The organism is Pectobacterium nicotianae (assembly GCF_023272715.1).
GTDB lineage: Bacteria > Pseudomonadota > Gammaproteobacteria > Enterobacterales > Enterobacteriaceae > Pectobacterium > Pectobacterium brasiliense.
The window spans coordinates 4,555,089-4,785,774 of sequence record NZ_CP096821.1 but is presented as its reverse complement, the minus strand read 5'-3'; the positions used below and the strand labels follow the sequence as shown (position 1 = coordinate 4,785,774).

General features: G+C 51.2%; 200 protein-coding genes, 8 tRNA genes, 6 rRNA genes, 1 pseudogene and 1 riboswitch (2 of these 216 only partly in view). Of the genes and pseudogenes, 120 read left to right on the top strand and 95 right to left on the bottom strand.

Translation table 11 applies throughout. The annotated features are described in order from the left end of the window. The 7 genes from MYB54_RS21320 to ghrB all read right to left on the bottom strand — a co-directional run. Positions 1–128, bottom strand: partial view of an alkylhydroperoxidase domain protein gene (locus MYB54_RS21320; RefSeq protein ID WP_248721330.1) — the beginning only. The gene continues 1,000 nt to the left of window position 1, outside the view; the window shows 128 of its 1,128 coding nt (coding positions 1–128); its start codon is at positions 126–128; its stop codon lies off the left edge, out of view. Next, on the bottom strand, positions 125–1,159 hold the full coding sequence (locus MYB54_RS21315) for a putative FMN-dependent luciferase-like monooxygenase (protein WP_180789189.1): 1,035 nt from the start codon (positions 1,157–1,159) through the stop codon (positions 125–127). Before MYB54_RS21315 ends, MYB54_RS21320 begins: the two co-directional genes overlap by 4 nt. A 15-nt stretch (positions 1,160–1,174) precedes the next feature. Continuing rightward, positions 1,175–2,848 (bottom strand): dipeptide ABC transporter ATP-binding protein, encoded by a 1,674-nt coding sequence (locus MYB54_RS21310; RefSeq protein WP_248721329.1) that lies wholly within the window; start codon positions 2,846–2,848, stop codon positions 1,175–1,177. Further along, a complete protein-coding gene (locus tag MYB54_RS21305; protein ID WP_014913680.1) occupies positions 2,845–3,705 on the bottom strand; it encodes an ABC transporter permease in 861 nt (286 codons plus the stop codon). The genes MYB54_RS21310 and MYB54_RS21305 overlap by 4 nt, the downstream gene beginning before the upstream one ends. Beyond that, entirely contained in the window at positions 3,702–4,646 is a 945-nt protein-coding gene (locus MYB54_RS21300; protein ID WP_014913681.1) for an ABC transporter permease, read from the bottom strand. Before MYB54_RS21300 ends, MYB54_RS21305 begins: the two co-directional genes overlap by 4 nt. Before the next feature lie 27 nt (positions 4,647–4,673). Then, on the bottom strand, positions 4,674–6,311 hold the full coding sequence (locus tag MYB54_RS21295; RefSeq protein WP_248721328.1) for a TIGR04028 family ABC transporter substrate-binding protein: 1,638 nt from the start codon (positions 6,309–6,311) through the stop codon (positions 4,674–4,676). Between the two features lie 303 nt (positions 6,312–6,614). Continuing rightward, positions 6,615–7,577 carry a glyoxylate/hydroxypyruvate reductase GhrB gene (ghrB, locus tag MYB54_RS21290; RefSeq protein WP_039279989.1) on the bottom strand — a complete coding sequence of 321 codons (963 nt, stop codon included), beginning with the start codon at positions 7,575–7,577 and terminating at the stop codon, positions 6,615–6,617. 341 nt (positions 7,578–7,918) lie between these two features. Between ghrB and MYB54_RS21285 the strand changes: the two genes are divergently transcribed. Beyond that, positions 7,919–9,895, top strand: a complete 1,977-nt coding sequence (locus MYB54_RS21285; RefSeq protein ID WP_248721327.1) for a methyl-accepting chemotaxis protein — start codon at positions 7,919–7,921, stop codon at positions 9,893–9,895. A gap of 20 nt (positions 9,896–9,915) precedes the next feature. Here MYB54_RS21285 and MYB54_RS21280 read toward each other — a convergent pair whose 3' ends face one another. Together MYB54_RS21280 and MYB54_RS21275 are read right to left on the bottom strand one after the other, a co-directional pair. Then, positions 9,916–10,389, bottom strand: a complete 474-nt coding sequence (locus MYB54_RS21280; RefSeq protein WP_039284958.1) for an N-acetyltransferase — start codon at positions 10,387–10,389, stop codon at positions 9,916–9,918. After that, a complete protein-coding gene (locus tag MYB54_RS21275) occupies positions 10,386–10,949 on the bottom strand; it encodes a DNA-3-methyladenine glycosylase I (protein WP_014913686.1) in 564 nt (187 codons plus the stop codon). Before MYB54_RS21275 ends, MYB54_RS21280 begins: the two co-directional genes overlap by 4 nt. Positions 10,950–11,208: 259 nt before the next feature. Between MYB54_RS21275 and MYB54_RS21270 the strand changes: the two genes are divergently transcribed. The 8 genes from MYB54_RS21270 to MYB54_RS21235 all read left to right on the top strand — a co-directional run bounded on the left by MYB54_RS21270 (position 11,209) and on the right by MYB54_RS21235 (position 20,917). Further along, entirely contained in the window at positions 11,209–12,015 is an 807-nt protein-coding gene (locus tag MYB54_RS21270; RefSeq protein ID WP_039284960.1) for a sulfite exporter TauE/SafE family protein, read from the top strand. Positions 12,016–12,142: 127 nt separating this feature from the next. Beyond that, positions 12,143–13,057: a glycine--tRNA ligase subunit alpha gene (gene glyQ / locus MYB54_RS21265; RefSeq protein WP_010286428.1), complete on the top strand. Its 915-nt coding sequence runs from the start codon at positions 12,143–12,145 to the stop codon at positions 13,055–13,057. 9 nt (positions 13,058–13,066) lie between these two features. After that, positions 13,067–15,136: a glycine--tRNA ligase subunit beta gene (glyS, locus tag MYB54_RS21260; protein ID WP_248721326.1), complete on the top strand. Its 2,070-nt coding sequence runs from the start codon at positions 13,067–13,069 to the stop codon at positions 15,134–15,136. Positions 15,137–15,486: 350 nt separating this feature from the next. Next, entirely contained in the window at positions 15,487–16,191 is a 705-nt protein-coding gene (locus tag MYB54_RS21255) for a DUF3053 domain-containing protein (protein WP_080164207.1), read from the top strand. Between the two features lie 435 nt (positions 16,192–16,626). Beyond that, positions 16,627–18,534 (top strand): PTS mannitol transporter subunit IICBA, encoded by a 1,908-nt coding sequence (locus MYB54_RS21250; RefSeq protein WP_039516192.1) that lies wholly within the window; start codon positions 16,627–16,629, stop codon positions 18,532–18,534. 61 nt (positions 18,535–18,595) lie between these two features. After that, a complete protein-coding gene (locus MYB54_RS21245) occupies positions 18,596–19,744 on the top strand; it encodes a mannitol-1-phosphate 5-dehydrogenase (protein ID WP_039501779.1) in 1,149 nt (382 codons plus the stop codon). A 153-nt stretch (positions 19,745–19,897) separates the two neighbouring features. Then, positions 19,898–20,428 carry an MltR family transcriptional regulator gene (locus MYB54_RS21240; RefSeq protein WP_039316676.1) on the top strand — a complete coding sequence of 177 codons (531 nt, stop codon included), beginning with the start codon at positions 19,898–19,900 and terminating at the stop codon, positions 20,426–20,428. A 126-nt stretch (positions 20,429–20,554) separates the two neighbouring features. Next, a complete protein-coding gene (locus MYB54_RS21235; RefSeq protein WP_039279892.1) occupies positions 20,555–20,917 on the top strand; it encodes a YibL family ribosome-associated protein in 363 nt (120 codons plus the stop codon). Positions 20,918–21,012: 95 nt separating this feature from the next. Here the strand turns inward: MYB54_RS21235 and MYB54_RS21230 are convergent, their stop codons facing one another. From MYB54_RS21230 to fdhD, 3 genes are all read right to left on the bottom strand, one after another. Beyond that, the gene (locus MYB54_RS21230; protein ID WP_248721325.1) at positions 21,013–22,905 is read right to left on the bottom strand and encodes a methyl-accepting chemotaxis protein; all 1,893 of its coding nucleotides are present in this window, start codon (positions 22,903–22,905) and stop codon (positions 21,013–21,015) included. A gap of 299 nt (positions 22,906–23,204) precedes the next feature. After that, positions 23,205–23,831, bottom strand: a complete 627-nt coding sequence (sodA, locus tag MYB54_RS21225; RefSeq protein WP_010284182.1) for a superoxide dismutase [Mn] — start codon at positions 23,829–23,831, stop codon at positions 23,205–23,207. A 235-nt stretch (positions 23,832–24,066) separates the two neighbouring features. Next, positions 24,067–24,900, bottom strand: coding sequence for a formate dehydrogenase accessory sulfurtransferase FdhD (fdhD, locus tag MYB54_RS21220; protein WP_039284971.1), 834 nt, complete (start codon positions 24,898–24,900; stop codon positions 24,067–24,069). Between the two features lie 218 nt (positions 24,901–25,118). Here fdhD and exaC point away from each other — a divergent pair, with 218 nt between their 5' ends. Further along, entirely contained in the window at positions 25,119–26,654 is a 1,536-nt protein-coding gene (gene exaC, locus MYB54_RS21215; RefSeq protein ID WP_039501784.1) for an acetaldehyde dehydrogenase ExaC, read from the top strand. A gap of 213 nt (positions 26,655–26,867) precedes the next feature. Continuing rightward, a complete protein-coding gene (locus tag MYB54_RS21210) occupies positions 26,868–27,860 on the top strand; it encodes an acyltransferase (RefSeq protein WP_205547230.1) in 993 nt (330 codons plus the stop codon). 31 nt (positions 27,861–27,891) lie between these two features. Here MYB54_RS21210 and xylB read toward each other — a convergent pair whose 3' ends face one another. Both xylB and xylA read right to left on the bottom strand, forming a co-directional pair. Continuing rightward, positions 27,892–29,349 (bottom strand): xylulokinase, encoded by a 1,458-nt coding sequence (gene xylB, locus MYB54_RS21205; RefSeq protein WP_248721324.1) that lies wholly within the window; start codon positions 29,347–29,349, stop codon positions 27,892–27,894. Positions 29,350–29,421: 72 nt separating this feature from the next. Further along, complete coding sequence (gene xylA, locus MYB54_RS21200) at positions 29,422–30,741, bottom strand: xylose isomerase (protein WP_039284980.1); 1,320 nt, start codon at positions 30,739–30,741, stop codon at positions 29,422–29,424. Positions 30,742–31,092: 351 nt separating this feature from the next. On the opposite strand from xylA, the gene xylF reads away from it, so the two are divergent. From xylF to xylR, 4 genes are all read left to right on the top strand, one after another. After that, positions 31,093–32,088: a D-xylose ABC transporter substrate-binding protein gene (gene xylF, locus MYB54_RS21195; RefSeq protein WP_039483224.1), complete on the top strand. Its 996-nt coding sequence runs from the start codon at positions 31,093–31,095 to the stop codon at positions 32,086–32,088. 120 nt (positions 32,089–32,208) lie between these two features. Next, positions 32,209–33,750 carry a xylose ABC transporter ATP-binding protein gene (locus MYB54_RS21190; protein ID WP_039284984.1) on the top strand — a complete coding sequence of 514 codons (1,542 nt, stop codon included), beginning with the start codon at positions 32,209–32,211 and terminating at the stop codon, positions 33,748–33,750. 28 nt (positions 33,751–33,778) lie between these two features. Then, entirely contained in the window at positions 33,779–34,909 is a 1,131-nt protein-coding gene (xylH, locus tag MYB54_RS21185) for a xylose ABC transporter permease XylH (protein WP_219606105.1), read from the top strand. 136 nt (positions 34,910–35,045) lie between these two features. Further along, positions 35,046–36,224 (top strand): D-xylose utilization transcriptional activator XylR, encoded by a 1,179-nt coding sequence (gene xylR, locus MYB54_RS21180; protein ID WP_010284195.1) that lies wholly within the window; start codon positions 35,046–35,048, stop codon positions 36,222–36,224. Positions 36,225–36,307: 83 nt separating this feature from the next. Here the strand turns inward: xylR and MYB54_RS21175 are convergent, their stop codons facing one another. After that, the gene (locus MYB54_RS21175) at positions 36,308–36,883 is read right to left on the bottom strand and encodes a DJ-1/PfpI family protein (RefSeq protein ID WP_205543683.1); all 576 of its coding nucleotides are present in this window, start codon (positions 36,881–36,883) and stop codon (positions 36,308–36,310) included. Positions 36,884–37,295: 412 nt separating this feature from the next. Here MYB54_RS21175 and argG point away from each other — a divergent pair, with 412 nt between their 5' ends. Together argG and carI are read left to right on the top strand one after the other, a co-directional pair. Continuing rightward, positions 37,296–38,642, top strand: a complete 1,347-nt coding sequence (gene argG, locus MYB54_RS21170) for an argininosuccinate synthase (protein WP_014913703.1) — start codon at positions 37,296–37,298, stop codon at positions 38,640–38,642. Positions 38,643–38,911: 269 nt separating this feature from the next. Next, complete coding sequence (carI, locus tag MYB54_RS21165) at positions 38,912–39,562, top strand: acyl-homoserine-lactone synthase CarI (RefSeq protein WP_014913704.1); 651 nt, start codon at positions 38,912–38,914, stop codon at positions 39,560–39,562. Here carI and MYB54_RS21160 read toward each other — a convergent pair. The 3 genes from MYB54_RS21160 to ftrA form a co-directional block, all read right to left on the bottom strand. After that, entirely contained in the window at positions 39,546–40,274 is a 729-nt protein-coding gene (locus tag MYB54_RS21160) for a helix-turn-helix transcriptional regulator (RefSeq protein ID WP_014913705.1), read from the bottom strand. The two genes, carI and MYB54_RS21160, sit on opposite strands and share 17 nt — an antisense overlap. Before the next feature lie 347 nt (positions 40,275–40,621). Then, positions 40,622–41,824, bottom strand: coding sequence for a pectinesterase PemB (pemB, locus tag MYB54_RS21155; protein WP_248721323.1), 1,203 nt, complete (start codon positions 41,822–41,824; stop codon positions 40,622–40,624). Between the two features lie 4 nt (positions 41,825–41,828). Further along, the gene (gene ftrA, locus MYB54_RS21150) at positions 41,829–42,824 is read right to left on the bottom strand and encodes a transcriptional regulator FtrA (RefSeq protein WP_205595214.1); all 996 of its coding nucleotides are present in this window, start codon (positions 42,822–42,824) and stop codon (positions 41,829–41,831) included. A gap of 119 nt (positions 42,825–42,943) precedes the next feature. On the opposite strand from ftrA, the gene MYB54_RS21145 reads away from it, so the two are divergent. The 3 genes from MYB54_RS21145 (at position 42,944) to MYB54_RS21135 (ending at position 45,027) form a co-directional block, all read left to right on the top strand. Then, positions 42,944–43,333, top strand: coding sequence for a rhodanese-like domain-containing protein (locus tag MYB54_RS21145; RefSeq protein ID WP_248721322.1), 390 nt, complete (start codon positions 42,944–42,946; stop codon positions 43,331–43,333). A 363-nt stretch (positions 43,334–43,696) separates the two neighbouring features. Then, positions 43,697–44,626, top strand: coding sequence for a zinc dependent phospholipase C family protein (locus tag MYB54_RS21140; RefSeq protein ID WP_205605583.1), 930 nt, complete (start codon positions 43,697–43,699; stop codon positions 44,624–44,626). Beyond that, positions 44,623–45,027 carry a hypothetical protein gene (locus MYB54_RS21135; RefSeq protein WP_119871580.1) on the top strand — a complete coding sequence of 135 codons (405 nt, stop codon included), beginning with the start codon at positions 44,623–44,625 and terminating at the stop codon, positions 45,025–45,027. The genes MYB54_RS21140 and MYB54_RS21135 overlap by 4 nt, the downstream gene beginning before the upstream one ends. A 121-nt stretch (positions 45,028–45,148) precedes the next feature. Here the strand turns inward: MYB54_RS21135 and MYB54_RS21130 are convergent, their stop codons facing one another. Next, a complete protein-coding gene (locus MYB54_RS21130) occupies positions 45,149–45,496 on the bottom strand; it encodes a GlpM family protein (protein WP_119871581.1) in 348 nt (115 codons plus the stop codon). A 201-nt stretch (positions 45,497–45,697) separates the two neighbouring features. Here MYB54_RS21130 and MYB54_RS21125 point away from each other — a divergent pair, with 201 nt between their 5' ends. From MYB54_RS21125 to MYB54_RS21070, 12 genes are all read left to right on the top strand, one after another. After that, a complete protein-coding gene (locus tag MYB54_RS21125) occupies positions 45,698–46,711 on the top strand; it encodes a ketoacyl-ACP synthase III (RefSeq protein WP_040035595.1) in 1,014 nt (337 codons plus the stop codon). Then, entirely contained in the window at positions 46,708–47,736 is a 1,029-nt protein-coding gene (locus MYB54_RS21120) for an NAD-dependent epimerase/dehydratase family protein (RefSeq protein WP_248721321.1), read from the top strand. Before MYB54_RS21125 ends, MYB54_RS21120 begins: the two co-directional genes overlap by 4 nt. Continuing rightward, positions 47,729–48,535: an MBL fold metallo-hydrolase gene (locus tag MYB54_RS21115; protein WP_039285020.1), complete on the top strand. Its 807-nt coding sequence runs from the start codon at positions 47,729–47,731 to the stop codon at positions 48,533–48,535. Before MYB54_RS21120 ends, MYB54_RS21115 begins: the two co-directional genes overlap by 8 nt. After that, positions 48,532–49,818, top strand: coding sequence for a F390 synthetase-related protein (locus MYB54_RS21110; protein ID WP_104213007.1), 1,287 nt, complete (start codon positions 48,532–48,534; stop codon positions 49,816–49,818). The genes MYB54_RS21115 and MYB54_RS21110 overlap by 4 nt, the downstream gene beginning before the upstream one ends. Further along, complete coding sequence (locus tag MYB54_RS21105; protein ID WP_205593270.1) at positions 49,815–50,471, top strand: phosphatase PAP2 family protein; 657 nt, start codon at positions 49,815–49,817, stop codon at positions 50,469–50,471. The genes MYB54_RS21110 and MYB54_RS21105 overlap by 4 nt, the downstream gene beginning before the upstream one ends. Before the next feature lie 4 nt (positions 50,472–50,475). After that, positions 50,476–51,600 (top strand): sterol desaturase family protein, encoded by a 1,125-nt coding sequence (locus MYB54_RS21100; RefSeq protein ID WP_248721320.1) that lies wholly within the window; start codon positions 50,476–50,478, stop codon positions 51,598–51,600. Further along, entirely contained in the window at positions 51,593–52,732 is a 1,140-nt protein-coding gene (locus tag MYB54_RS21095) for a fatty acid desaturase family protein (RefSeq protein WP_248721319.1), read from the top strand. The genes MYB54_RS21100 and MYB54_RS21095 overlap by 8 nt, the downstream gene beginning before the upstream one ends. Continuing rightward, positions 52,732–53,829: a fatty acid desaturase family protein gene (locus MYB54_RS21090; RefSeq protein ID WP_040035616.1), complete on the top strand. Its 1,098-nt coding sequence runs from the start codon at positions 52,732–52,734 to the stop codon at positions 53,827–53,829. Before MYB54_RS21095 ends, MYB54_RS21090 begins: the two co-directional genes overlap by 1 nt. Positions 53,830–53,885: 56 nt before the next feature. Next, positions 53,886–54,815 carry a lysozyme inhibitor LprI family protein gene (locus MYB54_RS21085; protein WP_248721318.1) on the top strand — a complete coding sequence of 310 codons (930 nt, stop codon included), beginning with the start codon at positions 53,886–53,888 and terminating at the stop codon, positions 54,813–54,815. A 284-nt stretch (positions 54,816–55,099) separates the two neighbouring features. Further along, positions 55,100–56,539, top strand: coding sequence for an aldehyde dehydrogenase (aldA, locus tag MYB54_RS21080; protein WP_080164195.1), 1,440 nt, complete (start codon positions 55,100–55,102; stop codon positions 56,537–56,539). A gap of 89 nt (positions 56,540–56,628) precedes the next feature. Beyond that, positions 56,629–57,789: an FMN-dependent L-lactate dehydrogenase LldD gene (gene lldD / locus MYB54_RS21075; RefSeq protein WP_039285051.1), complete on the top strand. Its 1,161-nt coding sequence runs from the start codon at positions 56,629–56,631 to the stop codon at positions 57,787–57,789. 145 nt (positions 57,790–57,934) lie between these two features. Then, positions 57,935–59,104: an AI-2E family transporter gene (locus MYB54_RS21070; RefSeq protein ID WP_248721317.1), complete on the top strand. Its 1,170-nt coding sequence runs from the start codon at positions 57,935–57,937 to the stop codon at positions 59,102–59,104. A gap of 66 nt (positions 59,105–59,170) precedes the next feature. Here MYB54_RS21070 and MYB54_RS21065 read toward each other — a convergent pair whose 3' ends face one another. Beyond that, on the bottom strand, positions 59,171–59,554 hold the full coding sequence (locus tag MYB54_RS21065; protein WP_014913724.1) for a DUF596 domain-containing protein: 384 nt from the start codon (positions 59,552–59,554) through the stop codon (positions 59,171–59,173). Between the two features lie 10 nt (positions 59,555–59,564). Next, positions 59,565–59,951, bottom strand: coding sequence for a hypothetical protein (locus MYB54_RS21060; protein ID WP_187290682.1), 387 nt, complete (start codon positions 59,949–59,951; stop codon positions 59,565–59,567). Positions 59,952–60,064: 113 nt separating this feature from the next. Between MYB54_RS21060 and MYB54_RS21055 the strand changes: the two genes are divergently transcribed. After that, positions 60,065–60,610, top strand: coding sequence for a hypothetical protein (locus MYB54_RS21055; protein ID WP_014913726.1), 546 nt, complete (start codon positions 60,065–60,067; stop codon positions 60,608–60,610). 42 nt (positions 60,611–60,652) lie between these two features. Here the strand turns inward: MYB54_RS21055 and MYB54_RS21050 are convergent, their stop codons facing one another. Further along, entirely contained in the window at positions 60,653–61,210 is a 558-nt protein-coding gene (locus tag MYB54_RS21050) for a hypothetical protein (RefSeq protein ID WP_014913727.1), read from the bottom strand. Between the two features lie 91 nt (positions 61,211–61,301). Continuing rightward, positions 61,302–61,529: a hypothetical protein gene (locus MYB54_RS21045; RefSeq protein WP_014913728.1), complete on the bottom strand. Its 228-nt coding sequence runs from the start codon at positions 61,527–61,529 to the stop codon at positions 61,302–61,304. A gap of 296 nt (positions 61,530–61,825) precedes the next feature. Between MYB54_RS21045 and MYB54_RS21040 the strand changes: the two genes are divergently transcribed. Together MYB54_RS21040 and MYB54_RS21035 are read left to right on the top strand one after the other, a co-directional pair. Then, a complete protein-coding gene (locus tag MYB54_RS21040) occupies positions 61,826–62,134 on the top strand; it encodes a hypothetical protein (protein ID WP_043901785.1) in 309 nt (102 codons plus the stop codon). After that, positions 62,131–63,381 (top strand): type II toxin-antitoxin system HipA family toxin, encoded by a 1,251-nt coding sequence (locus tag MYB54_RS21035; RefSeq protein WP_014913730.1) that lies wholly within the window; start codon positions 62,131–62,133, stop codon positions 63,379–63,381. Before MYB54_RS21040 ends, MYB54_RS21035 begins: the two co-directional genes overlap by 4 nt. A gap of 143 nt (positions 63,382–63,524) precedes the next feature. On the opposite strand, the gene MYB54_RS21030 is transcribed toward MYB54_RS21035, so the two are convergent. Then, positions 63,525–63,827, bottom strand: a complete 303-nt coding sequence (locus MYB54_RS21030) for a hypothetical protein (RefSeq protein ID WP_014913731.1) — start codon at positions 63,825–63,827, stop codon at positions 63,525–63,527. Positions 63,828–64,536: 709 nt separating this feature from the next. Between MYB54_RS21030 and MYB54_RS21020 the strand changes: the two genes are divergently transcribed. Further along, positions 64,537–65,016: an Hcp family type VI secretion system effector gene (locus tag MYB54_RS21020; RefSeq protein ID WP_039550285.1), complete on the top strand. Its 480-nt coding sequence runs from the start codon at positions 64,537–64,539 to the stop codon at positions 65,014–65,016. 396 nt (positions 65,017–65,412) lie between these two features. On the opposite strand, the gene MYB54_RS21015 is transcribed toward MYB54_RS21020, so the two are convergent. Beyond that, complete coding sequence (locus MYB54_RS21015) at positions 65,413–66,102, bottom strand: hypothetical protein (protein WP_014913735.1); 690 nt, start codon at positions 66,100–66,102, stop codon at positions 65,413–65,415. Positions 66,103–66,653: 551 nt separating this feature from the next. Between MYB54_RS21015 and MYB54_RS21010 the strand changes: the two genes are divergently transcribed. Next, a complete protein-coding gene (locus tag MYB54_RS21010; protein ID WP_248721316.1) occupies positions 66,654–67,766 on the top strand; it encodes a hypothetical protein in 1,113 nt (370 codons plus the stop codon). Positions 67,767–67,779: 13 nt separating this feature from the next. Next, complete coding sequence (locus MYB54_RS21005; protein WP_248721315.1) at positions 67,780–68,235, top strand: hypothetical protein; 456 nt, start codon at positions 67,780–67,782, stop codon at positions 68,233–68,235. 82 nt (positions 68,236–68,317) lie between these two features. On the opposite strand, the gene MYB54_RS21000 is transcribed toward MYB54_RS21005, so the two are convergent. Next, on the bottom strand, positions 68,318–69,370 hold the full coding sequence (locus tag MYB54_RS21000) for an Abi family protein (protein WP_248721314.1): 1,053 nt from the start codon (positions 69,368–69,370) through the stop codon (positions 68,318–68,320). Between the two features lie 269 nt (positions 69,371–69,639). On the opposite strand from MYB54_RS21000, the pseudogene MYB54_RS20995 reads away from it, so the two are divergent. Beyond that, positions 69,640–70,545: pseudogene (locus MYB54_RS20995) on the top strand (tyrosine-type recombinase/integrase); the annotation flags it as partial. Between the two features lie 621 nt (positions 70,546–71,166). Next, complete coding sequence (locus MYB54_RS20990; RefSeq protein WP_248721313.1) at positions 71,167–71,577, top strand: hypothetical protein; 411 nt, start codon at positions 71,167–71,169, stop codon at positions 71,575–71,577. A gap of 60 nt (positions 71,578–71,637) precedes the next feature. Here MYB54_RS20990 and MYB54_RS20985 read toward each other — a convergent pair whose 3' ends face one another. The 4 genes from MYB54_RS20985 to MYB54_RS20970 form a co-directional block, all read right to left on the bottom strand. Next, complete coding sequence (locus MYB54_RS20985) at positions 71,638–72,015, bottom strand: SEN1984 family lipoprotein (RefSeq protein WP_248721312.1); 378 nt, start codon at positions 72,013–72,015, stop codon at positions 71,638–71,640. Positions 72,016–72,021: 6 nt separating this feature from the next. Then, the gene (locus MYB54_RS20980; protein ID WP_248721311.1) at positions 72,022–72,849 is read right to left on the bottom strand and encodes a DUF4755 domain-containing protein; all 828 of its coding nucleotides are present in this window, start codon (positions 72,847–72,849) and stop codon (positions 72,022–72,024) included. 318 nt (positions 72,850–73,167) lie between these two features. Continuing rightward, positions 73,168–74,445, bottom strand: coding sequence for a relaxase/mobilization nuclease domain-containing protein (locus tag MYB54_RS20975; RefSeq protein ID WP_248721310.1), 1,278 nt, complete (start codon positions 74,443–74,445; stop codon positions 73,168–73,170). After that, positions 74,414–74,791 carry a hypothetical protein gene (locus MYB54_RS20970; RefSeq protein WP_248721309.1) on the bottom strand — a complete coding sequence of 126 codons (378 nt, stop codon included), beginning with the start codon at positions 74,789–74,791 and terminating at the stop codon, positions 74,414–74,416. Before MYB54_RS20970 ends, MYB54_RS20975 begins: the two co-directional genes overlap by 32 nt. A gap of 1,565 nt (positions 74,792–76,356) precedes the next feature. On the opposite strand from MYB54_RS20970, the gene MYB54_RS20965 reads away from it, so the two are divergent. Further along, positions 76,357–79,020, top strand: coding sequence for an HsdM family class I SAM-dependent methyltransferase (locus MYB54_RS20965; RefSeq protein ID WP_248721308.1), 2,664 nt, complete (start codon positions 76,357–76,359; stop codon positions 79,018–79,020). A gap of 88 nt (positions 79,021–79,108) precedes the next feature. Here the strand turns inward: MYB54_RS20965 and MYB54_RS20960 are convergent, their stop codons facing one another. Then, on the bottom strand, positions 79,109–79,267 hold the full coding sequence (locus tag MYB54_RS20960; RefSeq protein ID WP_248721307.1) for a hypothetical protein: 159 nt from the start codon (positions 79,265–79,267) through the stop codon (positions 79,109–79,111). A 240-nt stretch (positions 79,268–79,507) separates the two neighbouring features. On the opposite strand from MYB54_RS20960, the gene MYB54_RS20955 reads away from it, so the two are divergent. Then, positions 79,508–79,702: a type II toxin-antitoxin system HicB family antitoxin gene (locus tag MYB54_RS20955; RefSeq protein ID WP_248721306.1), complete on the top strand. Its 195-nt coding sequence runs from the start codon at positions 79,508–79,510 to the stop codon at positions 79,700–79,702. Positions 79,703–79,781: 79 nt separating this feature from the next. Here the strand turns inward: MYB54_RS20955 and MYB54_RS20950 are convergent, their stop codons facing one another. The 11 genes from MYB54_RS20950 to ycjG all read right to left on the bottom strand — a co-directional run bounded on the left by MYB54_RS20950 (position 79,782) and on the right by ycjG (position 92,600). Further along, on the bottom strand, positions 79,782–80,993 hold the full coding sequence (locus MYB54_RS20950; protein ID WP_248721305.1) for a tyrosine-type recombinase/integrase: 1,212 nt from the start codon (positions 80,991–80,993) through the stop codon (positions 79,782–79,784). Positions 80,994–81,228: 235 nt separating this feature from the next. After that, positions 81,229–82,092 carry a YicC/YloC family endoribonuclease gene (locus MYB54_RS20945; protein ID WP_010284271.1) on the bottom strand — a complete coding sequence of 288 codons (864 nt, stop codon included), beginning with the start codon at positions 82,090–82,092 and terminating at the stop codon, positions 81,229–81,231. A 99-nt stretch (positions 82,093–82,191) separates the two neighbouring features. Continuing rightward, entirely contained in the window at positions 82,192–83,100 is a 909-nt protein-coding gene (locus MYB54_RS20940; RefSeq protein ID WP_248721304.1) for a LysR family transcriptional regulator, read from the bottom strand. Positions 83,101–83,312: 212 nt separating this feature from the next. Next, positions 83,313–84,260 carry an isoaspartyl peptidase/L-asparaginase family protein gene (locus MYB54_RS20935; protein WP_010284276.1) on the bottom strand — a complete coding sequence of 316 codons (948 nt, stop codon included), beginning with the start codon at positions 84,258–84,260 and terminating at the stop codon, positions 83,313–83,315. Between the two features lie 59 nt (positions 84,261–84,319). After that, a complete protein-coding gene (locus tag MYB54_RS20930) occupies positions 84,320–85,141 on the bottom strand; it encodes a M55 family metallopeptidase (protein ID WP_014913737.1) in 822 nt (273 codons plus the stop codon). Between the two features lie 26 nt (positions 85,142–85,167). After that, complete coding sequence (locus tag MYB54_RS20925) at positions 85,168–86,226, bottom strand: DmpA family aminopeptidase (protein WP_014913738.1); 1,059 nt, start codon at positions 86,224–86,226, stop codon at positions 85,168–85,170. A 16-nt stretch (positions 86,227–86,242) separates the two neighbouring features. Beyond that, positions 86,243–87,142, bottom strand: coding sequence for an ABC transporter permease subunit (locus MYB54_RS20920; protein ID WP_014913739.1), 900 nt, complete (start codon positions 87,140–87,142; stop codon positions 86,243–86,245). A gap of 8 nt (positions 87,143–87,150) precedes the next feature. Continuing rightward, the gene (locus MYB54_RS20915; RefSeq protein WP_014913740.1) at positions 87,151–88,071 is read right to left on the bottom strand and encodes an ABC transporter permease; all 921 of its coding nucleotides are present in this window, start codon (positions 88,069–88,071) and stop codon (positions 87,151–87,153) included. An 18-nt stretch (positions 88,072–88,089) separates the two neighbouring features. Further along, complete coding sequence (locus MYB54_RS20910) at positions 88,090–89,631, bottom strand: glutathione ABC transporter substrate-binding protein (protein ID WP_010285698.1); 1,542 nt, start codon at positions 89,629–89,631, stop codon at positions 88,090–88,092. 88 nt (positions 89,632–89,719) lie between these two features. Further along, positions 89,720–91,591, bottom strand: coding sequence for an ABC transporter ATP-binding protein (locus tag MYB54_RS20905; protein ID WP_014913741.1), 1,872 nt, complete (start codon positions 91,589–91,591; stop codon positions 89,720–89,722). A 43-nt stretch (positions 91,592–91,634) separates the two neighbouring features. Next, positions 91,635–92,600, bottom strand: coding sequence for an L-Ala-D/L-Glu epimerase (gene ycjG / locus MYB54_RS20900; protein WP_187290691.1), 966 nt, complete (start codon positions 92,598–92,600; stop codon positions 91,635–91,637). A gap of 204 nt (positions 92,601–92,804) precedes the next feature. On the opposite strand from ycjG, the gene rph reads away from it, so the two are divergent. Together rph and pyrE are read left to right on the top strand one after the other, a co-directional pair. Beyond that, positions 92,805–93,521: a ribonuclease PH gene (gene rph, locus MYB54_RS20895; RefSeq protein ID WP_014913743.1), complete on the top strand. Its 717-nt coding sequence runs from the start codon at positions 92,805–92,807 to the stop codon at positions 93,519–93,521. A 57-nt stretch (positions 93,522–93,578) separates the two neighbouring features. Then, a complete protein-coding gene (gene pyrE, locus MYB54_RS20890) occupies positions 93,579–94,220 on the top strand; it encodes an orotate phosphoribosyltransferase (protein ID WP_039550313.1) in 642 nt (213 codons plus the stop codon). Between the two features lie 53 nt (positions 94,221–94,273). On the opposite strand, the gene slmA is transcribed toward pyrE, so the two are convergent. The 3 genes from slmA to coaBC form a co-directional block, all read right to left on the bottom strand. Continuing rightward, positions 94,274–94,870, bottom strand: coding sequence for a nucleoid occlusion factor SlmA (gene slmA / locus MYB54_RS20885; RefSeq protein WP_005967978.1), 597 nt, complete (start codon positions 94,868–94,870; stop codon positions 94,274–94,276). Between the two features lie 128 nt (positions 94,871–94,998). Next, complete coding sequence (dut, locus tag MYB54_RS20880; protein WP_010285710.1) at positions 94,999–95,457, bottom strand: dUTP diphosphatase; 459 nt, start codon at positions 95,455–95,457, stop codon at positions 94,999–95,001. Beyond that, a complete protein-coding gene (coaBC, locus tag MYB54_RS20875) occupies positions 95,435–96,712 on the bottom strand; it encodes a bifunctional phosphopantothenoylcysteine decarboxylase/phosphopantothenate--cysteine ligase CoaBC (RefSeq protein ID WP_014913745.1) in 1,278 nt (425 codons plus the stop codon). The genes dut and coaBC overlap by 23 nt, the downstream gene beginning before the upstream one ends. A 153-nt stretch (positions 96,713–96,865) precedes the next feature. Between coaBC and radC the strand changes: the two genes are divergently transcribed. From radC to MYB54_RS20850, 5 genes are all read left to right on the top strand, one after another. Continuing rightward, on the top strand, positions 96,866–97,531 hold the full coding sequence (gene radC, locus MYB54_RS20870) for a RadC family protein (protein WP_014913746.1): 666 nt from the start codon (positions 96,866–96,868) through the stop codon (positions 97,529–97,531). A 237-nt stretch (positions 97,532–97,768) separates the two neighbouring features. Beyond that, complete coding sequence (gene rpmB, locus MYB54_RS20865; protein WP_005967968.1) at positions 97,769–98,005, top strand: 50S ribosomal protein L28; 237 nt, start codon at positions 97,769–97,771, stop codon at positions 98,003–98,005. 11 nt (positions 98,006–98,016) lie between these two features. Further along, on the top strand, positions 98,017–98,184 hold the full coding sequence (rpmG, locus tag MYB54_RS20860) for a 50S ribosomal protein L33 (RefSeq protein ID WP_002208990.1): 168 nt from the start codon (positions 98,017–98,019) through the stop codon (positions 98,182–98,184). A gap of 205 nt (positions 98,185–98,389) precedes the next feature. After that, positions 98,390–99,199, top strand: a complete 810-nt coding sequence (gene mutM / locus MYB54_RS20855) for a bifunctional DNA-formamidopyrimidine glycosylase/DNA-(apurinic or apyrimidinic site) lyase (RefSeq protein ID WP_205564507.1) — start codon at positions 98,390–98,392, stop codon at positions 99,197–99,199. Between the two features lie 56 nt (positions 99,200–99,255). After that, entirely contained in the window at positions 99,256–100,245 is a 990-nt protein-coding gene (locus tag MYB54_RS20850; protein ID WP_205593257.1) for a glycosyltransferase, read from the top strand. Between the two features lie 5 nt (positions 100,246–100,250). Here MYB54_RS20850 and coaD read toward each other — a convergent pair whose 3' ends face one another. The 8 genes from coaD to rfaD all read right to left on the bottom strand — a co-directional run bounded on the left by coaD (position 100,251) and on the right by rfaD (position 108,451). After that, the gene (gene coaD, locus MYB54_RS20845; RefSeq protein WP_205569306.1) at positions 100,251–100,739 is read right to left on the bottom strand and encodes a pantetheine-phosphate adenylyltransferase; all 489 of its coding nucleotides are present in this window, start codon (positions 100,737–100,739) and stop codon (positions 100,251–100,253) included. A gap of 38 nt (positions 100,740–100,777) precedes the next feature. After that, complete coding sequence (gene waaA, locus MYB54_RS20840) at positions 100,778–102,055, bottom strand: lipid IV(A) 3-deoxy-D-manno-octulosonic acid transferase (protein ID WP_014913749.1); 1,278 nt, start codon at positions 102,053–102,055, stop codon at positions 100,778–100,780. An 84-nt stretch (positions 102,056–102,139) separates the two neighbouring features. Continuing rightward, positions 102,140–102,913: a glycosyltransferase family 2 protein gene (locus tag MYB54_RS20835; RefSeq protein WP_248721991.1), complete on the bottom strand. Its 774-nt coding sequence runs from the start codon at positions 102,911–102,913 to the stop codon at positions 102,140–102,142. A 143-nt stretch (positions 102,914–103,056) separates the two neighbouring features. Further along, positions 103,057–104,304, bottom strand: coding sequence for an O-antigen ligase family protein (locus MYB54_RS20830; protein ID WP_205543666.1), 1,248 nt, complete (start codon positions 104,302–104,304; stop codon positions 103,057–103,059). A gap of 61 nt (positions 104,305–104,365) precedes the next feature. Then, the gene (gene rfaQ / locus MYB54_RS20825; protein ID WP_248721303.1) at positions 104,366–105,451 is read right to left on the bottom strand and encodes a putative lipopolysaccharide heptosyltransferase III; all 1,086 of its coding nucleotides are present in this window, start codon (positions 105,449–105,451) and stop codon (positions 104,366–104,368) included. A 17-nt stretch (positions 105,452–105,468) separates the two neighbouring features. After that, positions 105,469–106,431 (bottom strand): lipopolysaccharide heptosyltransferase RfaC, encoded by a 963-nt coding sequence (rfaC, locus tag MYB54_RS20820; RefSeq protein ID WP_248721302.1) that lies wholly within the window; start codon positions 106,429–106,431, stop codon positions 105,469–105,471. After that, a complete protein-coding gene (gene rfaF, locus MYB54_RS20815; protein ID WP_248721301.1) occupies positions 106,428–107,495 on the bottom strand; it encodes an ADP-heptose--LPS heptosyltransferase RfaF in 1,068 nt (355 codons plus the stop codon). Before rfaF ends, rfaC begins: the two co-directional genes overlap by 4 nt. Before the next feature lie 23 nt (positions 107,496–107,518). Continuing rightward, entirely contained in the window at positions 107,519–108,451 is a 933-nt protein-coding gene (gene rfaD / locus MYB54_RS20810; RefSeq protein ID WP_205593253.1) for an ADP-glyceromanno-heptose 6-epimerase, read from the bottom strand. 242 nt (positions 108,452–108,693) lie between these two features. Between rfaD and MYB54_RS20805 the strand changes: the two genes are divergently transcribed. Beyond that, positions 108,694–109,890, top strand: a complete 1,197-nt coding sequence (locus MYB54_RS20805; protein WP_205595195.1) for a glycine C-acetyltransferase — start codon at positions 108,694–108,696, stop codon at positions 109,888–109,890. A gap of 10 nt (positions 109,891–109,900) precedes the next feature. After that, positions 109,901–110,932, top strand: a complete 1,032-nt coding sequence (gene tdh / locus MYB54_RS20800; RefSeq protein WP_039516275.1) for an L-threonine 3-dehydrogenase — start codon at positions 109,901–109,903, stop codon at positions 110,930–110,932. Between the two features lie 51 nt (positions 110,933–110,983). On the opposite strand, the gene MYB54_RS20795 is transcribed toward tdh, so the two are convergent. Next, on the bottom strand, positions 110,984–111,931 hold the full coding sequence (locus MYB54_RS20795) for a divergent polysaccharide deacetylase family protein (RefSeq protein ID WP_248721300.1): 948 nt from the start codon (positions 111,929–111,931) through the stop codon (positions 110,984–110,986). A gap of 2 nt (positions 111,932–111,933) precedes the next feature. Next, entirely contained in the window at positions 111,934–113,235 is a 1,302-nt protein-coding gene (gene envC, locus MYB54_RS20790) for a murein hydrolase activator EnvC (protein ID WP_039285189.1), read from the bottom strand. A 245-nt stretch (positions 113,236–113,480) separates the two neighbouring features. On the opposite strand from envC, the gene MYB54_RS20785 reads away from it, so the two are divergent. From MYB54_RS20785 to MYB54_RS20760, 6 genes are all read left to right on the top strand, one after another. Then, on the top strand, positions 113,481–113,912 hold the full coding sequence (locus MYB54_RS20785; RefSeq protein WP_010283734.1) for a rhodanese-like domain-containing protein: 432 nt from the start codon (positions 113,481–113,483) through the stop codon (positions 113,910–113,912). Between the two features lie 219 nt (positions 113,913–114,131). After that, positions 114,132–114,602, top strand: a complete 471-nt coding sequence (secB, locus tag MYB54_RS20780) for a protein-export chaperone SecB (protein WP_014913761.1) — start codon at positions 114,132–114,134, stop codon at positions 114,600–114,602. Further along, the gene (gpsA, locus tag MYB54_RS20775) at positions 114,602–115,621 is read left to right on the top strand and encodes an NAD(P)H-dependent glycerol-3-phosphate dehydrogenase (protein ID WP_010283738.1); all 1,020 of its coding nucleotides are present in this window, start codon (positions 114,602–114,604) and stop codon (positions 115,619–115,621) included. Before secB ends, gpsA begins: the two co-directional genes overlap by 1 nt. Before the next feature lie 142 nt (positions 115,622–115,763). Then, on the top strand, positions 115,764–116,585 hold the full coding sequence (gene cysE, locus MYB54_RS20770) for a serine O-acetyltransferase (protein WP_039285192.1): 822 nt from the start codon (positions 115,764–115,766) through the stop codon (positions 116,583–116,585). Positions 116,586–116,892: 307 nt separating this feature from the next. Continuing rightward, the gene (pagP, locus tag MYB54_RS20765) at positions 116,893–117,546 is read left to right on the top strand and encodes a lipid IV(A) palmitoyltransferase PagP (protein ID WP_205593250.1); all 654 of its coding nucleotides are present in this window, start codon (positions 116,893–116,895) and stop codon (positions 117,544–117,546) included. Positions 117,547–117,794: 248 nt separating this feature from the next. Next, the gene (locus MYB54_RS20760; RefSeq protein ID WP_039285197.1) at positions 117,795–118,694 is read left to right on the top strand and encodes a carboxylate/amino acid/amine transporter; all 900 of its coding nucleotides are present in this window, start codon (positions 117,795–117,797) and stop codon (positions 118,692–118,694) included. On the opposite strand, the gene metR is transcribed toward MYB54_RS20760, so the two are convergent. Beyond that, positions 118,600–119,535, bottom strand: coding sequence for an HTH-type transcriptional regulator MetR (gene metR, locus MYB54_RS20755; RefSeq protein ID WP_014913764.1), 936 nt, complete (start codon positions 119,533–119,535; stop codon positions 118,600–118,602). The two genes, MYB54_RS20760 and metR, sit on opposite strands and share 95 nt — an antisense overlap. A 103-nt stretch (positions 119,536–119,638) precedes the next feature. Between metR and metE the strand changes: the two genes are divergently transcribed. From metE to MYB54_RS20740, 3 genes are all read left to right on the top strand, one after another. After that, positions 119,639–121,903 (top strand): 5-methyltetrahydropteroyltriglutamate--homocysteine S-methyltransferase, encoded by a 2,265-nt coding sequence (gene metE, locus MYB54_RS20750; RefSeq protein WP_248721299.1) that lies wholly within the window; start codon positions 119,639–119,641, stop codon positions 121,901–121,903. Between the two features lie 536 nt (positions 121,904–122,439). Further along, on the top strand, positions 122,440–124,068 hold the full coding sequence (locus MYB54_RS20745; RefSeq protein ID WP_248721298.1) for a methyl-accepting chemotaxis protein: 1,629 nt from the start codon (positions 122,440–122,442) through the stop codon (positions 124,066–124,068). A gap of 683 nt (positions 124,069–124,751) precedes the next feature. Next, positions 124,752–126,413: a methyl-accepting chemotaxis protein gene (locus tag MYB54_RS20740; protein WP_248721297.1), complete on the top strand. Its 1,662-nt coding sequence runs from the start codon at positions 124,752–124,754 to the stop codon at positions 126,411–126,413. A gap of 102 nt (positions 126,414–126,515) precedes the next feature. On the opposite strand, the gene MYB54_RS20735 is transcribed toward MYB54_RS20740, so the two are convergent. Continuing rightward, positions 126,516–127,343: a dienelactone hydrolase family protein gene (locus MYB54_RS20735; RefSeq protein ID WP_248721296.1), complete on the bottom strand. Its 828-nt coding sequence runs from the start codon at positions 127,341–127,343 to the stop codon at positions 126,516–126,518. Positions 127,344–127,675: 332 nt separating this feature from the next. Here MYB54_RS20735 and udp point away from each other — a divergent pair, with 332 nt between their 5' ends. Further along, positions 127,676–128,446 (top strand): uridine phosphorylase, encoded by a 771-nt coding sequence (gene udp / locus MYB54_RS20730; RefSeq protein ID WP_248721295.1) that lies wholly within the window; start codon positions 127,676–127,678, stop codon positions 128,444–128,446. A 149-nt stretch (positions 128,447–128,595) separates the two neighbouring features. Beyond that, positions 128,596–129,378, top strand: coding sequence for a tyrosine-protein phosphatase (locus MYB54_RS20725; RefSeq protein ID WP_039550363.1), 783 nt, complete (start codon positions 128,596–128,598; stop codon positions 129,376–129,378). Between the two features lie 68 nt (positions 129,379–129,446). Here MYB54_RS20725 and ppc read toward each other — a convergent pair whose 3' ends face one another. Continuing rightward, positions 129,447–132,086 carry a phosphoenolpyruvate carboxylase gene (gene ppc / locus MYB54_RS20720; RefSeq protein ID WP_014913770.1) on the bottom strand — a complete coding sequence of 880 codons (2,640 nt, stop codon included), beginning with the start codon at positions 132,084–132,086 and terminating at the stop codon, positions 129,447–129,449. A 242-nt stretch (positions 132,087–132,328) separates the two neighbouring features. Continuing rightward, entirely contained in the window at positions 132,329–133,702 is a 1,374-nt protein-coding gene (locus MYB54_RS20715) for a PTS transporter subunit EIIC (RefSeq protein ID WP_248721294.1), read from the bottom strand. Between the two features lie 322 nt (positions 133,703–134,024). On the opposite strand from MYB54_RS20715, the gene MYB54_RS20710 reads away from it, so the two are divergent. Beyond that, on the top strand, positions 134,025–135,224 hold the full coding sequence (locus tag MYB54_RS20710; RefSeq protein WP_248721293.1) for a starvation-sensing protein RspA: 1,200 nt from the start codon (positions 134,025–134,027) through the stop codon (positions 135,222–135,224). A gap of 3 nt (positions 135,225–135,227) precedes the next feature. Here the strand turns inward: MYB54_RS20710 and MYB54_RS20705 are convergent, their stop codons facing one another. Together MYB54_RS20705 and argE are read right to left on the bottom strand one after the other, a co-directional pair. Further along, the gene (locus MYB54_RS20705; protein ID WP_010283786.1) at positions 135,228–135,941 is read right to left on the bottom strand and encodes a GntR family transcriptional regulator; all 714 of its coding nucleotides are present in this window, start codon (positions 135,939–135,941) and stop codon (positions 135,228–135,230) included. Positions 135,942–135,995: 54 nt separating this feature from the next. Next, complete coding sequence (gene argE / locus MYB54_RS20700) at positions 135,996–137,147, bottom strand: acetylornithine deacetylase (protein ID WP_131526237.1); 1,152 nt, start codon at positions 137,145–137,147, stop codon at positions 135,996–135,998. A 202-nt stretch (positions 137,148–137,349) separates the two neighbouring features. On the opposite strand from argE, the gene argC reads away from it, so the two are divergent. From argC to hemB, 12 genes are all read left to right on the top strand, one after another. Further along, entirely contained in the window at positions 137,350–138,354 is a 1,005-nt protein-coding gene (argC, locus tag MYB54_RS20695) for an N-acetyl-gamma-glutamyl-phosphate reductase (RefSeq protein ID WP_248721292.1), read from the top strand. A gap of 37 nt (positions 138,355–138,391) precedes the next feature. Then, the gene (gene argB, locus MYB54_RS20690; protein WP_039278775.1) at positions 138,392–139,165 is read left to right on the top strand and encodes an acetylglutamate kinase; all 774 of its coding nucleotides are present in this window, start codon (positions 138,392–138,394) and stop codon (positions 139,163–139,165) included. A gap of 61 nt (positions 139,166–139,226) precedes the next feature. Then, on the top strand, positions 139,227–140,600 hold the full coding sequence (argH, locus tag MYB54_RS20685) for an argininosuccinate lyase (RefSeq protein ID WP_248721291.1): 1,374 nt from the start codon (positions 139,227–139,229) through the stop codon (positions 140,598–140,600). 219 nt (positions 140,601–140,819) lie between these two features. Further along, positions 140,820–142,382, top strand: a complete 1,563-nt coding sequence (gene rmuC, locus MYB54_RS20680) for a DNA recombination protein RmuC (RefSeq protein ID WP_039556073.1) — start codon at positions 140,820–140,822, stop codon at positions 142,380–142,382. A 131-nt stretch (positions 142,383–142,513) separates the two neighbouring features. After that, positions 142,514–143,269, top strand: a complete 756-nt coding sequence (gene ubiE / locus MYB54_RS20675; protein WP_014913778.1) for a bifunctional demethylmenaquinone methyltransferase/2-methoxy-6-polyprenyl-1,4-benzoquinol methylase UbiE — start codon at positions 142,514–142,516, stop codon at positions 143,267–143,269. Positions 143,270–143,281: 12 nt separating this feature from the next. Continuing rightward, complete coding sequence (gene ubiJ, locus MYB54_RS20670) at positions 143,282–143,905, top strand: ubiquinone biosynthesis protein UbiJ (RefSeq protein WP_014913779.1); 624 nt, start codon at positions 143,282–143,284, stop codon at positions 143,903–143,905. Then, on the top strand, positions 143,902–145,542 hold the full coding sequence (ubiB, locus tag MYB54_RS20665) for a ubiquinone biosynthesis regulatory protein kinase UbiB (RefSeq protein WP_014913780.1): 1,641 nt from the start codon (positions 143,902–143,904) through the stop codon (positions 145,540–145,542). Before ubiJ ends, ubiB begins: the two co-directional genes overlap by 4 nt. Before the next feature lie 82 nt (positions 145,543–145,624). Beyond that, positions 145,625–145,885, top strand: a complete 261-nt coding sequence (gene tatA / locus MYB54_RS20660; RefSeq protein WP_014913781.1) for a Sec-independent protein translocase subunit TatA — start codon at positions 145,625–145,627, stop codon at positions 145,883–145,885. Positions 145,886–145,888: 3 nt separating this feature from the next. Beyond that, positions 145,889–146,482: a Sec-independent protein translocase protein TatB gene (tatB, locus tag MYB54_RS20655; protein WP_014913782.1), complete on the top strand. Its 594-nt coding sequence runs from the start codon at positions 145,889–145,891 to the stop codon at positions 146,480–146,482. A 3-nt stretch (positions 146,483–146,485) separates the two neighbouring features. Next, the gene (gene tatC / locus MYB54_RS20650; protein WP_010283812.1) at positions 146,486–147,238 is read left to right on the top strand and encodes a Sec-independent protein translocase subunit TatC; all 753 of its coding nucleotides are present in this window, start codon (positions 146,486–146,488) and stop codon (positions 147,236–147,238) included. Positions 147,239–147,343: 105 nt separating this feature from the next. After that, a complete protein-coding gene (tatD, locus tag MYB54_RS20645; protein WP_039510406.1) occupies positions 147,344–148,126 on the top strand; it encodes a 3'-5' ssDNA/RNA exonuclease TatD in 783 nt (260 codons plus the stop codon). Between the two features lie 17 nt (positions 148,127–148,143). Further along, positions 148,144–149,166: a porphobilinogen synthase gene (gene hemB, locus MYB54_RS20640; protein ID WP_010283816.1), complete on the top strand. Its 1,023-nt coding sequence runs from the start codon at positions 148,144–148,146 to the stop codon at positions 149,164–149,166. A gap of 129 nt (positions 149,167–149,295) precedes the next feature. Here hemB and rfaH read toward each other — a convergent pair whose 3' ends face one another. Beyond that, a complete protein-coding gene (gene rfaH, locus MYB54_RS20635; RefSeq protein WP_010283819.1) occupies positions 149,296–149,784 on the bottom strand; it encodes a transcription/translation regulatory transformer protein RfaH in 489 nt (162 codons plus the stop codon). A 200-nt stretch (positions 149,785–149,984) separates the two neighbouring features. Between rfaH and ubiD the strand changes: the two genes are divergently transcribed. Next, positions 149,985–151,481 (top strand): 4-hydroxy-3-polyprenylbenzoate decarboxylase, encoded by a 1,497-nt coding sequence (ubiD, locus tag MYB54_RS20630; RefSeq protein WP_039285216.1) that lies wholly within the window; start codon positions 149,985–149,987, stop codon positions 151,479–151,481. A 52-nt stretch (positions 151,482–151,533) separates the two neighbouring features. Beyond that, entirely contained in the window at positions 151,534–152,235 is a 702-nt protein-coding gene (gene fre / locus MYB54_RS20625) for an NAD(P)H-flavin reductase (RefSeq protein ID WP_010283824.1), read from the top strand. A gap of 97 nt (positions 152,236–152,332) precedes the next feature. Here fre and fadA read toward each other — a convergent pair whose 3' ends face one another. Together fadA and fadB are read right to left on the bottom strand one after the other, a co-directional pair. Then, entirely contained in the window at positions 152,333–153,496 is a 1,164-nt protein-coding gene (gene fadA / locus MYB54_RS20620; protein WP_039498465.1) for an acetyl-CoA C-acyltransferase FadA, read from the bottom strand. Positions 153,497–153,507: 11 nt separating this feature from the next. Continuing rightward, positions 153,508–155,697, bottom strand: coding sequence for a fatty acid oxidation complex subunit alpha FadB (gene fadB / locus MYB54_RS20615; RefSeq protein WP_206555960.1), 2,190 nt, complete (start codon positions 155,695–155,697; stop codon positions 153,508–153,510). Positions 155,698–155,882: 185 nt separating this feature from the next. Between fadB and pepQ the strand changes: the two genes are divergently transcribed. The 11 genes from pepQ to birA all read left to right on the top strand — a co-directional run bounded on the left by pepQ (position 155,883) and on the right by birA (position 167,594). Next, entirely contained in the window at positions 155,883–157,214 is a 1,332-nt protein-coding gene (gene pepQ, locus MYB54_RS20610; protein ID WP_180774482.1) for a Xaa-Pro dipeptidase, read from the top strand. Next, positions 157,214–157,825, top strand: coding sequence for an IMPACT family protein (locus tag MYB54_RS20605; protein WP_248721290.1), 612 nt, complete (start codon positions 157,214–157,216; stop codon positions 157,823–157,825). Before pepQ ends, MYB54_RS20605 begins: the two co-directional genes overlap by 1 nt. A 42-nt stretch (positions 157,826–157,867) precedes the next feature. Further along, entirely contained in the window at positions 157,868–159,319 is a 1,452-nt protein-coding gene (trkH, locus tag MYB54_RS20600) for a Trk system potassium transporter TrkH (protein WP_010298674.1), read from the top strand. Between the two features lie 21 nt (positions 159,320–159,340). Beyond that, positions 159,341–159,880, top strand: coding sequence for a menaquinone-dependent protoporphyrinogen IX dehydrogenase (gene hemG, locus MYB54_RS20595; protein WP_039285229.1), 540 nt, complete (start codon positions 159,341–159,343; stop codon positions 159,878–159,880). Between the two features lie 393 nt (positions 159,881–160,273). Beyond that, a 16S ribosomal RNA gene (locus MYB54_RS20590) occupies positions 160,274–161,815 on the top strand. A gap of 73 nt (positions 161,816–161,888) precedes the next feature. Continuing rightward, positions 161,889–161,965, top strand: a tRNA-Ile gene (locus MYB54_RS20585). A 42-nt stretch (positions 161,966–162,007) separates the two neighbouring features. Continuing rightward, positions 162,008–162,083 (top strand) — tRNA-Ala (locus MYB54_RS20580). A gap of 215 nt (positions 162,084–162,298) precedes the next feature. Further along, a 23S ribosomal RNA gene (locus MYB54_RS20575) occupies positions 162,299–165,205 on the top strand. A gap of 125 nt (positions 165,206–165,330) precedes the next feature. Next, positions 165,331–165,446, top strand: a 5S ribosomal RNA gene (rrf, locus tag MYB54_RS20570). Together the 16S, 23S and 5S rRNA genes with 2 tRNA genes alongside form the textbook arrangement of a ribosomal RNA operon. Before the next feature lie 154 nt (positions 165,447–165,600). Continuing rightward, positions 165,601–166,638 carry a UDP-N-acetylmuramate dehydrogenase gene (murB, locus tag MYB54_RS20565; protein WP_248721990.1) on the top strand — a complete coding sequence of 346 codons (1,038 nt, stop codon included), beginning with the start codon at positions 165,601–165,603 and terminating at the stop codon, positions 166,636–166,638. Beyond that, positions 166,635–167,594, top strand: coding sequence for a bifunctional biotin--[acetyl-CoA-carboxylase] ligase/biotin operon repressor BirA (birA, locus tag MYB54_RS20560; RefSeq protein ID WP_039463120.1), 960 nt, complete (start codon positions 166,635–166,637; stop codon positions 167,592–167,594). The genes murB and birA overlap by 4 nt, the downstream gene beginning before the upstream one ends. 38 nt (positions 167,595–167,632) lie before the next feature. Here the strand turns inward: birA and coaA are convergent, their stop codons facing one another. Beyond that, positions 167,633–168,583, bottom strand: coding sequence for a type I pantothenate kinase (gene coaA / locus MYB54_RS20555; RefSeq protein WP_039281895.1), 951 nt, complete (start codon positions 168,581–168,583; stop codon positions 167,633–167,635). 211 nt (positions 168,584–168,794) lie between these two features. Further along, positions 168,795–169,343 carry a GNAT family N-acetyltransferase gene (locus MYB54_RS20550; protein WP_014913794.1) on the bottom strand — a complete coding sequence of 183 codons (549 nt, stop codon included), beginning with the start codon at positions 169,341–169,343 and terminating at the stop codon, positions 168,795–168,797. A 331-nt stretch (positions 169,344–169,674) separates the two neighbouring features. Here MYB54_RS20550 and MYB54_RS20545 point away from each other — a divergent pair. The 14 genes from MYB54_RS20545 to shiA all read left to right on the top strand — a co-directional run bounded on the left by MYB54_RS20545 (position 169,675) and on the right by shiA (position 185,405). Beyond that, positions 169,675–169,750: transfer RNA gene (locus MYB54_RS20545), tRNA-Thr, on the top strand. A 15-nt stretch (positions 169,751–169,765) separates the two neighbouring features. Continuing rightward, positions 169,766–169,850: transfer RNA gene (locus tag MYB54_RS20540), tRNA-Tyr, on the top strand. Between the two features lie 130 nt (positions 169,851–169,980). Beyond that, positions 169,981–170,055: transfer RNA gene (locus MYB54_RS20535), tRNA-Gly, on the top strand. 6 nt (positions 170,056–170,061) lie between these two features. Beyond that, a tRNA-Thr gene (locus MYB54_RS20530) sits at positions 170,062–170,137 on the top strand. A gap of 107 nt (positions 170,138–170,244) precedes the next feature. Then, positions 170,245–171,429, top strand: a complete 1,185-nt coding sequence (gene tuf / locus MYB54_RS20525; RefSeq protein WP_014913795.1) for an elongation factor Tu — start codon at positions 170,245–170,247, stop codon at positions 171,427–171,429. Between the two features lie 237 nt (positions 171,430–171,666). Continuing rightward, positions 171,667–172,050: a preprotein translocase subunit SecE gene (gene secE / locus MYB54_RS20520; RefSeq protein ID WP_010285488.1), complete on the top strand. Its 384-nt coding sequence runs from the start codon at positions 171,667–171,669 to the stop codon at positions 172,048–172,050. Position 172,051: 1 nt separating this feature from the next. Beyond that, complete coding sequence (nusG, locus tag MYB54_RS20515; protein ID WP_005970339.1) at positions 172,052–172,597, top strand: transcription termination/antitermination protein NusG; 546 nt, start codon at positions 172,052–172,054, stop codon at positions 172,595–172,597. A gap of 162 nt (positions 172,598–172,759) precedes the next feature. Beyond that, complete coding sequence (rplK, locus tag MYB54_RS20510; protein ID WP_005970337.1) at positions 172,760–173,188, top strand: 50S ribosomal protein L11; 429 nt, start codon at positions 172,760–172,762, stop codon at positions 173,186–173,188. A gap of 3 nt (positions 173,189–173,191) precedes the next feature. Continuing rightward, positions 173,192–173,896, top strand: coding sequence for a 50S ribosomal protein L1 (gene rplA, locus MYB54_RS20505; RefSeq protein ID WP_010285494.1), 705 nt, complete (start codon positions 173,192–173,194; stop codon positions 173,894–173,896). 318 nt (positions 173,897–174,214) lie between these two features. Further along, positions 174,215–174,712 carry a 50S ribosomal protein L10 gene (gene rplJ / locus MYB54_RS20500; RefSeq protein WP_010285495.1) on the top strand — a complete coding sequence of 166 codons (498 nt, stop codon included), beginning with the start codon at positions 174,215–174,217 and terminating at the stop codon, positions 174,710–174,712. Between the two features lie 66 nt (positions 174,713–174,778). Beyond that, positions 174,779–175,144, top strand: a complete 366-nt coding sequence (gene rplL, locus MYB54_RS20495; protein WP_010285496.1) for a 50S ribosomal protein L7/L12 — start codon at positions 174,779–174,781, stop codon at positions 175,142–175,144. Positions 175,145–175,471: 327 nt separating this feature from the next. Beyond that, positions 175,472–179,500, top strand: a complete 4,029-nt coding sequence (rpoB, locus tag MYB54_RS20490; protein WP_039281880.1) for a DNA-directed RNA polymerase subunit beta — start codon at positions 175,472–175,474, stop codon at positions 179,498–179,500. 106 nt (positions 179,501–179,606) lie between these two features. After that, positions 179,607–183,830: a DNA-directed RNA polymerase subunit beta' gene (rpoC, locus tag MYB54_RS20485; RefSeq protein WP_012772937.1), complete on the top strand. Its 4,224-nt coding sequence runs from the start codon at positions 179,607–179,609 to the stop codon at positions 183,828–183,830. Positions 183,831–184,007: 177 nt separating this feature from the next. Then, the gene (gene shiA, locus MYB54_RS20480; protein ID WP_039320743.1) at positions 184,008–185,405 is read left to right on the top strand and encodes a shikimate transporter; all 1,398 of its coding nucleotides are present in this window, start codon (positions 184,008–184,010) and stop codon (positions 185,403–185,405) included. 95 nt (positions 185,406–185,500) lie between these two features. On the opposite strand, the gene MYB54_RS20475 is transcribed toward shiA, so the two are convergent. Continuing rightward, on the bottom strand, positions 185,501–185,635 hold the full coding sequence (locus tag MYB54_RS20475; protein ID WP_226302569.1) for a DUF1127 domain-containing protein: 135 nt from the start codon (positions 185,633–185,635) through the stop codon (positions 185,501–185,503). A gap of 230 nt (positions 185,636–185,865) precedes the next feature. On the opposite strand from MYB54_RS20475, the gene MYB54_RS20470 reads away from it, so the two are divergent. Next, positions 185,866–187,302 (top strand): aminotransferase-like domain-containing protein, encoded by a 1,437-nt coding sequence (locus tag MYB54_RS20470; protein WP_039277352.1) that lies wholly within the window; start codon positions 185,866–185,868, stop codon positions 187,300–187,302. 279 nt (positions 187,303–187,581) lie between these two features. Here the strand turns inward: MYB54_RS20470 and thiH are convergent, their stop codons facing one another. The 7 genes from thiH to MYB54_RS20435 all read right to left on the bottom strand — a co-directional run bounded on the left by thiH (position 187,582) and on the right by MYB54_RS20435 (position 193,911). Further along, on the bottom strand, positions 187,582–188,703 hold the full coding sequence (gene thiH, locus MYB54_RS20465) for a 2-iminoacetate synthase ThiH (RefSeq protein ID WP_039512013.1): 1,122 nt from the start codon (positions 188,701–188,703) through the stop codon (positions 187,582–187,584). Next, positions 188,703–189,485, bottom strand: a complete 783-nt coding sequence (locus MYB54_RS20460; RefSeq protein WP_014913802.1) for a thiazole synthase — start codon at positions 189,483–189,485, stop codon at positions 188,703–188,705. Before MYB54_RS20460 ends, thiH begins: the two co-directional genes overlap by 1 nt. Before the next feature lies 1 nt (position 189,486). Next, a complete protein-coding gene (gene thiS / locus MYB54_RS20455) occupies positions 189,487–189,687 on the bottom strand; it encodes a sulfur carrier protein ThiS (RefSeq protein ID WP_248721289.1) in 201 nt (66 codons plus the stop codon). Further along, the gene (locus MYB54_RS20450) at positions 189,684–190,463 is read right to left on the bottom strand and encodes a HesA/MoeB/ThiF family protein (protein ID WP_248721288.1); all 780 of its coding nucleotides are present in this window, start codon (positions 190,461–190,463) and stop codon (positions 189,684–189,686) included. The genes thiS and MYB54_RS20450 overlap by 4 nt, the downstream gene beginning before the upstream one ends. 1 nt (position 190,464) lies before the next feature. After that, a complete protein-coding gene (gene thiE / locus MYB54_RS20445) occupies positions 190,465–191,106 on the bottom strand; it encodes a thiamine phosphate synthase (RefSeq protein ID WP_248721287.1) in 642 nt (213 codons plus the stop codon). Next, complete coding sequence (gene thiC, locus MYB54_RS20440) at positions 191,103–193,058, bottom strand: phosphomethylpyrimidine synthase ThiC (RefSeq protein ID WP_039556414.1); 1,956 nt, start codon at positions 193,056–193,058, stop codon at positions 191,103–191,105. Before thiC ends, thiE begins: the two co-directional genes overlap by 4 nt. A 114-nt stretch (positions 193,059–193,172) precedes the next feature. After that, positions 193,173–193,327: riboswitch (TPP riboswitch) on the bottom strand. Positions 193,328–193,449: 122 nt separating this feature from the next. Continuing rightward, complete coding sequence (locus tag MYB54_RS20435; RefSeq protein ID WP_010285518.1) at positions 193,450–193,911, bottom strand: Rsd/AlgQ family anti-sigma factor; 462 nt, start codon at positions 193,909–193,911, stop codon at positions 193,450–193,452. A 108-nt stretch (positions 193,912–194,019) separates the two neighbouring features. On the opposite strand from MYB54_RS20435, the gene nudC reads away from it, so the two are divergent. The 6 genes from nudC (at position 194,020) to MYB54_RS20405 (ending at position 198,555) form a co-directional block, all read left to right on the top strand. Beyond that, positions 194,020–194,802 carry an NAD(+) diphosphatase gene (gene nudC / locus MYB54_RS20430; protein WP_039552776.1) on the top strand — a complete coding sequence of 261 codons (783 nt, stop codon included), beginning with the start codon at positions 194,020–194,022 and terminating at the stop codon, positions 194,800–194,802. 147 nt (positions 194,803–194,949) lie between these two features. Next, positions 194,950–196,014 carry a uroporphyrinogen decarboxylase gene (gene hemE, locus MYB54_RS20425; protein ID WP_039518382.1) on the top strand — a complete coding sequence of 355 codons (1,065 nt, stop codon included), beginning with the start codon at positions 194,950–194,952 and terminating at the stop codon, positions 196,012–196,014. Between the two features lie 15 nt (positions 196,015–196,029). After that, positions 196,030–196,719: a deoxyribonuclease V gene (gene nfi / locus MYB54_RS20420; protein WP_039552779.1), complete on the top strand. Its 690-nt coding sequence runs from the start codon at positions 196,030–196,032 to the stop codon at positions 196,717–196,719. A 77-nt stretch (positions 196,720–196,796) separates the two neighbouring features. Further along, on the top strand, positions 196,797–197,387 hold the full coding sequence (locus MYB54_RS20415; RefSeq protein ID WP_010285522.1) for a YjaG family protein: 591 nt from the start codon (positions 196,797–196,799) through the stop codon (positions 197,385–197,387). A gap of 204 nt (positions 197,388–197,591) precedes the next feature. Then, on the top strand, positions 197,592–197,864 hold the full coding sequence (gene hupA, locus MYB54_RS20410; RefSeq protein WP_005970302.1) for a nucleoid-associated protein HU-alpha: 273 nt from the start codon (positions 197,592–197,594) through the stop codon (positions 197,862–197,864). A gap of 4 nt (positions 197,865–197,868) precedes the next feature. Then, positions 197,869–198,555: a DUF1481 domain-containing protein gene (locus MYB54_RS20405; protein WP_071822559.1), complete on the top strand. Its 687-nt coding sequence runs from the start codon at positions 197,869–197,871 to the stop codon at positions 198,553–198,555. Positions 198,556–198,616: 61 nt separating this feature from the next. On the opposite strand, the gene purD is transcribed toward MYB54_RS20405, so the two are convergent. After that, a complete protein-coding gene (purD, locus tag MYB54_RS20400; RefSeq protein WP_014913811.1) occupies positions 198,617–199,903 on the bottom strand; it encodes a phosphoribosylamine--glycine ligase in 1,287 nt (428 codons plus the stop codon). A gap of 17 nt (positions 199,904–199,920) precedes the next feature. After that, positions 199,921–201,510, bottom strand: a complete 1,590-nt coding sequence (gene purH / locus MYB54_RS20395) for a bifunctional phosphoribosylaminoimidazolecarboxamide formyltransferase/IMP cyclohydrolase (protein ID WP_010285525.1) — start codon at positions 201,508–201,510, stop codon at positions 199,921–199,923. A 605-nt stretch (positions 201,511–202,115) separates the two neighbouring features. Between purH and MYB54_RS20390 the strand changes: the two genes are divergently transcribed. From MYB54_RS20390 to rrf (MYB54_RS20370), 5 genes are all read left to right on the top strand, one after another. Beyond that, a 16S ribosomal RNA gene (locus MYB54_RS20390) occupies positions 202,116–203,657 on the top strand. Positions 203,658–203,730: 73 nt separating this feature from the next. After that, positions 203,731–203,807: transfer RNA gene (locus MYB54_RS20385), tRNA-Ile, on the top strand. A 42-nt stretch (positions 203,808–203,849) separates the two neighbouring features. Next, positions 203,850–203,925, top strand: a tRNA-Ala gene (locus MYB54_RS20380). Positions 203,926–204,140: 215 nt separating this feature from the next. Next, positions 204,141–207,047: ribosomal RNA gene (locus tag MYB54_RS20375) — 23S ribosomal RNA — on the top strand. Between the two features lie 140 nt (positions 207,048–207,187). Continuing rightward, positions 207,188–207,303 (top strand): 5S ribosomal RNA (gene rrf, locus MYB54_RS20370). 447 nt (positions 207,304–207,750) lie between these two features. On the opposite strand, the gene MYB54_RS20365 is transcribed toward rrf (MYB54_RS20370), so the two are convergent. The 6 genes from MYB54_RS20365 to MYB54_RS20340 form a co-directional block, all read right to left on the bottom strand. Continuing rightward, entirely contained in the window at positions 207,751–208,512 is a 762-nt protein-coding gene (locus MYB54_RS20365; RefSeq protein ID WP_248721286.1) for an amino acid ABC transporter ATP-binding protein, read from the bottom strand. Between the two features lie 8 nt (positions 208,513–208,520). Continuing rightward, positions 208,521–209,615 (bottom strand): amino acid ABC transporter permease, encoded by a 1,095-nt coding sequence (locus MYB54_RS20360; protein WP_014913814.1) that lies wholly within the window; start codon positions 209,613–209,615, stop codon positions 208,521–208,523. A 9-nt stretch (positions 209,616–209,624) separates the two neighbouring features. Next, the gene (locus MYB54_RS20355) at positions 209,625–210,803 is read right to left on the bottom strand and encodes an amino acid ABC transporter permease (protein WP_248721285.1); all 1,179 of its coding nucleotides are present in this window, start codon (positions 210,801–210,803) and stop codon (positions 209,625–209,627) included. A 66-nt stretch (positions 210,804–210,869) separates the two neighbouring features. Further along, complete coding sequence (locus MYB54_RS20350; RefSeq protein ID WP_039278959.1) at positions 210,870–211,895, bottom strand: amino acid ABC transporter substrate-binding protein; 1,026 nt, start codon at positions 211,893–211,895, stop codon at positions 210,870–210,872. A gap of 361 nt (positions 211,896–212,256) precedes the next feature. Further along, positions 212,257–212,922, bottom strand: coding sequence for an amino acid ABC transporter permease (locus tag MYB54_RS20345; RefSeq protein ID WP_014913817.1), 666 nt, complete (start codon positions 212,920–212,922; stop codon positions 212,257–212,259). Positions 212,923–213,011: 89 nt separating this feature from the next. Beyond that, on the bottom strand, positions 213,012–213,779 hold the full coding sequence (locus MYB54_RS20340; RefSeq protein WP_039278965.1) for an amino acid ABC transporter substrate-binding protein: 768 nt from the start codon (positions 213,777–213,779) through the stop codon (positions 213,012–213,014). 320 nt (positions 213,780–214,099) lie between these two features. Here MYB54_RS20340 and MYB54_RS20335 point away from each other — a divergent pair, with 320 nt between their 5' ends. The 3 genes from MYB54_RS20335 to MYB54_RS20325 all read left to right on the top strand — a co-directional run bounded on the left by MYB54_RS20335 (position 214,100) and on the right by MYB54_RS20325 (position 217,500). Continuing rightward, positions 214,100–215,245, top strand: coding sequence for an endonuclease/exonuclease/phosphatase family protein (locus MYB54_RS20335; protein WP_205543378.1), 1,146 nt, complete (start codon positions 214,100–214,102; stop codon positions 215,243–215,245). 68 nt (positions 215,246–215,313) lie between these two features. Further along, positions 215,314–215,715: an ASCH domain-containing protein gene (locus tag MYB54_RS20330; protein WP_248721284.1), complete on the top strand. Its 402-nt coding sequence runs from the start codon at positions 215,314–215,316 to the stop codon at positions 215,713–215,715. Between the two features lie 132 nt (positions 215,716–215,847). Beyond that, positions 215,848–217,500 (top strand): DUF262 domain-containing protein, encoded by a 1,653-nt coding sequence (locus MYB54_RS20325; protein WP_180773984.1) that lies wholly within the window; start codon positions 215,848–215,850, stop codon positions 217,498–217,500. A 502-nt stretch (positions 217,501–218,002) separates the two neighbouring features. On the opposite strand, the gene MYB54_RS20320 is transcribed toward MYB54_RS20325, so the two are convergent. Both MYB54_RS20320 and MYB54_RS20315 read right to left on the bottom strand, forming a co-directional pair. Continuing rightward, the gene (locus MYB54_RS20320; RefSeq protein ID WP_180773983.1) at positions 218,003–218,743 is read right to left on the bottom strand and encodes a toll/interleukin-1 receptor domain-containing protein; all 741 of its coding nucleotides are present in this window, start codon (positions 218,741–218,743) and stop codon (positions 218,003–218,005) included. A 249-nt stretch (positions 218,744–218,992) separates the two neighbouring features. Next, positions 218,993–219,172 carry a YlcI/YnfO family protein gene (locus MYB54_RS20315; RefSeq protein ID WP_039556291.1) on the bottom strand — a complete coding sequence of 60 codons (180 nt, stop codon included), beginning with the start codon at positions 219,170–219,172 and terminating at the stop codon, positions 218,993–218,995. Between the two features lie 188 nt (positions 219,173–219,360). Between MYB54_RS20315 and MYB54_RS20310 the strand changes: the two genes are divergently transcribed. Both MYB54_RS20310 and MYB54_RS20305 read left to right on the top strand, forming a co-directional pair. Further along, complete coding sequence (locus MYB54_RS20310) at positions 219,361–219,549, top strand: host cell division inhibitor Icd-like protein (RefSeq protein ID WP_180773982.1); 189 nt, start codon at positions 219,361–219,363, stop codon at positions 219,547–219,549. Further along, positions 219,542–219,685: a hypothetical protein gene (locus tag MYB54_RS20305; RefSeq protein WP_248721283.1), complete on the top strand. Its 144-nt coding sequence runs from the start codon at positions 219,542–219,544 to the stop codon at positions 219,683–219,685. Before MYB54_RS20310 ends, MYB54_RS20305 begins: the two co-directional genes overlap by 8 nt. Before the next feature lie 168 nt (positions 219,686–219,853). On the opposite strand, the gene fis is transcribed toward MYB54_RS20305, so the two are convergent. The 6 genes from fis to MYB54_RS20275 form a co-directional block, all read right to left on the bottom strand. After that, positions 219,854–220,150: a DNA-binding transcriptional regulator Fis gene (fis, locus tag MYB54_RS20300; protein ID WP_005975342.1), complete on the bottom strand. Its 297-nt coding sequence runs from the start codon at positions 220,148–220,150 to the stop codon at positions 219,854–219,856. A 23-nt stretch (positions 220,151–220,173) separates the two neighbouring features. After that, positions 220,174–221,139 carry a tRNA dihydrouridine synthase DusB gene (gene dusB / locus MYB54_RS20295; RefSeq protein ID WP_010300275.1) on the bottom strand — a complete coding sequence of 322 codons (966 nt, stop codon included), beginning with the start codon at positions 221,137–221,139 and terminating at the stop codon, positions 220,174–220,176. 357 nt (positions 221,140–221,496) lie between these two features. After that, positions 221,497–222,231, bottom strand: a complete 735-nt coding sequence (locus MYB54_RS20290; RefSeq protein WP_248721282.1) for a carbonic anhydrase — start codon at positions 222,229–222,231, stop codon at positions 221,497–221,499. A 176-nt stretch (positions 222,232–222,407) separates the two neighbouring features. Then, positions 222,408–223,295 carry a 50S ribosomal protein L11 methyltransferase gene (gene prmA, locus MYB54_RS20285; protein ID WP_052902067.1) on the bottom strand — a complete coding sequence of 296 codons (888 nt, stop codon included), beginning with the start codon at positions 223,293–223,295 and terminating at the stop codon, positions 222,408–222,410. A gap of 17 nt (positions 223,296–223,312) precedes the next feature. Further along, a complete protein-coding gene (panF, locus tag MYB54_RS20280) occupies positions 223,313–224,764 on the bottom strand; it encodes a sodium/pantothenate symporter (RefSeq protein ID WP_248721281.1) in 1,452 nt (483 codons plus the stop codon). After that, on the bottom strand, positions 224,754–224,996 hold the full coding sequence (locus MYB54_RS20275) for a YhdT family protein (RefSeq protein WP_248721280.1): 243 nt from the start codon (positions 224,994–224,996) through the stop codon (positions 224,754–224,756). Before MYB54_RS20275 ends, panF begins: the two co-directional genes overlap by 11 nt. A 330-nt stretch (positions 224,997–225,326) precedes the next feature. On the opposite strand from MYB54_RS20275, the gene leuA reads away from it, so the two are divergent. Then, positions 225,327–226,997 (top strand): 2-isopropylmalate synthase, encoded by a 1,671-nt coding sequence (gene leuA / locus MYB54_RS20270; RefSeq protein WP_248721279.1) that lies wholly within the window; start codon positions 225,327–225,329, stop codon positions 226,995–226,997. Here the strand turns inward: leuA and MYB54_RS20265 are convergent. The 5 genes from MYB54_RS20265 to msrQ form a co-directional block, all read right to left on the bottom strand. Further along, a complete protein-coding gene (locus tag MYB54_RS20265; RefSeq protein ID WP_043901789.1) occupies positions 226,987–227,748 on the bottom strand; it encodes an AraC family transcriptional regulator in 762 nt (253 codons plus the stop codon). The two genes, leuA and MYB54_RS20265, sit on opposite strands and share 11 nt — an antisense overlap. Before the next feature lie 147 nt (positions 227,749–227,895). Beyond that, complete coding sequence (gene accC, locus MYB54_RS20260; protein ID WP_039557841.1) at positions 227,896–229,239, bottom strand: acetyl-CoA carboxylase biotin carboxylase subunit; 1,344 nt, start codon at positions 229,237–229,239, stop codon at positions 227,896–227,898. Positions 229,240–229,250: 11 nt separating this feature from the next. Then, positions 229,251–229,718: an acetyl-CoA carboxylase biotin carboxyl carrier protein gene (gene accB / locus MYB54_RS20255; protein ID WP_010681551.1), complete on the bottom strand. Its 468-nt coding sequence runs from the start codon at positions 229,716–229,718 to the stop codon at positions 229,251–229,253. 24 nt (positions 229,719–229,742) lie between these two features. After that, complete coding sequence (gene aroQ / locus MYB54_RS20250; protein ID WP_010681552.1) at positions 229,743–230,195, bottom strand: type II 3-dehydroquinate dehydratase; 453 nt, start codon at positions 230,193–230,195, stop codon at positions 229,743–229,745. A gap of 241 nt (positions 230,196–230,436) precedes the next feature. After that, positions 230,437–230,686, bottom strand: the final stretch of a protein-coding gene (msrQ, locus tag MYB54_RS20245) for a protein-methionine-sulfoxide reductase heme-binding subunit MsrQ (protein ID WP_014913834.1). The gene runs 350 nt beyond the window's last position; only the last 250 of its 600 coding nucleotides appear in the window; its start codon lies off the right edge, out of view; its stop codon occupies positions 230,437–230,439.

Sequence of the window (230,686 nt, the reverse complement as noted above, 5' to 3'; positions counted from 1 at the left end):
TAGCTGCCCTGAGTGTGACGGGTTGCCGCATCACGGGTTTTTCTGGCGGCGGCGAGGGTGGAATCCGGGCTGATTTCAGCCAGCGCATCCAGTACGTCCTGAGTGTGTAACGTGTTAGCGTGCGTCATGCAATCTCCTGCCCGAGCGGGCTTTTCTGTTTGACGGCGGGTCTCCAGCCCAATGCCGGGGCCACCTGAGTGGCAATCAGCTCAAGCGAGCGCAGAATCAGCGCATGCGGCGGATCGATGGAATGCACCTGGAATGTCACATCGGTCGCACGCTCCAGCGAACTGTCTGCCCGCAGTGACGCGATGACATCCTGCGCGGTGCCGACATGGCTATCGAAGGAGGCGATCAGCGCTTCAATCGAGTCGTGAGGAATCGGGCGGAACGTGCCCGAACGGGCGGCGGAACGATTAAGCCCTTTTTCTGCCAGACTCAGCGCTAATTGACGATCGTCAGCCACGAAAACGCTGCGTGAGCTGAGGATGCGCGGTGCGACGCCCGCAGGCAGCGCGGCCAGATAGGCGTCGATCATCGGGTTTTGCAGATCGGCGAGCGTGGCGTCAGGGAAATGTTCCGGGCGTGGCTGGGTACGAGAGAGCATCAGGCCATCGCCTGCTTTACCTGCTCGCTCCGCGCCTTCAATAGAAAACGTGGCCTGCCAGACGCGCTTATCCAAATGCGGCGCGGCAGGGTAGAGCTGATTACCGTCTTCGCTTAAGGCTTCTCCCCTCCACGCGGCGCGCAGTTTTTCCAGATAGCGCCCGAGGATCTGCCCGCGCTGTGCGCTGTCGTGACCGAATGCGGCAAATGAGGACGGCGTGCCGCCGGAACCTACACCGACTTCCAGCCTGCCGTTGCTGAGTAAATCGAGCACGGCGGTGTCTTCCGCTACGCGTAGCGGCTCTTCCATCGGCAGCGTAATCACACCGGTGCCGAGCTGGATGCGCTGAGTGCGGGCGGCGACCAGCGCCAGAAACACCAGCGGTGAAGGCAGCCCGCCTTCATCAGCGTGAAAGTGGTGCTGTGCGACCCAGGCGCTATCGAATCCCAATTGTTCGGCTTTGACGATCTGTTCCGTCGCCAGCCGATAGCGCTGCTGGGCGGATACGTCATCCAGCAATCGCGTGAAAAATCCCAGCCGTTTCGTTGTCATTCTACTGTCCTTGGTTTAGTGCGAATGGTGAATTTGAGCGTGGTGCGAGCGGGCAAAAGCCGGGTGTTGCTGCCCGGGGATGGCCTCGATGAGTTCACGGGTGTAGCGATGTTCGGGTTGGGCGAAGATCTGCTCCACCGGGCCAGATTCAAGCTGTTTGCCGTGGTACAGCACGGACACGGTGTCGGCGATCTGGCGTACCACCGCTAAATCGTGCGAAATGAACAGGTACGTCAGCCCGAGTGATTCCTGTAGCTCGGCCAGCAAACGCAGAATCTGCGCCTGCACGGTGACATCCAGTGCGGAAACGGCCTCGTCCAGCACCAGCACCTGCGGTTCCAGCACCCGGGCGATGGCGACACGCTGGCGTTGGCCGCCGGACAGCTCGCGCGGTTTGCGTGACAGCAGCGCGACCGGCAGGGCAACGCGCTCGAACATCTCATGAATTTTTCGCTCCCGCTGCGCGGCGGTATGGCGATTAAAATTGCGCAGCGGTTCTTCGACGATGTCGTATAGACGCTGCGATGGATCGAGCGAGCTAAAAGGGTTTTGATAGACCAACTGGATTTTCTGCCGGAACTGCCGCAGCGCTTGACCTTTCAGATGCGTGATGTCGGTACCGTCGATCAGAATGCGCCCCGCGCTGGGGTGATGGAACCCGAGCAGGCTGCGCGCCGTGGTGGTTTTGCCGGAACCGGACTCGCCAACAATGGCGTGCGTTGTGCCGCGAGCTACGCTGAAAGAAACGTCATCCACGGCCCGAAAATGTTCCCCTTTGCGGCCCGACAGGGGAAAGGTCTGCACCAGATTTTCAACCGAGACAATAATGTCAGAATCAGATGCATTGTCGCGCTGTGGACGCGGAGTGGGATTAAGTGACGGCACGTTTGCCAGTAGCGTGCGGGCATAGTGGCTTGCGGGCGCGCTGAGCACCTCAAGTGTCGGGCCCTGTTCCTGGATGTAGCCGTTCTGGAAGACCAGTAGCCGATCGGCGCGCTCGGCCGCCACCCCCAGATCGTGCGTGACGAACAGCACCGCCGTCCCATTCTCGCGCCGTAGCTCATCGAGCAGATCGAGAATACGTTTCTGCACCGTGACGTCCAGCGCGCTGGTGGGCTCATCGGCAATAATCAGCGCGGGTTTTAGCGCAATGGCAATGGCGATCAGGACGCGCTGTTTCATACCGCCGGACAGCTCGTGCGGATACTGCTTTGCCCGCAGCTCCGGCTGGTTTAGCCCCACGCGCTCCAGCAGCGCCAGCGTTTTCTGGCGGATAGTCTGGCGATCTTCCCGCTGATGAATGCGCAGAATCTCGTCCACCTGCTCGCCGATGGTCTGCACCGGGTTCAGGGAACTGGTGGGATCCTGTGGGATCAGACTGATCTGTGCACCGCGCACGCTATCCAACCGCTTCTGCGACCAGCCGCTGATATCCACGCCGTTTAGCCGAATAGCGCCGCGCGTGAGCCTACCGTTCTCGGCGAGTAAACCGATGACGGCCTGCGCAGTGGTCGTCTTCCCTGAACCGGATTCCCCCACCAGCGCCACCACTTCACCGGGCTGAATATGGAAAGAGACGCCTTCCACCACGGTCTGCTCACGGTCGTCACTGCGATAGGCAATCGTGACATTCTCCAGAGCCAGTACGGGCACCGCCGCGCTGGTTTGTAAGCTGGCTGACAGGCTCATCGTTCCGTCCTCCTGATCGACTGGCTGATACGGTTAGCGGACAGCACAACGAGTACGACAATCAGGCCGGGGAAGGTGGTTAGCCACCAGGCGGTTGCGATGTAGTTGCGGCCTTCGGCGATCAGCAGACCCCATTCCGGCGTGGGTGGCGGTGCGCCGTAGCCGAGGAAGCTCAGCGTGGAGATAGCCAGAATCGCGCTACCGAATTGCAGGGCGGCAAAGGCGAAAACGGTAGTCAGTGAGTTCGGCAGGATGTGTCGCCACAGCACGCTGAAAAAGGTGCCGCCGCTGCCATAGGCGGCTTCGACGTAGTCGCTGTGGCGCACGCGCAGCACTTCTGAACGCACCAGTCGGGTGAAACTGGCGACGGAGGTGACGCCCACGGCAATCGCGGCGTTGACCGTGCCGAAACCCAACAGGATGATGACGCTCAGCGCCAGCAGCAGGCCGGGGATAGCCAGTAATACATCAATGCTGCGCATCACGACGCTATCCAGCCAGCCGCCAACCGCGCCCGCCAGCAGGCCGAACAGGCTGCCGAGCACGAGACCCAGCCCGACGGCGATAACCGCGCCCGAAAGCGAGTGCACCGCGCCATAAACGATGCGCGCATAGAGATCGCGCCCCAACTGGTCGGTACCGAGCCAGTAGTCGGCGTCAGGTGCCAGCCGCTGTGCGCCCGCGATACCTTCCGTCGGGCTATAGCCGGTAAACCAGCCGGGGAACAGTGCCCAAAGTGCGACGGTCAGCATGACCAGCCAGGCCAGCACCAGCCCCGGCTGAAAGGCGTAGCGGCGCAGCAGAGGCCGCTTGCGCAGAAGAGGAAACGTAATTTTTTCCAACTGTACGGTAGTCATAGCGTGGCTCCTGGCGTGCTTTTCAGGCGCGGATCGAGAAGGGGATAGAGCAGGTCGACGGCCAGATTGACGACAACAAAGGCGGCGGCGGAAATCAGCACGATGGCCTGTAATACGCTGCTGTCCTGATAGTTCACGGCTTCCTGCGTCAACTGGCCGAGCCCGTTACGGCCAAATACGGTTTCGGTAATCAGCGCCCCCGCAATCAGTTCGCCCAACAGCAGGCCAGCGATGGTCAGTGTGGGCAGCATCGCGTTGCGGGCGATGTGTCGCCAGAGTACGCCGCTGCGGCTGGCGCCTTTGGCGCGGGCGACGGCAACAAACGGCTGGGTTTGCACCTGATCGATGCTGCGCATCAGCACCTGAGCAAGCGGGGCGGAAATCGGCAGCGCCAGCGTGAGAACGGGCAAAATCAGCCCTTCCCATTCGCCGGGGTTAATCACTGGAATCAGCCCCAAGCGGAAAGAGAAAATCTGAATCAGTACGATGCCGAGCCAGAAGGTCGGCACGGAAATAAACAGCGACGGCAGCGATTGCAATGCGGTTCGCAGCCATTGGAACGGCGTTAACGTCGATAAGAACGCGAGGGCAAACGCCAGCAGCCCAGCGGCGATGAAACCCAGCACCGCGAGCAGCAGCGTAGGCGGCAGATTTGCGGCAATCAGCTCGGTGACTGGTACGCCTGCTTGAAGAGAGAGGCCGAGATCGCCACGCAGGATCTGGGCTATCGCATGAAAATATTGTGTGAGTACCGGTGTATCGGCACCGTAGGACAAACGTAACTGCGCGATCTGCTCGGCACTCAGGCCAAGCTCCGGGTTTTGGAACTTGATCAGTACCGCATCACCCGGCATCGCCTGAAGCAGGATAAAAGACAGAGTAAATGCCGCCCACAGGACGAGCAGTGCCTGACCGATGCGCAATGCCAGATATCGGTTCATGATGACCTCCTCCTTCTTTCTTCTGTGTTACTTATCCAGCCAGGTGTTGTAGAAGCTGGGGCGACCGACGGCTTCAAACGCGATGCCTTTTGTTGTGGGTGCACCCGCAAACACCTGCGGTTCTTCAAAAATAGGAATGACGTAGGCTTGATCGATCAGGTAACTCTGCACCTCTCCTACCAGCGCCAGCCGCTTGCTGCGGTCAGTTTCAGCGGCGATGCCATCCAGCAGCGTATTCAGATGCGGATCAACAAAGTCCTTCACCTTGTCGCTGGAACCGCCTTTTTGCAGCAGGACGTTACGTACCGTCGGGTAATACTGGCTTTTCAGCACATCCGGGTCGGCACGGCCTACCATCGCGGGAGCCACGCCGGTTTTCAGCGGATCCAGGCTATCGACGGTTTTGCTGCCCGCATCGCCTGCCAGCACGTTCAGCTTCACGCCGACTTTTGCCCACTGTTGAGAAACCAGCTGCAAGGTTTCTTTGTTCTGTGGTTGCGGCAGGGATTCATAGGCGGTCAGCTCCAGCGTTTTGCCATCCTTTTGCCGTAATCCCTGCGAGCCGGTTTTCCAGCCCGAGTCATCTAGCAGTTTGTTGGCCTGTGCGGGATCGAACGTGAGCTTGCTGGAGAGATCGACATAGCCAGCGGCGGTTTTAGCCAGCGGTGACGTGGCCTGTGGGTAGTTGTCTGAGAACAGCGTATCGATGATCTCTTTGGTGTTGGTGGCGTGCAGCAGTGCTTTACGCACGCGGATATCAGCGACCAGCGGATTATCCGGGCGGAAAACCACGCTGTTATTGACGCCGCGCGTCGGCGGGGCATAAAGATTGAAGCCCTGACTCTGTACCCGCTTCTCATCGTAGGCCTGAATCTGACGAATGAAGTCAGCCTGACCAGAGACCAACGCGCCAATACGCACGCTGTCTTCCGGGGTGACCAGATAGGTAATACCGTCCAGATAGGCGCGCCCCTGATGCTTCGATTTAACCGGTGCCCAGTTGTAATCCTTACGGGCGGTCAGCTTCAGTTCGCGTCCCAGTTTCTCGCTGCTCACCACGAACGGGCCGGAGCCAATAATGTTTTTAGCATTGCCTAACTGGTTGAAATTGCGCTCCAGCGTACTGAGAGACACCAGACCGGAACCGATGGTTGCAGTCCCTTGCAGAAAGCCCGGTGACGGCTTCTTAAAGTAAAACTTCACCGTGAGCGGATCGATGACTTCACTGCGCAGGTAGTTATTGATGACCTCGGAAACCGGTTGGTTGAGCGCCGTATTTCCTAACCCATAGGTATCGAAGTTTTTCGCTACCGCGTTGGCATCCAGCGACGTGCCGTCAGAGAAGCTAACACCGGGACGAATCTTGAACGTGTATTCGGTGTTATCCGCGTTGACGGTCCAGGATTCCGCAATCCATGGCTCGACCTCCAGCGTTTCGGGGTTCTGATACGTCAGTTTATCGGTAATCTGGTTGAGAATGCCGCCGTTCGGGTAAAACCCACCTGCGGGCGTATAGAGGTTGGTGTGCGCCTGCTGTTCCAGATAAATCAGCGTGCCGCCGATTTTCGGTGCGTCGTTCGCTGCCTGTGCACTTAACGCACCGCCCAGAAGGAGCAATGAGGCAAAAATAGTGAGTTTCTGATGAGGATGCAAAAAAGTCGCCACGATGGTTTTCCCTACAGGTGATGGTTTTTATTAAATTTGTTTTTTATCAGGTAAATACGCGTATCGATTACGTCCTGAAACGGGGAATACAGCAGAAGACGTTAACCGCTCGTTACAGCCGATACTTCCATAGGAGGTAAGAAACCGCAAAGAACAATACCGGTATTGGTTATCCAGTTTTTAGTTAGGAAAAAGCATGGTTTTTGCGAGAAATCGCCGCGTTTCGCGTGTGATGATGGGGTTGGTTCGTGGGGAAAAGCAGCGCTGCGAAAGCGTCGTCGCAGCGCTAAGGTCGACTTAGGGTTATTTCAAAACCTGCGGATTCACGCAGTTTTCTTTTACCTGACCGCTCAGGGCGGCAATCAGGTTGTCAACGGCGCAGGCGGCCATGCCGTAACGGGTTTCGTGCGTGGCAGAACCGATGTGCGGCAGCGCCACCACGTTAGGTAAATCCAGCAGTGGAGAATCGACGGGCAGCGGTTCTTTGACAAACACATCCAGACCTGCGCCCTGAATCGTTCCTTTCACCAGGGCTTCCGTCAGCGCGTCTTCATCCACAACGGCACCACGACCGATATTAATCAAAATGGCGCTGGGTTTCATTTTCGCCAGCTGTTCGCGGCCAATGAGATGGTGAGTTTCCGCAGTGAGCGGCAGCGTAATACAGAGGAAATCAGACTCGGCCAATAGCGTATCAAGATCGCAGTGGCGGGCATTAAAACGCTGCTCCGCTTCGGCATGATGACGGCGTGCGTTGTACAGAACCGGCATGCTGAAGCCAAAGTGGGCGCGTTGCGCGACGGCCAGACCAATGCGGCCCATCCCCAGAATACCGATGGTTTTATGGTGAACGTCGGTGCCAAACCAGTCGCTGCCGACTCCCTCTTTCCATTCGCCCGCCTTGACCCGCTCGGCCACTTCCACGACCCGGCGCGCGCTGGCGAGCATCAGTGCCAGAACCGTATCCGCCACCGTTTCCGTCAGCACGGTCGGGGTGTGCATGAGAATCACCCCTTTTTCATTCAGCGCGTCGACGTTAAAGGTGTCATAACCGACTGAAATGGTGGAAGCCGCGCGTAAACGCGGTGCGTGTTGCAGGAAATCTTTATCGACTTTACCGCCGGAACCAATGATGCCCTCGGCCGTTGCCAGTGCGGGGTGGTCGAGGGAGGGAAAGGCGTCAAGTTCAGTGACGGTGAAGTGTTGATCTAAACGAGCGCGCAGGTCGTCAGCAATTTTTTTATACAGGATAACGCTAGGTTTCATCACAAACTCCAGCAGATTAAGGAAGTTAACGTAGAAATAGCTCATCGAATAATCGCGTAGCTGGCGAGAGACTGCAAGCGATACCGCCCCTGCATCTGCCCAAGGTTAACCGTGATTAATGGGGGATTTGCACGATTGGGATGATGAAGGATCGCATACAGACGCGCCACCGCCGCATGTGGAATGCCTCATGAACGGCGCGAGGTCTCTTTATTGCCATTTGATTAATATATTTCCTTTGTGATTGCTATCACTCATTTTCGGGTAAAGCATTACCGTGAAAAACCGATAACCCTATCTACGGGGATGTTTTAGGCAGGGTTTTTTAATGGGGGACGGAAATGCATTTTTTTACCAGGATTATGAGTAACCTCAAGGTTTCTCATAAGCTGTATGGCGGTTTCGGGATTGTCCTGTTGTTGGTCATGATCGCGTCTGGCGTTGGCGCTGTACGATTTTTTATCATCCACGATCTGTATGTTAAAACGACAATTTTGAATGAAATGAATCACTACCTCGATCAGTCAAAAATGGCGAGAGTAAAATATTCATTCACTTTTGCGGATGACAATATCAAGAATCTCAATACCTACATTAGTCAGGCAAGCCAGCAAAAAGAAAAAGCGAAAGCACTCACGTGGGAAACAGAGTATCTGTCTGATTTTAATAAACTTGATCAAGATTTCGCAGATTATGATACCGATCTGAATACCATGAAAGTCGCTGCTAATGCGGTCGTCGAGACGGCAAAGAAAATCAGTCAGATGAATGCCTCCGATGCGTTAACGGCATTTATGACCAACCTTCCCGTCGGCGCGGATGAAAATGCGTTGTCTATGCAGAAGGAAGCCCTCTCACTGCTGTTCCTGAAACTGGTCAACAGCACCTACACCTTACAAAGAGAGAATAGTGAAGCGGCGTTTAACGCACAGAAGCAGGTCTATGCCGAATCTAAGGCATCCTACGATGCGCTGGCCTCGTCGCTCAGCGGCGATCGCCGTCGCGTAGTAGATTCATTTTGGCAAGCATTTGAAAATTATCATCAAACGGCAGAGCAGTACTACGCGCGACTGGGGCAGTTAAAAACCACAGATGTTAAATTCCGGGCAACCGGAGACAGAATGACGAGCGATATCGGCAGTATTCTGCAAAAGCTCGGCGCGAAGAATGATGACATTATCAATAGCTCCGTGCTGCAAACGCTGATTTTAGGGGCGATTGCCATCGTATTCGGTTTATTGATCGCCTGGTCTGTTACTCGACAAATTACCCGACCTATTATCACCAACCTGAAGCTGGCGGAACGGATTGCGGGTGGCGATCTTTCAGCGAATGTCACGGTGGAACGGCATGATGAGTTAGGACAATTAACGACAGCCATGATGGTGATGACGGAGAAATTACGTCATTTAATGACCGATATTCGTCAGAGTGTGTACAGCGTTGAGAGCGCTTCTTCTGACATTGCATCGGGCAATAATGATTTGTCATCGCGTACCGAGCAGCAATCGGCGGCGATTGTAGAAACCGCAGCCAGCATGGAAGAGTTAACGGCTACCGTGAAGAACAATGCCGATAATGCCCGGCATGCCAGCCAGATTGCCGGAGAAGCCTCAACCAACGCCAACCGCGGCGGGGATATTATTAACCGCGTGATTAATACCATGAGCGATATTTCAGGAAGTTCGAAGAAGATCGCTGATATTACGACGGTGATTAATAGCATCGCTTTCCAGACCAATATTCTGGCGTTGAACGCCGCGGTGGAAGCGGCCCGAGCCGGTGAACAAGGACGGGGATTTGCAGTGGTTGCCAGTGAAGTTCGTAGCCTTGCTCAGCGCAGTTCACAGGCGGCAAAAGAGATCGAAGGTCTGATTTCAGAATCGGTTGCTCGCGTGGATACCGGAACTGAGCTGGTTTCTCAGGCAGGAACGACGATGGATGACATTGTGGCTTCCGTGAGCCGCGTGAATGACATCATGGGGGAAATTTCCTCCGCATCGGATGAGCAGAGCCGTGGTATTGCACAAATCGGCAGCGCGGTGGCCGAAATGGATACCACTATCCAGCAGAATGCTTCTATGGTGAGCGAATCCTCAGCCGCGGCGAATTCGTTGCAGGAACAGGCCTCGAAGCTGGCAAAACTGATGTCGGTTTTCCGCATATCTGATTCGGATGTTGCCGGTCTGCCAAGACTGCAAGGGGCGAATACTGGCAACGGGAATACTGGCAACGGGAATTCGGGCACCAAGGCAGCGCCTCGCCTGCCGACGCTCGCGTCGCGGGACAACGGGAATGATAACTGGACAACGTTCTGATATCCCGTTGAGTCGATGACTCAGAAATGATCAATTGAACCGGAGGGAGTGGCATTGGCTGCTCCCTCGTTCGCCCACTGCATGATGAGTGCGGTGGCCTGTGTGTCCTGATTGACGTTTTCCTCCACGATGACAAATCCCTGCTTATGGTAGAACCGGCAGGCGCGCGTATTCTGCTGATACACTTCCAGGCTGAGTAAGGGATACTGTGCCTGAACATGCTGGATCAGCGCTGTACCAATCTGCTTGCCATAATAGGCTTGTTCCACAAACAGCGCGCCGATGAACCGTGCCTCCAGCACGCTGATAAAGCCGATGAGGCTCCCTTGTTCCTCATAAACCCAGGTTTGCGACTGGGGAATATAGATCTCACGTACCGCGCTGGCACTTTCTCGCCAGTAACCTTCACGAATAAACGGATGCGCCAGAGTGGTGCTCTTCAGCCAAAGCTGCATCAGCGGTTCGAGATCGGGGTCGCGGTAAGGCCGAATCATGAGGTGCTTTCCTGATGACAAAAGCAGTCGGTGACATGGTCGTTGACCAATCCACCCGCCTGCATGAAGGCGTAACAGATGGTTGAGCCGATAAATTTGAAGCCACGTTTCTTCAGGGCCTTGGACATGGCATCCGAAACGTCCGTTTTGGCTGGCACCTCGGCGAGCGACGCGGGGTGATTGAGACGCGGTTGGTGTTCGACGAAAGACCAAATGAAGTGCGAGAAACTCTCTCCCTGACTTTCCATCGCCACCCACGCTTTTGCATTGGTGATAATCGCCTCGATTTTTCCGCGATGGCGAATAATGCTGCTGTCCTGCACCAGTCGCTCGACGTCATCCTGCGTCATCTGTGCCACTTGCTCAGGATCGAACTGGTGGAAGCAACGGCGATAGTGCTCGCGTTTTTTCAGGACGGTAATCCAGGAAAGACCTGCCTGCTGGCCTTCCAGACACAGTAACTCAAACAGCTTCTGGCTGTCGGTGCAGGGTTTCCCCCACTCGTTATCGTGGTAATCCTGATATAAGGTGTCTTGTGTAACCCAGCCGCAGCGTTGCATACCTTTCTCCTGATTAGGGTGAGCCGTTCATTGTAAGGCGTCTGTCGCAAGTAGGATTCGATCATGGCACTTATGTTGCTGTATATGCAACCAGTGTTTTGCGGGCGTGCTCGCAGATATGAAAGGTCGTTTGCGGATGGGGCAGAAAGTCGTCGCGGAATCATGAATAATGTTTCGCCAACAGCTTAGGGCTATTTATTCGCTCAAGGCTGTTCAATCGATCATAAGAAAAGCATAGACAGAGACAGGGGTACAGGGAATGGCAGTAGAGTGGGTAGCAGCCTATCTGGCATTAGGCGCGGTAGTTGGTTTTATGGCGGGATTATTGGGTATTGGCGGTGGCGGTATTATGGTGCCAGTGCTAACGGCGCTGTTTGCTGCACAGGGTGTGGAGAATACGCATCTGGTGCATCTGGCGTTAGGCACGTCAATGGCGGCCATCGTCGTCACAGCAATTTCTAGCCTGCGTACCCATCATCAACATCAGGCGGTGCTTTGGCCTGTGGTGATGCGGATTACGCCTGCCATCCTGATTGGGACATTCGCGGCCACCTGGCTGGCGACGCTGTTACCGACGCGGGCGCTGGCGATCTTTTTCTCCTGCTTTATGGCCTACGTTTCGCTGCAAATGGTGCTGAATATCAAGCCAAAACCGCAGCGCCAGTTGCCCGGTACGGCAGGCGTGTCGCTGGCCGGGCTGGTAATTGGCAGCATTTCGGCGCTGGTGGCTATCGGCGGCGGGTCGCTCACCGTGCCGTTCCTGACGTGGTGCAACGTCCGTATTCAGCAGGCGATTGGCACATCGGCGGCTGTGGGGTTACCCATTGCCCTGTCCGGCGCGCTGGGCTACATGATTAACGGCTGGTCGACGACGGGGTTACCTGATTACAGCGTCGGCTATGTGTCTCTGCCTGCCGTTCTCCTGATTTCTGCCGTCAGCTTCTTCACCGCGCCCGTTGGGGCTCGTCTGGCGCACCGTCTGCCCGTGGCGACGCTGAAAAAGGCCTTTGCCGCGCTGTTGCTGCTGTTGAGCCTGAAGATGTTGCAGACCGTTTTTTCAGGCTGATCCTGAAATTTGAAAGATGATGACGGGGGATTTGCACTTGTTGCCGCATTCTGGCTGTATATCTTGCGGTCAGAGGGTATACTGGCGCATTCCTTATAAATCCACTTGTATCGCGCGCGAATCCAACATGCAAAAGTTTGATACCAAGACCTTCCAGGGCCTGATCCTGACGTTACAGGATTATTGGGCTCGCCAGGGCTGCACCATTGTTCAACCATTGGACATGGAAGTCGGCGCAGGCACTTCACACCCTATGACCTGCCTGCGGGCACTGGGACCGGAGCCGATGGCTGCCGCCTATGTGCAGCCTTCTCGTCGTCCGACCGATGGGCGCTACGGTGAAAACCCGAACCGCTTACAGCACTATTACCAGTTTCAGGTCGTTATTAAGCCATCACCGGACAATATTCAGGAGCTGTACCTCGGTTCTCTGAAAGAGCTGGGTATGGATCCGACCATTCACGATATCCGCTTCGTGGAAGACAACTGGGAAAACCCAACGCTGGGCGCATGGGGCCTGGGCTGGGAAGTCTGGTTGAACGGTATGGAAGTCACGCAGTTTACCTACTTCCAGCAGGTTGGCGGTTTGGAATGTAAACCGGTGACGGGCGAGATCACCTACGGTCTGGAACGTCTAGCGATGTACATTCAGGGCGTTGATAGCGTTTACGATCTGGTCTGGAGCGATGGCCCGTTAGGGAAAACCACCTACGGCGACGTGTTCCATCAAAACGAAGTCGAGCAATCGACCTACAACTTTGAACACGCTGATGTCGATTTCCTGTTCAGCTGCTTCGAGCAATATGAGAAAGAAGCGCAGCACCTGCTGGCGCTGGAAAAACCGCTGCCTTTACCGGCTTACGAACGCATTCTGAAAGCGGCGCACAGCTTTAACCTGCTGGATGCGCGTAAAGCGATCTCGGTTACCGAACGCCAGCGCTACATTCTGCGTATTCGTACCCTGACCAAAGCGGTTGCGGAAGCCTACTATGCCTCGCGTGAGGCGTTGGGTTTCCCGATGTGTAATAAGAAAGAGAGCTAAGAGGCAGCAATGACTGACAAGACTTTTCTGGTGGAAATTGGCACGGAAGAGCTGCCGCCGAAGGCTCTCCGTAATCTGGCAGAATCTTTTGCCGCGAATTTCACGGCGGAGCTGGATGCCGCCAATCTGGCACACGGTGACGTAAGCTGGTTTGCCGCGCCGCGTCGTCTGGCGCTGAAAGTGGCACGCTTAAGCGCTTCTCAGCCCGATCGCGAAGTAGAAAAACGTGGTCCGGCTATCTCACAAGCGTTTGATGCTGAAGGCAAACCGACCAAAGCGGCAGAAGGCTGGGCGCGTGGCTGTGGTATTACCGTTGAGCAAGCTGAACGTTTGACGACCGACAAAGGCGAGTGGCTGCTGTATCGCGCCCACGCGAAAGGCGAACAGGCGCAGACACTGCTGGCTGGCATGGTAAGCACTGCATTGTCGAAGCTGCCGATTCCAAAATTGATGCGCTGGAGCGACAAGGAAACGCAGTTTGTGCGTCCGGTGCACACGGTAACCATGCTGCTGGGTGAAGAACTGATCCCCGGTCAGGTATTGGGTATCGATTCCGCTCGTACTCTTCGCGGCCACCGCTTTATGGGTGAAGCTGAATTTACGATCGATAACGCCGAACAGTATCCGCAGATTCTGCTGGAGCGCGGTAAAGTCGTCGCCGACTACGATGCGCGTAAAGCGAAAATCAAAGCCGATGCAGAAGAAGCCGCACGCAAGATTGGCGGTAATGCCGATCTGAGCGACAGCCTGCTGGAAGAAGTCACCTCGTTGGTGGAATGGCCAGTGGTGCTGACCGCGAAATTTGAAGAAAAATTCCTCGCTGTGCCGTCCGAAGCGCTGGTTTACACCATGAAAGGTGACCAGAAGTATTTCCCGGTTTACGACAACAGCGGCAATCTGCTGCCAAACTTCATCTTTGTTGCCAATATCGAGTCCAAAGATCCACAACAGATTATTTCCGGTAACGAAAAAGTGGTGCGCCCGCGTCTGGCTGACGCCGAATTCTTCTTCAATACCGACCGTAAGAAGCGTTTGGAAGATCACCTGCCGCGTCTGGAAACCGTCTTGTTCCAGCAGCAGTTAGGTTCATTGCGCGACAAAACTGACCGTATTCAGGCGCTGGCTGGCTGGGTTGCTGGTCAGATTGGCGCTGATGTGAATCACGCGACGCGTGCGGGTCTGCTGTCCAAGTGTGACCTGATGACCAACATGGTGTTCGAATTCACCGACACGCAGGGCGTGATGGGGATGCACTATGCGCGTCATGATGGCGAAGCGGAAGATGTTGCCGTGGCGTTGAATGAGCAGTATCAGCCGCGCTTTGCGGGTGACGAACTGCCGTCTTCTGCGGTGGCCTGTGCGCTGGCGATTGCCGACAAAATGGATTCGCTGGCAGGGATTTTTGGCATCGGCCAACACCCTAAAGGCGACAAAGACCCGTTTGCGCTGCGTCGTGCCGCCCTCGGTGTGCTGCGCATCATCGTCGAAAAACGTCTGCAGCTGGACTTGCAGACGCTGACCGAAGAAGCGGTGCGTTTGTATGGCGATAAGCTGTCTAATGCCAAGGTTGTGGATGACGTGATTGAGTTTATGCTCGGTCGTTTCCGTGCCTGGTATCAGGAAGAAGGCCACAGCGTGGATACCATCCAGGCGGTATTGGCGCGTCGTCCGACCCGTCCGGCTGATTTCGATGCCCGCGTGAAAGCCGTCAGCCACTTCCGTTCGCTGGATGCCGCCGCGGCGCTGGCTGCGGCTAACAAGCGCGTTTCCAACATTCTGGCGAAGTCTACCGATACGCTGAACGAGAGCGTCAACGCTGCCGTATTGAAAGACGCGGCGGAAATTACGCTGGCAACGCACCTTGTCGTGCTGCGCGACAAACTGACGCCGCTGTTCGCTGAAGGTCGCTATCAGGAAGCGCTGGTTGAGCTGGCCTCACTGCGTGAGCCTGTCGATGCGTTCTTCGATCAGGTAATGGTCATGGCGGAAGATGAGCAGGTTCGAGTGAACCGTCTGACGCTGCTGAGCCAACTGCGTGAGCTGTTCTTGCAGGTTGCGGATATTTCCGTCCTGCAATAACGACAATAGCGTTACGTCATCCCAACCCCCGAGCCGCTTCGCCCGTTCGGGGGTTATTTTTTTCCGCGCCGCAAAGCGTCCCGCCTCACCCCACGGTATCGATTCGTATCGATCCGTATCGACTGACGGCTCCGTTGGTAAAATCCTATCGTCGCTCCGTGTATCTCGATGCTTAAACAATCGGTATTCGTTGTCAGACCTGGCCTTTTTCTGCACAGCCAGCCCGATTCGACTATGCTTATGTCGTAGAAAATCTTGTCATGGAAAATCCGTCGTCAGCGTGTTTTTGTTTGAATAAAGCACGGCTGGCGGGGCAGTAAGCGTAACAGGAGTAGGGAATGAGAAGGCTGATGACGTACCGTTCACGCTGGCTGCTGCCAGTTCTGGTTATTCTGGCGGCATTGCAGCTGGCTGCCTGTGGTGACAGCGAAGCCGATCAGCGGAAGGCATTCGTTGCGTTCCTGCAAAGCGTGCAGTCGCAGCAGGATGGGAAATTGCCGACGTTGACGGAAGAGCAGAAGAAGAATTTTGGCAATTTCACTAACGATTACGCGATCTTAACCACCTTTTCTCAGCAGTTTAATCAGGCGGTGTCTGGCAGTTTAACACCGATGCTGGGGCAAATTTCCCGTATTCGTGTTCCTAAAGACTATCTGACGCAGCGTGATGATCTTCGCCAATCCATCGGGGCAATGAACCTGTTGAGCCAGCATGTGCAGGCGGCGAAAGTGCAGGCGGACAACGCCCATCGGCTGCTAAAACAGCCCGAAGAAGTGCAAATACCCTATGAGCGGTTGTATGCACGCACGGTAATACAGCCTACCAATGCGCTGCTACCCGCCATTCCGAATGCGATTGCCTTCGCACAGAGCCTGATCCAGATCGGCGATTTCCTTCAGGCTCAGGGCGATCAGGCGGTGTTTAATGGCGCGTCTGTGCAATTCCGTACGCCGCAACAGGTGGCGCAATATAACAGCATGGTGGCAGCGTTACCTCTACAGCAGCAGAATTTAATGAATGCGCTCAGAGGAATAACTGGCGTGAACTATCCCTAACCGCGTCGTGCTCCGACGCTTTAGCGATGCGATATGGCAGAGAGGTATTCTGGATAAGATGCGTGTGGCTGGTGAGAGGGTAAAAATAAATTGTGATTAACATCACATAAATAAAACAAATACAGGCATTGAAAGTGTGATTCAAATCACATATAAGGTGCGGTGTTTGTCTAAAAATCTGTTTAGTTTTTCATTTTTAACGGTTTTTTGTGAAGTAAATCACCTATTTGTATCGTTGATGTAGGGTGGTTGTGTGATTTTTGTCACGTTACCGCCATGGAGTTGCGGTATGAAAACAGCGTGTTAGAGTCCGCGCTGCATACAGTAATAATGACGGAAGTCTTCTTGTGGTAATCGGTGTTTTATTGCCACGCCGTCTCACGATAATTACCACGCGCTCTTATTGTCAGCGCGTTTCAATAGGGGTGTGTTTTTATGCTTTCACCAGATATTAAGATCAAGGTGCAAAACTTTGGTCGCTTCCTCAGTAATATGGTGATGCCCAACATTGGCGCATTTATCGCCTGGGGTATTATTACCGCGCTGTTTATCCCTACTGGCTGGTTCCCCAATGCAACATTGGCGAAGCTCGTCGGTCCGATGATTACCTATTTGCTGCCATTGCTGATTGGTTATACCGGCGGACGTCTGGTATTCGGTGAGCGTGGCGGTGTGGTGGGTGCGATTACGACGATGGGTGTGATCGTCGGGACCGATATCCCGATGTTCCTCGGCGCTATGATTGTGGGCCCATTGGGCGGCTGGGCGATCAAACGTTTTGACCGCATGGTCGACGGTAAAATCAAGAGCGGCTTTGAAATGCTGGTCAACAACTTCTCTGCCGGTATCATCGGTATGTTGTTGGCAATCCTGTCGTTTTTGGCGATTGGTCCGCTAGTTGAAGTCTTCTCTCAGGTGCTGGCTTCCGGCGTTAACCTGATGGTACAGAACAACCTGCTGCCGTTTACGTCTATCTTTGTTGAACCGGCGAAAATTCTGTTCCTGAACAACGCCATTAACCACGGTATCTTCTCGCCGCTGGGCATTCAGCAGGCGACGGAAACTGGCAAATCTATTTTCTTCCTGATCGAAGCGAACCCAGGCCCGGGTATGGGCGTGCTGATGGCGTACATGTTCTTCGGTCGTGGTAACGCGAAAGAATCAGCACCGGGTGCGGCGATTATCCACTTCCTGGGCGGGATTCACGAAATCTACTTCCCTTATGTGCTGATGAATCCGCGTCTGATTATCGCGGTGATTCTGGGCGGGATGACCGGCGTGTTTACGCTGAGCGTGCTGGGCGGCGGTTTGGTTTCTCCTGCGTCTCCGGGCTCCATTCTGGCGGTGCTGGCGATGACGCCAAAAGGCGCTTACTTCGCTAACCTTGCGGCCATTGCAGCGGCTTTCGCGGTGTCCTTTATCGTGTCGGCGATTCTGCTGAAAAGCACCAAGCAAAAAGAAGAAGACCTGAGCGACGCAACGCGCCGCATGCAGGAAATGAAAGCGTCTTCTAAAGGTACGGCGACTAACGCGGGTATCAGCGGTGATATGAGCACCGTGCGTAAAATCATCGTAGCGTGTGACGCCGGTATGGGTTCCAGCGCGATGGGTGCTGGTGTGCTGCGCAAGAAAGTTCAGGATGCCGGGCTAACCAACATTTCGGTGACGAACAGCGCGATCAATAGTCTGCCGGACGATGTCGATCTGGTGATTACGCACCGTGACCTGACCGAACGTGCGATGCGTCATGCGCCGCAGGCACAGCACATTTCGCTGACCAACTTCCTTGATAGCGGTCTGTATAGCGATCTGGTAGCACGTCTTACCGCAGCACAGGGTGCCGTGAAGTCTGAAGCCGTCGCGACGCCAGCACCTGCGGTAGCCGACGCACAGACTAACCTGTTCCAACTGGGTGCAGGCAATGTGTTCCTGAATCAGCATGCGACAGACAAAGAGCAGGCAATCCGTTTCGCCGGTGAGCAACTGGTGAAAGGCGGCTATGTCGAGCCTGCGTATGTTGAAGCGATGCTGGAACGTGAAAAGCTGACCTCCACCTATCTGGGCGAATCGATTGCCGTGCCGCACGGTACGATTGAAGCGAAAGATCGCGTGCTGAAAACGGGCGTTGTCTTCTGCCAATATCCTGAAGGCGTTCGCTTTGGCGATGAAGAAGATGAGGTTGCGCGTCTGGTTATCGGTATTGCCGCGCGCAACAACGAACATATTCAGGTCATCACCAGTCTGACCAACGCGCTGGATGATGATGCCGTCATTGAACGTCTGGCACAGACCCAGGATGTTCAGGAAGTACTCGACTTACTCTCCGGTAAAAAGAGTGCCTAATTGATGTGGCTAGGGCCGCCTGCGGGCGGCCTCTTTTTATGTTTTTTTAAGGTTATGTCTCATGAAAGCATTACACTTTGGCGCGGGTAATATTGGCCGTGGGTTTATTGGGAAATTGTTGGCCGATGCCAACGTCGAACTGACATTCGCTGACGTCAATCAGCCGCTGTTGGATGCCCTGAACAGCCGTACAAGCTATACGGTGCGGATTGTCGGCGATAACACGCAGGTTGATACCGTGAGCAACGTTAGCGCCGTTCACAGCGGCAGCCAGGATGCCGTCGCGCTGATTGCCGTTGCCGATCTGGTGACAACTGCTGTGGGGCCGCAGATTCTGGAAAAAATCGCCGGAACTATCGCTCAGGGGCTGGTTAAGCGTCATAACGACGGCAATACCCGGCCGTTGAACATTATTGCCTGTGAAAATATGGTGCGTGGCACTAGCCAGTTAAAACAGCATGTGTTGAAACTGCTGCCGGAAGGCCATCAGGAATGGGTTGTTGAGCATGTGGGATTCGTGGATTCCGCCGTGGATCGCATTGTTCCTCCTTCCGAAGCCGGTAGCGACGATGTGCTGGCGGTGACGGTAGAAACCTTCAGCGAATGGATTGTCGATAAAACCCAGTTCTGCGGTGAGCCGCCAGCGATTCCCGGCATGGAACTGACCGACAACCTGATGGCATTTGTCGAGCGTAAGCTCTTTACGCTGAATACTGGCCACGCGATTACGGCCTACCTCGGCCAGCAGGCGCGCCATCAAACGATCCGCGATGCGATTCTCGACCCGAAAGTCAGAGCCGTGGTCAAAGGCGCAATGGAAGAGAGCGGCGCGGTACTCATCAAACGCTACGGTTTTGATGCGGAGAAACACGCGGCCTATATCAACAAGATTCTCAGCCGTTTTGAAAACCCGCATCTGCACGATGACGTAGAGCGCGTTGGCCGTCAGCCGCTGCGCAAGCTGAGTGCAGGCGACCGTTTGATCAAGCCGCTGCTCGGCACGCTGGAATACCATTTACCGCATGACAACCTGATTACCGGCATTGCTGCCGCGATGCATTATCGCAGTGAACAGGATCCGCAGGCGCTGGAACTGGCCGAGTTAATCCGTACTCAGGGGCCGCAGGCGGCGCTGGTGCAGATTTCTGGTCTGGATGCTGACAGCGAGGTTGTCGCGCAAGCAGTGAATGTGTATAACGCCATGCAGTAATCGGCGTGTCTCGTCATCAGGCAGGTGTGGTCTTTTCGACACGGTGTAAGGTATACGGGCGACGTCGGGGATAGGATGTCGCCACACCTGCCGGTAAGCATGCTGCCGAGATGGGGGATGCTGTGGGCGGGGTAAAAGGGTCGAGAAGTGACGATGGAAGAAACACAGGCGTTTGAAAACCGGGTTCTGGAAGCGCTGAACTCAGGGAAGACCGTGCGCGATTTTATGCTCTGCGCTGTTGAGCTGCTGGCTGAAGCGGTTAGTATCCTGATGTTGCAGGTGTTCCGTAAAGATGACTATGCGGTGAAATATGCCGTTGAACCCCTGATGACGGGAACGGGCCCGCTGGGCGACCTTTCCGTGCGCCTGAAACTGATTTATGGCCTGGGAATGATCAGCCGTAAAGAGTACGAAGATGCTGAACTGTTAATGGCGCTGGGCGAAGAGCTGGCACACGACGATCGGCATTACCGTTTTACCGATGATGAGATTCTGGGGCCTATCGGCGAGCTGCACTGCGTTGCGGCATTGCCTACAGAACCCGCCTTGCCGCCGGGGGCAGACGCCGCCGATCCGCTTCTGGTTAGTATGCAACAGCAGCGTTATCAGCAGATGGTGCGCTCCACGCTGGTGCTATCCCTGACCACATTGATTGCGCAAATCAGTCTGAAAAAGGCGTTTTAATCCCACTCCGCTATATTACGTCACTGCGTCATGTCATGCGGTTCCCGCCTTCACGCAACTCGAATTATTTAGCGTATAGTGTATGCTGTGCCCCGCATTATTCTCCCGTTATATAGGTTATCTTTTATGAAAGAGCAGGAAAAAGCAGAGATCAAGCGCCTTAGCGACCAACTGGATAAGCTGACGCGTAAGCAGACCACGCTGCTGGAACAAGGTGATGCTGAAGCAATCGCCCTCAATCTGGAGGCCTGCGAGAAGCTAACGGCTGAAATCGAGCGCCTGCGTAACGTGAGAGAACAGAAGCTCAGCAAAGAAGCACAGAAACTGGCGAACCTGCCTTTCAAACGTGCGATTACTAAAAAAGAGCAAGCTGATATGGGGACGTTGAAGAAAAGCGTTCGTGGTTTGGTGGTGGTGCACCCGATGACGGCCCTGGGGCGCGAGATGGGTTTAAAAGAGATGACAGGCTTCGCGCCGAAACCGTTCTGAGGTTTCTTCTCTGCGCAGACCGATGCCGGTGATGGATTCGTTGATGAAGCCCCTGTTTAACAGGGGCTTTGTCGTTTTTGGTACGGTTGTTGATATTAGCGCGGCGCGTGCAGACGATGCGTTTGGTCGGCAAACGCGATACCCGCAGGGGTGTCATCATGCTGCGTGTTTGCCAGACGGAAGACGGAAACTGCCTGCTTCAGCAGTCTTGCCTGCTCTTCCAGCGAGTCGGCAGCGGCAGAGGATTGTTCAACCAGTGCGGCGTTCTGCTGCGTGGTGCTGTCCATCTCAACAATCGCCTGGCTAACCTGGCTGATTCCGCGGCTTTGCTCATCCGATGCGGTAGCAATTTCACCCATGATGTCATGCACCTGCGTGATAGAGGTGACGATATCATTCATCGTTTTACCGGCATTGCCAACCAACGTCGCTCCGCGTGATACCTGAGTAACCGATTCAGAGATCAGGCCTTCGATTTCTTTCGCGGCCTGAGAACTGCGCTGGGCAAGACTACGGACTTCGCTGGCAACCACAGCAAAGCCACGGCCTTGTTCACCGGCGCGGGCGGCTTCCACCGCGGCGTTCAAGGCCAGAATGTTGGTCTGGAAGGCGATGCTGTTGATGACGGACGTAATTTCCGCGATACGCTTAGAACTGCTCTCAATCGCCGTCATGGTTTGCACCACGTTATTCACCTGCTCACCGCCTTGTTTTGCGGTTTGAGATGCGCTGATTGCCAGCTTGTTCGCGTGGTGGGCGTTATCCGCGTTTTGCTTAACTGTCGCAGTGAGTTGCTCCATGCTGGCGGCGGTTTGCTCAACGGCAGCAGCCTGCTGCTCGGTACGTGATGACAGGTCTGTGTTACCCGCGACGATCTCGCTGGATGCGTTAGAAATCTGGCTGACGCCGACGCGAATGTCATCGATCATATTGTGCAGGTTGTCATTCATTTTCGACATCGCACTCATCAACTGACCCAGCTCATCTTTACGCGTCGTGTTGATGGACATGGTGAGATCGCCTGTCGCGATTTTCTCAGCCATATTCAATGTGTTGCCAAGCGGTGTGGTGATTTGGCGTGAAATGAACCAGGAAATCAGCAGACCAAGCAGTAGCGTAATCAGCGCGGCGATACTCATTTGCAGCGTGGCATTGCGAATGTCTTCCTGCGATGCCGCCAACTGATCGCTGAGCAGGGATTTAACTACGTCGTTTAACTGTCCGGCGACAACCTGCATTTGCCCCGCCTGCGCCATTTCCTCCTCATAGGCCGGCATATAGGCCAGGACCTGCTCTTCATAATTGTTCATTATTGCCAGAACGGGAGACAGTGTTTCACGCTGTTCGGCAGACAGGCTCTGATACAGGAAGGTCAATGATGTTTGTGCTGCGTTGATGGCATCCGTCAGCTTTTCTTCGGATTCTTTATTGGTAGACAGTAATAACCCACGAACGTGGTAGCGGACGGCAATCAGTTTTTGGTTCAGGTCAGAAAGTAATAATTGAAGAGTAGTGCTGTTGTTGTCCGCCTTTAATTGATCGTTGAGCTGTTCTAGCGGTTTTTCTGTTGTTGAGATATTCCAGCTTTTTCTGACGGCATCCTTTTTTCCCACTGCATTAATATAATTACTTTGTTTTTCCTGATAGCTGGTAATTAATGTGGGAATACTGGCTATTTTCTTGGAATCACTTTCTGGCCAGTGAAATTCTTTTGCTTTTTCAGCGAGTTTACTCACATTGGCAATGTGCTCAACGTTCTTTTTTATATCATCAGGATTATAAGTGGTGCCGTATAATGCGCGGTAATATTTAGCCTGGTTAATTTCATCATTAATATCGTTGCTTAAATTAACTTTATTAATACTGTCTTTCAGCGAGCCAATATGCATAATGCCCGCACCGGCAATCACCATGGTCATCAGCAGAATCAGGAAAAAGCCTAAGCCTAATTTTTTACCGACTTTTAGATTGTCAAAATTCATAGCCATCACATCCCACCACTATATCGTATTGAGTCGAATTCACTATCCTGATGCACACTTGCTTAGCGGTGTTAGCATCTCGGATTACCGCTTACCAAGCTTATCCCTGCAAAACAACCTGATAAAAACCCGCAGTAGATATCGGCACTTTACTCTGAAACTTTATGTGGCAGTGAGCGAGGATAGCCGGCGGACATGCGGCTCGACGTCCAGGGAGGGATAATAAAAAACTGGAATAACAGACTGTTATTCCAGTTTATATTCAAACGCAGAAGAGGCCTGATGGTATCAGGCACTCAGCGGTTTTATTTTTTCGCGCTAGCGAAACGGGCAGCGGCTTCGTCCCAGTTCAACACGTTCCAGAATGCTTTAGCGTAAGCTGGACGAAGGTTCTGATATTTCAGGTAGTAAGCGTGTTCCCATACGTCCAGACCGACGATTGGGTAGCCAGATGCACCAGAAACGGCTTCACCCATCAGCGGGCTGTCTTGGTTTGCAGTAGACACAACGGCCAGTTTACCGTCGTCTTTCAGTACCAGCCACGCCCAGCCAGAACCAAAGCGGGTTGCTGCTGCTTGCTCAAATTTCTCTTTAAACGCGTCAACGCTACCGAAATCACGCTCGATGGCGGCTTTCAGATCGCCAGTCAGCGTCGTGCCGACTTTCAGGCCTTTCCAGAACAGGCTGTGGTTAACGTGGCCACCCGCGTTGTTACGCAGTGCAGTTCTTTTTTCCGCAGGAACTTTATCCAGTTGAGCGATCAGCTCTTCAGCAGACAATTTAGCCAGTTCAGGCAGAGATTCCAGCGCGGCGTTAGCATTATTGACGTAAGCCTGATGGTGTTTGGAATGGTGAATTTCCATCGTTTCTTTGTCGAAATGCGGTTCCAGTGCGTCATAAGCATAAGGCAGCGATGGCAGTGAATAACTCATGTTTAGCATCTCCATGGTAAAAAAAATGTTACGGCACTGTGTTGTTAGTACCGCGTAAGCAATACCTTCATTATAGTTAATTAAATGATATTGAAAATGATTATTCTCGAATGGGTGGCATGAATCAGATTGCTTTACTTCATGATAACAAACGCTTATGTCGTTATTGCACTATGTAAAAACAAATTAATCTATGCCCATCGCCTGCAAAACGCCGCTGCTCTGGCGGTGTCTCTTACGCGCTCAGACGCTGCGGATGTGTGTAGATAGTCGCATGTCCCGGCCGACAAAAACCGACCAGCGTCAGGTTGCAGCGCTGTGCGACCTCCACAGCCAGCGAGGTCGCCGCAGAGACAGCAAACAGGATTTCCACGCCGCACATGGCGGATTTTTGGACCATTTCATAGCTGGCCCGGCTGGAAACCAGTGCAGCGCCTTGCTGCCACCCCTGTTTCGCTCGGGTACCCAGCAGTTTATCCAGCGCGACATGGCGGCCGACGTCTTCGCTTCCCCCGGACAGCGTGCCGTCTGGCGCGACCCAGCTTGCGGCGTGAGTACAGCCTGTCACTTGGCCGATCTTCTGCACATCGCGTAGCCGCACTAGCGCGTTTTCAAGTTTGCTAAGGGAAAATGTCTGTGTGAAGGGGAGAGGGGCGAGCGGTTTGCCGATTTCCGCGAGCTGCTCTACGCCACATACGCCGCAGCCTGTGCGGCCATCCATCGCCCGGCGGCGTTCTTTTAGCCCTGCGAAGCGTCGGCTCGAAAGCTCAATCTGTACTTCGATGCCATTACAGGCGGCTTGTACATCAATGCCGTAGATATCAGCCGGTGATTGAATAATGCCTTCAGATAAGGAAAACCCGAGAGCAAACTGTTCCAGTTCCTTCGGTGAGGCCATCATGACGACATGCGATATGCCGTTATAAACCAACGCAACAGGCACCTCTTCCGCCAGCCAGTCAGACTGTGGCTGCTGCAGCGAATCGGGATGATAGACTGAATGTTGCGTTGCGCCTTCAAGGGCGGCATCCGCTGGTAAATGAACCCCTTCCACCTGAAATACCTGCATGTTAGTAACCCTGGAAATTAAAAGTATTATTTCACCGCGCCTGAAGGGATGCGACTTTTTCTCGCAAGAAACTGTGCGTCAACTCGAAGAGTTGCCTTCTTCTCTGGCCGAATCCTGTCGCTAACCCCATACCCCGTATAGGCTTAATTTAACTGCTTACTGTTTGCCTCTTTTTCACTGCGGCATGGCCGCTCACCCGGAAATGAAAGGAGACTGAAATGGCGCACGATAATCTCGAAGGCCGATCCGCATCTGGCGAATATGGTTCTCTCAATCTGAAAAAACGCTATGACAATTTTATCGGCGGAGCCTGGGTTCCACCTGATGCTGGTCAGTATTTTGTCAATTTGACGCCAGTAACTGGCCAACCGCTGTGTGAAGTGGCCAGTTCGTCAACGCGAGATATTGACCACGCGCTGGATGCTGCTCACAAGGCAAAAGCGGAATGGGGTGGCCTGTCGGTGCAGGAACGCGCGTTGGTGCTTAACCGAATCGCCGACCGGATGGAGCAAAATCTTGAGCTGCTGGCGCAGGTGGAAACCTGGGATAACGGTAAACCGATACGCGAAACCAGCGGGGCGGATGTGCCGCTGGCGATTGACCACTTCCGCTATTTCGCGGCCTGTATCCGCGCGCAAGAGGGAGGGATTAGCGAAATTGACGGCGATACCGTGGCCTATCATTTTCATGAGCCGCTCGGCGTTGTCGGGCAAATTATTCCCTGGAATTTCCCGCTGCTAATGGCCTGTTGGAAGATGGCCCCCGCGCTGGCTGCCGGCAACTGTATTGTGCTGAAACCCGCCAAACTGACGCCGATGTCGGTGCTGATTTTGATGGAACTGATTCAGGATCTGCTGCCGCCAGGCGTCATCAATGTCGTTAATGGGTCGGGCAGCGAAATTGGTGAATATCTGGCGACGTCGAAACGCGTTGCGAAAGTGGCATTCACCGGATCGACTGAGGTAGGCCAGCAGATCATGAGCTATGCGGCGCAGAACGTGACGCCGGTAACGCTGGAGCTGGGCGGTAAATCGCCGAACATCTTCTTTGCCGATGTGATGGACAAGGAAGACAGCTTCTTTGACAAAGTGCTCGAAGGCTTCACGCTGTTTGCCTTCAATCAGGGCGAGGTCTGTACCTGTCCGAGCCGTGCGCTGGTGCAGGAATCTATCTACGATCGCTTTATGGAACGGGCAATCAAGCGCGTTGAGGCTATCCGCATCGGTAACCCGCTGGATAGCAAAACCATGATGGGCGCGCAGGTATCCGCAGGTCAGCTCGACACCATCCTTAACTATATTGATATCGGTAAGAAAGAGGGCGCACGCGTGCTCACGGGCGGTCAGCGCAAGGCAATGCCGAGCGGGCTGGCGGAAGGATACTATCTGGAGCCGACGATCTTGTTCGGTAAAAATAGTATGCGCGTCTTCCAGGAGGAAATTTTTGGACCGGTGCTGGCGGTCACGACCTTCAAAACGATGGATGACGCACTGGAGATCGCCAACGATACGGAATACGGTCTGGGGGCTGGCGTGTGGAGCCGTAACGGCAATATTGCTTACCGGATGGGGCGCGGTATTCAGGCCGGGCGCGTCTGGACCAACTGTTATCACGCCTATCCGGCGCATGCGGCATTTGGGGGTTATAAGCAGTCTGGTATCGGGCGTGAAAACCATAAAATGATGCTGGAACACTATCAGCAAACCAAGTGTCTGTTGGTGAGCTACTCTGATAAGCCGATGGGGCTGTTCTGATTCACGAACGCCGTGCTGTTCTTGCCTTTTCTGGTGAGTACGCATGGCGTTAACCCATATGGTTTGCCTGCATTAATCCGTCCTTATCACTCAGATTTACCCGATTGTTGATAGCTGATCATTGATAGTTGCTGGTTGTTAATAATCGATTGTGCCAGCGCCTAACAACGGCTACGCTGTTTTGAATAGCGCTTTGCTTTCAAGAGGTTGTGCATGACGGATAAGATCGGCTGGATTGATAACCTGCGGGCGTTGGCCTGCATGATGGTCGTTCTGATTCATAGCACAACGTACTATATTACGGCGGGTGGCACGCCGGGCGACGGGCACTGGGATGTGGCGAATATCCTGAATTCTGCCTCGCGCGTCTGCGTTCCGCTGTTTTTCATGATCTCGGGCTATTTATTCTTTGGTGAACGTCGTGCGGGGAAGAAACATTTTCTGCGTATCGGCTTATGTCTGCTTTTCTACAGTACGGTCGCACTGATCTATATTGCGACGCTCACGCCAATTAATGGTCTGAATTCATTGCATCATGCGCTGCAAAAACCGATCTTTTATCACTTATGGTTTTTCTACGCGATTATCGTGATTTATCTACTCTCTCCACTTATTACTATCAAGCCGGTATCGGGTAAATATTTAGCCGTCTTGATTATCTTGCTGGCCGTTGTCGCTAACCCCAATACGGGGCGGGTGGAATTTGAAGGGTTTAAATTACTGCCGGTGAATCTCTATATTTACGGCGATACGTTTTACTATGTGCTGTACGCCGCGCTGGGGCGTGCGCTGGGTATGCTGGAAGTACCAAAGAAAGTCGTGCTAGCCGCTATCCCCTTCTTCATTGCGTGTGTCGCGTTGATTGCGATGGGAACGAAGCACCACACATTACTGAACGATACGTTCACCCAGACATTTTACATTTACTGTGGCCCGCTGGTGTTTCTGGCTGCGGTCAGCCTTCTGGTGGTGTTTAAGCACTACGGTAGCCAGCGGATTTTACCGGGCTTCGCCACCATTTCGCGCCACTCGCTGGCGATTTACGGTTTCCACGCGTTGATCATTCACTATCTGCGTACGCATGATGTGATGCTGCCAGCTCATCCGGTTCTCGATATCTTCTCTGTTTTCGCCATCGCGCTGGGGGCTAGCCTGCTGCTTTCGATGGCGCTACAGAAAATCGATGTGCGTCGCTGGGTGAGTTGACGATTCGTCCGGCGTACCGGACGAACTGGTGCTACATCAGCGGACTCAGCTGCTGGTAGAGTGCCGTAAATGTACGCCTCCGCTCGGCATAGTTTGCGTGACGCTGGGGATCGGGTTGATGAGTCTGTTCCAGCGGTAGCGGCGGCAGGAGTTCTGCCAGTGGCGTATGCGGATGCATGGCGATTTGCGCCAGACGTGCGGCACCCAGCGCAGGGCCGACATCCCCTCCCGTGCGGTATTCCAGCGTTTGACCGCTGATATCCGCCAGCATTTGCCGCCAGTAGGCGCTGCGTGCGCCGCCGCCAATCAGCGTAATACTATCGGGCTTGAGCCCCGTCATATGCAGTGCATCCATGCCGTCGGCAAGCGCAAAGCCCACCCCTTCCAATACTGCTTTTGCCAGTTCCGAGCGTCCGTGCTGGTGGGTGAGTCCCCAGAATGCGCCTTTGGCATCGGGATTGTTGTGCGGCGTGCGTTCGCCGGAAAGATAAGGCAAGAACCACACTGGCGTTATCGTGTCATCGGCTGGTGTCGAGGCGATTTCCTGCAGCAGCGCGGGAACGCTCTCCGCGTGCGTCAGACGGGCGACCCAGTCGAGGCAGGATGCGGCGCTTAACATCACGGACATCAGATGCCAGGTATTCGGCAGCGCGTGGCAGAAACTGTGGACGGCATGCTGCGGATTGCTGAGAAAGCCATCGCTGACGGCGAAGTAAACGCCGGATGTGCCGAGAGACAGCATCGCCTGACCCGTTTGATACAGCCCGACGCCAATCGCGCCTGCTGCGTTATCTCCACCGCCAGCAATGACGGGGACGGGATCCATGCCCCAGCGGCTGGCGATGTCAGCTCGCAGATAGCCGGTAATCTGGCTGCCTTCATACAGCGTGGGCATATGCTTGCGGCTCAACGAACAGACTTCCAGTAGGGTATCGCTCCAGTCTCGTTTGGCAACGTCTAGCCAAAGCGTTCCAGCCGCATCGGACATATCGCTGGCAAATTCCCCTGTCAGACGCCAGCGGAGATAGTCTTTCGGTAGCAGAACTTTATCGATTTGGCGGAAGATCTCGCTTTCGTTTTCTTGCACCCATTTCAGTTTGGGCGCGGTAAAGCCCGGCATCATCAGGTTGCCGGTAATCTGACGCGATGTTGGTACCTGTTGTTCCAGCGTTCGGCATTGGGCTGCACTGCGTCCGTCATTCCAGAGAATCGCAGGGCGCAGCACATTCTGGCGTGCATCCAGCAAGGTCGCCCCGTGCATTTGCCCGGTCAGCCCCAGCGCTTTCACGGCACGAAGGCTATGTGCTGCCGCCAACCCGTGTAATGCCTGATCGGTTGCCTGCCACCAGTCTTCAGGCGCTTGCTCCGACCAGAGCGGATGCGGACGGGAAATGCTCAGCGCGGCGCTATGGCTGGCAACCACCTTGCCTGCTTCATCCAGCAAGATGGCTTTCACACCGGAAGTACCCAGATCAATACCGATATACATAGTGGCTCCTGATAAGCCTCTGCGACAGGGGTTAGTCTGTCGCAGGAGGTGTGGTGTAGTGAGCGTCCCGTTTTAGCCAAATAGGTGGCGGTTAACCAGATTTTCCAGCAATTCCTGCTGGCCACTCTGGTGCTGCGGTGCCAGTTGATGGCTTTCCGCATACCGAGCAAGCGATTCCAGCGAGGCCTTACCTTGCAGGATTTGCTGACCCAGTTCCCCGTTCCAGCCTGCATAGCGTTTAGCGACTAGCTGATTGAGCTTATCATCTTCAATCATTCTGGCGGCAGCCTTGAGCGCGAGTGCCATCGTATCCATCGCGCCGATATGCGCATGGAAAAGGTCATAGCGATCGGTACTCTGGCGGCGAACTTTGGCATCAAAGTTCAGGCCACCCGTTGTGAAGCCACCCGCTTTGAGAATTTCGTACATGATCAGCGCGTTCTCTTCCACGCTGTTAGGGAACTGATCGGTGTCCCAGCCGAGCTGCGGATCGCCGCGGTTTGCATCGACAGATCCGAAAATGCCCAGCGCGACAGCGGTGGCGATTTCATGATGGAAGGAATGGCCTGCCAGCGTCGCGTGGTTGGCTTCCACGTTGACTTTAATCTCTTTTTCCAGCCCAAACTGCTTCAGGAAGCCATAAACGGTGGCGACATCATAATCGTATTGATGTTTGGTCGGTTCCTGCGGCTTCGGTTCGATGAGCAGCGTGCCCTGAAAGCCGATTTTGTGTTTATGCTCGACGACCATCTGCATGAAGCGGCCGATCTGTTCACGTTCCTGACGCAGGTCGGTATTGAGCAGGGTTTCATATCCCTCACGTCCGCCCCACAGTACATAGTTTTCACCACCCAGTTTTTGGGTCGCGTTCATGGCGGTGAACACCTGTGTGGCGGCCCAGGCAAAGACGTCTGGGTCAGGATTGGTGGCCGCGCCTGCGCCGTAGCGGGGATGGGTGAAGCAGTTGGCGGTGCCCCACAGCAGCTTCACACCGCTATCCTGTTGTTTTTCCGCCAGGACATCAGTAATGACCGCAAAGTTATGCAGATACTCTTTCAGTGAGTTCCCTTCCGGCGCCACATCGACGTCATGAAAGCAGTAGTAAGGCACGCTGAGCTTTTGAAAAAATTCGAATGCGATATCCGCCTTGCGCTTCGCCAGCTCCAGCGCATCGCCTGACTGCTGCCACGGCCGGGCAAAAGAGCCGACGCCGAACATATCCGCGCCATTCCAGCAGAATGTGTGCCAATACGCGACGGCAAAACGCAAGTGGTCCGCCATACGTTTACCGAGTATTTCCTGATCGGGGTTGTAGTGACGAAAGGCGAAGGAATTGTTGCTTTGGCTACCTTCATAACGGACTTTTTCGATCTGTTCAAAATAGGCTTGCATTGTTAACTCCTTAGAAACCACCCAGACGGAAGAGACGGGAATGGGATTAATTTTCGGAGTGGATGAAGGTTTCCTCAATTACGTTATTTCACACTGAAATTCAGAGAATTATTAAATGTGCGCTGTGTCGCAAAAATAAGGGCTTTTACTCTGAATACGCTTCGCAATAGGTAACAAAATGAAAATGTGACTCGACAATAAAATATGACCCGTATCAAAAAACGGAAATTAAACCAAAAAACATAATTGGAGGATAAAAATCTGTAATTGATGGAGGGATGTTTAGCGACAATACTTTGCTGGCGATTGGAGTCTTAGGCCCTGCATCTTAAATAAAAAAGGTACTCTATGATGAAAGTTAACCATTTTTTACTCTCAGCTTGTGCCGTATTCATTCTTGCTTGTCAGCCCGGATTCGCGAAGGACGTTAAAATAGGTATGGCGATTGATGACTTGCGTCTCGAACGCTGGCAGAAAGATCGCGATCTTTTTGTTGAGCAAGCCAAAAAGCAGGGTGCTGATGTTTTTGTTCAATCAGCAAACGGCAATGAAGCGACGCAAATTTCTCAAATAGAAAACATGATCAATCGCGGTGTCGATGTATTAGTGATTATTCCTTATAACGGTCAGGTACTTGGTAATGTTATTGCGGAAGCAAAGCGTGAGGGAATAAAAGTGCTTGCTTACGACCGCATGATTAATAATGCGGACGTGGATTTTTATATTTCATTTGATAATGAGAAGGTTGGAGAACTACAGGCGAAATATCTCGTCGATAAGGTGCCTGGCGGGAACTATTTCTTAATGGGAGGCTCTCCGGTCGATAATAATGCCAAGCTGTTTCGTCAGGGGCAAATGAAAGTGCTCACGCCGTTGATCGAGAGTGGGAAAATAAAAGTGGTCGGCGATCAGTGGGTTGATGCCTGGCTACCAGAGAATGCGCTGAAAATTATGGAAAATGCGCTAACGGCGAACAGCAATAAGATTGATGCGGTTGTGGCATCGAACGATGCTACGGCGGGCGGGGCGATTCAGGCGCTTGCCGCACAGGGATTGGCAGGGAAAGTGGCGATTTCCGGTCAGGATGCCGATCTGGCAGCAATCAAACGCATTGTGGCAGGCACGCAAACCATGACGGTCTATAAACCGATCAGCAAGCTGGCGAAAGACGCCGCAGATATCGCCGTGGCGCTCGGTTCCGATAAAGCCCCGGAATCCAACGCTAAATTAAACAATGGGTTGAAAGACATTCCTTCCTTCTTACTGACTCCGATTCCCGTCGATAAATCCAATATCGATTCCACCGTCATTGCCGATGGCTTCCACAAAAAAGCGGATGTGTATTAACGCACTCCACCGCCAATAGATTTCAGGATGTAGGAAAGAAGTTTACGGGCCACGACATAACGTTGTGGCTCGCCACTGTCGCAGGCGAGGCCTGAGACACCTGAATCACGGAGGCCAATGATGCCGCATCTGTTGGAAATGAAAAACATCACCAAGGCGTTTGGCGCGGTGAAAGCCGTAGACAACGTTAGCCTGATGCTGGACGCGGGTCAGGTCTTGTCGCTGTGTGGCGAGAATGGCTCAGGGAAATCCACCTTAATGAAGGTGCTGTGTGGCATTTATCCGTATGGCAGCTATGACGGGCAGATCGTGTTCTCTGGTGATGAGCTACGTGCCAACCATATTCGTGATACGGAGCAAAAGGGCATCGCGATCATTCATCAGGAACTGGCGCTAGTGAAAGAGATGACGGTGCTGGAGAACCTCTTTTTGGGCAATGAGTGGACGCGTTTTGGCGTGATGGATTACGACAATATGTACCTCCGCTGCCAGCGCATGCTGGAGCAGGTCAAGCTGGCTGTCGACCCGAATACCAAAGTGGGTGAGCTTGGATTAGGTCAGCAGCAGCTGGTGGAAATCGCCAAAGCGCTGAACAAGCAGGTGCGTCTGCTGGTGCTGGATGAGCCAACGGCCTCATTGACCGAGCGGGAAACCGCAATCCTGCTGGAGATCATTCAGGATCTGCGCGATCACGGTATTGCCTGCATCTATATCTCGCACAAGCTTAACGAAGTTAAAGCCATTTCCGATGTGATTTGTGTGATTCGCGACGGGAAGCCGATTGGTACGCGTCCGGCTGCCGAGCTGAGCGAAGACCAGATCATTGCCATGATGGTGGGGCGTGAACTGACGGAGCTTTATCCCAATGAACCGCATGTCATTGGTGAAGAAGTGCTGCGCGTAGAACACCTGACCGCCTGGCACCCTGTGAATCGCCATATTCGTCGGGTGGATGATGTCTCGTTTGCTCTACACCGAGGCGAAATTCTCGGCATTGCCGGGCTGGTTGGATCAGGGCGTACGGAGACGGTGCAGTGCCTGTTTGGTGCCTATCACGGCCATTGGCAGGGCGACATCTTTATTGACGGTAAGCCAGTGACCATCAGCAATTGCCAACAGGCGATGGCGCAAGGCATTGCGATGGTGCCGGAGGACCGTAAGAAAGACGGCATCGTTCCGGTGATGAGCGTGGCGCAGAACATGACGCTGGCGGCACTCGACCAATTCACAGGGTCGTTTTCCATGCTGGATGATGCCCGTGAGCAGGACATCATCCGGCAGTCGCTCGCGAATCTGAAAGTGAAAACCTCCAGCCCAGAGCTGGCGATTGCCCGGTTAAGCGGCGGCAACCAGCAAAAAGCGGTGCTGGCGAAATGTCTGCTGTTGAATCCCCGCATTCTGATTCTCGATGAACCCACGCGCGGCATCGACATCGGTGCTAAATACGAAATTTATAAGCTCATTAATGCGCTGGTAAAACAGCACATTGCCGTCATTGTCATTTCTTCTGAATTGCCCGAAGTGCTGGGGTTGAGCGATCGGGTATTGGTGATGCATCAGGGGCGGATCAAAGCGGATTTGGTCAATCGTGATTTAACCCAGGAACAGGTTATGGAAGCTGCATTGAGGAGTGAACATCGTGCTGAAAACATCGCAGTCTGAACAACAACATGTCGCGGGCTCTGCCTCGATGCTGCAACGGTTGAAAAGCATCAATCTTCAGGTCTACGTGATGATTGCCGCCATCATCGCCATCATGCTCTTTTTCACCTACATGACCGACGGGGCGTATCTCAGCGCGCGTAACCTCTCCAACCTGCTGAGGCAAACGGCGATCACCGGCATTCTGGCGGTCGGTATGGTGTTTGTCATTATCTCCGCCGAAATCGATCTGTCGGTCGGTTCGATGATGGGGCTATTGGGCGGTGCGGCGGCGATTTTTGATGTCTGGTTTGGCTGGCCCTTGCCGTTGACCATCGTTGTGACGCTCGCGCTGGGATTATTGCTGGGTGCGTGGAATGGCTGGTGGGTCGCCTACCGGAAAGTCCCTTCTTTTATCGTGACGCTGGCGGGGATGTTGGCTTTTCGCGGCATTCTGATCGGCATCACCAACGGGACCACGGTTTCCCCGACCAGCGAGGCGATGTCGCAGATTGGGCAAAGCTATCTGCCTTCCGGCATGGGTTTTATGTTCGGTGCCATCGGACTAATGGTGTTTATTGCCTGGCAGTGGCGTCGGCGTAGCAGCCGCGCCCGATTAGGGTTACCGGTAAATCCGCCCGCAGGCGATATTGGCCGCCAGACATTTACGGCACTGGTGGTGCTGGGCGCGATTTATCTGCTGAATGACTATCGCGGTGTGCCAACGCCGGTTCTGGTGCTGACGCTGTTGATGCTGGGCGGCATTTTTCTGGCGACGCGAACCGCATTTGGCCGCCGCATCTATGCTGTGGGCGGGAATATCGATGCTGCCCGCCTATCGGGCGTGAATGTCGAGCGCACCAAAATGGCGGTGTTCGCGATTAACGGCCTGATGGTCGCGGTTGCCGGGCTGATTCTCAGTTCACGACTGGGGGCGGGGTCGCCATCCGCCGGGAACATTGCCGAGCTGGATGCGATTGCTGCCTGCGTGATTGGCGGCACCAGTCTGGCTGGCGGCATTGGTAGCGTCGCGGGTGCGGTGATGGGGGCATTTATCATGGCGTCGCTGGATAACGGGATGAGCATGCTCGATGTGCCGACGTTCTGGCAATACGTCGTAAAAGGCGGAATCCTGCTGTTGGCGGTGTGGATGGATACCGCAACAAAGCGGCGCGTATGATGCGACGTCGAGTCTGCGAAGGAAATACGTGGCGGCTCGCAATAATCAGCAAATTATTTTGGCCTCTTGGGGCACTGTGCTATTCAAGGAAGAAGACTTTATTCAAGGAACTTGCGATTAATGAGCGCCAACGGCCATGTTTGAAAAACGCTATCGCATCACGCTGCTGTTCAACGCCAATAAAGTGTATGACCGTCAGGTGGTTGAAGGCGTTGGCGAGTATTTACAGGCTTCCCAGTGTGACTGGGACATCTTCATTGAAGAGGATTTCCGTTGCCGCATTGATAACATCAAAGAGTGGCTGGGCGACGGCGTGATTGCCGATTTTGACGATGGCGAGATCAAGCGGCTGCTACAGGATGTGAATGTTCCGCTGGTGGGGGTGGGCGGTTCCTACCATCAGCCCGAGGATTATCCGCCTGTGCATTATATCGCGACAGATAATTATGCACTGGTGGAAAGCGCGTTTATGCACCTCAAAGAGAAAGGGCTGAACCGTTTTGCTTTTTATGGCCTGCCGGCATCGGGCGGGAAGGGCTGGGCGCAGGAACGGGAGCATGCTTTCCGGCAGTTGGTTGCGGCAGAAAAGTATCAGGGCGTGGTGTATCAGGGAATGGAAACCTCGCCGGATAACTGGCAATACGCGCAAAATCGGCTGGCTGATTGGGTGCAGGGGTTACCGCCGCAGACGGGGATTATTGCGGTGACAGATTCCCGTGCGCGCCATCTGTTGCAGGTCTGCGAACACCTGAATATTGCCGTACCGGAAAAGCTGTGTGTCATTGGGATCGATAACGAAGATCTGATTCGTTACCTTTCACGCGTTGCGCTCTCGTCAGTGGCGCAGGGTACGCGCCAAATGGGGTATCGCGCAGCGAAACTGCTGCACCAGTTGCTGTTGAATCAGGCCGATGTGCCGCTACAACGTATTTTAGTGCCGCCGGTTCGGGTGGTTGGACGTCGTTCAACGGATTATCGCTCTGTGCACGATCCTGCCGTTATTCAGGCGATGCACTTTATCCGCTATCACGCTTGCAAAGGGATTAAGGTTGAGCAGGTATTGGATGCAGTAGGGATTTCCCGCTCGAATCTGGAAAAACGCTTCAAAGACGAAGTCGGCCAGACCATTCACGGCATGATTCATGAGGAGAAGCTGGATCGGGCGCGTAACTTGCTGATATCGACCTCGCTCTCGATTGGTGAGATCTCGTTGATGTGTGGCTATCCTTCGCTGCCCTATTTCTATGCCGTCTTTAAGAAAGGGTATGACATCACGCCGAAAGAGTACCGCGAGCGTTATGGGGAAGGTTATTAAGGCTATCCATAAAAGAAGGTCATGCTGGAAGGTCACGCAGGAAGGCGCGAGGGTGCGCGCCTTATCATTAGGTTGGTGAACGGTTACGCTGGCACGCGCCAGTAATCGTAATCGATGTGCTCAACCTGGAAGTTGGCGTTTTCTTTGTCACCGGTCAGACGGCTGGCGAGGGTAAAGGCAAAGTCGAATGTGACTCCCAGCCCTTTGCCGCTGATCAGATTACCGTCTTCCACGACTTTCTCGTCAACATAAACGCCATCGGTCACGTCTTGCCATAAATTCCCGGAGCAAACGTAGCGGCGGCCTTTCAGCAGTTTGTTACCACCCAGCACGCGGGCGGCGGCGGAGCACAGTGGGCAAATCAGTTTTCCCGCGTCGTCGTGGCGACGGATAAACTCGACGACCATCGGGTTTGCGGCCAGATTTACCGTTCCCTGTGGGCCGCCAGGAATGACTACGGCATCAAACAGCGTGTTCTGATTTCTTTCCAGCAGCGCATCGGCAAACATGCGAATATTGTGATAACTGTGCAGCTCCAGTCTGTCATAGCATGACAGCATGGTGACTTCTATCTTCATACGGTGCAGTACATCAATCACCATAATCGCTTCTGCTTCTTCAAACCCAGGAGCCAGCAGAACGGCGACTTTCTTAGACATAGCATCTCCAGCAATATGCAAGGGAAGGTGTTAACCGCAAGAGAATAGCAAAGAAATATCGCCAAAATGAAACGATGTTTTATTAATGTCGAGTGGGTCTCGTAAACGATTTTTCCTGCTTAGCCTGAAGAGAAGATAGCGCTATACTTGCTAACTTGGTCGTGAATTGGCCACGAATTTTTTTGCATGAAAGTATGACTCTTCTCTTCCTGTCCCGCCAAAAAGATGTTTAAATTATCACTCACTTATTTTGCATAAATATGCATTTGTGAGTGTGTCGATGTTGGTCATCGACCGGCCCGTTTGATGCAGGATGTGCACAGGGCCCGAGCGCTCATGAGTGTATGGCGTAACATAATGGTGTGGGCGACTCAGCTTATCTCCAGAGATCTTTCGAGCAGGGATTATATATATGACAACGATTCTCAAGCATCTTCCGGTTGGTCAGCGTATTGGTATTGCGTTCTCGGGTGGTCTGGATACCAGCGCTGCACTGCTTTGGATGCGTCAAAAAGGCGCGGTTCCTTATGCGTATACCGCGAACCTGGGGCAGCCAGACGAGGATGACTACGAGGAAATCCCACGTCGGGCTATGGAATACGGCGCAGAAAATGCTCGCCTGATCGATTGCCGTAAGCAACTGGTTGCTGAAGGTATCGCTGCGATTCAGTGTGGTGCATTCCACAACACGACGGCGGGCGTGACCTATTTCAACACTACACCGCTGGGCCGTGCGGTTACCGGTACGATGCTGGTTGCTGCAATGAAAGAAGACGGTGTAAACATCTGGGGCGACGGCAGCACCTATAAAGGCAACGATATTGAGCGTTTCTATCGTTACGGCCTGCTGACCAATGCTGAACTGAAGATTTACAAGCCGTGGCTGGATACCGATTTCATTGATGAGCTGGGCGGCCGTCAGGAGATGTCCGAGTTTATGTCACAGGCAGGGTTCGGCTATAAAATGTCGGCCGAGAAAGCTTATTCCACCGATTCCAACATTCTGGGTGCGACGCATGAAGCGAAGGATCTGGAATTCCTGAATTCCAGCGTCAAAATCGTTAACCCGATTATGGGCGTGAAGTTCTGGGACGAGAACGTCAAAGTGCCGGCAGAAGAAGTGACCATCCGTTTTGAACGTGGTCACCCGGTTGCGTTGAACGGCAAGACCTTTGCCGATGACGTTGAACTGATGCTGGAAGCGAACCGCATCGGCGGTCGTCACGGCCTGGGCATGAGCGATCAGATCGAAAACCGTATCATTGAAGCGAAAAGCCGCGGCATCTATGAAGCGCCGGGAATGGCACTGCTGCACATTGCCTATGAGCGTCTGGTCACCGGTATCCACAACGAAGACACCATCGAGCAATACCACGCCAATGGCCGTCAGCTGGGTCGTTTCCTGTATCAGGGACGCTGGTTCGATTCTCAGGCATTGATGCTGCGTGATGCTTCTCAGCGTTGGATCGCTAGCGCCATCACCGGCGAAGTGACGCTGGAGCTGCGTCGTGGTAATGATTACTCCATCATGAACACCGTGTCTGACAATCTGACCTATAAGCCAGAGCGTCTGACCATGGAGAAAGGCGACTCGGTCTTCTCGCCAGATGACCGTATCGGCCAGCTGACCATGCGCAATCTGGATATCACCGACACGCGTGAAAAACTGTTTAATTATGCTGAAACGGGCTTGCTCTCTTCCTCCGCCAGCACGGGTCTGCCGCAGGTAGGCCAACTGCAGGATAAAACAGAGAAATAACGCCCAGACTGAATAATATAAAAATCCGGAATCGTCTCGCGCTTCCGGATTTTTTTTATCCGTTTATCATATGTTTATATTGGTTCTTCTCGCGTTGTTTTTTTGTGTATGAACTCTTGCTGACAATGCAGGTTGCATCTGTACAACCGCCGTGGAAAGGGACAGAATACCTATAAATAATCAGCCAAGATAATAATCTGAAGGCGAAGGATCTGTGGGATGGCGTATCGTTTTTTGAGGTTATGTATTAACTTTTCAATGGAGGAAAAATGTTAGAGATATTTGATGTAAATCACACCTTGTTGTCAGAAACGAAATCAGAAGAGCTATTTACCCTCAGAAAAGAGACGTTTAAAGATCGACTGAATTGGGCCGTGCAATGTACTGATGGAATGGAATTTGATCAGTACGATAATAATAACACGACTTATCTTTTTGGCATCAAAGATAACACCGTTATCTGTAGTTTGAGATTTATTGAAACAAAATACCCTAACATGATTACCGGGACATTTTTTCCTTACTTCAAGGAGATCAATATCCCTGAAGGGAATTACCTGGAATCTAGTCGATTCTTTGTCGATAAATCGCGAGCGAAAGATATTCTCGGCAATGAATACCCAATTAGTTCGATGCTGTTTCTTTCGATGATTAATTACTCAAAGGACAAAGGCTATGATGGAATATATACGATAGTGAGTCACCCTATGCTGACGATATTAAAACGATCTGGCTGGGGAATTCGCGTGGTCGAACAAGGTTTGTCAGAAAAGGAAGAAAGAGTCTATTTAGTTTTTCTTCCGGTTGATGATGAGAATCAGGAAGCGTTGGCTCGTCGTATTAACCGCAGCGGGACATTTATGAGCAATGAGTTGAAGCAGTGGCCTCTACGGGTACCAGCCGCTATTGCACAGGCTTGATGAGCTGTAACTCAACGCCGAGCCGGATGGCATGCTTGGCATTCAGGACGCCAAGTTTTTTCACAACGTTGCCGATATGAAATTTTACCGTGCTGGTTTTGATACCGAGAATAATAGCGACTTCCAGATAGGTTTTACCCATACTGGCCCAGTAAAGGATTTCATTTTCTCGTTGAGAGAATATTTCTTTATTATTTAATTGTTTTTTATTTTCAATCATCTCTCTGCAAAGGGAGATGATTTTTTCATATGCATCAATTAATAGCATCTGAAAGGTGTCTTTTTTCTCTTCAATGAATGTATCAACATCATCTGGATATGAGCTGTCCACGATAATCGATAGCATAGCCAGATTGTCGCCATGATCGTGAAGGACAAAAGTATATCCGTTGATAATATTATATTTCTTAGAGAGATCGAATATCTTGGCAAGCTGTAGTCGTGTGTTAATAACCAGACTTTTCTCCCAAGAGAAAGGCGATATTTTATTAAATGAAGCAAGAACAACGGGATCAATGTGCTGGTATTTATTTTCTTTGTAGAGATTAACCCATTCATCGGGATAGCTGGAGATAATGATCATTTCAGAGGGGTTTTTCTTATTCAGAACCATAAATGAGAATTTGACGCCATCGTAGTGATCCAGGTTTTCATTAAAATGACCTTTGATTACCCTGCTTATTATTTCGCTACTGGAGAATAATGGCGACATCTCATGACCTCAGTCTGAAGAATCAACATCCTTGTAACGGAAAAGTATATACCTACACCTGTACCTAAGTCTAATTGTTATGGGGGAGTGAAAAAACATACAATCGAACGACAATGCTAAGGGCGTGAAGCAAAAGAAATAAATAACGCTCTGGATAAGCGTGATGACTGGCTAACATCAGGGAATGCGAATTAAGCGAGATTTATCAGTAATATAATAAAATTCTTTTACTGTTCTATGGCCTGTATTGTTTACAGGCCGCCAGCAGTTCAGGTTAATTAATTCCACCAGTGCGACTCTTTCTCGAATAACACTCGCCTTTATATTGTTATCCCTTTCATTGTATCTCACGCCTCGTCGATATTGTGGTATTCCCACAGCCGATTGAAATGCACATCGTCGAGATTGCGGACTGAATCTGTGTTACCCGCAAAGGGCCGTGCGGTGGTTGCCGCAGCTCCCCACGGCCGTTCTCTGTCATAGCTGGCGTCAATCGTGCTGTTGCGAATCACTAACTGGCCGTTTGCCGTCTGACCCGGCTGATATCCCGTCTGCCTTGCTCCCTGATCCCAGGCACGCCCCAGTTTGGCCTTTTTTCCTCCGCTGAAGCCTTCGTCTCCCGTGAAACGACACGCCACTGCCAGAAAGCCGTATTGCACCCACGGCATGCTGTCTGGTGCGAAGACGTGAATATCTTTCGCTCCACGGCTGGAAACCGTATGAAAGTGGACGCGCTCGAATACCGCGATCGCGCGCCCAAACACGTAATCGACATCACCCTCAATGTAGCTGTCTGTAATGTAGACCCGGCTGTAGCGGTCCGTGACGTACTCATTCTGGAGGTTGCTGGTATTGACGAAAAACGTATCCTGACGACCGATGAGGCGGACCTTTTCAAGCTGAACCTTGTCGCCGTCGGTGCGTAGCGCCACGGCCTGATGTGCGCAGCCATCTACGGAGTCCAGCAAGGTATTCACCACCGTCAGGTTCTTCATCTGGAAATTGTCGCTTTGCGACCAGACCACGGCGGCACAGATAGTATCAATTGTCGCATTCTGCTTTGACGCACAGAGATCGTACATATACCAGGCAGGATCGCCGGGCTGATATTCACCGTGCGAATTTACCGTTTCCCGGTAGGTTGCCGGTGAAAACATTGAATCCAGCGCGAGTTGAATCACTACGTCATCCGGTTTCTCTCCCGCCCCACATAGCGTGAGCGGTGGCGCATCGGCAGGAATGTAGACCGTGCCGGTATAGGTGCCCGGCAGCAGTTTAATCTCAATCCGGGCCCGACCTTGTTGCGCTCGTAGCGCGGCGTTCACCGCCTGTTGAACATGGGCGTGTGTTGCGCCATCCACCCCCACGTGCGGCCCAACAACCCAGGGCGTCGTCGAGTCGGCCTCAATCGGTGCGGGCTGCCAAACGTCAGCTTCTGTCTGATCATTGTGTCCACGCAGCGTGAAATAGTGCGGGAGCGTGAAGCGTTCGGCTTCCTGCGCGGAGAGAATGGGGCGATGAACTGTGCCGGGGTACGTCGTTTTTGTCATGATCTTATCCTCTCTTAGCGGCAAGATTCTCTGGGATATCATCGGTTCTCTGCCCGAAGCGCAACCGATAGGTTGAGGGCGTGAGCTGTAGCTGCTGGCGAAAATGATGGCGTAACGAGGCTGCGGTACCAAACCCCACCGTTTCGGCGATTTTCTCGATCGATAAGCGCGTGTTTTCCAGTAAATCGCGTGCGGTATTCAGCCGTTCGGCCAGTAACCAGCGCGCTGGCGTCGTACCCGTAGCGGCAGAAAAACGGCGAAGGAACGTGCGTGGACTCATACAGGAAATTGCCGCCAGTTTCGTAACGGAATACTCTTCCGCGAGGTTGGCTCGGACATGATCGATAAGCGGTCCGAGGCGTGAGCGTTCGTAGTCTACCGGTACCGCTTTTTCAATATACTGTGCTTGCCCACCATCCCGATGCGGTGCGACTACCAATCGGCGAGCCACTTGATTGGCCGCTTTGCTGCCGTAATCCCGACGGATGAGATGCAGCCCAAGATCGATACCCGCAGCACTCCCGGCTGACGTAAGCATTGTTCCCTCATCAATATAAAGAACGTCTGGCTCGATGTTGATATCAGGATATTGCATTTTTAACGTGTCGCTGTAGCGCCAATGCGTCGTGGCGCGTCGCCCGGAAAGCAGGCCTGTCGCCGCGAGGACAAAAACGCCAGAACAGATAGAGAGCAGCCTGGCTCCCTGCTGATGTGCTTGACGTAATGCATCGACCAGATGGGCGGGGACGGGCACATCACTGCCTTTCCAGCCGGGAATGATAATCGTCCCTGCCTGTGTCAACAGTTCAAGACCACCATCGGCAACCACGTGGATGCCACCCGTTGCCCGCATCGCGCCACTGTCTAAGCCTGCGACAGCAAACTGATACCAGTCTTCCCCCATTTCAGGGCGTGGAAGGCCGAAGACTTCAACAGCAATACCAAACTCGAAGGTACACAAGCCATCATAAGCGAGTACGACAACAAGCGGATTGAACATCGATTTCCTCACCCCAATAACTTGTCATGATATTGACGATATATGGCAATAATGCCATCTGCCAGCCTTTATGTATCCGTTTTATAGTCGAGTCTCATTCCAATCAGTGAGAAAAATCGATGAGTTACGTGACTGACTATCCCTTTGCTGCTTCTGATATCGCCCAATCCCATTTTTCACGGCGTCTGTCTGTGGAAACAGACTGTGCGGATGTGGCGGGCTCGCTCTCTGACACTCAGCAGGACTTCGTGTTATTGCATGTGGTGGGGTCGACGAAGCACTTTAGCGCGCGCCATATACCGGGGGCGGTTCATCTGCCGCACCGTGAAATCACACCTGAGCGTATGGCCGAGTGGCCTGATGACACGCGGTTTGTCGTCTATTGCGCGGGACCACACTGCAATGGCGCAGATCAGGCAGCATTAAAGCTGGCACAACTCGGTCGCCCGGTAAAAATTATGATAGGGGGAATAACGGGATGGGAAGATGAGGGCTTTGCCTTCGCCTGATATCCCCTGCTTATGGCAGAGGGGCCATCCCTTCTGCCAGCACCTAATTCCCCTGATACCACGTCCAGAGAAGTCACCAGATATGTTTGATGCTGTAGCGTTGATGCTGGTGTCATTTTTATATCTGGCATCGTTCACAGATTTCGCCAAACGGAATAGAAGCACTTATTTCTACTGGTAATATGGTTACGCGATCTACGTCTTGAAATAATATTATCTATCAAATGGTTATAATGCTTTTTATTGAACCTGCATGAATCACTTGTCAGGTCGTCTGTGTTCAACAATACAGTGCTTATTTCTCTCACGTTTTGGTGAGTGACTTATTAATAATCGTGTTATACCACGCTAAAGGTGAACTTCATGGCTGGAGCATATGCACATCTCGCCGTTGTTAATATTGCGAGTGAAATAGGGCGGTTGGAAGAAGCGAAAGTACCTCAGAGCGGTATCCTCGCAGTAAAAAAATATCTTCGTTTCTGTGAATTAGGTTCCGTTAGTCCCGATTACCCTTATTTGGCTATTACCGATTCTGGTGCCGCAAAATGGGCCGATAATATGCACTATGAAAAGACGGGAGATGTGGTTCAGTCTCTTGCCAAAGGTGTTATGGGGCTACAGGGGGCGGAGAAACAAAAGGTGCTAGCGTGGCTGTTGGGCTATGTCGCCCATGTGGTGACTGACATGACGATTCATCCCATTGTGGAAAAGATTGTTGGTCCTTATGCCCAGAATAAACGTGCACATCGTGTCTGTGAGATGAATCAGGATGCTTATATTTTTCCCCGACTGAATTTGGGTGAAGTGGGGCTTTCTGAACATCTTAATTCTGGGATTCGAGGATGTTCGCAGGATGGGCATCTCGACGCAACGATAAAGGGACTATGGGAATCCGCTTTGCAGCAAACTTACGCTCAGGAGTTTTCTAAAAATAAGCCTGATATTGATAAATGGAACGATCAGTTCTTGTTTGTGGTCGACAATATCGCTGAAGAAGGCAATAAATTGATGCCATTGGCGCGTCATGTTGCGGTAGGTCTTGGTTTAACCTATCCCGCTGTCACGAAATTGGATCAACAGTTCCTGGTAAATATTGCCACACCAGAGGGCGCGAAAAACTATGATGATGTTTTTGATCTCGCGGTAACTCATGTCGTCGAGGCATGGCGTTTAGTTGCTGAATCAGTTGAAAAGTCTGATGTAGACGCATTGTCATTCTTTGGCCATTGGAACCTTGATACGGGGCGAGATGTGAACACGGGTAAATTGGTTTATTGGAAGGAGGTTGCATGAAATATATCGCATTGATGAGCGCCTTATTTCTAGCTGGATGCTGCTCTTTTAGCTCGGCGAATCAACAAGAAACGATGTATCCGCTGTCATCTGCCCTAACAAAATTAAGCGCATCCGTTGAAGCAGAAACACGCTATGGCAATCCTGATGCCGCGACGGACAACACGCTTCTGGTTGCTGCAACGGCTCATGATCCTGCGCTTCTGGCTCCTTTTAAGGACTATAAAATGAAGGCAAAGTCTGTAGAAGGGCACTCATTGATATTGGTGTGTAGCGCAGATGGCCGTCAGGCATTGTTAGAAGATGCAGGATGTACCGCAAAAATGGATAAGCACCACTGGCAGGAAAAAGCCAATCCGGGCTGTAACTACACTATCGATATGGCGCAGGTATGCCGCTAATTTTGAGCGCTATGAGCCTGAGACGATAACAATGCCAGCACATTGAACCCGGATGTCCGGGTTCTTTCTTTACTGCGAGTGTGATTCAGAGCACATCAGAAATTTTTGTCCGTTCGCTATTTTACGCTGAATTCCCCTGATACCACGTCCAGATTTTGACCAGCAGTGCCGCTGATACAATCCAACACACGACTGCCGCGAGCAGCGCCTGTGGCAATTTCATCCACGCGGTAAAGTAATAAAGTGAGATGAGATAAACCAGATAAGGAATAACGGACCAGATGCCAAACAGGATGGTGGCGCGCAGCGCTTCCAGTCCACGTTCGGTGCCAACGATATAATGGGCAATCAGCGCGAACGTGGGAAATAGCGGCACCAGCCCTGCAATATAATAGTTTCGACTTTTCGCCAGTACGCTGATGAGCAATACGATCAGCGCGCCAATAACCGATTTGATAAACAATGACATAAGTATAACTTCTGGCTGAATTAAGCATCGTGAATGTACAGAGAATAGCGAAAAAGTATCGGGATGGAATAGTGCGACCGCACAGCTTAAGATTTCAATTCGCGGTGATTTCGTTATTCTTAGCAACAGAATGAATAAATACTGTACGTGATAGCCTGCTCGGTACAGCTAAAACGATAATGAATCTGGAAAGGATTGAAGTTGAAGACGCAAAGTCATGCAGTCACTCAGGGATTGGTTCCACTCAAGATTATTTCTACCGGCAGCGCGCTTCCTGCGCAGCGGGTGACCTCGGCTGAATTAGATGCGCGGCTCAATAAGCCCGCCGGTTATGTCGAAAGCCGTTCAGGCATTATTTATCGCCACCATGCGGACAATCATGCCAGCCAGGCGGAACTTGGTGTGGCGGCGTTAAATGACGCGCTGACGCGGGGTGTTATTCCGCCAGCATCCATCGATCTGCTGCTGTTTGCTTCCGCGATTCCGATTCAGGCGCTGCCTTATAGCGCCAGTCACTTATTAAAAGCGTCGTCCCTGCCAAAAGGGACGGCCAGTTTCGATATTAACAGCAGCTGTGTCAGCTTTATTTCCGCGCTTCAGGTGGCGGCCGGGCTGTTAAATACCGGCGCTTATCGACGCATTGCCATCGTCTCTACCGAACTGGCTTCGCGCGGTATTGATTGGGATGACGAAGAGTCGTCGCTGATTTTTGGTGATGGTGCCGCGTGTGCCATTGTCGAACGCGGCGATGGGCGCAGCGGTATTGCGGCGTGTCTGCTGGAAACCTATCCGAAGGGCAACGAACTGTGCCAGATCCGCGCTGGCGGCACCTTACGTAACCCGCGTGCGGGGATGGAGCTGCATGATTTTCTGTTCCATATGCAGGGAAAACGGTTATTCAGGCAGGCTTCTGCCCTGATCGAGGGCTATCTGCAACGGCTGCTGGAGGCCAGCGGTTATTCGCTGGATCAGATGGCGGCGGTAGTTCCGCATCAGGCCAGCCACCTGTCGCTGGAACATATGCGTAAGCGACTGGCGATCCCGACCGAAAGGTTGATTGATATTTACCGCTATCACGGTAATCAGGTAGCGGCCTCTATTCCGACGGCGCTGCATCATGCCATCGTGACGCAGCGTCTGCCTGAGGGTGAACCCGCGATGCTGGTCGGTACGGCCGCCGGGTTGACGCTGGGCGGCATGGTATTGATCCCATGAGAGTCTTCGTCACGGGCGCGACCAGCGGACTGGGGCGTAATGCGGTGGAATGGCTGCTTCAGGCCGGGCATCAGGTGCTGGCGTGTGGGCGCGATCGCTCGGTGGGGCAGCAGCTTGAAGCACTCGGCACGCAGTTTATCGGTATCGATTTGGTGGACACCTCAGTAGACCAGTTTCGAACGCTGATGGCGGGCTGCGACGTGGTCTGGCACTGTGCTGCGAAATCCTCGCCGTGGGGACAATATGATGATTTTTATCAGAATAATACCGAGGTGACAGCACGGCTGGCCGACGCTGCCGGTCAGTTGGGTATCCCGCGCTTTGTACATATCTCCACGCCCGCGATTTACTTCGACTATCAGCACCACCTGAATATCGATGAAAGTTACCGCGCGGCGCGTTTTGCCAATCACTATGCGCAGACCAAATTTTTGGCGGAAGAGCGCCTTCAGGCGCTGACATCGCGCTACCCGCAAACCACCTACGTGATTCTGCGTCCGCGTGGCCTGTTTGGCCCGCATGACCGCGTGATTCTGCCGCGAGTACTGGAACAGATCGCGGTGGGCGGTGGTGTGCTGCGGCTCCCGCGCGGCGGTGAGGCGCTGCTGGATCTGACGTTTGTCGGCAACGTAGTGGAAGCGATGGCGCTTGCCAGCCAGCGCACGGGGTTAGTGTCTGGCTCGGCGTATAACATCACCAATCATGAACCAGCCCGCCTTGCAGATATGCTTGAGCAACTGCTGACCGGGCAACTGGGGATGAACTATCGCGTCAGGGCGGTGCCGTATCCGCTGCTGCATGCGGTGGCGGGTGGTATGGAGCTGCTCTCGTGGTTTAGCCGGAAAGAACCGCTGCTGACGCGCTACAGTGCGGGCGCGGTGAATTTCGATATGACGCTCAGCGCGGAGAAAGCTAAGCAGGAGCTGGGGTATCGGCCGCGTTTCTCCCTTCAGCAGGGCATCGAGCTAACGGGTAACTGGTTCAATACGCACCTTGCACCGCGGGGTACTGACCGACATGGCTAATATCTCAACGTTTGAAGTCGGGTACTGTCTGCATCCCGGCTGCATGGCGCTGCGTGGTGCGGGATGGAAAGTGTGCCGTTTTCCGGCACGCGTCTGGATGCTGGAAAGTCAGGGCAAGCGCTGGCTCTGGGACACCGGCTATGCCCAGCATTTTACCGATGCCACGCGATCTGGCCTGTTTCAGCTATACCGCAGAATGACGCCGGTGCATTTCGAGACGAAAGACGCGCTGATTCACCAGCTACACGGGCAGGGGATTCAACCGGCGGACATCGACGGCCTGATTATTTCCCATTTTCACGGCGACCATATCGCGGGGCTGCGGGATTTTCCTGACGTGCCGTTTATCTGTTCGGCGCTGGGATGGCAGCAGACGCGGAATCTGCGCGGTTTCGCGGCACTGAAACGGGCGTTTGTACCCGCGCTGATCCCTGAACATTTTGAGCAGGCGCTTCAGTTTGTCGAAAACTTCCCGCTTACCGATCTGCCTGCGGAGCTGGCAGCGTTTACGCAAGGCTATGCGCTGCCGGGTAGCGATAAAGAGATCGTGCTGGTGCCGCTGCCCGGCCATGCCGCCGGACACCTCGGCGCGTTTGTGCTGACTGAAAACGGCTGGGTGTTGCTGGCAAGCGATGCTGCCTGGTCGCCGCATAGTTATCGCGAAGGTCGTGGGCCGTCGCGGCTGGCGAATCTGGTGATGGACGATCCAAAAGCCTATTACCACACGCTGGATCAACTGCACCAGTTGCACCTGAACGGGCAGGTTGAGATTCGGCTGTGTCACGAGGGCGACCTATGATTCCGCTGATGACGATCTGGCACTATTTCCGTGCCAGACGCTTCACTTTTGCCACCCGTCAGGCGCTTGAGCGCCATCAGCAGCGCCAGCTTTCTCGCTTTGCTCGACGGGTGCTGGCTCGCAGCCCCTATTTTCGGCCTTACTGCCAGCTACCCATGACATCCTGGCCGATGATGGATAAAGCCGTGATGATGGCCGAATTCGATCGGATGAACACCGCCGGGCTTAAGCGGGATGAACTGCTCGCCTGCGCGCGCCGCAGTGAGGAAGATCGTGACTTCACGCCGAATGTGAGTGGATTCAGCGTCGGGCTGTCGTCCGGCACCTCTGGGCAGCGTGGGTTATTTGTCGTTAGCCCATGTGAACAGCAGGTGTGGGCGGGAGGCATGCTGGCGAAAATGCTGCCGGACGGGCTACGAGCCGGTGAGCGGGTGGCGCTGTTCCTGCGGGCGGATAACAACCTGTATCACAGCGTGGATAACCGCTGGCTCAGCCTGTCGTTTTACGATCTCTTTGCGCCGTTTTCCGAGCATGTTTCGCGACTGGAAGCGTGGTCGCCGTCGATTATCGTCGCTCCCGCGCAGGTGTTGCGCGAACTGGCGCTGGCGGTACAGCGCGGTGAGTTGCGGCTGACGGTCAAAAAGGTGATTTCCGTGGCCGAGGTGCTGGAACCGCAGGACAAGCAATTGCTCCAGCAGGTTTTCGGGCAGGTTGGGGAAGTGTATCAGGCGACGGAAGGCTTTCTGGCATCGACCTGCGAGCACGGTACGCTGCATCTCAACGAAGAATTTATTCACATCGAGCCACAGTGGCTGGATGACGAGCGCTTTACGCCCATCATTACCGATTTCACCCGCAGCACGCAGCCGATTGTGCGTTATCGGCTGGACGATGTGTTGGTAAAGCAAAAGACGCCCTGTGCGTGTGGTCGGGTGACGATGGCGATTGCCCGCATTGAAGGGCGCAGCGATGACAGCCTGCGATTGCCGAACAGCAGCGGCGAGTCTCAGACCGTGTTTGCGGATCTCTGTAACAGGATTATCGCCAACGCGCTGCCGCTGCATGCCGACTATCGGCTGGTGCAGCAGGGGGAAACGACGCTGCATTTATCCGCCGCATGCAACCTCTTAGAGCTGGAAGCCTGTCGGGATAGTCTGTCGCAGCAGTTTGCGTTGCAAGGCATTGACGTATCGCGGCTACGGTGGCAGTTAAGCGCCGGTGAGATTGCGCCGGAGTTTACGCAAAAGCGCAGACGGATTACCCGCGTGAAGGAGAGTGCATGAGGCTATTTCCGCAAGAAACGATGCTGTTGCGGCTGAAAGCGCTGCTCTTTGGCTGGGGAACGGTCGGGGTGGTGTATCAACTGAGCGCGCAGTTTCAGGGGCAGGGAACGGTGCTGCCGACGTCGTTCGTTGATGAATGGATCCCTTTTAGCGCCTCGGCGATCTGGCTGTATCTCTCCTTTTTTATCATCGTGCCGCTGTCTTACTTATCCTGCCCGATTACGCGTCTGGCGGGGCTACGCCGCGCAACGCAACTGACCGCGCTGATCGCGGGCGCGGTGTATCTGATTTTTCCGACCACGATGGTGTACCCGCAGGTTGTCGGGGACGATCTCTCCACGCGTGTGCTACAGCTTTTGCTGCGTATCGACTCGCCGCAAAACTGTCTGCCGTCGCTGCATATTGCGCTAACGGTGCTGGCGGTATGGGCGATGAGCGATAGCCAGCAGAAGGTGAAAACGGGCTTGTACCTGCTGTGGGGTGCGGCGATTGCCCTTTCTATCCTGCAATTGCGCCGCCATCTGTTTATCGATCTGGTGACGGGGGCGATACTGGCGGGGATCGCAGGATGGGTCTTTCTGCGTAGTCGAGAGGCGGTGAAGGCCATTTCCCCAGCGGCTCCGCTGCCTAACGATAAGCGCCAGCAGGAATGACATTATGATCGATTTAGCATTACCCATTGTTTTCATGCTGGTTGTGGTGATTGGCGAAGCGCTGGCTCTACAGTGGATGCAGCGCGAGAAAGTGAACTGGCATGACGTGGTGTTCAACCTGAATTCAGGGCATATCATGCTGTGGCTTTTTCGCAGCGTGGAAATTTTTTGCTATGGCTATGTCGCGGCGCATTTCAGTTTTGGCTGGGTGGAAACCTGGCCGCCGGTGCTGATGTGGCTGTTCGCGCTACTCGCCTGGGATTTCGGTTTCTATTGGCTACACCGCCTGCACCATACCTTCGGCGTGCTGTGGGCGGTGCATGTGGTTCACCATCAGGGCGAACATTTTAATCTGTCGTTGGGCGTGCGTAACTCCTGGTATTCCTCGCTGACCTCGATTCCGTTCTTCCTGATTCTGGCGCTGCTCGGCGTTCCGCTGTACGTGTTCGTCACCGTTTCCATCCTGCATTACAGCGTTCAGCTCTTTAACCATAATGCGATGACGCCCAAACTGGGCTGGCTGGAAAAGGTGCTGGTGACGCCCGCACACCATCGCGTCCACCACGTAAACGACCGTGCGTACGCCGATAAGAACTTCGGCGGCACCTTCATTTTTTGGGACAAGCTGTTTGGCAGTTTTTGTCCGCAGCTTCCCGACACGCCTTTCCGCTACGGTGCAGGCAGAGAAACGCCATCGAATAATCCGTTTTGGGCCAGTAACCTGCCTTTTCTGTCGTACCTGAAACTGTCGGTGCGTCGTACGCGTCAGGCGACATTTCACTGTACGCCGATGGCGTTGATTGCCGGGGCGATGCTGCTGTTTGCGCTGGTGGTGGGATACGTCTACCTGTATGGCTACGGCTATGATGCCGCCGATCTGTCGCAGGCTGCGCTCTTCCTGCTGCTGGTGGTGGGCGCTGTTGCGCTGGGTGGGATTTCTGAAGGGCGGCGCTGGGGTATTTATGTTTGGCTAGCGGTGGTGCTGCTATTCCCTGCCGTGTTTCTTGTCTATCTGGGCTGGGAAGCACTTTACTGGAAGATTGCGATGCTGATGCTGGCGCTGCACGGGCTGGCGATGGCAGTTGGCTGGGGCCGACGCCCTCTGACCGAGGAGCCTGAAAATGTCTAGTGTGCTTCCCGCCAAACCGTATCCTGCCAAGGGCGAACAGGCTTTCCATCGGGCATTACAGCGGGAAACGTCGGCCTATCTCCGCGCTAATCACGATCATCGCTTTGCCGACAGCGGGCAGTTTGTGAAGGCCGGGATTCTCTTTTTATGCTGCCTTGCCTGTTATGCCCTGTGTTTGATGCAGCAGACGGCATGGGCGTTCTTCCTGAGCTATTTCTCTTTCATCATGCTGTCGATGTTATTGAATATCATCGTGAATCATGACGCCTCCCATAATACGTTTTTCCGCAATCGAACCCTGAATCGCGTGGTCGGGCGCATCGTGACGCTGCCGTTAGGCATCGATCCCGATTACTGGCGCTTGCGTCATGTGGACTTCCACCACATCTATCCGAATGTGGAACATTACGATCTGGATACGGAAGAGAATGGGGTTTTCCGCCAAACGCCTTTTCAGCGCCACCGTCCCTACATGCGTTATCAGCATCTTTACTGGCCGCTGGTGGCCGCGTTCTCGCTCCCTTATATCGCCTGGATTTTTGACTGGGCCGATCGCTTGGGTAAAACCCCCGTCAATGCCCGTTCAGTACAGTTAGGCTACCGCGGATGGATGATTTTTATCGGCAGTAAAGTCGGTCATGTCCTGCTGCTACTGGTGATTCCCATCGTGGTAGGAACGGCACATGGCATTAGCCCAGACATCGTACTGTTAAGCTATTTGTTGGGGCAGATGTTGGCCTCGTTGCTGGTGGTCTTTTTGCTGCTGGGTACGCACTGGGCGGAGGCTGAATTCTATGCCGTTACCGATACGGAAACGATGCCTCAGGGCTGGTATCAGCACAACTTTGCAACCGCCTGTGACTGGCTGCCGACGCCGCGCTGGCTTGAGCGCTGGACGGGAGGGCTGCACTTACATCTGACGCATCATCTTTTTCCGGGGTGGCATCATCGTCATTATCCTGCGTTAGCCGCTATCTTACGGCGCGTGGCCGCCGAGCATGGCATGAACTATCGCTGTATTACCTATCGTGAGCTACTGGCCAGTCAGCGCCGGTTTTTAAAATTGATGGGCGAAGGTAACGATCGGCGCACTGTGCAACGTGCCGTGGAACAGGGAAGGGAGGAAGCATGATGCCCGCACCGCTAAAGCCGCTCCGCTATGAACAAAGCCGCGATCTGGCGTTGCATCGGGCGTTGATGAAGGCCGCGAATGACTATCTGGCAGAAACGGGCGACCACCGTTTCGCCAATGCCGGATTTATCGGCAAGATGCTGTTTCTGGTAGCGCTGTGTCTGACGTTTTATGGTTTCAGCCTCTGGCAGACGACGCTGTGGGCTTTTGCGGGCTGCTACTTTGGCTTTATTTTTACCGCCATGTTTCTGGCGGTGAACGTGGTGCATGACGCTTCGCATAACGTCTTTTTCCGGCTGCCGTGGGCGAATCGCCTGCTCAATATCGTCGTCAGCATTCCGCTCGGCATGGATTCCGACTGCTGGCGGGTGCGGCATGTGATTTTTCATCATGCGCACGTCAACGTGCAGCACTACGATTTGGATATCGAAGAGAACGGCGTTTTGCGGCAATCGCCCTATCATCGGTTTCGCTTTTTTATGCGCGCCCAGCGTTACTACTGGCCGATGGTGGCGTCGCTGACCTTCCCCTGCATCATCTGGTTTTTTGACTGGCTCGATCGGGCGGGGAAAACGCAGGTGACGCGCAATATGGCATTTCAGGGCGTGAAGGGCTGGGGCGTGTTCCTGTTATCAAAAGCGTTGCATGCTCTGCTGGCGCTGGCGATCCCCTATTGGCTGTTGTCGCCGACCATCATTAGCGTTGGATCGCTGCTGCTGGTTTATTTGCTGAGCCAGATGCTGTCGTCGCTGATTTTTGTTGTCCTGATTCTGGGGTCGCATTGGGCAAAAGGGACGTTCTATCAGGCACCGGAAGACGGCTTATTCCGGCATGGGCGCTATCAGCACACCTTTTCTACCACGGTGGATTGGTCTACCCGTCCCGCCTGGCTTGGTTATTGGCTAGGGCAGCTCAATATGCACCTGACCCACCATATTTTCCCTAACTGGAATCATCGGCACTATCCCGCATTGTCGAAAATTATTGCGGACGTCGCCCCGCATTACGGTATTGATTATCAATGTATTACGTTGAAAGCGATTTTGGTTGAGCAGCAGCGCTTTCTTAAAAAGATGGGAAATGGCAGCGAAAAATAACCATTACCCATTTTATCAGCTAGTTAGGTTTTTTATTTTTCAAGGAGCGATACGTTATGCGTTATTTATCTCTGGCCGTTTCATCCCTGCTGTGTCTTTTCGCCTCGTCCGTCTGGGCGATGGATTGCAGCAAGGCCAGTACAGACAGCGAGAAAATGATTTGCGCCAGCAGCCGCCTACAGCAGCTTGATGCGGTATTGAACAAGGCCTATCAGGGTTACGTGAAACAAACGGACAAAGCGCAGGCGCGTCAGGAGCAGCGCGCCTGGTTGGCCGAACGTGACCGCTGTAAGGATGACGTTTGTCTGGGGAATGAGATGGTTTCCCGTATTCAGGCGCTGTCCGGTAGTGAAAATATCTCCCTGATTACACAGGCATCAGACCAGTGGGACTTTGTGCTCAGTGTGGCGACGTGCGATATCGACTCTTCTTACTCAACTTGTGAAGGCTCCGGCACGCTGGATATCTTTAAGAAAGGACGCGGCGACCTGTTCCAGCGTATCACGATGGAAAATATGTTCATCGAGCTGAACAAGAAGGGCGAAGCGACGGCGAATCTGGTCGAGGTTTATGGTGAGAACAACAGTGGGCTGGTGATTGATGACGCTAACTTCGATCACCACGCGGATATTATGCTGCGCAATGGTAATAACGGCGCTTACGGCGGGCCGTCTTACGATGTGTTCCTGTTCGATGTGGAAAAGCAGCAGTTTACCCAGAACGCGCCGCTGACCGAGTTAGCCAGTTCCAACCTCGGCCTGTTCGAGATTGATGAGAAGAGTAAGACCATCACGACGTTTACCAAAAGCGGCTGCTGCTGGCACCAATGGTCTACCTATCAGATAGCGAATAATAAGCCTGTCCTGATTGTCGAAACCACAGAAGCCTACTCCGAAGAGAAGCAGGCGATGGTCGCCACCACCCGTGAGCTGGTGGGCGGCAAGTGGCAGGTGAAGGAAGAGATTGCGAAAATCGACGAGCCGTAAAATTCCCCTGCTCAAAAGACAGACGCTGTCGGCTGGCGTCTGTCACCGCCTCACTTGCATCACACTCTCGTTATTCCCCCAACGTTCTCCGATACTTTGCAAAAGTGTTACGTCAGGCGTGCTCAGTATGACTTTTTTGCCATGTGCCAGACTGAGATGGCAGCCATGAAAAGGTAAATGCCGCGCAGAACGCGCAGCATGGCAAAACTTCACAAAAAAAACGTGTTTCGTTAACAACTCGTTTATGCGTTGTATTCCCTTACCCTACTTTGGAGACGCCTGACATGAGCATCACCCAGAAACGTATGTACATCAACGGTGAGTTTGTTGAAAACAGAAGCGGGAAGTGGATTGATGTGGTGAATCCGGCCACAGAGCAGGTTATTTCACAGATTCCGGAAGGCTCCGCTGACGATGCGAAGAGAGCGATTGATGCGGCAGAAGCCGCACAGCCGGGCTGGGAAGCGCTGCCTGCGGTTGAACGTGGCGTTTGGTTACACAAAATTGCCGACGGTATCCGCGAGCGCGAAGCCGAACTGACCGACACCATCATTGCGGAAGGTGGGAAAACGCACGGTCTGGCGCAGACGGAAGTGCTGTTCACCGCCGACTATCTGGATTACATGGCGGAGTGGGCGCGCCGTTACGAAGGTGAGATCATTCAGAGCGACCGTCCGAACGAAAATATCTTCGTCTTCCGCAAAGCGATAGGCGTCACGACCGGTATTCTGCCGTGGAACTTCCCCTTCTTCCTGATTGCGCGTAAAGCGGCGCCGGCGCTGATCACCGGTAATACCATCGTCATCAAACCGAGCGAAATCACACCCAATAATGCGGTGATTTTCGCCGAAATCATTCACAAAATCGGTTTGCCGAAAGGCGTCATCAATTTTGTTACCGGCTACGGCCCGACGGTAGGGCAAGAGCTGGCTGCTAACCCGAAAGTCGGCATGGTCAGCCTGACCGGCAGCGTGGCGGCGGGTATTGCGACCATGACGGCGGCGGCGCAGAACGTGACGAAGGTATCGCTGGAACTGGGCGGCAAAGCCCCAGCTATCGTAATGGACGATGCCGATCTCGATCTGGCGGTGAAAGCGATTGTCAGTTCCCGCGTCATCAACAGCGGGCAGGTGTGTAACTGCGCCGAGCGCGTTTATGTGCAGAAAGGCATTTACGACGACTTTATCGCGCGTATTAAAGCCGCGATGGAGCAGGTGACCTTTGGTAACACGGCGGAGAAAAAAGCGCTGGATATGGGGCCACTGATCAGCGCGGCGGCGTTACAGCGTGTGGAAGACAAAGTGGCGAAAGCGGTATCGCAGGGCGCGAAAGTGCTGCTCGGCGGCCAGCGTGAAAGCGGTACGGGCTATTTCTATCCGCCTACGCTGCTGGTGGACGTCAAACAGGATATGCCGATCATGCATGAAGAGGTGTTTGGCCCAGTGCTGCCTGTCGCGACCTTCGACACATTGGAAGAGGCGATTGCGATGGCGAACGACAGTGAATATGGCCTGACGTCGTCGATCTATACTCAAAATATCAACACCGCGATGAAGGCGCTGAAAGGGCTGAAGTTCGGTGAAACCTACATCAACCGTGAGAACTTTGAGGCGATGCAGGGCTTCCATGCGGGCTGGCGTAAATCCGGTGTGGGTGGGGCGGACGGCAAGCACGGCTTGCAGGAATATCTGCAAACGCATGTCGCGTACCTTCAATTTCACTAAAAGTGGCTTCACTAGAAAGGTCATTTCATTCGCGGTCATTCTATTGACCGCAAGAATGACACCAACAAGAAGAAGGATGGGAAAGGACGATGATCATCTCTGCTTCAACAGACTACCGAGCGGCGGCGCAGCGTAAGCTGCCGCCGTTTCTTTTCCACTACGCCGATGGCGGTGCGTATGGCGAGCACACGCTCAGGCGTAATACCGCCGATCTGGCGGATATCGCGCTGCGTCAGCGTATCCTGAAAAATGTCTCTGACCTGAGTCTGGAAACGCAGCTGTTCGGCGAAAAGCTGGCGATGCCAGTGGTACTGGCGCCCGTTGGCCTGACCGGGATGTACGCCCGACGCGGCGAGGTTCAGGCTGCCCGTGCGGCGGCACAGAAGGGTATTCCCTTTACGCTGTCTACCGTCTCCGTCTGCCCGATTGAGGAGGTCGCACCGACTATCGATCGGCCGCTGTGGTTCCAGCTCTACGTGTTAAAAGACCGTGGCTTTATGCGCAACGTGCTGGAACGCGCGCAGGCGGCAGGGATCAAGACGCTGGTGTTTACCGTGGACATGCCGACGCCGGGCGCGCGCTATCGCGATGCCCATTCCGGCATGAGCGGCCCGAATGCGGCTATACGCCGTGTGTTGCAGGCGATGGTGCATCCACAGTGGGCATGGGACGTTGGCCTGAACGGTAAACCACACGACTTGGGGAATGTCTCCGCCTATCGCGGCACGCCGACGACGCTGGAGAACTATATCGGCTGGCTGGCCGAGAATTTCGATTCCTCTATTTCGTGGCAGGATTTGGCGTGGATCCGCGAGATGTGGAAAGGGCCGATGATCATCAAAGGCATCCTCGACCCGGAAGATGCCAAAGAAGCCGTGAAATTCGGTGCAGACGGCATCGTGGTCTCCAATCACGGCGGTCGACAACTGGACGGAGTGCTATCGACGGCACATGCGCTGCCTGCCATCGCTGATGCGGTGAAAGGTGATATCACCATTCTGGCAGATTCCGGTATTCGTACCGGGCTGGACGTGGTGCGGATGATTGCGCTGGGCGCGGACGGCGTGATGCTTGGGCGCGCGTTTGTCTACGCGCTAGCGGCAGCGGGCGAAGCGGGTGTGGTTAACCTGCTGAACCTGATCGAAAAAGAGATGCGTGTGGCGATGACGCTCACGGGTGCCAAATCCATTGCCGACATCACCACGGACTCACTGGTGCAGGCGACCCAGCGGCGGTTGGATGGCCTGTAAGCACGGATGATGCGGCGAGAGGCATTTACCGTCTCTTCGCCGCGCTTTCTGATGGTATTTCACCGGACGACGGCTTTTTCCTATATTGCAAACGCCCCACTTCGTTCTATATTTCGAGGGCAGATTGAACGAAGGGGAAATCGTTGTGAATATTAAAGGGCTTACGAAGGGATTCTTCATCCTTATCTTATTTATCGTCACGCTGGCGTTTTTTGACATCCTGGCACCGTATTATTCCGCCATTTTATGGGCGGCGGTGCTGGCCATTATCTTCCATCCGCTGAAAAGCAAAATTCGGCAAAAATTAAACGATCGCAACGGCGTTGCTTCATTGCTGACCGTCCTGATCATCTTCCTGCTCGTCTTCATTCCGTTGGGGATCATTGTTTCCTCGCTGGTGGTTGAAATTAACGGGGTTTACACCCGATTACAGGACAGCAATACGCAATTCCCAGTGGTGCTGGCGGAGCTGATTCAGCATCTGCCGAAGTGGGCGCGACATTTCCTCGCGGAACACAATCTGGATAACGCCGCCAAAATACAGCAAGAGCTTTCTCAGGTTGTGCTGAAAGGTGGGCAATATCTGGCGGGAAGCGTGCTGCTGATCGGCAAAGGGACATTCACCTTCTTCATCGGTTTTGGGGTGATGCTCTATCTGCTTTTCTTCCTCCTGAAGGACGGCGCCTATCTGGTGAACCTGATTCTGGAATCGCTACCGCTTTCCACCCATGTTAAGCATCACCTGCTGGTGAAGTTTGCCGCGGTATCGCGGGCGACCGTGAAAGGCACCGTAGTGGTGGCGATTGTGCAGGGTACGCTGGGCGGTATTGCGTTCTCCATTGCAGGAATAGAAGGCAGCCTGCTGTGGGGCTCGCTGATGGCGTTCCTGTCGCTTATTCCCGCTGTGGGTTCAGCGATTATCTGGGTACCGGCGGCCATCTTCCTGTTCGCGACGGACATGCTCTGGCAGGCCGTTTTCATTGTCGCGTTCTTCGTGCTGGTGATTGGGCTGGTGGATAACATCCTGCGCCCGCTGCTGGTGGGGAAAGACACTAAAATGCCGGATTACCTGATTCTGATCGCCACGCTGGGCGGCATGGAAATCTATGGTATTAATGGTTTTGTGATTGGCCCGCTGATTGCTGCGCTGTTCATCGCCTGTTGGAACATCCTCTCTGGTCGCGATAATCAGGAGAATATTGAAGGCATCGACGAAGATTTTATCGAGGAAGGTCGCCAGCATCCGAGTGTGGCGAAGCCGGAACAGGATGAGGCGCTAGAGGGTCAGGAGGCTGAACGTAAGACCACGGAGTAAGTTCGCTGCGAGTAATGATATCTGATCATGAGTGAGAGGAATTGGTACTGGTTTGGCTGATTCCTCTTACGTCCAACTCTCTTGCCCCTCGGGCGTAATCCACACGACGCCTGCGGGCGCTTTGGCGAAGAACCACAGGCCAAATTCGTCGACATCATCCAATTCATCATCGGACATTTCAGATGGAAAGGCATGGCGGAGTTGGTCGACCTGATGCTTTGGGTCGCCTTGCAGACAGTCTCCCTGACTGGCAAGCCTGATTCTGCCTTCCGCGATGAGCCGTTCCAGCAACGTAAAAAACAGCGCCTGACGCTGGGCGTAGGTTCTGGGAGTGACCCGACACTCCACCGCGATATGTTGCCATATCGCGCCCATCGACAGCCCGTATGCGCTAGTCGCAACAGCATCGTAAATGTCGTTGTCGTCCATATTCGCTTCTCTCTTCAGCATGCTCGCTGGCTCAGCGCGTTGGGTCGTAAGCCTTTGCCTCGGCGTCCCACGGTATGCTGTGATCGTCGACCACGACGTGCCATTCACAGTGTGTCAGGGCGGTGCGGATTTCGGATAAACACTGGCACCAGTGTTGTACGCCAATCCAAGTGGCTTCTTCATTGCTATCGGGGAGTTTGGTCGAGCCTGAGAACACGATGCCTTTTCTGAAAACGTTACCGATTTTCGCGTTGAGGGTGAAATTAAATGATTCCCAGTTTATGCCGTCGCCGGTCGTCAGATATTTCTCAATGTGTTCATTAACGGAATGGCGTTGGACAATCTCCTTCACGGCAGATATCTCTTTTGGGCTCAGGGATTTTTTACGTCGTGCGGTGTAATAGAGAGAAATTGCCACGTTGCCTCGTTTATCATTAGTGTTTAAGGTGAGGTAATACAGGATAAATTTTCGAATAAAAAACGACGTAAAATAATCAGGATGTTCTGATTTTATAAAGGTAAGGGATGGTTATGTTTGGGAAAATGCTTCTGATAGGAATAAGTGCGGTATTCGTCAGTGGATGTTCGGTTGCGACTTATAGCCATAAACTGGAGGATTATCAGGGCGCTGACCGCGTCGGTATGACGTTCGATAACCGCAATCTCGACTATGTTCGCGTTTATCCGACGACCGACAGATGTATTAATATTGATGCACCAGAAAATGGCTATACCAATAATGCGTTTGGGTTCCAAACTAAGCTCAATAATAAAGAACTCGGCTTCCCTGAAATCCCAGAAACGCCAACGATGATTCGTGAGTTTTGGGTCAGCGCGCAACACAATATTGCGGTAAGAATGATTGCTGCTAATGGTGGATTTAGTACCGTCACGTTTAAACCTGTGGTCGGGAATTACTATTACGTCACTGGCGCATTTGCCGGACCTTATTCGCCACGCCGCCTCGAAGTCTATGAAGTATTCAAGACTGAAAAAGGCTACTACGACCGCCGACCGGTCAAAGATTTGATGCTGAAAAACTGCGGCCAATTCTCTTCCAGAATGCAGAAATTTTAATGCTTGGCCAGACAGTGACGCTGTCTGGCCGTCTCACCGAACTTACGTTAACTGTTTCCCAGAAAACGTGCCGGCATACCAGGCATCCATCACCGACAGCAGGTTTTTCACTTCTTCGACGGTCAGGCCGTAAGAATCCGCGTTTTCATGAGGTTTAACGACGAGCAGCGGAACATCCGCACGCGTGTGCAGGTAATCGAACTGATATTCTACCTCGGTGTTGTAAAACAGGCTTCCGCCAACGTTTCCGGCCTTACGTAATTGCTTGATCTGTTTATCTTTCGCGTTCGGATCTTCTGCCCAAATCAGGAAATCACGCAGCGGCTGTGTCTGACGGGCAAAATCATCACGCGTGAAGCCGAAATAGGCATAGCGCTTTCCTACTACTAACGCAATTTTGCTCTTATCGTCAGTAATTCTGACGTTAAAAGATCGCTTATCCACGGTGCAGTCACGAAACTGCGGTTTGTAATCACAGGCAGAAAGGTTCTCGGCTTCATAGACTTCATAAAGGCGCATTGTGGCGTATTTATCGAAGGTGGTGAGCGCCTGACAGCCGGTCAGGGCAAGAAGGATGAAGGGGAGGACGAGATAACGCATGTCGGTTGTTTTTCCCTGTTTTGTTACTGGTGAAGATGTTCCTGAGATGGTGTTCAGTGGCGGTTTTTGGCATCGACATTGTTGATAACCATCATAATTTTCCATTGAACATGTCGATAGTTTCGTCTTTATTCAAATCATTAAAATGAGCTGGGGCTGAAACCTGTCCCTTCATGAAACCAATGCGTGGTACTTGCTCGATAACGGGAGGAGAAACGATAGTGCTGTGGACGATCAGATGGTCCTCACTCGCCTCAGTTAACCGATTGATCATTTTAGATAAATATGGTTTCCCCTCATGATGGTTCACCTTTTCCATTAATCCTCCGAAGCATTGAGCCGAACTTTCAAAAAAGCCGATTTTATGAATGAGCCTACTGATGGTGGAAAAATTGGTCAATCATCTGACGGATGAGAATGTAGGCTGGTTTTGGCGTCGCATCCATTCGGTTGAGAAAGATGGGACAGTATTCCCATAATACTGGTAAAAGTGGGAATATAGTCCCATGTTGTTTAATTTTTGCTCTTTTCTACATTGATTACCTGACAATGTGGGACTATATTCCCATTAATAAATCAATACTGGGAATATAGTCCTATTTTTATGTGAGGTAGATGATGGCCAAGCGAGACATGTATAGGGTGCTGTTTCCAAGGCAACGTAAGATATTGACCACGTTTGGTGAGGATTTACTGCTTGCCGTCAAACGTCGTGGATTCACTAAAAAAATGGTCTGCGACCGTACGGGATTTGATACCAAAACCGTTAATAAAGTGTTCTCTGGCGATCCGGGAGTGGCGATTGGGACTTATCTAAAGGTCATGGCCGTACTGGGTATGGAAGAGAACTTTGCCAAACTTGCAGCGCGCGATGAAGTGGGCATTAAGTTACAGAACATCAAACTGTTGGAGGGCACGAAATGAGCCGGTCCATCGTTGAGGTGTATGCGTCCTGGATGCCGATTGATACTCCTTTGTTGGTGGGGCATTTGACGTTTGCAGAAACCAGTCGTGGCGGTGTGTTCAGCTTCGCTTATGACAAACACTTTTTGACATCCGGCTATCGTTTGCAGATCGATCCCTTATTGGCGTTGCACGGTGGGGAGCTCTATAACGATTTGGCGGATAAAAATTTCCGTGCCTTTCTGGATTCCTCTCCCGATCGCTGGGGACGCATTTTGATGCAGCGACGTGCTGCAATTGAATATCGAAAAGGCCTGCGAGCGACCACGAAACTGACGGAGTTGGATTATCTTCTGGGTGTTCACGATTCCTATCGAATGGGCGGTATTCGCTTTAAGCTGGCTGAATCGCAAGATTTTTTAGACAATAACACCGAATTTTCCGCGCCACCGATGGCGTCGCTGCGTGAGTTGGAACATGCAGCCATGCATATTGAGCGGGATGACAACATCGACAGCGATGATTATTACCGCTGGCTCAAGATGCTGATTTCTCCGGGATCATCACTGGGTGGTGCCAGACCCAAAGCGTGTGTGACCGATGCAGACGGTCATCTGTGGATTGCCAAATTCCCCAATCAGAACGATACATTTGATGTAGGTGCCTGGGAAATGGTGTGTTACCAGCTTGCGCTGGCTGCGGGTGTCGATATGTTTCCGAGTGAAATACGCAAATTTTCTTCTGAATATCACACTTTCCTGACTAAACGTTTTGACCGCGTGGGTGATAAACGGATTCATTTCTCATCGGCCATGACGCAACTACAATATTATGACGGCGAGCAATCCGACGGTGCCAGCTATCTGGAAATCGCAGAATTTTTAAGTAATAGCGGTGCGCAAACCAAAGTCGACCTTGCCCAGCTATGGCGAAGAATCGTGTTTAATATTGCGGTATCCAACACGGATGATCACCTCAGAAATCATGGTTTTTTGCTCACTGATAAAGGCTGGAAGTTATCTCCGGCATACGATTTGAACCCGATAGTGGGTAAACATGGCTTACATCTCAACATCACCGATACCGCTAACGAACTAGACTATGCACTGGCCTTCGAGGTGATCGATTTCTTCCGCTTAAGCCGCGAGGACGCAACCCGTATCTATGATGAGGTACTTGGCGCAGTGAAAGGCTGGCAAACTGTCGCAAACCAGCTAGGTATCAACCGCAGCGAGCAACTTGCCAAAAAAGAGGCGTTTAATGTGTAGCGCGGGTCGGTTTATTGGCATGTTTCTATAAGGACAACATGACGGGCAGCGTCTCTATATTGCGGGGTAATAAGGACAAAACGCCAGCCAATAAGGACGGTTCATCAGAAATTTGTCCTTACTGGGCTCGGATAGGGACAGTTTTAGGTGGGGTTTACAGTGTGAGTTGATGTGGCTTGTTCACTGATTACCAGCAATGCCGGAATCAAATGCGCGCAGGTGTTGAAATAGGCGCTGAGGTGTTGAAGATTTTCTGTGGTGGTTTCTTCGGTCAGCGATTCGCTAACATATTGTAAACCGTGGCATAGCCCTTCTACCGACTCTGCGGCGATTGCGCTGAGATCGTCACGTTGAGCACGACTAAGGTGCTTAACGGGTAACGAAGCGATTAGGCCTCGGAAAATGGTAATGGAACTCTCGGCTGCGGCAGTATTTATCGTGATCATTGGCGATCCTCCTTGAAAGTCAGTACCGCCAATTGTCGATGCTTTTTACGGGTTCAGATACTACGAGTTTCGTAGCCATTCACTTGGTAGTCATAGAAATTAAAAATGCACTGAAAACAGGGCGTTGTGGAAGTCAGCGGAATAGGGTGGAATGAATATTAATATTGAACTAGACAGGTTCGTTGATAAATTTTATGAATATGGTTTCTCAGAAAAAGAAATCACTGAGCAGTTTTATATTTTTTGTGCGGATTTTATATTAAATACCAGAAAGACATAGAAAACCTGACATTTTCAAATCGTTAGGTAGTGCTGAGTTTTCTGCTTCTTTCCTACTTTTTCCATATTGAAAAAATCAGTGGTGATTTTGATAGATAAATATCGGCTGAATAAATTTTTTCTTTCCATTATCAGTTTCATTATCAATCATGGTGGAAAAACAGAGCGAGCTTATACCCATGAAAAAAGAAGTATGACGCTAACAAGCTGATGAGAGCTTCAGAAAACGTCAGGAAGAACGGTTGCCGATGATAATAGCCTTTGTTGTAAAGGGTACCCTTTAAGCGACATGCTTAATTATTTTTTCTATTCAAAAACTACACGAAATAACGGTTTTTTATTTTAAATGCTTACCTGAGAGCGTATTATATCCATGCAGTAGATACTACGGATCTGTGTCGTAGAATGGGATTTTTTGTATGGAGGCATAATGTCCAATCTTATTTATCTTAGCGTTACCGGGGAAAAGCAGGGACTGATATCAGCAGGATGTTCATCGCTGGATTCTATTGGGAACAAGTATCAATCCGCACATGAGAATGAAATTTTTGTTTATGAGTTGGTGAATAACATTAGTCGGGAAGAAAATATTTCTCTTCTTCCTGTAGAAATCAGAAAACCAATTGATAAAGCTACACCACTTTTCGCTCAGGCAATCAATGATAAGGAAAAACTGGAGTGCGTTTTTTCTTTCTATAGAACGGCTCAATCTGGTGGAAATGAACTTTATTTTAAGATGAAACTTCGGGATGCACTTATCAGCAATATCCGTTTTTTCTATCCTAACTCACTGACACATAATGAAGTTCAGCCACAGGAAAGCGTATCATTCAAATTTGCTTCTATTGAATGGGAGCATGTTATTGCGAGAACAAGTGCATACATGCTTTGGCAGAATGTAGCCTATTGATAATATTAAAGTTAAAGGCCGATCTACTTTCGGCCTGATTTTTTTTGAGCCATATTTGATGTTGATAAATACGATTATAGCAATTGAAAGCAACATCAGTTTCATCCAGTGTTCTGGAATAAACGAGACATAAAAAAGCCATAATGCTATGGTTATAAGAACTAAAACCTCAGTGATTATGAAATTTTTTATTATGTTTTTCATAATTGCTTTACTTTTTTCTCGATCTTTTTGAAAAGAACTTTACATCAATATAAATAATGATGCCGATGGAAATTAATATCAACTTAACGCTATGTTCAGGAATAAAAAAGAGGTAAAAGAACCACAGGCCAGCAATCAAAACCAGCATTATGCAGGTGGAAAAAAAGTCTTTTATTATATATTTAATGAAGTTCATTGTTTTATAATTCCATTAATAAAATTGATAACCTCTGTCTCATTATTCTGTGAAATTAGTATGTAAGCTGGTAAGACTGGTTCGATCAGGAAATACAACATTTCAACTTTCATTGAATAAAAAGACCAGTAAAGTGGTGGATTGATATCACGTAAATGGCGGGCGGACATGGAAGCTTTCTGCACTTTGCCATAGAATGCTGTTAAAGTTATTCCATGAAGAGAATATTTGTTGATGTTTTTTCTAACAATGGCTCCAAAACTAAATGAAGACGCAATTGATTTTGCTAATAGATAGGAAATTGACTCTTTTATTGCTCGATTTGTTATCACCTCTGATGTTGTTCCCAATACAGATTTAGCAATCATTAACTGTTTATGTTCATCAAAGTTCTTCATTAAGATATCAACATATATCTTTATCATGTCAAGGATAACATCCTCTCTTTTATATATTTCTACTATTGCAAAGAACATGCGACGGTCTTCAAATTTAAGTTCTTCACATACATCATTATATTTTTCAAAGAGACATGATGCATACCAGCTTGTCCTCTCCATACCATTATATAGATCGGTTGTTAAGCTTATTGTGTTGCTCTTTAATTTCTTTGTTATGTCATCTAAATGGGTTGCGAGAACCTTGTCAGACTCCATTTTGTATTTTAAATATTCTGATGCTTGCATTCTATTATTCCTTTTACAAAATCTTTCTCCTTTTATGCACGAAGCTTACCCGAATAATTGGCAATATTTCAATGTTTTTGCTTGTCTGATAATTTTCATTCTACTAATTATAGGGTGAAATTATTGTTTTTTGAGAGAACACGATAATATATTCTGATATAAACAAAATTTAGTTGTTATAAATTATGATGAAAAAGCCCGCGATATCGCAGGCTTATTGGTTTTTTGATAGCAGGTGATTCTTTGTGAATCGTTACTCGATATTCTGAATCTGAATGTTGATTATTAACAATAAGTTATTTTTATCAGATGGTTAAAAAGAAAATAAAAGAAATTTTACTCTATACCCCCCAATCTACCCACCCTATGGATAGAGAGTTGGCTTACAAAAAGTTGGTATCAAAAGTCAAAGAAATAGCTTTCATTTTAGATAAGTGATGTTGAAACAAAAAAAGAGATGTAAGCAAGGTTTTGACATGATAAGTTAATCTCTTATATATTATCTAATCTCATTATTTATGTGTTAATTTTTTAAATTCGAGAGCTATTCTATGACTATTATTGCTGGCATGAGTTTTAATGATTACCCTGTAATTATAAGCGATCTATTAATTACAGGTGATAATCATGATCAATTTCCCAATAGTTTAATACCTACCCTGTCTGACTGTGAGCCACACTTAATTGATTCAAAATTTTCCATTTGCGGAATGATGAAGAAAATAGAAATAATAAATGAAAATTTTGTAATATCATGGGCAGGTGATGTGTTTGAGGCAATTAATATTATAAAAGCACTTAAGGATAAATTTGAAAAATTAATTCCTGCTGATGAAAATATTCTTTTGGAAATAGGTTCTAGCAAGAATGTTTCTTTTATTTGGTGTGTGATCAGAGACGAATGGCCAATGTTAAATTCATATAACTCTGAGGTTAAAGAAAAAAGCATAAAATCATTTGATAAATTAATTTATTCAGGGACCGGTAGTGAAGCGATTGAGGAAGCCATAGATATTTTTGAGAATAAGCTTCCTGTGGAGAATGTTGAAGATATAGTTGTTGATTCGGTGTGTAGTTGTCTTTTTATGTTCAGTCATTTAATGAATCACGAGTTAATTTATAAAAAACACGCCAATACTCTAAAAGATCGTTTCGGCGGCGGTTATGATGTTGTTTGTTTTTATGACGGTAAATTTCGAAGAATTAATGACATAACTTATCTATATCTTGATGCATCAATTACAAAAAAAGGAATGATAAAAATAGAGGGTTCAGGAACACTTATAAAGCAATTAACTGATGATGATGTAATGTATATCAGGAAAATTAATTTTGAATTTATACATAATATAGACAACGAAGTTCTTGCCACAAAAATAATAGAGGATGATAGTTATGACTTAACTGGTAAAATATCTACTAGAAAGAACGAAAATAAACTAATACAAGACAATGATTTAGCTTCGTCTTTCATGTGTGTTAATGTTAGAGTTAAAGGTTCTGATAAAGGTAGCATGGCTTATATTCATAAGTATGCTAATAGTGTCTCAGCCGCAGAAAAATCAATCAGATTTGCTTGCCAGCACAAATTTTTGGCTATCAAATTTAACCAAAATTACTGGAAAGAATTTGAGAGAAATATTCTAGAATTTTACAAAAGTTAATAATGGATTGAATATGAAAAAGAAAGATTTAATTAATTTTATAGACATTAGTGAGTTGAGAAAAATATCAAGTGTAATCGCATCGTATGATGTGATTGATAACATAAAAAATCCAGACGACATGGCATCTTATCTATATGAAGGTGGTAATAATTTACTGTTCGCATCTAATAAAGAAAATAATGGAACAAACAGAAGACTGCCAAAAGCTATATGGATCAAGGTTAGGAATGAGTTAAACTTGTTGTTGTGTACTGATGATGAAAAATATAGTGATTTATGGGAAAAAATAAATCGAATTGAGAAGATTTCTACGCAGTACGTTATTACGACAATTTCTTTGTTTCTTTGTGATAAATTTAACTTTGATAAGTTAATCGCAGGTGCGATTGGCCAATTTGTTGCTATAGTATTTTTCTTTGCTTTAAAGGTTGGTAAAGAATCATATTGTAGTACTTATATTAAATAGCAGGCTGATTATTGAATGTAATTCAATCTCAAATTTTAGAGCAGGCTATCTATTAAATGATAGTCTGCGCCATTACAAAAAGTTAATATCTTCTATGAGATTTACTTATCACACCACATTTTACACCATCACTATAAAGCACTAATAAATGAGAAACTTTAAAACCTTTGAATAGATTGTAAGCTTTGTGAAAACTTTCATTAGAACCTACAATACTAAAATTATTTCTGATTTTTTGTTTTTCTATTATTTCTTTGTAGGTATGTTCATTTAAATCTTCCATGATACAACCGGAAGAATCTACTAAGTTGAGTAAGAAATCTGCTATGTTTCTCTTATCAAGAATTGATATGACATCGTTTGTCTCTGAGTCTAAACATATGATGAAATTAAATCTTTTTGATAAGTCTAATTTCATATTGTCTTGAACTTCAATGAAGTTTTTATCAATCCTATCTATAAAATGAGGTTTAACTTCATTGGACGGGTCAGGTGATGTACGTATTGCGTCATTTAAAGTTGAATAATGCTTTACCCAATCACTGGTTTCACTACAAAGCCATGAAATCATCTCAATAATATCATTATGCATATTAGTGATATTGAGGTGGTGAATGGGTTCATGATGAGCAATTCGATTTCTAAAATGATTTATATTTTTTGCGCGTGTTCTCAATGTACTCAGGTTTATAGTTGAATGAGGTAATAGTGCAAGTAAATTAACCTGCCAGAAACAGTTATGATATTCACTTCTAAAAAGATTAGACCAAAAATCAAAATTTAAAGTTGATACAATACTATCGGTAGTATCATATTTTGCCCTATTTAAAGCAGTTTGAAGAGAGTTTAGACTATTTGGGTTTAGGTGAGTTTGAAAAACGTGTTCCTTAGGCCACTGGTTGCCAAATTGTTTTATAAATATTTCGTTAATTTTATTACGAAGGGTAATCTCAAGTATATGTAAAGGATACAGAAAAGATTTTGACAGACGGGCATTGTAAAGGTATAGATTGAAGGCATATTCACGGTTGAATCCAGCATTTACAAGATATGGACTAAAACGTGCCGAGGATAGGCGTACTTCAATCAAATTGCCATTGTTTACATATGAATATGGTGCTTGACTATCTGCCATTTTTCGGTATAATTCCTTTTGTAAAGCAGTTGGTGTGATGCTTCTTATGGATCGATTATAAATCCATTACGCGTCCCCAGCAAGAGTACAGAACCCCGTGACAGGCCAGGCGGCCCCTCACGGGGTTTCGCTTTTTGGACTTCTGACTTTTTCTCATCTCTCATTATCCATCAATAAAAATCAACTATCTTCTTGATAAATAAATATTTTTAAAAATAGATTGAGTGTCAGAACTTACTAGACATGGATAAACTATCCTTTGCATACTCTGGTATCAAAAACGAGTAGATCGCTGGTCTGTGTCATATGGTGCAGAAATGATGAAAACCTTTGAGGCAGATGTTTTCCCGTTCATTGGACACAGACTCATTGCTGATATTCAGGCAATGGAATTAATGTCAGTGCTCGAAAAACTGGATGAGCGTGGTGCTACAGAGAAGCTTCGCAAAGTGCGGCAGCGCTGTGGGGAAGTCTGGAAATATGCCATCGTGACGGGAAGAACGAAGGATAGCCCTGCCCTGAATCTCGACAGTGCTTTTGCTCCACATAAAAAAGAGCACTATGCATTTCTGACTGTTGATGAATTACCGGAGTTTTTCCGCACTCTCAATACGTATAGTGGCAGTATCCTCGTAAAACAGGCTATGCGTTTGCAGGCATACACCGGATTGCGTCCGGGTGAATTAAGGGAAGGGCGTTGGTCAGAAATTGATTTTGATAAGCGCTTATGGGAAATCTCCACCGAGCGAATGAAAAAACGGAGACCTCACTGCGTTCCACTATCTGATCAGGTTTTATCTATTTTTGAACAGTTAAAACAAATCACAGGGAATTACCCATTTATTTTCCCCGACAGAGTCCAGAACAGTAAACCAATGAGTGATATGGCGATGAATGTTCTGATTAGAAGACTCGGCTATGGTGGTCGGGTAACCTGACACGGATTTCGTCATACCATGAGCACTATCTTGTATGAGCAAGGCTATCCCTCTGAATGGATTGAAACCCAGCTTGCTCATGTTGATAAGAACGCCATTCGTGGCACCTATAATCACGCTCAATATCTCGATGGCAGACGTGAAATGTTGCAATGGTATGCCGATTATATGGATAGCCTTGAGAAAGGCGGCACTGTCGTCTATGGGGTTTTTAACCAGCGTGCTCAGAAAAAATAACAGAACACAATAATGATTATATTTTAACCAAATGTATGTTTATTAGATTATTTAATCTCACAGGGAAATTCGGTGTCATTTTTTATTTACAGTAAAATGAGAAATTAAATTATAAATCTATAATAAAAATAAATAGCTTAATGAGATATCAATAATGAAGTTTTTATTAAAATGTAAAGTTTAGTTCTTATAATGGCTTTATATTTTACAAAATATTTGACAAATAATAGGTAAGGTCTTTTATTTAAAGGGTTTTCTAGGTCTCAGGTGTGCATAATAAAAATTATGCACACCTGAGACCTAAATGTAAAATTTTAGCTTGTAATAACCCAGAATCAGAGGGATAGATTTATATTTTAATAATAATTTTTTTGTAAAATTTACCCTCGGTTTTTTGATATATATGACACCTATACTTTTTTGTAAAGTATTTACTATTTCAGTATGAAAAAGCACAAATAAAATTAATTTAAATGAACGTAACCGTTAATATATTTGTATGTAAATATTATATTCCGGCGTAAATATATTTTTACGATTGACTTGATTTTTAATTTATTACTGATATTGATATGTTGTCAGGATGACATAAAAATTTTATTTAAATGCAAGGATGCATATATGAAAAAAACAAATATGAATATAATGGAAAGATACCTCCTTCTACTTGATAGATTTGTGGATAAGCTTACGCAATCAGGCTTTGAAGAAAAAGAAATTATAGATCAATCATACCTATTTTGTGCTGGTTTCTATATTAAATATCAACAGGACATAGAAAATTTGACGTTTTCAAATCGTGAAGTCGTGTTGAGTTTTCTGCTTCTTTCTTACTACTGTCATATCGAAAAAATCAGTGATGATTTGATAGATAAAGCCCGTCTGAACAAGGTATTTCTCTCCATCATCAGCTTTATCACCAACAACGGTGGAAGAACTGAGCGAATCTACGTTCATGAGAAGAAGAAGTATGACGCCAACAAGCTGATAAGGGCTTCAACAAGCGTCAGGAAGAGTGGTTGTCGATTGTGATAAAAAGCCCGTAGTTTTGCGCTACGGGCTGATGCTTTCCCTGATGTGGCAGTGTTTTATTTAAAACACACCATTCTTAATTTCACTTGCACCGGCACTGAATTCATAAGAACTGACTTTTTCACCTTTAAACGTGATGATGAGAGATTTGGTTTGTGTGTCATTACCGCCAGTGAATAACCCGCCAATGACGGGGATGAACGAGGTTGCTTTCATCTGACTGTTATACATCGTGTAAATCCATCGATCTTCACCGTCGATCACCATGTGATGATTAGGCTCACCAAATGAAGCCAATACATCCTTTTTTGTGGTTTTTTCTTTGATCAGCTTTGTTTTCACACTTTCCTGATTTTCACTTTTTAATGACTGGTTGCCGCTGGATGAACATCCGACAAGGGTTAGTGTTACGAATGCTGCGATGATGATTTTTTTCATGTGTTTTTAACCCTTGTTTCCATTTACGATTTGGTCAAAGACTTCCATCCACTGATTCATTTGTTTTTTCAGGCTGTTAAGCCCCTGTTGAGATTTAAAAGAGCCTTCTTTGGGGAAAAATCTGATGTGCCATTCTGGATTTTGAATATCTCTCACACTGATAAAAAAGCCAGTCTCATTTTGGTTTCTTGCCATTCTCATACTATTAATATTGTTAGCGGTAACACTTAACCCCGCATCTTCAATTTCAACACCGTGGCTGATGTTATATTGCCACTCTTTAATATCATCAAAGGAGTAAGTTTTTTCGTTATATCCATCTTTGAGAAAGATGAGTCTTTTATTACTGTCGATTTTCATCGATGAATTAATAAGCGTATGACTGTAACAGCCATCGTTATCATCGTTAAAGTTATCGACAGTGGCTTGATTACTTAATTTCAACAGATAAGAGCTTAGTGCGGTAAAAAATGAAATAACACTAATGGGCATCCAAAGCAGTCCCGCTTCCCAAAATGTGCGCATTCCACCAAAGTAAATAGCGATTAACGGGAGGGTGATTGCAATCCAGAAGCGTTTCATTTTGAAAAAATTAATAAATTTCATGAAACCACTGATTTTTTTATGTGGAGTGATTTTCTTTCTTTGAGGCTGAAGCTCGGCTAACGCTTTCTTGTCACGTCTGTTTGTGAAATACGCCCAAATGAGCAGACCGGCACTGACAGGAAGCCAAATAATCCCTGTAAGAACGAATCCACTTTTTCCCATCAATAATGCGATAAGTGCTGGGAGTGATACGGCAATCCAAAAACGTTTCATAGCAAAAATGCTCATGCAAATTCCTTAATAGCTGAAAGTGAAGGTCATATTCGATGTATGAAGAAATCAGAAACTATGCATGAGACGAGTTGTGTCATTTCATAACCTTTCGTTAGTTGAATAAGTAAATAGAACAGTTAAATCAGTGTTTTATGAGATATAGCAAAGCTACATTTTGAACAGTTGTGATTAAACAAAGCAAATCGCTTGTAACGATCGATGGTTTACTTGTGATAGTTAAAAGCTATCATAAATTAAATATAGATCGTTTATATCGATCGTTAATCTTATCTTTTTTGTATGAAGAAGGGCTTAATCTAAGCCTTGTCAGCCCTACATTGAGGGCGATGAATTGCTGTGCGTTGGAGGTATTTCAGAGGTGTTTTTTGGTGCTAATGCAGTAATTTCTATTATTTTCCCGCCAGTGATTGTGGTGTGTCTTTCTCGACGTTTGAGTGTCGGGATTCTCAATTTTTTCAAGATGCTAATAATGGTGTTGAGGTAGGGGATGGTTTCTAACCATCTGAAACTCGTAAGCATATGAGATACCGGTTTTCTGCGGGGAGCGGGAGCTTCTTTTACCGCTTCGGTTACATACGCTTCTTTGTTACTTACAACAGCTTCGTTGCGAAGCACTGTGGGAGAAGTGATAGCGTATTCGTCCTGACCAGCACGGTTATCCTGGATAAGCGCTTCTGTGGGGCTGTTCATGCCTGCTGTCGTGATTTCAGGAGCGGTAGTTATGGCCATATCAATCGCTTCACTGACAGAGGCTTTCAGTGAGAACAGAAAAGTATTGTCGCGTTCCGGTATGTAGTCGAGTTTGCTCTGTAGAGCAGACCAGGAATAGCTTTTGCCAAGCTGAGATGCCTTAAAAGCAATCCCATTGTATTCAAATGAGAAGCCGTTTATTTTTCCTGTCGAGGCAATATTGGGAAGCGCTTTGATATTGTGGGCTGCAAGCTGCTGCACAAGTGCAGTGGTTGATAGTTTGCTGATTAATAATGTATCAAGGGTTTTCTGAATGATGGTTTTCGGACATAGCTCACCAGTCTTTTTCTCCATCATCGCTTCGTTACGTGATTTCTTGCGTTTGGGCTTAGGGTAGGGCGAAGCTGGGGATGGTGATACTACCAATTCCGGCCCCTTGGTTCTGGTCAGTGAATAGTCGCGTTCAAGCTGCTGAATGATACGTGTGCTGATGAGATTTTCGTTCTTACCAAGGTAGAGTTTTCCTGCATAGAGAGAAACTCTGCTGGCTATGATATGAATGTGCTGGCCGTCAGCATCGTCATGTAGGATATAGCATTTCAGATGCGTTTCAGCGAAGCCCATACGCTTCATATAATCGTCAGCAATAGCTACCCATTGAGCATTTGTAAGAGCTTCATTTTTCGGTAAGCGAAGCGAATTGTGCCATACCGGTTTAACCACATCCGGGCGAAGCGTTTTTGTGGTATTAAACTCAGCGATCAGATCTCTGGCTGCATCCCCCATCATGTTCCCACCAATCACTACTGGATCTTTTTTATGGTGAGAGCTTGGTCTTAATGCGTAGAGAACGACACCAGCGAAGTTTTTACCCCGGCTGATCTTCTGCATTCCCTTCATGGGAAGCACTCCACATATTAGTGGTAATCAGATTTGTGCGAAGCTCTGAGATCTGACGTTTCACAGCGAAGAGTTCTGTCTGTGTTAGAGAGCTTCCAACACTTTTATCATCGAGATGGACAACCAGCTTATTCAGCTTCTGCGAAATCTCACCAAGGGTTTTCCAGGCTTCGAGATTAACAGGGGGAATAACGGAGGGAAGGTTATGCTGAAATGCCATACGCAGCCATTCACTTTTGCGATACCTGCCGCGCCTTTCGTTTAGAAGCACCAACTCTTCATCATTAAGCCTAACACTGACACAGTGATAACGAAGGATATTATTAAAAGTATTACCAGTGTTCATATGAACTCCTTTTCATATAAAAATAAAAAGCATATTCCGTATGCTTAGACTTACTTATATGACATAAGCCAATAATGTCAATGCATGGTGTTGATTTTGCTTTTAATTTTTTTCAACCAAAGGGCGAAAAAACAAGGGAGAACTCGAAGAAGCAGCGTAGCGCTTCGTAGAGTTAGCCCTTGCTTTTTACTAATTTAGATAATCAATTGCCAAATTTTTTTCGAGGGGATTGTGTTTTTTTAATATTTAAAGAAGCCTCAAATTATTTCTTTTCATTGAACTCACTGGGGAGGTATGTGTTTTATTATAAATTCAGCTAGGTATTTGTTTATTTCTTCAATGTATTCACAATCATCATTGTGTTGGCTGGTTAATTGGTAATTACCAGTTCCTGGTTTTTTACTATTAGCATTTTTAATTTCTAAGTTGCATTTTGTTATCACATTCAATTTTTTCTTCTTCGATTGTTTTTTCTTTAATACTTAAATAGATTTGATTGATTAGAGGAAATATTCTCTACTTTATTTATTAAAAGATAAATTGGGAAGTGTCTTTCGGGGGAAAGTTTTAACTTGTATAACAGGAAGTCTAAAAATTAATCCGCGACATTAAAAAATAATGAAGAACACAAGTCATGATTATTTTATATCTATTTGAAGACATAGTTAACCTCTCAAATAATCCATCTGTGAAAAAGTTCTTTCTTCTAACATACATTAGTTGATGTTTCAATGAAATTTTTTATTGGTTTTATTTTGAAGTGCTTATGAACGAATTAATATTCAAAGAAATTAAAGGGTTTATAGATGGATGTAATTATAAGTAGGCTAAATAGCTTCGCACATTGATGCTTCACTTCCTATTGTGCAAAACCAACGCTGACGGGAAGTATCACCTACCCAAGTGTAGCGCTATTACGCGAAGCTATTTAGTTATTTTATCGCTAAAAATAACAGTTTTTAAAAATGGGTTAAATATCTTATGCTTCGCTTGGAGAAGAAAAATAATTATAAAGAATCTGATGAAGAATGTTTATTGATAAATAAATCTATAACATTAAAAATAAATACGCTTATGACTGTTTGTATTTTGAAATTAACAATTGGTTATTATTTTCCTGTTTTAAATGATAAAAAAGAGAACTGTGACAATAATTTATCTAACCCTATTTGTATAATTTATTTTGAACAAAAATATATAAAAAAGTTAATGAAATTAATCCTATAGTTGATGAGAAAAAATAAATTCTTATTCTGTTAATTTTTTAAGTGCTTATGAAGAGAAAGTAGTATTGAAATTACTTCATTTTTTTATGGTAAAATTTATAATAACAGATTTCAAGGGATTATATCTAATTTATTGTAAATAGCTTGTAATGAAGATGTGTTTTAAAAAATATTGGTTATATCGAGTATTTAATTATAGGGGAAAATAAATCAGGAGAATTTTTCGCTATATAAAATGGTCTTGATTTGTTAAGTGTCTTTGCCATCTTAGTTAATGGAATTTTATTTTTTCTTATGCTATAATAATATTTGTTTAAATTAAATTTCAATGAGTTAAATATGAGTGAAGAGTTAATTCAGCTTTCTCCTAAATCATTAGGCCGTTATAAATACTTCCGGTTAGGAAGCACAACTTTATCTCAGTTGAAGAAAAATAAAATTATAAAAAATAAGGTAAGTGCCGAAATTTCAATAAAAAAACCTGATGGACTTGTGGTTCTTACTGGAGGAGATGTTAAAGCTGTCATAGAGTATAAACAACCATCAGAACTAAAAACTAGCACATTAATTAATAAGGCTATCGCTCAGGAAATAGTGGTTGCTCGTGAGCTTTGTAAACTTTTGATTGTAACTTGTGGTACGAAAACTATTTGGATTAATGCATTAAATGGTGAGAGAGTATTGGATGAGTCTGGAGTCGAAGTAAAAAAATTATTTGATGTTAAATATATTGAAGAAGATTCACTTAGCACTGAAGAACAATTAAGTTTGGAAAAACTTATAGATAAAATTGACTATAGTTTAACAGAAAATAATAACACAATAATGCTTCCAGAGGTGTTGGACCCTTCACAGTTAGCTAAAACAATTTGGCAGAAAATTTGGATAAACACAGGAAAAGAACCTGAAAGATGTTTATACAATGTTGTTGAGTTGTTTGTTTTTAAATTTTTAAGTGATGTTGGTGTCTTAAAAAATCACCTTAATTTTACTACTGTATATCAAATTATGCAAAGCGAGTCTGCAACGGAAGCTTTGAAGCATTATTCAAATACGTGTCGTAAAGAAATTAGAGATTTATTCCCTAAAGGTGAGGATGGGACAACAGTTATAAATGGCACTATATTTGTTAATGAAAAAGGTGAGCCAAATATTGCCCAGGCAAGTCTATTTGGTGAGGTGTTAGCTGACCTTCAAAATTATGATAATGAGTATGGTTCTTTCAAATATATAAAAAAAGAATTTAAAACAAGACTATATGAATCTTTCCTTCGTCAGAATGCTGGTGTGAGATCTTTGGGACAATATTTCACACCGCGTAATGTAGTGAAATCAGTTATAAAAATGTCCGATGCTTCAATGCTTCGTAAAGGCGCAAGAGTTTGTGATCCATTTTGCGGAGTTGGTGGTTTTCTATTAGAGGCTATAGCTGAGAATAGAAACATTCTCAATGAATTCATACCTTCAAATGGGGAAGTTGAACCTAAAATACAAATAGTAGGTTATGATAAAGGAAGTGACGAGAAAGAGGATGAGAGAACAATTATATTGGCTAAAGCTAATATGCTTATTTATTTCTCGGATTTATTAGTGAAATACCATACAAAAGACTATCTTAAAGCCTTTGCCAAAGGGGCTTTTAATAGAGTTTTTCATTTGCTAAGAACTAATTTAGGTACATTTAAACAAGTTAAAGATGAGCCATATGATCTTATTCTTACAAATCCTCCATATGTGACGAGTGGTTCCAGTAGTTTAAGAAGATCTCTTGAGGAAGAAGGTTTAAGTAATTATTACTCTTCCGGTGGCAGGGGGACTGAATCGTTGGCGATGGAGTGGATCGTTAAAAATCTTAAAATAAATGGTCAGGCCATTGTTATAGTCCCTGATGGTTTACTAATTCAGGAAGCGATGTTGTCTTTCATTAAAGATAACTGCTTTATTGAGGCTATTATTTCTCTACCTTTCAGAACTTTTTATTCAACACCTAAAAAAACTTATATTTTAGCCTTGCGAAAGAAAGAGTTTTTAAGCGAAATTCAAGTAAATCCTATTTTTACATTTATAGTAAGTGACATAGGTGAAACCAGAGATGCTAAACGGTGGGCTACTGATAAGAACGATTTGGATGAAATGTCTAATATGTTTAATCAATTTAAAGCAACTCCTTCTTACTTCATCAGTCAAAACGAAAAGTGTAAAATTATTGATTTTAAAGAGCTTAACTTGAGAAGTAATTGGCTTATTGAAAGACTGTGGACACCTGAAGAAAGAATTTCGATTGGTTTAGATAATGAAATTAGTGAGTTAACCCAAGATGACTTTTTAGATAGAGCAAACGCATTATCCTCGTTATTAGATCAATTTATTTCAAATTTTAGTAATGATGAAAAGAGTCAAAGCATTAGAGATACCCGTATCATAAATTTGGGGGATAATGATATTTTTCAGTTTATCACTCTAAAAACTGGCTGGACTAAAGAAGTTTACCAAAAAATGGATGTTTCCTCTGAGAATAGTATACCTGTATATACTGCATCAGAATCCATAGTAGCTCATGTTTGCGAAGTTAATGATAAAATTATCAGAGTTTCGCCAAACGATAAAGTTTTCTCTTTTGCTTCCAATGGTGATGGTAGTGCAGGTAGGAATTTTATAATTCATGATAAAGATTTTTATGTAAGTAATGACAGAACAGTAATAAAAATTTTGAATGAAAAAATATCTTTAAATTATGTTCTTTTTTGTTTAAGAAACATGAAGAATGACTATGGTTTCAATTTTTCTTTTAAAGCGAATGTATCTAATGTAAAAAATGTGTCATTAGAAATACCTATTGATGCTGATGCTGATGCTGATGCTGATGCTGATTTTGATTATAAGAGCCAAGAGTTAATTTCTCAGAGATTTAGTTTTTTTCAAAATTTCAAAAAGGAAGTTGAGTCAAAATTTTCAGAATTAGATAATGCAATTCTTCCAGTTGAAGAATTTATGAAAAGATAATTATCTTAAAGCCCTTAATATACAGGGCTTTAAAATTAATGAAAATTTTGATAACACCGATATTTTATCTGTGTTATTGCATTGTCTGTTACGCATGAAAATTCTGATACAACCAGTCGAGTTTTTCCCATAAGATGAACGTCAGGATTTCTTTGGCTTGAGGGTTCTTGGTTTCGATCACGGCGTAGATCAACGCTCGGCACTGATCGATGATTTCTTCTTGCTCTAGAGGAGTGTTATCGAACATAACGCACCTCCGTTGTCTGTTGCTGGAACTGATTAAAATAACGATTAACTTGTTTAAGATGCTTATCAATAAGGGAATTGCTAGACTTGCGGATAGCCATGTCGTTAGTCCTATAACGTTGTGGTCAGCCCCTGTCTGGTATTCCACTACCTTTCAGGGGCGAAACTGGTGATGAGTGTAATGTGTTTTTGTGATAGTGTACGTACCTATAAAACTCAGCATAGTTAAAAAGGTACGTACATGTCAACGATAAAACGTGATACTAAAAAATCTTCATCGTTTGGAAAATCACCCACGTTTCAGATTCGGATCTCGCCTGAGTTACGTGAGCAGTTAGATGCAGTCGTAGCAAAAGAGGGAGTCAGCTTAGGTAATTGGTTCAAAGAGCTTGCCCGTAAAGAGCTTCGCAAGAAGGGGATTGAGCCGAAGGGGTGAGAAAACAATCAGTTCCCGACCTCATGATTGTTTTCCCTAAATTTTGACAGGGAAGAGCATTATTCAATTTATAAAATAATTAAATCATTTCTTTAAGCAATTCAGCAACTTTCAAATGAGCTTCTTTTCTTTCTTCAAAATAATCATATCGGTCATAGATGCTTTCAACCCCTTTGAGCTTGTGATTGAGGCATCTTTCGGCGACATGAGAAGGAACAGAAAGAGAAGCAAGCAGACTACGGCAAGTTCTTCTCAAATCGTGGACAGTAAAATACTCAATACCACCCATCTGATTCGGTGGCTGAATTTTCCTGCCGGGTTCGATACCAAAGAGTTTTCCAATAGCCCTGTTCAATGTATCGCTTCCCATATGGGGTGTTTTACTCGCCCGCCGATTAGGGAAAACGTATGCCGAACCGTAAGCTCTTACCTTTAACTCATTTAGTAGCTCAATCGCTAAGGGAGGCAAAGGAATAACAATCCCCACACCGGATTTACTCCTTTCCTTTGGTAATTCCCATTTCGCCTTATCTAAATCAAACTCAGACCAGGTCGCTTCGGTGAGCTCTCCTTTTCGGACACCAAGTAATAAAAGCAATACACAGGCAATATAATTATCACGGCTAAAACTATCACGATGATGTCTGAAAATTTGGAAAATGGTTTTCAGTTCATCCCGACTTAACATCCTTTCTCTGCTTTTCTCTACGCCACCCGCATCATTGACCTTAAATGCCGTTGCCGGATTATTAAGAATTAATCCAAGTTTGATGCCGTGATTGAAGAGTTGCTTCATATACAGCAGAGCATCGTTAGCAATGGTCGGTCTACCGCTGGTCGTAATATTTTGCAGAATAACACGGACATCCAACGGGGTGACTTTGCCCATAGCCAGTTGACCAATATGAGGGGCGATATCTTTTGTAAAAACCCGTTGTGGTATTTGGGGATGTTTCAGTCGTTTAACCAGATCTTGGCTCCAGTCATTAAACAGGTCATTAACTGAGTAAATTTTTTGTGGACGGCTGAGTTTACGCTCAACAATGGGGTCATCACCCGCGATGACTTTCCGGCGTGTATCTTCGGCCTGACGACGAGCTTCAGATAATGACAGGATAGAGACCTTCCCTAACGTGATCTCCCGTCTCTTGGTTTGCTGAGTATATCTCAGCATCCAGTAGGGCTCTCCTTTGGGCGGAACTTTCAGATATAAGCCATGACCATCACCATATTTCCCGGTTTGTCCTGCTTTCAGGACTGCCTGAACGGTCTTAACGGTTAGTGAACCCATCTCATTTTTCCTGCAAAAGTGCGACAACCCTTATGGCGTAAGGAACGACATCTTTGGGTGGGGGGTATATGGTTATAGACCGGGGATTTTTTCTTGTAAAGGAAAAGTTCTCCCCAATATACCCCCCACTTGGCAGTGGTTCTTGATGGTTTTTGAGTGAACTTGGTAGACGATGGTTTTAGTAAAATGCCCTTAAAAACAGGGCGTTGTAGAATTTTATAGACTTGGCTGGAAATTATTCGATGTTTTGAATCTGTTCCCGCATTTGCTCGATCAGTACTTTCAACTCAATGGCTGACGCGGTGACGTCGGCGTTGATGGATTTTGAGGCCAGCGTGTTCGATTCGCGGTTGAATTCCTGCATCATGAAGTCGAGGCGGCGGCCGACGGCTTCTTCTTTTTTCAGGATTTTGTAGGTTTCTTTGACGTGAGCGTCGAGGCGGTCGAGTTCTTCGGCGACATCGACGCGCTGCGCCATCAGCACCAGTTCCTGTTCCAGACGGTTATTTTCCAGCTGTACCTGCGCATCTTCCAGCTTGCTTTGCAGGCGTTCACGCTGCCAGAGCAGGATGTTCGGCATCTGGGCACGGACTTTGACGACTTCGGCGCTGACGCCAGCCAGACGCTGTTCGATCAGACCTTTCAGCGCATTACCTTCGCTTTCACGGGCGGCGATGAAGTCATCCAACGCGCCTTCCAGCGCGGTCAGCAGTTCGGCGCTGATGGCGTCCAGATCCTGCTCTTCCGCCGACATCACGCCGGGCCAGCGCAGGATATCAACCGGATTGATTTCCCCTTCGTCGCTCTGCATTTTGACCCAGTTGGCGGCATTAACCAGCTGTTTCGCCAGTTTTTCGTTCAGGATCAGCGCACTTTGCGCGCTCGGGTCGAGCTCAAAGCGCAGGTTGCATTCGATTTTGCCACGGGTCAAACGGGCGCGGATGCGCTCACGCGCGACAGGTTCGAGACTGCGGAATTGTTCCGGTAAACGAAGATAGGTTTCCAGATAGCGCTGGTTAACGGAACGCAGTTCCCAGGCTGCGCTTCCCCAGTTGCCCTTGATCTCTCGGCGGGCGTAAGCGGTCATGCTGCGAATCATTGGTGCATACCTGTAAAGCAAATGATGAGAAGGATTATAGCGTTGAGTCCCGCGCAGGGGATAGAAAAAAACCGCCTGCCCGGTGTCGCCCGTCGGGAATCAGGCGGCGTAAAGCAGCGTTTCGTTCTGTCTGGCGATGTCGCGACAGCGATTTTTCATCATCTGCTTCAGCTGTAGCGTCGCCTGTGATTGCGGGTTATCGCGGCGGCTGATCAGCGTGACTTCAAAAGGCAGCGGCTGGTCGATAGGGACGATTTTGAGCTGGTCAGCATAGCGACAGGCGGTAAAGAGATCGACGATGCCCGTACCGCCGCCCGCCAGCACCATGTCGGCAATCACCGAGTAGGTTTTGATGTAGAGCGAAGCCGCTGGCTGTAGCGCTTTGTCGCGCAGTGCACGGTGTAACACCTGACCGAGCGGATCCTTATGCTGCATCATCAGCAGATTGTTGTTGCATAGCCATTCCAGCGAGACAGGGCCGTTTATCGCGCTGTCTTTCGGCAATAGGGCAACCATCGTGGACTGGAACAGCGGTTCTGCCAGCAGCTCGGACGGCACCTGCTGACCAAAGATCAGCGCGAAATCGAGCTGGTTTTGCAGGATGTTCTGGCACAGCGTGCTGAAGTGCTCGGTGACGAGTTCAACGTTAACCGAGGCGGCCTGCTTATGAAATTCCACCAGCGTTGGGGCCACGATCATTTGCCCGAACGCATGTGCCGCGCCCAGCCGTACGGAGTGTGCCTTGCTGGTTTTGATTTGTTCGGTGAGTGAACTGATGCTTTGCAGATGGCTGAAAAGTTCCTGCACTTTCGGTATCAGGCGCAGCCCTTCTTCGGTGGCGATCATTCCCTGTGTGCGACGTTCAAACAGGGAAAAACCGAGCTGCTGCTCTGCGTGATTCAATACCCGACTGACGTTCGGCTGCGAGACGTTGAGCAAGCGGGCAGCGCCGCTGATGGTGCCTGCCTGAACAATGGCCTGGAAGATTTCAATATGGCGTAGTCGCATGAGTGCAGGCTCCGGCTGACGCTTTCTGGTGAGCGTCGTATGAGTAATAATCAAAATGCCTGCAATTATTACGCCAGTTTCTAATTTCGTTCCTGCGCGGCCAGCGGCGTTTCTTAATAATAGCTATGCACAATTATGGTGCGCAATGCTCCATAATTGTGCGTTATGGTCGAAAATGGTGCAATTCGACCTGGATAGGTAGGGCGACAGATTTAGCGATAAATATCGGCGACGGGGGCTTCTCCCACATAGCCATAGCCGCGGTACATCCCTTCGCTGTTAAACGGCAGGGCGATGTTGCCCGCTTTATCGACGGCAATCAGCCCGCCGCTGCCGTCCATTTGCAGCAGTTTCTCCATGACTACGCGATCGCTGGCCTGCTGTAGCGTCAGTCCGGCATATTCCATCAGCGCCGAGACATCATAGGCGGCGACGGCACGCATGAAGACTTCACCGGTGCCAGTGCAGGAAACCGCCACCGTCTGGTTATTGGCGTAGCAGCCTGCGCCGATGATTGGGCTATCGCCCACGCGCCCGGCCTGTTTGTTGGTCATGCCGCCCGTTGAGGTTGCCGCCGCGAGGTTACCCGCGCTGTCCAGTGCTACCGCGCCGACGGTACCGAATTTACGGTCGGGATCGATAGGGTCGTTCTGGCCGTCATGGTCGAGGATGACACGGCCTGAACCTGCCTGCGCGTTATGCAGCTGCTGGCGGCGTTCGTCGGTGGAGAAAAACGTCGGGTCAACCATCTCCAGACCGTGCTGCTGTGCAAATGCCTCTGCGCCGTCGGCGGTAAACATCACATGCTGACTGGCTTCGAGTACGGTACGCGCGGCCAGAATCGGGTTACGGATATGGCTGACGCAGCTCACCGCACCGGCATCCAGCGAGCGTCCGTCCATAATGCTGGCGTCCAGTTCGTGGGTTTCCGCGTGGGTGAAAACCGAACCATGTCCGGCATTGAATAACGGACACTCTTCCAACAGGCGAACGGCTTCGGTCACGGCATCCAGTGCGCTGCCGTTTTCAGCCAGAATGCGTTGTCCGCTGGCGACAATCTCGGACAGCGCTGCCAGATAGCGTTGCTCTTTTTCAGCGCTCATAGCCGAGCGGGTCAGCGCACCTGCGCCACCGTGGATCACAATCACGGGCTTTGTCATGCGATAAATTCTCTTTTCAGTCGGTTTACGCCCCGGAATAAGGGGCGGATAAACTGGAATCAGTTTTGCGTCGTCGCCAGATAGGAAAAGGCACCCAGCAGGCTGGTGATTTCCCGCATGCTCTGCGCCGTATAACCTACGGTTATGGCATCCAAACGTTCCACATTCGGCAGCAGACAGAATAGATCGGCCAGTACCGGTTTTGCCACCATCAGTTCGAGGCGGTAGGGTGCCTGAATCCGCGAGTTCAGCGTCCGGTGCGCTTTTTCCACCGCCGCTTTTGCCGCGTCACGAATCACCTGACGCGCCTGTTCGGTGCTGAGGGATTCGGCTGCGTGCTGCGAAATCGCGCGTTTGACGCAGGCATAGTCGGTGGCGGGATAGTAGCGAGCGATCCAGCTCTGGAGCGTGTCGTCACCGCTGACCAGCCAGAGCGGCGTCTTCTGTTCCACGCCGGCGGCAGCGTAGATGTCGCTCTCGCCCATGATTTCACCGTTGATGCGCACGCGGTAGAACGCACGGCCGTTGATGGTATGCGACAGCACGCCAAACTCGCCTGCGGCGCTGTGGTAGCCGATGAACATCAGGCCATCGAACTGCTGTTGCTCCAGACCTTCTACCATCGAATAGCCGCGCGGTTTGCCCTGTACCAGTCGGGCGCGAGCGTCGATGTTCTCCGCGCGCAGATTGACCATTGCCGCATGGCTGTCGGCGACCACCACCTCTGTTGCGCCACCCGCGAACGCACCGTCAATCGCGGCGTTCACTTCCTGCTCCATCAGGCCACGTGCCAGTTGATATTCCGCGGTGCCAGGGCTGCACTGTTCTGGGCGCATCACGCCAGCGATCCCTTCGATATCAGCAGAGATAAACACTTTCATCATCAGTTTCCTACGGGAGAATTTGCTTATGGATAAAGAGTCGCAGCCAGCCTGTCCAACGCCTGTGGCAGCGTCGGACGATGATGGCCGCGAAAACCAGTCACGGCGTCTGCCTGAAGCATGGCGTCGAGTACAGCGTGTTCGGTGGCGTCGGCGGCGGCGCTTAACAGCGATTCAAGCTGCGCATCCTCCGGCGGTTGCGGCTGTGGGCAGGTGGAGAATGCGACGGCGATATCGCCGGAACCGTGTCCCCAATAGCTGCCGAGCCGGCCTAATCCTGCACCGGCACGCTTGGCGATACGCTTGAGCTGGCGGGCATCAAGCGGGGCATCCGTCGCCATGATAATGATGATCGATCCGGCATCCTGCTGCGGCGCGAGCTCGGGCAGGATAGGCGCGATAGCGTCGCCCATCTGCACGCCGTCCAGCGTCAGTGAGGAAAGCGTGCCGAAGTTTGCCAGCACCAACACGCCGAGTGTGGCGTTCAATTCGGGAATCAGGCGCGATGCGGTGCCGATGCCGCCTTTCAGACTAAAGCAGCTCATCCCGCGTCCAGCGCCAACGCTGCCGCGTGCGAAGCGATCTTCGGCATTGTCCAGCGCTTGTTGCGCCATGTGTTCCGTTACGGCCAGTGCCTGAATGTCGTTCAGCCAGCCGTCGTTGCACTCCAGCGCCAGCGGGTTCACCGTCGGCAGCGTGCGACCCAGTTCAGGATTGCGGGCAATGGCATCGCGTACCAGCGTAGTAAACAGCGTGCCGGTTGCCAGCGTGTTGCTGAGCAGGATGGGCGTTTGCAGCACCCCTAGCTCCTCGATCTGTACCAGCCCGACGGGTTTAGCGAAGCCGTTCAGCACCGCCGCGCCGCAGGGGAGAGGCTGGGTGAACAGGTTTTCGCCGGGCGGTATAATCGCCGTGACGCCGGTTTGCACTTCGCCTGCCGCCAATGTGCAGTGGCCGACGCGTACGCCTGCCACATCGCTAATGCTGTTATGCGTTCCGCTAGCCGAGCGCGGCGTACCCAACTGCCGCGTCGTTTTCCAGCGTTGTAGCAACAGCGCCTGCTGCTGCTGTTGATAGTCGTTCATCTGGTGATCGCCTTCCTCAGCTTTTCAGTTTGGGATCGAGCGTATCACGCAGCGCATCCCCAAGCAGGTTAAACGCCAGCACGGTGAAGAAGATCGCCAGACCCGGGAACACGCTGACGTGCCAGGCGCCTGCCATCATCAGGCTGCGGCTCATCGCCAGAATATTGCCCCATTCCGGTACGTCCGGCTCCGGGCCAAGGCCGATGAAGCTCAGGCCTGCCGCGGTCAGGATGCTGGTACCGATACGCATGGTGAAATAGACAATCACGTTAGGCAGCGTGCCGGGCAGGATGTGGCGCATCAGCACGATGCGATCCGGCGCACCGGCGCAGCGTACCGCTTCCACATAGGCTGCCTGCTTCAGCGACAGCGTAGAGGCACGCACGATGCGGGCGAAGACCGGTACGCTGAAGACGGCGACGGCGATAATCACGTTATTCAGGCCGGGGCCGAGGATCGCGACGACCGCAATTGCCAGCAGCATGCCGGGAAAGGCGAACAGCACGTCGGAACCGCGCATGATCAGCGTATCGACCCAGCGGCCGTAGTAGCCTGCCAGCAGGCCGAGCACGATGCCGACCAGCATACCCAGCGTGACGGAGAAAATACCGATATACAGCGAGATGCGAGCACCGTAGATGATACGGCTCATTACATCGCGCCCGAGATCGTCGGTGCCCATCCAGTGTGCTGCTGAAGGTGGAGAAGCCAGCGCCATCCAGTCGGGCTCCATTGGGTTCCACGGTGCCAGCCAGGGGGCGAAAATGGCGACCACAACCAGCAGCAGGACGAAGCCGCTGGAAATTAGCGCCATCGGGTTACGGATAAAGACCTGAACGAAATCGCGCCACGGCGAACGTATCGTCTCTTCATCAAGCGTGGCAACGGCCACGACGGGTTCGGGAGGAAGGTTCATCGTGTCTCCTAACGTAGGCGAATCGCCGGATTGACCACCGCGTACAGCAGGTCGACCAACAGGTTAATGACAATAAATTCAAACACGAACAGCATTACCAGCGCCTGAATGACCGGCTGATCCTGCGTCTTGATTGATTCAATCAGCAGCCAGCCCAGACCCGGCCAGCTAAACACGCTTTCAACCACAATGGAGCCACCGAGCAGGAAGCCAAATTGCAGCCCCAGCATGGTGATGACTGGAATCAGCGCGTTACGCATCACGTGCTTCCAGGTGACCAGCCGATTGCGCAGCCCCTTGGAGCGAGCGGTGCGGACGTAGTCTTCCTGTGCGACCTCCAGAAACGCGGAGCGGGTAAAGCGTGCCATGACGGCCGCTACCGATGCCCCGAGCGTTAGCGCGGGCAGAATGATGTCGCTGGGCTGATTGAAGCCGCTGACGGAAAAGACGCCGAACGGCATGGCGACAAACTGAATCAGCAACAGGCCGAGCCAGAACGGCGGCATGGAAATCCCGCCGACTGCGAAGCTCATCAGCGTCCAGTCCTGCCATTTGCCCCGCTTGAGCGCGGACACCACGCCGATCAGCAGACCGAGCAGCACCGACCAGACAAAGCCCGCCAGCGCTAGCCACATGGTGGGCATAAAGCTCTTGCTGATGACGTCGATAACCGGCTGCTGGGTGCGGTACGTCACACCCAGATCGCCACTGAACAGGCCGCCGAGCCAGTGGACATACTGCTGCGGCAGCGGGTCGTTCAATCCTAACTGCTGACGGGCGGCTTCCACCGCCTCAATGGTCGCGTCAGCACCGGCGTAAATACGTGCCGGGTCACCCGGCAGCAGTTTTATAAAACCGAACACTAACAGGGAGACCACCAGCAGAACCGGGATCATTTCCAGCAAACGTCGGACGATATAAGCAAACATGGCGTTCTCCCTGACCGATTACTTAAATTCAGCCTGATCGAAGATCAGTGAGCCATCAGCCAGCATGTAGACGCCGTCGAGGTTCTTGGTTTTGCCGACAACGTTGTCCGGCGAGCCCAAGAAGACCACTGGTGCATCCTGCCAAATCTGACGCTGTGCATCCGCGTAAGCGGCGGCACGTTTGTCGGCATCGGCCGTCGCCAACCCAGCGGTAATCGCTTTATCCGTTACCGAATTGCTGTAGTAGGAGACGTTATACGCAACCGGAACCCAGGACTCTGTCGCGAACAACGGACGCAGTGCCCAGTCAGCATCACCGGTAGACGGAGACCAGCCGTTGTAGAACAGGTCAAATTCGGCGTCTTTCGGATCTTTAACACCGAACAGCTTGGCGTTACGCATCCCGGAATCCATCGGGGTAACGGTAACCTTGATACCGACTTGCTCTAACTGCTGCTTGAAGAACTGCGCGCTACGGATGTAGTCGGTGCGGTTCGTCGTCCACAGTTTCAGGCTCAGGCCGTTGGCGTAGCCCGCTTCTTTCAGCAGCGCCTTGGCTTTTTCTGGGTTATAGGTGTAGTTCGGCGAGCTCTGGCGGGCGAAGAACTGCACGTCCGGTGCCATCGCAGAAGAGGCAGGAACGCCCATGCCGGCAAAGCCGACTTTCAGCCAGATATCGCGGTTGATCGCGTAGTTAAGTGCCTGACGCACGCGGATATCGTTCAGTGGCGGACGCAGGTTGTTCATCGCCAGCCAGAATTGATAAATACTCGGGTCGCGCTGAATCGCCAGCTTGCTGTCGTTTTGTACGGTGCCGATCAGATCGGAAGGCAGCGGATAAACGGCATCCACCTGACCGGATTTCAGTGACGCCACGCGGGTGGAATCTTCCGGCGTTGGGTAGAAGGTCACGCTGTCGACTTTCGGCCAGCCTTTCTGCCAGTAGTTGTCGAATTTCACCAGCTTCACGTCTTTACCCTGCTGCCATTCGGTGAACTTGAACGGGCCAGTACCGACCGGGTTCACGCGCAGCTGTGCTTCGTCTGGGTATTTTTTCAGTGCTTCCGGGCTGTGCATGACGGCAGACGGGTGCGCCAGCGTGTTCACAAAAGCACCGAAGGATTTGTTCAGCTCGATTTTGACCTGCGTCGGCGACAGTACGGTGACGCTTTGCACCATGTTAAACAGGCTGTTGCGCTTTAAGCCTTTGCTCTGATCGGCCAGACGGTCGAGGTTAGCTTTAACGGCGTCGGCGTTGAACGGCGCGCCGTCCTGGAAGGTGATGCCTTCGCGCAGCGTAATGACGAACTCGGTGGCAGTGTCGTTACTGGTGTAGCCCGTCGCCAGACGCGGCACCAGCTTCATTTTATTATCGAACTGGAACAGACGCTCGAAGATGCCGCTCTGAATGGAGTAGCTCAGCGTGTCCGAGGTATCGTGCGGGTCGAGTCCGGTGATATCGGCATAGATGGAAATGCGAAGGTCTTGCGCCTGGGCGACAGCCGCCAGACACAGTGAGAGCCCGAGGGCAACGGCAGAGCGGCGAACGAATGGCTTCATGGTTTCTCTCCTGGTCAGCTATGAACGTGTGTTGTGTTTTTTAATGCGTTGTTTTTTTATGACTATTTTATTGTCATGGCATCGTGTTTCAGGCGGCCGATTCGTTGTCGGCGACCCAGTGCTGCGGCGCGACCTCTCGGTAGCGCGTTTTGGCGACGGCCTCGCCTGCTTTACGCAAGGGTGAGGGGATTTCGCTGTCGTCAAACTGGCGTGCGCCGCGACGGGTTGGATCGGCAATCGGAACCGAAGCCAACAGGCGGCGGGTATACGGATGCTGTGGATCGTTAAACACCGACTGGCGCGGGCCGATTTCCACGATCTGGCCGAGGTACATCACCGCGACGCGGTTGGCGATGCGCTCGACAACCGCCATATCGTGCGAGATGAAAATCCACGACACGCCGGTTTTCTTCTGGAGATCCATCATCAGGTTGACGACCTGCGCCTGAATCGACACATCGAGCGCCGAAACGGCTTCGTCAGCAATGATGACCTGCGGCTGTAGCGCCATCGCGCGGGCAATCGCGATACGCTGACGCTGCCCACCGGAAAACTCATGCGGATAACGGCGCGCGTGCTCTGGCAGCAAACCGACGCTTTTTAACAGCGCCTGCACCTGCGGTGTCGCTTCTTCCAGCGATTTCACCAGCCCGTGCAGCAGCAGTGGTTCGGCGATGGTGAAGCCAACCGTCAGACGCGGGTTGAGCGAGGCGTACGGGTCTTGAAACACCATCTGCATTTCCCGGCGCAGCGGCTGGAAATCCCGCTCTTTCATCTGGGAAATCTCGTTGCCCTGAAAATGAATGCTTTCGGCTTGGCTCTGTACCAGACGCAGCAGGGCGCGTCCGGTGGTGGACTTGCCGCAGCCGCTTTCCCCGACGATAGCCAGCGTTTCGCCCGGCCAGACGTTGAAATCAATCTGCTCTACTGCATGAACGTGGTGAGTGATGGTGGATAAAATCCCGCTGCGCATGGGGTAATACACGCTCAGCCCGCGAATATCCAACAGCGGCTCGGCGTCATAGCGGGCGGTAACCTGCTCACTCTCTTCCGGATCGGCAGCCTGTCCCAGTAAAGGGAAACGCTTTGGCCAGAGGCTATCGCGCATGTCGCCCAGCTTCGGTACAGCAGCCAGCAGCGATTGGGTATAAGGATGTTGCGGTGCGGCAAAAATCTGTTCGACGGTGCCTTGTTCGACGATCTCGCCGCGGTACATCACCACCACGCGATCGGCGATTTCCGCCACCACGCCCATGTCGTGGGTGATAAACAGCACCGCCATGTCGCTCTGCTGTTGCAGGTCACGCAGGATTTGCAGAATACGTGCCTGCACGGTGACGTCCAGCGCAGTGGTCGGTTCATCGGCAATCAACAGCTGCGGATCGCAGGCCAGCGCCTGTGCAATCATCACACGCTGGCGCATCCCGCCGGACAGCGAGTGCGGGTAGCTTTTCATCACGCGATCGACGTCTGCGATGCGCACCTTGTGCAGCAGCTCACGGGCTTTTTTGTCCGCGCTGGCGGCATCGCAAATTTTGTGGTCAAGCAGCGCTTCGGTGAGCTGATCGCCGACTTTCAGTACCGGATTAAGCGAAGTCATCGGTTCCTGAAAAATCATGGCGAGATCGCGGCCGCGCAGCTTACGACGCGCTTCTGCTTTCATGCTCAGCAGGTCATGCTGCTTGCCGTCGCGTGCGGTGAAACGGAGCGCACCACGTTCGATGTTGGCAGAGTCCGCCAGCAGCCCCATCACGGCGAGTGATGTTACGGACTTGCCTGAACCACTTTCGCCGACCACGGCGACCACTTCCCCTTTATTCACTGTAAAGGAAATGCCTTTTAGCGCCTGATGCGTGCCGGAACGGCCGCTAAAGCTGACGCTCAGATCGTCGATTTCCAGTACAGGCCTGGGGGCGTTACCGGGTGCTGTGGCGGCACCCGCGTGCATGATATCCGTCATGGTCACTCCGGTTGATGATTTAGGGTTACTGCGGTTAATGGCGTCATAGCCAAATTCGGCCAAGGTTGTAGGTCAGATAAGGCGAACTGTCGGCGGCCAGCCAGATAGGGCCGTCGAGATCGACGTGCTCGGCATCGGCGGCGACGGGCAGGGCGGCTTCCATCGCCATTGACGAGCCCAGCGTGCAGCCGACCATAATGCGCAGGCCGTGAAAGTGGGCTTCGCGCACCATCGCCAGCGCTTCGGTTAGCCCGCCACACTTGTCCAGCTTGATATTGATCATGTCGTAACGACGGCGCAGCCCGACGATGTCTCCGCTGTGGCGACAGCTTTCGTCCGCGCAGATCGGAATCGGGTGAGAGAACCGCTGTAAATCCTCGTCTTTACCGACGGGAAGCGGTTGCTCAATCATGGCGACCTGATAAGGCTGCAGAGCGGTAGACAGGCTATGTAAATCCAGCCCGCTCCAGCTCGCTCTCGCATCGATAATCAATCTGGCGTTGGGCGCGGCGGCACGAATGGCGGCGACCTTTTCCAGAATCAGCTCGCGATCCAGTTTGATTTTCAGCAGTAGAGCGCCGTGGGAAACGGCATTGGAGGCGGCGGCGGCCATTCTCTCCACGCTGTCGAGCGCCAACGTTTGCGCACAGACCACGGATGTGGGGGGATGAATGCCGATGCGCTGCCACAGCGTCTGTTTTTCCAATGCGGTGTTGAGCCGCCACAGGGCGCAGTCCAGCGCATTTCTGGCCGCACCCGGTGATAAATCTTTCTGGAGCTGTTCGATGGTCAGGCCGTGTTCTATTGCCTCACGGACCGCAGAGAGCTGGCGACATACGCTGTCGGCGGACTCGCCATAGTGGGCGACTGGCGTACATTCGCCTTGTCCAATAAATCCTTTTTCTTCCAACGCGACGCGGATAACGGTAACCGCGCGACGCGTCCCGTTTTCAGCCGCCATAGGACGGGCTAGTGGCAGATTGACCGTTTCAATTTGCATATGCCGCATCATGATTTTTTCTCATCAACGCTCAGGGGATGAACGGACTATTTCATGATGCATCATCACTGACGAATACTTGTTCATCAGTAGGGTATAACCTCAGGTTATACCATAAGTTTGAGGTATGGCTTTCTGATGCCGCTTTCCCGCAACGTGAGCGATTTCGTGTATAATGCGCGGCAGTTTTCATTGACCCACCGGAGATGAGCCATGCGCCCAACAGGCCGAAGTGCACAGCAAGTACGCCCCCTTACATTCACCCGTCATTACACGAAACACGCTGAAGGTTCCGTTTTAGTCGAATTTGGCGATACCAAAGTGTTATGCAATGCCACGGTAGAAGAGGGTGTTCCGCGCTTTCTGAAAGGCCAGGGACAAGGATGGGTCACCGCCGAATACGGCATGCTGCCGCGTGCGACGCACAGCCGTAACTCGCGTGAAGCCGCCAAAGGTAAGCAGGGCGGCCGGACGCTGGAGATTCAGCGCCTGATTGCGCGTTCCCTGCGTGCGGCAATCGACCTGAAAGTGCTCGGCGAATACACCATTACGCTCGACTGTGATGTCTTGCAGGCGGACGGCGGCACGCGTACGGCGTCCATCACTGGTGCCTGTGTGGCGCTGGCCGACGCGCTGAACCAGATGGTTGCCAAGGGTAAGCTGAAAAAGAATCCGATGAAAGGCATGATCGCCGCCGTGTCCGTCGGCATCGTGAACGGCGAAGCGCTGTGCGATCTGGAATACGTGGAAGATTCCGCTGCGGAAACCGACATGAATGTGGTCATGACCGAAGACGGTCGCATGATTGAAGTGCAAGGGACGGCCGAAGGCGAGCCGTTCAGCCACGAAGAATTACTCACCCTGCTGGCGCTAGCCCGAGGGGGAATTGATACCATCGTTCAGGCGCAGAAAGCGGCCTTAATCGATTGATTTTATAAGCGACCAATTGGTCGCTTTTTTTATATTTGAAGACGAGGAGATGCCGTAATGAAAGCCTACCAGCGCCAGTTTATTGAGTTTGCACTCAGCAAGCAGGTATTGAAGTTTGGCGAGTTCACCCTGAAATCCGGGCGTATCAGTCCCTATTTCTTTAACGCCGGGCTGTTTAATACCGGGCGTGACCTGGCCTTACTGGGGCGTTTTTATGCGGAAGCCTTGGTTGATTCTGGCGTGGAGTTCGATCTGCTGTTTGGGCCGGCTTACAAAGGCATTCCGATTGCGACTACCGCTGCTGTCGCGCTGGCAGAACATCACGATCGTGACCTGCCGTACTGCTTCAACCGCAAAGAAGCTAAAGATCACGGTGAGGGCGGCAGCCTGGTCGGTAGCCCGTTACAGGGCCGGGTGATGCTGGTGGATGACGTGATTACGGCCGGGACGGCGATTCGCGAATCGATGGAGATCATCGGTGCACACGGGGCGACGCTGGCGGGTGTGATGATTGCACTGGATCGTCAGGAACGCGGCCGCGCTGAACTGTCCGCGATTCAGGAAGTGGAACGTGACTATCAGTGCAAGGTGATTTCGATTATTACGTTAACGGATTTGATCGCCTATCTGGCGGAAAAACCAGAAATGGCAGCGCATCTGGATGCGGTGAAAGCCTATCGTGAGCAGTTCGGGGTTTAATGTTGTGAGTCAGGAGCCCGCCAGAGATGTCTGGCGGGCTTTAATCGTGGTGTTTAGTTCAACTGTGCGGCCAGCAGCGGCCAGCGGGTGTCGAATTCCTGCGTCGGACGATAGCGGAATTCAGAACGAATGAAGCGCGACAGCATCCCTTCGCAAAACGCTAACAGCTGGCTGGCTAGCAGCGTTTCATCATGCTGGAAACCTTTGCCATCGCGTAGCTTGTGCTCGCGCAATACCTGACGCAGCTGCGATTCAATACGCTCAAACAGCTGGTTAATACGCCCTTGCAAGCGATCCTGTTCAAACATCAGTGCATGGCCTGTCATGATGCGGGTCAGCCCCGGATTCCGTTCCGCAAACCCTAAAATAAGCAGCAAAATCAGACGCAGACGATTAAACGTTTCTTTTTCGTCTTGCAGAATCAGGTTAATGCGGGTGGTCAGGCTGTCCTCAATAAATTCAATCAGGCTATCAAACATCCGCGTTTTACTGGGGAAATGCCGGTAGAGCGCCGCTTCGGACACGCCAACATTCGCAGCCAGTTTTGCTGTGGTGATGCGTTGGCTGCCGTCGCTGGATTCCAGCATCTGCGCCAGCGCCTGCAAAATTTCCTCGCGGCGATTCCTTTTCGTATTTTCTTTTTCTGCCATGTCTGAAAAGACCCTTGCTAAATATTTGACTGACAAGCACCCGTTAGCGCCACAGTAGCCATTTCCTTTTGGATAGATAGGCGCTGTGGCTTATAGGAATTTTTTACACTATGGGTGGCTGGAGCGCGTTAGCTACGGCCGGAGTGGCCGAAGCCGCCTTCTCCACGTTCGCTGCCGACGAAATCTTCGACCAGATTAAATTCGGCCTGAACGACGGGCACAAAAACCATCTGTGCGATGCGCTCGCCCGGTTCAACCGTGAACGTCTGTTGACCACGGTTCCAGACGGAAACCATCAGCTGTCCCTGGTAGTCCGAATCAATCAGCCCCACCAGGTTCCCCAGCACCACGCCGTGCTTGTGGCCCAGTCCGGAGCGGGGCAGGATAACCGCCGCCAGCCCGGTATCGGCAATGTGAATCGCCAGCCCGGTTGGAATAAGCGTGGTTTCCCCTGCTTTGAGTTCAATCGCCTGATCCAGACAGGCACGCAGATCGAGCCCGGCAGAACCCGGTGTGGCATAGGTTGGTAACGGGAATTGCTGCCCAACGCGTGGGTCAACAATCTTAACGTCGATTTTTTTCATCATAACGGCTGATAATCTCGTCGATTAATTTTTGGCCAAGAAGACGCTTGTCGCACTGCGGCAACGGCGTGTCTCCATCTTGCCAAAAAAGGTGTAACGCATTGGTTTCACTGTTAAAACCATGCCCGGAAAGAGAGACGTTGTTCGCGCAAATCAGATCCAGTTTTTTACGCGCCAGTTTTTGCCGGGCGTATTCTTCCACATTCTGGGTTTCGGCAGCAAACCCGACAACATAAGGACGATTTTTCGTCATGGCGGCGACACCGGCGATGATATCTGGATTTTTGACCAGAGTGAGAGTCATTTCATCGCCCTGCTGATTCTGTTTTTTTATCTTCTCATCGGCAATGTGTTTGGCGCGGTAGTCGGCAACCGCCGCACAGCCAATAACAATGTGCTGCTGGGCCGCGTGTGCCATTACCGCGTGCTCCATCTCCAATGCGCTGCCGACGTCAATACGTGTGACGCCCTGCGGTGTGGCGAGCGAAACAGGGCCGCTTACCAGTGTGACATTCGCACCACGCGCAGCCGCGGCCTGTGCGATAGCAAAGCCCATTTTCCCGGAACTGTGGTTGGTGACAAAGCGAACGGGATCCAGCGCTTCTCTCGTCGGCCCGGCGGTGACCAGAATGTTCAGATGTTGCAGATCGTTGATGGCAGAAAAATGACGCTGCGCCAGCCCGACAATCTCCATTGGGTCGATCATGCGGCCCGGCCCAACATCGCCACACGCCTGACTGCCGCTATCCGGTCCCCAGATCGGTAAACCACGCGCGGCCAGCGTGCGTAGGTTGTCCTGCGTGGGCTCTGCGCGATACATCTGCTGATTCATCGCAGGGACAACGGCGATAGGGGCGGATGTCGCCAGACAGATCGTGGTTAGCAAGTCATTCGCCATGCCGGCGGCGACTCGTGCGATCAGATCGGCAGTCGCCGGGGCGAGAATGACTAAATCAGCCCATTTTCCCAGCTCGATGTGGCCCATTGAGGCTTCCGCCGCGGGGTCAAGCAGATCGTCTGATACCGAGTAGCCGGAGACGGCTTGCAGCGTCAGCGGCGTGATGAAAGCTTTAGCGGCAGAGGTCATGACAACTCGGACGTCGGCTCCGCCATCGCGCAGGCGTCGCACCAGTTCCGGGCACTTATACGCGGCGATGCCGCCGCTGATACCCAGCACGATTCGTTTGCCGGAGAGTGCATTCAGGCTGGAAAATTCCGTCATCATCATGGTCCGATTGAAAGTCAGAAGATGCGCCATTTTACCATAACCTTGCAGTCAGATAGGAATCTTAAGGTGGTTACCGTGGTTCCCCTAAGAAGATTGCGAAGCGCTTCGCAGCCTTTTATCACCGGTGTCGTCCGGTTTTTACGGGCGTGACATGATGCCGTCGAGCGGTATAGGGAGAAGGTGATGGGCTGGGAAAAGGGATTGGCACCGCGTGAAAAACTGGTGCGTTTAGGGGCGGAATCACTAACGGATGTCGAATTGCTGGCGATTTTTTTGCGCACGGGGTTGCCGGGCGTGCATGTGATGCAGTTGGCAGAGGATTTACTGGCGCAGTTTGGCTCGCTCTATCAACTGATGGCGGCCGACCAGTCAGCGTTTCATCGTGCCAGAGGCGTGGGGATATCAAAATATACGCAGCTCAAGGCGATCGCAGAGCTGTCGCGGCGACTATTTTTCTCTCGCCTGGCGAAAGAGGACGCCATGCTGAACCCGGAAGCGACCGGTCAATATTTGCAGTTGCTGTTGTCCCGGCGTGAGCGTGAAGTTTTTTTAGTTCTATTTTTGGACAATCAGCACCACGTTATTCGCCATCAGGAGATGTTTGTTGGTACGATTAACAGCGTGGAAGTCCACCCGCGTGAAATTGTGCGTGAAGCGCTAAAAGCAAATGCTGCCGCGCTAATACTGGCGCATAATCATCCGTCGGGAAAAGCGGAGCCGAGTCAGGCTGACCGTGCGATAACCGAACAGATTGTTAAAGCCTGTCTGTTAATGGAGATCCGCGTGCTCGATCATTTGGTTATTGGGCACGGCGAATACGTTTCTTTTGCCGAGCGCGGCTGGATTTAACAGATATTTCCGCGATCCAATGGGATCTTTAGCTGTTCGGGACTTGAGCACTTACGCTTCAGAGCGTATACTACGCCACCTTTGAGAATCTTGGGTGTGGCGTTAAGAGCCTATCTCAGCAGGTTTATCCTGATGACAGAGTCTTTTCAGTGAAGTTGCTGAGATGGGCTCTAAAGCCTGACGAGGCGGCCAAACCCTATACGAAGCTCGAGCTGATTTGATTTTTGGAGAATAGACATGTCCCGAGTCTGCCAAGTTACTGGCAAGCGTCCGGTGGCCGGGAACAACCGTTCCCACGCACTGAATGCGACCAAACGCCGTTTTCTGCCGAACCTGCATTCACACCGTTTTTGGGTTGAAGGCGAGAAGCGCTTTGTAACACTGCGTGTATCTGCTAAAGGTATGCGTGTTATTGATAAGAAGGGTATTGAGACGGTTCTGGCCGATCTGCGTGCCCGTGGTGAAAAGTATTAAGGAACTGAATCATGGCTAAGGGTGTTCGCGAGAAGATCAAGCTGGTTTCTTCTGCTGGTACTGGTCACTTCTATACCACTACGAAGAACAAACGTACTAAGCCGGAAAAATTGGAACTGAAGAAATTCGATCCAGTTGTCCGTCAGCACGTTCTCTACAAAGAAGCTAAAATTAAGTAATTTTTGCTTCTTGATGAAAACCCGGCCTTGGTCGGGTTTTTTTTCGCCACATGCCAGCCAGCATGTCGATTTGATTTAACGGTTTTGTGTTAAATACTGTGGATAAAATACGCCAGCAGTGACTCCGTATCCCCTGTCTTGCGTGCTGTCACAGAGGGTATCCTGCTGTTTATGCTAACGTAGCCACCTTTATCGGGAGACGCACATGCCTGAATTACCTGAGGTTGAAACCAGTCGTCGGGGAATTTCACCGTATCTTGTCGATCACACCATCCTTTATGCTGAAGTGAGGAACTCGCGCCTGCGCTGGCCGGTATCGGCTGAGATTCTCTCTCTGAGCGATGAACCGGTGCTCAGTGTGCGTCGGCGGGCAAAATATCTGCTGATTGAGCTCACTCGCGGCTGGATTATTGTGCATCTCGGCATGTCTGGCAGCCTGCGGGTGTTGCCGGAATATAGCGAGCCGGAGAAACACGATCATGTTGATTTGGTGATGGACAGCGGTAAGGTGCTGCGTTACACCGATCCACGACGTTTTGGTGCCTGGCTGTGGACGGATAATCCTGAAACTTGTTCTGTATTGGCGCACTTGGGCCCTGAGCCCTTAGAGGCGGAATTCTCTGCGGATTATCTCTATCAGGCCTCACGCGGTAAAAGGACGGCAATCAAACAATGGATTATGGATAACAAAGTCGTCGTTGGCGTAGGCAATATTTACGCGAGCGAATCGCTGTTTGCTGCGGGTATCCATCCTGACAGAGCCGCTGGATCGCTAAATGAAAATGACGCAACCGTATTGGTGGACGTGATTAAACAGGTGCTACAGCTTTCGATTGAGCAGGGGGGCACAACACTGCGTGACTTTTTGCAATCAGACGGTAAACCCGGGTATTTCGCGCAGGAGCTGCGAGTCTATGGCCGCAACGGTGAACCTTGTCGGACATGCGGAACATTGATCGAAACCGCGAAGCATGGGCAGCGCAGCACGTTTTTCTGTCGTCGCTGCCAGAAGTAATCCTATTTTTCTTTTTCAGTGTTATAGCCTAAATATAAAAATTTTCAGAGGGCATTATGAGTCGTGTGGATATCAGCGTCATTGTTCCGATATATAACTGCGAAGAGTTTATCGAGCCTCTTTTTTCATCGTTGCTTGCTCAGGATAATGTCTCTTTTGAAATTATTGCAGTCAATGATGGTTCCACCGATGGCAGCCTTGTGAAATTAAATGAGATAAGCAAATCGGCTACGAATTTGATTGTTGTAAGCCAGGAAAATAAAGGATTGTCGGAAGCGAGAAATACAGGGATTCGGCACGCGAATGGAGAGTGGATTGCATTTGTTGATGGCGATGACTGGTTGGAAAAAGATACGCTATCAACATGGCTCGAAAAAGCTAAGGAACAACGTCTCGATCTCTTGATAGGTAATGGCTTCAAGTTTAATGAAAATCCGGAACAAGAAGTAAAAGAACCAATTCAGACGAAGCAGCCATGGGGTGAGGTAATCAGCGGCGATGAATGGATTATTCGGGGTGTAAAACATAATGAATGGTGCCACTTTGCCTGGTTGCAGCTCATACGTCGCAATATTATCTCATTGAACAATTTAAGCTTTATTCCAGATATGATGCATGAAGACATTCTATGGACGGCGAATTTAGCGCTGGTAACTAAGCGAGTCGGTTTCTGTGAAAAGATGAGTTATGGTTATCGCGTTGGTAATACGCATTCGATAACAAAGTCATCATCAATTGAGAAAATAACCCGCAGAGCAAACAGCTATATTGATATCATGCAGGGGCTGATTTCTCTCGCGACTCAGAAAAAAGATAACGTTACTTTAAATAAAGCGTTAACTCGTCATGCCAATCGAGAGAGTCGTCATTTCTTTGGGCTTCTGCGTAAAAAAATATCATCGCCTGCTATCCGGCAACAGCTAGCTGAAAAATTTATCTCTACGGGTATTGGTGGGAATTTATTTAAAGGAATGACGTCATTTAATGATTTTTGGTATGCCTTGCGTTTTTATTTTACGGTTTACCAATATTCAAAGAAAAAATAATGCCTCTACATCTTCTTTGATAGTTTGTCCAGTAAGGCACTAACGATGGCATCGGGTAAGAAGTGCGAGACGTCACCGCCGTGGCGAGCCACTTCTTTGACCAGAGAAGATGAAATAAACGACCACTCTTCTGATGGCATCAGGAACACGCTTTCGAGAGTAGGCATCAGGTGGTGATTCATTTTTGCGAGCTGGAGTTCATATTCGAAATCGGCAACGGCTCGCAAACCCCGCACAAGAATATTGGCTTTTTGCTGTTGTGCGAAGTGCACCATAAGATCGCTGAAACCGACGACTTCGACGTTCGATAAATGCTGTGTCGCACCCTTTGCCAGCGCTACGCGTTCATCCAGAGTGAAAAGCGTATGCTTGCTCGGGCTGGCAGCGATGGCCAGCACCACATGGTCGAACAGTCGTGATGCACGCGTCAGCAGATCCAAATGACCATTGGTTAGCGGATCGAACGTTCCAGGATAAATCGCTTTGGTTGTCATCACGTCAGCCCTTCATTCGCTGTCTTGGTAGCGCTGTTTTACTGTGTCCGCTGGGGTAAATAAGGTTCCAGTAGCGTAAGCAGCATCTGTAGTGCACCCTGGTTTTGGTGTAACACTTCCACGGCATGTCGACCATAGTAAAGACGATAGTCTTCGTCAGCGAGCAGTTTCCCGACTTCTTTTCCAAGTGAGTCTGCATCGGTCACGGTGATCAGTCCGTCGGCCTGATCGAGTTTGTTGCAGATGTCTTTAAAATTGAACGTGTGTGGCCCCATCAATACCGGGATAGCATGCGCTGCCGCTTCTAGCGGATTATGCCCGCCTCGTTCAACCAAGCTTCCACCGACAAAAGCCAGATCGGCGATGCCGTATAACAGCATCAGCTCGCCCATTGTGTCCCCAATGACGACCTGCGTGTTTGCAGGAGGCTGTTCACCACTGCTGCGCAGTGTGTAGGTGAACCCCAGATTCTCTGTCAGCGCCTGCGTGGTGGAGAAACGTTCTGGGTGGCGAGGCACAAGAATGAGGAGTAAGTCAGGGTAGGTGGCAAGCAGCTGTCGGTGAGCGGCCAGAACGATCGCTTCTTCACCTTCGTGCGTACTGGTGGCTATCCATACCGGACGGTGTGGTGCCCATTGTCGACGTAATGTAATAGCTCGTGCCGCCAGCTCTGGCGTCACGGAAATATCAAACTTGAGGCTGCCGGTCACTTTCAGGCTGGAGCGCTTCAGACCAAGATCGATAAATCGATTCCCGTCCTCCTGATTCTGCGCAGCGACGAGGGTAATGCGCCGCAAGATATGGCGCATGAGCTTTCCGATTTTTTTATAACCCGCAGCAGAGCGTTCTGACAGTCGAGCATTCGCAATAACCAACGGAATGTCGCGTTTATGCAGTTCCGCGATCAGATTTGGCCACAGCTCGGTTTCCATAATAATGACGATTTTCGGACGAACCTGGTCAAAAAAGCGCTTCAGGGCACAGGGTAAATCATAAGGCAGGTAAACGTGATAGACCGTGTCGCCAAACGCTGAACGCACGCGTTCGGAACCGGTTGGCGTCATGGTTGTCACCGTGATCGGCAGATTGGGATAACGATGGCGCAGCGCTCTCACTAAGGGAATGGCGGCCAGCGTTTCACCCACCGACACCGAATGCAGCATGATACCGTCTGGTTTAACCTTCTCTGCACAAAAGCCGTAACGTTCACCCCAGCGCCGACGATAGGCAGGAGCCTTGCGGCCACGAAGCCACAGGCGAAGCCAAATCAACGGTTGGATGAGGTACAGGATAATGGTGTAGAGAGTTTGTAGCATAAGGTTTACTGTTATCGGTTATCGCTGGGATGATTTTATCGGGTTCGTGAGGATAAGGCTACGTTTGGTGGTATCACCCATTCCTCACAACTTTATATTATTACGGGACCATAACCCAGCGTATTTATTGAATGTGTACTGCGCATTAATAATTGCGAGTAGAAAACCGTATTTCCCATCCAAAAACCCCGCACGTAATACCCAGGTTTTTAAGAATGCCGAAGCAGTATGCGTAAGGATACTCAGGTAGCGACATTTTTTTCCCTGGCGGTGCCGTTCTTCCGCCCATGCTGAAGCATAGCGCAGCTGTTTCTGTTGAAAAACGGCGAAGTCTCGGCAGGTTAAATGTAATAAATCGCCTGATAGATGGCTCAATGTGGCTGAACCATAGTCAAGAGACTCGTGCACGCTGTTGTCATTATAATGGTAGTGCTGGTTTGCATAGAGGCGGATAACCTTGTCGGGATACCATCCGCTATGTTTCATAAAACGACCAAGGAAAAAATTGCGTCGTGAGCAGCAGTAAACCGTATTAGCGCCAGTGTCCGAGGCAGTAAGCACGGATTCGATTGATTGCCGTAGCTCAGGTGTCACTCGTTCGTCAGCGTCAATCATGAAAATATAATCACCGCTGGCATAGTTCTGCGCGCGTTGCCGCTGTTTGCCATACCCTGGCCAATCGTCGTGCTGATGGACTTTTGCACCATATTGATGCGCGATCTCTACCGTGTTATCTGTGCTGCCAGAATCAACGACAATAATTTCATCTGCCCACGAGACAGACTTTAGGCAATCGGCGATCAGTTCCGTTTCATTTTTGGTAATCATGACGACGGATAAACGTTTATGCGCGTTCACTATATGCCCTATGGTGTTGAAAATGATGATACAGACGAGAGAGGTGTTCTCTTGCCGTCTAAGCGTTGAACCCAATGGCACCGAGATTTTTAAGTGCCATTGGGTGAGCAGCATGATTCTAGCGTAACGCTATTCTGACGTAACTATGATGGCCTGCTGGGCTGTGGTGATTCATTTTTCTTACGTTGCACAAGCGGAATATGCTTCGCCAGAAGGAGCGCAGTCAGAATTACAAACAGGTGCCCTTCCGTTGAGTCCAAAAGGAATGAGTTAAAGAGATTACCACTTAAATAAATGACCAGAAGAGTAATAAAAATGCTTTTCTCTCGAGAAGGTTGTTTCCAGGCGGCGAGAGCAAAATTGGCCATCCAGAGTAAGAAGATGATAAGGCCTACGGCACCATTCTGTATCGTTTCCAGTAAATACTGGTTGTGTGGGTTATTTACGCTGTAACCTGTTTCTGGGTTGTGATACCAGAAGCTTCCTGCGCCATTGCCCAGCAGCGGAGCCTGCTCAATTAATTGCGTCGCCTGTAAAATAAACGCGGTCCGTTGCCCCATTGAACTGTCACAAGCAGAATACGCATCGCCCGTTTTTTGCTGTAGACAGTTTTGTATTTCGTGGACGCCAAGCGTAATTCGTTCGGCTGCACGGTTAGGAATCGTAAATAACAGGCAAATGACGACAACGCCAGAGCCTATTGCGAGCAGTGCCTGACGCGGTTTCAGAGAGAGCAATGCCCAAGCGCCAATACCTGCAATAAGGGCGATGTATCCGATTCTACCTTGCACCATAAACAGTATGTTGCAGCAAGCGACTAGTGCTAATAGTAGGTAACCGATCCGTCCAGATCCCTGGCTGATTCTGGCTCGCTCAAGCCAGAGAAATACGGCCATGGCCATAAAAAAGTTTTGAGTAATCTGTAGCTTAAAAACGGTCGGGTTCGCAGGGTCGATATGCCCAGGAAATAGATGAAACAAACCACCCGCTAGACTCAGTGCAAGGACAATACCATTTCCCAATAGAAAGCCGCTGAATAACGCCTTGCTCTGTGCTGATTGGAGCACAAAGAATAAAGCAAGAGGCAGGACGTACAGCAGCTTCTTATATTTTTCGACCATCTCAGGCCCTGCCTCATGGTGATGAGTGAGCAGGGATAGCGCTAATAAGCCGATCATCAATGCGGGGAGAATCACCATCGGATGAATAATCATCTGGCGCCAATACTTCATATCCCGGTATTTCAAGACGCAGAGGAGCGCCAGGACCAACGCGACTTTCAACAGTTGATTCGAAAGCGGCAGAGAAAGCCCAAGTAAGAAGGCGGTAATGGTAGGGAAATTTCTCTGATCGGCGTCCGTAAGGATCGCGGGAAAAAAATTAAGTTTCATACAATCTCACAGGTGTAAAAAGCGACTTTTTGGCGTCTTCTTAATTTACATATGAATAGGTTTAGGAAAGCCATTTGCGGGTTGCAGCAATCACGTCAGAGACCGGAATGGCATCAAGGTAACGCTCCTGTGTATTAGTATCAATTTCCTCAGGCTTGGGGAGTGGGCGATAGTCGCCAGCCCATAATAATGTGTGTGGTGCCTGCCATGGATGCCACTGTTTCAGGTTACTCGGGCCAAATAGCGCAACAGAAGGTGTTTGTCGTGCAGCGGCCATGTGCATAGGTGCAGAATCAACACCAATAAATAACGTTGCTTTATCAATCAGTACCGCGAGCTGAGGTAATGCCAACTGTCCGGTCAGATTTACGACCTGCGCTGGGTTTGCCACGTGATTAAGAATGGTTGTGGCTATCTGTAATTCTTCAACTGATGGCCCGCCAGCAAGCACGATGCGTCGTCCCTGATTTGCCAGATGATCAATCAAGGCAGCGAAGGAGAGTGCAGACCAGGTTTTGAACGCCCAGCGAGCGCCTGGGTGGATCAATATATAGTCAGGTAAGCTGTGCTGTTCGAGTAATTGGTTAACATACTTTTCATCTTCTGGTAGCCAGCACATATTCACTGAGGTATCCGTGTCAGGAAGGCTCAGAGGCGATAGGATGGAAAGGTTATTTAAAACAGTATGTTGATCATTATGCTGCGTAGTTTCAACCAACATATCATGGCAAGATTTCCATAAGATGTTGTCTCTTTTTGGCCAATTGAAGCCAATGCTGACACCAGAAGTGAGAAACTTACAGTAAAGCGCAGCACGCCATTGATCGGAAAGGTTGATGATCAGGTCGTATTGTTGCGCCTTCAGCGCTTTCCAAAGCGTACTTTCGCCATGCAATTGTGCACGGATGCCTTCATGTTTGAGATTCCTGTCAACCGTAAAACAGGTGTTAACCGCCGGGTTACCGGAGAGCATGACCTCTGTACCGCGATAAACCAGTACATCAATCTGGGCACTCTCGTAATGCTGTTTCAGCGTCCCCAGGAGCGGGGTGGTCAACAAAACGTCACCGAAATGTCGTAGTTTGATTACCAGAATTCGCTTCACGCGTTCTCTGGAGAGCCGTTTTTCTTTCGAATGCATCTGCATTGCCAAAAACTCGTCGGTTATATAAAAGATTGTAATTGTTGAAAGATTGTTTGGGATGAAATGGTATCCATGGAATTGTCACCAGACATTTCCACCACCTGATTCATCCCGTAGCCGCCAATCAGCCCCGGGTCGGTTGGCCCATATAAGGTGATATTTGGACGATCCAGCGCTGCCGTCAGGTGGCTAAGACCGGTATCGACGGAAACGACGACTTTGGCGCCAGCTAATACCTCGGCGACCTGTTGCAGCGTGAAGCGTGGTAAGACGTCAACATGCGGAAAGCCTTCCGCCAGCCGTAAGGCGCGCTGGTGCTCATGCTCCGCTCCCCAGGGGAGTTTGATGCGTAATCCACTCGGTGCTAATAGAGCAATCAGTTCACGCCAGTGCGCTTCCGGCCAGTGTTTTTCATCACGCGTTGTGGCGTGGAGAAACACCAGATAGCGATTGGCGTCTGCGGGTGATTGGGAGAGAAAACGCGAGGCAATCGCATAGTCGCCGCGCTCGGTGGGTTTCCGATAGTTCAGGCTGGCGGCAAACAGCTCCCGTACGCGCTCGACGGCATGTTGCCGACGGCTTATTGGGTGGCGGTAGTTATAAAACCAGCTTGCGAGTGGTTCACGCGCACTTTTGCAATCCAATCCGTGCTTCTTTCCGTTGGCGAGTCGCGTAACCAGCAGCGCGCTTTTAATCAGCCCTTGCGCATCAATAACCGCATCGTAGCGATACTGGCGTAGCTGGCGTGTGAACTCTGCACGCTCCTGACGTATCGGAGCGCTGAACCAGCTTTTGCGCCAGCGGCGTATTGCGACGGGAATTACGCGAGAAACCGCCGGGTGCCAACTGGGAACTTGCGCGAAACCTTCTTCAACCACCCAGTCGAACTGGATACCGGGAATAGCCTGCATTGCATCGGTTAAGGCGGGCAGCGTATGCAGCACATCGCCCATCGACGATGTCTTCACAATCAGCACTCTCATGCGTCCGCTCCCGGAATGAGACTTTTTCTTGGAACGATATACTTATCCAGTGCGCTGAGTACGCGTTCGGGCTGAATGTCGATCAAACTCTGGTGGTAACCCTGTTCGGCATCGCCTTTGCGCACCCGGTGATAGCCGGTAATCAGGCGAATCACCTCGGCCTGATGGGACAGCGGCGGGGTAAAATCGGGGCTGCTTGGGCCATAAAGCGCGACAAGCGGACGATGAAGTGCCGCCGCAACGTGCATGAGCCCAGAATCGTTGCTGACGACGGCGTGGCAGGCGGCAATGAGCACTACCGCCTGTTCCAGCGAGGTTTTCCCCGCCAGATTAGCGCAATGCTGTCGTGCCTCTTCCGTTAATCCTTGAAGGATATCGTCACAGGCCGAACGGTCATTGGCCGAACCGAACAGCGCTATCTGGTAGCCGCGCTCGATCAGTGATTGTGCCAACGCTGCATAGTGATAATGCGGCCAGCGTTTGGCGGGGCCGAACTCGGCACCGGGGCAAAAGCCGATGATGGGGCGCGCATCGCTGAGATCGAAGGCCTGCATCATGTCCGCAATTTCGGCCTGATTGACCTGTAACTGTGGCCACAGTAACGGCTGCGGTAAGTCTTCGGCCCGACGAATACGGCTACGATCATAGGCTAACGCAGCATAGCGCTGAACCATCAGCGGAAATGCGGCTTTATCCAGCACGCGTACGTCGTTCAGCAGCCCGTAACGCATTTCGCCACGCCAGCCTGTACGCTGCGGAATGTTGGCAAAGAAGGGGACCAGCGCGGATTTAAAGGAGTTAGGCAGCACGTAAGCGCGGTCATAGCCCGCGTCGCGCAGCGATACGCCAAGACGGCGACGTTCGCCCAGCTCCAGTGCGCCGTGACCTAGCGGCATGGCTAACGCCTGATTGACTTCCGGCATCCGTGCCAGCAGCGGACGGCACCAGGCTGGTGCCATCACGTCAATGACCGCTTCCGGGTGTTCAGCCTTCAACGTGCGATAAAGGCTGTGCGACATCATCATATCGCCGACCCAGGAAGGGCCGATGACCAAAATTTTCATACCGCTTATGAATCCTTATCCGATTAAACGGTACGGTTCAGCCAGGCCATATATTCCGCCACGCCTTCGGCGACGGTTTTGAACGGCTTGTCATAGCCTGCGGCACGCAAATTGGTGAGGTCGGCTTGTGTATAAGCTTGATAGCGGCCTTTCAGCTTCTCAGGGAACTCGATGTATTCCACGCTGCCTTTTTTATGGAAAGCGAGGGTGGCATCCGCGACAGCCTGGAAGGATTCGGCGCGACCAGTACCGCAGTTGAAGATGCCGGAAACACCGTTTTGCCAGAACCACAGATTGACGGCCGCGACATCACCGACGTAGATGAAGTCACGTTGGAAGTTCTCGCTACCGGAGAACAGCTTCGGATTCTCACCCTGATTAATCTGGTTATTCAGGTGGAATGCGACGCTCGCCATGCTGCCTTTATGGCTTTCGCGCGGTCCGTAGACGTTGAAATAGCGGAAACCGCAGATCTGCGATTCAGCTTCTGGAAGAATTTCACGCACGTACTGGTCGAACAGGAATTTGGAGTAGCCATAGACGTTCAGCGGCTGCTCGTATTGACGCTCTTCGATAAAGTTATCGTTGCGACCGCCGTAGGTTGCGGCAGAAGAGGCATACAGGAACGGAATGTTGCGATCGAGGCAGTAGTGCAGCACGTCTTTAGAATACTGATAGTTGTTATCCATCATGTATTTGCCATCCCACTCGGTGGTGGAAGAGCAAGCGCCTTCATGGAATACGGCATCGATATCGCCCAGATCGTCACCTGCAACGATGCTGGCGATGAAATCTTCTTTATCCACGTAATCTGCGATGTCCAGATCGACCAGATTGGCGAACTTGGTGCCGTCTTTCAGGTTATCGACAACCAGAATGTCCCGATAGCCGATGTCATTCAGAGATTTTACGATATTGCTGCCGATAAAACCGGCACCGCCAGTAACGATAATCATGGGCGCGACCTTTATTAATCTTGCCGGTGAGGCACCGCGCCCCACACTGTTTATGACCGCTATAATAGCATTTCATTTTACCGCAAGCAGCCAGAGCTTAATTTATCCCGTGTTGCTCCCACGTTTTTAAGATGATTCAGGCCGTGACGAAGCCAGCATTTTCAGACTGTTTACCCCGCATTTCTGCCCACATCCGCTAGCTTAAAAACCATAACGCAATCTTTTTATGGGAGAGTGACGCTATGCCTGCCGCGTTTTATCAACAACTTACTGCACAAATTATGGCTGCACGCACCGAAGGCGTGTTCAAGGAGGAGCGCATTATTACCTCTGCGCAGCAGGCTGAAATCGAGGTGATGGACAGCAACCGCCTGCTCAACTTCTGTGCCAATAATTATCTTGGTCTGGCGGACAGCCCTGAGCTGATTGCCGCTGCAAAAGCCGGATTGGACAGCCACGGTTTTGGTATGGCTTCGGTGCGCTTCATCTGTGGAACGCAGGATATCCATAAAGCGCTGGAGCGTAAGCTGGCGGAGTTTCTGGGAATGGACGATGCGATTCTCTATTCCTCTTGTTTTGATGCTAACGGTGGGCTGTTTGAAACGCTGATGGGGCCGGAGGATGCGATTATTTCCGATGCGCTCAATCATGCCTCAATCATCGACGGTATTCGGCTATCGAAGGCGCGGCGCTACCGCTATGCCAATAACGATATGAGCCAGCTGGAAGCACAGCTGCAACTGGCCAGAGCGGAAGGGGCGAGACACGTCATGATCGCCACCGACGGCGTTTTTTCGATGGATGGCGTCATTGCAGATTTGCAGGGGATTTGCGATCTGGCGGATCGCTATGATGCGTTAGTGATGGTGGATGATTCGCATGCGGTGGGATTTGTGGGCGAACAAGGGCGCGGAACGCATGAACGCTGCGGAGTGATGGATCGCGTTGACATCATCACCGGGACGCTAGGCAAAGCGCTGGGTGGTGCATCGGGCGGTTATACGGCGGGCAAACATGAGGTGATCGACTGGCTGCGCCAGCGTTCTCGACCCTATCTTTTTTCCAACTCGCTCGCCCCTGCCATTGTCACCGCGTCGCTCAGGGTATTGGATTTGCTGGAACAGGGCGGAGAACGGCGTGAGCGTCTCTGGGCAAATGCCCGTCTGTTCCGTGAAAAGATGACGGCCGCAGGGTTCACGCTAGCGGGAGCCGATCACGCCATTATTCCCGTCATGTTGGGTGAGGCGCAGCTGGCACAGGATTTTGCGCAGGCGCTACAGCGGGAAGGTGTTTATGTCACCGGCTTTTTCTATCCCGTAGTCCCCCTCGGTCAGGCGCGTATTCGCACCCAAATGTCGGCCGCCCATACGCCGCAGCAAATCGAATTCGCCGTCGAGGCTTTTACCCGCGTGGGCAAACGTCTGGGTGTGATCATCTGAGGAAACCATCATGAAAGCATTGGCAAAATTGCGGCCGGAAGAAGGCATCTGGATGGTGGACTCGCCCACGCCGGAGCTCGGGCATAACGACATCATGATTAAAATCCGCAAAAGCGCGATCTGCGGAACAGATGTGCATATCTATAACTGGGACGAATGGTCGCAGAAGACGATTCCCGTTCCGATGGTCGTCGGGCATGAGTACGTTGGCGAAATTGTCGCTATCGGTCAGGAAGTTAACGGTTTTCATATTGGCGATCGGGTCTCTGGCGAAGGGCACATTACCTGCGGCTACTGCCGCAACTGTCGTGCCGGGCGGCGTCATTTATGCCGCAATGCTATCGGCGTCGGGGTAAACCGTCCCGGTTCATTCGCGGAGTATCTGGTGATTCCTGCCTACAACGCGTTTCGCATTCCCGACAATATTTCTGATGAGCTGGCCGCCATTTTCGATCCCTTTGGCAACGCGGTGCATACCGCACTGTCCTTCGATTTAGTGGGGGAAGATGTGTTGATTGCCGGCGCAGGGCCGATAGGCATGATGGCGGCGGCGGTATGCCGCCACGTTGGTGCAAGGAATGTCGTGATTACCGATGTGAATGCGTACCGTCTGGATCTCGCTAGTAAAATGGGGGCCACGCGCGCCGTCAATGTGGCGCAGGAAAATCTGGCGGACGTGATGATCGAACTGGGTATGACCGAGGGGTTTGATATCGGTCTGGAGATGTCGGGTGCGCCATCGGCCTTTCGCGCCATGCTGAAAGCGATGAATCACGGTGGGCGCATCGCTATGCTGGGTATTCCGCATGAACCTATGTCGATTGACTGGGGAGAGGTGATTTTTAAAGGGCTGTTTATCAAAGGTATCTACGGACGGGAAATGTTCGAAACCTGGTACAAGATGTCGGCGCTGATTCAGTCTGGACTGGATTTGTCACCGATTATCACCCACCGCTTTCACATTGATGAATTTCAGAAAGGGTTCGATGCCATGCGCTCGGGTCAGTCGGGCAAGGTGATTCTCAATTGGGATGAGGCATAACCCTGCCGAAGCGAACCCGCGCGATGGCAAAAGAGAAACGCGCGCCTGACATTACGGCTGTTTGGGTGCTTCGGTCGCTGCTGAAGCAATCCAGGTCTGCCAGCGGTGCTTGATAAATAGTACGGGGGCGCTTTCCCGAATGCTGCTGCTCACCAGCTTGAAGAACACATCGTTCTTCACCGGTTCCGGCGGCTGTTTGACTTGGCACTGCTGTATACCGCGGAACGGATTACGCGGTTTGACTGGTTGCTGCGGCTGAGGCTCATACTGCCGCGTCGGCTCATTCAGCAACTGGCTGGGGCGGACTAAGACAATATCGGTATCCAGCGTGGGCAACATCTGCTGCAAAACGCGGATGGTTGAAGGGTGTGGATGCCCGATAGCGATAGCGGAACCGCTGCGGCGGGCGATTTGCACCGCACGGGTAAACTGTTTGCGAATCTCGGCTTCGTTTTGCGAGTCATCCAAAAAGACTTTGCGTTTGATGACCTTGACGTTCGTCCCTGCCGCGGCCTGACTTGATTGGCTGCTGCCAATGGTCATGCTATCGAGGAAATAGAGCTGGTAGGCGCTCAGCGCCTGCATGACTTTTTGCATACCCGGCAGGCTGGCGGTCATCGCGCTGCCCATATGGTTATTCAACCCCACAGCGTAAGGCACGTTATTAACCGATTGGCGGATAATGCGCTGAATTTCTTCGCTGCTCATGTCCGGGCGTAACGTATCGCGCTCCAGCGGCTGCTTGCTCATCGGTGCCATCGGCAGATGGATCAGCACTTCTCGCCCTTGCTGGTGAGCTTTGGTCGCCATTTCACGGGCGTACGGCGCGTTGGGTAATACCGCGATGGAGATCGCCGTCGGCATTGCCAGAATCTGGTTCTCATTATGCGGGCGATAGCCGAAATCATCGATAACGATGGAAAGTTTTCCGGCCAGTGCCAAAGGAGACAGGGCGAGCAGACTCAACGCCAATAGTGGTGTTTTGGTTAAATAAGACAAGACTATCTTCCCAGCCAAGGTTGTGGATTGACCGCCTGACCCTGGCGACGGATTTCAAAATACAGTCCAGGCTGACTCTGCCCGCCGCTGGTGCCGACCAGCGCAATGGGTTGGCCTGCCTTGACCTGAGCGCCAACGGAAACCAATGCGCTCTGGTTATAACCGTACAGGCTCATATCGCCTTTACCATGCTGCACAACAACGACCAGCCCGTAGCCCTGTAGCCAGTCGGCCATCAGTACGGTTCCGTCGGCGATCGCCTTCACTTCCGTTCCTTCCGGTGCGGTAATCACCATACCTTTCCAGCGCAGCTCGCCCTGCAACGGTTCACCGAAACGATGCTCAATACGTCCATTAACTGGCCAGATGGCTTGACCTGAAGGTCGCCCTAAACCGCCGGTTCGGGCCATGAGTGAGCGTTCACCTTCAGTCGGTTTGTAACTGCTGCCGCTGCGTTTGGCCTGCTCTTCTTTAGCGCGAACTTTGGCGGCCTCGCGTGCTTCCCGTTCGGCACGGGCTTTCGCTTCTCGCTCAGCGCGGGCGATCTGATCGCGCAACCGCGTTTCATTCTGGCGCAGTTCCGTCAACTGCTGCTGATCTTTTTCCAGCGAACTTTCCAGCGTCGACAGCGTTTTCTTCCGATCGGACTGTGCCTGCTCCAGCGTCTGCTGTTGTTGCTGTTGATCGCCCAGCAGCGTTTTTTGCTGTGCCTGTTTTTGTTCCAGCTGGCGCTTTTGGTCAGCTAGCTCTACGCGCGTTTGCTGCAATTCGTGGATAGATTTCTGCCGTGCTTCATTCAGGTAGCCGAAGTAGGCGAGGATGCGCTCGTTACGCTGGCTTTCTTCTCCGCTCAACATTAATTGCAGTGCGCTGTGCTGACCTTGCCGGAAGGCGGCGTCAAGCTGACGGGAAAGTAGCGTTTGTTGCTTATCCTGCTGAGATTGCAGTTTTGCGATAGAGGCGCTGAGGCTGGTTAATTCTTTATTGAGCGTGGACAGCGTATTGCGCGTTTCATGCAGTTGACGACTGGCCTGAGAGATGGACTGCTCCTGCTTTTTCAACTGCTGGACTAAGGCACTGCGCTGCTTTTGTTGTTCCTGAACGCTTTTTTCTTTCGCGGCGATATCTTGTTGCAGGGTCTTAAGCTGTGCCTGATTATCTTCAGCCTGGCTGAGCGCGGGCAACAGCAAAACGCCAACGCAGAGTGCGCTGACGCAGCGGGTGAGTAGCCTTTGTAATGCAGATAAATGGCGATCGGCGCTACATGCTACTCGACTCTGTACAAATAACGCGTTTTTACTCATAGCGGTGAATTATTCCACGATGAACAGCAGCTTACCAGTTGTCTCTTGTCTGATTTCTATTTCCAGACGTGACAAGCATGGCACAAAGGTGGGCGTCTGGGCGCATCAATATAGAGATAAATGGAAAGCTCGCCGCAGATTCGATACGCTATATTGGCTTACTGGCTGTAATTGCCGTATCGCGCAGGTATACTCAGGAACCTTATATTTTTGTTGCTTAACTGATCCGGGAGTCGTTACACCCCATGCAAGAGATTATGCCATTCATTAGCAAGCACCCTATTTTGAGCATTTCCTGGGTTGCCCTGTTGGTTGCGGTCATTGTGCTTACTGTGAAGAGTAAACTGTCGAACGTGAAAGAAGTGGTTCGCGGTGAAGCGATCCGACTGATTAATAAAGAAGAGGCTGTCGTCGTTGATATCCGTAACCGTGACGACTATCGCCGTGGCCATATTGCCAGCGCATTTAACCTGTTGCCGAACGACATCAAGAACGGCAGCGTAGGTGAACTTGAAAAACATAAGTCGCAGCCGATTATCGTGGTATGCGCCAACGGCCTCTCTTCACGCGAAGCAGCCGAGAATTTGCACAAAGCCGGTTTTGAGCGTGTGCAGGTACTGAAAGACGGCCTGGCTGGCTGGAGCGGTGAGAATCTGCCTTTAGTCCGCGGCAAATAAAACGGTTTGTGGTAAAACTATCCGCATCGTGCCAGGTGTATCAATCATACACCGTGAAAATGGTGGCGATTTTGCAGGATAACCGACAGGCTGATTGCAGTACTACCGTTATTGCAACTACAGTGATTGCAGTATGACAATGACAGAAATGTGCTGACGTCCGCTCACTTATGACGACGGAAGACGTCAAGAGAATCTAACAAAAGGGTATTACTTAACATGTCTGAACAAAACAACACAGAAATGGCTTTCCAAATCCAGCGTATCTACACCAAAGATATCTCTTTTGAAGCGCCGAATGCGCCTCAGGTGTTCCAGCAGGAATGGCAGCCGGAAGTAAAACTGGATCTGGATACGGCCTCTAGCCAGCTGGCTGATGACATCTATGAAGTCGTACTGCGTGTGACCGTAACGGCTTCTCTGGGTGAAGAAACTGCATTTCTGTGTGAAGTTCAGCAAGGTGGTATCTTTACCGTTGGCGGTATCGAAGGAACTCAACTGGCGCACTGCCTGGGCGCATACTGCCCGAACATTCTGTTCCCTTACGCGCGTGAGTGCATCACCAGCCTGGTTTCTCGCGGTACCTTCCCGCAACTGAACCTGGCACCGGTTAACTTTGATGCGCTGTTCATGAATTACCTGCAGCAGCAGACCGAAGGTGAAGGCGCTGCGCAGCATCAGGATGCCTGATGAACGCGTCTGACGCTTCAATGACCGTCATCGGTGCCGGTTCGTACGGCACCGCGTTGGCCATTACGCTGGCGCGTAATGGCCATCGAGTCGTGCTGTGGGGTCACAACCCTGTGCACATTCAGGCGTTACAGGCCGCTCGCTGTAATCAGGCATTCCTGCCGGATGTGCCTTTCCCCGATTCGCTACAGCTGGAAACCAACCTCGCGCAGGCGCTTGCTGCCAGCAGAAACGTGCTGGTCGTTGTGCCGAGCCATGTGTTCGGTGATGTCTTGCGTCAATTGAAACCCCATTTGCGTGCCGATGCGCGTATCGTGTGGGCGACCAAAGGGCTGGAAGCGGAAACGGGGCGCTTGTTGCAAGATGTCGCACGCGAAGCGTTGGGCGAAACCATCCCGCTTGCGGTGGTATCCGGCCCGACATTTGCCAAAGAATTAGCGGCGGGTATGCCGACGGCGATTGCTCTGGCATCAACGGACAGTGAATTTGCTGACGATCTGCAACGGCTGCTGCACTGTGGGAAGAGCTTCCGCGTTTACAGCAACCCCGATTTTATCGGCGTGCAGCTGGGCGGTGCGGTGAAAAATGTCATAGCGATCGGTGCCGGGATGTCTGACGGCATTGGGTTTGGCGCGAATGCGCGTACCGCGTTGATCACCCGCGGGCTGGCAGAAATGACCCGGCTTGGCGCGGCGCTGGGTGCGGATCCTACCACCTTCATGGGGATGGCGGGGCTTGGCGATCTGGTTTTGACCTGTACTGATAATCAGTCCCGTAACCGGCGCTTCGGCATGATGCTGGGGCAGGGAATGGATGTACAGAGCGCGCAGGATAGCATTGGTCAGGTTGTTGAAGGGTATCGCAATACGAAAGAGGTGCTGGCATTAGCACAGCGCTACGGCGTTGAGATGCCGATTACTGAGCAACTCTGGCAGGTGCTGTATTGTGGGAAAGACGCCCGAGAGGCGGCGCTGAGCCTATTGGGGCGCACGCGTAAAGACGAAACCGCCAGGTTATAAAACACGTCGTTCTATGCTGGGCTTCCTAATCCTGGAGGCTCATAGTATCTTCATTTTCTTGTATACGAGCGGTGGTGCTAATAAGCCCGCTGTTTGAGAACAGATATACGTTGTGGTGTGTGGTATCTCGGAGAGTAAGGCAATGTCGACAGAAGAACTGGAACTGGTCTGGACCAATATCAAGGCAGAAGCGCGCAGTCTCGCGGACTGTGAACCGATGCTGGCCAGCTTTTTTCATGCCACATTGCTGAAGCACGAGAATCTGGGTAGCGCATTGAGCTACATGCTAGCGAACAAACTGGCAAATGCGATCATGCCCGCGATTGCTATTCGTGAAGTCGTGGAAGAAGCCTACCGCGCCGATCCACAGATGATCGTTTCTGCTGCGCGCGATATTCAGGCTGTTTGCCTGCGCGACCCAGCGGTGGATAAATATTCGACGCCGCTGCTCTACCTGAAAGGGTTTCATGCATTACAAGCTTACCGCATTGGCCACTGGCTTTGGTCGCAGGATCGTAAAGCGCTGGCGGTCTATTTCCAGAATCAGATCTCGGTTTCTTTCGGTGTCGATATTCACCCGGCGGCGAGAATCGGCTGCGGGATCATGCTCGATCACGCAACGGGCATTGTGATCGGCGAAACGGCTGTCGTTGAAAACGATGTTTCCATTCTGCAATCCGTGACGCTGGGCGGGACGGGTAAAACGAGCGGCGATCGTCACCCTAAAATTCGCGAAGGCGTAATGATTGGTGCAGGCGCGAAAATTCTGGGGAACATTGAGGTTGGCTGTGGCGCGAAAATTGGCGCTGGTTCTGTCGTGTTGCAATCGGTGCCTCCACATACGACGGCAGCAGGTGTTCCGGCTCGTATCGTTGGCCGCCCGGAAAGCGATAAACCTGCTATGGATATGGACCAGTATTTCAACGGGGTCAATCGCGGCTTCGAATATGGCGATGGTATCTAGCCCCACTGCGTAGGCGATTCACCGTTCTGTCTATCTATCTCGAACGTGTCTCAACCAGAATATAAGCCACCGATAAATAAGGTGGTTTTTTGTTATTTCGGCTAAGAAACGTCTGAAAGCACCTCTGAACTCACTATCTATTTAAGTACAGTTACTGTTTATCCCTTCATAATAGGCTGCCTTAGTTTCCCGTCTATATAGGCAGATGACGTAAACTGAACTATATATTCTGGTAAGAACCAAAAATAGCTTTGTCTGGATCACCTTTGTTTGAATGGAATCGTGACGCTGTTACAGAGAACCTTATATGTATTTGAAGCGAATTTTAATCACGTTGAGTTTGATTACACTACCCGTTGTCCCTTTTTTGAGTTACGCAGCAGAAAGCATAAATAATGTAGGGATAAATAATACAAGTAGCACGGCAAATCTCGCACCTGTCGCGGTTGATTCCAGTGAGTCGGCGTCGGATAAGCAGGATGAAAGCTGGTGGCAGAGAAGTAAAAATAATCTGTCTACAACCTGGAATTCGCCGCAGAGCCACGATATTTATATCCCGACGATCACCTGGCATAACCGCTGGACGTACGATAAAGAAAAGACGGATAGGTACAATGAAAGACCGTGGGGCGCGGGCTACGGTGTTTCCCGTCTGGATAAGGATGGGGACTGGCACGGGCTTTATCTCATGGCATTCAAAGACTCCTACAATAAATGGGAGCCTATCGGTGGCTATGGTTATGAAAAGCGCTGGCGACCAACCAGCGATCAGGATTTTCAACTGGGTCTGGGCTTTACGGCGGGTTTCACGATGCGTGATAACTGGAACTATATTCCAATTCCCGTCTTATTACCTTTGGCATCAATAAGCTACAGCAAGCTCTCTTTCCAGGCGACTTACATTCCCGGAACATACAATAACGGTAATGTTTTCTTTGCCTGGTTCAGATGGCAGATTTAATTCCTCAGTCACAGCGCCTCTTTATTTTATAAAAAGAGGCCCTATTTTTTGCTAAAAGAGCAGCACTGACATCATATATTTAATGACGTGGATGCTCCCTGCTAAAGGTTATTTCACGTCACCTCTCTCCGTTGTGAAACTTATTTTTTCGTTTGTTTTCTATTTAATCAAATGTAAACCATATTGACTGAAATTCATTCAGTCATCTCCGTTACAATGGCGATACTTTTTCCTAAGCGGATGTTGTTGTGCCATTACTTACTATCACCACTATTTTGTGGGCATTTTCATTCAGCCTGATTGGCGAATATCTGGCGGGTCAGGTTGATAGCTGGTTTTCTGCGATGTTCCGTCTGACGGCCGCAGCCGTAGTGTTTTTGCCGTTCTTACGCCTGCGGGGTTACACGCCGCGCGTCATTTTCTTGTATATGTTAGTGGGTGCTTGCCAACTGGGTATCATGTACCTGTTCGTATTCCAGGCTTACCTGTACCTGACCGTACCTGAGTTTTTACTTTTTACGGTGATGACGCCGCTGTACGTCACGCTGATTTACGATTTGCTTGCCCGACAGCGCCTGCGCTGGGGCTACGCCATGAGTGCTTTGCTGGCGGTATTCGGGGCGGCGGTGATTCATTACCACGGCGTGAGTGAGCATTTCTGGTGGGGATTCCTGCTGGTTCAGGCGGCGAACGTATGTTTTGCTGCGGGTCAGGTGGGTTATAAACGCCTGATGGAGCTCTATCCGGTGCCGCAACACTGCGCGTTTTCCTGGTTTTATCTGGGGGCGGCAATCGTGACGATAGTCGCGTGGCTGCTCTTCGGTAATCTGGATAAATTACCCACCACAACCTTGCAGTGGGGTGTTCTGCTCTGGCTTGGGATTGGCGCTTCTGGCCTGGGTTATTTTATGTGGAACTACGGCGCAACTCAGGTCGATGCCGGAACGCTTAGCATAATGAACAACTTTCACGTGCCGGCTGGGCTCTTGGTCAACTTCGCTATCTGGCATAAAACGCCAGACTGGCTGAGCTTTATCGTAGGGACGATAATTATTACGTCCTCACTGTGGGTACACCAGCGTTGGGTCGTGAAGCGTCCTTTACAAACGGTAAGTGCTCACAAGCGTGCTGACGCGCCGAACGAATAAACGCATCAATCACCGGTTGGCGCTGCTCTCCGTCGCGGACGGCAGCGTACAACCGGCTCCACAGCCCGTCACCCAGCGATTTAGTCACAATCAGGCCCTGACGCTCGAAGCTTTCCACCACCCAGTGCGGTAGCGCGGCGATGCCCATGCGGGCGGCGACCATCTGAATCAGCAGCAGCGTATTGTCCACGCTTTTCAGCGTCGGACTGATGCCTGCCGGTTGCAAAAAGTGACGCCAGACGTCCAGTCGTTGCCGCTGTACCGGATAGATCATCAGAGTCTCGGCGGTGAAATCCTCCGGTTCAATTTTCTCTTTTCCTGCCAGCGGATGGTCGGGAGCCAGTACCAGCCTGACTTCAAAATCAAACAGAGGTGAATAGTGCAGACCGCTGCGCGGCATGATGTCGGAGGTCATAACCAGATCCAGCTCGCCTTGTTGAAGTGCTGGCTGAGGATCGAACGTCACGCCTGATTTAAAGTCCATCGCCACCTGCGGCCAGTGCTGGTGGAACTCGTCTAGCGCTGGCGTCAGCCACTGAATACAGCTATGGCACTCAATAGCCAGACGCAGCGTGGTTTGGTGCGGCTCATGGCACGACTGCAACGCCTGCTGGATTTGCGGCAACACCTGCTCTGCCAGCTGTAACAGAATTTCTCCCTGAGGCGTAAAGCGCAGCGGCTGGCTTTTACGCACGAATAGCCTGAACCCAAGGCGCTGCTCCAGATCGCTGAACTGGTGAGATAACGCCGATTGAGTTTGGTGAAGTGCAGAGGCAGCGGCGGCTAACGATCCGGTATTGCGCAGTGCTTGCAGCGTTCGCAGGTGTTTGAATTCGATCATGAGAGTCCTTCACGTGACAGTGAATAAATTGCGCTTGTGCTTACTACACTACCTGCGGATTATGGATGTGTAAACATCTGGACGGCTAAATGAGGAATTAACGATGGCGATTGTGAATCACACACTGGGTTTTCCGCGCGTTGGATTACGCCGTGAACTGAAAAAAGCGCAGGAAAGCTACTGGGCAGGTAACGCGACACAGGAGGAGTTGCTGACCGTTGGCCGCGAGCTACGTGCGCGCCATTGGCAACAACAGAAGGATGCTGGCGTTGATCTGCTGCCAGTGGGTGATTTCGCCTGGTACGACCATGTGCTGACCACGAGTCTGCTGCTGGGTAACGTACCTGCACGCCATCAGAATAAAGACGGCTCGGTCGATCTGGATACGCTGTTCCGTATTGGCCGCGGACGTGCGGCAACCGGTCAACCTGCTGCTGCGGCAGAAATGACCAAGTGGTTTAACACTAACTATCACTACATGGTGCCGGAATTCACCAAAGGGCAGCAGTTCAAGCTGACCTGGACACAACTGCTGGATGAAGTTGATGAAGCTCTGGCGCTGGGCCATAACGTGAAGCCTGTTCTGCTAGGCCCGGTTACCTACCTATGGCTGGGCAAAGTGAAAGGCGAGCAGTTTGATCGTCTGTCGCTGCTGCAGGACATTCTGCCCGTTTACCAGCAGGTGCTGGCTGAGCTGGCGAAGCGCGGCATTGAGTGGGTGCAGATCGATGAACCTGCGCTGGTGCTGGAACTGCCGCAAGCGTGGCTGGCCGCGTTTAAACCGGCTTACGATGCCCTGCAGGGTCAGGTGAAACTGCTGCTGACGACCTATTTCGATAGCGTTAGTCAGAATCTGGAAACGATCAAAACGCTGCCGGTTCAGGGGCTGCATGTCGATCTGGTTCACGGTAAGGATGATGCCGCTACGCTGAGCGCCCAACTGCCTGCTAACTGGGTACTGTCTCTGGGGGTGATTAACGGCCGTAACGTATGGCGGGCTGACCTGAGCAACTGGTTCGAGCGTCTGCAACCGCTGGTGGGGACGCGCGATCTGTGGTTGGGCAGCTCATGTTCACTGCTGCATAGCCCTATCGATCTGAGTGTGGAAGTGCGCCTGGATGATGAAGTGAAGAGCTGGTTTGCCTTTGCCATCCAGAAATGTGCGGAGCTGTCACTGCTGTCTCAGGCATTGAACAGCGGCAACGGGCAGGCACTGGACGCCTACAGCGCGCCGATTCGCGCTCGCCGTACCTCCACGCGTGTGAATAACGCCGCTGTTGCCCAGCGTCTGGCGGCCATTACTGCACAGGACAGCCAGCGTAATAACGTGTATTCGGTTCGTGCGGATGCCCAGCGTGAGCGCTTTAATCTGCCAGCATGGCCGACGACGACGATTGGTTCTTTCCCGCAAACCACCGAAATTCGTGGCCTGCGTCTGGATTTCAAACAGGGTCGTCTGGATGGCAATAACTACCGCACCGGCATTTCCGAGCACATCAAGCAGGCTGTGGCTGAACAAGAGCGTCTGGGGCTGGATGTACTGGTGCACGGTGAAGCTGAGCGTAACGACATGGTGGAGTACTTCGGCGAGCATCTGGATGGGTTCGTCTTTACTCAGAACGGCTGGGTGCAGAGCTACGGTTCTCGCTGCGTGAAACCGCCAGTCATCATTGGCGATGTGAGTCGTCCAGAAGCGATCACCGTTGAGTGGGCGAAATACGCACAGTCTCTGACCGACAAGCCGATGAAAGGCATGCTGACAGGTCCGGTGACGATCCTGTGCTGGTCTTTCCCACGTGAAGACGTCACGCGTGAAACCATCGCTAAGCAGATTGCACTGGCGCTGCGTGATGAAGTGGCCGATTTGGAAGCTGCAGGCATTGGTATCATCCAGATTGACGAACCGGCGCTGCGTGAAGGTCTGCCGCTGCACCGCTCTGACTGGGATGCTTATCTGGCCTGGGCAGTGGATGCCTTCCGTCTGAACGCCGCGGTGGCGAAAGATGATACGCAAATCCATACCCATATGTGTTATTGCGAGTTCAATGACATCATGGATTCTATCGCCGCACTGGATGCCGATGTGATTACGATTGAAACCTCGCGTTCCGATATGGAACTGCTGGAGTCGTTTGAAGAGTTTGAATACCCGAATGAAATCGGCCCGGGCGTTTATGATATCCACTCCCCGAACGTCCCGAGCGTGGAATGGATGGAAGCCCTGCTGAAGAAAGCGGCGCAGCGTATCCCCGCTGAACGTCTATGGGTGAACCCAGACTGCGGTCTGAAAACCCGTGGCTGGCCGGAAACGCGTCAGGCTCTGGCGAATATGGTTCAGGCAGCACAGCGTCTGCGTGAAACCCAGTAATAGTTAATGGCTGATGCAATCAGGGAGGTGGTGACCTCCCTGATTTTTTATAGCTAACGAGTAGATAAAAATACGCACTATTTTTCGTCGTATCTCGATTGTTTATTATTTCTCCCCTGCAAATTTTCTTCCTTCCCGAAAATTAACTATATTGTCTTTCCTTTAATAAAATCGCCGCGCTATCCCCCTTGTTTTTCTGCATCGACTGGTAGGTTATTTCTCGAAAAGGATTATTTATCCGCTATCAATATATTTATTCTTCGGCGGAGTTAGTCGACGCTGTCATAAAGCTAGGGAATATTGTGCCGATAAGGTAGACGGCATGGAGGCGGCTCTGGGTTTACCAATAGAGCGAGGTTGTTTGTATTTTTTAACGTTTTATTTATGTTGAAAGTGCACCTGCAATTACTCATTTGTGGGTATTTATATACACCCGCAAAGCATATTTATTTTCCCGAAAAACGATAATTCCCTACTCTGCGGCGTTATTAGACGAGCAGTAGTCATTATTATGTATTACCTAAAAGGAGTGAGACATGAGTTTAGCGAATTGGCGAATTGGCTATCGATTAGGAGGCGGATTTGCCATCTTGATTCTGATGTTATTTACCGTGAGTATTTTTTCTTTGTCTAAACTGTCCTCTTTTCAGGATGGTGCCAGAGATATCGTCAAAGAGGTTTATCCGCAAACGGTAGATGCGAATGACCTCATCGATAACGTGAATGGGCATTTTGTCGCTTATTTGCAGATGATGCTGGTATCCGGTCAGGAACAGCGTCAGGGATATGTCGATCGGATTATGGCGTACCGCAAGGAAATTAGTCGTCTTCTCGACAATCTGGAAAACAATGCGTCAGGCGAGCTTGCCCGTAAACAAGTGGCGGTTGTCCGCGGATTTCGTGCCGAGTTCATCAAGTCTGGCGATAAAATTATCAGTGATGCGCTGGCGGGTAATAACGACGTCGCCGTCGCGGAATTCAATAACACCCTGAACGTCATTCAGCGCAATTACCGTGACTCGGTGAAGCAGTTGGTGAATTACCAAAATAATGCGATGGATAACTCTGTCGAGACTATGGCTGAGGTATACAGCAACACCCGCATGATTTTGCTGCTTATTTTGGCGCTGGGTGCCGTATTTGGGGTGCTGATTGCCTGGGCGATCACGCGCAGTGTAACCCGTCCAATAGAGCAGGCTTTGCAAGTGGCAGACAGAGTGGCGCAGGGCGATCTGACTTCACGCATCACGGTGACCAGCAAGGATGAAACCGGATTGCTGTTGCAAGCGTTGGATCGCATGAACACCAGCCTGAGCACGATTGTCGGCCAGGTGCGTGATGGCGCGGAAACGATCTCGACAGCGGCGTCACAAATCACGGCAGGGAATCAGGATCTGTCATCGCGTACTGAAGAGCAGGCCAGCTCGCTGGAAGAAACCGCTGCCTCAATGGAGCAACTGGCATCCACCATTAAAAACACCGCGGAAAATACCCAGCAGGCGACGGAGATTGCCAATAAGGCGACCGGTGCGGCGAAACAAAGCGGTGATGTCATGCTTTCCGTGACGCAAAAAATGCGCGGCATTCGTGATTCATCCCAGCGTATGGCGGAAATCATCGGCGTGATTGATGGTATTGCGTTCCAGACCAACATTCTGGCGCTGAATGCCGCCGTTGAAGCCGCGCGTGCGGGTGAGCAAGGGCGTGGCTTTGCGGTGGTGGCGGGGGAAGTCCGTTCTCTGGCACAGCGTAGTGCGACCGCTGCGCGGGAGATCAAGGATTTGATCGACGATTCCGTAAGCAAAATTCGTGAAGGCATGGAACTGGTTGATACCGCTGAAGAAACGATGGGTGGGTTAACGGCCCATGTGAAGGACGTACACGGCATTATCAGCGAGATTTCGCAGGCCAGCCGTGAACAGAGTGACGGGATTAACCAGATGAATCTGGCGATTGGACAGATTGATACCACGACCCAGCAGAATGCGGCTCTGGTTGAAGAATCAGCCTCTGCGGCGCTGTCTCTGCAAGCACAGGCCTCCGTTCTGGCGGAAGCGGTGAGTGCATTTAAAATACAGTCATACGGCAGTAGCAACGCTGGGTCTTATGCGCCGATGTCGATGAGCACACCCACGTTGTCTTTGGCGCTGGCAAGCAAAGAGTAAATGACTGCCATCATTTGACGGCGTTGTAACGTAGCACCTATTCCCACAGGGAGGCGACAGCCTCCCTGATTCTTTTCATATGCTACGTAGCGTAAATACATTTTTTCCCCTGCTTATTCAGCTTGTTATCCTTTACTAAGAAATATTCCCATCTCTTTATTTTTAATATCAACTATATCTGACTATCCTTTTATGTAATTGGGGCGTTATTTCTGTTAATGGCTCGTAGATTAATATGTGTTTTTTCCGATCGAAATTTACTATTTGATAGTCAGAGACTATTTATTATTTACTTTTGAATGATTTAAACGATCAAATGATAAAGATCATGGGTGGTGTGCCGATAAGATGGATAACACAGGAGCGGCCATGTCTGCATGAGTGCGGAGAGGGAAGACCATTATTATCACCTCAATAACGTCTCTGCGGTCTTATCCGTTGTATTTGTAGCACTGTTAGATTTATTTCCACTTTTGCACCTCAACACCCGAGGGAAACTATTTGATTTTTGATAGCGCCTCTCATGCTGAGAGCGTGCGTAAAATGCCTATCTCAAGGTATCTCTGGCGCGTCATAAGGTCTGTTCGCCTTCGGATCGCCAACCATTCTCCGCCCTGTGGTTCCATCAATCTGCGACATGTGCGCAATTGACATTGCTATGCATTATCTAAAAGGAGTGAGACATGAATTTAGCGAATTGGCGTATCGGCTATCGACTGGGGGCTGGGTTTGCTGTCCTGATTTTGATGTTGTTTGTCGTGAGTATTTTTTCCCTGTCCAAGCTATCCGGTTTCCAGGATGGTGCCAGAGGCATTGTGAAAGAGGTTTATCCACAAACGGTTGATTCAAATAGCCTTATCGATAATGTAAACAGCATTCTGGTCGCTTATCAGCGGCTGATGCTGGTTTCAGGTGAGGATAAAATCAAGGAAAACGTCGATCGTGTAAACGTATTCCGCCAGGAAATTGGCCGCCTGCTGGACAAGCTGGAAAGCCACACTGTTGAAGAACGTTCAATCTCTCAGCTACGTGCTATCCGTGCGATCCGTACCGAATTTTTGAAATCCGGTGACAAGATTATCAGTGAAGTGGTGGCGGGTAATCGAGAAGCGGCGATTGAGGAATTCAACAACAATCTGAATGTCATCCAACGCCAGTACCGTGATGCGGTAAGACAATTGGTTAACTATCAGGATGATGCGATGGATACCTCTGTTGAAGCCATGGCTGAGGTGTACAGCGAGACCCGCATTATTCTACTGCTCATTTTAGCGCTGGGCGCCGTATTTGGGGCGCTGATTGCCTGGTCAATTACGCGTAGCGTCACCCGACCGATACAGCAGGCTTTGCAAGTCGCAGACAGAGTGGCACAGGGCGACCTGACCTCACGTATCACTGTTACCAGCAAAGATGAAACCGGATTGCTGCTGCAATCGTTGGATCACATGAACACCAGCCTGAGCACGATTGTTGGGCAGGTGCGTGACGGGGCGGAAACGATCTCGACGGCGGCCTCGCAAATCGCCGCAGGTAATCAGGATTTGTCATCGCGCACCGAAGAGCAGGCCAGCTCGCTGGAAGAAACGGCGGCATCGATGGAGCAGCTGACGTCTACCATTAAGAACACGGCGGAAAACACCCAGCAGGCAACAGATATTGCGAATAAAGCCTCTGGTGCGGCGAAGCAAAGCGGCGACGTTATGGTCTCTGTTACGCAGAAAATGCGCGGCATTCGCGATTCATCTCAGCGTATGGCGGAAATCATTGGCGTGATTGACGGCATTGCATTCCAGACCAATATTCTGGCACTGAATGCTGCGGTTGAAGCGGCGCGTGCGGGCGAGCAAGGGCGTGGTTTTGCCGTGGTGGCAGGGGAAGTGCGTTCTTTGGCACAGCGTAGTGCGACCGCCGCGCGCGAGATCAAGGATTTGATCGACGACTCTGTAAGCAAAATTCAGGAGGGCATGTCGCTGGTGGATACCGCTGAAGAAACGATGAGCGGATTAACGGGCTATGTACAGGATGTGAATGAGATCATCAGCGAAATCTCGCAGGCCAGCCGTGAACAGAGTGACGGGATTAACCAGATGAATCTGGCAGTGGGACAGATTGATACCACGACCCAGCAGAATGCGGCTCTGGTTGAAGAGTCGGCTTCTGCGGCGCTGTCTCTGCAATCACAGGCCTCTGTGCTCGCGGAAGCGGTAAGCGCGTTTAAGTTGCAGTCATATGGCAGCGGCAAAACCGCGTCTTATGCATCGACACCAACGCGTACGCCAACGCTGTCTTTAGCGCCAGCGACGGCGAAAAGTAAGGGCAATGACGGCGACTGGACAACGTTCTAAGGCTGTCTGTCTCTGTAAAATCGTCAACAGGTAAAACACCAACGCCACCGTTATTCGGTGGCGTTTTAGATCGTGGAATAAGAGGCAAAACGTGTGAAGGTGTTACGCCACGCCGTTTTTCTGGAACCACGCCAGCATACGCTGCCAGCCGTCGCGTGCGGACTCTTCATGATAGCTGGGGCGGTAATCGGCATGGAAAGCATGACCGGCATCGGGGTAGACGATGATATCTGCCTCCGCATTGGCAGCGCGTAGCGCCTGCCGCATGGTATCGACCTGCCCCAACGGAATCCCTTCGTCTTTCGCACCGTACAACCCCAGTACCGGGGCTTCTAATTCCGTTGCGACATCGACCGGATGTTTAGGGCTATTCAGCGTTTTCTCACCCGTACACTTGCCGTACCAGGCAACGGCCGCCTTGAGTTGCGGGTTGTGTGCGGCGTAGAGCCAGGTGATGCGCCCGCCCCAACAGAAACCCGTTATCGCCAGTTTACTCGCGTCCCCACCCTGTTTAATCGCCCAGTTGGCCGTGTGATCGAGATCGGATAGCACCTGCGTATCGGGCACCTTATACACCAGCTCGGTCAGTATTCGCTGAATATCGTTATAGTGGCTGGGGTCGCCCTGACGAAAATACAGCTCTGGCGCAATAGCCATATAGCCTTGTTTGGCCAGCCTACGGCAAACGTCCTGAATGTGTTGATGAACGCCGAAAATCTCCTGCACCACCAGAATGATAGGGAGCGGCTTGTCATGGTTCGCCGGTCTGGCGATATACGCAGGCAACTGCTCACCCTGAGAAGAAATAGTGGTCTCACTGGCAATGATACCGACAGAATCCGTCGTAATGATGGAGGAGGTCTGCGGTTCTACCGCCGGGGATAGCCCCTGAGGAAGATGTTTGAAGGTCGTCTGTTCATCAGTCTTCATTACGCGCACTCCTGTTATCGGCCGATTTTCATGTGAAAGAGGGATCTCAGAATATCCATCATAAATACTATCAATGATTAAAGAATCTACACTAGAAGACAATTAATCGGCAAAAATGAATTCCCTACCTAATAAATAGTGATGTAAGTCACGTTTTTTATGTATGTTGATGTTTGTTTCTTTTTCATCGGTGACTCTCGTCACTTAAAAAAACGTCATGATGCGCTAGAGTCTTTTTATTGAACGGACGCTGACTGGCTGCGAAAGGCAGCATAGATGAAGCGTCCGGCGCGATTTCTCTGAATACCCAATTGATTGCCCGGGAGGCAGTTATGTCTACATCTGATGTGTTCCATCTTGGTCTGGTCAAGAACGATTTACAGGGCGCGACGCTGGCTATCGTCCCCGGTGATCCTGAGCGTGTTGAAAAAATTGCTCTCCTGATGGATAACCCGGTACATCTGGCATCACACCGTGAATTTACGTCCTGGCGTGCGGAGCTTGACGGCAAGGCAGTGATTGTTTGCTCGACCGGTATCGGCGGCCCGTCAACGTCAATCGCGGTAGAAGAGTTGGCACAGCTCGGCATCCGTACTTTCCTGCGCGTCGGTACGACGGGGGCGATTCAGTCCGGTATCAATGTCGGCGATGTGCTAGTAACCACGGCAGCGGTTCGCCTTGATGGGGCGAGCCTTCACTTCGCGCCAATGGAATTCCCAGCCGTTGCCGATTTCGGCTGTACCACCGCGCTGGTGGAAGCGGCGAAGGCGTCGGGGGCGGCGTTGCACGTGGGCATCACCGCGTCTTCCGATACGTTCTACCCAGGTCAGGAACGCTATGACACTTTCTCTGGACGCGTTGTCCGTCGCTTCCGCGGTTCGATGGAAGAGTGGCAGAGCATGGGCGTGCTGAACTATGAAATGGAATCCGCCACGCTGTTGACGATGTGCGCCAGTCAGGGGCTGAAAGCGGGCATGATCGCGGGCGTGATCGTGAACCGTACCCAGCAGGAAATCCCAGATGCGGCGACCATGAAGCTGGCCGAAACCACCGTCATCAAGGTGTTGCTGGACGCAACCCGCCGCTTGTTAGCCGCTGAATAAGCACAAAAATTGATGGTATTTTGGGCTGGTCATCGTCGATGCCAGCCCGTATCCTGATAGCCTCTTCAGGTTCATCGGGTTAACCTGCACCGTGCTTAGCGCGTGTAATACGGTTGCCTTGCTCGCCTTTCAACCTCGCAAGGAGATGTATGACCGAACCAACGTTGCTTCATCCCTCTTTATTACCGCTGGACGGCGGAATCAATTTCCGCGATTTAGGCGGCAACCGCGCTGCTGATGGGCGGCTTATACGACACGGTAAACTTTTTCGCTCCGGCTCGCTGGATCTGCTGAGTCAGGCTGACTGCGAACACCTTGCTGGCGTGCCGATTTCTCACGTGGTGGATTATCGGGATGCCGATGAAATTGCGCAGAAGCCCGACGTCTTGTGGACGGGGGCCAACTACCACGCTTACCCAGCCAACCCATTGCGCCATGAAGTGACGGCCAATCTGGATTCATTGGGATCCGATGTGCTGGCGGCGTTTGATTCCCGTGCATTCATGTTGGAGCTTTACCGCCGTCTGCCTTTCAATAATTCGGCCTATAAACAACTGGTATCGCTGCTATTGCGGCCGGATGAGGGCGGGTTGGTACAGCACTGCGCCGTCGGTAAAGATCGCACCGGTATCGGTTCGGCGCTGGTGATGTTTGCGCTGGGGGCAGATGAGCAGACGGTGATGGAAGATTACTTGCTCACCGAGACGACGCTGACGCCATTCCGCCAGCAGCTACTGACACATCTGTCGGCAACGCTGAATGAAAAAGCGCTGGGACAGTTCTCTTATGTACTGTCGGTGCAGGAAGAGTTCATCGTGACGGCGTTGCAGGCTATCTACGAACGACACGGCTCAATCGATAGCTGGCTTGAGGCGGAATACGGTCTGGATAATCGCGCGCGGAACTATTTGCAGGATAAATACTTGGCGTGAGGTTTTTGGTGTTAGGCCGGTCAGCTGACCGGCCTTTGTTTTGCTGTGTAGCTTTGCTGCTTGGGTGATTAACCCGTATTACGCATACCCGCCGCGACGCCCGCGATCGTCACCATCAGCGCCAGCTCCAGATCGGCATCCGGTTTTTCCTGCTGACGTGAACGATGCAGCAATTCGGCCTGCAACACGTTCAGAGGATCGGTATAGACGTTACGCAATGCGATCGACTCGGCGATCCACGGCAGATCCGCCATCAGGTGATCGTCGTTGGAGATCGCCAGCACGACATTGATATCGGCGGCCAGCTGATCGCGCAGCTGTTTCCCTAACGGCCACAGCTTCTCTTCTACCAGACGCTGATCGTAATACTCCGCCAGCCACAGGTCGGCTTTGGCGAACACCATCTCCAGCATACCGATACGCGTTGAGAAGAACGGCCAGTCGCGACACATGGCTTCCAGCTGTTCCTGCTTACCGTCATCCACCACTTTCTGCAACGCGGCACCTGCACCCAGCCACGCTGGCAGCATCAGACGGTTCTGCGTCCAGGCGAAAATCCACGGGATAGCACGCAGGCTTTCCACACCGCCGTTCGGACGACGCTTGGCCGGACGTGAACCCAGCGGCAGTTTACCCAGCTCCAGCTCCGGCGTAGCGGCGCGGAAGTAAGGGACGAAATCCGGGTTCTCACGCACGTAGCCACGGTACATATCGCAGGACACGCGGGACAGCTCATCCATTACCTCGTGCCATTCCTGTTTTGGTTCCGGCGGCGGCAGCAGGTTTGCTTCCAGAATCGCACCGGTATACAGCGCCAGACTGCTGATGGTGACTTCCGGCAGGCCGTATTTAAAGCGGATCATCTCGCCTTGTTCCGTCACGCGCAGGCCACCTTTCAGGCTACCCGGCGGTTGTGACAACAGCGCAGCATGAGCCGGTGCGCCACCGCGACCGATGGAACCACCGCGTCCGTGGAACAGCGTCAGTGCGATACCCGCTTTCTCACAGGTTTTGATCAGTGCGTCCTGTGCACGATATTGCGCCCAGGAAGCGGCCATCACGCCCGCGTCTTTCGCGGAGTCGGAATAGCCGATCATGACCATCTGTTTGCCTTGGATAAAGCCGCGATACCAGTCGATGCTCAGCAACTGCTTCATGACATCATCGGCGTTGTTCAGGTCGTCCAGCGTTTCAAACAGCGGCGCGACCGGCAAGGCAAACGGGCAGCCCGCTTCTTTGAGCAGCAGATGAACGGCCAGCACGTCGGAAGGCGTGCGTGCCATTGAAATGACATAGGCTGCGACTGAACCGATTGGCGCTTTGGCGATGACACGACAGGTATCCAGCACTTCTTTGGTATCCGCACTCGGCTCCCAGTAGCGCGGCAGGAGCGGGCGCTTGGAGCTCAGTTCACGGATCAGGAAGGCTTGCTTATCCGACTCTGACCAGCTTTCGTAGTCGCCCAGACCCAGATAGCGGGTAATTTCAGCCAGCGCTTCGGTGTGGCGGGTACTCTCCTGACGGACATCGATGCGTACCAAAGGCACGCCGAAGCAGCGCACGCGACGCAGCGTATCCAGCAGGCGACCATCAGCGATGATGCCCATGCCGCAGGTTTTCAGCGACTGGTAGCAGGCGTGGAGCGGTTCCCAAAGCTGTTCGTTGGTAACCAGCAGATCTTTAGGAGGCAAGCGCTCCTCACCCGTCAGACGTGCTTCCAGATAGCTCAGCGTACTGCTCAACTGCGAACGCAGTGACTTCATGATAGCGCGGTACGGTTCCTGTACCTCGCTGCCGCCGGCCAGTTCCAGCAACTCCGGCGTACATTCGGACATCGACAGCTCGGAAACCAGCACCTGAATATCACGCAGGAACAGATCGGCTGCTTTCCAACGGCTGAGTAACAGCACATGGCGAGTGACTTCCGCTGTGACGTTCGGGTTACCGTCGCGGTCGCCGCCCATCCAGGACGTAAAGCGCACCGGAACTGCATCAACGGGCAGACGGTAGCCAAAAGCCTGTTCCAGCTGTTCATCCAGTTCGCGTAAAAACGCAGGCACGCCTTCCCACAGGCTGTTTTCCACCACGGCAAAGCCCCACTTGGCTTCATCTACCGGGGTAGGACGAATTTTACGGATTTCATCGGTATGCCAGGACTGCGCGATCAGTTGGCGCAGGCGGCGCATGATCTGATTACGTTCATAGTCAGCCAGATCGTTATGGTCGAGCTGCTTGAGGCAGGTATTCACTTCCACCAGTTTGTGGATCAGCGTCCGACGGGTAATTTCGGTCGGGTGCGCGGTCAGCACCAGCTCGATCGACAAGGACTCCACGGCGTCACGGATATCGCGTTCGGTCAGATTTTTGCTTTCCTTCAGACGCTCAAAGGCGTTGGAAAGCAGTGCCGGGTTACTCGCCGCTTCACCGTGCGGTGAAATCGTATGGTATTGCTCGGCGGTATTGGTCAGGTTAAGGAACTGGCTGAATGCACGGGCAACGGGCAACAGTTCATCGTTAGACAGGTTTTGCAGCGTGGTCAGCAGCTCCTGACGATGTTTTTCATTACCTGCGCGGGAAGACTTTGACAGCTTGCGGATTGTTTCGACTTTATCAAGGATGTTTTCACCCAGCGCTTCCTTGATGGTATCGCCGAGAAGCTTGCCGAGCATACTGACGTTACTGCGCATTGCGGAATATTGTTCGTTCATAGTTACCCTGACCATCCCTACCATTTTTGTAAGTTTATTTCACTTGACATATTTTGACGCACTGCCTCCATCTAGCCACGATAAGGCGGATTCGTCAATTGACGATTCTTTCTTCTCCTTATTCTTTGTACTTGCATTGAGGCGGGCTTGGCAATTTGTGAAATTTAATTACAGAGGCGCGGATATTAGGGCAGCTAATTAGAGGAGAGGGATGGCGGGGCGCAAAGGCCCCGCGAGTGCGGTTACGCCTGTTTGGACGCTCTGACGACCAGAATATAAGTCAGCGTGAAAGAAAGCACGATGGCGATGGCCATGCCGGATACCGCGTAGCTAAAGTACGGGCCGATATAGGCTGGCAGGCTGAAAATACTCGACAAGATGTAGCCATACAGCCGGACACCGAAGTACGCGATAAAGGCCGAGGCGATGGAGCTGGCAATCGTTGCGGAGATAAACGCTTTTTTATACTTGGTCAGGACGCCGAAGAGTGCAGGTTCGGTAATACCGAGCAGCGCGGAAACCCCAGCAGACAGCACGACAGATTTGTCCTGACGGGTTTTGGCATGGAAGTAGATGGCAAACGTGGAACCCGCAATCGCCATGTTAGCCATACACATCATTGGCATCAGCATATCAAAACCCTGATTGCTGAAATTTTGCAGCGCAATGGGCGTCATCGCGTGATGCATGCCAGTCAGAATCGCGACAGGCCGAATCGCACCGACCACGAAACCAGCAAAGATAGACGACACATCGAACAGGCTCTGAATAAACAGTGCCAGCAGTTTACCGAGATAGATCCCGAATGGCCCGATAACGGTGAGCGACACCAGTGCGGCGATAAACAGCGTCAGCGTTGGGGTAAACACGGTTTTCAGCACCGAAGGCATGATGCGGTCGACCCAACGATGGATATAGCTCAGTGCCAGCACGGAGAAAATCACCGGGATGACGCTGGCGGCATAGTTGAACACCGGAATGGGTAGCACACCGATGAAGTAAAAGGCGCTGACCGCATTAGGGCTATTGCTGGCTAGTGCCTTCGCCGCTTCTATCAACGACGGGTACATCAGGCAGGCTGCAACAGCCGCTGCCAGATATTCGCTTGTTTTAAATATCCTGGCTGCGGAGATGGCGAGGAAGAAAGGTAAGAAATAGAACACACCGCTGGCGATCAGATCGAGGACGATCACAGTATCGGTTTTGGCAGAGACCACTTTCAAGGCGATCAGCCCTGCCAGCAGCCCTTTGATCATCCCGGCACCCGCGATGGCAGGGACGATCGGACCAAATACGCCGGAAACGGTATCCATGAACAGCGAAATCAGCCCCTTCTTCTGCTTCTGCACGTCCGGCTGTGATGTCGTTGTAGGCGAAAGCTGGGCGTGCAGCAGCTCGTAATACTCATTGACCTGTGGCCCGATAATAATCTGAAACTGTTCACTCTGGTGTTGCGCACCTAATATACCGGGCAGATTTTTGATCGCCTCGGTTTGCACTTTACTTTCATCAATTAAATCAAACCGAAGCCGTGTCATACAGTGCCAGGCTTTATTTATATTATCGTTTCCGCCAACCAGTTTAATGATTGACTGAATAACCTCATTTTTTCCCATGGAATAAACTCCCCGCATAGCCTTATGTTATTTTTGGCCGAATTATTTCCACCGATAGTAAAAACTTAAAGAAGAAAAAACAAACCAATAAAACATGAAGTTCGTCACATGGTTAGCCTGTAAGGGCCTGTTTGTTGCCATTATTCGATAATTGGTCTGGTTTTTTAATCAATTAGATGACTTTTTCAAACCAAAATAAATCTTTTAAATAAGAGGTTTACAATAAAAGAAAAAATAAGTAGAAAACAAAAAAAGAAACTAATTTTAGACTGTGTTTTTGCCGGGTAGCGCTATTCCGGTAAATGCTCTGGAGGATATTTTTGTGTTGCCGACAATCATTACTGACATTGAATGTCTTGTTACCCGCCCTGACCGCCATAATTTAGTGACGGTGGTGGTTCACACGGATAAAGGCGTGACAGGTTATGGCTGTGCGACCTTCCAGCAGCGCCCGCTGGCCGTCAAAGCGATGGTGGACGAGTACCTCAAACCGCTGCTGCTAGGACGAGATGCTAACCACATTGAAGACCTGTGGCACATGATGATGGTCAACGCCTATTGGCGTAACGGGCCGGTTATCAACAATGCGGTGGCGGGCGTCGATATGGCGCTGTGGGACATCAAGGGCAAGCTGGCGGATATGCCGCTCTATCACCTGTTTGGTGGGAAATCCCGTGATGCCATTGCCGCTTACAGCCATGCTGCCAGCGATACGCTGGATGGGCTTTATCAGGAAGTGGATCGGCTGTATGCGCAGGGCTATCGCCATATCCGCTGTCAGCTAGGATTCTATGGCGGTAATCCCGATGCGCTGCACAGCACGCGGCAACCGACGGAGGGAGCCTATTACGATCAGGATCAGTACATGGCCAACACGCTCGCTATGTTCCGTGCGCTGCGTGAGAAATACGGCGATCGTTTCCACATCCTGCATGATGTTCATGAGCGCTTGTTCCCGAATCAGGCCGTGCAGTTCGCCAAAGCGGTAGAAGCCTATCGCCCCTATTTTATCGAAGACATTTTGCCGCCTGCGCAAAATGAGTGGCTGGCGCAGATCCGCAGCCAGAGCGCAGTGCCGCTGGCGACTGGGGAGCTGTTTAATAACCCCGCCGAGTGGCAGAATCTGGTGATTAACCGTCAGGTTGATTTCATCCGCTGCCATGTCTCACAGATTGGCGGGATTACGCCGGCACTGAAGCTGGGCGCATTCTGTCAGAATTTTGGTGTCCGTCTGGCGTGGCATTGTCCGCCGGATATGACGCCTATCGGCGCGGCGGTCAACATTCATCTGAATATCCATTTGCACAACGCCGCTATTCAGGAATTTGTCGCTTACCCGGAAAATACCCGCAAGGTCTTCCCGCAGGCGGTGGAGCCGGAGAAGGGTTATCTGTATCCGATTGAGCGCCCCGGTATCGGCGTTGGGATCGATCTGGACGCGGCGCGGCGGTTCCCCGTCGTCTATCGTCCGCACGAGTGGACGCAAAGCCGCCTGCCAGATGGCACGATGCATACGCCTTGAGTCTTACGGCGACTGGCGGAAGGTCAGGTTATCGCGGTTGAAGGGGATAACGTAGGTACAGGCGTAGTTAATGTCGATGATATCGCTCGATTCGTACACGCGACCGCCCTGTAAAATACCGCGATTAAGAATATGCATCGCCGCCGTGCCTTTCTTGCAGCCCAGCAGCTCAGCCTGTGCTTTGGTGACGTTAACCGCCTGATAATGCGTCAGGTAGTGTGAAATCGCGTAGCCCTTGCTGAGCACATACTGCTGAATCGAGCTTTCAATAATCTTCTGGCTCATGTCTGGGAAATCCGCGGCAGGCATCTTCGATATCTCGATCTGCACCTTGCGGTTATCGACGTAGCGTAACCGGCTGAATTCCCATATGAACGTATTTTCGCTGATAGCAAAAACCTGTTGCTCTTCTCGCGTCGGTAGCCGCTTATGCAGGCTAAGCAGACGGAATGAAATCTGATTAAATTTCTTTTCGGTAATCGAGTTATACACCAGCGGATTGCTGCGTACGCCCTGATTAATGAAGTTACCCGAGCCCTGTACCATATGGATCGCGCCGATGCTGGCGAGCTTTTCCAGTGCCTGACGGATGGTAAAACGCGACACGCCGTATTCCTCCGCCAGTTGGCGTTCCGGCGGCAGCTTTTCCGGCAGCGGATCGGTGTGCTGATAGATTTTGCTCAGTAAATCCTGCGCGATGAAGTCTTTCTTTTTCATGAGCTGTCTCAAAATAGCCCTGCCAGCGTAGCTGACAAGGCCGCTTGCATCGGATCAGTGGTGACAGAAGTGATGAATCACCTGCGAGATCAGGTCACGCGTTGGTTTGATAAACTTGGTATCAATATATTCATCCGGCTGGTGCGCCTGCTCGATCGAGCCCGGCCCCAGAACCAGCGTCGGGCACAGCGTCTGAATAAACGGCGCTTCGGTGCAGTAGTTAACGATTTCCGTTTTCGTCCCCAGCAGCTTCTCTACGACTGACACTAGACGGTGATCGGGCGGGCACTCATAGCCAGGAATCGGAGGGTGCAGCTCGCTGATGGTCAACCGACCCGGCCAGCGCTGGCTGACAGGCTCAAGCGCTTCTGACAGCAGTCCATCCAAATCGTTAAGCGTAATGCCCGGCAGCGGACGGATATCCATATGCAGTTCACAGCAGCCGCAGATGCGGTTAGCGGCATCGCCGCCGTGAATGTGGCCGAGGTTCATGGTCGGGTGAGGAATGTGGAAAATCGGGTTGTGATAGCGTTCCTGTAGCGTGTTACGCAATACCAGCAGATGAGAAATGGCTTCGTGCATCAGTTCAATCGCGTTCACGCCACGCGAAGGATCGCTGGAGTGACCGGACTGCCCCTGAATGCGGATTGCGTTGGACATATGACCCTTGTGGGCGCGCACCGGTTGCAGAGACGTCGGTTCGCCGATGATGGCGCAGTCCGGGCGAATCTGCGTGGATTCGGAGAAATACTTGGCACCGGCCATGGTCGTCTCTTCATCTGCCGTTGCCAGCACATAGAGCGGTTTCGTTAGCTTAGTCGGATCGATATCGCGTAACGCATCCAGAATAAAGGCAAAGAAGCCTTTCATATCCGCCGTACCCAAGCCGTACAGCTTGTTGTCATGTTCGGTCAGCGTGAATGGGTCGCGCGTCCAGCGACCATCGTCGAACGGGACGGTGTCGGTGTGGCCTGCCAACAATAAGCCACCTTTTCCTTCACCAATCCGCGCCAGCATATTAAATTTATTGAGGGTGCCGGGGACCGGTTGGACTTCCACATGGAAGCCGAGATCGCCGAACCAGCCTGCCAGCAGGTTGATTAAGGTATGATTACTTTGATCGAGCGCGCTGTCGGTGGCACTGATGGACGGTGTGGCGATCAATGCCCGATATAGCTCAATAAAAGGGGGTAAATTCATCTTCACTGTTGACAGCCTCTGGTTAGGGTAGTATCAATATTCATGCATTTATTTTGAATAAAAATACAATAATGCTCGGCGAAAGGAAACCCAAAGGTACGGCGATGGCGATTCGTCACTTTCACTGAGTTTCGCGGGTGAACAGCGTACCGACGCTGGTGAGCCCTGTTACCTGTTCCATAGATAAGTAAGAAGGTATACGGATCCCATGCTGAATACGCTGATTGTTGGTGCAAGTGGTTATACCGGCGCTGAGCTTGCGCTCTACCTGAACCGTCACCCACAGATGAACATAACCGCTTTGATGGTTTCTGCGCAAAGTGTCGATGCAGGAAAATTGATTTCTGATTTACATCCGCAGCTCAAAGGCATCATTGATGTACCGGTAAAACCGCTGACCGATGCGGAAGAAGCGGCGAAAGGCGTGGATGTCGTTTTTCTGGCGACTGACCACAAAGTCAGCCACGATCTGGCCCCTGTTTTTCTGGCGGCAGGCTGCACCGTTTTTGATTTATCCGGCGCGTTTCGCGTACAGGATGCCGACTTTTATCGTCGCTACTATGGCTTTGAGCATCAGCACCCTGACTGGCTGGCAAAAGCGGTTTACGGGCTGGCCGAATGGCGTGCTGAAAGCGTAAAACACGCGCAGCTGATTGCGGTGCCGGGCTGTTATCCAACGGCAGCACAGCTGGCGCTGAAGCCGCTGCTGGACGCGCAATTGCTGAACCCGGCGCAATGGCCGGTGATTAATGCCGTGAGCGGCGTGAGCGGGGCAGGGCGTAAAGCGTCGATGACCAACAGCTTCTGCGAAGTCAGCTTTCAACCGTACGGTATTTTCAACCATCGTCATGAACCTGAAATTTCAACGCACCTCGGCACGCCAGTGATCTTCACGCCGCATTTGGGCAACTTCGCTCGCGGTATTCTGGAAACCATCACCTGCCGCCTGCAACCGGACGTCACCCAGCAGGATGTTGCCGAAGCCTATCACAACGCCTATCACGATAAGCCGTTGGTTCGCCTGTATGACAAGGGCGTTCCGGCGCTGAAATCCGTTGTCGGCCTGCCGTTCTGCGATATCGGTTTCTCCGTTGACGGTGAGCACCTCATCGTGGTGGCAACCGAAGATAACCTGCTGAAAGGCGCGGCGGCACAGGCTGTGCAATGCATGAACATTCGTTTTGGTTTCCCTGAAACCCAATCGTTAATTTAATGACTACTGGTCCCGACATTTCGAGGCGCGAAGCATAATGAATCCGTTAATTATCAAATTAGGTGGCGTTTTACTGGATAGCGAAGAAGCGCTGGAGCGTCTGTTCACCGCACTGGTGGCTTACCGTCAGGAGCATCAGCGTCCGCTGGTGATTGTGCACGGTGGCGGCTGTCTGGTGGACGAGTTGATGAAGAAGCTGGCGCTGCCAGTCGTGAAGAAAAACGGCCTGCGCGTCACGCCAGCCGATCAGATCGACATCATCACCGGTGCGCTGGCGGGTTCCGCCAACAAGACGCTGCTGTCATGGGCGAAGAAGCATGATATCAACGCAGTCGGCTTGTGCTTGGGCGATGGCGGCAGCACGACGGTTACGCAGCTCGATGAGTCTTTGGGCTTTGTGGGTAAAGCGGAAGCGGGATCGCCTGCGCTGCTGAACACGCTGCTGTCTGCGGGCTACCTGCCTGTCGTTAGCTCCATCGGTATTACGGCGCAGGGCGACCTGATGAACGTCAACGCTGACCAGGCGGCGACGGCACTGGCGCAAACGCTGGGTGCGGATTTAATCCTGCTGTCTGACGTGAGCGGCATTCTGGACGGTAAAGGTCAGCGTATTGCCGAAATGACGGCAGAGAAAGCCGAACAGCTGATTGCTCAGGGCATTATTACCGACGGCATGATTGTTAAGGTCAATGCTGCGCTGGATGCCGCGCGTGCGCTGGGGCGTCCGGTTGATATCGCCAGCTGGCGTCATGCCGAGCAACTACCTGCGCTGTTCAACGGCGTGGCGATTGGTACACGTATTCTGGCGTAAGTCGTTTCTGGGTATGGCATGATGCGATACCAACATGAATTAAATTCTGGGAGTAATCGTTATGGCTTTGTGGGGCGGTCGGTTTAGTCAGGCAGCAGATCAGCGTTTTAAACAATTTAATGACTCACTGCGGTTTGATTACCGTCTGGCGGAACAGGACATCGTTGGCTCGATCGGCTGGTCGAAAGCGCTGGTGACGGTCAATGTGCTCAGCGAGCAGGAGCAGCAGCAACTGGAACAGGCGCTGAATGCGTTGCTGGTTGAGGTACAGGCTGACCCTGAGATGATCCTGCAAAGCGACGCAGAAGACATTCACAGCTGGGTTGAACAGCGTCTGATTGAGAAAGTCGGCGATTTAGGTAAAAAACTGCATACCGGTCGTAGCCGTAACGATCAGGTCGCGACCGACCTGAAACTCTGGTGCAAAGCGCAGATTGCAGAGCTGCTGCTGTCGGTACGCCAGCTACGTCAGGCGCTGGTCACGACGGCGGAAGCGAATCAGGATGCGGTGATGCCGGGTTATACCCACTTGCAGCGCGCACAGCCGGTGACGTTTGCACATTGGTGTCTGGCTTACCACGAGATGCTGGCGCGTGATGAAAGCCGCTTGGAAGATACGCTGAAGCGTCTGGATGTCAGCCCGCTGGGCTGTGGCGCGCTGGCGGGAACGGCTTATCCGATCGACCGTGAGCAACTGGCGGGCTGGCTGGGATTTGCCTCGGCCACGCGTAACAGTCTGGATACGGTTTCCGATCGCGATCATGTGCTGGAACTGCTGTCCGATGCCTCGATCGGCATGATCCACCTGTCGCGTTTTGCCGAAGATCTGATCTTCTTCAACAGCGGTGAAGCGGCGTTTGTTGAGCTGTCTGACCGTGTGACATCCGGTTCTTCCCTGATGCCACAGAAGAAAAACCCGGATGCGCTGGAGCTGATTCGCGGTAAATGCGGTCGCGTACAGGGCGCGTTGACCGGCATGATGATGACGCTTAAAGGCCTGCCGTTGGCGTATAACAAAGACATGCAGGAAGACAAAGAAGGGCTGTTTGACGCGCTGGATACCTGGCACGACTGCCTGATGATGGCGGGTCTGGTGCTGGAAGGTATTCAGGTGAAGCGTCCACGTTGTAAAGAAGCAGCCGAACAAGGCTACGCGAACTCGACAGAGCTGGCGGATTACCTAGTCGCGAAAGGCGTTCCATTCCGTGAAGCGCACCATATCGTGGGTGAAGCGGTGGTTGAAGCCATTCGTCAGGGCAAAGCATTGGAAGCGTTGCCGCTGGCCGATCTGCAAAAATTCAGCGCTGTGATTGGCGAGGATGTGTACCCGATTCTGGCGTTACAATCCTGCCTGGATAAGCGTGCTGCACAAGGTGGCGTGTCGCCGCAGCAGGTCGCTAAAGCGATTAGTTATGCGAAGCAGCGCTTAGCTTAACTCGCCCACCTCTGTTCTGTTCCCCCAGCGTGGTGTTCCGCGTTGGGGGAATTCCACCGTTACCGATCTGATTCTTCTGCAAATTATCATCTATCCATTTTCATATGGAATGCGGCTCGCATTTTTCTGCTCAGCGTCTTCCCCGCCGGAATTGTTTCTGGACATCCATACAGTATCATTTTACCTTGACCGACAGCGTGAAAGGCCTGCGGAGGCAAAGTGGATATCAGCATATTTTATGGTCTGGGCGGCAGTGCAGTGGGTCTGTTGGTCGGGTGGTTAATTGCCAGCCTGATTCATCAGCAGAAGCTGTCGCGGCATGACACCGAACAGCAACTGCTGGCGCAGACATTGCAGCAGACTCAGCAGTCGCTCAGCGAACAGCAGCAGGCAAAGCAGCTGCACGAACAGCGGCTACGGCAAAACGAGCTGGAGCTGCGTACGGTCCACGCTCAACTCTCTGCCAGCCATGAAAAGCTGCAACAGCTCGGTGAACTCCGCGCCGAGTGCGTGCAGCTCAATCAGGAACTACGGACGCTGCGTGAAATCAATAGTGCGCAGGAAGCGGAGCTGCGAGAAGTCACCATTCGGCTGGAAGAAACCCGTATGGCGGCGGAAGAGAAGCAGCGGCTGCTGGCAAACAGCGAACAGCGGTTGACGACACAGTTTGAGAATCTGGCGAACCGGATTTTTGAACACAGCGGCCGCAAAGTGGATGAACAAAATAAACAGAGTCTGGATAAGCTGCTGATGCCGCTGCGTGAGCAGCTTGATGGCTTCCGTCGTCAGGTGCAGGACAGCTTTGGGGCGGAAGCGCGTGAGCGTCATACGCTGGCGCATGAAATCCGCAATCTGCAACAGCTGAACGCGCAGATGGCACACGAGGCCATCAACCTGACGAAAGCGCTGAAAGGCGATAACAAAACGCAGGGTAACTGGGGCGAGGTGGTGTTAAGCCGCGTACTGGAAGCTTCCGGCCTGCGTGAAGGCTATGAGTACCAAACACAGGTCAGCGTGCAGACGGGGGCAAATAGCCGCCTGCAACCGGATGTCATCGTGCGCTTACCGCAGGGCAAAGATGTCGTGATCGATGCCAAGATGTCGCTGGTGGCCTACGAGCGTTATTTCAATAGTGACGATGACGCAGAGCGCAGTGTGGCGTTGAACGAACATTTGCTCTCGGTTCGCAGCCATATTCGGCAGTTGAGCAGCAAAGATTACCAGCAGCTGCCGGGGCTGCGTTCGCTAGACTACGTGCTGATGTTTATTCCGGTCGAACCAGCTTTTCTGGTCGCTATCGATCGCCAGCCCGAATTGATCAACGAAGCGCTAAAGCACAATATTATGCTGGTCAGCCCGACCACGCTGCTGGTGGCATTACGCACTATCACCAATTTATGGCGCTATGAACAACAGAGCCGCAATGCACAGCAGATCGCTGAAAAAGCGTCGCGGCTGTACGATAAACTGCGGTTGTTTGTCGATGATATGGAAGCGCTGGGGCAAGGTTTGGATAAAGCGCAGGGCACTTATCGTCAGGCGATGAATAAACTTTCCTCTGGGCGTGGTAACCTTATTGGCCAGGCTGAGGGGTTCCGTGCGCTGGGTGTAGAAATTAAACGCACAATCAGCCCGTCATTAGCAGAAAAAGCAACGGCCCATGAGCACGCTGAACGCGATGAATTACCGGATTCCGTAGCGCCCGACGCTGTTTCACCAACCGTGAAAACGGAGGGCGAAGAAGGGGAATCCCCTTTCGCTACCCGTACTGATTCATACTAAATAGGTATGAATTTCGTGGGCTTGGCACCATGCTATGCGAAATTAGTGCAGTGGGGTTTTTATACGGGTCTGGTACACTCTCACCATTAATGGGTAGACCCGAAATTTGACTGAAATAGTAGGCGGATAAGATGGCAAGTGAGCAGGAGAAAACGGCCGACTTTGGTTTTCGGACTGTCGCCAGGGATGAAAAAGAAGTCATGGTGGCTGAGGTTTTTCATTCTGTAGCAGCAAAGTATGACTTGATGAATGACCTGATGTCCTTTGGTATCCACCGTGTCTGGAAGCGTTTCACTATCGAATGTAGTGGAGTAAGACGTAACCAGCGAGTTCTGGATCTTGCCGGAGGCACAGGGGATTTAACCGCCAAATTCTCCCGCATGGTTGGCGAAGGTGGTGAGGTCATTCTGGCGGACATCAACGCATCAATGCTGAAAGTGGGCCGCGAAAAACTGCGTAACAAAGGCATTATCGACAACATCAACTACGTGCAGGCCAATGCTGAAGCGCTGCCGTTCCCTGATGACTTCTTCGACTGCATTACTATCTCCTTTGGTCTGCGCAACGTGACGGACAAAAACAAAGCGCTGCGCTCCATGTACCGCGTGCTGAAGCCGGGTGGTCGCTTGCTGGTGCTGGAGTTTTCTAAGCCGATCATTAAACAGCTGAGCACCGTTTACGATGCGTATTCATTTCATATCCTGCCGAGGATTGGCGAAGCCGTGGCGAGTGATGCCGGGAGCTACCGCTATCTGGCGGAATCTATCCGCATGCACCCCGATCAGGAAACGCTGAAAGGGATGATGAGCGATGCCGGTTTTGACAGTGTTAACTATTTCAACCTCACCGGTGGAATCGTTGCGCTGCATCGTGGGTTTAAATTCTGATTGGAAACGCCAATGCTGATAACGTCTTTTCTGACTGCTACGCTGGAAACCGCGCTGAATCAGCTGCTTTTTCACGATACGGTTTCTTGCGATCGCAGCATGAAGTCTGCCCGCCAGCGCTTACAGGGGAAAACACTTCAGATCGAGCTGGCTGAACTGGATATGCCCTTGGTGCTGGTGTTTAACGAACAGCGGCTGGACGTGATCAGCCAATGGGGCGAGCCAGCGGATTGCTGCCTGAAAACACGCGTTCCGGTTCTGATGAAATTACGCGATCGTCAACAGCTATCGTCGCTGATGCGCAGCGGCGAGCTGGTGATAGAAGGCGATATTCAAGTTGTTCAACAGTTCATCGTGCTGGTTGATCTGGCGGAGTTCGATCCGGCGGAGTGGTTGTCCCCCTATCTGGGCGATATTGTTGCTCAGGGGCTTACCCAAACGGCACAAAAAACCCTGAGTTTCCTGAGACGCTCATTCCATCAGCAGCAACATTTCTTGTCTGATACGCTAACGGAAGAGTGGCGACTGGCTCCGGGAAAACTGGAAAACGCCTGGTTCCATGAGGAAATTGTTGCGCTGGATAAATCCGCCGATACGTTGTCCGAACGGCTGGCGAAGCTGGAGGCTTTACGATGACGCCCAGTGAATTACGCCGCCTTTACGGCATTGTGCGTGTGCTGTTGAGCTATGGTCTGGACGAACTGATTCCTAAAATGCGTTTGACGCTGCCGCTACGTGCGGGCCGTCGTCTGCTGTTCTGGTTACCCAATCGTCACCGGACTAAGCCTTTAGGGGAACGTCTGCGTTTGGCGCTTCAGGAACTAGGGCCCGTGTGGATTAAGTTCGGACAAATGATGTCCACACGCCGCGATCTGTTCCCACCGGCTATCGCCGATCAACTGGCGATGTTGCAGGATAAGGTTGAGCCGTTTGATGGCAAATTGGCGCGCGAGCAAATTGAGCTGTCGATGGGCGGAATCCCCCTTGAAGAGTGGTTTGATGATTTTGACATTAAACCGCTGGCCTCTGCCTCGATTGCACAGGTGCATACCGCCTGTCTGAAAAGCACGGGAAAAGAGATCGTTATCAAGGTTATTCGCCCGGATATTTTGCCCGTCATCAAGGCGGATATGCGCCTGATGAAACGTCTGGCGGGGTGGTTGCCGCACCTGTTGCCGGATGGTCGTCGCCTGCGCCCGCGCGAAGTGGTGCTGGAATATGAAAAAACGCTGCTTGATGAGCTGAACTTGCTGCGAGAAGCGGCAAACGCCATCCAACTGCGGCGTAATTTTGAGAACAGCCCGATGCTGTATGTGCCGGAAGTTTATTCGGATTACTGCAGTGAAGGCATGTTGGTGATGGAGCGAATCTACGGTATTCCTGTTTCTGATGTCGACGCGCTGACAGCCAATGGCACGGATATGAAGCTACTGGCAGAACGCGGCGTTCAGGTTTTCTTCACGCAGGTGTTCCGCGATAGTTTCTTCCACGCAGATATGCATCCCGGCAATATCTTTATTAGCTACGAGCACCCGGAAGACCCGCAATACATTGGTATTGACTGCGGCATCGTTGGTTCGTTGAATAAAGAAGATAAGCGCTATCTGGCTGAGAATTTCATTGCCTTCTTCAACCGCGATTATCGCAAAGTTGCCGAACTGCATGTGGATTCGGGCTGGGTGCCTCCAGACACCAATGTTGCCGATTTTGAGTTTGCTATTCGTACGGTCTGTGAGCCGATCTTTGAGAAGCCGTTGGCAGAAATTTCGTTCGGCCATGTATTACTGAATCTGTTTAATACGGCGCGTCGCTTCAATATGGAAGTACAGCCTCAGCTAGTGTTGCTGCAAAAAACGCTGCTGTATGTCGAAGGCGTGGGGCGGCAGCTTTATCCGCAGCTCGATCTGTGGAAAACCGCCAAGCCGTTTCTGGAAAACTGGCTGAAACAACAGGTCGGTTTGCCTGCGGTTTTCCGTGCACTCAAAGAAAAGGCGCCGTTCTGGGCTGAAAAATTGCCGGAAGTCCCTGAATTATTTTATGACGGGTTGCGTCAGCATAAGATGTTAAAGCAAAGCGTCGATCAGTTGGCCTATGAGTTGAAGACGCAGCAGTCTCGTCAAGGGCAGTCACGATATCTTTTGGGTATTGGCGCAACGTTGCTAATCAGTGGTACGTTATTACTGATCAGCCGTGTTGAAGCCGATATGGTTCCCTCGGGGTTGATGGCCGCAGGAATTGTTGCCTGGATTATCGGTTGGCGTCGAACTCGTTGAAGCAGATCATGATGCACGCCAGAATTACCCGATATAATAACGAGAATTCTGTCGTTCCCCTTTTTGAAAAGAGGTAAATGTTATGGGTGGTATTAGTCTCTGGAACCTGTTGATTATCGCAGTCATCGTCATCTTACTGTTCGGAACCAACAAGCTGAGAACGCTGGGTTCGGATCTGGGTGCATCTATCAAAGGCTTTAAGAAAGCGATGGGTGACGATCAGCAGTCTACTGGCGCAGACAAAACACAGCCAGATGCCGATTTCTCTACCAAGTCTATCGCTGACAACCAATCAGACGCCAAGCCAGGCGAAACGAAGAGCCAGCATAAAGAGCAGGTGTAATCTGTGTTCGATATCGGTTTTGGTGAATTGCTATTGGTGATGGTTCTTGGCCTGATTGTCCTCGGGCCGGAGCGTTTGCCTGTGGCGGTCAGAACGGTTGCAAGCTGGATCAGGACGCTGCGTTCGCTGGCGTCTACGGTTCAGAATGAGCTGTCGCAGGAGCTGAAACTCCAGGAGTTTCAGGAAAGCCTGAAGAAAGTCGAAAAAGCCAGTTTGCAGAATCTGTCGCCTGAGTTGAAAGCCTCAATGGATGAACTCAAAGAAGCGGCAGAAGCGATGAAACGTGGCTATACCGAGACAGTGTCGCCGCAAAAGCCAGATGACCACCAAACGTCAGAAGGTCATCGCGCGACGGCGGAACCGCAGCACAGCACCCCGCTGAGCGATCCCGAAGCGGCCTACGATGGGGTGATTGAAGCGGAAACCGCAGTACGTCCGGCAGTCAGTCAGCCTAAACCTGAAAGCGCTACTGTGGCTGAACATCACCATGATGGTCACAACGCCGCGAGTGATGACGCTGTCAGCAGCGATAATGTCAAACCTGAGCAGTCCCAGTCTTCTGCTGTTTCTGCCCGCCAACCGAGCGATAGTCGTTAGTTTATGGCCGATGAAGAGACTCAACCGCTAATTAGCCACCTGATTGAGCTACGTAAGCGGCTACTGAACAGCATTATCTGTGTGCTGGCGGTATTTATTTCGCTGGTGTACTTTGCCAACGACATTTATCAACTGGTTTCCGCCCCGCTCATTGAGCAATTACCTGCGGGTGCCAGCATGATCGCGACCGATGTCGCCTCGCCTTTTTTTGCGCCGATAAAACTGACGATGATTGTCTCAGTGTTTGTCGCTGCGCCGCTGGTGCTGTATCAGGTGTGGGCATTTGTGGCGCCAGCCCTGTATAAACACGAGCGTCGCTTAATGATGCCGTTGCTGGTCTCCAGTAGTCTGCTGTTTTATATGGGCATGGCGTTCGCGTACTTCGTGGTGTTCCCGCTGGCGTTTGGCTTTTTTGCGAAAACCGCGCCTATTGGCGTGCTGATTGCGACGGACATCAATAACTACCTCGATTTTGTTATGGCGCTGTTCATGGCGTTCGGAATATCGTTTGAAGTGCCAGTTGCCATTGTGCTGCTCTGCTGGAGTGGCGTGGTGACGCCGGAAGAGCTGAAAAGAAAGCGTCCTTATATTTTGGTCGGCGCGTTCGTTGTCGGTATGTTGCTAACGCCACCGGATGTTTTTTCGCAGACGCTGCTGGCGATTCCCATGTATCTACTGTTTGAAATCGGCGTCTTCTTCTCGCGGTTTTATGTTGGCAAAGGCCGACGCGCTGAAACCGAAGAGCCATCGCAGTAACGAACAGTTTCCTGCGGTAGGACGGTAAAATGACCTCTCTTTGAGAGGTCTTATTTTTTATTCGCCAGCGTAAAATCGGCGAACGGTCACGGGCAGGTGAGAGTTATGTTTGATATCGGTGTCAATCTAACCAGTTCTCAGTTTGAAAAAGACAGAGAGCAGGTCGTCATCCGGGCAAAGGAAGCGGGTGTCAGCGGCATCTTGATCACCGGAACAAACGCTCAGGAAAGCCATCAGGCCATGTTACTGGCGCAAGCCTACCCCGATTACTGTTGGTCAACGGCAGGCGTTCATCCGCATGATGCCAGCCAATGGAATGACGGCATCGCTGAACAGCTTCATCAGATGGCAAGCGCCGCCTGCGTGGTTGCTATTGGCGAATGTGGGTTGGATTTCAACCGTAACTTTTCGACGCCAGAAGAGCAGGAGCGGGCATTTAGCGCGCAGTTAGCGATAGCGGCCGAACGGTCCATGCCGGTTTTTCTTCACTGTCGTGATGCCCATTCCCGCTTTATCTCTCTGCTGACGCCGTGGTTGAGTCAGTTACCTGCCGCCGTCGTTCACTGCTTTACCGGCAATCGTCATGAATTGGATGAGTGTCTGGCTGCGGGGCTGATGGTCGGCATTACCGGCTGGGTTTGCGATGAGCGTCGCGGGCTTGAGCTGCGCGCCTTACTGCCGCATATTCCTGCCGATCGGCTGTTGGTGGAAACCGACGCACCTTATCTGTTACCCCGGGATTTACGCCCTAAACCGGCCTCCCGCCGTAACGAACCCTGTTATCTGCCTCATATTATTCGCCAGATTGCGGAGTGGCGTGGAGAAGATGCCACATGGTTGGGACAGACAACAGATGAAAATGCCCGCCGGGTTTTCCGGCTGGCCTGATTCAGGAGAATAATGACATGAGCACTGCTTTTCCCGGCACTTTCCCCGGCCGACGTATGCGTCGCATTCGCCGCCATGATTTCAGCCGCCGCCTTGTTGCTGAGAATCAACTGACGGTGAATGATTTGATTTATCCCGTTTTCGTGATGGAAGGGACAAATCATCGTCAGGAAGTTCCCTCAATGCCGGGGGTATACCGGATGACTATAGACGTGCTTCTGAAAGAAGCCGAAGAGATCGCTAAGCTCGGCGTTCCGGTGCTGTCGCTGTTCCCCGTTATTGAAGCGGATAAGAAATCACTCTATGCCGAAGAAGCCTATAACCCGGATGGTCTGGTTCCTCGCACAATCCGCGCGTTGAAAGACGCCGTCCCAGAACTGGGTTTACTGACAGATGTGGCGCTCGATCCCTATACCACGCACGGGCAGGACGGGATTATCGATGCGGATGGCTATGTGATTAACGACGTCACCAAGGAGATTTTGGTGCGTCAGGCGCTGTCCCACGCGGAAGCTGGAGCCGAAATTATTGCGCCTAGCGACATGATGGACGGTCGCATCGGCGCTATTCGCGACACCCTTGAAGCGCAAAACTTGATCAATACCCAGATCATGGCGTACTCGGCTAAGTATGCGTCGTGCTATTACGGGCCTTTCCGTGACGCCGTGGGCTCCGCTGGCAATCTGAAAGGTGGCAACAAGAAAACCTACCAGATGGATCCGGCCAACAGCGATGAAGCCTTGCAAGAAATTGCGCAGGATTTGCAGGAAGGTGCGGATATGGTGATGGTCAAACCGGGGATGCCTTATCTGGATGTGGTGCGTCGCGTCAAAGATACCTTCGGCGTGCCGACGTTTGCTTATCAGGTCTCTGGTGAGTACGCGATGCACATGGCGGCGATTCAGAATGGCTGGTTGCAAGAACAACCGGTAGTGATGGAGTCTCTGCTGTGCTTTAAACGCGCGGGTGCAGATGGTGTGCTGACCTATTTTGCCAAACGTGTCGCACAGTGGCTGCACGATCAGCATATGCAGCGCTAAGCCTGTTCCCATCCGGTGCGGCATAAGCGCGCCGGGTAGGGAAAACGGACAAGGAACGTCGGACTAAGCTTTCCGAAGGGCTATCTTTTAAAAGGGCTATTGTTTTAAAAGGACTATGTTTTAAAAGGACTAAGCTTTGCGAAACTCGCGGTTATCGATGCTCTGTCTGACCTGTTTATTCAACATATTCAGCAACAGCATCGAGCGAGCTTCGCCGTCAGGCTCGGTGTAGATAGCCTGAAGACCAGAGAAAATACCGTCGGTAATGACCACGCTATCGCCAGGCTGTGGCGTCAGTGGGTCAATGATTCCCTGAACAGGGCGAAGTGATAATTCATCGATAACCTGCTGCGGAATGGTCGCGGGCAGTGCACCGAATCGCACAAAGTTGCTCACCCCGCGCGTCGCGCTGATGGTGGTGGTGTGGATGCGTTCGGGGTCGAACTCCACAAACAGGTAGTTCGGGAACAGCGGTTCACACACTTCCGTTCGTTTACCACGAACGATCTTATCCAGTGTGATCATCGGGCTCACGCAGGTGACATCCTGACGTTCCAGATGCTCTTTCGCTCGCAGCAGTTGACCACGTTTACAATACAGTAAGTACCAGGCTTCCATAATTTCGCAGACTTATGATTCCGACGAGCAAGCATAACAAAAGCGAGCACGGATAAAAAATTTTCGGCAGATATTTTTGTTACCACATTTTGGCGATCGGATTCTTGATAGTGAGCAGATTCTTACCATAAATAGGTGTTGCAGGAAGCGACAGGTTGGCGAAGAGACTTTATAATAGCCAGAACGATAGACTGCCCCCGATGAATAGCATGAAATACCGTGACTTACGCGAATTCCTCTCACTGCTGGAAGAGAGAGGGGAGTTGAAACGCATTACCCAGCCCATCGATCCCTACCTTGAAATGACGGAAATTGCCGACCGAACGCTACGTGCGGAAGGCCCTGCGCTCCTGTTTGAGAACCCCAAAGGCTATGACATGCCGGTGCTGTGCAATTTATTTGGCACGCCGAAACGTGTTGCATTGGGAATGGGGCAGGAAGACGTCAGCGCATTGCGAGAAGTGGGTAAACTGCTGGCGTTTCTGAAAGAGCCAGAGCCGCCCAAAGGGTTCCGCGATCTGGTGGATAAAATGCCGAAGTTCCGTCAGGTACTGAATATGCCGACGAAGCGTCTGTCTTCTGCGCCGTGTCAGGAACAGATTTGGCAGGGGGATGACGTTGACCTGCGCCGGATTCCGGTGATGCAGTGCTGGCCGGAAGATGCTGCACCGCTGATTACCTGGGGGCTCACCGTGACGCGCGGGCCGCATAAAGAGCGGCAGAATCTGGGGATCTATCGCCAGCAGGTGCTGGGTAAAAACAAACTGATCATGCGCTGGCTATCTCATCGCGGCGGTGCGCTGGATTTTCAGGAGTGGTGTCAGGAAAATCCCGGGCAGCGTTTTCCCGTGTCTGTCGCATTGGGCGCTGACCCCGCGACGATCCTCGGTGCGGTGACGCCTGTCCCTGATACGCTATCGGAATATGCTTTTGCGGGTTTGTTGCGTGGTCATAAGACCGAAGTGGTGAAGTGTCTGTCGAACGATTTGGAAGTCCCCGCCAGTGCGGAAATTGTTCTGGAAGGCTATATTGAACCGGGAGAAATGGCAGCGGAAGGGCCTTATGGTGACCATACCGGCTATTACAATGAAGTCGATCACTTCCCGGTTTTTACCGTCACGCATATTACTCAGCGCCAGAATGCCATTTATCACTCGACTTACACCGGCCGGCCACCGGACGAACCTGCTGTTCTGGGCGTGGCGTTGAACGAAGTTTTCGTGCCGATCCTGCAAAAGCAGTTTCCTGAGATTGTTGATTTTTATTTGCCACCGGAGGGTTGCTCTTACCGTCTGGCGGTCGTTACCATGAAGAAACAGTACCCTGGCCATGCTAAACGCGTCATGATGGGCGTTTGGTCTTTTTTACGCCAGTTCATGTATACGAAATTTGTCATTGTCTGCGATGATGACGTTAATGCGCGTGACTGGAACGACGTCATATGGGCGATCACGACGCGTATGGATCCGGCGCGCGATACGGTATTAGTAGAAAATACGCCGATAGATTACCTTGATTTTGCCTCGCCGATTTCTGGCCTTGGCTCCAAAATGGGTCTGGACGCCACCAATAAATGGCCTGGCGAGACGCAGCGCGAGTGGGGACATCCCATCAAGAAAGACCCACAGGTTTGTGCCCGCATTGATGAAATATGGGATGAACTGGCCATTTTTAGTGACAGAGAGCCTCAGCGTTAAGGGCTGCTGCTCTGTTCTCAGTTTTGCTTTTATGACCCTATAGAGGGAATGCATGACAACATTGAGCTGTAAAGTGACTTCGGTCGAAGCCATAACCGATACGGTCTATCGTGTGCGTTTGTTACCTGAAGCGCCGTTTTCCTTTCGGGCTGGCCAGTATTTGATGGTGGTGATGGGCGATCGAGACAAACGTCCTTTTTCACTGGCATCGACCCCGATGGATAAAAATTTTATTGAGTTGCACATTGGGGCGTCCGAACTGAATCTTTACGCGATGGCCGTGATGGAACGCATTCATAAGGAAAAATCCCTGACGGTCGATATCCCGCACGGCGAAGCCTGGCTGCGGGAAGAGAGCACGCGCCCCTTGGTGTTGATTGCGGGCGGAACCGGATTTTCGTATGTGCGTTCTATTCTGCTGACCGCGCTGGCGCAGCAACCCGAGCGTGATATCGCTATTTACTGGGGTGGTCGTGAGTCCCAGCATCTGTATGACTTAACCGAGCTTGAAGGCTTTGCGGCCAAGCACCCGAATCTGCGCGTAGTGCCGGTCGTTGAGCAGCCGGAAGCAGGGTGGGATGGCAGAACGGGGACCGTCCTGAGTGCGGTATTACAGGATTATGGCTCACTGGCAGAGCAGGATATCTATATTGCTGGTCGTTTTGAAATGGCGAAAATTGCACGTGAGCGTTTTTGTAACGAGCGCGGTGCGCTGACAGCGCATATGTTCAGCGATGCGTTTTCGTTTATTTAAAGCAGTCGATAGCAGTAAGACATAAGCAGCAAAAGAAAAATCCCACGGCTGTGGGATTTTTGGTTTCTAGTCGTGCTCTGGCAGAACTTTCCTGTGTTTAGACGCGCTCAAATACCGTCGCAATGCCTTGCCCCAGCCCGATACACATCGTCGCCACGCCAAACTGGGCGTCGCGGCCTTCCATCAGATTAATCAACGTGGTGGAGATACGTGCGCCTGAGCAGCCGAGCGGGTGACCCAGCGCAATCGCGCCGCCGTTGAGATTTACCTTTTCATCCAACTGTTCCAGCAGCCCCAGATCTTTAATACAGGGTAGCGTCTGGGCGGCGAATGCTTCATTCAGTTCAAAGATGCCGATATCGGCCAGACTGAGCCCTGCTCGTTTCAACGCCAGTTTGGTCGCGGGGACGGGGCCGTAACCCATAATCGAAGGATCGCAGCCAACCACTGCCATTGCCCGAATGCGAGCCCGTACGGGTAAACCTAACGATGCCGCGCGGGATTCGCTCATGATCAACATGGCTGCCGCACCATCGGATAACGCCGAGGATGATGCGGCTGTCACCGTACCGTTAACCGGATCGAACGCGGGTTTGAGTGCCGCAAGGCTATCGACGGTGGTGTCTGGGCGAATGACCTCATCATAATCGAAGCGTTGCAGCACGCCGTCTGCATCATGGCCCGCCGTGGGGATAATTTCATGACGAAACGCTCCTGACTGGGTGGCGCTGTGGGCGCGCTGGTGCGAACGTGCGGCGAACTGATCCTGCATCTCACGGCTAATATTGTGCATACGCCCCAGCATCTCAGCCGTGAGCCCCATCATACCTGCGGCTTTAGCTATGGTGCGGCTCAGCCCCGGATGAAAATCGACGCCATGATTCATCGGCACATGGCCCATATGCTCAACGCCACCGATTAAGCAGACATTCGCATCGCCCACCATAATAGCGCGTGCTGCATCATGGAGCGCCTGCATGGAGGAACCGCACAGCCGATTAACCGTGGTCGCAGGGACATTCATCGGAATTTCTGCCAGCAAAGCGGCATTGCGGGCGACGTTGAAGCCTTGTTCCAGCGTCTGTTGCACGCATCCCCAATAGATATCGTCGATCTCACGGGCGTCCAGCGCCGCGTTACGGCTCAGCAGGCTACGCATCAGGTGTGCAGACAGGTCTTCGGCTCTTACCTGGCGGAAAGCGCCGCCTTTGGAGCGTCCCATCGGCGTACGTACGGCATCAACAATTACTACCTTTTCCATATTTCCTGTCCTCATGCCGGTTGACCGTAAGAAACGTCCGCGTGTGGCGCGACCGACGGATAATAGCCTTCATTGCTTTTGGCTTTTTGCTGCAAGCCGTCAGGCACCTGATAGATGGCACCGAGGTGTGCCAGCTGTTGCGCCATCTCGACATAACGTTCGCTACCTAATGTATCCAGATAGCGGCAGGCTCCGCCGTGGAAGGGAGGGAAACCTAACCCATATACCAGCGCCATGTCTGCTTCGGCGGGGCTGGCGACGATACCTTCTTCCAGACAACGAGCGACTTCATTAATCATTGGGATCATCATGCGCGCGATAATCTCTCCTGCGCTGAACGTTTTTTTCGGTTGGCTGATGTCCTGAAGGATCGCATCTACAGCTTCATCCTGTTCTTTACGCAGCTTCCCCTTACTATCGGTTTGATAACGGTAGAAGCCGTGACCATTCTTCTGCCCGAAACGCTGGTGTTCAAACAGCACATCAATCGCATCGCGATAGTCTTTCGCCATGCGCTGTGGGAAGCCCTCAGCCATCACGGCCTGAGCATGGTGAGCGGTATCAATACCGACAACGTCCAGCAGATAGGCCGGGCCCATCGGCCAACCAAATTTTTTCTCCATGACGTTATCAATATCGCGGAAATCGGCACCGTCTCTGAGCAATAGGCTGAATGCAGCGAAATAGGGGAACAGCACCCGATTCACGAAGAATCCAGGGCAGTCGTTCACGACAATTGGCGTTTTTCCCATCTTGCTGGCGTAAGCCACCACGCTGGCGATGGTGCTGTCGCTGGTTTGTGGGCCGCGAATAATTTCGACCAGCGGCATGCGGTGTACCGGGTTGAAGAAGTGCATACCACAGAAATTTTGCGGTCGTTTTAGCGATGCAGCCAGTGAAGCAATCGGGATCGTTGAGGTATTCGAGGCCAGAATCGTATTCTCACTCACGTGCGATTCGGTTTCTGCCAACACGCTGGCTTTGATTTTCGGGTTCTCAACTACGGCCTCAACGACGATGTCGGTGCGCTCGAACCCAGCGTAATCCAGCGTTGGCTGAATACTGGCCAGAATCGTCGCCATTTTCATTCCGTCCAGCTTGCCGCGCTCCATCTGTTTATTCAGGAGCTTAGCGGCTTCATTCATCCCCAGTGCAAGCGGCTTCTCGTTGATATCTTTCATCCGAATCGGCACGCCTTTGAACGCAGATTGATAGGCAATGCCGCCGCCCATAATGCCCGCACCTAGCACGGCGGCCTGCTGCGGTACGGATGTCTCGCCAACCAGCTTCTTCGCTTTGCCTTTAACATATTGATCGTTGAGGAAAATGCCGACGAGTGCACGAGCTTCATTGGAACGCGCCAGTTGAACGAAGTGCTGCGTCTCAAGCTGCAATGCGTCGTCTCGCGTCATGGTTGCGGCAGCTTCGATGGTTTTTACTGCCAGCATCGGTGCCGGATAGTGCTTGCCCGCAGTTTGTAGCACCATCGCTTTGGCGGTGGTAAAGCTCATCATGGCTTCGACCTTATTGAGCTTCAGCGATTCAAGTTTCGGACGTCGGTAAGCCTGCCAGTCCAGTGAGCCATTAATCGCCTGTTTCAACATCTTGATGGCGGCGGGAACCAGCTTGTCATTGGCGACAACGGCTTGCACCAGCCCCACTTTTAAAGCATCGGTTGCGCCGATGTCTTTGCCTGCGGCGATAATCTCCAGCGCGCTGTCCGCGCCCAGCAGGCGTGGTAGCCTGACCGTGCCGCCAAAGCCCGGCATGATCCCCAGTTTGGTCTCAGGCAGCCCGATGCGTGCATCTGTCGTCGCTAAACGAAAATCGGTCGCCAGCACACATTCACACCCGCCGCCCAACGCATAGCTATTAATCGCGGACAGCGTAGGAACGGGCAGATCCTCCAGGCGGCTGAAAATGTTGTTGGCGAAGACAAGCCATTCATGCAGCTTTTCGGCCGGTGCGGCAAAAAGAGAAAGGAATTCTGTGATATCGGCACCGACAATAAATGCCGGTTTGTCAGAACGTAGCAGTAAGCCCTTCAGATTCGGCTGTTCCGCCAGAACGTCCAGCGCTTTACCCAGGCTGGCAACCGTGCGGGTATCTAGCTTGTTTACGGAGCCAGGGGCAGAAAATACCAGCTCGGCAATGCCGTCCTCAAGCCAGTTAAGGTAGAGGGATTCACCTTGATAAAGCATGTTTATCTCCGCTGTTTGTGTGAGTGATCTGGTATGACCAGATAATCGAATTGTGGTTTTAATGTTAACGTTTTGCAAACGAGAGATTAATTTTTTGCCGAATCGATCACAAAGCACCGGACGCTGCCCTTGGGGAATGCCTGTGTTAAAATGGAGAGATCATGTCGTGACGTACAAGGATACTCATGGAAAAGCTGGCTTCTTTATATCATCACCATCTGGCTACGCTGCAAGCGCGTGCTCAGGCGGTTTTAGCGCGCCATCAGCTTGACGCATTACTGATTCACTCTGGTGAGCTGTTGACCGTTTTTCTGGACGATCACGACTATCCTTTTAAAGTTAACCCGCAATTTAAAGCCTGGGTGCCCGTCACGCAGGTGCCGAACTGCTGGCTATGGGTTGACGGCGTTAACCCACCAAAACTGTGGTTCTACTCGCCGGTGGATTACTGGCATAACGTTGCACCGGTTCCCGAGAGTTTTTGGACTGAAGACATCGATATTACCGTGCTACGGAATGCTGATGATATTGGGCAACTGCTTCCATCGCAGCGCGAACGTGTTGCCTACATTGGCTATGCTCCGCAGCGTGCGCAGGATTTGGGGATTCGTGCAGACAACATTAACCCTCAGGGCGTGCTGGATTATCTGCACTACCATCGGGCTTATAAAACGGATTACGAGCTGGCCTGCATGCGTGAAGCACAGAAGACCGCCGTTATCGGTCACCGAGCGGCGCATGAAGCATTCCTGTCCGGGATGAGCGAGTTCGATATTAACCTGGCGTATCTGACGGCCACTGGTCATCGTGATATCGATGTCCCTTACGGCAATATCATCGCGCTAAATGAGCACGCCGCAGTGTTGCACTATACCCAGCTCGATCATCAGGTGCCTTCCGATGTCCGCAGTTTTCTGATCGATGCGGGTGCCGAATATAACGGCTATGCCGCCGATCTGACGCGTACCTATTCTGCGCAGAGTGATGGCGCGTTTGCCCTGCTGATTAAAGATCTCAATCAAGAAATGCTGTCATTGATTGATACCGTTCAGGCGGGAGTGCGTTATACCGATTACCATCTTCAGATGCATCAGCGGATTGCGAAGCTGCTGAAATCACATCAACTGGTGCGGGATATCAGCGAAGAGGCCATGGTGGAGCAGGGGCTGACATCGCCTTTCCTGCCGCACGGCCTTGGCCACCCGCTGGGCTTGCAGGTGCATGATGTCGCCGGATTTATGCAAGACGATCGCGGCACACATCTGGCGGCACCGTCGCAGCATCCTTATCTGCGTTGTACTCGCGTGCTTGAACCCGGCATGGTCATGACGATCGAACCGGGCATCTATTTCATCGAATCCTTGCTTGCTCCGTGGCGTGAGGGCGAATTGAGTCAGCACTTTGACTGGCAAAAAATTGATGCGTTGAAACCGTTTGGTGGTATTCGTATCGAGGATAATATTGTCATTCATGACGGGCGCGTGGAGAACATGACGCGCGACCTGAATCTGGCCTGATGCAAGCGTATCCCATTCCTGCTGCGCCAGTGAGCTTCAGCGAGGAAATCAAGAAAAGCCGCTTTACGACGATCCTGGCGGCAACGCCGGGAATCGACGCGGCAAAAGCGTTTATCCAGCATGTCAGGGAAGAGCATGCTTCGGCGGGTCACCACTGCTGGGCATTTGTTGCGGGTGCGCCTGACGATTCCCAGCAGCTTGGTTTTTCTGACGATGGTGAGCCTTCCGGCACGGCGGGTAGGCCGATGCTGTCGCAACTGATGGGAAGCGGTATCGGTGAGATTACGGCCGTGGTCGTACGCTACTATGGCGGAATCCCGCTGGGCACGGGTGGGTTAGTGAAGGCTTATGGCGGTGGTGTTCAGCAAGCGCTGAAGCTGCTATCGCTGCAAGAGAAAGTATTGCAAAAAGAGTATGGCTTACAATGTGACTATGCACTGTTGCCCCAGGTGGAATCCCTGATCTTCCAGCTTGGTGGAAAAGTTCTGCATAGTGAGTATGGCGTGGAAGTCGTATTGCGGTTCTCTATCCCCGTTAGGGGAACCGAGGAGGCGGCAATGAAATTACGTGATTTAAGCCGCGGCGCGTTGCATTTATTGCCGATTCCATAATAATCCCAGCGCTTTTTATGAATCATTAAGGAATTCCCTGCGATGCACTTGCGCGCCATAACTCGTATTGTCGGCCAGTTGGTTATCCTGTTTTCCGGGACAATGGTTATTCCCGGACTGGTGGCGTTAATTTACCGCGATGGCGCAGGCCGAGCGTTTACGCAGACATTTATTGTCGCGCTGGCGATTGGCATCATGCTGTGGTTACCAAACCGCAAACAGAAGCATGAACTGAAATCTCGCGAAGGGTTCCTGATCGTAGTTCTCTTCTGGACGGTGCTGGGAAGCGTCGGTGCGCTGCCTTTCCTGTTTGCTGAACATCCTAATCTGGGCGTAACGGATGCTTTTTTCGAATCGTTCTCTGGCCTGACGACAACAGGTGCCACTACGCTGGTCGGGCTGGATTCACTGCCTAAAGCCATCCTGTTTTATCGACAAATGCTGCAATGGTTTGGCGGGATGGGGATCATCGTACTTGCCGTTGCCATCCTGCCGATTCTTGGTGTTGGTGGGATGCAGCTTTATCGCGCGGAGATGCCGGGACCGTTGAAGGAAAACAAAATGCGCCCGCGTATTGCCGATACGGCAAAAACGCTGTGGCTGATTTATCTCTTACTGACGATTGCCTGTGCTGTCGCGCTTTGGCTGGCTGGCATGCCGGTATTCGATGCGATTGGCCACAGCTTCTCTACGGTGTCCGTCGGAGGGTTCTCTACCCATGATGCCAGTATCGGCTACTTTAATAGTCCAACGATCAACACCATCATCGCGATATTCCTGCTGATTTCCGGCTGTAACTTTGGCTTGCACTTTGCCCTGCTGAGCGGTCGTAGCCTGAAGGTATACTGGCGTGACCCGGAATTCCGCATGTTCATCTTTGTTCAACTGTCGCTGGTGGCCGTGTGTACGATTGTCCTGTGGTTCCACCACGTTTATGACAGCGGGATGCAGACGATCAATCAGGCGTTCTTCCAGGTTGTCTCTATGGCGACAACAGCAGGGTTTACCACGGATAGCATTGCATCGTGGCCGCTTTTCCTGCCGGTTTTGCTTCTGTGCTCTGCGTTTATTGGCGGGTGTGCGGGCTCAACCGGAGGCGGCTTGAAAGTGATTCGTATTCTGCTGCTTTTCCTACAAGGGTCGCGTGAGCTTAAACGGTTGGTGCATCCGAATGCGGTTTATACGATTAAGCTGGGTCATCGGGCGTTACCTGAACGCATCCTTGAAGCCGTGTGGGGATTCTTCTCCGCGTATGCGCTGGTTTTTATTGTCAGCATGCTGGCCGTCATTGCGACAGGTGTTGATGATTTTTCCGCGTTTGCGGCGGTCGCGGCCACACTGAATAACCTGGGGCCGGGGTTGGGCGTTGTCGCTGAGAATTTTACCTCGATGAATGATACGGCGAAATGGATTCTGATACTGACGATGCTGTTTGGTCGTTTGGAAGTCTTCACGCTTTTAGTGCTGTTTACGCCAACCTTCTGGCGGGAATAGTCCCCATAAGGATAAAGAACAATGAAAGCTTTGATCGTGTTTTCGAGTCGGGATGGGCAAACAAGAGCGATTGCCTCCTATATTGCAAATACGCTGAAAGGAACCCTGGAGTGCGATGTGGTTAACGTACTCAATGCGAATGATATCGATCTGGGCCAATACGATCAGGTCCTGATTGGGGCATCGATTCGATACGGGCGCTTTCATCCTGCGGTAAATCAATTTATCCGTAAGCATCTGACTTCTCTACAGCAGCTACCCAGCGCATTCTTCTCCGTGAACCTCACTGCGCGTAAGCCAGAAAAACGCACGGTACAAACCAATGCCTATACGCGTAAGTTCCTGCTGAATTCTCCCTGGCAGCCGGATTTGTGCTGCGTGTTCGCTGGTGCCCTACGCTACCCACGCTACCGCTGGTTCGATCGGGTAATGATTCAACTCATTATGCGTATAACGGGGGGGGAAACAGATAGCACTAAAGAGATTGAATATACAGACTGGCAGCAGGTTTCCCGTTTCGCTCAGGATTTCGCTCAATTAGCGGCGAAAAATCCGGCATAACGGCGTCTTTTAATTCGCTTTGCTGAAAAAATCCCCACTCGGTAATTTTTTTGCATTTAGCGCTTGTCAGTGGCCGAGAAGTCCCTATAATGCGCCTCCACTGACACGGCAACAGCGACACGCGGTTGGGGTGACAGGAAAAAAGATTAACCGAAGGCAGTCAGTAATGACTTGACTTCACAGCGGAAAAGCATAGTATATGCAGCCCGCGCCACCGATGAAGTGGCACTGCTCTTTAACAATATAATCAGACAATCTGTGTGGGCACTCACAAGACCGTATCTTAACGATATAAAAAAGTCTTGAAGAGTGAACAACAGTAAATTCATTACGAATAAACAGTTACTAATTCTTTGAGCATCGCTGACGAGTTCAGCAAATCAAACAAATCTTAAATTGAAGAGTTTGATCATGGCTCAGATTGAACGCTGGCGGCAGGCCTAACACATGCAAGTCGAGCGGTAGCACAGAAGAGCTTGCTCTTTGGGTGACGAGCGGCGGACGGGTGAGTAATGTCTGGGAAACTGCCTGATGGAGGGGGATAACTACTGGAAACGGTAGCTAATACCGCATAACCTCGCAAGAGCAAAGAGGGGGACCTTCGGGCCTCTCGCCATCAGATGTGCCCAGATGGGATTAGCTAGTAGGTGAGGTAATGGCTCACCTAGGCGACGATCCCTAGCTGGTCTGAGAGGATGACCAGCCACACTGGAACTGAGACACGGTCCAGACTCCTACGGGAGGCAGCAGTGGGGAATATTGCACAATGGGCGCAAGCCTGATGCAGCCATGCCGCGTGTGTGAAGAAGGCCTTCGGGTTGTAAAGCACTTTCAGCGGGGAGGAAGGCGGTAAGGTTAATAACCTTATCGATTGACGTTACCCGCAGAAGAAGCACCGGCTAACTCCGTGCCAGCAGCCGCGGTAATACGGAGGGTGCAAGCGTTAATCGGAATGACTGGGCGTAAAGCGCACGCAGGCGGTCTGTTAAGTTGGATGTGAAATCCCCGGGCTTAACCTGGGAACTGCATTCAAAACTGACAGGCTAGAGTCTTGTAGAGGGGGGTAGAATTCCAGGTGTAGCGGTGAAATGCGTAGAGATCTGGAGGAATACCGGTGGCGAAGGCGGCCCCCTGGACAAAGACTGACGCTCAGGTGCGAAAGCGTGGGGAGCAAACAGGATTAGATACCCTGGTAGTCCACGCTGTAAACGATGTCGATTTGGAGGTTGTGCCCTTGAGGCGTGGCTTCCGGAGCTAACGCGTTAAATCGACCGCCTGGGGAGTACGGCCGCAAGGTTAAAACTCAAATGAATTGACGGGGGCCCGCACAAGCGGTGGAGCATGTGGTTTAATTCGATGCAACGCGAAGAACCTTACCTACTCTTGACATCCAGAGAATTTGCTAGAGATAGCTTAGTGCCTTCGGGAACTCTGAGACAGGTGCTGCATGGCTGTCGTCAGCTCGTGTTGTGAAATGTTGGGTTAAGTCCCGCAACGAGCGCAACCCTTATCCTTTGTTGCCAGCGATTCGGTCGGGAACTCAAAGGAGACTGCCGGTGATAAACCGGAGGAAGGTGGGGATGACGTCAAGTCATCATGGCCCTTACGAGTAGGGCTACACACGTGCTACAATGGCGTATACAAAGAGAAGCGACCTCGCGAGAGCAAGCGGACCTCATAAAGTACGTCGTAGTCCGGATTGGAGTCTGCAACTCGACTCCATGAAGTCGGAATCGCTAGTAATCGTAGATCAGAATGCTACGGTGAATACGTTCCCGGGCCTTGTACACACCGCCCGTCACACCATGGGAGTGGGTTGCAAAAGAAGTAGGTAGCTTAACCTTCGGGAGGGCGCTTACCACTTTGTGATTCATGACTGGGGTGAAGTCGTAACAAGGTAACCGTAGGGGAACCTGCGGTTGGATCACCTCCTTACCAAGAAGATGTGTGTTGCGTGAAGTGCTCACACAGATTGTCTGATGAAAATAACGAGCAGAAATACCTTAATAGGCTTGTAGCTCAGGTGGTTAGAGCGCACCCCTGATAAGGGTGAGGTCGGTGGTTCAAGTCCACTCAGGCCTACCAACTCTTCCGTGAGTGGTATCTAAGGTATCTGTAAGCAACGATGGGGTTATAGCTCAGCTGGGAGAGCGCCTGCCTTGCACGCAGGAGGTCTGCGGTTCGATCCCGCATAGCTCCACCATCACTACCTGCTGTATAGAAAATTTCAGAGTGTACCTGTTTAGGTGCACTGCGAAGTTTTGCTCTTTAACAATCTGGAACAAGCTGAAAATTGAAACATGACAGCTGAACATGCATGACGACCTTCGGGTGTGTCGTGATGAATCAGTCTGTCAATGAGTCTCTCAAATAATCGCAGCGCGATGATGAATCAATTGAAACATCTTCGGGTTGTGAGGTTAAGCGACTAAGCGTACACGGTGGATGCCTAGGCAGTCAGAGGCGATGAAGGGCGTGCTAATCTGCGATAAGCGTCGGTAAGCTGATATGAAGCGTTATACCCGACGATACCCGAATGGGGAAACCCAGTGTGTTTCGACACACTATCATGACATGAATACATAGTGTCATGAGGCGAACCGGGGGAACTGAAACATCTCAGTACCCCGAGGAAAAGAAATCAACCGAGATTCCCCCAGTAGCGGCGAGCGAACGGGGAGGAGCCCAGAACCTGAATCAGTTTGTGTGTTAGTGGAAGCGTCTGGAAAGTCGCACAGTAAAGGGTGATAGTCCCGTACACAAAAATGCACAAGTTGTGAGTTCGATGAGTAGGGCGGGACACGTGACATCCTGTCTGAATATGGGGGGACCATCCTCCAAGGCTAAATACTCCTGACTGACCGATAGTGAACCAGTACCGTGAGGGAAAGGCGAAAAGAACCCCGGCGAGGGGAGTGAAATAGAACCTGAAACCGTGTACGTACAAGCAGTGGGAGCCTACTTGTTAGGTGACTGCGTACCTTTTGTATAATGGGTCAGCGACTTATATTCTGTAGCAAGGTTAACCGTATAGGGGAGCCGCAGGGAAACCGAGTCTTAACTGGGCGTTAAGTTGCAGGGTATAGACCCGAAACCCGGTGATCTAGCCATGGGCAGGTTGAAGGTTGGGTAACACTAACTGGAGGACCGAACCGACTAATGTTGAAAAATTAGCGGATGACTTGTGGCTGGGGGTGAAAGGCCAATCAAACCGGGAGATAGCTGGTTCTCCCCGAAAGCTATTTAGGTAGCGCCTCGTGAATTCATCTTCGGGGGTAGAGCACTGTTTCGGCTAGGGGGTCATCCCGACTTACCAACCCGATGCAAACTACGAATACCGAAGAATGTTATCACGGGAGACACACGGCGGGTGCTAACGTTCGTCGTGAAGAGGGAAACAACCCAGACCGCCAGCTAAGGTCCCAAAGTCATGGTTAAGTGGGAAACGATGTGGGAAGGCATAGACAGCCAGGATGTTGGCTTAGAAGCAGCCATCATTTAAAGAAAGCGTAATAGCTCACTGGTCGAGTCGGCCTGCGCGGAAGATGTAACGGGGCTAAACCATGCACCGAAGCTGCGGCAGCGACACTCAGGTGTTGTTGGGTAGGGGAGCGTTCTGTAAGCCTGCGAAGGTGGCCTGTGAGGGCTGCTGGAGGTATCAGAAGTGCGAATGCTGACATAAGTAACGATAATGCGGGTGAAAAACCCGCACGCCGGAAGACCAAGGGTTCCTGTCCAACGTTAATCGGGGCAGGGTGAGTCGACCCCTAAGGCGAGGCTGAAAAGCGTAGTCGATGGGAAACAGGTTAATATTCCTGTACTCGGTGTTACTGCGAAGGGGGGACGGAGAAAGCTAGGTTATCCGGGCGACGGTTGTCCCGGTTTAAGCGTGAAGGTGGGTGACTTTGGTAAATCCGGGTCATCGTTAACACTGAGGCGTGATGACGAGTCACTACGGTGATGAAGTAACCGATGCTACGCTTCCAGGAAAAGCCTCTAAGCTCCAGGTAACATCAAATCGTACCCCAAACCGACACAGGTGGTCAGGTAGAGAATACTCAGGCGCTTGAGAGAACTCGGGTGAAGGAACTAGGCAAAATGGTGCCGTAACTTCGGGAGAAGGCACGCTGATGGTAGGTGAAGTGACTTGCTCATGGAGCTGAAATCAGTCGAAGATACCAGCTGGCTGCAACTGTTTAATAAAAACACAGCACTGTGCAAACACGAAAGTGGACGTATACGGTGTGACGCCTGCCCGGTGCCGGAAGGTTAATTGATGGGGTCAGCCGCAAGGCGAAGCTCTTGATCGAAGCCCCGGTAAACGGCGGCCGTAACTATAACGGTCCTAAGGTAGCGAAATTCCTTGTCGGGTAAGTTCCGACCTGCACGAATGGCGTAATGATGGCCAGGCTGTCTCCACCCGAGACTCAGTGAAATTGAACTCGCTGTGAAGATGCAGTGTACCCGCGGCAAGACGGAAAGACCCCGTGAACCTTTACTATAGCTTGACACTGAACCTTGAGCCTTGATGTGTAGGATAGGTGGGAGGCTTTGAAGCGTGGACGCCAGTCTGCGTGGAGCCAACCTTGAAATACCACCCTTTAATGTTTGATGTTCTAACGTGGACCCGTGATCCGGGTTGCGGACAGTGTCTGGTGGGTAGTTTGACTGGGGCGGTCTCCTCCCAAAGCGTAACGGAGGAGCACGAAGGTTAGCTAATCCTGGTCGGACATCAGGAGGTTAGTGCAAAGGCATAAGCTAGCTTGACTGCGAGAGTGACAGCTCGAGCAGGTGCGAAAGCAGGTCTTAGTGATCCGGTGGTTCTGAATGGAAGGGCCATCGCTCAACGGATAAAAGGTACTCCGGGGATAACAGGCTGATACCGCCCAAGAGTTCATATCGACGGCGGTGTTTGGCACCTCGATGTCGGCTCATCACATCCTGGGGCTGAAGTAGGTCCCAAGGGTATGGCTGTTCGCCATTTAAAGTGGTACGCGAGCTGGGTTTAGAACGTCGTGAGACAGTTCGGTCCCTATCTGCCGTGGGCGTTGGAAGATTGAGAGGGGTTGCTCCTAGTACGAGAGGACCGGAGTGAACGCACCACTGGTGTACGGGTTGTGATGCCAATTGCATTGCCCGGTAGCTAAGTGCGGAAGAGATAACCGCTGAAAGCATCTAAGCGGGAAACTTGCCTCGAGATGAGTCTTCCCTGGACACTTGATGTCCCTGAAGGGCCGTTGAAGACGACGACGTAGATAGGCTGGGTGTGTAAGCGTAGCGATACGTTGAGCTAACCAGTACTAATGACCCGAGAGGCTTAACCTTACAACACCGAAGGTGTTTTGTGAGATGACTCATAGAGAACGATATTCAGCTTGTTCAGAGATTGGTTCTGGTGGTTGTGTGACACAAAAAAGTGAAACATAACGGCCGGAATGAAACAGAATTTGCCTGGCGGCGATAGCGCGGTGGTCCCACCTGACCCCATGCCGAACTCAGAAGTGAAACGCCGTAGCGCCGATGGTAGTGTGGGGCTTCCCCATGTGAGAGTAGGGAACTGCCAGGCATCAAATAAGTGGAAAGCCCCTGTCGAAAGACAGGGGCTTTTTGCTATGGGCGTTAGGAAAAATTGTTTATACGTATCCGGTGGCAAAAGGCAGTCGGTATCTCGCGTAGATCAGGTAGACTATGTGATATCTGAATTAGTAGGTATTTCCATCATGCCATCGAGCATTATTTCATTAAAGCCTCATAACTCTTTCTCATTATCTGTGTCTGCCTCTCGTATTACGGTTGCAGATACTCAAGAAAAATTGATCGAGGAATGGCGCGTCGCCTGCGTATCACAAGAGCCCATTTTATTGCTAGGAGAAGGAAGTAATGTCCTTTTTCTGGAAGATTTTTTAGGTACTATTCTGCTAAACCGACTCAAAGGTATAGATATTCGCGAAGAAAGCGAGGGCTGGTATCTTCATGTTGGTGCAGGTGAGAATTGGCATCAATTAGTTGAATATACGCTTAAGCGTGGCATTGCTGGGTTAGAAAATCTGGCATTAATTCCCGGATGTGTGGGCTCTGCACCGATACAGAATATCGGTGCGTACGGTATCGAATTACAGCATGTTTGTGATTATGTTGACGTGTTGGATCTGACTGAAGGTAAAGTCATGCGTCTTAGCACTGAGGAATGCCAGTTCGGTTATCGTGAAAGTATATTTAAGCATCAGTATCGTTCTGGGTTTGCGATTACCGCCGTAGGACTTTTTTTGAAGAAAGAGTGGAATCCGATACTTAACTATGGTGATTTAGCCAAACTGGACCCTACAACCGTTACGCCACAGCAAGTATTTGATTCTGTATGCCATATGCGTCGAAGTAAACTCCCAGACCCTGTAGTGGCAGGTAATGCTGGTAGCTTCTTCAAAAATCCAATAATTACACAACAGCATGCCGAACGGATTTTACGAGAGTATCCGAATGCTCCTCAGTATTTACAAGCCGATGGTAACGTTAAATTGGCAGCTGGATGGTTAATTGATCAGTGCAAACTTAAAGGATTCCAGTTTGGTGGTGCCGCTGTTCACGAGAAACAGGCATTAGTTCTGATTAATAAAAATAATGCAAAAAGCTCAGATATTGTTGAATTAGCTCGTTACGTCCGCAACCAAGTTTCTGAAAAATTCTCCATACAGCTGGAACCTGAAGTTCGCTTTATTGCTGCGCATGGAGAGGTCAATGCCATCGAGGTATTATCATGAAAGATATTACAGTTCCTCTTAAGTTGATTAAAATCCTCTCTGATGGGGAGTTTTATTCCGGTGAGTTACTGGGCGAAATGATGGGGATGAGTCGGGCTGCGATTAATAAACATATTCAAACTATACGCGATTGGGGAATTGATATTTTTACTGTAACGGGTAAGGGCTATTCTTTGCCAGCGCCTATGCAGTTATTAGATGAAGAGGTTATCCTTAAGCACCTACCTGAAGGTGGCGTAACGGTTTTACCTGTCGTAGATTCTACGAATCAGTACATTTTAGAGCGATTGGATACACTGTCCTCCGGTGATGCATGCCTTGCTGAATATCAGCAGTCTGGGCGTGGTCGTCGGGGGAGGCAATGGTTTTCACCCTTTGGTGCGAATTTGTATTTGTCCTTATATTGGCGCCTAGAGCAGGGACCAGCTGCGGCTGTTGGGGTGAGTCTGGTTATCGGTATCGTAATGGCCGAAGTGCTACATAAGCTGGGTGCTGATGGTGTTCGAGTCAAATGGCCTAATGATTTATATCTGAAGGATAGAAAGTTGGCTGGCATTCTTGTCGAACTGACAGGGAAAACTGGGGATGCAGCTAATTTAGTCATTGGTGCAGGTATTAATCTACAAATGAGAGAACCTGCTCCCGATACGATTAATCAAGGCTGGATAAATTTACAAGAGGCAGGTATAGAGATTAATCGTAATACTCTCGCTTCGACTCTTATTTCTGAATTAAGAAGCGCTTTGGCCGTCTTTGAACTACAAGGTCTTGAGCCATTTATTCCCAGATGGGAAAAGTTGGATAACTATTTTAATCGTCCGATCCGCTTGATTATCGGTAATCGCGAAATTCATGGGATAGACCGAGGAATCGATCGCCAGGGTGCATTGTTATTAGAAGCCGATGGTTTGATAACACCGTATATTGGTGGGGAAATTTCTCTGCGCGGCGCATAAAAAAGGGGGAATTCCCCCCTTTACATGTTCATTCATTTTCACTTTCTTAATCGAACACATTCAACGGCATGATTAGCACTTTTAGTCATAATAAGACTAGCTCTTTCCCGGGTGGGAAGGATATTTTCTTTTAGATTAAGTCCATTAATTTCCTTCCATAATTGAGATGCAATGCCGACGGCTTCTTCTTTCGTCAATTTTGCGTAATTATGGAAGTATGAATTTGGATTTGAGAATGCACCTTGTCTAAATTTCAAAAATCGATTTATATACCATGTTTGTAGCAGTGTTTCAGGTGCATCCACATAGATAGAGAAATCTACAAAGTCAGAAACAAAAACTCTATGCGGATCATGCGGATAGTCCATTCCGCTTTGTAAAACATTCAACCCTTCTAATATTAAAATATCAGGTTGCTCCAACACTTTATTGTTATTAGGAACGATATCATATGTTAGATGAGAATAAGTTGGGGCCGTGACTTTGTGTGTCCCTGATTTTATATCAGAAACAAATTTTACCAGGCTGTGCATATCATATGATTGTGGAAAGCCTTTTTTCTTCATCAAGTCGCGTTCTTTTAGCACCTTATTTGGATGAAGAAATCCATCGGTTGTAATAAGTTCTACGCTGCGGTGTTCTGGCCAGCGGCTTAATAGCGCTTGGAGTACACGGGCTGTAGTACTTTTCCCTACAGCGACGCTACCTGCGATGCCGATTATGTAAGGTATTTTTTGGCCATCGGTTCCTAAAAACTGCTCAAGCACAGCCTGACGGCGTAAATTAGAGCTTATATAGAAATTGAGCAGGCGAGATAGCGGCAGATAAATTTCCGCGACTTCGTCTAATGAAAGGTCTTCGTTAATGCCTTTGAGCTTAACGATTTCTTCCTCTGTCAGCGTTAACGGGACGGAATCGCGCAAGGCGGCCCATTGGCTGCGGTTAAATTGTAGATATGGCGTGGCCAAGGATTGCTCTCTGTTGCTCATAAGTCGTGTTCTGCCTGCTTCACAGGTAAGAAAAGGGACTCTCAGCTCAGCGAAGAAAACGGGCTATTAGTTTAGCCAACGCGATGATCGCGGCACCTTCTCTTATGCAATAAATTTTTGATAATGGGCAGGTTAACACTTTGCTACTAGAAAGAAGAAGAGAAAATCGGTGCTGTACCCGATGCTTCTATGTTTACGCATCGGGTACTCGCTAGCTAGCGATGGCTTTACCTAAACCATTCACAGCAAAGAGGCGCTTATAATAGATGGCCGTTGGGTGGTAATAACCATCAGGCGTGCAAGCATAGTCTGGCAATTCTCCCAGGTGGCGATAACCCAAGGCACGGTAGAACGCTTCTGCAGGGGAACCTGCTTGGGTGTCTAAGTAGAGCAAGCCCCTCTGCTGTAAAAGTGCGCTCTTTTCCAATAGCTGAATGAGCAGTCGGCCTATTCCCGCTCTTCTTGTGCGGCTATGGACCAGTAATTTTTGAATTTCAGCTCTGTTTTTCCCGTTTGTTTTTTGACACAACTCGAGCTGTACGCTTCCGACAATACCCTCCTCATCGCGCGCTACCCATATCATACGTTCACCGCTGGAAACGGATGTTTGCAAACTATGAAAATATTCTGTGGCTTCTTTATGGGACAGTGGCGAGTGGTATCCAACAGAAGCGCCTTTTTCTACAGCATCTATCAATAGATTAGCCAGTTCCTCACGATAGACAGGTAAGGTTGCTGCATTGAGTTGAACGGTTTTCATCGTATTTTGCCCCTTTGACAGAAATTTATTTTTAACCAAGCAAAATGCATTCCAGGTCTGTTTTCTTAGAAAAGCGAGCAAAATAGCATCGGTCGGTGCAGCGACTGCTCTTCTAAAGGGCAAAACCGTATTTTTGGTGCAAGAGAAACAAGAGGAAGGTTGGTGGCGAAATCACCATTTTGTTGGATAGGGTTGGTGGTTCTTTGCGCTAATTCTTACTGTTACTCTAGATTTATAGCTGAATTTGGATAAAATCTAAGCGATAGCGCATTTTACGCAATTTTTTTGTTGCATCGAGCGTTATGTCTACCTAGAATGCGCAGCACTTGAAGCCGGCTTAGCTCAGTAGGTAGAGCAACTGACTTGTAATCAGTAGGTCACCAGTTCGATTCCGGTAGCCGGCACCATCAAGTACACAATCAGGTGGGGTTCCCGAGCGGCCAAAGGGAGCAGACTGTAAATCTGCCGTCACAGACTTCGAAGGTTCGAATCCTTCCCCCACCACCAAATTCAATCCTGGTAACAGGATATTCGATACGGTAGTAAGACTGAGCCGGATCGACGAAGGCGGGGTCTATAAAATCTTATTCCTCAACTTCAAAATCTACAGAAAAATTAGGTAGCCGAGTTCCAGGATGCGGGCATCGTATAATGGCTATTACCTCAGCCTTCCAAGCTGATGATGTGGGTTCGATTCCCACTGCCCGCTCCAAGATGTGCTGATATAGCTCAGTTGGTAGAGCGCACCCTTGGTAAGGGTGAGGTCGGCAGTTCGAATCTGCCTATCAGCACCACTTCCTTTTCCTCCTCCTGATTTTCTTTCTGTGAATAAATTCAGCAAGCTATCGCTTGGTTGATGTGGTGATACCACCGATTTATCCGTGTCTTAGAGGGACAATCGATGTCTAAAGAAAAATTTGAACGTACAAAACCGCACGTTAACGTCGGTACTATCGGCCACGTTGACCATGGTAAAACAACGCTGACCGCTGCAATCACTACCGTTCTGGCTAAAACCTACGGTGGTAACGCGCGTGCATTCGACCAGATCGATAACGCGCCAGAAGAAAAAGCACGTGGTATCACCATCAACACGTCTCACGTTGAATACGATACCCCGTCTCGCCACTACGCGCACGTTGACTGCCCAGGACACGCCGACTATGTGAAAAACATGATCACCGGTGCTGCCCAGATGGACGGTGCGATCCTGGTTGTTGCTGCGACTGACGGCCCAATGCCTCAGACCCGTGAGCACATCCTGCTGGGTCGTCAGGTTGGCGTTCCTTTCATCATCGTGTTCCTGAACAAATGTGACATGGTTGATGACGAAGAGCTGCTGGAACTGGTTGAGATGGAAGTGCGTGAGCTGCTGTCTCAGTACGACTTCCCAGGCGACGACACCCCAGTGGTTCGTGGTTCAGCTCTGAAAGCGCTGGAAGGCGAAGCTGAGTGGGAAGCAAAAATCATCGAACTGGCAGAGCACCTGGATTCTTATATCCCAGAACCAGAGCGTGCCATTGACAAGCCGTTCCTGCTGCCAATCGAAGACGTATTCTCCATCTCCGGTCGTGGTACCGTTGTTACCGGTCGTGTAGAGCGCGGTATCGTTAAAGTCGGTGAAGAAGTTGAAATCGTTGGTATCAAAGATACGGCGAAATCTACCTGTACTGGCGTAGAAATGTTCCGCAAACTGCTGGACGAAGGTCGTGCAGGCGAGAACGTTGGTGTTCTGCTGCGTGGTATCAAGCGTGAAGAAATCGAGCGTGGTCAGGTACTGGCTAAGCCGGGTTCAATCAAGCCACACACTCAGTTCGAATCCGAAGTGTATATCCTGAGCAAAGATGAAGGCGGCCGTCATACTCCGTTCTTCAAAGGCTACCGTCCTCAGTTCTACTTCCGTACAACTGACGTAACGGGCACCATCGAACTGCCAGAAGGCGTAGAGATGGTAATGCCGGGCGACAACATCAAAATGGTTGTTACCCTGATCCACCCAATCGCGATGGACGACGGTTTGCGTTTTGCCATCCGTGAAGGCGGCCGTACAGTAGGCGCGGGCGTTGTTGCTAAAGTTATCGCTTAATCGCTGATAACATTTGACGCGACACGCGATAAAAGGGCATCATTTGATGCCCTTTTTCTACGCTGTCATGGTAGAACCTATCTCATCAGCGATTGTGAGATATAATCATTGGTGAGATAGGCTCTGTAGATACGGCGTAAATACCGAATTATTCGTTTTACAGAACATCTTTCGGTTTGGTTGCCCCGTGGTTGCGGGGCAAAGTTATTTGTCTGAATCATTGTGACAGGTTGGTTTATGAGTGCGAATACCGAAGCTCAGGATAGTGGGCGTGGCCTGGAAGTGATTAAGTGGCTAGTAGTAGGTGCCTTGCTGGTTGTTGCGATTGTTGGCAATTATTATTACCGCGAATTTAGTCTTCCTCTGCGTGCATTGGCCGTTGTTATCCTGATCGCCGCAGCCGGTGGTGTGGCACTGCTGACCACGAAAGGCAAAGCAACCGTAGCGTTTGCTCGCGAAGCGCGTACCGAAGTGCGCAAAGTAATTTGGCCGACTCGTCAGGAAACGTTACACACCACGTTAATCGTTGCCGCGGTGACTGCCGTGATGTCACTGATTTTGTGGGGGCTGGATGGTATTCTGGTCCGTCTGGTATCGTTTATCACTGGCCTGAGGTTCTAAGATGTCTGAAGCTCCAAAAAAACGTTGGTACGTCGTTCAGGCGTTTTCTGGTTTTGAAGGTCGCGTAGCACAATCCCTGCGTGAGCATATCAAACTCCATAATATGGAAGAGCTGTTTGGCGAAGTCATGGTTCCTACTGAGGAAGTCGTTGAGATCCGTGGTGGCCAGCGTCGCAAGAGCGAACGCAAGTTTTTCCCTGGTTATGTTTTAGTACAGATGGTGATGGAAGATGCTAGTTGGCATCTTGTACGCAGCGTACCTCGTGTTATGGGGTTCATTGGCGGCACATCTGACCGTCCTGCTCCAATCAGTGACAAAGAAGTGGATGCGATTATGAATCGTCTCCAGCAGGTTGGCGACAAGCCTCGTCCGAAAACGCTGTTTGAACCGGGTGAAATGGTTCGTGTCAATGATGGTCCATTTGCAGACTTTAACGGTGTTGTTGAAGAAGTAGACTATGAGAAGAGCCGCCTGAAGGTGTCTGTTTCTATATTTGGTCGTGCGACACCTGTTGAACTAGATTTTGCTCAGGTCGAAAAAGGCTAATTGCCAGATAAGATTTGCTGAAAATAGCGACTTGCCTATGGCGCGAAATTAACCTATAATTTCGCGCCTTTTGTTTTTCAGTGGCCTCAATGGCGACTGAAGCGTAATACAAACCACGGGGAGCCTTTCACTAGGCGCTATTACCCAATCGAGGAAAGTTAAATGGCCAAGAAAGTACAAGCCTACGTTAAGCTGCAAGTTGCAGCTGGTATGGCTAACCCGAGCCCACCAGTAGGTCCGGCTCTGGGTCAGCAAGGTGTTAACATCATGGAATTCTGTAAGGCGTTCAATGCTAAAACTGAAAGCCTTGAGAAGGGTCTGCCGACTCCGGTTGTTATTACCGTTTATTCTGACCGTTCTTTCACCTTCGTTACCAAAACGCCTCCAGCAGCTGTTCTGCTGAAGAAAGCGGCTGGTATCAAGTCTGGTTCCGGCAAGCCGAACAAAGACAAAGTAGGTAAAGTAACGAGCGCTCAGGTTCGTGAAATCGCAGAAACTAAAGCTGCGGACATGACTGGTTCTGATGTAGACGCCATGGCGCGCTCTATCGCAGGTACCGCTCGTTCCATGGGCCTGGTAGTGGAGGATTAATAAATGGCTAAGCTGACCAAGCGCATGCGCGTGATCCGTGACAAAGTTGATGTAACTAAACAGTATGACATCAACGAAGCTGTTGCTCTGCTCAAAGAGCTGGCCACTGCTAAGTTTGTAGAAAGTGTAGACGTAGCTGTTAACCTCGGCATCGATGCACGTAAATCTGACCAAAACGTTCGCGGTGCAACCGTTCTGCCTCACGGCACCGGTCGTTCTGTTCGCGTAGCTGTCTTCACCCAAGGTGCAAACGCTGAAGCTGCTAAAGCAGCTGGCGCTGAATTCGTGGGCATGGAAGATCTGGCTGATCAGATCAAGAAAGGTGAAATGGGCTTTGACGTTGTTATTGCATCTCCAGATGCAATGCGCGTTGTTGGCCAATTGGGCCAGGTTCTGGGTCCACGTGGCCTCATGCCAAACCCGAAAGTGGGTACTGTAACTCCTAACGTTGCTGAAGCTGTTAACAATGCTAAAGCGGGTCAGGTTCGTTACCGTAACGACAAGAACGGCATCATCCATACCACTATCGGTAAGGTTGATTTCGATTCTAACAAATTGAAAGAAAACCTAGAGTCTTTGTTGATTGCGCTGAAAAAAGCAAAACCATCTCAGGCGAAAGGCGTGTACATCAAGAAAGTTAGCTTGTCTACCACTATGGGCGCTGGCGTTGCCATCGACCAGAGCGGTCTGAACGCTGCTGCTAACTAATAGCTTTTGTTCCGCTTTACTCGGGTGTGAGATTTACCTATAATTTTACGCCCGTTGTTCCTCAAGTGGAATGACGCAAGAATTTTTCGGTTGGAGCCTGGCCTATCCAGGCCTCCGTCCAAGACCGCAGGTGTTTCGCAAGAAACTTAATTCTCCTGCGTAGACGGTGACAGAGCCTAAATAACGTTTTTCTTTATTTATAAAGAATAATTTTTTACTGGATTCTGCTCACCGTGTTTCAACGCTTATCTCTAATTTTGGCGATAAGTGAAGTGAGTTCCGGAGAGTTTCTCCGGCTAAATCCAGGAGCAAAAGCTAATGGCATTAAATCTTCAAGACAAACAAGCGATTGTTGCTGAAGTCAGCGAAGTAGCCAAAGGTGCGCTGTCTGCGGTTGTTGCGGATTCCCGTGGCGTTACCGTTGATAAAATGACCGAACTGCGTAAAGCAGCGCGTGAAGCTGGCGTTTACATGCGTGTTGTTCGTAACACCCTGCTGCGCCGCGTCGTTGAAGGCACTCAATTTGAATGCCTGAAAGACACGTTTGTTGGTCCGACCCTGATTGCATATTCTCTGGAACACCCGGGCGCTGCTGCTCGTCTGTTCAAAGAGTTCGCGAAAGCGAATGCAAAGTTTGAGGTCAAAGCTGCAGCCTTTGAAGGCGAGCTGATCCCGGCGGCTCAAATTGACCGTCTGGCAACGCTGCCGACTTACGAAGAAGCACTGGCACGTCTGATGTCGACCATGAAAGAAGCCGCTGCCGGCAAACTGGTCCGCACTCTGGCTGCTGTTCGCGATGCAAAAGAAGCTGCGTAATAGCACTTTCTTTTCTAACGTACTTGCTAACGTATAAACTATTTCTGATTCTTAGGAACAATTGTTATGTCTATCACTAAAGATCAAATTCTGGAAGCAGTAGCAGCTATGTCTGTAATGGATGTTGTTGAGCTGGTTTCTGCTATGGAAGAAAAATTCGGTGTTTCTGCTGCTGCTGCTGTAGCTGTTGCTGCTGGCCCAGCTGAAGTTGCTGAAGAAAAAACTGAGTTCGACGTTGTGCTGAAAGCTATCGGTGCTAACAAAGTTGCTGTAATCAAAGCTGTTCGCGGCGCGACTGGTCTGGGCCTGAAAGAAGCCAAAGATCTGGTTGAATCTGCACCTGCAGTTCTGAAAGAAGGCGTGAGCAAAGATGACGCTGAAGCACTGAAAAAATCACTGGAAGAAGCTGGCGCAGAAGTTGAAGTTAAATAAGCCAACCTTTCAGGTTGCAGCCTGATTTATTAGGCTGATGGCTGGTGACTTTTTAGTCACCAGCCTTTTTGCGCTGTAGGGCATCAATGGGATTTCACACTGTTTAGCCATTGATTTCTCCCAATATTTTTTTCTATTGACGACTTAATATACTGCTTTCCTGCATGGGCTCCATGCCTAAGCAAGAGCAACGAAATGGTTTAAGAGTAATAGAAAGACGTATTACGGAAAGTTCTCTATTTTCCGACCAACATAAATAGTGTTGCATGAACTGTCCTTGTTAGGGCAGACAGAGTGGTTCGACTTGTCAGCTAGCTGAGGAACCCTATGGTTTACTCCTATACCGAGAAAAAACGCATTCGTAAGGATTTTGGTAAACGTCCACAAGTTTTGGACATACCTTATCTCCTTTCTATCCAACTTGACTCGTTCCAGAAGTTTATCGAGCAAGACCCGGAAGGTCAGTACGGTTTGGAAGCTGCATTCCGTTCTGTTTTCCCTATAAAAAGCTATAGCGGTAATTCAGAGCTGCAATACGTTAGCTATCGCTTGGGCGAGCCAGTATTTGACGTTAAAGAATGTCAGATCCGTGGTGTGACGTTCTCTGCGCCGCTACGCGTAAAACTGCGCCTGGTGATCTACGAGCGCGAAGCGCCTGAAGGCACCGTTAAAGACATCAAAGAACAAGAAGTTTACATGGGCGAAATTCCGCTCATGACCGATAACGGTACCTTCGTGATCAACGGTACTGAGCGTGTAATCGTGTCTCAGTTACACCGTAGTCCAGGTGTGTTCTTCGATAGCGACAAAGGTAAAACCCACTCTTCAGGTAAGGTGCTGTATAACGCACGTATTATTCCTTACCGTGGTTCCTGGCTGGATTTCGAGTTTGATCCGAAGGATAACCTGTTTGTCCGTATCGACCGTCGTCGCAAATTGCCTGCGACCATTATCCTGCGCGCGCTGGGTTATTCCACCGAACAGATCCTCGATCTTTTCTTCGATAAAATTGTCTATGAAATCAATGGCAATAAGTTGCAGATGGATCTGGTTCCTGAGCGCCTGCGTGGTGAAACCGCATCGTTTGATATTGAAGCGAACGGTAAAGTTTATATCGAAAAAGGTCGCCGCATCACTGCGCGTCATATCCGTCAGTTAGAGAAAGACGGCATTGAGCGTATTGAAGTGCCTGTTGAATATATCGCTGGCAAAGTACTGTCCAAAGATTATATCGACGAGAGCACTGGTGAACTGATCGGCGCAGCCAACATGGAGCTGTCGCTGGATCTGCTGGCTAAACTGAGCCAGTCTGGTCACAAACGCATTGAGACACTGTTCACCAACGATCTTGATCATGGTGCATACATGTCTGAAACCGTGCGCGTCGATCCGTCAAACGATCGCCTGAGTGCGCTGGTTGAAATCTATCGCATGATGCGTCCTGGTGAGCCACCAACGCGCGAAGCAGCAGAAACGCTGTTTGAGAATCTGTTCTTCTCTGAAGACCGCTATGATCTGTCTGCGGTTGGTCGTATGAAGTTCAACCGTTCTCTGCTACGTGATGAGATCGAAGGTTCCGGTATCCTGAGCAAAGATGACATCATCGAAGTGATGAAGAAGCTCATTGATATCCGTAACGGTAAAGGCGAAGTGGATGATATCGACCACCTCGGCAACCGTCGTATCCGTTCCGTCGGCGAAATGGCTGAAAACCAATTCCGCGTTGGTCTGGTGCGTGTAGAACGTGCTGTAAAAGAGCGTCTGTCTCTGGGCGACCTCGATACGCTGATGCCACAGGACATGATCAACGCCAAGCCGATTTCGGCTGCCGTTAAAGAGTTCTTCGGTTCAAGTCAGCTGTCACAGTTTATGGACCAGAACAACCCGCTGTCCGAGATTACGCACAAACGTCGTATCTCTGCATTGGGCCCAGGCGGTCTGACGCGTGAACGTGCTGGCTTTGAAGTTCGTGACGTACACCCGACTCACTACGGCCGCGTTTGTCCTATCGAAACGCCGGAAGGTCCGAACATCGGTCTGATCAACTCCCTGTCCGTTTATGCGCAAACGAACGAATACGGTTTCCTTGAAACCCCGTATCGTCGCGTGCGTGACAACGTGGTGACGGACGAGATCCATTACCTGTCTGCGATTGAAGAAGGTAACTTCGTTATCGCACAGGCGAACACCAATTTGGACGAAGAAGGCCGCTTCATCGACGAACTGGTTACCTGCCGTAACAAAGGCGAGTCCAGCTTGTTCAGCCGCGATCAGGTTGAATACATGGACGTTTCCACACAGCAGGTGGTTTCCGTCGGTGCATCCCTGATTCCGTTCCTGGAACACGATGACGCCAACCGCGCCCTGATGGGTGCGAACATGCAACGTCAGGCCGTTCCGACTCTGCGCGCTGATAAGCCGCTGGTTGGTACCGGTATGGAACGCGCTGTTGCGGTTGACTCCGGTGTAACTGCCGTAGCCAAACGTGGTGGTACAGTACAGTACGTGGATGCATCCCGTATTGTAATCCGCGTTAATGACGATGAAATGTATCCGGGCGAAGCCGGGATCGACATCTATAACCTGACCAAATATACCCGTTCTAACCAGAACACCTGCATCAGCCAGATGCCGTGTGTGTCTCTGGGTGAGCCGGTAGAACGTGGCGACGTTCTGGCAGATGGCCCGTCAACCGATCTGGGTGAACTGGCACTGGGTCAGAACATGCGCGTGGCATTCATGCCATGGAATGGTTACAACTTCGAAGACTCCATCCTCGTTTCCGAGCGTGTGGTTCAGGAAGATCGCTTTACGACCATCCACATTCAGGAACTGGCCTGTGTGTCTCGTGACACCAAGTTGGGGCCTGAAGAAATTACTGCGGACATCCCGAACGTGGGCGAAGCAGCACTTTCCAAACTGGATGAGTCCGGCATTGTTTACATCGGTGCTGAAGTGACCGGCGGTGACATTCTGGTTGGTAAGGTAACGCCGAAAGGTGAAACCCAACTGACGCCAGAAGAGAAGCTGCTGCGTGCGATCTTCGGTGAGAAAGCGTCTGACGTTAAAGACTCTTCTCTGCGTGTACCAAACGGTGTTTCCGGTACGATTATCGACGTACAGGTCTTTACCCGCGATGGCGTGGAAAAAGACAAACGTGCGCTGGAAATCGAAGAAATGCAGCTGAAGCAGGCGAAGAAAGACCTGACTGAAGAATTGCAGATTCTGGAAGCGGGCCTGTTTGCACGTATCCACGCTGTGCTGGTTTCCGGCGGCGTAGAAGCCGACAAACTGGACAAACTGCCGCGCGAGCGCTGGTTGGAACTGGGTCTGACTGATGAAGATAAACAAAATCAGTTGGAACAGCTGGCAGAACAGTATGATGAGCTGAAGCACGAGTTTGAGAAAAAACTCGAAGCTAAGCGCCGTAAAATCACTCAGGGCGATGATCTGGCACCAGGCGTGCTGAAAATCGTTAAGGTTTATCTGGCCGTTAAACGTCAGATCCAACCGGGTGACAAAATGGCAGGTCGTCACGGGAACAAAGGTGTTATCTCCAAGATCAACCCGATCGAAGATATGCCTTACGATGAGAACGGTACGCCGGTCGATATCGTACTGAACCCGCTGGGCGTACCTTCACGTATGAACATTGGTCAGATTCTGGAAACCCACCTGGGTATGGCTGCAAAAGGTATCGGCGAGAAAATCAACGCCATGCTCAAGCAGCACGAAGAAGTGACTAAACTGCGTGAGTTCATCCAGAGAGCCTATGACCTGGGCGACGATGTGCGTCAAAAAGTCGACCTGAGCACTTTCTCAGACGAAGAAGTGATGCGTCTGGCTGAAAACCTGAAGAAAGGTATGCCAATTGCAACGCCGGTATTCGACGGTGCAAAAGAGAAAGAAATCAAGGAACTGTTGCAGATGGGCGGTATCCCTACCTCCGGTCAGATTACCCTGTACGATGGACGTACCGGTGAGCAATTTGAGCGTCAGGTTACAGTGGGCTACATGTACATGCTGAAACTGAACCACTTGGTTGACGATAAGATGCATGCCCGTTCCACCGGTTCTTATAGCCTGGTTACTCAGCAGCCGCTGGGTGGTAAGGCACAGTTCGGTGGTCAACGCTTCGGTGAGATGGAAGTGTGGGCGCTGGAAGCTTATGGTGCAGCTTATACCCTGCAAGAAATGTTGACCGTTAAGTCTGATGACGTGAACGGCCGTACCAAGATGTATAAGAACATCGTGGATGGCAATCATCAGATGGAACCAGGCATGCCGGAATCCTTCAACGTACTGTTGAAAGAAATCCGCTCGCTGGGTATCAACATCGAGCTGGAAGAAGAGTAATCCCAGCTCGTTGTATTGCTGGCATTCGTCATAGGGACACCTGAACGTTGTTTTTAATAGCATAGTTCAGGTGTCTATCAGGTCTAACTCCGACAGGAGCCAATCCGTGAAAGACTTATTAAAGTTTCTGAAAGCGCAAACTAAAACCGAAGAGTTTGATGCGATCAAAATTGCTCTGGCCTCGCCAGACATGATCCGTTCGTGGTCTTTTGGTGAAGTTAAAAAGCCAGAAACCATCAACTACCGTACGTTCAAACCTGAACGTGACGGCCTTTTCTGCGCCCGTATCTTTGGGCCGGTAAAAGATTATGAGTGCTTGTGCGGTAAGTATAAGCGCCTGAAACACCGCGGTGTTATTTGTGAGAAGTGCGGCGTTGAAGTGACCCAGACTAAAGTGCGCCGTGAGCGTATGGGCCACATCGAGCTGGCTTCTCCGACTGCGCACATCTGGTTCCTGAAGTCACTGCCTTCCCGTATCGGTTTGCTGCTGGATATGCCGCTGCGTGATATCGAACGCGTACTTTATTTTGAATCTTATGTCGTGGTTGAAGGCGGCATGACCAACCTCGAACGCCGTCAGATCCTGACTGAAGAGCAGTATCTGGATGCGCTGGAAGAGTTTGGTGATGAATTCGACGCGAAAATGGGCGCCGAAGCGATCCAGGCTCTGCTGAAGAATATGGATCTGGAGCAGGAATGCGAGCAGCTGCGTGAAGAGCTGACCGAAACCAACTCCGAAACCAAACGTAAGAAGCTGACGAAGCGTATTAAGCTGCTGGAAGCGTTCGTACAGTCTGGTAACAAGCCAGAGTGGATGATCCTGACCGTTCTGCCGGTACTGCCGCCAGATCTGCGTCCGTTGGTTCCGCTGGATGGTGGTCGTTTTGCGACTTCCGACCTGAACGATCTGTACCGTCGCGTGATCAACCGTAACAACCGTTTGAAACGTCTGCTGGATCTGGCTGCGCCGGACATCATCGTACGTAACGAAAAACGTATGTTGCAGGAAGCGGTTGATGCCCTGCTGGATAACGGCCGTCGCGGTCGTGCGATCACCGGTTCTAACAAACGTCCTCTGAAATCTTTGGCCGACATGATCAAAGGTAAACAGGGTCGTTTCCGTCAGAACCTGCTCGGTAAGCGTGTTGACTACTCCGGTCGTTCCGTTATCACCGTTGGTCCATACCTGCGTCTGCACCAGTGTGGTCTGCCGAAGAAAATGGCACTGGAACTGTTCAAACCGTTCATCTACGGCAAGCTAGAACTGCGTGGTCTTGCTACCACCATTAAAGCTGCCAAGAAAATGGTTGAGCGTGAAGAAGCCGTCGTATGGGATATCCTGGACGAAGTCATCCGCGAACACCCGGTACTGCTGAACCGTGCACCAACACTGCACCGTTTGGGTATCCAGGCATTTGAACCGGTCCTGATCGAAGGTAAAGCGATCCAGCTGCACCCGCTGGTTTGTGCGGCCTATAACGCCGACTTCGACGGTGACCAGATGGCTGTACACGTACCGTTGACGCTGGAAGCCCAGCTGGAAGCGCGTGCGTTGATGATGTCGACCAACAATATCCTGTCCCCTGCGAATGGTGAGCCAATCATCGTTCCTTCTCAGGACGTGGTATTGGGTCTGTATTACATGACGCGTGACTGTGTTAACGCCAAAGGCGAAGGCATGGTACTCACGGGTCCGAAAGAAGCTGAACGCGTTTATCGTGCCGGCCTGGCCTCTCTGCATGCGCGCGTTAAAGTGCGTATCACGGAAGAGATCAAGAGCATCGAAGGCGATGTTACGCATCAGACGTCGATTATTGATACGACTATCGGTCGCGCCATCCTGTGGATGATCGTACCGAAAGGTCTGCCGTACTCGATCGTTAACCAGCCTCTGGGCAAGAAAGCGATCTCCAAAATGCTGAACACCTGTTACCGCATTTTGGGTCTGAAACCGACGGTTATCTTCGCTGACCAGACTATGTACACCGGTTTTGCTTACGCGGCGCGCTCTGGTGCTTCCGTAGGTATCGATGACATGGTTATCCCGGAGAAAAAAGCCGAGATTATCGAAGAAGCCGAAACCGAAGTTGCCGAGATTCAGGAGCAGTTCCAGTCCGGTCTGGTTACCGCGGGCGAACGCTATAACAAAGTGATCGATATCTGGGCTGCGGCGAACGAACGTGTTGCGAAAGCGATGATGGAAAACCTGTCCGTTGAGGATGTGGTTAACCGTGATGGCGTGGTTGAGCAGCAGGTTTCTTTCAACAGCATCTTTATGATGGCCGACTCCGGTGCGCGTGGTTCTGCGGCACAGATTCGTCAGCTGGCGGGTATGCGTGGTCTGATGGCGAAACCAGATGGTTCGATCATCGAGACACCAATTACCGCAAACTTCCGTGAAGGTTTGAACGTACTCCAGTACTTCATCTCGACGCACGGTGCGCGTAAAGGTCTGGCGGATACCGCACTGAAAACAGCGAACTCCGGTTATCTGACTCGTCGTCTGGTTGACGTTGCGCAGGATCTGGTTGTGACCGAAGACGATTGTGGTACCCACGAAGGTATCATGATGACGCCGGTTATCGAGGGTGGTGATGTTAAAGAGCCACTGCGTGAGCGCGTACTGGGTCGTGTAACGGCTGAAGACGTGATCAAACCGGGCACGGCGGACATTCTGGTTCCACGTAACACGCTGCTGAATGAGCAGTGGTGTGACATGTTGGAAGAGAACTCCGTTGACGCCGTTAAAGTACGTTCAGTCGTAAGCTGCGAAACCGACTTTGGCGTGTGCGCCAACTGCTACGGTCGCGACCTGGCTCGTGGTCACATCATCAACAAAGGTGAGGCCATCGGGGTTATCGCGGCACAGTCCATCGGTGAACCAGGTACACAGTTAACCATGCGTACGTTCCACATCGGTGGTGCGGCATCGCGTGCCGCTGCTGAGTCCAGCATTCAGGTGAAAAACAAAGGTAGCCTGAAACTGAGCAACGCGAAGTTCGTCGTGAACAGCAACGGTAAACTGGTTATTACTTCACGTAATACCGAACTGAAACTGATCGACGAATTCGGACGTACGAAAGAAAGCTATAAAGTGCCTTACGGTGCGGCAATGGCGAAAGGCGATGGTGCAGAAGTTAGCGGTGGCGAAACCGTCGCTAACTGGGACCCGCATACCATGCCAGTTATCACCGAAGTAAGCGGTAACATTCGCTTCACCGATATGATCGACGGCCAGACGATTACTCGTCAGACCGACGAACTGACCGGTTTGTCCTCTATCGTGGTTCTGGATAGTGCAGAGCGTACCGGTAGCGGTAAAGACCTGCGTCCGGCACTGAAAATCGTTGATGACAAAGGCGAAGATGTTCTGATTCCAGGTACGGATATGCCTGCTCAGTACTTCCTGCCGGGCAAAGCGATCGTGCAGTTGGAAGACGGCGTGAAAATCAGCAGCGGTGATACTTTGGCGCGTATTCCTCAGGAATCCGGCGGTACCAAGGATATTACCGGTGGTCTGCCACGCGTAGCCGACCTGTTCGAAGCCCGTCGTCCGAAAGAGCCGGCTATTCTGGCAGAGATCAGCGGTATCATTTCCTTCGGTAAAGAAACCAAAGGCAAACGTCGTCTGGTGATTTCTCCGTTGGATGGCAGCGATGCTTACGAAGAGATGATTCCGAAATGGCGTCAGCTCAACGTGTTCGAAGGTGAAGTGGTAGAACGTGGTGACGTTGTTTCCGACGGCCCAGAGTCTCCGCACGATATCCTGCGTCTGCGTGGCGTACATGCAGTAACGCGTTATATCACCAACGAAGTTCAGGAAGTTTACCGTCTGCAAGGCGTTAAGATTAACGATAAACACATCGAAGTTATCGTTCGTCAGATGTTGCGTAAAGGCACCATCGTTAACGCAGGTAGCACCGAGTTCCTGGAAGGCGAACAGGCAGAAGTGTCTCGCATCAAGATTGCCAACCGTCAGTTGGAAGCGGATGGCAAGATTACGGCAACGTTCAGCCGCGATCTGCTGGGTATCACCAAAGCATCTCTGGCGACCGAGTCCTTCATTTCTGCGGCATCGTTCCAGGAAACCACTCGCGTACTGACCGAAGCCGCTGTTGCGGGTAAACGTGATGAACTGCGTGGCCTGAAAGAGAACGTTATCGTAGGTCGTCTGATCCCAGCGGGTACAGGTTATGCGTACCACCAGGATCGTATGCGCCGCCGTCAGGCGGGTGAAGCGCCTATCGTGCCTCAGGTGAGTGCCGATGAAGCTTCTGCTAACCTGGCCGAACTGCTGAACGCAGGCTTTGGTAGCAGCGACGACGAGTAAGTCTCTTTACGCTGCACTATCATGCGGTAAATAACAAAAACCCCAGCTATCATGGCTGGGGTTTTTTATTGCGCACATCTCTGTGCGCTACCTAAAGGCCGTCGCAAACGACGTTAAAAATTTCTTCCTGAAATTTTTTGTTGTACAGTAGTGTAAAGTAAATAGAACGGAACCGACATGGACACCTCAACTACGCCAACACTCTCACAGCCTGGCGGCTCATTACCTCAGCAAGATGACTCACTTTCTTCTGATAAAACCCTACAAACACAGTCAGTAAGCCATTCTCAACATCGAGCAAAACGCGCAGCATGGGGCAGTTTTGTGGGGGCCGTTGTCGACTGGTACGATTTTCTACTGTACGGAATTGTTGCCGCTCTTGTATTTAATACCGAATTTTTCCCACAGGTTAGCCCAACGATGGGGACGCTGGCGGCATTTGGTACGTTCGGCGTTGGTTTCCTGTTCCGACCGCTAGGCGGCATGGTGTTCGGCCACTTCGGCGATAAGCTGGGCCGTAAACGAATGCTGATGATCACGGTCTGGATGATGGGCATTTCTACTGCGCTGATTGGTCTGTTGCCGTCGTTTGATTCGATTGGCTGGTGGGCACCGGTGCTGCTGGTTACGCTGCGGGCAATTCAGGGTTTTGCGGTTGGTGGTGAATGGGGCGGTGCGGCGCTGTTGGCGGTAGAGAACGCGCCGAAGAAGAAGAAAGCTTTTTACAGCAGCGGCGTACAAGTTGGCTTTGGGGTTGGATTGTTACTAGCTACTGGGTCGGTATCGGTGGTAAGCAATTTGACGACCAATGAAGAATTTACCACCTGGGGCTGGCGTCTGCCGTTCTTATTCAGCCTGATTCTGGTGGCTATCGCCTGGTGGGTGCGTAACGGGATGGATGAGTCTCAAGAATTTGAGGCGAATAAAACGCTGGGAGAAAGAGCCAATAAACTGCGTTCGTTCCCTATCATGGAAGCACTGCGCCAGCACCCGAAGGCATTTCTGCTGATTATTGCGCTACGGCTTGGCGAACTGCTGACGATGTATATCGTTACCGCGTTTGCCCTCAATTATTCCACGACTCATCTTGGGCTATCGCGGGATATCTTCCTGAATATCGGGCTGCTGGTGGGGGCGATCAGCTGCGTATCTATTCCTTTCTTTGCCTATCTGGCAGATAGCTTTGGCCGCCGTCGGATCTACGTTACTGGTGCACTGATTGGGGCGGCGAGTGCGGTGCCATTCTTTATGGCGCTGGAAAGCCATAACACACTGCTGATTCTGTTCTTTGCCATCATGCTGGCGAATATTGCTCACGATATGATTGTTAGCGTACAGCAGCCGATGTTTACCGAACTATTTGGTACGGCGTACCGTTATAGCGGGGCGGGTGTGGGTTATCAGGTCGCCAGCGTGGTTGGCGGCGGGTTTACACCTTTTATCGCCGTTCTGCTGGTGCAGTTTATGGATGGTTCATGGCATGCGGTGGCAGCTTACCTTGCCATTGGCTGCTTACTTTCGGCGATTGTCGGGATGCGGATGAAGGCAACATCAGCGGACGCCTTATCTCACTAACCTCTCACTTCACCCATCTCGCGTGCCGATACAGATTCAGTGTCTGTATCGGCATATTTTTTACTGCTTTTTAGTCTACTGTTTTTGCCGTGGCGTTATCTGAACCGATCAAGATCGCTTCGCTTTAGCCCAATATCCTTAAGCCCGTCATCGCTCATATTTTGCAGTATCTTCAGCGTTTGTGCTCTCGCCCGCCAGGTTTTCCACAAGCGGAACGGCAAAATCAGCATTAGCCAAAACGGTGACTCGCGGAACGGTTTTTGTGATCGATTCTCATGAAATTCCATATTTTCCCCCTCGCCAGTGAATGATCGCTATGATGAGGTGAAAGGTATTTTCAATACAGACTCAAAAAATTCATTTTTTTAGCATACAGATTGTGTGATATTGCATCTGAATGGTGATTTTCATTTGAATCTGTACTGGTTACTGCGGCGAATCTTGATAGGGAATGATACTGATGACGCGTTATCAACACCTGGCTGGGCTGTTAGAACAGCGGATCGAACAAGGGTTGTACCAAAGCGGAGAACGCCTGCCTTCTGTGCGAGCGCTGAGTGCAGAACATGGTGTGAGCATCAGTACCGTCCAGCAAGCCTATCATCTGCTGGAAACCCGGCAGTTGATTATGCCGCAGCCGCGTTCGGGATATTTTGTCACGCCGCGTAAGGCAACACCGCCCGTACCCGCGCTGACGCGTCCTGCTCAACGTCCGGTTGAGATCACGCAGTGGGAATCGGTGCTGGAGTTGGTGAATGTGCGTCTGGAAACCAACGTGTTGAAATTTGGCAGCGGAATGCCGGATGTAAGCCAGCCGACCATCAAACCGCTGTGGAAAGAGATGGCTCGCCTCTGCCAATATCAGGATCCTCGGATCTTACAATATGACAGCGTATATGGCGTGCCTGCGCTGCGTGAACAGATTGCCCGTCTTACCGTCGACTGCGGCTGCCAGCTGACTCAAGATGATATTGTGGTCACGACCGGATGTCAGGAAGCTCTATTTGTTGCGGTCCGCGCCGTTTGTCAGCCCGGCGACATCGTGGCCGTTGAGTCACCCGCTTTTCCGGGCACGATGCAGATCCTTCGTGGGCTGGATATCAAAGCGATCGAGATCCCAACCGATTCAGTAACAGGGATCAGTCTCGAAGCGTTAAGACTGGCGCTGGATCAATGGCCGATCAAAGCCGTGCTTCTGGTGCCGAGCTGTAACAATCCGCTTGGCTTCATCATGCCTGATGCCCGCAAGAAATCGCTGGTGACGCTGGCGCAGCATTTTGACATCGCGATTATTGAAGATGATGCCTATGGCGAGCTGGCCTATGAATATCCGCGTCCCCGCGCGATAAAATCATTTGATGAAGACGGACGTGTACTGTTGTGCAGTTCGTTTTCAAAGAATCTGGCACCCGGTTTGCGCGTCGGCTGGATCGCCCCGGGGCGCTATCTGGAACGCGTGATCCATACAAAATACATCAGCACGGGATCGACGGTGGTACAGCCCCAGTTAGCCGTGGCAGAATTTATTCGTAGCGGACACTATCAGCCTCATCTACGCCGTATGCGTGCTCAGTACAAAGCTAATCTGGATACGTTTACCTGCTGGGTTCGTGAGTATTTTCCGTCCAATATTTGTGTGAGTCGCCCGCAAGGTGGCTTTTTGATGTGGATTGAGCTGCCTGAATATTTTGATTCGCTCAAACTCAGCCGTGAGGTCAGAAAAGCGGGCATACAGATAGCCGCGGGTTCGCTCTTTTCCGCCTCGGGAAAATACCGTAATTGTCTTCGGCTCAATTATGCCAACCGCTTCACGGAAGAGATGAGGGAAGGGCTGCGCATCGTGGGTAGTGAAATCGCGAAGATGATGCACACTTTTCCTGACCAGAACGTAACCTGATTATTGTTAAGGAAGGGCCGATACGGGTAAGGATAAGTCCCGTATCGGCGGGTTGATGTGCAGAGCCGATAAGTAGCAAACGGCTCTGGCCAGCAAGCTCCGTAATCATGCTCAGGCTTGCCAACGACGCTACTGTATTACTCAGCGAATGCCGTGACGATAGGCCGAATGTCATGTTGCGCGGCGTTATCCTGAGAATGTTGTCTTCCGTGTAATTCTCATTTCGGCTTGCGAGTCGCGTCCCAAATCAGGCGTATCGCTGTCTTATCTGTTCAGTAACTATCTGCCCAAATAACCGTCCCAGTCTTTCCACACGGGTTGGAGACCTGCACGTATGATGGCCTGTGCCACGTCTTCAGGGCGCCGCGAGTCATGCGGTGAAAACTGTTCCAGTTCCGGATGGTCGTCGGCGTAGCCACCCGGCTGGGTTTTGGAAAATGCGCTGACGTTGTTAATTGCGATAGGAATGGCATGATCGCGGAAGAAAGGCGACTCACGCGTGGATAGCGACAGCTCAATATCCGGCGACAGCAACCGGAATGCGCAAATCACCTGCATGAGCTGCGCTTCATCCATGAGCGACGCCGGTTCAATGCCGCCCGCACAGGGGCGCAGACGCGGGAACGAGATAGAATACCGGCTCTGCCAATAGCTCTGTTGTAAGTGCAGCAGGTGTTCCGCCACCATGTAGCAGTCGGTGCGCCAGCTATTGGACAGACCGATTAAGGCGCCCAGCCCGATCTTGTCGATCCCCGCACGACCCAGTCGATCCGGCGTGGCGAGTCGCCAGTGGAAATCCTGCTTTTGTCCTTTTAGATGGTGCAACTGGTAGGTCGCCGGATGATAGGTTTCCTGATAGACCATCACGCCATCCAGACCCAGTGCTTTTAATTCGGCGTACTCGTCCTGCGACAAGGGCTGAACTTCAATCATCAGCGAACTGAAGAGCGGTCGGATCAGCGGAAAGACGCGACGAAAATAATCCATGCCTACTTTACGCTGGTGCTCGCCGGTCACGAGCAACAGGTGTTCAAACCCCAGTTCCTTGATAGCGGCGCATTCACGCAGGATCTCTGCTTCATCCAGCGTTTTTCGCTTGATGTGGTTACTCATCGAAAAGCCGCAGTAGGTACAGTCGTTGGAGCACAGATTGGACAGGTACAGCGGGACATAGAAGCTTACCGTATTGCCGAAACGCTGGCGGGTAAGCTGTTGTGCCCGCTGAGCTAGCGGTTCCAGATAGGTACTGGCGGCAGGTGAAATGAGCGCCATAAAATCGTCACGCGTCAGGTGTGGGGCTGCAAGCGCTCGTTCAACATCGTGTGCGGTTTTACCGTTGATGCGCAGCGTCAGGTCATCCCAGTCGAGCTGTTCCCAGACGGTTTGGAAATCGACGTTCATCACTTTGTCCCTTCTGTTTGCCGATGAAGAAAACCGGTGAGCGGGCTGGTGGCGCTGGCGACAAACTGCTTACTTCCCAGCCCGGCCTGACGAGCAAGCCCTCCGGCATCGACTGCCAGCCGAAATGCGTGTGCCATTGCCACGGGATTGCGAGCAACGGCGATGGCCGTATTGACCAGAACGGCATCGGCTCCCATTTCCAGCGCATCAGCCGCATGGCTGGGCGCGCCAATACCCGCATCGACAATCACTGGAACGCGCGCCTGTTCGATGATGATGCGGAGAAAGTCACGCGTTTGCAGTCCCTGATTGGAGCCGATTGGTGCGCCCAGCGGCATCACCGCCGCGCAGCCGACTTCTTCCAACCGTTTGCACAATACCGGGTCGGCACCGCAGTAGGGCAGTACCGTGAATCCCTCTTTTACCAGTTGTTCGGCGGCTTTTAGGGTTTCGATAGGGTCGGGCAGCAGGTATTTCACATCGGGATGAATTTCCAGTTTCAGCCAGCGAGTGCCCAGCGCTTCACGTGCCAGTCGGGCCGCAAAAATGGCTTCATCGGCCGTTTTGGCACCTGACGTATTCGGCAGCAGCTTAATGCCGAGCTGGCGTAACGGGGCGAGAATGGCGTCGTTGCCGCCGTTCAGGTCAACGCGTTTCATCGCCATGGTGACCAGCTGCGAGCCAGAAGCCTCAAGTGCCGCTAGCATCAGCTCTGGTGTGGCGAATTTCCCGGTGCCGGTCAGCAGCCGTGAAGTGAATGTCGTATCGGCAATGTGCAGCATGTCATCCTCCCGCGATGGCCTGAAAAAGCAAAATATCATCACCGTCCTGCACCTGATACTGCGACCAGGTGGCGTGCGGGATAATGGTCTGATTGATAGCCAGCGCTGTGCCGGGCTGGAGCCGATTGATCTGGCTCAGCAGCGTTTCAACCGTGATGGCCTCCGAAAATTCAAAGGGCTCATCATTCAGCGTGATTTTCATGCCGCGCCCCCGCATACCGGACAATGGGGCGCGCGAGTTAGTTGAAGCGTGTTCCAACTCTGCTGTTTGCCATTGAACATTCTCAGCTTGCCGTCCAACGCGGATGGCATACCAGCCAGCAGTTTGATCGCTTCCAGCGCCTGAAGTGTGCCAATTACGCCGACCACCGGACCCAGCACGCCTGCGGTACGGCAGTTGCGCTGCGGTTCGGTTGTATCGGGATACAGGCAGGCGTAGCAGCCAGCGTGATAAGGCGGCGTGAAGACGGCGAGCTGGCCACTGAAGCCGACGGCGCTCCCGCTGATGAGCGGCTTGCCTGCGCTAACACAGGCGGCGTTAACCGCATGGCGAGTGGTCATGTTATCGCTGCAATCCAGCACCAGATCGACGCGGCTGACGGCATGGTGTAACGCGCCGCCGCTGAGCCTCTCGGTAATCGCAATCGCTTCTGAGTTCGGGTTTAACGCCTGTAGCTGACGCTGGGCCAGTACGGCTTTGGGCCTGTCAGTGTCGCTGGTGCGATACAGAATCTGGCGTTGCAGGTTGCTGATATGCAGTGCGTCATCGTCGGCAAGCAGCAGCGTGCCGATCCCTGCGGCAGCCAGATAGAGCGACGCGGGAGCACCCAGCCCACCCAGCCCCACCAGCAGAACGCGGGCGGCTTTGAGCTTCTCCTGACCGTCTGGGCCAATATCTTCCAGCATCAACTGACGGCTGTAGCGCATGAACTCGCTATCGCTCAGCCCGGCAGACGTTGGATGAGGATTCGTTACCATGTCATGCCTCCCTTCCTTCAATCATCCTGAGTAGCGTCGCGGTTGCTTGCCGCCAGTCTGGAGCCTGCGTAATGGCGCTGACGACGGCAATACTGCCTACGCCCGTTTTCAACACCGAAGGCACTTTGTCGATGCTGATGCCGCCAATCGCAACGGTAGGAAATCGACCTTGCAGATCGGTGATGTGGCGCGTCAGTTCGGCCAGCCCCTGCGGCGCTGATGGCATGTCTTTGGTTTGGGTTGGGAAAATATGCCCCAGCGCGATGTAGGACGGGCTGATTGCCACCGCACGCGCCAGCTCACGATCGTCGTGCGTGGAGACGCCTAAGCGCAGGCCAGCTTGTTTAATCGCGGCCAGATCGGCGGTGTCCAGATCTTCCTGACCCAGATGTACGCCGTATGCCTGATGTTTGACGGCCAATCTCCAGTAGTCATTGATGAAAAGCTGTGCCTGATAGCGGCGACCCAAAGCGATCGCTTGGATCACCTCGGCTTCGGCTTGTTCATCTGACCGATCTTTGATCCTCAACTGGATCGTTTTCACCCCGACGCCGAGTAGTCGCTCGATCCATTCCACGCTATCGACGACGGGATAAAGCCCCAGCCGCTGCGGCGTTGGGGCAAAGGGCGTCGAATCCGTCATTTGCTTTCCTCGGTTTGCAGGCTGGTGGCGCTGTGATAAAGCTCGCTGCCGCGCGAGCGGAATTCCTGCGACATCTGTGCCATACCAACTTCAATCGGTTTGGCTTCCGCTTCCTGTTTCGCGGCGTAGTCGCGCACTTCCTGTGAGATTTTCATCGAGCAGAATTTAGGACCGCACATAGAGCAGAAGTGGGCGACTTTACCGGATTCCTGCGGCAAGGTTTCATCGTGGTAGGCGCGGGCTGTTTGGGGATCGAGCGCCAGATTGAACTGGTCTTCCCAGCGGAATTCGAAGCGCGCTTTTGACATGGCGTTATCACGGATCTGCGCGCCGGGATGGCCTTTCGCCAAATCGGCGGCGTGGGCGGCGATCTTGTAGGTAATCAGCCCCTGTTTGACGTCTTCTTTGTTCGGTAAGCCAAGATGTTCCTTCGGCGTCACGTAGCAGAGCATCGCGCAGCCGAACCAGCCGATCATGGCTGCACCGATGCCGGAGGTGAAATGATCGTAGCCCGGTGCGATATCGGTAGTTAGCGGGCCGAGCGTATAGAACGGCGCTTCGTGGCAGTGCTCCAGCTCTTCGGTCATGTTGCGGCGGATCATCTGCATCGGAACGTGCCCAGGGCCTTCGATCATCACCTGCACGTCGTATTCCCAGGCGATTTTGGTCAGCTCGCCCAGCGTATGCAGCTCGGCAAACTGGGCTTCGTCGTTGGCGTCCTGGATGGAACCGGGGCGTAAGCCGTCACCCAGCGACAGCGCGACGTCATAAGCGGCGCAGATTTCACAGATTTCACGGAAGTGTTCGTACAGGAAGCTCTCTTTGTGATGCGACAGGCACCACTTCGCCATAATGGAACCGCCGCGTGAGACGATGCCGGTCAGGCGTTTGGCCGTCATCGGCACGTAGCGTAACAACACGCCAGCGTGGATGGTGAAATAGTCCACCCCTTGCTCGGCCTGTTCCAGCAGCGTATCGCGGAACATTTCCCAGTTTAGGTTTTCCGCCACGCCGTTCACTTTTTCCAGCGCCTGATAGATCGGTACGGTTCCGATGGGGACGGGGCTGTTGCGCAGAATCCACTCGCGGGTTTCATGAATATAGCGGCCGGTTGAGAGATCCATCACCGTATCCGCGCCCCAACGGGTAGACCAGACCAGCTTTTCCACCTCTTCTTCGATGGAGGATGTCACGGCGGAGTTACCAATATTGGCGTTAACCTTCACCAGAAAATTGCGTCCGATAATCATCGGCTCTGATTCCGGGTGGTTGATGTTGGAAGGGATAATGGCGCGACCGGCGGCCACTTCCTGGCGGACAAATTCCGGCGTGATGTTCTCCGGCAGTAGGGCACCGAAACTTTGCCCCGGATGCTGCTGGCGCAGCACCTCACCGCGAATGCGCTCGCGTCCCATATTTTCGCGAATGGCGATAAATTCCATTTCGGGGGTAATGATCCCCTGTCGGGCATAGTGGAGCTGGGTAACGCGTTTGCCTGCTTTGGCACGCAGCGGCCGTGGCAAATGTTCAAAGCGCAGATGATCCAGACCGGCATCCGCCAGACGCTGCTGGGTGAAATCAGAGCTGACGCCAGATAGCGCTTCAGTGTCGTGGCGTTCTGCAATCCAGCCGGCGCGCAGCTTCGCTAGCCCAACGCGGACATCGGGTTGCGCAGCGGGATCGCCATAAGGCCCTGACGTATCGTAAACCGGGATTGGTTCATTGGGCTCGTATTGAGGGTTGTCTTTACTGCCGCCGAGTAACGTCGGGCTAAGCTGAATTTCTCGCATTGGCACGTGGATGTCGTCGCGCGAACCTGCAAGGTAAATGCGTTTGGAATTGGGAAATGCGGTTCCCTGTAAGGTTTCAATAAACTGCTGGGCGGCGGCACGCTGTTCACGGCGACCCGATTTTGACGACACTGTTTTTATAGACAAAGGTTCTGTAGACATAGCAAGTTCCTGTAAGACGTAAAGGGAAGATTGCTTGTCTGGAGCCGGAGGGAGTAATAATGATATTGAACGTCAGAGCAGGTATGTGGGAATACGCAGCCTTGGGCTCAATAGAGGTGCATTACTCTTGTTCCCTTCGCAGGTATTAACCCGATCAGGTTCCGCGGATCCCGAATTAACGGTCTCAGCCTGTGCGCTCATAAGTTTCGTCATAACGATTGATTTCGTAAAACAAAACACGAGCACGCTAGGCACTCCGACAAGATATGCCCGTCTCTTAAACGGGCCAATAAAACCCCTACACTGTATGTCGGCAAAACGCGGATGTCAAAGCGTGCCGCTTTTGCTTTTACAATGTGTGATGATGTCCTGAAATAACGTCAAATGACGACTATTTGTCGTAAACCTGCTGAATCATTCTGTCTTCTAACGTAAAACGTTCCTCCAGCGCTTCGCCGACGTGGGAAAGTGCCTGCTGGAATTCGAGGCAGTTATCATGGTCGATGGCTGCCGCCAGATGGCTATCGTAAAACGTCATAATTTGCTGCGTGTTATTTTGCAGGGCGAGGTCGAGCTGGGTGGAAAGCGCTAATACTTGTTCGCTGTGCGTCGCTGCTTCATGCAGCATTTTTTCGTATAAATGAAAGTGGCCGGTAGAAAGATAGTCCACCAGATTTTGGCAAAAATTATCCAATGCCTCTTCATCCAGAAGAGAAAGCGTTTCCTTATTCGGCTTGATGCCAACCAAATGATAGTAAGCCACCAGAAGCTGCTTACGCGCTTGTAGCCATTGGTCGATTAACGCATTATTGCCACCAACGTATTCAGTTAGACTTTGTAGCTGGTTTAGCATTGTTGACTCCGTGAACGGTAAGAAATAACTGAAATCCCAGTTATAAAACTTATGTAATCACTCTGAATGTAAAATGCCAGTGAAGTGGCAGTGGAGCAATAAAAAGATATGGAACAGACGCTAAAAGGTGACGAAACCGGCTGGTGGGTGGTTAGCGACGCGGTACAAATCTGGCTCCCTCAGGGAGAATTGCCGCGCGGAACGGCTACGGCGTGGTCGTTGCAGGGGAAAACGGCTCGCCAAATCGGTGAATGGCAAGGACTGCCTGTCTGGCTGGTCTGCCAGGGCCGGGATTCTGATATGGCATCGGTTCGCCAGTTGCTCGATCAGGACGTTGGCTTATTCCAACTGGCGGGGCGAGGCGTACAGCTGGCTGAATTCTATCGCTCTCATCGTTTTTGCGGTTATTGCGGCCATGAAATGGTGCGGAGTAAAACGGAGCTGGCGTGTTTATGTCACCACTGCAAAGAGCGCTATTATCCGCAGATCGCACCTTGCATCATCGTCGCGATTCGCCGTGGCGAGGAAATTTTGCTGGCACAACACAATCGGCATCGCGGAAACATGTACACCGTGCTGGCCGGGTTTGTCGAAGTGGGCGAAACGCTGGAGCAGACGGTCGTGCGTGAGGTGATGGAAGAGAGCCAAATTCAGATAAAGAACCTGCGCTATGTGAGTTCGCAGCCTTGGCCATTCCCTCATTCACTGATGATGGCGTTTATGGCCGAGTATGCGGGTGGCGAAATCAAGCATGACCCGAAAGAGCTGCGTGATGCAGGCTGGTTCCGCTATGACCAACTCCCGCAGTTACCTCCGCCGGGCACCGTGGCGCGTCGGCTTATCGAAGATACGGTGGTACTGTGCCGCGCTTATCACGAGAACGAAAGCTGACGTGGTAGTATTGGCGTCATGAATGCTTGCGTACACCGCGCACCTGCGTCATAGCGTATTCGCTTCATAAAGCGTTCGCCTTATAACGCATCCGTTTCATCACATCCATCCGGTGTAGAACCGCCGTGAGGTTGAAAGGAAAAGAACATGACTGATCTGAAAAACGATCGCTATTTGCGGGCGTTATTACGCCAACCCGTTGATGTCACCCCAGTGTGGATGATGCGTCAGGCGGGGCGTTATCTGCCGGAATATAAGGCAACGCGCGCGCAAGCGGGTGATTTTATGTCGCTGTGTAAAAACGCAGAGTTGGCTTGTGAAGTCACGTTACAACCTTTACGGCGCTATGCGCTGGATGCGGCGATCCTGTTCTCCGATATCCTGACTATCCCTGATGCGATGGGCTTAGGGCTTTATTTTGAAGCAGGGGAAGGTCCGCGCTTTCAGTCTCCGATCGCGTCTCATGCCGATGTGGTTAACCTGCCGGTTCCCGATCCAGAGCAGGAACTCGGTTATGTGATGAACGCGGTGCGGACGATCCGTAAAAATCTCGCCGGGGAAGTGCCGCTTATCGGCTTCTCGGGCAGTCCGTGGACGCTGGCGACCTATATGGTTGAAGGCGGTAGCAGCAAAGCGTTTACCGTCATCAAGAAAATGATGTTCGCCGAGCCTAAAACGCTACACCTGTTGCTGGATAAGCTGGCGGATAGCGTCATTCTCTATCTCAACGCGCAGATTCGTGCGGGTGCGCAGGCGGTGATGGTCTTCGATACCTGGGGCGGCGCGCTGAGCGGGCGTGACTACAAAGAATTCTCCCTGCATTACATGCATAAGATTGTTGATGGTTTACAGCGCGAGAATGAAGGCCGCCGCGTACCCGTGACGCTCTTCACCAAAGGCGGAGGCCAGTGGCTGGAAGCAATGGCGGAAACAGGCTGTGATGCGTTAGGGCTGGACTGGACGAGCGATATCGCCGACGCACGCCGTCGCGTAGGCGATAAAGTCGCGCTACAGGGAAATATGGATCCGTCGATGTTGTATGCCGATCCGGCACGGATCGAGCAGGAAGTGGCATCGATCCTGGCCGGATTTGGACAAGGCAATGGCCATGTTTTCAATCTGGGTCACGGCATTCATCAGGATGTGCCGCCGGAGCACGCGGGCGTGTTTGTTGAGGCTGTCCATCGGTTGTCTCGCCCTTATCACGCATGATTCACAGGAGGTGATGTGATTGATACACAACGGCTGCGGGCTGAACAGTTGGCCCGCGCTTCTGATGTGATTCGGCACGACGATTTACCTTTTGAGCAGCCCACGTTTATCGCGGGTGCGGATGTTGGCTTTGAGCAAGAAGGCTCAGTAACCCGCGCTGCGATTGCGGTAATGCGCTATCCTTCGTTGGAACTGATAGAATACAAGATTGCGCGTATCAGCACGACAATGCCTTATATCCCTGGTTTTCTTTCGTTTCGTGAATGCCCTGGGCTACTCGCCGCGTGGGCGTTGCTTGAACAGAAACCGGATCTACTGTTTGTCGACGGGCATGGGATTTCCCACCCACGTCGTCTCGGCGTTGCCAGCCATTTTGGTCTGCTAGTTGATGTTCCTACGATTGGCGTGGCGAAAAGTCGACTTTGTGGCCGATTTGAGCCATTGGCGGAGAGCGTTGGCAGCCAGCAGCCGTTACTGGATAAAGGCGAGCAGATTGGCTGGGTATGGCGTAGCAAAGCGCGCTGTAATCCGCTGTTTGTGGCGACGGGGCATCGAGTCAGTCAGGATAGTGCATTGCACTGGGTACAATCTTGTATGCGCGGCTACCGTTTACCGGAGCCGACTCGTTGGGCTGATGCTGTCGCATCAAATCGTCCCGCATTTGTGCGTTGGCAACGGCAGCAAGCCGCTAACGTATTGTCGTAAAACTTTAGGAATTCAGGCATAGGGCGTCACTGTGATTTCAGGTACACTGCCGTCCGTCGCCGTTAATGAGCATAAAAATGTTACGTAACCCCATTCATTTACGTCTGGAAAAGCTGGCGAGCTGGCAACATGTCACTTTCATGGCATGTCTTTGTGAACGTATGTATCCAAATTACCACGAGTTTTGTCGTCAAACAGAATTCGGCGACGCGATGGTTTACCGTCGCATTCTCGATCTGGTATGGGAAACATTGGTTGTTAAAGATGCGAAGGTTAATTTCGATAGCCAGTTGGAAAAGCTGGAAGAAGCGGTTCCCGCTGCGGAAGATTACGATCTTTACGGCGTCTACCCGGCTATTGATGCCTGTATCGCACTGGGCGAGCTGATTCATTCGCGCTTAAGCGGTGAAACGCTGGAACATGCGATAGCGATTAGCGAAACGTCTATCCGCACGGTTGCCATGCTGGAAATGACGCAGGCAGGCAAAGAAATGACCGACGATGAGCTCAAGGTTTTGCCTGCAATTGAAGAAGAGTGGGACATCCAATGGGAGATTTTTCGCCTGTTGGCGGCCTGCGAAGAACGCGATATTGAGCTGATCAAAGGGCTCCGTTCCGATCTGCGCGAGGCCGGAAGTAGTAACATCGGGATAAATTTGCATCAATAACGCGATAAAACGTGATTTAAGGCCTGAAATGGCCTGTCTTAAGGCTTCACATTCGCACCCTGTCTGGTCTACATTTGGGGGGCGTAAAAAAAGTGGCTGTCGGTGCGTGTATGCAGGAGAGTGCTATTACACCCTGAAACGGGAAAGGGCATATCCGTCGCACTCGATGCTTAGCAAGCGATAAACACACTGTAAGGATAACTTATGAATAAGACTCAACTGATTGATGTAATTGCGGACAAAGCTGATCTGTCAAAAGCACAGGCTAAAGCAGCTCTGGAATCAACTTTGGCGGCAATTACCGAGTCTCTGAAAGAAGGTGATGCAGTACAATTAGTTGGTTTTGGTACGTTTAAAGTGAACCATCGTAATGAGCGCACTGGCCGCAACCCACAAACCGGTAAAGAAATCAAAATCGCTGCTGCCAACGTGCCAGCATTTGTTTCTGGCAAGGCTCTGAAAGACGCTGTTAAATAAGCCCATGCCGGTTAAAAGTTTAAGCAGAGGGGCGTTTTCGCCCCTTTTGCTTTTACGACGTTTGTGTGGCGCAGGCCTCGTGCTTATAGCCGTGGTAGCTTGTAGTAGCCGCACCGCACCGCCGGACGTTTTCGCCAGCGGCTACGTTGCCGATCGTGGTGTTGTGCGTTTGTGGCGTAAGGATGATGCGCAGAATACGACGGCGCTGACCACCGTATACAACCCGCTTCAAGGCAATGCTCTGGTAGTGACGCGCTATACGTTCCAGCAGGATAAGCTACGCGAGATACAGCGTAATCAGCTCGGGGCGCAACAAGAAGATATGCGTTTGCGCTTTGCAGAAGATGGAACTGTCAGCTTTATGCAGCGGCAGCTTGCCGAAAGACGTGAATCGGTTTCTGATGATGAAATCGCGCTCTACCAGTTCGATGCGAAGCGCATGCTGGAATTGAGCGATGTATTGCGTGCTGGCAAGGTGAGGCTAAAGCAAGGGAAATGGCTGGAAGGGCAGGTGCAGTCTTGTGACGGTACGGTGGTTCGCCCTGATTTTGACAATGACTCGCGTGAATGGATCGCGCAACAAAAAGCCCATGCAACGCGCCCGCTAAACGTCGCGTGGCTGGAAGCGCCAGAAGGGACGCAGTTATTGCTGGTGGTGGAAGATGACGTCTGCCAGTGGGAACCTAAGTAGCCATTAGCTATAAAAAAACCCGGATTTCTCCGGGCTTCAGTATTTATCAGACAACCGTTTATCAGGCTTGCTCGCGCTCAATAGCACGGTAGCCGATGTCTTTTCGACAGAATACCCCTTGCCACTGAATACCCGCTGCTATTTCATAAGCACGTTGTTGCGCTTCAGCCACGGTATTGCCCAATGCAGTAACGCACAGTACGCGGCCGCCGTTGGTGACGACATTAATGCCGTTCAACTTGGTGCCAGCATGGAAGACTTTGCCATCTTCGGCATCCTGCTGCGGTAAACCGTAAATCACATCGCCTGTATTGTAGTCAGCCGGATAGCCGCCTGCAGCCAATACCACGCCCAGAGACGGACGTTCATCCCAGACTGAATCTTTCTGATCCAACGTGCCGTCACAGGCTGCCAGACACAGTTCCACCAGATCGGAACGCAGACGCAGCATAATTGGCTGAGTTTCTGGATCGCCAAAGCGGCAGTTGAATTCGATCACTTTTGGCTGACCATCGGCAGAAATCATCAGACCGGCATACAGGAAACCGACGTAGGTATTTCCCTCTGCGGCCATGCCGTTGACGGTCGGCCAAATCACCTGATCCATCACGCGCTGGTGGATTTCATCGGTCACGACCGGAGCTGGTGAATAAGCGCCCATACCACCGGTATTCGGGCCCGTATCTTTATCCCCAACACGCTTGTGGTCCTGACTGGTTGCCATCGGCAAGACATTCTTGCCGTCTACCATAACGATGAAGCTGGCTTCTTCGCCATCAAGGAACTCTTCCACCACGATACGGTGTCCGGCATCGCCGAATGCATTCCCCGCCAGCATATCCTGAATGGCGTTCTCTGCTTCCTGCAACGTCATGGCGACAATCACGCCTTTACCAGCGGCTAATCCATCGGCCTTGATGACGATAGGTGCGCCTTTGCTGCGTACATAGGCCAGCGCGGGTTCAACTTCGGTGAAATTCTGGTATTCCGCTGATGGAATATTGTGGCGTGCCAGAAAATCTTTAGTAAAGGCTTTAGAGCCTTCTAACTGTGCAGCGCCCTGCGTTGGGCCAAAGATTTTTAGCCCCGCGCTCTGAAATGCATCCACAACACCGATAACTAGCGGTGTTTCCGGGCCAACGATGGTCAAATCGATGTGATTTTCCTGCGCAAAAGCGACTAACGCTGGAATATCAGTGGCGGCGATATCGACGTTGGTCAGCGCTGGCTCAAGCGCGGTACCCGCGTTTCCTGGAGCAACATAAACACGTTTCGCCAGCGGTGATTGCGAGGCTTTCCAGGCTAGCGCGTGCTCGCGTCCGCCATTACCAATTACTAAAATGTTCATTTCGATCAGCTCCAGAATTAATGGCGGAAATGGCGCATGTCGGTAAAGATCATCGCAATGCCGTGTTCGTTGGCGGCAGCAATGACTTCATCATCACGAATCGACCCGCCCGGTTGGATCACGCAGGTAATACCAACGGCCGCAGCGGCATCAATACCATCACGGAATGGGAAGAACGCATCAGACGCCATAGCGGAACCTTTTACTTCCAGCCCTTCATCGCTCGCTTTGATACCGGCGATTTTCGCTGAGTAAACGCGGCTCATCTGGCCAGCGCCTATCCCGATGGTCATGTTGTCGCGTGCGTACACAATCGCATTGGATTTAACGAATTTAGCCACTTTCCAGCAGAAAAGGGCATCACGTAATTCCTGTTCGCTCGGCTGGCGCTCGGTGACGACACGCAATTGAGACGCATCGACCATGCCCAGATCGCGGTCCTGTACCAGCAAACCACCATTGACGCGTTTGAAGTCCAGCCCAGGAACGCGTTGTTGCCAGCTGCCGCTGGTTAATACGCGTACGTTTTGTTTGGCTGCGGTTACCTTCAATGCGGCATCACTGGCAGATGGGGCAATAATCACTTCGACAAACTGGCGGCTAATGATGGCCTGCGCCGTCTCTTCATCCAGCTCGCGGTTGAAAGCGATAATGCCGCCGAATGCAGATGTTGGGTCGGTTTTATAGGCGCGCTCGTAAGCATCGAGAATTGAGCCGCCAATTGCTACGCCGCACGGATTCGCATGCTTAACGATAACGCAGGCCGGCTCTGCGAATTCTTTCACACATTCCAGCGCTGCATCGGTATCGGCGATGTTGTTATAAGACAGCGCTTTGCCTTGTAACTGTGTCGAGGTGGCGACAGAGGCCTCGTGAATATTCTCTTCTATATAGAAGGCAGCTTGCTGATGGCTGTTCTCCCCGTAGCGCATGTCCTGCTTTTTGATGTAGTTAAGGTTTAACGTGCGCGGGAAGTTGCCTGATGGTTTATCGGTTTCACCGTGGTAAGGCGGAACCAGTGCACCAAAGTAGTTGGCAATCATACTGTCGTAAGCGGCAGTGTGTTCGAAGGCTTTGATCGCTAAATCGAAACGGGTTTCGTAGGTCAGTGAACCTTCGTTGGCGTCGATTTCATTAATGATGGCGCTGTAGTCGCTGCTCTTGACCACGATAGCCACATCTTTATGGTTCTTGGCGGCGGAGCGAACCATCGTCGGGCCACCGATATCGATATTCTCAACCGCATCTTCTAATGTGCAGTTCTCACGAGCGACGGTCTGAGCAAACGGATACAGATTCACAACGACGATATCAATCGGCTTGATGTCGTGCTGCGTCATGATTGCATCATCTTGATCGCGCCGTCCCAGAATGCCGCCGTGTACTTTCGGGTGCAGGGTCTTTACACGCCCATCCATCATTTCCGGGAAGCCGGTGTAGTCAGAGACTTCAGTCACCGCTAAGCCAGCATCGGCCAGTAAACGGGCAGTTCCACCAGTTGAAAGGAGCTCGACGCCACGGTGGGACAGAGCTTGAGCAAATTCGACAATACCTGCTTTGTCAGAAACGCTGAGCAGAGCGCGGCGAATTGGACGGCGTTGTTGCATGATGATGTTATCCCCTGGATTTGGGTAGTCAGTAAAGAACGGTATGTGAATATCGTCTTTGTCAGAGCAATAATTGCGGAATAAAGAGAAATATTCAGTTAGCGTTCGCAGAAACACGACGATTTTGAACGGGGTGAATTGTAGCGAAAACGTTTGCGTGATGCTCGTCAATTTTTGAGTAGAATGCTTTCTGTGGATAAGTTTGTGCAAAAAAAGGTATAAGGCGGGGTTTTGCTGTGGAATGCAGCAAACAGTCATTTTTCTTTAAAATACCTATTGCGGCCTGACGAGAAGTCCCTATAATGCGCCTCCACTGACACGGCAACAGCGACACGCGGTTGTAGTTACAGGAAAAAAGATTCAACGAAGGCGGTCAGTAATGACTTGACTTCACAGCGGAAAAGCATAGTATATGCAGCCCGCGCCACCGATGAAGTGGCACTGCTCTTTAACAATTTAATCAGACAATCTGTGTGGGCACTCACAAGACCGTATCTTAACGATATAAAAAAGTCTTGAAGAGTGAACAACAGTAAATTCATTACGAATAAACAGTTTTAATTCTTTGAGCATCGCTGACGAGTTCAGCAAATCAAACAAATCTTAAATTGAAGAGTTTGATCATGGCTCAGATTGAACGCTGGCGGCAGGCCTAACACATGCAAGTCGAGCGGTAGCACAGAAGAGCTTGCTCTTTGGGTGACGAGCGGCGGACGGGTGAGTAATGTCTGGGAAACTGCCTGATGGAGGGGGATAACTACTGGAAACGGTAGCTAATACCGCATAACCTCGCAAGAGCAAAGAGGGGGACCTTCGGGCCTCTCGCCATCAGATGTGCCCAGATGGGATTAGCTAGTAGGTGAGGTAATGGCTCACCTAGGCGACGATCCCTAGCTGGTCTGAGAGGATGACCAGCCACACTGGAACTGAGACACGGTCCAGACTCCTACGGGAGGCAGCAGTGGGGAATATTGCACAATGGGCGCAAGCCTGATGCAGCCATGCCGCGTGTGTGAAGAAGGCCTTCGGGTTGTAAAGCACTTTCAGCGGGGAGGAAGGCGGTAAGGTTAATAACCTTATCGATTGACGTTACCCGCAGAAGAAGCACCGGCTAACTCCGTGCCAGCAGCCGCGGTAATACGGAGGGTGCAAGCGTTAATCGGAATGACTGGGCGTAAAGCGCACGCAGGCGGTCTGTTAAGTTGGATGTGAAATCCCCGGGCTTAACCTGGGAACTGCATTCAAAACTGACAGGCTAGAGTCTTGTAGAGGGGGGTAGAATTCCAGGTGTAGCGGTGAAATGCGTAGAGATCTGGAGGAATACCGGTGGCGAAGGCGGCCCCCTGGACAAAGACTGACGCTCAGGTGCGAAAGCGTGGGGAGCAAACAGGATTAGATACCCTGGTAGTCCACGCTGTAAACGATGTCGATTTGGAGGTTGTGCCCTTGAGGCGTGGCTTCCGGAGCTAACGCGTTAAATCGACCGCCTGGGGAGTACGGCCGCAAGGTTAAAACTCAAATGAATTGACGGGGGCCCGCACAAGCGGTGGAGCATGTGGTTTAATTCGATGCAACGCGAAGAACCTTACCTACTCTTGACATCCAGAGAATTTGCTAGAGATAGCTTAGTGCCTTCGGGAACTCTGAGACAGGTGCTGCATGGCTGTCGTCAGCTCGTGTTGTGAAATGTTGGGTTAAGTCCCGCAACGAGCGCAACCCTTATCCTTTGTTGCCAGCGATTCGGTCGGGAACTCAAAGGAGACTGCCGGTGATAAACCGGAGGAAGGTGGGGATGACGTCAAGTCATCATGGCCCTTACGAGTAGGGCTACACACGTGCTACAATGGCGTATACAAAGAGAAGCGACCTCGCGAGAGCAAGCGGACCTCATAAAGTACGTCGTAGTCCGGATTGGAGTCTGCAACTCGACTCCATGAAGTCGGAATCGCTAGTAATCGTAGATCAGAATGCTACGGTGAATACGTTCCCGGGCCTTGTACACACCGCCCGTCACACCATGGGAGTGGGTTGCAAAAGAAGTAGGTAGCTTAACCTTCGGGAGGGCGCTTACCACTTTGTGATTCATGACTGGGGTGAAGTCGTAACAAGGTAACCGTAGGGGAACCTGCGGTTGGATCACCTCCTTACCAAAAAGATGTGCGTTAAGTGAAGTGCTCACACAGATTGTCTGATGAAAATAACGAGCAGAAATACCTTAATAGGCTTGTAGCTCAGGTGGTTAGAGCGCACCCCTGATAAGGGTGAGGTCGGTGGTTCAAGTCCACTCAGGCCTACCAACTCTTCCGTGAGTGGTATCTAAGGTATCTGTAAGCAACGATGGGGTTATAGCTCAGCTGGGAGAGCGCCTGCCTTGCACGCAGGAGGTCTGCGGTTCGATCCCGCATAGCTCCACCATCACTACTCGCTGTATAGAAAATTTCAGAGTGTACCTGTCTGGGTGCACTGCGAAGTTTTGCTCTTTAACAATCTGGAACAAGCTGAAAATTGAAACATGACAGCTGAACATGCATGACGGCCTTCGGGTGTGTCGTGGTGAATCAGTCTGTCAATGAGTCTCTCAAATAATCGCAGCGCGATGATGATTCAATCGAAACATCTTCGGGTTGTGAGGTTAAGCGACTAAGCGTACACGGTGGATGCCTAGGCAGTCAGAGGCGATGAAGGGCGTGCTAATCTGCGATAAGCGTCGGTAAGCTGATATGAAGCGTTATACCCGACGATACCCGAATGGGGAAACCCAGTGTGTTTCGACACACTATCATGACATGAATACATAGTGTCATGAGGCGAACCGGGGGAACTGAAACATCTCAGTACCCCGAGGAAAAGAAATCAACCGAGATTCCCCCAGTAGCGGCGAGCGAACGGGGAGGAGCCCAGAACCTGAATCAGTTTGTGTGTTAGTGGAAGCGTCTGGAAAGTCGCACAGTAAAGGGTGATAGTCCCGTACACAAAAATGCACGAATTGTGAGTTCGATGAGTAGGGCGGGACACGTGACATCCTGTCTGAATATGGGGGGACCATCCTCCAAGGCTAAATACTCCTGACTGACCGATAGTGAACCAGTACCGTGAGGGAAAGGCGAAAAGAACCCCGGCGAGGGGAGTGAAATAGAACCTGAAACCGTGTACGTACAAGCAGTGGGAGCCTACTTGTTAGGTGACTGCGTACCTTTTGTATAATGGGTCAGCGACTTATATTCTGTAGCAAGGTTAACCGTATAGGGGAGCCGCAGGGAAACCGAGTCTTAACTGGGCGTTAAGTTGCAGGGTATAGACCCGAAACCCGGTGATCTAGCCATGGGCAGGTTGAAGGTTGGGTAACACTAACTGGAGGACCGAACCGACTAATGTTGAAAAATTAGCGGATGACTTGTGGCTGGGGGTGAAAGGCCAATCAAACCGGGAGATAGCTGGTTCTCCCCGAAAGCTATTTAGGTAGCGCCTCGTGAATTCATCTTCGGGGGTAGAGCACTGTTTCGGCTAGGGGGTCATCCCGACTTACCAACCCGATGCAAACTACGAATACCGAAGAATGTTATCACGGGAGACACACGGCGGGTGCTAACGTTCGTCGTGAAGAGGGAAACAACCCAGACCGCCAGCTAAGGTCCCAAAGTCATGGTTAAGTGGGAAACGATGTGGGAAGGCATAGACAGCCAGGATGTTGGCTTAGAAGCAGCCATCATTTAAAGAAAGCGTAATAGCTCACTGGTCGAGTCGGCCTGCGCGGAAGATGTAACGGGGCTAAACCATGCACCGAAGCTGCGGCAGCGACACTTAGGTGTTGTTGGGTAGGGGAGCGTTCTGTAAGCCTGCGAAGGTGGCCTGTGAGGGCTGCTGGAGGTATCAGAAGTGCGAATGCTGACATAAGTAACGATAATGCGGGTGAAAAACCCGCACGCCGGAAGACCAAGGGTTCCTGTCCAACGTTAATCGGGGCAGGGTGAGTCGACCCCTAAGGCGAGGCTGAAAAGCGTAGTCGATGGGAAACAGGTTAATATTCCTGTACTCGTTGTTACTGCGAAGGGGGGACGGAGAAAGCTAGGTTATCCGGGCGACGGTTGTCCCGGTTTAAGCGTGAAGGTGGATGACTTTGGTAAATCCGGGTCATCGTTAACACTGAGGCGTGATGACGAGTCACTACGGTGATGAAGTAACCGATGCTACGCTTCCAGGAAAAGCCTCTAAGCTCCAGGTAACATCAAATCGTACCCCAAACCGACACAGGTGGTCAGGTAGAGAATACTCAGGCGCTTGAGAGAACTCGGGTGAAGGAACTAGGCAAAATGGTGCCGTAACTTCGGGAGAAGGCACGCTGATGGTAGGTGAAGTGACTTGCTCATGGAGCTGAAATCAGTCGAAGATACCAGCTGGCTGCAACTGTTTAATAAAAACACAGCACTGTGCAAACACGAAAGTGGACGTATACGGTGTGACGCCTGCCCGGTGCCGGAAGGTTAATTGATGGGGTCAGCCGCAAGGCGAAGCTCTTGATCGAAGCCCCGGTAAACGGCGGCCGTAACTATAACGGTCCTAAGGTAGCGAAATTCCTTGTCGGGTAAGTTCCGACCTGCACGAATGGCGTAATGATGGCCAGGCTGTCTCCACCCGAGACTCAGTGAAATTGAACTCGCTGTGAAGATGCAGTGTACCCGCGGCAAGACGGAAAGACCCCGTGAACCTTTACTATAGCTTGACACTGAACCTTGAGCCTTGATGTGTAGGATAGGTGGGAGGCTTTGAAGCGTGGACGCCAGTCTGCGTGGAGCCAACCTTGAAATACCACCCTTTAATGTTTGATGTTCTAACGTGGACCCGTAATCCGGGTTGCGGACAGTGTCTGGTGGGTAGTTTGACTGGGGCGGTCTCCTCCCAAAGCGTAACGGAGGAGCACGAAGGTTAGCTAATCCTGGTCGGACATCAGGAGGTTAGTGCAAAGGCATAAGCTAGCTTGACTGCGAGAGTGACAGCTCGAGCAGGTGCGAAAGCAGGTCTTAGTGATCCGGTGGTTCTGAATGGAAGGGCCATCGCTCAACGGATAAAAGGTACTCCGGGGATAACAGGCTGATACCGCCCAAGAGTTCATATCGACGGCGGTGTTTGGCACCTCGATGTCGGCTCATCACATCCTGGGGCTGAAGTAGGTCCCAAGGGTATGGCTGTTCGCCATTTAAAGTGGTACGCGAGCTGGGTTTAGAACGTCGTGAGACAGTTCGGTCCCTATCTGCCGTGGGCGTTGGAAGATTGAGAGGGGTTGCTCCTAGTACGAGAGGACCGGAGTGAACGCACCACTGGTGTACGGGTTGTGATGCCAATTGCATTGCCCGGTAGCTAAGTGCGGAAGAGATAACCGCTGAAAGCATCTAAGCGGGAAACTTGCCTCGAGATGAGTCTTCCCTGGGCACTAGATGCCCCTGAAGGGCCGTTGAAGACGACGACGTAGATAGGCTGGGTGTGTAAGCGTAGCGATACGTTGAGCTAACCAGTACTAATGACCCGAGAGGCTTAACCTTACAACACCGAAGGTGTTTTGTGGGTGATGAAAGACTCATAGAGAACGATGTTCAGCTTGTTCAGAGATTGGTTCTGGTGGTTGCGTGATGACGAGAAAGATAAAGTCACCATAGTAACGGCTGGAATGAAACAGAATTTGCCTGGCGGCGATAGCGCGGTGGTCCCACCTGACCCCATGCCGAACTCAGAAGTGAAACGCCGTAGCGCCGATGGTAGTGTGGGGCTTCCCCATGTGAGAGTAGGGAACTGCCAGGCATCAAATAAAACAAAAGGCTCAGTCGAAAGACTGGGCCTTTTGTTTTATCTGTTGTTTGTCGGTGAGGGCTCTCTGGAGTAGGACAAATCCGCCGGGAGCGGATTTGCACGTTGCGAAGCAACGGCCCGGAGGGTGGCGGGCAGGACGCCCGGCATAAACTGCCAGGCATCAAACAAGTGGAAAGCCCCTGTCGAAAGACAGGGGCTTTTTGCTATGGGAAATTTGGGATGTTATCTGTAACGATTTGCTTGCCGTTGTGGATCTATTGCGGTGTATCAGGTAGATAGCCGTAGCAAATACGGGACATAGGGTAGCTTTTTGGATGAAGAAACCTTCCTGCCTCATCCAGTTTGCGTTAGTTATGCGATAACTCGAACTTTGAGATCCATGATAATGGCGATGCTGGGGGAAGGCCTGCGTAGGACACGCAGGCGGAGTACTTCCGATTAGTGCAGTATTTGTGAGAGAAATGCCTGAGTACGTTCTGAGCGAGGGTTGGAAAAGAAGATATCCGGCGGCGCTTGTTCCACGAGCTCGCCCTGATCCATAAAGATCACCCGATCAGCGACAGTTTTTGCAAACCCCATTTCATGCGTGACGCAGAGCATCGTCATCCCGTCCTGCGCCAGTCCAAGCATAGTATCGAGTACCTCTTTCACCATTTCAGGATCCAGCGCAGACGTCGGCTCGTCAAACAGCATAATCTTGGGCTTCATGCACAGTGAGCGTGCGATGGCCACGCGTTGCTGCTGGCCTCCAGACAGCTGCCCCGGAAATTTATGCGCATGCGCGGCGATACGCACGCGTTCCAGATAGTGCATTGCTAACTCTTCCGCTTCTTTCTTAGGTGTGTGGCGCACCCAGCATGGTGCTAGCGTACAGTTCTGCAACACGGTTAAGTGCGGGAACAAATTGAAATGCTGAAAAACCATGCCGACTTCAGTACGAATTTTTTCGATATTGCGTAAATCATTATTCACTTCAATACCATCAACGACAATCCGCCCTGCTTGATGTTCTTCAAGATGATTAATGCAGCGTATAGTGGTTGATTTCCCCGAGCCGGAAGGACCACACAGCACAATGCGTTCCCCCTGCCTGACTTGCAGATTGATGTCTTTAAGCACATGAAATTGCCCGTACCACTTATTCACATTCTCTAAGGTAATCATGTGATCGGTTGATTGAGTTAATGCGGTCTGATTCATGGATGGCCTCAGTGTGACTTGTGTCCGGTGTTAAAACGATTTTCCAGATGTTGGCTATAGCGCGACATGCTGAAACAGAAAATCCAATAGACCATGGCGGCGAAGACATAGCCTTCTGTCGACATACCCAGCCAGGTGGGGTCGACCGTTGCCTGTTGGATGCTGCTGAAGAGATCGAAAAGGCCGATGATGATCACCAGACTCGTGTCTTTAAAGAGAGAAATAATGGTATTCACCAGACCTGGGATAACCATTTTCAGCGCTTGTGGGAGGATGACCAGCCCCTGCATGCGCCAATAGCCTAAGCCCAGGGATTCAGCGGCTTCATACTGTCCTTTCGGAAGCGCCTGCAAGCCACCGCGAACGACCTCAGCTACATAGGCGGACTGGAATAAGATAACGCCGACCAGCGCTCTTAGCAGTTTGTCGATCGTGGTGCCTTCCGTTAAAAACAGCGGCAGCATCACGGATGACATAAAAAGCACGGTGATGAGCGGTACGCCACGCCAAAATTCGATGAAGACAACGGAAAGCATACGAACGATCGGCAGCGTGGAACGTCGCCCTAATGCGAGCAAGATGCCAAGTGGTAACGCACCCGCGATACCCACGGCGGCGATAATCAGCGTTAACGTGAGCCCGCCCCACTGATAGGTTTCCACTCGGCTGAGCCCGCCAAAACCGCCGTAAAGCAACCACCAGGCAATGAGCGGATACGCCACTGCCCAGACGGCAATGTAGCGTCCGCGATAGGGGATACTTTTTAGGAACATCGGCAGGATACTGAGTAGAGCGATGGCGAGTGCAAAGTTGATGCGCCAGACTTCCGCCGCTGGATACAGCCCATACATGAAATGCCCAAATCTGGCATGAATGAAGACCCAGCAGGCACCCTCACGCGTACAGTCATTGCGAGTTGTGCCAATCCAGTTAGCCTGAAAGATAGCCCAGTTGAGCAGCGGCGGTATGGCAACCCACAATAGCCAGAGGCAAAACAGTGTTAACAGGCTATTACTGATACTGGAGAAGAGATTACGCCGCGCCCACTGCATCGCTTTGAACAGAGGGGACTGACGGCCTTGCGTATAATGGTTCATCGTCATGGCGTCCTCTTAGCGTTCGACTAACGCGATTTTGCGGTTATACAGGTTCATCAGCAGCGAGATCAGCAGGCTGATAGTGAGGTAGACCGACATGGTAATGGCGATAGTTTCGATAGCCTGACCGGTCTGATTCAGCACCGTTCCCGCGAACAGCGACACCATGTCGGGATAGCCAATGGCGGCAGCCAGCGACGAGTTCTTCACAATATTGAGGTACTGGCTGGTCAGTGGTGGAATGATGACGCGCAGCGCCTGCGGGAGGATGACTTTGCGCAGCGTAACGGGGTTCGGTAAGCCGAGAGAACGTGCCGCCTCGTGTTGACCGTGGGAAACCGATTGGATGCCTGAACGAATGATCTCGGCGATAAACGATGAGGTGTAGACCGACAGGGCGACGGTTAATGCCGCCAGTTCAGGGATCAGCACCATGCCGCCGCGGAAGTTAAACCCTTTTAATTCCGGCATATCCCAGTGAAAGGCGGGGCCGAAAATCAGGTGGCTGAGTGCACACAGCACAAGCAACAGGCCTAACGTCAGCGGCCAGGTTCTGCGTGGCTGGCCGGTTAACGCGTGATAGCGCTGGTTACGCCGGAAAACGTCCCATGTCACCACTAGCGTAATAATGAGAGAAAGAAAAAATGCCGCCGCACCCGGTCCCAATTCAGGAGAGGGTAGATAGAAACCACGATTGCTGAGAAAGGCGACATCAAACGCGCTAATTGACTGGCGTGGCCCCGGTAGATTTCGCAGTACGGCAAAATACCAGAAGAAGATTTGCAATAGCGGCGGGATATTACGAAATATCTCTATGTAAACGTTAGATATTTTTCGTAGTAGCCAGTTGTCGGACAGTCGTGCCAGACCAACAGTGAAGCCGAGAATCGACGCAAACACGATACACAACGCCGAAACCAGAAGCGTATTGAATAGCCCAACAAGAAAAACGCGGGCGTAGGTGTCGCCTTGTTGATAGTCAATCAGGTGCTGGACGATGCCAAAGCCGGCGCTTTTATTCAGGAAATCGAAGCCAGAGGTGATGCCCCTCTGTGCCAGATTGGTCACGGTGTTGTGCAACAGGTAGACTGCGACAGCCAATACCGCGATAACAACGACAATTTGATACAGCCAGGCGCGCACCGCTGGATTAGTCAGTGATAAATCACCTTTTACGGTTGGGCGTTGTAGCATGCTGAAACCTCGAAACGGGGGTACTGAGGGGCGCAGCGATCCACTGCGCCCAGGTTTTTCTGATAATTAACGTACCGCTGGCGCGTACTGGATGCCGCCTTTGTTCCACAGTTCGTTCAGGCCGCGCTTAATTTTCAACTCGCTGCCCATACCGACATTACGCTCGAAGATTTCGCCGTAGTTGCCGACCTGTTTGATGATTTTGAAGGCCCAATCGTTCGGTAATTTGAGATCTTTACCGTAGCTGCCTTCGTGGCCCAGCAGGTGGGACATATCTGGCGTGGTGGGTTTTGCTGCCAGTTGGTCGACGTTTTTCGAGGTCACACCCATCTCTTCGGCATTCAGCATAGCGAACAGCGTCCAGCGTACGATCGAGAACCACTCTTCATCACCACGGCGTACTACCGGGCCCAGCGGCTCCTTGGAAATCACCTCTGGCAGAACGATGAATTCAGCAGGTTTACTCAGCTTGATACGCAGTGCATACAGCTGTGACTGATCTGATGCCAGCGTATCGCAGCGGCCAGACTCCAGCGCTTTGGCACTTTCATCAGAGCGGTCGAACGTGACGGGGGTGTACTGCATTTTATGGGTCTTGAAGTAGTCAGCGACGTTCAGCTCGGTATCGGTTCCGGCCTGAATACAGACGGTTGCGCCGTCCAGCTCTTTTGCACTGCTTAAGCCTGCTTTGTTGTGCGTCAGGAAGCCAATACCATCGTAGTAGGTGACGCCAGTAAAGAGCATGCCCATGCCGCCATCGCGGGAAGAGGTCCAGGTCGTGTTGCGTGACAGCACGTCAACTTCGCCGGATTGCAGCGCAGTGAAGCGTTCTTTTGCCGTCAGCGGCGTGTATTTAACTTTATTGGCGTCGCCGAATACGGCGGCAGCAAGGCCGCGGCACACGTCAACATCAATGCCGGAGTATTTGCCGCTGGCGTCCGCATAGGAAAAGCCGGGCAAACCATCGCTGATACCGCATTGCACAAATCCTTTCTTCTGAATCGCGTCCAGCGTTGCACCTGCATGGGCTTGATTGATTGCGGCAAAGAGTGACGCGCCAGCAACCAGAGTAGAAATCACTATTCTTTTCATAATCATCCTAGCGTCTAGAGTTATCTGCTGTTGTTGCAGTACACAGTTGTGTTGCGGTGCACAATGAGGTGCACCATACCTGTCTGTCGGTATGCCGACGTGAGCAGAGCAAAGCAAATAAAATGCCAATTTTCTATTTGCTTGATAATGAAGACGAAAAGGAATGCTTATTGATCTAAGTGGGTAATTCTAATTGGGTATGCACGCACCGTGATAAATGCAAAGAGGCTGATGCGCCCTCTTTTAGTGCGTCAAAATGGAGATCGTGAGGCATCTTCAGGCTTGCCTGCTGAGCAGGGAGGGTCCGGGAACGCGGTAATGTCATCAGCCCAGCGGATGGCGTGGGCTGATGCGGGAAGTGTTAGTGCGTGATGTGGCGCTGATAATACTTTTCGAGTTTCACCTGTAGCTGACTTAGCACGGTGCTAAACATCAGGTAAATCAGCGCAGCCTCGACATACAGAATCAGAGGCTCATAGGTCACGGAAACGATGCGCTGAGCGGATAAGAACATCTCCGGCACGGTGATGACAGCGGCCAGCGACGTATCCTTGATTAAGGAAATAAACGTATTGGAAAGCGGCGGCAGCGACACGAAAACGGATTGCGGGAAGATGACCCAGCGAATCGCCTGTCTGCCATTCATACCGAGAGAATAGGCGGCATTCCATTGGCCTTTCGGAACAGACAAAATGGCCCCGCGCACGATCTCTGAGCTATAGGCACCCACGCTGACGGTGAAGCCAATGAGTGCGGCAGGAAACGCATCCAGAGTAATCCCCGCGCTGGGCAGCCCATAAAAAATCAGGAAAAGCTGCACCAGTAATGGCGTGCCACGGATAACCCAAACGTAGAAATCACCCAGCCATTTCAGCGGCTTGGGGCCATAAAGGCGAACCAGCGCGATGAGAATGCCGAGGGCTAAGCCAAAGATGAAAGACAGAATCGCCAGAGGGACAGTGAATTTAAGTCCCGCAGAAAGCAGACTCCAGAAGGAGTCTGCCATGAGTTGTAGCCAAGGCGGCATGAAAACGAGCTCCGATAACGGTATGCGCTAATCACAGAGCGCGCTGATGACCACCATAATGATGACAGCGCGCTCTGATAACAGTGCGATTATTGAGAAACATCCTCCCCGAAGTATCGCACAGATATCGTTTTATAGGTGCCGTCTGCTTTAATTTCATCCAGAGCTTTATTCAATGCCTCCACCAGTGGTTCCTGATTTTTACGTACCAGAATCGCAGAAGGCTCACCGTCTTTTGAGGTCGCTGCAATCTTCACGTTGGCATCCGGTTTCTGCTTTTTGAAATCCAGGAATGACAGATTGTCGTTTAACGTGGCGTCCGCACGGCCGCTGAGCACCAGATCCAAAGACTGGTTAAAACCGTCCGTCGGCACAATGTCCGCACCGTAGCTGGTGGCTTGCTTAGAGTAATTACTGGTCAGGCTCTGAGCCGCTTTTTTGCCTTTCAGATCGCTGAAATCTTTGAGGGTGGTGTTATCGCCACGGACAACCAGCACCGCCTTGGAATCGATATACGGCTTGGAGAAATCATACTTGGCCTGACGCTCTTTGGTTATGCCAACCTGATTGATGACCGCATCGTAGCGCTTGGCATCAATACCGGCGATTAACCCGTCCCAGCGCCCTTCAATGAATTGGGCTTTCACGCCGAGCTTCTCTGCTACCGCGCGGCCAATATCCACATCGAAACCAACCAGCTGGCCTGATTTATCATGATAGGTATAAGGCGCGTAGGTACCTTCCGTGCCGATCTTGATAACCCCTGCGGACTTGATGGCGCTAAGGTCATCGGCATGAGCGAATACGCTGGTAGCAAGCAGGGCGCTGGTCAGTAAAGCAAAACGTATTTTTTTCATTATGAATTCCTGTGAGTGGTGTGCAGCGATGTGCTTATAACTTTTGTTAATAACGAATCTACGCGACAAAACATCTGTTTATAAATCACGTTGTGTGATTATTTATATCAGAAGTGAATATAGTACTCATGGTGTGTGCACTTTTGTCGCGAACCTTACTTTTGTAGTGAATATAGTGCGTCTAACACGTTTTAACCATGTTGAGTGAAAGAACGATAGAAAAAGTCTATTGCTGCCGGGAATGCTGTCCAACTGTCACAATGCACTTCTATCCTTAAAAGGACGTCATTGCTTTTGCCACTACCTAGCAGGAGACAACAATGAAGATCCGCATCGCCAGCTATAACGTCGAGAACCTGTTCCACCGTAGCGCGATTCTCAACCTCCCCAATTCCAAGCAGATTGACGCCTTGTTGCAGCAGGTCAGGCAGCTTCAGCATCTTCTTGAACAGCCCCAATACGATGATGCCCTGAAAGATCAGGTGTTCCGCCTTTCTATCGCACTGCGCCCTTATATTGATATCCGTACTGACGCGGGCACGCTGGGGCGATGGAAAAAAGAGGACGCTGGCACCGGATTTAGGATCAATAAAAGCTGCCGTGGTCGTGGGGATTGGATCGGCGAAATCGTGTTTAAGGCGCAGGAGTTCAGCAGTCAACAGCGTAAGAATACGGGCAAGATTATTACCCTGCTTAACGCCGATATTCTGTGCGCCGTTGAGGTAGAAAACATGGATGTCCTGCGTGATTTCAACAATCAGGTGCTGGGGGACGATAAATTCAGCCAGTTCGTGATGATCGACAGCCCGAACGATCCGCGCGGTATTGATGTCGCCTGCCTGACGCGTTATCGGATTGCCCAGCTCCGTACGCATATTTTTGATGCCGGAAAGCGCTTCGATCCCGTATTTAGCCGTGATTGTCTCGAAGTGACGCTGGATGCCGGCCTCAAACAGCCGATTTATATTCTGTGTAACCATTTCAAAAGCCAGAGCGGCCAAACGGAAGAAGAGCGGCTGCGTGGGACAGAGAAACGCCGCGATCAGGCCGAACGCGTAGCGGAGATTGTTCAGCAGACTTACGATCTCAAGAAGGATTACGTGGTCATTCTCGGTGATTTGAACGAGGATTCGTCAAACCCCTGGCACAGTTTGGCTCCGCTGTTTTCTCTATCGGATTTACACCCGGTTATCGACCCTGAGCGCCCAGAAAAAGAGCGCTACACCTACTATTTTTCTGGAGGAAAGAAAGGGGCTCGGTTAAACCAACTGGACTACATTTTCTTATCTGCACCGCTGCATCAGGCGGTGGTGGAGTGGGGCGTCGAGCGTCGGGGGATTTATAATATCGACAAGATTGCCGCCAAAGAGGGCGCGGAACCCGTTACGCCGCTACCGGAAGTCACCTCATGGGACACGGCGGCGTCCGACCATGCCGCGCTCTGGGTAGAAGTGGATATTACCTGATGCTCGCTTTATGACTATCATGGCGTGAGAACACAAAGCAATCATAGCCATATAAACAGAGGAAGATAATGAGTAAGCAAGGATTAGAGCAATACCCAGACGCGCTACGCTGGTCATTTGGCGACAGTCCCGCGCTGGCGGATGAATTGCTGCAACTGGTACTGGAAGGGCATAAAACCGCAACCTGTAGCTCGTATCACATGTTCAAAAACGAGGAAACGCCACAGGTCGGCGATTACAACATCGTTCTGGACGGTGCCGGACAGCCTTCCTGCGTCATTCGCACGCGCTCGTTAACGCTGGTGCGCTACTGCGATGTCACCGCTGAGATGGCAGCGAAAGAAGGCGAAGGCGACAAAAGCCTGGCTTTCTGGCGCGAAGGCCATCAGAGGTATTTTGAAAGAGAAGGCACCTTCGCCTCAGATATGCTGCTGGTGTTTGAAGAGTTTGAGCTGATTGAGGTGTTTTGATTCTGTGTTGGTTGCTGCGTGATATGGCAGTGTTTTTAGCAGAGGTGATTATAACGAGCACAATTTTATGTAGTTGCCTTTCTGATTTATCAGAAAGATAATGTATTTATTATTAGTTAATTGGATGAAAAAATGGAAGCTAAAGAGTGTAAAGTACAGGATATCCTTACAGAAAATAAAAAATTTATTATTCCTTCATATCAACGCCCCTATAGCTGGACAGTGGATAATGCCGAGCAACTTATTGATGATATTTATAAAAGCTCTCAGTCTGATGAAAAAGAATATTTTATAGGAAGTATGATTTGTATCAGTAAAGGGCAAAATCATTATGAAGTTGTTGATGGTCAACAACGACTGACAACATTAAGTATTATTGTATCGGAGTTGAAGAAAATAATTCCTATACAAGGAATTAAAGATGATTTGCAAAAAAGAGTTTTACCTATTGATGTTTATTCGGATGAAACCGATGAGCCGAGGTTAATTGTTAGAAAAAAAGAGTATGATCTTTATAAATACTATATACTTCAAGACTTGAAGGATTATAAACCTGAAAAGCCATCTGATACTGATTTAGTATTCATAAGTAATTCTGAGGTGATAAAAAGTTATTTAACTCAACTATCGATTGATGAACTGAAAGTTTTGGCAAAATATATACTTCAGAATGTATATATTGTATTTGTTCAAACCGATGACTTTGCTTCTTCATTTCGGCTTTTTAATGTATTAAACAGTCGAGGATTACCTTTAAGTAATGCAGATTTGTTAAAAAATGCTCTCTTTGAGTCGGCGTCAGCTCATAATAAGAAATCGGAGCAAATTGAGTCGGCATGGTCTCAAATTGAAGATATGGTTGGTGTCAGGAGGCTAGATAAGTTTCTTACACTTCATAAGCTTTCAGAGAAGAGAGATCGTGATAGGGTTTTACAAAAAGGTTTTGAGTCCTTTATTGAAAACTTACAGGGGCAGTTTGGTGGTGATGCTATTGCAATGTCTTTGATGTTAGTTAATTCGGCTAAAAACTACACGAAAATATTGGAGAATGATTTTGAACATTCTTCGATACGAAGAAAAATTGCGTCACTGAGTAATCTAGGTGTGGATGAGTGGATTCCTCCATTAATGGCATTTATGAATAGAATGGCTCGTTCAGATGATTTTACAATAGAGGACTTCTCCCAATTCATTACTTCCTTTGAAAAAGTTTATATGCATGGCTGGTTGAAGAAACAAATTAAGAGCCAAAGGGAAATGGTCTGTTATTCAACTCTGGTTGCTATAAACAATGACATGCCATTTGAATCAGTAATTAATCAGATAAACCAGCATGCTGATAATGTCGGATTTACCACAGCGCTCGATGATGACCTATATGAACCAAGACCTAACCAGGTAAATCTAATAAAAGCAATTTTACTTCGTCTCGATATGGAACAACAGGATGAAAGTGTTATAAAAACCTATACTGGTCGAATAACAATTGAACATATTCTCCCCCAGGCTTTGGTAAATGAATATTGGATTCGCAGATTTAGCCCACAGGATCATGTTTACTGGCTACATAAGATTGGTAATTTAACGCTTATCAGTGGGACTAAAAACTCTGAAGCTCAACATTCTGATTTTATTAAGAAAAAATCAATTTATGAAAAATTAAATAGTAAAAGTTCTTTTGATTTAACAAAGGATGTATGTAAATCTGAAGAGTGGAGCGGAGCTGAACTTGAAATTAGACATGAAAATATGAAGTATCAGCTGAAAAAGCTTTGGTTAGTATAATCTCAAATAAGACAATTAAACCATGGCAGCATACCGCTATGGTTTAATAAATATCGTTTTTTAAAATACATAGAAATTTATCCGAGGATCTGAGTAAGGAAATATATCACCTTGACAAAATTGTAATCCTAATTCTCTACATAAAATGTTGTTGCATGAAAAAATTGTACAGCATCAATTTGGAAAATATTAGGATGTCTGAATACTTATAAAAGTAAATAGCTATGTTTACCGGAATAATTACACTTCCTTCTCTAATTAATATTTTGACTGACGGTAATGAGATAGGTGTCAACGTTCGATAATTCCTTCGCTTTCTGTTCTATTTGCTATATTTACGCATTAAAGCTAACCCCCATTATTTCAGATGAAAGGATAAACAGTTATGCTGAAAAAATTGAGACCGTGATGGAATAACTGGCTGAGTAGGGAAAGATATAACGGCATCTATTTTTAAACTTGGCTCCCCATTCGTTCAGTAAACGATTATTGTGACTTCTTGCTATCGAACAAGTTTGTGATTAACGGCATAATTTTTACCATTAGTTGTTAGAATAACATCATTGATTATGTCTTGAGTAATCAGACCCAATGACTTCGCTTCTTCTATATACAAATCAAGCATGATTCTGGACATAGGTGCTTGCATGATCAACCTACCGTAACTGATCCTTTCAGAAGCTTGGTTCTCGAACTGCTCAACAATTACTTTCATAACTTCCAGAACTCCATCACCTGTACGATTGGGGGGAGTTTGGGAAATGGGGACAAATGGATTATTCGCAACGGGGGGTTTTTCATAAAGAGGGGCATTGTGCAAAGCTCGAATCAGCTCATCAAATGAAAATTCATATTGATCAGGATGAGAAAAATCTAAAAATAGTTTGGAACGGAGGAAATTTGGAACGTTGAAGTGTCCGCTTTGACGAATCAATGGGATGACTTTGTTTGAGTCGATAGTCTTTAATAAGTCGGCTGTAACAATCATTTTTTCGTATCCGACTCCACCTGCACCTGAGTTCGCCTTTTCAACGTATTTATCTGTGCAGACCATGAGTATGCGATCAGCAGAAATTAAACCCTGCTCCATGAAGCTAGGGAGGTCATCGCCCGGTCTCAGATCCCATTGATCCAAAATGGCGTCAACCCCATTGTTTCGCAGACGAGTAGCGAGGTCGAGAACCCATTTTTTGTGTTCTAGGGAGTCGTGTGAGTAAGAAACAAAGGCTTTTGGAATCGACATTGTTTTCCCTACGTGAAGTTTCGGTACGAATTTTTAACTGAGCGAAATAGTTTAGCTTCCCAATCAATGGGTGCATCAGCATTTGACTGTGTTGGCTTATTAACAGTAAAGCAAGTAATTGTAAATCTTCGGTATCAGTTGGCGCAACAGATAGGATATTCCCGAGTAAGCATCCGTTTCTGGCACTGAATTACCTACTAGACTAGCACTAGCCCGTATAACCTACACTACCCACAATAACACTCAGCCTTAAGATTCATCTTTAGGCTGCTTGCGCTGGCGGCGTTTGATCTCACCTTGCATGGCAGAAACGATAAATTGCCCTGTGCTCTCATCCGGCTCTTTTACTTTTTCCATTGCTTCAGCAATATCATGTGGAACTCTCGCCTCAAGCTTTCTTGATTTTGCATTTACTGCTTTCGTTGCCATGACTATTCCTAATGCTGATTGGTGCCAGACAGTATACACAATAAAGCACAAAAAATAGCGTTGACGTGGCTGACACTTAATTTTATAGTGGCTGACACTTTGAGTGATTCAAGGTTAAAAATAGCGAAGCCCGCAGGTGCTACCAACACCTACGAGCCTCTAACCACAATGTTATTGGAGCTAACACTATGGCTGATATCCAGTCTACCCAAACTCGCCCCGAATTTCAGTATCGCTTTCTTGCTTTGGGAACATCCTCCCAGCGTGTCGTGCATATTATCGCTGCCACCGAACGTCAGGCGCGGGAATATTCCCCTGATGGTCATGTCATGGTCTTCGCTGGTTGCCTGCCTGTTCAGGAGGTGCGTCATGTTTGATAACACGCCGTTAGAACCCGAAGAAGCGCTCGATCAGTGTCGTGCGTTGGCTTACGCCATTGTTGAATTGAATAATCCAGAATCGAAAGAGATCTTAACGTTCGTGTTAGCGGAACGGCTAGATAACCTGCACTGACTCTTCCATGCGTCAGAAACGGATAAACAAGAAGGGATGAGTCATTAATAACGAATTCCTCATCTCGCAGACGAAATAGCTCAGGTTGCCACGCAAATAGAAGGCAAAGAAAAAGGCGCTTAACCCAAGAGGTAAAGCGCCTTTTTTCAAATGCTTAACTGATTAGTATCAGTTCATGCCGTATTTTTTCAATTTCTTACGCAGAGTACCGCGGTTGATGCCCATCATCAGGGCAGCGCGGGTTTGGTTACCGCGGGTGTATTGCATCACCATGTCCAACAGTGGCTGTTCAACTTCAGCCAATACCAGCTCATACAGGTCACTTACATCCTGACCGTTCAATTGAGCAAAATAGTTCTTCAGTGCCTGTTTAACCGAGTCGCGCAGGGGTTTTTGGGTTACCTGAGCCTGAGAGTTTACAGTGGAAACGGTCAGTACGTCAGAATTCACGCGTTGTTCGAACATAGTTCTGTCAGCTCTTTTTCTGTTTACGCAAGATTTTCAAAATATGCCTTCAACGCCTCCAGCTGCTCGCTGGCATCCTCAATGGCGTTGAATGTGCGCCTAAACTGGTCGTTTGGGGCATGCTCCTGGAGATACCAGGATACGTGCTTACGAGCGATACGAAATCCCTTGCCTGGACCATAAAAGTCGTGCAATTCCCGTATATGCTCGATCAACAAGCGCTTGACCTCTGCCAACGGCATTGGTGCCAGCAACTCCCCTGTGTCCAGATAATGCTGGATTTCCCGAAAGATCCAGGGTCTTCCCTGAGCGGCTCGTCCTATCATCAGGGCGTCAGCCCCGGTGTAGTCAAGAACCGCTCTGGCTTTATGCGGGTCTGTAATGTCGCCATTCGCAATAATAGGAATGGAAACGGCCTGCTTAACTGCCCGAATGCTGTCGTATTCCGCGAAGCCATTGAACAGGCACGCACGAGTGCGTCCGTGAATGGTTAACGCCTGAATGCCACAGTCTTCAGCCAGTTTGGCAATTTCTACACAGTTACGATGCTCTGGTGCCCAACCGGTACGGATCTTCAGTGTTACCGGTACGTCTACCGCTTTCACTACCGTAGAGAGGATCTGTTTGACCAAATCCGGATACTGCAACAACGCAGATCCTGCCATCTTGCGGTTCACCTTCTTCGCCGGGCAGCCCATATTGATGTCGATGATCTGCGCGCCGGAATCAGCATTAATTCTCGCTGCCGCCGCCATCTCATCGGGGTCACAACCGGCAATTTGCACGGCTCTGATACCCGGTTCATCGCTATGAACCATTCGCAAACGCGACTTGTCTGAACGCCATACTTCCGGGTTGGAAGAAAGCATTTCAGACACGGTCATTCCAGCGCCCATCGCATGACAGAGTGCTCTAAATGGGCGATCGCTAATACCAGCCATTGGGGCTGCTATCAAGCGATTACTAAGCTGAAATTGTCCAATGTGCATAGACAAAAATTGACCATACTGTGCCTGCAAGGGCGCGTATATTACGCATTTTTTACGTCAGATGAAAGGCCAAACTTTGACCAATTTACGGCTATCGATCAATGAAAATGCAGTTCGTAGAGGTATATGAAAATATTATTCATATTTAACAGTGTGTTATGTTTTTGTGCTGGTTTTTTGAACGATAAAATATTCATCTGCTTACAGAATTTTATCTGCAAGCGCGGTCATTTTTGGTGGAGATACAGCAGCCTATCAATGCTTTATCAGTGAAATGCGTTGGTTAATGTGGCAAAAAAGGGTGCCGATTGGCCTGAGGCTGGCCGACAGGCAGTCTGACCAGCCTCGCGACGTGGCTTAATGGATGATGATTCGGCCATTAAGCGGCTGTGTGGGGCGGTTATTCGCGTGATGCATGACCGAGCGGAACTGGTTTATCTGATCGGTAGAGGCGGTGACGGGGTGATCCAGCACGAGCCAGCGAATGCCTTCTGAGCACGGTGGTGTGGTGAGCGATCCACTAAACCGATAGTAGTTTAATGACGTCGGTAACAAGGCCTGAATCGCGATTGGTGTGCGCACGTCCTCCGCCTGATTAACCTGAGCCGGAATCTGCTGCCATGTTGTGGCTAGCGGCAGATTGGCTTCTCCTTCCTGAAACATCAACGCGATAACGGTAAGCGCGTCAGCCGCGTCTTTATAGACAAAATGGCCTTCTAGCGGAAACTGCTTACCGTCAATTTCATTCTCGCTCGGTGCGTGAAAGTGAAACTGCTGCAAGGTGAATGTCTCGTTATCCAATACCAGCGTATTTCCCGGGCCCACGTTAACCTGAACGGTATGTCCGTTATTGATAATGTGCTGTGCTCCTGGCAGGAAGGCTAGCTGTAAAGGGTCGTGCTGGGCGTTCAGTGCCTGACGGATATTGATGGGAGATTGGTTTTTACCGGTTTCACACAGCGAGAAGTCTGGAGACAGCTTTCCCCAGTGTGCGGGGTCGCCGTTGCCTTCGTAGCCCCAGTGAACCGGATCGGCCGCCAATGCGGAAAAGCTGGCGGACAGCATTAATACGATAGAGAGTTTACCTTTCATTTTTCATCCCTTGAAAATAATGATATGGCATCGTTGAGCGCCGGGCGCAGATGACGTCCAGTCGCTTGCCGGCCAGCATAATACGCCAGCTTATCGGGATAAATCATGAGGTATAACAAGAAGAAGCTCGCCCACCGTTGCGTACACGGCGGGCGGAGCGGGAAGAGATAACGTGATTAAGACGCGCGGCGTTGGCCGGTAATGCGGCACCACTCTTCGCGTTCAGCCACTGGATCGAGCGTGAATTTGTCTGCGTAAGCTTCTGCGACGCCTTCAGCCTGTGTCGCCAGTACACCGGACAGGCCGAGGTGACCGCCCGCTTTAGGTAAATCGCTAATCAGCGGTGCCAGCTCGCGTAGCGGACCAGCAAGGATGTTGGCGACGACGACATCGGCAGACAGGTCGGCAGGCTGGTCTTTCGGCAGATAAAGCTCAAGACGTTCGGAAACACCGTTGCGCTGTGCGTTGTCGCGGCTGGCTTGAATCGCCTGCGGATCGATATCAATCCCGATAGCGCGTGCTGCACCCAGTTTCAGAGCGGCAATCGCCAGAATGCCGGAACCGCAGCCGAAATCGATGATGGTTTTCCCTTCCAGATCCAGCCCGTCGAGCCATTGCAGGCACAGCGCGGTCGTTGGATGGGTACCAGTGCCAAATGCCAGACCGGGATCGAGCATGACGTTGACGGCAGTCGGGTCAGGAATGTCACGCCAGCTCGGGCAAATCCACAGACGTTTGCCGAACTGCATCGGGTGGAAGTTATCCATCCACTCGCGTTCCCAGTCTTTGTCTTCCAACTGTTCGATTTTATGTTTAAAGCCGACGCCCAGCAGCGGTTCTTGCTCCAGCATGGCGATAACCGCGTTCATGTCGGTTTCGGCATCGTACAACGCAATCGCGTCGGTATCGCCCCACAGGCGGGTTTCGCCCGGCAGCGGTTCGAACACGGGATTATCGTGCGTATCCTGAAACGTAACGGATACCGCACCGCTTTCCATCATGACGTCACCCAGCTGTTCAGCAACTTTTCCTGAGGTGTTTATTTTTAGTTGAATCCACGGCATAGCAGTCTCTATTACATTTAAAGTGAAGATGAAGCGGCAACCGGCGCTGGTGGATTATGACCAAAGCGGTTGCCAATAATAAACGCCATCAGGCTGAGTAACAGCGATGGCACAATCGGGTGATATCCAGCCAGCTGAAGATTGAAGCTAGCCAGTAAGGTATAGCAAATCGCCCCGGTGAACATGGCGCTAAGCGCCCCCGCAGCGTTCGCGCGTTCCCAATACAGGCCCAGCACCAGCGGCCACAGGAACACCGCTTCCAGTCCGCCAAACGCCAGCAGGTTCAGCCAGATGATCATATCCGGTGGCCGTAATGAGGCCAGCAGCACCAGCAGACCCAACAGTAGCGTGGTCATGCTGGACAGGATCTTGATGCGGCGTTCGTTATGGATCTGCTCTGGGCGCACGCTGAGATAGAGATCCTTGATGATCGTGGCGGAAGCCTGAAGCAGATGCGCATTAATGTTGGACATGATAGCGGCCATTGGCGCAGCGAGAAAGATCCCAGCGGCCAGCGGCGGTAGTACGGTGACCATCAGCGCGGGTAACACCTGATCGGGGATCGTCAGATTTGGCATCACGGCACGACCCAGCGCCCCAGCCAGATGCATGCCGAGCATCAGGATGCCGATGACGATCGTGCCGATGATAATCCCACGGTGCAGCGCTTTGCTGTCGCGATAAGAGATACAGCGAACGGCGGTGTTCGGCAGGCCGATAACGCCGAAGCAGACCAGCACCCAGAATGAGGCCATAAACGGCATCGACAGAATCCCGCCGCTGCCCTGCGGAGAGACCAGCATTGGGTCGATCTGTTGCAGCTTATCCACCGCGCTGTGCAAACCGCCAGCGGCATAGATTACGCCGACCAGCAGGATGACGGTGCCGATCAGCATCACAATGCCCTGCATCGCATCATTCAGCACGCTGGCACGGAAGCCGCCAAACGTGGTGTACAACGCAATAGTGACGCCGAAAATCAGCAGGCCGATGTCGTAAGGGATGTTCGCGGCGGTTTCCAGCAGGCGTGCACCGCCGATGAATTGCACGGCCATCGCACCGATAAACGCGACCAGCAGGCTGATGCTGGCAAACCACACCAGCAGCGGACTGTTGTAGCGGGCGTAAAGCATGTCGTTCAGCGTGATGGCATTGTAGCGCCGCGCCAGAATGGCGAATTTTTTCCCCAGAATGCCCAGCGACAGCAGCATGGTGGGAAGCTGGATCATCGACAGCAGCACCCAACCCAGCCCGTATTTATACGCGGCACCCGGCCCGCCGATAAACGAGCTGGCGCTGACGTAAGTACCGATGAGCGTCATCGCTAGCACAAACCCGCCCATCGAGCGGCCGCCAAGGAAGTATTCGTTAAGAAAGTTGCCCGTCTGACGGCGACGATACGCATAGACCGACAGCCCGAAGACCAGCAGCAGATAGCCAATCAGCGGCAATAAAATTTCAATTTGCATCGTCACTCTCCAGTGAGATATCGCGGAAAATGACGCGAACCATCAGCCAGCACTGCAGCGTAAACACAAGCGGCAGCAGCAGGCAGGCCATCTCAAACCAGTGTGGAAGGCCGGTGATCCCTTGTGTGTTGTCAGGCAAATAGGCGGCAAGCACCCAGGCCACTAAATAAACCAGCGTCAGGCCAAAAGCCCAGCGGGCCTCTCTGTGTGCCTGAGGAAAGCGTGTATCCATGTTCTGCTCCACCGTGAATGGGAGAATGGGTATCGTTATGAACGTCGTGATGACGAAAGCGGGAATTTTACGGCATGTGGGCCAATTGACTAGTAAGAATTACGCCATCAGCGTAAAAGCCAGTCGCGATGTACGCATTATTTGACACGAGAACATTTTACTCCGAGCGCCAACAGGGAGTGAACATGACGGTTTTTTCAGAGTGAAAACGCGGAAAAGGAGCCGAGCGGTTTAATGATTGTCACTTTTGCATCATTAGTTGTCACCTTCGGATGAGCGTGCTTATGGCTCTCTGGATAACACTGGGGTTCCATTAAAAGGAGCCCGATCATGTTGAATAACCCTTCATCGAAATACAAAGCGTATCCACCGATTGGCCTAAAAGATCGGCAATGGCCTGACAAGACATTAACTCAGCCCCCACGTTGGCTTTCCACCGATTTACGGGACGGTAATCAGGCGCTTGCTGAGCCGATGAATGAAATGCGTAAACTGAAATTTTGGGATCTGCTGATTGCCTGCGGGTTCAGAGAGATTGAGGTCGCTTTTCCGTCTGCTTCCCAAACTGATTTTAATTTTGTTCGCTTATTGATCGAAGAAAAGCGTATTCCGCAGAATGTGACGATTCAGGTGTTAACGCAGGCGCGAGAAGATTTGATTGCGCGTACCTTTGAATCGCTGAGTGGTGTACATCGCGCCACCATTCACTTATACAACGCGACTGCGCCGGTTTTCAGGGAGGTGGTGTTCCGTCAGACACGTGATGAAATTATTCAGCTTGCGGTCAATGCGACGAAGCAGATCCGTCAGCTATGTGCTGAGGCGCAGGAGACTGACTGGACCTTTCAATATTCACCGGAAACGTTCTGCTTTACCGAGCCAAATTTCGCGCTTCAGATTTGCGAGGCTGTCGCTGATGTCTGGGAGCCTGATGCGTGCCGTCCCATGATCATCAACCTTCCTGCGACCGTTGAGGTCAACACGCCCAATGTGTATGCCGATCAGATAGAATATTTTTGCCGACATTTTTCCCGTAGAGATAAGGTCTGTATCAGTGTGCATCCGCATAATGACCGCGGTACAGGCATTGCCTGCGCTGAACTTGCTTTACTGGCTGGTGCTGAAAGAGTTGAGGGCTGCCTGTTTGGTAATGGAGAGCGTACCGGTAATGTCGATTTAGTGACGCTGGCGCTTAATCTTTACACGCAGGGAATCTCTCCTGAGCTTGATTTCAGCCACATGAAGAAGGTGGTGGAGGTGGTTGAGGAGTGTAATCAACTCCCCGTCGCACCACGTCATCCTTATGCCGGAGAACTCGCTTTTACGGCTTTTTCCGGTTCGCATCAAGATGCGATTAAAAAAGGGTTTGCAGCACGACAGCGTTCGGCCTCGCCATTATGGGAAATTCCCTACCTTCCTCTCGATCCGGAAGACATCGGTTGCAATTATGAGGCCGTTATCCGCGTAAACAGCCAGTCAGGAAAAAGCGGTGCTGCCTGGCTGCTTGAGCAAAACCATGGCCTCATCTTGCCTCGTCAACTTCAGAAGGCATTCAGTCTGCTGGTACAGAAAGCGTCTGAATCTGAGGGGAAAGAAATGTCGCAGATGGCTGTCTGGATGCTATTTCGTGAGGCTTACGGTTTAGTCGAATTACCGCTGATTCGGTTAACTAAATATACCTGCGATAATCAGCTTGGGCAGAACACAACGCTTTCAGCTGAAATCATTTTCCGCGAGAAAAGACTGAATTTGAAGGGCGCAGGAAACGGTTTTCTCTCTGCGGGCATGACGGCTCTCTGCCGAGAGGTGAAAGCAGACCTTAATATTGTGAGCTATCAGGAACACACGTTAGGTCAGCGTAGTGACAGCCGTTCTGTGGCTTATGTGTGCTGTCAGAACCATGCGGGTGAGTGTGCATGGGGTGTCAGCATTGACAGCGATGTTACCCGAGCCTCTTTGCAAGCGATGTTGAATGCCGCAGGGCGTTTGATTATGGGTTGAAGTAATTGCCGGGCGTCACGCCCATGACTCTGCGAAACATGGCACTGAAGGCTCCCGGGTTGGCATAGCCTAAATCCAGCGCCACTCGGGTGACTTGTTCGCCCTGTGCCAGACGCGTTAGCGCAATCAGCAAACGTGCACGGCGAACCCACTCACTGAATTGCATACCGGTTTGCTGATAAAAATGTCGGCTGAGTGTTCTTACGCTGACATTGGCTTGCTCGGCAGCGTTGGCCACAGTCCAGGCCTCATAGGGGGCCTGACGGACGGCATTGCACAATAATTTCAGACGCTCAGAAATCGGCTCAGGAAGACAAAAAGGAAGCGTATTCATCAAACGTATTTCATCAAGGATCAGTTCATAAATACGTTCGGTCCGACTTCCTGGCTCATAATTAGCGGGAAGTTTCAGGACATCGATGATGAGTTCTCGTAATAAAGGTGTTATCCCCACGACCTGACAGATAACAGGGAGGTCTGCTCTGGCAAGCGGTTCGACAAAAAGTACTCTGGCCTTAACTTCACCCACAATATGTAAGGCATGTGGAATATCTGCGGGTATCCATACCCCACGCGAGGGTGGAACCACCCAGATTCCCTGTTGGGTTTCAACCCGAATAACCCCGCTAAGCGTATGAATCAACTGAGCGCAACTGTGAGTGTGCCAGCTTTCATAATCTCCGTGATTATAGTTGTGTGCGTACGGAATTAATGGTCTGCACGAGAAATCAAAATCGGATTGTCTTGTCACTCTGCAACCACCATCTCATCCTAAAAAAGACGATATATCCTACCTCGTTTGCTTGTGCTAGTCAGCGCTTGAGAACTGCATGACGACTCGGAGGCATAAATAACAAAGGCCAGCATAAGCTGGCCTTTTGACTCGATTGAGCAGTATTTACTGCAAGCCGAGTTTCTTCTCCAGATAGTGGATGTTGGTGCCACCTCTCTGGAAGTTTTCGTCGCTCATGATCTTCATCTGAAGTTCGATGTTGGTTTTGATACCATCGATGATCAGTTCAGCCAGCGCGTTCTTCATACGGGAAATCGCGATTTCGCGTGTTTCGCCGTAGGTGATCAGCTTGCCGATCATGGAATCGTAATACGGCGGTACGGTATAACCGGCGTAAATATGCGATTCCCAACGGACACCAAAGCCGCCCGGCGCGTGGAAACGCGTGATTTTACCCGGGCTTGGCAGGAACGTGTTCGGGTCTTCCGCGTTGATACGGCATTCCACCGCATGGCCGCGAACCTTGACGTCTTTCTGCTTGATGGACAGTGGCAGACCGGCAGCGATGCGCAACTGCTCTTTGATCAGATCCACGCCGGTAATCATTTCGGTTACCGGATGCTCCACCTGAATACGGGTGTTCATTTCAATGAAGTAGAACTCACCGTTTTCGTACAGGAACTCAAACGTACCCGCACCACGATAGTTGATATCGACACAGGCTTTGGCGCAGCGATCGCCGATATTGCGGCGCAGCTCGTCCGTAATGCCCGGTGCTGGCGCTTCTTCCACCACTTTCTGGTGGCGGCGCTGCATGGAACAGTCACGCTCGGCCAGATAGACGGCGTGGCCCTGACCATCAGCCAGAATCTGAATTTCCACGTGACGTGGGTTTTCCAGATATTTTTCCATGTAAACCATGTCGTTGTTGAAAGCCGCTTTGGCTTCCGCACGGGTCATGTTGATGGATTGTTCCAGCTCTTTGTCGCTGCGCACTACACGCATACCACGACCACCGCCGCCGCCAGAGGCTTTGATGATGACCGGATAGCCGATGCGTTTTGCATGAACACGGTTAGCGTCCATGTCGTCGGTCAGAGGGCCATCAGAACCGGGTACGGTTGGAACACCCGCTTTTTTCATGGCGGTGATGGCTGACACCTTGTCGCCCATCAGGCGAATGGTTTCTGCGCGTGGGCCGATGAAGATAAAGCCAGAGCGTTCAACCTGCTCGGCAAAATCCGCATTTTCGGACAGGAAACCGTAGCCAGGGTGAATCGCGACGGCACCCGTGATTTCCGCAGCGGAAATAATCGCTGGGATATTCAGATAGCTTTTTGTTGACGGCGCCGGGCCGATACACACGGTTTCGTCCGCCAGCAATACGTGTTTCAAATCGCGATCCGCACTGGAGTGAACGGCGACGGTTTTGATGCCCAGTTCTTTACAGGCACGCAAAATACGCAGCGCAATCTCTCCGCGGTTAGCGATAACGATTTTATCTAGCATGATAAGCCTCGTTATTCGATGACAACCAGTGGCTCGTCAAATTCAACCGGCTGACCGCTTTCGACCAGGATGGCTTTAACCACGCCTGATTTGTCGGCTTCGATCTGGTTCATCATTTTCATGGCTTCGACGATGCACAGGGTATCGCCAACATTGACGTGCTGACCCACTTCCACGAAGGCTTTAGCATCCGGGCTTGGGGTGCGATAGAAGGTTCCAACCATTGGAGAACGAACGATGTGTCCACTGATGGCAGCCGGTGCTGCTGCAGCTTCCACTGGCGCTGGTGCAACGGCTGCGGCCAGTGCAGGCTGTGGCTGCATCATCGGCGTAGCGTAAGCCTGTTGCATCATCGGGTAGTTAACCGCTGCTGGGGCACGACTGATACGTACTGATTCTTCACCTTCAGAAATTTCCAGTTCGGCGATGCCGGACTCTTCAACCAGTTCGATCAGTTTTTTGATTTTACGAATATCCATGGATGTGGTTCCGTACTCTTTTGTTTAATTGGAAGTTGACAGGCGTTTTACCGCCGTCTGTAAAGCATACTGATAACCATCTGCCCCCAGGCCACATATCACGCCTACCGCAACATCAGAAAGGTAGGAATGATGACGAAAAGGCTCACGTGCGTGCACGTTGGACAGATGAATTTCGATAAACGGAATCGCGACAGCCAGCAAGGCATCACGCAGCGCAACGCTGGTGTGGGTAAATGCCGCCGGGTTAATCAGAATGAAGTCGGTGTTTCCTCTGGCCTGATGGATGGTATCGATCAGGACATGTTCCGCATTGGATTGCAGATGGGAAAACTCCACGTTCAATGCCTGCGCCTGTGTTTCCAGCTCGCTGACAATGTCTGCTAACGTCGTCTTACCGTATTTGTCGGGCTCTCGGGTTCCTAGCAGATTCAGGTTTGGACCGTTCAAGAGCAAAATGTGAAACTTTTCTGCCATTGTGCTGCTATCTCCCGCGATTGACTTGGTGTCGCACAAAATAGCGCGAAGCTATTCGTTTGTCACCTTTCGTGACGAAAATTGTCCGGCCCGAGAAATTAAAGTCGTGCATTATAACCATATCGTGGCAATTCGCAGCTAAATACTGGTCTTATCTGCGGAGATATTCCTGCGCCAGACCGTGAGAAGGCGTGAATCTCACTGCGGTCCGTCACCGGCTTTTCCCGTGTCGCTGCGGCGTTTAGCGCCACCATTGGCGAAATTTCTTATAACGAAACAGCAGCAATATCAGCGCCGCGAGCGCATACAAAATAGGCTGCGGTGAGAGCGTTTTAACTGACCAAAGATAGTGGATAGGCGCAAGGATGGCGACTAAATAGACGAAATTATGCAGTTTTTGCCATTGCGATCCCAACTTGCGCATCATTATCTGTGGCGACGTCACCGCCAGCGCCAGCAAAATCAACCAGCTTATGATTCCCAACGTTAAA

Excerpts from the sequence above, each read along its gene's own strand:
- waaA (WP_014913749.1), bottom strand. The coding sequence starts at position 102,055 with ATGCTACAAACTCTCTACACCATTATCCTGTACCTCATCCAACCGTTG.
- MYB54_RS21285 (WP_248721327.1), top strand. The coding sequence starts at position 7,919 with ATGCATTTTTTTACCAGGATTATGAGTAACCTCAAGGTTTCTCATAAG.
- MYB54_RS20830 (WP_205543666.1), bottom strand. The coding sequence starts at position 104,304 with ATGAAACTTAATTTTTTTCCCGCGATCCTTACGGACGCCGATCAGAGA.
- fis (WP_005975342.1), bottom strand. The coding sequence starts at position 220,150 with ATGTTCGAACAACGCGTGAATTCTGACGTACTGACCGTTTCCACTGTA.
- fdhD (WP_039284971.1), bottom strand. The coding sequence starts at position 24,900 with ATGCAGGTATTTCAGGTGGAAGGGGTTCATTTACCAGCGGATGCCGCC.
- MYB54_RS20785 (WP_010283734.1), top strand. The coding sequence starts at position 113,481 with ATGCAAGAGATTATGCCATTCATTAGCAAGCACCCTATTTTGAGCATT.
- MYB54_RS21020 (WP_039550285.1), top strand. The coding sequence starts at position 64,537 with ATGTCCAATCTTATTTATCTTAGCGTTACCGGGGAAAAGCAGGGACTG.
- MYB54_RS21270 (WP_039284960.1), top strand. The coding sequence starts at position 11,209 with ATGGCAGTAGAGTGGGTAGCAGCCTATCTGGCATTAGGCGCGGTAGTT.
- MYB54_RS20975 (WP_248721310.1), bottom strand. The coding sequence starts at position 74,445 with ATGAAGGGAATGCAGAAGATCAGCCGGGGTAAAAACTTCGCTGGTGTC.
- rfaH (WP_010283819.1), bottom strand. The coding sequence starts at position 149,784 with ATGGAAGCCTGGTACTTACTGTATTGTAAACGTGGTCAACTGCTGCGA.
- rpmG (WP_002208990.1), top strand. The coding sequence starts at position 98,017 with ATGGCTAAGGGTGTTCGCGAGAAGATCAAGCTGGTTTCTTCTGCTGGT.
- MYB54_RS20910 (WP_010285698.1), bottom strand. The coding sequence starts at position 89,631 with ATGAAGCCATTCGTTCGCCGCTCTGCCGTTGCCCTCGGGCTCTCACTG.
- MYB54_RS20450 (WP_248721288.1), bottom strand. The coding sequence starts at position 190,463 with ATGGTAACGAATCCTCATCCAACGTCTGCCGGGCTGAGCGATAGCGAG.
- MYB54_RS20435 (WP_010285518.1), bottom strand. The coding sequence starts at position 193,911 with ATGCTAAACCAGCTACAAAGTCTAACTGAATACGTTGGTGGCAATAAT.
- coaBC (WP_014913745.1), bottom strand. The coding sequence starts at position 96,712 with ATGGCGCATCTTCTGACTTTCAATCGGACCATGATGATGACGGAATTT.
- MYB54_RS20945 (WP_010284271.1), bottom strand. The coding sequence starts at position 82,092 with ATGATTCGCAGCATGACCGCTTACGCCCGCCGAGAGATCAAGGGCAAC.
- hemG (WP_039285229.1), top strand. The coding sequence starts at position 159,341 with ATGAAAGCTTTGATCGTGTTTTCGAGTCGGGATGGGCAAACAAGAGCG.
- MYB54_RS21245 (WP_039501779.1), top strand. The coding sequence starts at position 18,596 with ATGAAAGCATTACACTTTGGCGCGGGTAATATTGGCCGTGGGTTTATT.
- MYB54_RS21160 (WP_014913705.1), bottom strand. The coding sequence starts at position 40,274 with ATGTCGCCATTATTCTCCAGTAGCGAAATAATAAGCAGGGTAATCAAA.
- pepQ (WP_180774482.1), top strand. The coding sequence starts at position 155,883 with ATGGAAAAGCTGGCTTCTTTATATCATCACCATCTGGCTACGCTGCAA.
- sodA (WP_010284182.1), bottom strand. The coding sequence starts at position 23,831 with ATGAGTTATTCACTGCCATCGCTGCCTTATGCTTATGACGCACTGGAA.
- ubiB (WP_014913780.1), top strand. The coding sequence starts at position 143,902 with ATGACGCCCAGTGAATTACGCCGCCTTTACGGCATTGTGCGTGTGCTG.
- ppc (WP_014913770.1), bottom strand. The coding sequence starts at position 132,086 with ATGAACGAACAATATTCCGCAATGCGCAGTAACGTCAGTATGCTCGGC.
- accC (WP_039557841.1), bottom strand. The coding sequence starts at position 229,239 with ATGCTAGATAAAATCGTTATCGCTAACCGCGGAGAGATTGCGCTGCGT.
- MYB54_RS21300 (WP_014913681.1), bottom strand. The coding sequence starts at position 4,646 with ATGAACCGATATCTGGCATTGCGCATCGGTCAGGCACTGCTCGTCCTG.
- thiH (WP_039512013.1), bottom strand. The coding sequence starts at position 188,703 with ATGAACGTCGATTTCCAAACCGTCTGGGAACAGCTCGACTGGGATGAC.
- MYB54_RS21305 (WP_014913680.1), bottom strand. The coding sequence starts at position 3,705 with ATGACTACCGTACAGTTGGAAAAAATTACGTTTCCTCTTCTGCGCAAG.
- pagP (WP_205593250.1), top strand. The coding sequence starts at position 116,893 with ATGTATTTGAAGCGAATTTTAATCACGTTGAGTTTGATTACACTACCC.
- pemB (WP_248721323.1), bottom strand. The coding sequence starts at position 41,824 with ATGACAAAAACGACGTACCCCGGCACAGTTCATCGCCCCATTCTCTCC.
- MYB54_RS20740 (WP_248721297.1), top strand. The coding sequence starts at position 124,752 with ATGAATTTAGCGAATTGGCGTATCGGCTATCGACTGGGGGCTGGGTTT.
- rpoB (WP_039281880.1), top strand. The coding sequence starts at position 175,472 with ATGGTTTACTCCTATACCGAGAAAAAACGCATTCGTAAGGATTTTGGT.
- MYB54_RS21065 (WP_014913724.1), bottom strand. The coding sequence starts at position 59,554 with ATGCTGAAGAGAGAAGCGAATATGGACGACAACGACATTTACGATGCT.
- trkH (WP_010298674.1), top strand. The coding sequence starts at position 157,868 with ATGCACTTGCGCGCCATAACTCGTATTGTCGGCCAGTTGGTTATCCTG.
- udp (WP_248721295.1), top strand. The coding sequence starts at position 127,676 with ATGTCTACATCTGATGTGTTCCATCTTGGTCTGGTCAAGAACGATTTA.
- metE (WP_248721299.1), top strand. The coding sequence starts at position 119,639 with ATGGCGATTGTGAATCACACACTGGGTTTTCCGCGCGTTGGATTACGC.
- pyrE (WP_039550313.1), top strand. The coding sequence starts at position 93,579 with ATGAAAGCCTACCAGCGCCAGTTTATTGAGTTTGCACTCAGCAAGCAG.
- thiS (WP_248721289.1), bottom strand. The coding sequence starts at position 189,687 with ATGAAAATCACGCTGAATGATGAGCCCTTTGAATTTTCGGAGGCCATC.
- MYB54_RS21000 (WP_248721314.1), bottom strand. The coding sequence starts at position 69,370 with ATGGCAGATAGTCAAGCACCATATTCATATGTAAACAATGGCAATTTG.
- fre (WP_010283824.1), top strand. The coding sequence starts at position 151,534 with ATGACAACATTGAGCTGTAAAGTGACTTCGGTCGAAGCCATAACCGAT.
- MYB54_RS20745 (WP_248721298.1), top strand. The coding sequence starts at position 122,440 with ATGAGTTTAGCGAATTGGCGAATTGGCTATCGATTAGGAGGCGGATTT.
- MYB54_RS21120 (WP_248721321.1), top strand. The coding sequence starts at position 46,708 with ATGAGAGTCTTCGTCACGGGCGCGACCAGCGGACTGGGGCGTAATGCG.
- MYB54_RS20355 (WP_248721285.1), bottom strand. The coding sequence starts at position 210,803 with ATGCTACAACGCCCAACCGTAAAAGGTGATTTATCACTGACTAATCCA.
- xylB (WP_248721324.1), bottom strand. The coding sequence starts at position 29,349 with ATGTATATCGGTATTGATCTGGGTACTTCCGGTGTGAAAGCCATCTTG.
- MYB54_RS21175 (WP_205543683.1), bottom strand. The coding sequence starts at position 36,883 with ATGTCTAAGAAAGTCGCCGTTCTGCTGGCTCCTGGGTTTGAAGAAGCA.
- MYB54_RS21005 (WP_248721315.1), top strand. The coding sequence starts at position 67,780 with ATGAAAAAGAAAGATTTAATTAATTTTATAGACATTAGTGAGTTGAGA.
- MYB54_RS21110 (WP_104213007.1), top strand. The coding sequence starts at position 48,532 with ATGATTCCGCTGATGACGATCTGGCACTATTTCCGTGCCAGACGCTTC.
- panF (WP_248721281.1), bottom strand. The coding sequence starts at position 224,764 with ATGCAAATTGAAATTTTATTGCCGCTGATTGGCTATCTGCTGCTGGTC.
- fadB (WP_206555960.1), bottom strand. The coding sequence starts at position 155,697 with ATGCTTTATCAAGGTGAATCCCTCTACCTTAACTGGCTTGAGGACGGC.
- MYB54_RS21130 (WP_119871581.1), bottom strand. The coding sequence starts at position 45,496 with ATGTCATTGTTTATCAAATCGGTTATTGGCGCGCTGATCGTATTGCTC.
- dut (WP_010285710.1), bottom strand. The coding sequence starts at position 95,457 with ATGATGAAAAAAATCGACGTTAAGATTGTTGACCCACGCGTTGGGCAG.
- exaC (WP_039501784.1), top strand. The coding sequence starts at position 25,119 with ATGGCGCACGATAATCTCGAAGGCCGATCCGCATCTGGCGAATATGGT.
- aldA (WP_080164195.1), top strand. The coding sequence starts at position 55,100 with ATGAGCATCACCCAGAAACGTATGTACATCAACGGTGAGTTTGTTGAA.
- nudC (WP_039552776.1), top strand. The coding sequence starts at position 194,020 with ATGGAACAGACGCTAAAAGGTGACGAAACCGGCTGGTGGGTGGTTAGC.
- glyQ (WP_010286428.1), top strand. The coding sequence starts at position 12,143 with ATGCAAAAGTTTGATACCAAGACCTTCCAGGGCCTGATCCTGACGTTA.
- MYB54_RS20335 (WP_205543378.1), top strand. The coding sequence starts at position 214,100 with ATGAAGATCCGCATCGCCAGCTATAACGTCGAGAACCTGTTCCACCGT.
- xylR (WP_010284195.1), top strand. The coding sequence starts at position 35,046 with ATGTTTGAAAAACGCTATCGCATCACGCTGCTGTTCAACGCCAATAAA.
- MYB54_RS21230 (WP_248721325.1), bottom strand. The coding sequence starts at position 22,905 with ATGGCTATGAATTTTGACAATCTAAAAGTCGGTAAAAAATTAGGCTTA.
- radC (WP_014913746.1), top strand. The coding sequence starts at position 96,866 with ATGGGCTGGGAAAAGGGATTGGCACCGCGTGAAAAACTGGTGCGTTTA.
- MYB54_RS20985 (WP_248721312.1), bottom strand. The coding sequence starts at position 72,015 with ATGAAAAAAATCATCATCGCAGCATTCGTAACACTAACCCTTGTCGGA.
- MYB54_RS21105 (WP_205593270.1), top strand. The coding sequence starts at position 49,815 with ATGAGGCTATTTCCGCAAGAAACGATGCTGTTGCGGCTGAAAGCGCTG.
- shiA (WP_039320743.1), top strand. The coding sequence starts at position 184,008 with ATGGACACCTCAACTACGCCAACACTCTCACAGCCTGGCGGCTCATTA.
- xylA (WP_039284980.1), bottom strand. The coding sequence starts at position 30,741 with ATGCAAGCCTATTTTGAACAGATCGAAAAAGTCCGTTATGAAGGTAGC.
- argC (WP_248721292.1), top strand. The coding sequence starts at position 137,350 with ATGCTGAATACGCTGATTGTTGGTGCAAGTGGTTATACCGGCGCTGAG.
- tatA (WP_014913781.1), top strand. The coding sequence starts at position 145,625 with ATGGGTGGTATTAGTCTCTGGAACCTGTTGATTATCGCAGTCATCGTC.
- MYB54_RS21210 (WP_205547230.1), top strand. The coding sequence starts at position 26,868 with ATGACGGATAAGATCGGCTGGATTGATAACCTGCGGGCGTTGGCCTGC.
- cysE (WP_039285192.1), top strand. The coding sequence starts at position 115,764 with ATGTCGACAGAAGAACTGGAACTGGTCTGGACCAATATCAAGGCAGAA.
- MYB54_RS21115 (WP_039285020.1), top strand. The coding sequence starts at position 47,729 with ATGGCTAATATCTCAACGTTTGAAGTCGGGTACTGTCTGCATCCCGGC.
- MYB54_RS20470 (WP_039277352.1), top strand. The coding sequence starts at position 185,866 with ATGACGCGTTATCAACACCTGGCTGGGCTGTTAGAACAGCGGATCGAA.
- dusB (WP_010300275.1), bottom strand. The coding sequence starts at position 221,139 with ATGCACATTGGACAATTTCAGCTTAGTAATCGCTTGATAGCAGCCCCA.
- glyS (WP_248721326.1), top strand. The coding sequence starts at position 13,067 with ATGACTGACAAGACTTTTCTGGTGGAAATTGGCACGGAAGAGCTGCCG.
- MYB54_RS21275 (WP_014913686.1), bottom strand. The coding sequence starts at position 10,949 with ATGCAACGCTGCGGCTGGGTTACACAAGACACCTTATATCAGGATTAC.
- gpsA (WP_010283738.1), top strand. The coding sequence starts at position 114,602 with ATGAACGCGTCTGACGCTTCAATGACCGTCATCGGTGCCGGTTCGTAC.
- MYB54_RS21240 (WP_039316676.1), top strand. The coding sequence starts at position 19,898 with ATGGAAGAAACACAGGCGTTTGAAAACCGGGTTCTGGAAGCGCTGAAC.
- MYB54_RS21255 (WP_080164207.1), top strand. The coding sequence starts at position 15,487 with ATGACGTACCGTTCACGCTGGCTGCTGCCAGTTCTGGTTATTCTGGCG.
- rplL (WP_010285496.1), top strand. The coding sequence starts at position 174,779 with ATGTCTATCACTAAAGATCAAATTCTGGAAGCAGTAGCAGCTATGTCT.
- lldD (WP_039285051.1), top strand. The coding sequence starts at position 56,629 with ATGATCATCTCTGCTTCAACAGACTACCGAGCGGCGGCGCAGCGTAAG.
- MYB54_RS21250 (WP_039516192.1), top strand. The coding sequence starts at position 16,627 with ATGCTTTCACCAGATATTAAGATCAAGGTGCAAAACTTTGGTCGCTTC.
- MYB54_RS20990 (WP_248721313.1), top strand. The coding sequence starts at position 71,167 with ATGAAAAAAACAAATATGAATATAATGGAAAGATACCTCCTTCTACTT.
- MYB54_RS21040 (WP_043901785.1), top strand. The coding sequence starts at position 61,826 with ATGATGGCCAAGCGAGACATGTATAGGGTGCTGTTTCCAAGGCAACGT.
- MYB54_RS21315 (WP_180789189.1), bottom strand. The coding sequence starts at position 1,159 with ATGACAACGAAACGGCTGGGATTTTTCACGCGATTGCTGGATGACGTA.
- MYB54_RS20460 (WP_014913802.1), bottom strand. The coding sequence starts at position 189,485 with ATGCTGCACATTGCCGATACGACATTCACTTCACGGCTGCTGACCGGC.
- MYB54_RS20345 (WP_014913817.1), bottom strand. The coding sequence starts at position 212,922 with ATGCCGCCTTGGCTACAACTCATGGCAGACTCCTTCTGGAGTCTGCTT.
- MYB54_RS20320 (WP_180773983.1), bottom strand. The coding sequence starts at position 218,743 with ATGTCGATTCCAAAAGCCTTTGTTTCTTACTCACACGACTCCCTAGAA.
- MYB54_RS20550 (WP_014913794.1), bottom strand. The coding sequence starts at position 169,343 with ATGAAAACCGTTCAACTCAATGCAGCAACCTTACCTGTCTATCGTGAG.
- MYB54_RS20360 (WP_014913814.1), bottom strand. The coding sequence starts at position 209,615 with ATGACGATGAACCATTATACGCAAGGCCGTCAGTCCCCTCTGTTCAAA.
- MYB54_RS20405 (WP_071822559.1), top strand. The coding sequence starts at position 197,869 with ATGCCGGTTAAAAGTTTAAGCAGAGGGGCGTTTTCGCCCCTTTTGCTT.
- rfaF (WP_248721301.1), bottom strand. The coding sequence starts at position 107,495 with ATGAAAATTTTGGTCATCGGCCCTTCCTGGGTCGGCGATATGATGATG.
- MYB54_RS20805 (WP_205595195.1), top strand. The coding sequence starts at position 108,694 with ATGCCTGCCGCGTTTTATCAACAACTTACTGCACAAATTATGGCTGCA.
- thiE (WP_248721287.1), bottom strand. The coding sequence starts at position 191,106 with ATGACGGATTCGACGCCCTTTGCCCCAACGCCGCAGCGGCTGGGGCTT.
- carI (WP_014913704.1), top strand. The coding sequence starts at position 38,912 with ATGTTAGAGATATTTGATGTAAATCACACCTTGTTGTCAGAAACGAAA.
- MYB54_RS20980 (WP_248721311.1), bottom strand. The coding sequence starts at position 72,849 with ATGAGCATTTTTGCTATGAAACGTTTTTGGATTGCCGTATCACTCCCA.
- purD (WP_014913811.1), bottom strand. The coding sequence starts at position 199,903 with ATGAACATTTTAGTAATTGGTAATGGCGGACGCGAGCACGCGCTAGCC.
- MYB54_RS20605 (WP_248721290.1), top strand. The coding sequence starts at position 157,214 with ATGCAAGCGTATCCCATTCCTGCTGCGCCAGTGAGCTTCAGCGAGGAA.
- MYB54_RS20940 (WP_248721304.1), bottom strand. The coding sequence starts at position 83,100 with ATGCGACTACGCCATATTGAAATCTTCCAGGCCATTGTTCAGGCAGGC.
- MYB54_RS21235 (WP_039279892.1), top strand. The coding sequence starts at position 20,555 with ATGAAAGAGCAGGAAAAAGCAGAGATCAAGCGCCTTAGCGACCAACTG.
- leuA (WP_248721279.1), top strand. The coding sequence starts at position 225,327 with ATGTTGAATAACCCTTCATCGAAATACAAAGCGTATCCACCGATTGGC.
- MYB54_RS20715 (WP_248721294.1), bottom strand. The coding sequence starts at position 133,702 with ATGGGAAAAAATGAGGTTATTCAGTCAATCATTAAACTGGTTGGCGGA.
- MYB54_RS20965 (WP_248721308.1), top strand. The coding sequence starts at position 76,357 with ATGAGTGAAGAGTTAATTCAGCTTTCTCCTAAATCATTAGGCCGTTAT.
- MYB54_RS20415 (WP_010285522.1), top strand. The coding sequence starts at position 196,797 with ATGTTACGTAACCCCATTCATTTACGTCTGGAAAAGCTGGCGAGCTGG.
- tatD (WP_039510406.1), top strand. The coding sequence starts at position 147,344 with ATGTTTGATATCGGTGTCAATCTAACCAGTTCTCAGTTTGAAAAAGAC.
- argG (WP_014913703.1), top strand. The coding sequence starts at position 37,296 with ATGACAACGATTCTCAAGCATCTTCCGGTTGGTCAGCGTATTGGTATT.
- rplA (WP_010285494.1), top strand. The coding sequence starts at position 173,192 with ATGGCTAAGCTGACCAAGCGCATGCGCGTGATCCGTGACAAAGTTGAT.
- MYB54_RS21100 (WP_248721320.1), top strand. The coding sequence starts at position 50,476 with ATGATCGATTTAGCATTACCCATTGTTTTCATGCTGGTTGTGGTGATT.
- MYB54_RS20970 (WP_248721309.1), bottom strand. The coding sequence starts at position 74,791 with ATGAACACTGGTAATACTTTTAATAATATCCTTCGTTATCACTGTGTC.
- argH (WP_248721291.1), top strand. The coding sequence starts at position 139,227 with ATGGCTTTGTGGGGCGGTCGGTTTAGTCAGGCAGCAGATCAGCGTTTT.
- MYB54_RS21280 (WP_039284958.1), bottom strand. The coding sequence starts at position 10,389 with ATGATTCGGCCTTACCGCGACCCCGATCTCGAACCGCTGATGCAGCTT.
- MYB54_RS21030 (WP_014913731.1), bottom strand. The coding sequence starts at position 63,827 with ATGATCACGATAAATACTGCCGCAGCCGAGAGTTCCATTACCATTTTC.
- MYB54_RS20275 (WP_248721280.1), bottom strand. The coding sequence starts at position 224,996 with ATGGATACACGCTTTCCTCAGGCACACAGAGAGGCCCGCTGGGCTTTT.
- birA (WP_039463120.1), top strand. The coding sequence starts at position 166,635 with ATGAAAGATATTACAGTTCCTCTTAAGTTGATTAAAATCCTCTCTGAT.
- tatC (WP_010283812.1), top strand. The coding sequence starts at position 146,486 with ATGGCCGATGAAGAGACTCAACCGCTAATTAGCCACCTGATTGAGCTA.
- rfaD (WP_205593253.1), bottom strand. The coding sequence starts at position 108,451 with ATGATTATCGTTACTGGCGGTGCCGGTTTTATCGGCAGCAATATCGTA.
- MYB54_RS20905 (WP_014913741.1), bottom strand. The coding sequence starts at position 91,591 with ATGACGGATATCATGCACGCGGGTGCCGCCACAGCACCCGGTAACGCC.
- MYB54_RS20330 (WP_248721284.1), top strand. The coding sequence starts at position 215,314 with ATGAGTAAGCAAGGATTAGAGCAATACCCAGACGCGCTACGCTGGTCA.
- MYB54_RS20475 (WP_226302569.1), bottom strand. The coding sequence starts at position 185,635 with ATGCTGATTTTGCCGTTCCGCTTGTGGAAAACCTGGCGGGCGAGAGCA.
- MYB54_RS21045 (WP_014913728.1), bottom strand. The coding sequence starts at position 61,529 with ATGGAAAAGGTGAACCATCATGAGGGGAAACCATATTTATCTAAAATG.
- MYB54_RS21310 (WP_248721329.1), bottom strand. The coding sequence starts at position 2,848 with ATGAGCCTGTCAGCCAGCTTACAAACCAGCGCGGCGGTGCCCGTACTG.
- MYB54_RS20955 (WP_248721306.1), top strand. The coding sequence starts at position 79,508 with ATGTCAACGATAAAACGTGATACTAAAAAATCTTCATCGTTTGGAAAA.
- coaD (WP_205569306.1), bottom strand. The coding sequence starts at position 100,739 with ATGACAACCAAAGCGATTTATCCTGGAACGTTCGATCCGCTAACCAAT.
- MYB54_RS20315 (WP_039556291.1), bottom strand. The coding sequence starts at position 219,172 with ATGGCAACGAAAGCAGTAAATGCAAAATCAAGAAAGCTTGAGGCGAGA.
- tdh (WP_039516275.1), top strand. The coding sequence starts at position 109,901 with ATGAAAGCATTGGCAAAATTGCGGCCGGAAGAAGGCATCTGGATGGTG.
- envC (WP_039285189.1), bottom strand. The coding sequence starts at position 113,235 with ATGAGTAAAAACGCGTTATTTGTACAGAGTCGAGTAGCATGTAGCGCC.
- MYB54_RS20920 (WP_014913739.1), bottom strand. The coding sequence starts at position 87,142 with ATGAACCTTCCTCCCGAACCCGTCGTGGCCGTTGCCACGCTTGATGAA.
- mutM (WP_205564507.1), top strand. The coding sequence starts at position 98,390 with ATGCCTGAATTACCTGAGGTTGAAACCAGTCGTCGGGGAATTTCACCG.
- MYB54_RS20350 (WP_039278959.1), bottom strand. The coding sequence starts at position 211,895 with ATGAAAAGAATAGTGATTTCTACTCTGGTTGCTGGCGCGTCACTCTTT.
- hemB (WP_010283816.1), top strand. The coding sequence starts at position 148,144 with ATGAGCACTGCTTTTCCCGGCACTTTCCCCGGCCGACGTATGCGTCGC.
- MYB54_RS20725 (WP_039550363.1), top strand. The coding sequence starts at position 128,596 with ATGACCGAACCAACGTTGCTTCATCCCTCTTTATTACCGCTGGACGGC.
- MYB54_RS21085 (WP_248721318.1), top strand. The coding sequence starts at position 53,886 with ATGCGTTATTTATCTCTGGCCGTTTCATCCCTGCTGTGTCTTTTCGCC.
- rfaQ (WP_248721303.1), bottom strand. The coding sequence starts at position 105,451 with ATGCAGATGCATTCGAAAGAAAAACGGCTCTCCAGAGAACGCGTGAAG.
- MYB54_RS21095 (WP_248721319.1), top strand. The coding sequence starts at position 51,593 with ATGTCTAGTGTGCTTCCCGCCAAACCGTATCCTGCCAAGGGCGAACAG.
- MYB54_RS20925 (WP_014913738.1), bottom strand. The coding sequence starts at position 86,226 with ATGAACGACTATCAACAGCAGCAGCAGGCGCTGTTGCTACAACGCTGG.
- hemE (WP_039518382.1), top strand. The coding sequence starts at position 194,950 with ATGACTGATCTGAAAAACGATCGCTATTTGCGGGCGTTATTACGCCAA.
- thiC (WP_039556414.1), bottom strand. The coding sequence starts at position 193,058 with ATGTCTACAGAACCTTTGTCTATAAAAACAGTGTCGTCAAAATCGGGT.
- MYB54_RS21015 (WP_014913735.1), bottom strand. The coding sequence starts at position 66,102 with ATGCAAGCATCAGAATATTTAAAATACAAAATGGAGTCTGACAAGGTT.
- aroQ (WP_010681552.1), bottom strand. The coding sequence starts at position 230,195 with ATGGCAGAAAAGTTTCACATTTTGCTCTTGAACGGTCCAAACCTGAAT.
- MYB54_RS20325 (WP_180773984.1), top strand. The coding sequence starts at position 215,848 with ATGGAAGCTAAAGAGTGTAAAGTACAGGATATCCTTACAGAAAATAAA.
- MYB54_RS20340 (WP_039278965.1), bottom strand. The coding sequence starts at position 213,779 with ATGAAAAAAATACGTTTTGCTTTACTGACCAGCGCCCTGCTTGCTACC.
- secE (WP_010285488.1), top strand. The coding sequence starts at position 171,667 with ATGAGTGCGAATACCGAAGCTCAGGATAGTGGGCGTGGCCTGGAAGTG.
- tuf (WP_014913795.1), top strand. The coding sequence starts at position 170,245 with ATGTCTAAAGAAAAATTTGAACGTACAAAACCGCACGTTAACGTCGGT.
- secB (WP_014913761.1), top strand. The coding sequence starts at position 114,132 with ATGTCTGAACAAAACAACACAGAAATGGCTTTCCAAATCCAGCGTATC.
- ftrA (WP_205595214.1), bottom strand. The coding sequence starts at position 42,824 with ATGTTCAATCCGCTTGTTGTCGTACTCGCTTATGATGGCTTGTGTACC.
- ycjG (WP_187290691.1), bottom strand. The coding sequence starts at position 92,600 with ATGCGGCATATGCAAATTGAAACGGTCAATCTGCCACTAGCCCGTCCT.
- MYB54_RS21055 (WP_014913726.1), top strand. The coding sequence starts at position 60,065 with ATGTTTGGGAAAATGCTTCTGATAGGAATAAGTGCGGTATTCGTCAGT.
- MYB54_RS21135 (WP_119871580.1), top strand. The coding sequence starts at position 44,623 with ATGAAATATATCGCATTGATGAGCGCCTTATTTCTAGCTGGATGCTGC.
- prmA (WP_052902067.1), bottom strand. The coding sequence starts at position 223,295 with ATGCCGTGGATTCAACTAAAAATAAACACCTCAGGAAAAGTTGCTGAA.
- fadA (WP_039498465.1), bottom strand. The coding sequence starts at position 153,496 with ATGGAAAAGGTAGTAATTGTTGATGCCGTACGTACGCCGATGGGACGC.
- MYB54_RS20310 (WP_180773982.1), top strand. The coding sequence starts at position 219,361 with ATGGCTGATATCCAGTCTACCCAAACTCGCCCCGAATTTCAGTATCGC.
- MYB54_RS21140 (WP_205605583.1), top strand. The coding sequence starts at position 43,697 with ATGGCTGGAGCATATGCACATCTCGCCGTTGTTAATATTGCGAGTGAA.
- hupA (WP_005970302.1), top strand. The coding sequence starts at position 197,592 with ATGAATAAGACTCAACTGATTGATGTAATTGCGGACAAAGCTGATCTG.
- xylH (WP_219606105.1), top strand. The coding sequence starts at position 33,779 with ATGCTGCAACGGTTGAAAAGCATCAATCTTCAGGTCTACGTGATGATT.
- purH (WP_010285525.1), bottom strand. The coding sequence starts at position 201,510 with ATGCAACAACGCCGTCCAATTCGCCGCGCTCTGCTCAGCGTTTCTGAC.
- MYB54_RS20365 (WP_248721286.1), bottom strand. The coding sequence starts at position 208,512 with ATGAATCAGACCGCATTAACTCAATCAACCGATCACATGATTACCTTA.
- rph (WP_014913743.1), top strand. The coding sequence starts at position 92,805 with ATGCGCCCAACAGGCCGAAGTGCACAGCAAGTACGCCCCCTTACATTC.
- ghrB (WP_039279989.1), bottom strand. The coding sequence starts at position 7,577 with ATGAAACCTAGCGTTATCCTGTATAAAAAAATTGCTGACGACCTGCGC.
- argB (WP_039278775.1), top strand. The coding sequence starts at position 138,392 with ATGAATCCGTTAATTATCAAATTAGGTGGCGTTTTACTGGATAGCGAA.
- ubiE (WP_014913778.1), top strand. The coding sequence starts at position 142,514 with ATGGCAAGTGAGCAGGAGAAAACGGCCGACTTTGGTTTTCGGACTGTC.
- ubiJ (WP_014913779.1), top strand. The coding sequence starts at position 143,282 with ATGCTGATAACGTCTTTTCTGACTGCTACGCTGGAAACCGCGCTGAAT.
- metR (WP_014913764.1), bottom strand. The coding sequence starts at position 119,535 with ATGATCGAATTCAAACACCTGCGAACGCTGCAAGCACTGCGCAATACC.
- rplK (WP_005970337.1), top strand. The coding sequence starts at position 172,760 with ATGGCCAAGAAAGTACAAGCCTACGTTAAGCTGCAAGTTGCAGCTGGT.
- MYB54_RS20305 (WP_248721283.1), top strand. The coding sequence starts at position 219,542 with ATGTTTGATAACACGCCGTTAGAACCCGAAGAAGCGCTCGATCAGTGT.
- slmA (WP_005967978.1), bottom strand. The coding sequence starts at position 94,870 with ATGGCAGAAAAAGAAAATACGAAAAGGAATCGCCGCGAGGAAATTTTG.
- xylF (WP_039483224.1), top strand. The coding sequence starts at position 31,093 with ATGAAAGTTAACCATTTTTTACTCTCAGCTTGTGCCGTATTCATTCTT.
- MYB54_RS20705 (WP_010283786.1), bottom strand. The coding sequence starts at position 135,941 with ATGAAAAAGAAAGACTTCATCGCGCAGGATTTACTGAGCAAAATCTAT.
- MYB54_RS21190 (WP_039284984.1), top strand. The coding sequence starts at position 32,209 with ATGCCGCATCTGTTGGAAATGAAAAACATCACCAAGGCGTTTGGCGCG.
- MYB54_RS21010 (WP_248721316.1), top strand. The coding sequence starts at position 66,654 with ATGACTATTATTGCTGGCATGAGTTTTAATGATTACCCTGTAATTATA.
- murB (WP_248721990.1), top strand. The coding sequence starts at position 165,601 with ATGCCATCGAGCATTATTTCATTAAAGCCTCATAACTCTTTCTCATTA.
- MYB54_RS20960 (WP_248721307.1), bottom strand. The coding sequence starts at position 79,267 with ATGTTCGATAACACTCCTCTAGAGCAAGAAGAAATCATCGATCAGTGC.
- ubiD (WP_039285216.1), top strand. The coding sequence starts at position 149,985 with ATGAATAGCATGAAATACCGTGACTTACGCGAATTCCTCTCACTGCTG.
- rpmB (WP_005967968.1), top strand. The coding sequence starts at position 97,769 with ATGTCCCGAGTCTGCCAAGTTACTGGCAAGCGTCCGGTGGCCGGGAAC.
- coaA (WP_039281895.1), bottom strand. The coding sequence starts at position 168,583 with ATGAGCAACAGAGAGCAATCCTTGGCCACGCCATATCTACAATTTAAC.
- rfaC (WP_248721302.1), bottom strand. The coding sequence starts at position 106,431 with ATGAGAGTGCTGATTGTGAAGACATCGTCGATGGGCGATGTGCTGCAT.
- MYB54_RS20850 (WP_205593257.1), top strand. The coding sequence starts at position 99,256 with ATGAGTCGTGTGGATATCAGCGTCATTGTTCCGATATATAACTGCGAA.
- MYB54_RS20915 (WP_014913740.1), bottom strand. The coding sequence starts at position 88,071 with ATGTTTGCTTATATCGTCCGACGTTTGCTGGAAATGATCCCGGTTCTG.
- MYB54_RS20930 (WP_014913737.1), bottom strand. The coding sequence starts at position 85,141 with ATGAAAGTGTTTATCTCTGCTGATATCGAAGGGATCGCTGGCGTGATG.
- accB (WP_010681551.1), bottom strand. The coding sequence starts at position 229,718 with ATGGATATTCGTAAAATCAAAAAACTGATCGAACTGGTTGAAGAGTCC.
- MYB54_RS20735 (WP_248721296.1), bottom strand. The coding sequence starts at position 127,343 with ATGAAGACTGATGAACAGACGACCTTCAAACATCTTCCTCAGGGGCTA.
- MYB54_RS21145 (WP_248721322.1), top strand. The coding sequence starts at position 42,944 with ATGAGTTACGTGACTGACTATCCCTTTGCTGCTTCTGATATCGCCCAA.
- MYB54_RS20935 (WP_010284276.1), bottom strand. The coding sequence starts at position 84,260 with ATGACAAAGCCCGTGATTGTGATCCACGGTGGCGCAGGTGCGCTGACC.
- rplJ (WP_010285495.1), top strand. The coding sequence starts at position 174,215 with ATGGCATTAAATCTTCAAGACAAACAAGCGATTGTTGCTGAAGTCAGC.
- MYB54_RS21035 (WP_014913730.1), top strand. The coding sequence starts at position 62,131 with ATGAGCCGGTCCATCGTTGAGGTGTATGCGTCCTGGATGCCGATTGAT.
- MYB54_RS20290 (WP_248721282.1), bottom strand. The coding sequence starts at position 222,231 with ATGAAAGGTAAACTCTCTATCGTATTAATGCTGTCCGCCAGCTTTTCC.
- MYB54_RS21090 (WP_040035616.1), top strand. The coding sequence starts at position 52,732 with ATGCCCGCACCGCTAAAGCCGCTCCGCTATGAACAAAGCCGCGATCTG.
- MYB54_RS20950 (WP_248721305.1), bottom strand. The coding sequence starts at position 80,993 with ATGGGTTCACTAACCGTTAAGACCGTTCAGGCAGTCCTGAAAGCAGGA.
- nusG (WP_005970339.1), top strand. The coding sequence starts at position 172,052 with ATGTCTGAAGCTCCAAAAAAACGTTGGTACGTCGTTCAGGCGTTTTCT.
- MYB54_RS21050 (WP_014913727.1), bottom strand. The coding sequence starts at position 61,210 with ATGCGTTATCTCGTCCTCCCCTTCATCCTTCTTGCCCTGACCGGCTGT.